226 protein-coding genes, 1 tRNA gene and 2 pseudogenes (2 of these 229 cut by a window edge) are annotated in these 223775 nt (G+C 58.2%); 107 read left to right on the top strand and 122 right to left on the bottom strand.

The genetic code is table 11. The annotated features are described in order from the left end of the window. Positions 1-1578, bottom strand: partial view of an aconitate hydratase AcnA gene (gene acnA / locus GOX45_RS08355; RefSeq protein ID WP_171099811.1) — the 5' portion only. 1113 nt of this gene lie to the left of the window's left edge; the window shows 1578 of its 2691 coding nt (coding positions 1-1578); it begins with the start codon at positions 1576-1578; its stop codon lies beyond the left edge, outside the window. Positions 1579-1804: 226 nt separating this feature from the next. Between acnA and GOX45_RS08350 the strand changes: the two genes are divergently transcribed. Next, positions 1805-2503, top strand: a complete 699-nt coding sequence (locus GOX45_RS08350; RefSeq protein ID WP_171099809.1) for a thioredoxin family protein — start codon at positions 1805-1807, stop codon at positions 2501-2503. Here the strand turns inward: GOX45_RS08350 and GOX45_RS08345 are convergent, their stop codons facing one another. From GOX45_RS08345 to purB, 4 genes are all read right to left on the bottom strand, one after another. After that, a complete protein-coding gene (locus GOX45_RS08345) occupies positions 2504-3427 on the bottom strand; it encodes a lysophospholipid acyltransferase family protein (RefSeq protein WP_171099808.1) in 924 nt (307 codons plus the stop codon). It abuts the gene before it with no gap. A gap of 94 nt (positions 3428-3521) precedes the next feature. Then, complete coding sequence (locus tag GOX45_RS08340) at positions 3522-4619, bottom strand: flagellar motor switch protein FliG (RefSeq protein WP_254445958.1); 1098 nt, start codon at positions 4617-4619, stop codon at positions 3522-3524. Positions 4620-4686: 67 nt separating this feature from the next. Then, on the bottom strand, positions 4687-5229 hold the full coding sequence (locus GOX45_RS08335; protein ID WP_171099806.1) for a tetratricopeptide repeat protein: 543 nt from the start codon (positions 5227-5229) through the stop codon (positions 4687-4689). 371 nt (positions 5230-5600) lie between these two features. Beyond that, positions 5601-6908, bottom strand: a complete 1308-nt coding sequence (gene purB, locus GOX45_RS08330) for an adenylosuccinate lyase (protein WP_171099804.1) — start codon at positions 6906-6908, stop codon at positions 5601-5603. Positions 6909-6996: 88 nt separating this feature from the next. Between purB and GOX45_RS08325 the strand changes: the two genes are divergently transcribed. The 5 genes from GOX45_RS08325 (at position 6997) to GOX45_RS08305 (ending at position 9485) form a co-directional block, all read left to right on the top strand. Beyond that, the gene (locus GOX45_RS08325) at positions 6997-7329 is read left to right on the top strand and encodes a hypothetical protein (protein WP_171099802.1); all 333 of its coding nucleotides are present in this window, start codon (positions 6997-6999) and stop codon (positions 7327-7329) included. Further along, positions 7326-7748: a DUF6314 family protein gene (locus GOX45_RS08320; protein WP_171099800.1), complete on the top strand. Its 423-nt coding sequence runs from the start codon at positions 7326-7328 to the stop codon at positions 7746-7748. Before GOX45_RS08325 ends, GOX45_RS08320 begins: the two co-directional genes overlap by 4 nt. Positions 7749-7824: 76 nt before the next feature. Then, a complete protein-coding gene (locus GOX45_RS08315; protein ID WP_171099798.1) occupies positions 7825-8412 on the top strand; it encodes a biotin transporter BioY in 588 nt (195 codons plus the stop codon). A gap of 135 nt (positions 8413-8547) precedes the next feature. Next, positions 8548-9108, top strand: a complete 561-nt coding sequence (locus tag GOX45_RS08310) for a hypothetical protein (protein WP_171099796.1) — start codon at positions 8548-8550, stop codon at positions 9106-9108. Positions 9109-9119: 11 nt separating this feature from the next. Then, entirely contained in the window at positions 9120-9485 is a 366-nt protein-coding gene (locus GOX45_RS08305) for a hypothetical protein (RefSeq protein WP_171099794.1), read from the top strand. A 37-nt stretch (positions 9486-9522) separates the two neighbouring features. On the opposite strand, the gene GOX45_RS08300 is transcribed toward GOX45_RS08305, so the two are convergent. Beyond that, positions 9523-10746, bottom strand: a complete 1224-nt coding sequence (locus GOX45_RS08300; protein WP_171099792.1) for a bifunctional alpha/beta hydrolase/OsmC family protein — start codon at positions 10744-10746, stop codon at positions 9523-9525. Between the two features lie 246 nt (positions 10747-10992). On the opposite strand from GOX45_RS08300, the gene GOX45_RS08295 reads away from it, so the two are divergent. After that, on the top strand, positions 10993-11187 hold the full coding sequence (locus tag GOX45_RS08295; protein WP_171099789.1) for a hypothetical protein: 195 nt from the start codon (positions 10993-10995) through the stop codon (positions 11185-11187). A gap of 3 nt (positions 11188-11190) precedes the next feature. Here GOX45_RS08295 and dddP read toward each other — a convergent pair whose 3' ends face one another. Further along, on the bottom strand, positions 11191-12534 hold the full coding sequence (gene dddP, locus GOX45_RS08290; RefSeq protein ID WP_171099787.1) for a dimethylsulfonioproprionate lyase DddP: 1344 nt from the start codon (positions 12532-12534) through the stop codon (positions 11191-11193). A 123-nt stretch (positions 12535-12657) separates the two neighbouring features. Here dddP and GOX45_RS08285 point away from each other — a divergent pair, with 123 nt between their 5' ends. Continuing rightward, positions 12658-13404 carry a DUF3445 domain-containing protein gene (locus tag GOX45_RS08285; RefSeq protein WP_171099785.1) on the top strand — a complete coding sequence of 249 codons (747 nt, stop codon included), beginning with the start codon at positions 12658-12660 and terminating at the stop codon, positions 13402-13404. Between the two features lie 36 nt (positions 13405-13440). On the opposite strand, the gene GOX45_RS08280 is transcribed toward GOX45_RS08285, so the two are convergent. The 5 genes from GOX45_RS08280 to GOX45_RS08260 form a co-directional block, all read right to left on the bottom strand. Next, positions 13441-14346 (bottom strand): hypothetical protein, encoded by a 906-nt coding sequence (locus GOX45_RS08280; RefSeq protein ID WP_371808961.1) that lies wholly within the window; start codon positions 14344-14346, stop codon positions 13441-13443. A gap of 206 nt (positions 14347-14552) precedes the next feature. After that, a complete protein-coding gene (locus tag GOX45_RS08275) occupies positions 14553-15347 on the bottom strand; it encodes a lytic transglycosylase domain-containing protein (protein WP_171099784.1) in 795 nt (264 codons plus the stop codon). 67 nt (positions 15348-15414) lie between these two features. Further along, a complete protein-coding gene (locus GOX45_RS08270) occupies positions 15415-16062 on the bottom strand; it encodes an MSMEG_1061 family FMN-dependent PPOX-type flavoprotein (RefSeq protein ID WP_171099782.1) in 648 nt (215 codons plus the stop codon). 122 nt (positions 16063-16184) lie between these two features. Beyond that, complete coding sequence (gene glnA / locus GOX45_RS08265) at positions 16185-17591, bottom strand: type I glutamate--ammonia ligase (RefSeq protein ID WP_171099779.1); 1407 nt, start codon at positions 17589-17591, stop codon at positions 16185-16187. A 32-nt stretch (positions 17592-17623) separates the two neighbouring features. Continuing rightward, the gene (locus tag GOX45_RS08260; RefSeq protein WP_171099777.1) at positions 17624-17962 is read right to left on the bottom strand and encodes a P-II family nitrogen regulator; all 339 of its coding nucleotides are present in this window, start codon (positions 17960-17962) and stop codon (positions 17624-17626) included. Positions 17963-18129: 167 nt separating this feature from the next. Between GOX45_RS08260 and GOX45_RS08255 the strand changes: the two genes are divergently transcribed. The 3 genes from GOX45_RS08255 to tig all read left to right on the top strand — a co-directional run bounded on the left by GOX45_RS08255 (position 18130) and on the right by tig (position 22756). Then, on the top strand, positions 18130-19884 hold the full coding sequence (locus GOX45_RS08255) for an NAD(P)H-hydrate dehydratase (RefSeq protein WP_171099774.1): 1755 nt from the start codon (positions 18130-18132) through the stop codon (positions 19882-19884). A 232-nt stretch (positions 19885-20116) separates the two neighbouring features. Further along, entirely contained in the window at positions 20117-21241 is a 1125-nt protein-coding gene (locus GOX45_RS08250) for a porin (protein ID WP_171099772.1), read from the top strand. A 183-nt stretch (positions 21242-21424) separates the two neighbouring features. Then, complete coding sequence (gene tig / locus GOX45_RS08245; RefSeq protein WP_171100150.1) at positions 21425-22756, top strand: trigger factor; 1332 nt, start codon at positions 21425-21427, stop codon at positions 22754-22756. Between the two features lie 103 nt (positions 22757-22859). Here the strand turns inward: tig and GOX45_RS08240 are convergent, their stop codons facing one another. The 6 genes from GOX45_RS08240 to rpsF all read right to left on the bottom strand — a co-directional run bounded on the left by GOX45_RS08240 (position 22860) and on the right by rpsF (position 26621). Next, the gene (locus GOX45_RS08240) at positions 22860-23708 is read right to left on the bottom strand and encodes an acyl-homoserine-lactone synthase (RefSeq protein WP_171099771.1); all 849 of its coding nucleotides are present in this window, start codon (positions 23706-23708) and stop codon (positions 22860-22862) included. A gap of 95 nt (positions 23709-23803) precedes the next feature. Further along, a complete protein-coding gene (locus GOX45_RS08235) occupies positions 23804-24505 on the bottom strand; it encodes a LuxR family transcriptional regulator (RefSeq protein ID WP_171099769.1) in 702 nt (233 codons plus the stop codon). 223 nt (positions 24506-24728) lie between these two features. Continuing rightward, positions 24729-25211: a lytic transglycosylase domain-containing protein gene (locus GOX45_RS08230; protein ID WP_171100148.1), complete on the bottom strand. Its 483-nt coding sequence runs from the start codon at positions 25209-25211 to the stop codon at positions 24729-24731. A 159-nt stretch (positions 25212-25370) separates the two neighbouring features. Then, positions 25371-26000, bottom strand: a complete 630-nt coding sequence (gene rplI / locus GOX45_RS08225; RefSeq protein ID WP_171099767.1) for a 50S ribosomal protein L9 — start codon at positions 25998-26000, stop codon at positions 25371-25373. A 12-nt stretch (positions 26001-26012) separates the two neighbouring features. Continuing rightward, positions 26013-26240, bottom strand: coding sequence for a 30S ribosomal protein S18 (gene rpsR, locus GOX45_RS08220; protein ID WP_005608650.1), 228 nt, complete (start codon positions 26238-26240; stop codon positions 26013-26015). A gap of 27 nt (positions 26241-26267) precedes the next feature. Beyond that, entirely contained in the window at positions 26268-26621 is a 354-nt protein-coding gene (gene rpsF / locus GOX45_RS08215; protein WP_171099766.1) for a 30S ribosomal protein S6, read from the bottom strand. Positions 26622-26891: 270 nt separating this feature from the next. Here rpsF and GOX45_RS08210 point away from each other — a divergent pair, with 270 nt between their 5' ends. Beyond that, on the top strand, positions 26892-27410 hold the full coding sequence (locus GOX45_RS08210) for a hypothetical protein (RefSeq protein WP_171099764.1): 519 nt from the start codon (positions 26892-26894) through the stop codon (positions 27408-27410). A gap of 125 nt (positions 27411-27535) precedes the next feature. Then, complete coding sequence (locus GOX45_RS08205; RefSeq protein WP_171099762.1) at positions 27536-28108, top strand: YceI family protein; 573 nt, start codon at positions 27536-27538, stop codon at positions 28106-28108. Positions 28109-28166: 58 nt separating this feature from the next. On the opposite strand, the gene GOX45_RS08200 is transcribed toward GOX45_RS08205, so the two are convergent. Continuing rightward, entirely contained in the window at positions 28167-29405 is a 1239-nt protein-coding gene (locus tag GOX45_RS08200) for a cytochrome b/b6 domain-containing protein (protein WP_171099760.1), read from the bottom strand. A 172-nt stretch (positions 29406-29577) separates the two neighbouring features. Between GOX45_RS08200 and fabD the strand changes: the two genes are divergently transcribed. The 7 genes from fabD to mltG all read left to right on the top strand — a co-directional run bounded on the left by fabD (position 29578) and on the right by mltG (position 35898). Continuing rightward, positions 29578-30516, top strand: coding sequence for an ACP S-malonyltransferase (gene fabD, locus GOX45_RS08195; RefSeq protein ID WP_171099758.1), 939 nt, complete (start codon positions 29578-29580; stop codon positions 30514-30516). 42 nt (positions 30517-30558) lie between these two features. After that, complete coding sequence (fabG, locus tag GOX45_RS08190; RefSeq protein WP_171099756.1) at positions 30559-31296, top strand: 3-oxoacyl-[acyl-carrier-protein] reductase; 738 nt, start codon at positions 30559-30561, stop codon at positions 31294-31296. A 207-nt stretch (positions 31297-31503) separates the two neighbouring features. Beyond that, positions 31504-31737: an acyl carrier protein gene (locus tag GOX45_RS08185; protein ID WP_008756330.1), complete on the top strand. Its 234-nt coding sequence runs from the start codon at positions 31504-31506 to the stop codon at positions 31735-31737. Between the two features lie 140 nt (positions 31738-31877). Further along, entirely contained in the window at positions 31878-32417 is a 540-nt protein-coding gene (locus GOX45_RS08180; protein ID WP_171099755.1) for a GNAT family N-acetyltransferase, read from the top strand. Between the two features lie 108 nt (positions 32418-32525). Next, entirely contained in the window at positions 32526-33269 is a 744-nt protein-coding gene (locus tag GOX45_RS08175; protein ID WP_171099753.1) for a HisA/HisF-related TIM barrel protein, read from the top strand. A 205-nt stretch (positions 33270-33474) separates the two neighbouring features. Further along, the gene (gene fabF, locus GOX45_RS08170; RefSeq protein WP_171099751.1) at positions 33475-34740 is read left to right on the top strand and encodes a beta-ketoacyl-ACP synthase II; all 1266 of its coding nucleotides are present in this window, start codon (positions 33475-33477) and stop codon (positions 34738-34740) included. Then, entirely contained in the window at positions 34741-35898 is a 1158-nt protein-coding gene (gene mltG / locus GOX45_RS08165) for an endolytic transglycosylase MltG (RefSeq protein WP_171099749.1), read from the top strand. A gap of 67 nt (positions 35899-35965) precedes the next feature. Here the strand turns inward: mltG and GOX45_RS08160 are convergent, their stop codons facing one another. After that, a complete protein-coding gene (locus tag GOX45_RS08160) occupies positions 35966-37228 on the bottom strand; it encodes a DEAD/DEAH box helicase (protein WP_171099747.1) in 1263 nt (420 codons plus the stop codon). Positions 37229-37581: 353 nt separating this feature from the next. Between GOX45_RS08160 and GOX45_RS08155 the strand changes: the two genes are divergently transcribed. From GOX45_RS08155 to GOX45_RS08140, 4 genes and pseudogenes are all read left to right on the top strand, one after another. Continuing rightward, positions 37582-38433 carry a DMT family transporter gene (locus tag GOX45_RS08155; RefSeq protein ID WP_217350302.1) on the top strand — a complete coding sequence of 284 codons (852 nt, stop codon included), beginning with the start codon at positions 37582-37584 and terminating at the stop codon, positions 38431-38433. Between the two features lie 469 nt (positions 38434-38902). Next, a pseudogene (locus tag GOX45_RS22220) lies at positions 38903-39805 on the top strand (glycoside hydrolase TIM-barrel-like domain-containing protein). 3 nt (positions 39806-39808) lie between these two features. Then, the gene (locus tag GOX45_RS08145) at positions 39809-41338 is read left to right on the top strand and encodes a phage tail protein (RefSeq protein WP_171099743.1); all 1530 of its coding nucleotides are present in this window, start codon (positions 39809-39811) and stop codon (positions 41336-41338) included. Between the two features lie 8 nt (positions 41339-41346). Then, positions 41347-41643, top strand: coding sequence for a hypothetical protein (locus tag GOX45_RS08140; protein ID WP_171099741.1), 297 nt, complete (start codon positions 41347-41349; stop codon positions 41641-41643). Here the strand turns inward: GOX45_RS08140 and GOX45_RS08135 are convergent. Further along, positions 41624-41962, bottom strand: coding sequence for a TraR/DksA C4-type zinc finger protein (locus GOX45_RS08135; protein WP_171100146.1), 339 nt, complete (start codon positions 41960-41962; stop codon positions 41624-41626). The genes GOX45_RS08140 and GOX45_RS08135 overlap by 20 nt on opposite strands. Positions 41963-42046: 84 nt before the next feature. On the opposite strand from GOX45_RS08135, the gene cysE reads away from it, so the two are divergent. Next, positions 42047-42856, top strand: a complete 810-nt coding sequence (gene cysE, locus GOX45_RS08130) for a serine O-acetyltransferase (RefSeq protein ID WP_171099739.1) — start codon at positions 42047-42049, stop codon at positions 42854-42856. Positions 42857-42928: 72 nt separating this feature from the next. Here the strand turns inward: cysE and GOX45_RS08125 are convergent, their stop codons facing one another. The 5 genes from GOX45_RS08125 to pgk all read right to left on the bottom strand — a co-directional run bounded on the left by GOX45_RS08125 (position 42929) and on the right by pgk (position 48440). Next, positions 42929-44233 (bottom strand): pyruvate dehydrogenase complex dihydrolipoamide acetyltransferase, encoded by a 1305-nt coding sequence (locus tag GOX45_RS08125; RefSeq protein WP_171099737.1) that lies wholly within the window; start codon positions 44231-44233, stop codon positions 42929-42931. A 12-nt stretch (positions 44234-44245) separates the two neighbouring features. Continuing rightward, entirely contained in the window at positions 44246-45619 is a 1374-nt protein-coding gene (locus tag GOX45_RS08120; RefSeq protein WP_171099736.1) for a pyruvate dehydrogenase complex E1 component subunit beta, read from the bottom strand. Between the two features lie 15 nt (positions 45620-45634). Then, complete coding sequence (gene pdhA / locus GOX45_RS08115) at positions 45635-46624, bottom strand: pyruvate dehydrogenase (acetyl-transferring) E1 component subunit alpha (RefSeq protein WP_171099734.1); 990 nt, start codon at positions 46622-46624, stop codon at positions 45635-45637. A 158-nt stretch (positions 46625-46782) separates the two neighbouring features. Next, positions 46783-47082: a septum formation initiator family protein gene (locus GOX45_RS08110; protein ID WP_171099732.1), complete on the bottom strand. Its 300-nt coding sequence runs from the start codon at positions 47080-47082 to the stop codon at positions 46783-46785. A gap of 167 nt (positions 47083-47249) precedes the next feature. Next, positions 47250-48440: a phosphoglycerate kinase gene (gene pgk / locus GOX45_RS08105; protein WP_171099730.1), complete on the bottom strand. Its 1191-nt coding sequence runs from the start codon at positions 48438-48440 to the stop codon at positions 47250-47252. Between the two features lie 133 nt (positions 48441-48573). Between pgk and GOX45_RS08100 the strand changes: the two genes are divergently transcribed. Both GOX45_RS08100 and GOX45_RS08095 read left to right on the top strand, forming a co-directional pair. Further along, positions 48574-49080, top strand: a complete 507-nt coding sequence (locus GOX45_RS08100) for a peptidylprolyl isomerase (protein ID WP_171099728.1) — start codon at positions 48574-48576, stop codon at positions 49078-49080. Continuing rightward, positions 49073-49621: a peptidylprolyl isomerase gene (locus GOX45_RS08095; RefSeq protein ID WP_171099726.1), complete on the top strand. Its 549-nt coding sequence runs from the start codon at positions 49073-49075 to the stop codon at positions 49619-49621. Before GOX45_RS08100 ends, GOX45_RS08095 begins: the two co-directional genes overlap by 8 nt. Positions 49622-49703: 82 nt before the next feature. On the opposite strand, the gene aqpZ is transcribed toward GOX45_RS08095, so the two are convergent. From aqpZ to GOX45_RS08070, 5 genes are all read right to left on the bottom strand, one after another. After that, the gene (gene aqpZ / locus GOX45_RS08090; RefSeq protein ID WP_171099724.1) at positions 49704-50393 is read right to left on the bottom strand and encodes an aquaporin Z; all 690 of its coding nucleotides are present in this window, start codon (positions 50391-50393) and stop codon (positions 49704-49706) included. Between the two features lie 134 nt (positions 50394-50527). Continuing rightward, on the bottom strand, positions 50528-51160 hold the full coding sequence (locus GOX45_RS08085; RefSeq protein WP_254445957.1) for a hypothetical protein: 633 nt from the start codon (positions 51158-51160) through the stop codon (positions 50528-50530). A gap of 160 nt (positions 51161-51320) precedes the next feature. Continuing rightward, complete coding sequence (locus GOX45_RS08080) at positions 51321-51818, bottom strand: polymer-forming cytoskeletal protein (RefSeq protein WP_171099720.1); 498 nt, start codon at positions 51816-51818, stop codon at positions 51321-51323. Then, positions 51808-53136, bottom strand: a complete 1329-nt coding sequence (locus tag GOX45_RS08075) for a DUF5930 domain-containing protein (protein ID WP_171099718.1) — start codon at positions 53134-53136, stop codon at positions 51808-51810. The genes GOX45_RS08080 and GOX45_RS08075 overlap by 11 nt, the downstream gene beginning before the upstream one ends. Before the next feature lie 320 nt (positions 53137-53456). Further along, on the bottom strand, positions 53457-53918 hold the full coding sequence (locus tag GOX45_RS08070) for a peroxiredoxin (protein ID WP_171099716.1): 462 nt from the start codon (positions 53916-53918) through the stop codon (positions 53457-53459). Between the two features lie 68 nt (positions 53919-53986). Between GOX45_RS08070 and GOX45_RS08065 the strand changes: the two genes are divergently transcribed. The 4 genes from GOX45_RS08065 to GOX45_RS08050 all read left to right on the top strand — a co-directional run bounded on the left by GOX45_RS08065 (position 53987) and on the right by GOX45_RS08050 (position 60526). Continuing rightward, on the top strand, positions 53987-57364 hold the full coding sequence (locus tag GOX45_RS08065) for an AsmA-like C-terminal region-containing protein (protein ID WP_371808960.1): 3378 nt from the start codon (positions 53987-53989) through the stop codon (positions 57362-57364). Between the two features lie 46 nt (positions 57365-57410). Continuing rightward, positions 57411-58457, top strand: coding sequence for a tRNA preQ1(34) S-adenosylmethionine ribosyltransferase-isomerase QueA (gene queA, locus GOX45_RS08060; RefSeq protein WP_171099712.1), 1047 nt, complete (start codon positions 57411-57413; stop codon positions 58455-58457). Between the two features lie 107 nt (positions 58458-58564). Then, on the top strand, positions 58565-59839 hold the full coding sequence (locus GOX45_RS08055; RefSeq protein WP_171099711.1) for an MFS transporter: 1275 nt from the start codon (positions 58565-58567) through the stop codon (positions 59837-59839). 108 nt (positions 59840-59947) lie between these two features. Then, positions 59948-60526 (top strand): DUF924 family protein, encoded by a 579-nt coding sequence (locus GOX45_RS08050; RefSeq protein WP_171099709.1) that lies wholly within the window; start codon positions 59948-59950, stop codon positions 60524-60526. Here GOX45_RS08050 and GOX45_RS08045 read toward each other — a convergent pair. Next, positions 60523-60957 carry a hypothetical protein gene (locus tag GOX45_RS08045; protein ID WP_171099707.1) on the bottom strand — a complete coding sequence of 145 codons (435 nt, stop codon included), beginning with the start codon at positions 60955-60957 and terminating at the stop codon, positions 60523-60525. The genes GOX45_RS08050 and GOX45_RS08045 overlap by 4 nt on opposite strands. 216 nt (positions 60958-61173) lie before the next feature. On the opposite strand from GOX45_RS08045, the gene lpdA reads away from it, so the two are divergent. Then, the gene (lpdA, locus tag GOX45_RS08040; RefSeq protein ID WP_171099705.1) at positions 61174-62568 is read left to right on the top strand and encodes a dihydrolipoyl dehydrogenase; all 1395 of its coding nucleotides are present in this window, start codon (positions 61174-61176) and stop codon (positions 62566-62568) included. A 140-nt stretch (positions 62569-62708) separates the two neighbouring features. Here lpdA and GOX45_RS08035 read toward each other — a convergent pair whose 3' ends face one another. Then, entirely contained in the window at positions 62709-64094 is a 1386-nt protein-coding gene (locus tag GOX45_RS08035; RefSeq protein WP_171099703.1) for a M20/M25/M40 family metallo-hydrolase, read from the bottom strand. Between the two features lie 306 nt (positions 64095-64400). Between GOX45_RS08035 and hemA the strand changes: the two genes are divergently transcribed. From hemA to ispG, 3 genes are all read left to right on the top strand, one after another. Further along, positions 64401-65624 (top strand): 5-aminolevulinate synthase, encoded by a 1224-nt coding sequence (gene hemA / locus GOX45_RS08030; RefSeq protein WP_171099700.1) that lies wholly within the window; start codon positions 64401-64403, stop codon positions 65622-65624. Positions 65625-65753: 129 nt separating this feature from the next. Further along, complete coding sequence (locus GOX45_RS08025; protein WP_171099698.1) at positions 65754-66974, top strand: helix-turn-helix domain-containing protein; 1221 nt, start codon at positions 65754-65756, stop codon at positions 66972-66974. 69 nt (positions 66975-67043) lie between these two features. After that, on the top strand, positions 67044-68165 hold the full coding sequence (ispG, locus tag GOX45_RS08020) for a flavodoxin-dependent (E)-4-hydroxy-3-methylbut-2-enyl-diphosphate synthase (protein ID WP_171099696.1): 1122 nt from the start codon (positions 67044-67046) through the stop codon (positions 68163-68165). A gap of 13 nt (positions 68166-68178) precedes the next feature. Here the strand turns inward: ispG and GOX45_RS08015 are convergent, their stop codons facing one another. Next, a complete protein-coding gene (locus GOX45_RS08015; RefSeq protein ID WP_171099694.1) occupies positions 68179-68550 on the bottom strand; it encodes a VOC family protein in 372 nt (123 codons plus the stop codon). A gap of 78 nt (positions 68551-68628) precedes the next feature. On the opposite strand from GOX45_RS08015, the gene GOX45_RS08010 reads away from it, so the two are divergent. Beyond that, the gene (locus GOX45_RS08010) at positions 68629-69171 is read left to right on the top strand and encodes a TetR/AcrR family transcriptional regulator (protein WP_171099692.1); all 543 of its coding nucleotides are present in this window, start codon (positions 68629-68631) and stop codon (positions 69169-69171) included. Between the two features lie 212 nt (positions 69172-69383). Here GOX45_RS08010 and GOX45_RS08005 read toward each other — a convergent pair whose 3' ends face one another. Both GOX45_RS08005 and GOX45_RS08000 read right to left on the bottom strand, forming a co-directional pair. Further along, a complete protein-coding gene (locus GOX45_RS08005) occupies positions 69384-70142 on the bottom strand; it encodes a DsbA family protein (protein WP_171099690.1) in 759 nt (252 codons plus the stop codon). Continuing rightward, positions 70139-71521 carry a M48 family metalloprotease gene (locus tag GOX45_RS08000; protein ID WP_171099689.1) on the bottom strand — a complete coding sequence of 461 codons (1383 nt, stop codon included), beginning with the start codon at positions 71519-71521 and terminating at the stop codon, positions 70139-70141. Before GOX45_RS08000 ends, GOX45_RS08005 begins: the two co-directional genes overlap by 4 nt. On the opposite strand from GOX45_RS08000, the gene GOX45_RS07995 reads away from it, so the two are divergent. The 3 genes from GOX45_RS07995 (at position 71520) to GOX45_RS07985 (ending at position 76565) form a co-directional block, all read left to right on the top strand. Continuing rightward, on the top strand, positions 71520-72683 hold the full coding sequence (locus GOX45_RS07995) for a pyridoxal phosphate-dependent aminotransferase (RefSeq protein WP_171099687.1): 1164 nt from the start codon (positions 71520-71522) through the stop codon (positions 72681-72683). The genes GOX45_RS08000 and GOX45_RS07995 overlap by 2 nt on opposite strands. Before the next feature lie 66 nt (positions 72684-72749). Next, a complete protein-coding gene (locus GOX45_RS07990) occupies positions 72750-73970 on the top strand; it encodes an N-acetylmuramoyl-L-alanine amidase (protein ID WP_171099685.1) in 1221 nt (406 codons plus the stop codon). Between the two features lie 105 nt (positions 73971-74075). Then, positions 74076-76565 carry a PBP1A family penicillin-binding protein gene (locus GOX45_RS07985; protein WP_171099684.1) on the top strand — a complete coding sequence of 830 codons (2490 nt, stop codon included), beginning with the start codon at positions 74076-74078 and terminating at the stop codon, positions 76563-76565. Here the strand turns inward: GOX45_RS07985 and GOX45_RS07980 are convergent. Then, a complete protein-coding gene (locus GOX45_RS07980) occupies positions 76559-77392 on the bottom strand; it encodes an aminoglycoside phosphotransferase family protein (RefSeq protein WP_171099682.1) in 834 nt (277 codons plus the stop codon). The genes GOX45_RS07985 and GOX45_RS07980 overlap by 7 nt on opposite strands. Before the next feature lie 77 nt (positions 77393-77469). Between GOX45_RS07980 and prfB the strand changes: the two genes are divergently transcribed. The 3 genes from prfB (at position 77470) to GOX45_RS07965 (ending at position 80982) form a co-directional block, all read left to right on the top strand. After that, positions 77470-78594, top strand: coding sequence for a peptide chain release factor 2 (gene prfB, locus GOX45_RS07975; RefSeq protein WP_171099680.1), 1125 nt, complete (start codon positions 77470-77472; stop codon positions 78592-78594). Between the two features lie 173 nt (positions 78595-78767). Continuing rightward, positions 78768-80165 (top strand): amidase, encoded by a 1398-nt coding sequence (locus GOX45_RS07970; protein WP_171099678.1) that lies wholly within the window; start codon positions 78768-78770, stop codon positions 80163-80165. 31 nt (positions 80166-80196) lie between these two features. Then, positions 80197-80982: a DUF2189 domain-containing protein gene (locus tag GOX45_RS07965; protein WP_171099676.1), complete on the top strand. Its 786-nt coding sequence runs from the start codon at positions 80197-80199 to the stop codon at positions 80980-80982. A gap of 111 nt (positions 80983-81093) precedes the next feature. On the opposite strand, the gene GOX45_RS07960 is transcribed toward GOX45_RS07965, so the two are convergent. From GOX45_RS07960 to GOX45_RS07950, 3 genes are all read right to left on the bottom strand, one after another. Next, on the bottom strand, positions 81094-81669 hold the full coding sequence (locus GOX45_RS07960; RefSeq protein WP_171099673.1) for a helix-turn-helix transcriptional regulator: 576 nt from the start codon (positions 81667-81669) through the stop codon (positions 81094-81096). A gap of 217 nt (positions 81670-81886) precedes the next feature. After that, positions 81887-82447, bottom strand: coding sequence for an acetolactate synthase small subunit (gene ilvN / locus GOX45_RS07955; protein ID WP_170551801.1), 561 nt, complete (start codon positions 82445-82447; stop codon positions 81887-81889). A 68-nt stretch (positions 82448-82515) separates the two neighbouring features. Then, entirely contained in the window at positions 82516-84267 is a 1752-nt protein-coding gene (locus GOX45_RS07950; RefSeq protein ID WP_171099671.1) for an acetolactate synthase 3 large subunit, read from the bottom strand. A 422-nt stretch (positions 84268-84689) separates the two neighbouring features. Between GOX45_RS07950 and GOX45_RS07945 the strand changes: the two genes are divergently transcribed. Further along, positions 84690-85076: a VOC family protein gene (locus GOX45_RS07945; RefSeq protein ID WP_171099670.1), complete on the top strand. Its 387-nt coding sequence runs from the start codon at positions 84690-84692 to the stop codon at positions 85074-85076. 74 nt (positions 85077-85150) lie between these two features. Here the strand turns inward: GOX45_RS07945 and GOX45_RS07940 are convergent, their stop codons facing one another. Both GOX45_RS07940 and GOX45_RS07935 read right to left on the bottom strand, forming a co-directional pair. Next, entirely contained in the window at positions 85151-85795 is a 645-nt protein-coding gene (locus GOX45_RS07940; protein WP_171099668.1) for a response regulator transcription factor, read from the bottom strand. Next, positions 85795-87228: a cache domain-containing protein gene (locus GOX45_RS07935; protein ID WP_171099666.1), complete on the bottom strand. Its 1434-nt coding sequence runs from the start codon at positions 87226-87228 to the stop codon at positions 85795-85797. The genes GOX45_RS07940 and GOX45_RS07935 overlap by 1 nt, the downstream gene beginning before the upstream one ends. A gap of 250 nt (positions 87229-87478) precedes the next feature. Here GOX45_RS07935 and GOX45_RS07930 point away from each other — a divergent pair, with 250 nt between their 5' ends. From GOX45_RS07930 to GOX45_RS07920, 3 genes are all read left to right on the top strand, one after another. Then, on the top strand, positions 87479-88561 hold the full coding sequence (locus tag GOX45_RS07930; RefSeq protein WP_171099665.1) for a TRAP transporter substrate-binding protein: 1083 nt from the start codon (positions 87479-87481) through the stop codon (positions 88559-88561). 118 nt (positions 88562-88679) lie between these two features. After that, the gene (locus tag GOX45_RS07925) at positions 88680-89606 is read left to right on the top strand and encodes a TRAP transporter small permease subunit (protein WP_171099663.1); all 927 of its coding nucleotides are present in this window, start codon (positions 88680-88682) and stop codon (positions 89604-89606) included. 17 nt (positions 89607-89623) lie between these two features. Further along, positions 89624-91978 carry a TRAP transporter large permease subunit gene (locus GOX45_RS07920; RefSeq protein ID WP_171099661.1) on the top strand — a complete coding sequence of 785 codons (2355 nt, stop codon included), beginning with the start codon at positions 89624-89626 and terminating at the stop codon, positions 91976-91978. Positions 91979-92112: 134 nt separating this feature from the next. Here the strand turns inward: GOX45_RS07920 and GOX45_RS07915 are convergent. The 4 genes and pseudogenes from GOX45_RS07915 to GOX45_RS07900 form a co-directional block, all read right to left on the bottom strand. Then, positions 92113-92503, bottom strand: a pseudogene (locus tag GOX45_RS07915) (VOC family protein). A 6-nt stretch (positions 92504-92509) separates the two neighbouring features. Beyond that, on the bottom strand, positions 92510-93334 hold the full coding sequence (locus GOX45_RS07910) for an arginyltransferase (protein ID WP_171099659.1): 825 nt from the start codon (positions 93332-93334) through the stop codon (positions 92510-92512). 75 nt (positions 93335-93409) lie between these two features. Then, positions 93410-93841 carry an RDD family protein gene (locus GOX45_RS07905; protein WP_171099656.1) on the bottom strand — a complete coding sequence of 144 codons (432 nt, stop codon included), beginning with the start codon at positions 93839-93841 and terminating at the stop codon, positions 93410-93412. 63 nt (positions 93842-93904) lie between these two features. Next, on the bottom strand, positions 93905-94327 hold the full coding sequence (locus GOX45_RS07900; RefSeq protein WP_171100143.1) for a DUF2852 domain-containing protein: 423 nt from the start codon (positions 94325-94327) through the stop codon (positions 93905-93907). 115 nt (positions 94328-94442) lie between these two features. Between GOX45_RS07900 and GOX45_RS07895 the strand changes: the two genes are divergently transcribed. Genes GOX45_RS07895 through GOX45_RS07875 form a run of 5 tightly spaced genes read left to right on the top strand, consistent with a single transcriptional unit; the run spans position 94443 to position 99710 of the window. Next, positions 94443-94874, top strand: a complete 432-nt coding sequence (locus GOX45_RS07895; RefSeq protein ID WP_371808959.1) for a DUF4440 domain-containing protein — start codon at positions 94443-94445, stop codon at positions 94872-94874. Beyond that, positions 94871-97657 (top strand): glutamine-synthetase adenylyltransferase, encoded by a 2787-nt coding sequence (locus tag GOX45_RS07890; RefSeq protein ID WP_171099655.1) that lies wholly within the window; start codon positions 94871-94873, stop codon positions 97655-97657. Before GOX45_RS07895 ends, GOX45_RS07890 begins: the two co-directional genes overlap by 4 nt. Then, complete coding sequence (locus tag GOX45_RS07885; protein WP_171099653.1) at positions 97644-97916, top strand: hypothetical protein; 273 nt, start codon at positions 97644-97646, stop codon at positions 97914-97916. The genes GOX45_RS07890 and GOX45_RS07885 overlap by 14 nt, the downstream gene beginning before the upstream one ends. A 52-nt stretch (positions 97917-97968) precedes the next feature. Next, on the top strand, positions 97969-99171 hold the full coding sequence (locus GOX45_RS07880; protein WP_171099651.1) for an RSP_2647 family RNA methyltransferase: 1203 nt from the start codon (positions 97969-97971) through the stop codon (positions 99169-99171). Further along, positions 99168-99710, top strand: a complete 543-nt coding sequence (locus tag GOX45_RS07875; protein WP_171099649.1) for an RSP_2648 family PIN domain-containing protein — start codon at positions 99168-99170, stop codon at positions 99708-99710. The genes GOX45_RS07880 and GOX45_RS07875 overlap by 4 nt, the downstream gene beginning before the upstream one ends. A gap of 71 nt (positions 99711-99781) precedes the next feature. Here GOX45_RS07875 and GOX45_RS07870 read toward each other — a convergent pair whose 3' ends face one another. Further along, positions 99782-100471 (bottom strand): M48 family metallopeptidase, encoded by a 690-nt coding sequence (locus GOX45_RS07870; RefSeq protein WP_171099647.1) that lies wholly within the window; start codon positions 100469-100471, stop codon positions 99782-99784. A gap of 187 nt (positions 100472-100658) precedes the next feature. Between GOX45_RS07870 and GOX45_RS07865 the strand changes: the two genes are divergently transcribed. Then, entirely contained in the window at positions 100659-101171 is a 513-nt protein-coding gene (locus GOX45_RS07865; RefSeq protein WP_171099645.1) for a peroxiredoxin, read from the top strand. Between the two features lie 69 nt (positions 101172-101240). Here the strand turns inward: GOX45_RS07865 and GOX45_RS07860 are convergent, their stop codons facing one another. The 5 genes from GOX45_RS07860 to GOX45_RS07840 all read right to left on the bottom strand — a co-directional run bounded on the left by GOX45_RS07860 (position 101241) and on the right by GOX45_RS07840 (position 105377). Next, positions 101241-102425 (bottom strand): VWA domain-containing protein, encoded by a 1185-nt coding sequence (locus GOX45_RS07860; protein WP_171099643.1) that lies wholly within the window; start codon positions 102423-102425, stop codon positions 101241-101243. 4 nt (positions 102426-102429) lie between these two features. Then, positions 102430-102600: a hypothetical protein gene (locus GOX45_RS07855; RefSeq protein WP_171099641.1), complete on the bottom strand. Its 171-nt coding sequence runs from the start codon at positions 102598-102600 to the stop codon at positions 102430-102432. A gap of 5 nt (positions 102601-102605) precedes the next feature. Further along, on the bottom strand, positions 102606-103970 hold the full coding sequence (locus GOX45_RS07850; RefSeq protein ID WP_171099639.1) for a DUF2927 domain-containing protein: 1365 nt from the start codon (positions 103968-103970) through the stop codon (positions 102606-102608). Beyond that, complete coding sequence (locus tag GOX45_RS07845) at positions 103967-104416, bottom strand: N-acetyltransferase family protein (RefSeq protein ID WP_371808958.1); 450 nt, start codon at positions 104414-104416, stop codon at positions 103967-103969. Before GOX45_RS07845 ends, GOX45_RS07850 begins: the two co-directional genes overlap by 4 nt. Positions 104417-104531: 115 nt before the next feature. Continuing rightward, complete coding sequence (locus GOX45_RS07840; protein WP_171099635.1) at positions 104532-105377, bottom strand: MoxR family ATPase; 846 nt, start codon at positions 105375-105377, stop codon at positions 104532-104534. A gap of 387 nt (positions 105378-105764) precedes the next feature. On the opposite strand from GOX45_RS07840, the gene dksA reads away from it, so the two are divergent. Next, entirely contained in the window at positions 105765-106187 is a 423-nt protein-coding gene (dksA, locus tag GOX45_RS07835; RefSeq protein WP_171099633.1) for an RNA polymerase-binding protein DksA, read from the top strand. A gap of 73 nt (positions 106188-106260) precedes the next feature. Beyond that, positions 106261-107412, top strand: coding sequence for an FAD-dependent monooxygenase (locus GOX45_RS07830; RefSeq protein WP_171099631.1), 1152 nt, complete (start codon positions 106261-106263; stop codon positions 107410-107412). Between the two features lie 4 nt (positions 107413-107416). Here GOX45_RS07830 and xth read toward each other — a convergent pair whose 3' ends face one another. The 5 genes from xth to GOX45_RS07805 all read right to left on the bottom strand — a co-directional run bounded on the left by xth (position 107417) and on the right by GOX45_RS07805 (position 114567). Next, positions 107417-108196: an exodeoxyribonuclease III gene (xth, locus tag GOX45_RS07825; protein ID WP_171099629.1), complete on the bottom strand. Its 780-nt coding sequence runs from the start codon at positions 108194-108196 to the stop codon at positions 107417-107419. Between the two features lie 295 nt (positions 108197-108491). Beyond that, positions 108492-109907: an FAD-binding oxidoreductase gene (locus tag GOX45_RS07820; protein WP_171099627.1), complete on the bottom strand. Its 1416-nt coding sequence runs from the start codon at positions 109905-109907 to the stop codon at positions 108492-108494. Between the two features lie 114 nt (positions 109908-110021). Beyond that, positions 110022-110279, bottom strand: coding sequence for a DUF4242 domain-containing protein (locus GOX45_RS07815; RefSeq protein ID WP_171099626.1), 258 nt, complete (start codon positions 110277-110279; stop codon positions 110022-110024). 27 nt (positions 110280-110306) lie between these two features. After that, positions 110307-113906 carry an adenylate/guanylate cyclase domain-containing protein gene (locus GOX45_RS07810; RefSeq protein ID WP_171099624.1) on the bottom strand — a complete coding sequence of 1200 codons (3600 nt, stop codon included), beginning with the start codon at positions 113904-113906 and terminating at the stop codon, positions 110307-110309. A 337-nt stretch (positions 113907-114243) separates the two neighbouring features. Beyond that, positions 114244-114567, bottom strand: coding sequence for an iron-sulfur cluster assembly accessory protein (locus tag GOX45_RS07805; protein WP_170714874.1), 324 nt, complete (start codon positions 114565-114567; stop codon positions 114244-114246). A gap of 76 nt (positions 114568-114643) precedes the next feature. Here GOX45_RS07805 and GOX45_RS07800 point away from each other — a divergent pair, with 76 nt between their 5' ends. The 7 genes from GOX45_RS07800 to GOX45_RS07770 all read left to right on the top strand — a co-directional run bounded on the left by GOX45_RS07800 (position 114644) and on the right by GOX45_RS07770 (position 121680). Continuing rightward, positions 114644-115801 carry a deoxyguanosinetriphosphate triphosphohydrolase gene (locus GOX45_RS07800; RefSeq protein ID WP_171099622.1) on the top strand — a complete coding sequence of 386 codons (1158 nt, stop codon included), beginning with the start codon at positions 114644-114646 and terminating at the stop codon, positions 115799-115801. A 258-nt stretch (positions 115802-116059) separates the two neighbouring features. After that, a complete protein-coding gene (gene argS / locus GOX45_RS07795) occupies positions 116060-117805 on the top strand; it encodes an arginine--tRNA ligase (protein WP_171099621.1) in 1746 nt (581 codons plus the stop codon). Positions 117806-117891: 86 nt separating this feature from the next. After that, positions 117892-118947: an SPOR domain-containing protein gene (locus tag GOX45_RS07790; protein WP_171099619.1), complete on the top strand. Its 1056-nt coding sequence runs from the start codon at positions 117892-117894 to the stop codon at positions 118945-118947. Next, on the top strand, positions 118944-119951 hold the full coding sequence (nagZ, locus tag GOX45_RS07785; RefSeq protein WP_171099617.1) for a beta-N-acetylhexosaminidase: 1008 nt from the start codon (positions 118944-118946) through the stop codon (positions 119949-119951). The genes GOX45_RS07790 and nagZ overlap by 4 nt, the downstream gene beginning before the upstream one ends. Next, positions 119941-120729 (top strand): ScpA family protein, encoded by a 789-nt coding sequence (locus GOX45_RS07780; RefSeq protein WP_171099615.1) that lies wholly within the window; start codon positions 119941-119943, stop codon positions 120727-120729. The genes nagZ and GOX45_RS07780 overlap by 11 nt, the downstream gene beginning before the upstream one ends. Further along, the gene (gene scpB / locus GOX45_RS07775; RefSeq protein WP_171099612.1) at positions 120726-121376 is read left to right on the top strand and encodes an SMC-Scp complex subunit ScpB; all 651 of its coding nucleotides are present in this window, start codon (positions 120726-120728) and stop codon (positions 121374-121376) included. Before GOX45_RS07780 ends, scpB begins: the two co-directional genes overlap by 4 nt. A gap of 64 nt (positions 121377-121440) precedes the next feature. Next, positions 121441-121680: a hypothetical protein gene (locus GOX45_RS07770; RefSeq protein WP_171099610.1), complete on the top strand. Its 240-nt coding sequence runs from the start codon at positions 121441-121443 to the stop codon at positions 121678-121680. On the opposite strand, the gene GOX45_RS07765 is transcribed toward GOX45_RS07770, so the two are convergent. From GOX45_RS07765 to GOX45_RS07730, 8 genes are all read right to left on the bottom strand, one after another. Next, positions 121677-122756 carry a 2'-deoxycytidine 5'-triphosphate deaminase gene (locus tag GOX45_RS07765; RefSeq protein WP_171099608.1) on the bottom strand — a complete coding sequence of 360 codons (1080 nt, stop codon included), beginning with the start codon at positions 122754-122756 and terminating at the stop codon, positions 121677-121679. The two genes, GOX45_RS07770 and GOX45_RS07765, sit on opposite strands and share 4 nt — an antisense overlap. Before the next feature lie 61 nt (positions 122757-122817). Further along, positions 122818-122894 (bottom strand) — tRNA-Pro (locus tag GOX45_RS07760). A gap of 61 nt (positions 122895-122955) precedes the next feature. Next, a complete protein-coding gene (locus GOX45_RS07755) occupies positions 122956-123615 on the bottom strand; it encodes a MerR family transcriptional regulator (protein ID WP_171099606.1) in 660 nt (219 codons plus the stop codon). A gap of 18 nt (positions 123616-123633) precedes the next feature. Further along, complete coding sequence (gene ihfA / locus GOX45_RS07750) at positions 123634-123936, bottom strand: integration host factor subunit alpha (RefSeq protein ID WP_037316145.1); 303 nt, start codon at positions 123934-123936, stop codon at positions 123634-123636. Between the two features lie 96 nt (positions 123937-124032). Continuing rightward, positions 124033-125004, bottom strand: coding sequence for a beta-ketoacyl-ACP synthase III (locus GOX45_RS07745; protein WP_171099605.1), 972 nt, complete (start codon positions 125002-125004; stop codon positions 124033-124035). A gap of 24 nt (positions 125005-125028) precedes the next feature. After that, a complete protein-coding gene (gene plsX / locus GOX45_RS07740; RefSeq protein ID WP_171099603.1) occupies positions 125029-126117 on the bottom strand; it encodes a phosphate acyltransferase PlsX in 1089 nt (362 codons plus the stop codon). 24 nt (positions 126118-126141) lie between these two features. Continuing rightward, positions 126142-126348 (bottom strand): 50S ribosomal protein L32, encoded by a 207-nt coding sequence (rpmF, locus tag GOX45_RS07735; RefSeq protein ID WP_008756996.1) that lies wholly within the window; start codon positions 126346-126348, stop codon positions 126142-126144. 206 nt (positions 126349-126554) lie between these two features. Then, entirely contained in the window at positions 126555-127091 is a 537-nt protein-coding gene (locus GOX45_RS07730; protein WP_171099601.1) for a DUF177 domain-containing protein, read from the bottom strand. An 84-nt stretch (positions 127092-127175) separates the two neighbouring features. Between GOX45_RS07730 and GOX45_RS07725 the strand changes: the two genes are divergently transcribed. The 3 genes from GOX45_RS07725 (at position 127176) to GOX45_RS07715 (ending at position 130361) form a co-directional block, all read left to right on the top strand. Beyond that, positions 127176-127649 (top strand): outer membrane protein assembly factor BamE, encoded by a 474-nt coding sequence (locus GOX45_RS07725; protein WP_171099599.1) that lies wholly within the window; start codon positions 127176-127178, stop codon positions 127647-127649. Positions 127650-127743: 94 nt separating this feature from the next. Continuing rightward, a complete protein-coding gene (locus tag GOX45_RS07720; protein ID WP_171099598.1) occupies positions 127744-128484 on the top strand; it encodes a GNAT family N-acetyltransferase in 741 nt (246 codons plus the stop codon). Between the two features lie 68 nt (positions 128485-128552). Beyond that, entirely contained in the window at positions 128553-130361 is a 1809-nt protein-coding gene (locus tag GOX45_RS07715) for an ABC-F family ATP-binding cassette domain-containing protein (RefSeq protein ID WP_254445956.1), read from the top strand. Between the two features lies 1 nt (position 130362). On the opposite strand, the gene GOX45_RS07710 is transcribed toward GOX45_RS07715, so the two are convergent. Next, a complete protein-coding gene (locus GOX45_RS07710; protein WP_217350299.1) occupies positions 130363-130917 on the bottom strand; it encodes a sugar O-acetyltransferase in 555 nt (184 codons plus the stop codon). Between the two features lie 9 nt (positions 130918-130926). Next, positions 130927-131682, bottom strand: a complete 756-nt coding sequence (locus GOX45_RS07705; protein WP_171099593.1) for a 3-hydroxyacyl-CoA dehydrogenase — start codon at positions 131680-131682, stop codon at positions 130927-130929. A 202-nt stretch (positions 131683-131884) separates the two neighbouring features. On the opposite strand from GOX45_RS07705, the gene GOX45_RS07700 reads away from it, so the two are divergent. Continuing rightward, a complete protein-coding gene (locus GOX45_RS07700; RefSeq protein ID WP_171099591.1) occupies positions 131885-132790 on the top strand; it encodes a hypothetical protein in 906 nt (301 codons plus the stop codon). 113 nt (positions 132791-132903) lie between these two features. Here the strand turns inward: GOX45_RS07700 and GOX45_RS07695 are convergent, their stop codons facing one another. From GOX45_RS07695 to GOX45_RS07685, 3 genes are all read right to left on the bottom strand, one after another. After that, complete coding sequence (locus GOX45_RS07695; protein ID WP_171099589.1) at positions 132904-133665, bottom strand: DNA/RNA non-specific endonuclease; 762 nt, start codon at positions 133663-133665, stop codon at positions 132904-132906. Positions 133666-133782: 117 nt separating this feature from the next. Beyond that, positions 133783-135027 (bottom strand): tyrosine--tRNA ligase, encoded by a 1245-nt coding sequence (gene tyrS, locus GOX45_RS07690; protein WP_171100137.1) that lies wholly within the window; start codon positions 135025-135027, stop codon positions 133783-133785. Between the two features lie 593 nt (positions 135028-135620). Beyond that, positions 135621-136415, bottom strand: a complete 795-nt coding sequence (locus GOX45_RS07685) for an SdiA-regulated domain-containing protein (protein ID WP_171099587.1) — start codon at positions 136413-136415, stop codon at positions 135621-135623. Between the two features lie 354 nt (positions 136416-136769). Between GOX45_RS07685 and GOX45_RS07680 the strand changes: the two genes are divergently transcribed. Beyond that, complete coding sequence (locus GOX45_RS07680; RefSeq protein ID WP_171099585.1) at positions 136770-137528, top strand: hypothetical protein; 759 nt, start codon at positions 136770-136772, stop codon at positions 137526-137528. Here GOX45_RS07680 and GOX45_RS07675 read toward each other — a convergent pair whose 3' ends face one another. The 8 genes from GOX45_RS07675 to GOX45_RS07640 all read right to left on the bottom strand — a co-directional run bounded on the left by GOX45_RS07675 (position 137529) and on the right by GOX45_RS07640 (position 144800). Next, a complete protein-coding gene (locus GOX45_RS07675) occupies positions 137529-138470 on the bottom strand; it encodes a metallophosphoesterase (protein ID WP_171099584.1) in 942 nt (313 codons plus the stop codon). Beyond that, positions 138460-139893: a hypothetical protein gene (locus tag GOX45_RS07670; protein WP_171099582.1), complete on the bottom strand. Its 1434-nt coding sequence runs from the start codon at positions 139891-139893 to the stop codon at positions 138460-138462. The genes GOX45_RS07675 and GOX45_RS07670 overlap by 11 nt, the downstream gene beginning before the upstream one ends. A gap of 19 nt (positions 139894-139912) precedes the next feature. After that, a complete protein-coding gene (locus GOX45_RS07665) occupies positions 139913-140557 on the bottom strand; it encodes a hypothetical protein (RefSeq protein WP_171099580.1) in 645 nt (214 codons plus the stop codon). A 120-nt stretch (positions 140558-140677) separates the two neighbouring features. Then, positions 140678-140851, bottom strand: a complete 174-nt coding sequence (locus GOX45_RS07660) for a hypothetical protein (RefSeq protein WP_170493938.1) — start codon at positions 140849-140851, stop codon at positions 140678-140680. 400 nt (positions 140852-141251) lie between these two features. Further along, positions 141252-141866 (bottom strand): hypothetical protein, encoded by a 615-nt coding sequence (locus GOX45_RS07655; RefSeq protein WP_171099578.1) that lies wholly within the window; start codon positions 141864-141866, stop codon positions 141252-141254. Positions 141867-141995: 129 nt separating this feature from the next. After that, positions 141996-143522, bottom strand: a complete 1527-nt coding sequence (locus GOX45_RS07650; protein ID WP_171099576.1) for an alpha/beta fold hydrolase — start codon at positions 143520-143522, stop codon at positions 141996-141998. Positions 143523-143851: 329 nt separating this feature from the next. Then, positions 143852-144151 (bottom strand): hypothetical protein, encoded by a 300-nt coding sequence (locus GOX45_RS07645; protein ID WP_171099574.1) that lies wholly within the window; start codon positions 144149-144151, stop codon positions 143852-143854. 364 nt (positions 144152-144515) lie between these two features. After that, positions 144516-144800: a hypothetical protein gene (locus GOX45_RS07640; protein ID WP_254430677.1), complete on the bottom strand. Its 285-nt coding sequence runs from the start codon at positions 144798-144800 to the stop codon at positions 144516-144518. A 313-nt stretch (positions 144801-145113) separates the two neighbouring features. Here GOX45_RS07640 and GOX45_RS07635 point away from each other — a divergent pair, with 313 nt between their 5' ends. Continuing rightward, positions 145114-146829 carry an adenylate/guanylate cyclase domain-containing protein gene (locus GOX45_RS07635; RefSeq protein WP_254445955.1) on the top strand — a complete coding sequence of 572 codons (1716 nt, stop codon included), beginning with the start codon at positions 145114-145116 and terminating at the stop codon, positions 146827-146829. 67 nt (positions 146830-146896) lie between these two features. Here the strand turns inward: GOX45_RS07635 and GOX45_RS07630 are convergent, their stop codons facing one another. Together GOX45_RS07630 and GOX45_RS22305 are read right to left on the bottom strand one after the other, a co-directional pair. After that, complete coding sequence (locus tag GOX45_RS07630) at positions 146897-147727, bottom strand: tyrosine-type recombinase/integrase (protein ID WP_171099571.1); 831 nt, start codon at positions 147725-147727, stop codon at positions 146897-146899. Between the two features lie 114 nt (positions 147728-147841). Further along, positions 147842-148168 carry an Arm DNA-binding domain-containing protein gene (locus GOX45_RS22305; protein WP_171099570.1) on the bottom strand — a complete coding sequence of 109 codons (327 nt, stop codon included), beginning with the start codon at positions 148166-148168 and terminating at the stop codon, positions 147842-147844. A gap of 305 nt (positions 148169-148473) precedes the next feature. Here GOX45_RS22305 and GOX45_RS07620 point away from each other — a divergent pair, with 305 nt between their 5' ends. Next, entirely contained in the window at positions 148474-149586 is a 1113-nt protein-coding gene (locus tag GOX45_RS07620; protein ID WP_171099568.1) for an anhydro-N-acetylmuramic acid kinase, read from the top strand. Between the two features lie 50 nt (positions 149587-149636). Here the strand turns inward: GOX45_RS07620 and GOX45_RS07615 are convergent, their stop codons facing one another. Then, a complete protein-coding gene (locus tag GOX45_RS07615) occupies positions 149637-150002 on the bottom strand; it encodes a DUF4157 domain-containing protein (protein ID WP_171099566.1) in 366 nt (121 codons plus the stop codon). Between the two features lie 129 nt (positions 150003-150131). After that, entirely contained in the window at positions 150132-151022 is an 891-nt protein-coding gene (locus tag GOX45_RS07610) for a fatty acid desaturase (protein ID WP_171099564.1), read from the bottom strand. 361 nt (positions 151023-151383) lie between these two features. On the opposite strand from GOX45_RS07610, the gene GOX45_RS07605 reads away from it, so the two are divergent. The 4 genes from GOX45_RS07605 to GOX45_RS07590 are packed head-to-tail and all read left to right on the top strand — an operon-like array spanning position 151384 to position 156933. After that, positions 151384-153474: a hydantoinase/oxoprolinase family protein gene (locus GOX45_RS07605; protein ID WP_254445954.1), complete on the top strand. Its 2091-nt coding sequence runs from the start codon at positions 151384-151386 to the stop codon at positions 153472-153474. Next, the gene (locus tag GOX45_RS07600; protein WP_171099560.1) at positions 153471-155114 is read left to right on the top strand and encodes a hydantoinase B/oxoprolinase family protein; all 1644 of its coding nucleotides are present in this window, start codon (positions 153471-153473) and stop codon (positions 155112-155114) included. Before GOX45_RS07605 ends, GOX45_RS07600 begins: the two co-directional genes overlap by 4 nt. Continuing rightward, the gene (locus GOX45_RS07595; RefSeq protein WP_171099558.1) at positions 155111-156193 is read left to right on the top strand and encodes a histidinol-phosphate transaminase; all 1083 of its coding nucleotides are present in this window, start codon (positions 155111-155113) and stop codon (positions 156191-156193) included. The genes GOX45_RS07600 and GOX45_RS07595 overlap by 4 nt, the downstream gene beginning before the upstream one ends. Continuing rightward, a complete protein-coding gene (locus GOX45_RS07590) occupies positions 156190-156933 on the top strand; it encodes an Asp/Glu racemase (RefSeq protein WP_171099556.1) in 744 nt (247 codons plus the stop codon). Before GOX45_RS07595 ends, GOX45_RS07590 begins: the two co-directional genes overlap by 4 nt. A 2-nt stretch (positions 156934-156935) precedes the next feature. Here the strand turns inward: GOX45_RS07590 and GOX45_RS07585 are convergent, their stop codons facing one another. From GOX45_RS07585 to GOX45_RS07575, 3 genes are read right to left on the bottom strand one after another with little or no spacing between them, the layout of a single operon-like run. After that, on the bottom strand, positions 156936-157715 hold the full coding sequence (locus GOX45_RS07585) for a methyltransferase domain-containing protein (protein WP_171099554.1): 780 nt from the start codon (positions 157713-157715) through the stop codon (positions 156936-156938). Between the two features lie 29 nt (positions 157716-157744). Then, complete coding sequence (locus tag GOX45_RS07580) at positions 157745-158737, bottom strand: nitronate monooxygenase family protein (RefSeq protein ID WP_171099552.1); 993 nt, start codon at positions 158735-158737, stop codon at positions 157745-157747. Positions 158738-158786: 49 nt separating this feature from the next. Next, entirely contained in the window at positions 158787-159206 is a 420-nt protein-coding gene (locus GOX45_RS07575) for a cupin domain-containing protein (protein ID WP_171099550.1), read from the bottom strand. Between the two features lie 86 nt (positions 159207-159292). Here GOX45_RS07575 and GOX45_RS07570 point away from each other — a divergent pair, with 86 nt between their 5' ends. Further along, the gene (locus GOX45_RS07570; RefSeq protein ID WP_171099548.1) at positions 159293-160711 is read left to right on the top strand and encodes a YdiU family protein; all 1419 of its coding nucleotides are present in this window, start codon (positions 159293-159295) and stop codon (positions 160709-160711) included. Here the strand turns inward: GOX45_RS07570 and GOX45_RS07565 are convergent. Then, a complete protein-coding gene (locus GOX45_RS07565; RefSeq protein WP_171099547.1) occupies positions 160687-161604 on the bottom strand; it encodes an adenylate/guanylate cyclase domain-containing protein in 918 nt (305 codons plus the stop codon). The two genes, GOX45_RS07570 and GOX45_RS07565, sit on opposite strands and share 25 nt — an antisense overlap. A gap of 208 nt (positions 161605-161812) precedes the next feature. Between GOX45_RS07565 and GOX45_RS07560 the strand changes: the two genes are divergently transcribed. The 5 genes from GOX45_RS07560 (at position 161813) to GOX45_RS07540 (ending at position 166067) form a co-directional block, all read left to right on the top strand. Next, on the top strand, positions 161813-162517 hold the full coding sequence (locus tag GOX45_RS07560) for an endonuclease/exonuclease/phosphatase family protein (RefSeq protein ID WP_171099545.1): 705 nt from the start codon (positions 161813-161815) through the stop codon (positions 162515-162517). Positions 162518-162589: 72 nt separating this feature from the next. Continuing rightward, positions 162590-163003 (top strand): Fur family transcriptional regulator, encoded by a 414-nt coding sequence (locus tag GOX45_RS07555; RefSeq protein ID WP_171099543.1) that lies wholly within the window; start codon positions 162590-162592, stop codon positions 163001-163003. A 133-nt stretch (positions 163004-163136) separates the two neighbouring features. Next, a complete protein-coding gene (locus GOX45_RS07550; RefSeq protein WP_171099541.1) occupies positions 163137-164015 on the top strand; it encodes a DMT family transporter in 879 nt (292 codons plus the stop codon). A gap of 136 nt (positions 164016-164151) precedes the next feature. Then, on the top strand, positions 164152-165429 hold the full coding sequence (gene eno / locus GOX45_RS07545) for a phosphopyruvate hydratase (RefSeq protein ID WP_171099539.1): 1278 nt from the start codon (positions 164152-164154) through the stop codon (positions 165427-165429). A gap of 470 nt (positions 165430-165899) precedes the next feature. Continuing rightward, on the top strand, positions 165900-166067 hold the full coding sequence (locus tag GOX45_RS07540) for a hypothetical protein (RefSeq protein WP_171099537.1): 168 nt from the start codon (positions 165900-165902) through the stop codon (positions 166065-166067). On the opposite strand, the gene GOX45_RS07535 is transcribed toward GOX45_RS07540, so the two are convergent. The 3 genes from GOX45_RS07535 to mazG all read right to left on the bottom strand — a co-directional run bounded on the left by GOX45_RS07535 (position 166064) and on the right by mazG (position 168381). Then, positions 166064-166513 carry an N-acetyltransferase gene (locus GOX45_RS07535; protein ID WP_171099535.1) on the bottom strand — a complete coding sequence of 150 codons (450 nt, stop codon included), beginning with the start codon at positions 166511-166513 and terminating at the stop codon, positions 166064-166066. The genes GOX45_RS07540 and GOX45_RS07535 overlap by 4 nt on opposite strands. Continuing rightward, a complete protein-coding gene (locus tag GOX45_RS07530) occupies positions 166510-167451 on the bottom strand; it encodes a nucleoside hydrolase (protein WP_171099533.1) in 942 nt (313 codons plus the stop codon). The genes GOX45_RS07535 and GOX45_RS07530 overlap by 4 nt, the downstream gene beginning before the upstream one ends. Before the next feature lie 63 nt (positions 167452-167514). Beyond that, complete coding sequence (mazG, locus tag GOX45_RS07525; protein WP_171099531.1) at positions 167515-168381, bottom strand: nucleoside triphosphate pyrophosphohydrolase; 867 nt, start codon at positions 168379-168381, stop codon at positions 167515-167517. 66 nt (positions 168382-168447) lie between these two features. Here mazG and GOX45_RS07520 point away from each other — a divergent pair, with 66 nt between their 5' ends. The 4 genes from GOX45_RS07520 (at position 168448) to GOX45_RS07505 (ending at position 172079) form a co-directional block, all read left to right on the top strand. After that, positions 168448-169611, top strand: coding sequence for a M20 aminoacylase family protein (locus GOX45_RS07520; protein ID WP_171099529.1), 1164 nt, complete (start codon positions 168448-168450; stop codon positions 169609-169611). An 11-nt stretch (positions 169612-169622) separates the two neighbouring features. After that, on the top strand, positions 169623-170591 hold the full coding sequence (gene speB / locus GOX45_RS07515) for an agmatinase (RefSeq protein WP_171099528.1): 969 nt from the start codon (positions 169623-169625) through the stop codon (positions 170589-170591). Positions 170592-170659: 68 nt separating this feature from the next. Beyond that, positions 170660-171607 (top strand): agmatinase, encoded by a 948-nt coding sequence (gene speB, locus GOX45_RS07510; RefSeq protein WP_171099526.1) that lies wholly within the window; start codon positions 170660-170662, stop codon positions 171605-171607. 64 nt (positions 171608-171671) lie between these two features. Continuing rightward, positions 171672-172079, top strand: coding sequence for a DUF1499 domain-containing protein (locus GOX45_RS07505; RefSeq protein ID WP_171099525.1), 408 nt, complete (start codon positions 171672-171674; stop codon positions 172077-172079). Here GOX45_RS07505 and GOX45_RS07500 read toward each other — a convergent pair. After that, on the bottom strand, positions 172005-172307 hold the full coding sequence (locus tag GOX45_RS07500) for a hypothetical protein (protein ID WP_171099524.1): 303 nt from the start codon (positions 172305-172307) through the stop codon (positions 172005-172007). The genes GOX45_RS07505 and GOX45_RS07500 overlap by 75 nt on opposite strands. A gap of 62 nt (positions 172308-172369) precedes the next feature. On the opposite strand from GOX45_RS07500, the gene prfA reads away from it, so the two are divergent. The 3 genes from prfA (at position 172370) to GOX45_RS07485 (ending at position 175086) form a co-directional block, all read left to right on the top strand. Next, a complete protein-coding gene (gene prfA / locus GOX45_RS07495; protein ID WP_171100135.1) occupies positions 172370-173425 on the top strand; it encodes a peptide chain release factor 1 in 1056 nt (351 codons plus the stop codon). After that, positions 173422-174270, top strand: a complete 849-nt coding sequence (gene prmC / locus GOX45_RS07490) for a peptide chain release factor N(5)-glutamine methyltransferase (RefSeq protein WP_171099523.1) — start codon at positions 173422-173424, stop codon at positions 174268-174270. The genes prfA and prmC overlap by 4 nt, the downstream gene beginning before the upstream one ends. Before the next feature lie 234 nt (positions 174271-174504). Further along, positions 174505-175086, top strand: coding sequence for a DUF4167 domain-containing protein (locus GOX45_RS07485; protein ID WP_171099522.1), 582 nt, complete (start codon positions 174505-174507; stop codon positions 175084-175086). 56 nt (positions 175087-175142) lie between these two features. Here the strand turns inward: GOX45_RS07485 and rsmA are convergent, their stop codons facing one another. From rsmA to lptG, 5 genes are all read right to left on the bottom strand, one after another. Beyond that, positions 175143-175985: a 16S rRNA (adenine(1518)-N(6)/adenine(1519)-N(6))-dimethyltransferase RsmA gene (gene rsmA, locus GOX45_RS07480; RefSeq protein WP_171099521.1), complete on the bottom strand. Its 843-nt coding sequence runs from the start codon at positions 175983-175985 to the stop codon at positions 175143-175145. Between the two features lie 85 nt (positions 175986-176070). Then, positions 176071-177036 (bottom strand): 4-hydroxythreonine-4-phosphate dehydrogenase PdxA, encoded by a 966-nt coding sequence (gene pdxA / locus GOX45_RS07475; protein WP_171099520.1) that lies wholly within the window; start codon positions 177034-177036, stop codon positions 176071-176073. Further along, entirely contained in the window at positions 177033-178286 is a 1254-nt protein-coding gene (locus GOX45_RS07470; RefSeq protein ID WP_171099519.1) for a peptidylprolyl isomerase, read from the bottom strand. The genes pdxA and GOX45_RS07470 overlap by 4 nt, the downstream gene beginning before the upstream one ends. Continuing rightward, on the bottom strand, positions 178277-180439 hold the full coding sequence (locus GOX45_RS07465) for an LPS-assembly protein LptD (RefSeq protein WP_171099517.1): 2163 nt from the start codon (positions 180437-180439) through the stop codon (positions 178277-178279). The genes GOX45_RS07470 and GOX45_RS07465 overlap by 10 nt, the downstream gene beginning before the upstream one ends. Next, entirely contained in the window at positions 180439-181542 is a 1104-nt protein-coding gene (gene lptG / locus GOX45_RS07460; protein WP_171100133.1) for an LPS export ABC transporter permease LptG, read from the bottom strand. Before lptG ends, GOX45_RS07465 begins: the two co-directional genes overlap by 1 nt. 232 nt (positions 181543-181774) lie before the next feature. On the opposite strand from lptG, the gene GOX45_RS07455 reads away from it, so the two are divergent. From GOX45_RS07455 to GOX45_RS07445, 3 genes are read left to right on the top strand one after another with little or no spacing between them, the layout of a single operon-like run. Further along, positions 181775-183241 (top strand): leucyl aminopeptidase, encoded by a 1467-nt coding sequence (locus tag GOX45_RS07455; RefSeq protein ID WP_171099516.1) that lies wholly within the window; start codon positions 181775-181777, stop codon positions 183239-183241. Between the two features lie 6 nt (positions 183242-183247). Further along, entirely contained in the window at positions 183248-183706 is a 459-nt protein-coding gene (locus tag GOX45_RS07450) for a DNA polymerase III subunit chi (RefSeq protein ID WP_171099514.1), read from the top strand. Between the two features lie 34 nt (positions 183707-183740). After that, positions 183741-184787 carry an aldo/keto reductase gene (locus GOX45_RS07445; RefSeq protein WP_171099512.1) on the top strand — a complete coding sequence of 349 codons (1047 nt, stop codon included), beginning with the start codon at positions 183741-183743 and terminating at the stop codon, positions 184785-184787. Positions 184788-185067: 280 nt separating this feature from the next. Here GOX45_RS07445 and GOX45_RS07440 read toward each other — a convergent pair whose 3' ends face one another. Together GOX45_RS07440 and GOX45_RS07435 are read right to left on the bottom strand one after the other, a co-directional pair. Further along, on the bottom strand, positions 185068-185895 hold the full coding sequence (locus tag GOX45_RS07440; RefSeq protein ID WP_171099510.1) for a transporter: 828 nt from the start codon (positions 185893-185895) through the stop codon (positions 185068-185070). Between the two features lie 406 nt (positions 185896-186301). After that, complete coding sequence (locus GOX45_RS07435; RefSeq protein WP_171099508.1) at positions 186302-187288, bottom strand: GlxA family transcriptional regulator; 987 nt, start codon at positions 187286-187288, stop codon at positions 186302-186304. A 132-nt stretch (positions 187289-187420) separates the two neighbouring features. On the opposite strand from GOX45_RS07435, the gene GOX45_RS07430 reads away from it, so the two are divergent. From GOX45_RS07430 to GOX45_RS07420, 3 genes are all read left to right on the top strand, one after another. Further along, entirely contained in the window at positions 187421-188338 is a 918-nt protein-coding gene (locus tag GOX45_RS07430) for a 3-keto-5-aminohexanoate cleavage protein (RefSeq protein WP_171099506.1), read from the top strand. Between the two features lie 118 nt (positions 188339-188456). Next, positions 188457-189920: a carnitine 3-dehydrogenase gene (locus GOX45_RS07425; RefSeq protein ID WP_171099504.1), complete on the top strand. Its 1464-nt coding sequence runs from the start codon at positions 188457-188459 to the stop codon at positions 189918-189920. Continuing rightward, positions 189917-190675, top strand: a complete 759-nt coding sequence (locus GOX45_RS07420; RefSeq protein ID WP_171099502.1) for an SDR family oxidoreductase — start codon at positions 189917-189919, stop codon at positions 190673-190675. Before GOX45_RS07425 ends, GOX45_RS07420 begins: the two co-directional genes overlap by 4 nt. On the opposite strand, the gene GOX45_RS07415 is transcribed toward GOX45_RS07420, so the two are convergent. Both GOX45_RS07415 and GOX45_RS07410 read right to left on the bottom strand, forming a co-directional pair. After that, the gene (locus GOX45_RS07415) at positions 190676-190858 is read right to left on the bottom strand and encodes a hypothetical protein (protein ID WP_171099500.1); all 183 of its coding nucleotides are present in this window, start codon (positions 190856-190858) and stop codon (positions 190676-190678) included. Between the two features lie 83 nt (positions 190859-190941). Then, a complete protein-coding gene (locus tag GOX45_RS07410; protein ID WP_171099498.1) occupies positions 190942-191805 on the bottom strand; it encodes a helix-turn-helix domain-containing protein in 864 nt (287 codons plus the stop codon). 107 nt (positions 191806-191912) lie between these two features. On the opposite strand from GOX45_RS07410, the gene GOX45_RS07405 reads away from it, so the two are divergent. The 3 genes from GOX45_RS07405 to GOX45_RS07395 are packed head-to-tail and all read left to right on the top strand — an operon-like array spanning position 191913 to position 193917. Further along, positions 191913-192116 (top strand): DUF2061 domain-containing protein, encoded by a 204-nt coding sequence (locus GOX45_RS07405; protein WP_171099495.1) that lies wholly within the window; start codon positions 191913-191915, stop codon positions 192114-192116. Beyond that, positions 192109-192993 carry a fatty acid desaturase gene (locus tag GOX45_RS07400; protein WP_171099494.1) on the top strand — a complete coding sequence of 295 codons (885 nt, stop codon included), beginning with the start codon at positions 192109-192111 and terminating at the stop codon, positions 192991-192993. The genes GOX45_RS07405 and GOX45_RS07400 overlap by 8 nt, the downstream gene beginning before the upstream one ends. Positions 192994-193014: 21 nt before the next feature. Next, entirely contained in the window at positions 193015-193917 is a 903-nt protein-coding gene (locus GOX45_RS07395) for an EamA family transporter (RefSeq protein WP_171099492.1), read from the top strand. On the opposite strand, the gene GOX45_RS07390 is transcribed toward GOX45_RS07395, so the two are convergent. The 3 genes from GOX45_RS07390 to GOX45_RS07380 form a co-directional block, all read right to left on the bottom strand. Beyond that, positions 193914-195263: a DEAD/DEAH box helicase gene (locus GOX45_RS07390; RefSeq protein ID WP_171099490.1), complete on the bottom strand. Its 1350-nt coding sequence runs from the start codon at positions 195261-195263 to the stop codon at positions 193914-193916. The genes GOX45_RS07395 and GOX45_RS07390 overlap by 4 nt on opposite strands. 185 nt (positions 195264-195448) lie before the next feature. Next, positions 195449-196393, bottom strand: coding sequence for a glycosyltransferase family 2 protein (locus GOX45_RS07385; RefSeq protein WP_171099489.1), 945 nt, complete (start codon positions 196391-196393; stop codon positions 195449-195451). A 4-nt stretch (positions 196394-196397) separates the two neighbouring features. Next, entirely contained in the window at positions 196398-198002 is a 1605-nt protein-coding gene (locus GOX45_RS07380; protein ID WP_171099487.1) for a peptide chain release factor 3, read from the bottom strand. 109 nt (positions 198003-198111) lie between these two features. Here GOX45_RS07380 and GOX45_RS07375 point away from each other — a divergent pair, with 109 nt between their 5' ends. From GOX45_RS07375 to GOX45_RS07340, 8 genes are all read left to right on the top strand, one after another. Continuing rightward, a complete protein-coding gene (locus GOX45_RS07375; protein WP_171099485.1) occupies positions 198112-198474 on the top strand; it encodes a SnoaL-like domain-containing protein in 363 nt (120 codons plus the stop codon). Between the two features lie 75 nt (positions 198475-198549). Then, complete coding sequence (locus GOX45_RS07370) at positions 198550-199329, top strand: SDR family oxidoreductase (RefSeq protein WP_171099483.1); 780 nt, start codon at positions 198550-198552, stop codon at positions 199327-199329. A 2-nt stretch (positions 199330-199331) separates the two neighbouring features. Further along, entirely contained in the window at positions 199332-200444 is a 1113-nt protein-coding gene (locus tag GOX45_RS07365) for a hypothetical protein (RefSeq protein WP_171099481.1), read from the top strand. Positions 200445-200550: 106 nt separating this feature from the next. After that, the gene (locus GOX45_RS07360) at positions 200551-201597 is read left to right on the top strand and encodes a methyltransferase domain-containing protein (RefSeq protein ID WP_171099479.1); all 1047 of its coding nucleotides are present in this window, start codon (positions 200551-200553) and stop codon (positions 201595-201597) included. A gap of 81 nt (positions 201598-201678) precedes the next feature. Beyond that, positions 201679-202764 carry an ABC transporter ATP-binding protein gene (locus tag GOX45_RS07355; RefSeq protein ID WP_171099478.1) on the top strand — a complete coding sequence of 362 codons (1086 nt, stop codon included), beginning with the start codon at positions 201679-201681 and terminating at the stop codon, positions 202762-202764. Between the two features lie 122 nt (positions 202765-202886). Beyond that, the gene (gene surE / locus GOX45_RS07350; protein WP_171099476.1) at positions 202887-203669 is read left to right on the top strand and encodes a 5'/3'-nucleotidase SurE; all 783 of its coding nucleotides are present in this window, start codon (positions 202887-202889) and stop codon (positions 203667-203669) included. Then, positions 203666-204316, top strand: a complete 651-nt coding sequence (locus GOX45_RS07345) for a protein-L-isoaspartate(D-aspartate) O-methyltransferase (protein WP_171099475.1) — start codon at positions 203666-203668, stop codon at positions 204314-204316. The genes surE and GOX45_RS07345 overlap by 4 nt, the downstream gene beginning before the upstream one ends. A 62-nt stretch (positions 204317-204378) precedes the next feature. Further along, positions 204379-205569, top strand: coding sequence for a peptidoglycan DD-metalloendopeptidase family protein (locus GOX45_RS07340; protein WP_171099474.1), 1191 nt, complete (start codon positions 204379-204381; stop codon positions 205567-205569). 61 nt (positions 205570-205630) lie between these two features. Here GOX45_RS07340 and GOX45_RS07335 read toward each other — a convergent pair whose 3' ends face one another. Next, positions 205631-206302, bottom strand: coding sequence for a YafY family protein (locus GOX45_RS07335; RefSeq protein WP_171099473.1), 672 nt, complete (start codon positions 206300-206302; stop codon positions 205631-205633). A 21-nt stretch (positions 206303-206323) separates the two neighbouring features. Further along, the gene (locus GOX45_RS07330) at positions 206324-206629 is read right to left on the bottom strand and encodes a hypothetical protein (RefSeq protein ID WP_171099472.1); all 306 of its coding nucleotides are present in this window, start codon (positions 206627-206629) and stop codon (positions 206324-206326) included. Positions 206630-206849: 220 nt separating this feature from the next. Here GOX45_RS07330 and GOX45_RS07325 point away from each other — a divergent pair, with 220 nt between their 5' ends. The 4 genes from GOX45_RS07325 to GOX45_RS07310 all read left to right on the top strand — a co-directional run bounded on the left by GOX45_RS07325 (position 206850) and on the right by GOX45_RS07310 (position 209410). Next, entirely contained in the window at positions 206850-207065 is a 216-nt protein-coding gene (locus tag GOX45_RS07325; protein WP_039531114.1) for a twin-arginine translocase TatA/TatE family subunit, read from the top strand. Between the two features lie 6 nt (positions 207066-207071). Beyond that, positions 207072-207530 (top strand): Sec-independent protein translocase protein TatB, encoded by a 459-nt coding sequence (gene tatB, locus GOX45_RS07320; protein ID WP_171099471.1) that lies wholly within the window; start codon positions 207072-207074, stop codon positions 207528-207530. Continuing rightward, the gene (locus GOX45_RS07315) at positions 207527-208450 is read left to right on the top strand and encodes a twin-arginine translocase subunit TatC (protein ID WP_171099470.1); all 924 of its coding nucleotides are present in this window, start codon (positions 207527-207529) and stop codon (positions 208448-208450) included. The genes tatB and GOX45_RS07315 overlap by 4 nt, the downstream gene beginning before the upstream one ends. Before the next feature lie 117 nt (positions 208451-208567). Next, on the top strand, positions 208568-209410 hold the full coding sequence (locus GOX45_RS07310; RefSeq protein WP_171099468.1) for an ATP-binding protein: 843 nt from the start codon (positions 208568-208570) through the stop codon (positions 209408-209410). A 59-nt stretch (positions 209411-209469) separates the two neighbouring features. On the opposite strand, the gene GOX45_RS07305 is transcribed toward GOX45_RS07310, so the two are convergent. The 13 genes from GOX45_RS07305 to alr form a co-directional block, all read right to left on the bottom strand. Continuing rightward, a complete protein-coding gene (locus GOX45_RS07305) occupies positions 209470-210114 on the bottom strand; it encodes an SDR family oxidoreductase (protein ID WP_171099467.1) in 645 nt (214 codons plus the stop codon). Between the two features lie 42 nt (positions 210115-210156). Continuing rightward, complete coding sequence (locus GOX45_RS07300; protein WP_171099465.1) at positions 210157-210405, bottom strand: hypothetical protein; 249 nt, start codon at positions 210403-210405, stop codon at positions 210157-210159. A gap of 155 nt (positions 210406-210560) precedes the next feature. Continuing rightward, positions 210561-212081 carry an amidophosphoribosyltransferase gene (purF, locus tag GOX45_RS07295; protein ID WP_171099463.1) on the bottom strand — a complete coding sequence of 507 codons (1521 nt, stop codon included), beginning with the start codon at positions 212079-212081 and terminating at the stop codon, positions 210561-210563. A 17-nt stretch (positions 212082-212098) separates the two neighbouring features. Then, a complete protein-coding gene (locus GOX45_RS07290) occupies positions 212099-212257 on the bottom strand; it encodes a hypothetical protein (protein ID WP_171099461.1) in 159 nt (52 codons plus the stop codon). Positions 212258-212365: 108 nt separating this feature from the next. Continuing rightward, a complete protein-coding gene (locus GOX45_RS07285; protein WP_171099460.1) occupies positions 212366-212716 on the bottom strand; it encodes a hypothetical protein in 351 nt (116 codons plus the stop codon). A gap of 9 nt (positions 212717-212725) precedes the next feature. Further along, complete coding sequence (locus GOX45_RS07280; protein WP_171099459.1) at positions 212726-213331, bottom strand: CvpA family protein; 606 nt, start codon at positions 213329-213331, stop codon at positions 212726-212728. 40 nt (positions 213332-213371) lie between these two features. Then, a complete protein-coding gene (gene radA, locus GOX45_RS07275; protein WP_171099458.1) occupies positions 213372-214736 on the bottom strand; it encodes a DNA repair protein RadA in 1365 nt (454 codons plus the stop codon). 120 nt (positions 214737-214856) lie between these two features. Then, positions 214857-215639: a DNA repair protein gene (locus GOX45_RS07270; RefSeq protein WP_171099457.1), complete on the bottom strand. Its 783-nt coding sequence runs from the start codon at positions 215637-215639 to the stop codon at positions 214857-214859. Between the two features lie 150 nt (positions 215640-215789). Then, positions 215790-216239 carry a paraquat-inducible protein A gene (locus tag GOX45_RS07265; protein ID WP_171099456.1) on the bottom strand — a complete coding sequence of 150 codons (450 nt, stop codon included), beginning with the start codon at positions 216237-216239 and terminating at the stop codon, positions 215790-215792. 101 nt (positions 216240-216340) lie between these two features. Continuing rightward, positions 216341-216730 (bottom strand): hypothetical protein, encoded by a 390-nt coding sequence (locus tag GOX45_RS07260; RefSeq protein WP_171099455.1) that lies wholly within the window; start codon positions 216728-216730, stop codon positions 216341-216343. A 48-nt stretch (positions 216731-216778) separates the two neighbouring features. Further along, a complete protein-coding gene (locus GOX45_RS07255; protein WP_171099454.1) occupies positions 216779-217525 on the bottom strand; it encodes an ABC transporter ATP-binding protein in 747 nt (248 codons plus the stop codon). Then, positions 217522-218304 carry an ABC transporter permease gene (locus tag GOX45_RS07250; RefSeq protein ID WP_171099453.1) on the bottom strand — a complete coding sequence of 261 codons (783 nt, stop codon included), beginning with the start codon at positions 218302-218304 and terminating at the stop codon, positions 217522-217524. The genes GOX45_RS07255 and GOX45_RS07250 overlap by 4 nt, the downstream gene beginning before the upstream one ends. Further along, positions 218301-219335 carry an alanine racemase gene (gene alr, locus GOX45_RS07245; protein WP_171099452.1) on the bottom strand — a complete coding sequence of 345 codons (1035 nt, stop codon included), beginning with the start codon at positions 219333-219335 and terminating at the stop codon, positions 218301-218303. The genes GOX45_RS07250 and alr overlap by 4 nt, the downstream gene beginning before the upstream one ends. A gap of 254 nt (positions 219336-219589) precedes the next feature. Here alr and GOX45_RS07240 point away from each other — a divergent pair, with 254 nt between their 5' ends. Then, positions 219590-220129 carry a GNAT family N-acetyltransferase gene (locus GOX45_RS07240; RefSeq protein WP_171099450.1) on the top strand — a complete coding sequence of 180 codons (540 nt, stop codon included), beginning with the start codon at positions 219590-219592 and terminating at the stop codon, positions 220127-220129. A gap of 49 nt (positions 220130-220178) precedes the next feature. On the opposite strand, the gene GOX45_RS07235 is transcribed toward GOX45_RS07240, so the two are convergent. From GOX45_RS07235 to GOX45_RS07215, 5 genes are all read right to left on the bottom strand, one after another. Continuing rightward, entirely contained in the window at positions 220179-221669 is a 1491-nt protein-coding gene (locus GOX45_RS07235) for a replicative DNA helicase (RefSeq protein WP_171099448.1), read from the bottom strand. 225 nt (positions 221670-221894) lie between these two features. Then, positions 221895-222575, bottom strand: coding sequence for an orotate phosphoribosyltransferase (locus GOX45_RS07230; protein WP_171099446.1), 681 nt, complete (start codon positions 222573-222575; stop codon positions 221895-221897). An 84-nt stretch (positions 222576-222659) separates the two neighbouring features. Continuing rightward, on the bottom strand, positions 222660-223142 hold the full coding sequence (locus GOX45_RS07225; protein ID WP_171099444.1) for a CinA family protein: 483 nt from the start codon (positions 223140-223142) through the stop codon (positions 222660-222662). Continuing rightward, entirely contained in the window at positions 223139-223636 is a 498-nt protein-coding gene (locus GOX45_RS07220) for a phosphatidylglycerophosphatase A (RefSeq protein ID WP_171099442.1), read from the bottom strand. Before GOX45_RS07220 ends, GOX45_RS07225 begins: the two co-directional genes overlap by 4 nt. Continuing rightward, a protein-coding gene (locus GOX45_RS07215) for a bifunctional 2-C-methyl-D-erythritol 4-phosphate cytidylyltransferase/2-C-methyl-D-erythritol 2,4-cyclodiphosphate synthase (protein WP_171099441.1) crosses the window boundary here: on the bottom strand, positions 223633-223775 show its final stretch. Its footprint extends 988 nt past the window's final position; 143 of the gene's 1131 nt are visible here — the last part of the coding sequence; its start codon lies beyond the right edge, outside the window; its stop codon occupies positions 223633-223635. The genes GOX45_RS07220 and GOX45_RS07215 overlap by 4 nt, the downstream gene beginning before the upstream one ends.

The following is a 223775-nucleotide window of genomic DNA, read 5'->3' as shown; positions in this document are numbered from 1 at the left end:
GTCGCCCTCGGCAATGGCTTCCGAGATCTCTTGCTGGATGGGTCCCGAGTTACCGATACAAGTGGTGCAGCCATAGCCCACAAGGTTGAAGCCAACCTTGTCCAGATCCTCTTGCAGACCGGCGGCCTCAAGATAAGCCGAAACAACCTGCGATCCCGGTGCCAACGAGGTTTTGACCCACGGTTTGCGGTTCAGGCCCAAGGCCGCGGCTTTGCGTGCCACCAGGCCCGCGCCGATCATCACATACGGGTTCGATGTGTTGGTGCAAGAGGTGATCGAGGCGATCACAACCTTGCCCGATTCCATGGTGTAGTCTTCACCTTTGACCGCGACTTCCTTGCCCATGGGGCGCTTGAAGGTCTCGGCCATTTCTTTGGTGAATGCGGCTTTGGCATCGGTCAGTGCCACATAGTCCTGCGGGCGTTTTGGGCCCGAGATGGCGGGAACGATGGTGCCCATGTCCAGCGACAGGGTGTCGGTATAGATCGGCGCGTAATCTGCATCGCGCCAGAATCCGTTTTCCTTCGCATAGGCTTCGACCAGAGCGATCCGATCTTCGTCACGGCCTGTGTTCCGCAGGTAGCGCAGGGTTTCACCGTCGATCGGGAAGAAACCACAGGTCGCGCCGTATTCGGGCGCCATGTTCGCAATCGTCGCCCGGTCGGCCAGCGGCAGACGGTCCAGACCTTCGCCATAGAATTCGACGAATTTGCCCACCACGCCTTTTTCGCGCAGCATTTCCACAACTTTCAGAACCAGGTCAGTGCCGGTGGTGCCTTCGACCATCGCGCCGGTCAGTTCAAAGCCAATCACTTCGGGGATCAGCATCGAAATCGGCTGACCCAGCATCGCGGCTTCGGCCTCGATCCCGCCAACGCCCCAGCCCAGAACGGCCATGCCGTTGACCATGGTGGTGTGGCTGTCGGTGCCAACCAGAGTATCAGGGTACGCAACCTCGTCGCCGTTCTGATCGGTATCTGTCCAGACGGTCTGGGCCAGATATTCCAGGTTCACCTGGTGGCAGATACCGGTTCCGGGGGGAACAACGCGGAAGTTGTTGAACGCGTTCTGGCCCCATTTCAGGAACTGGTAGCGCTCCATGTTGCGCTCATATTCGCGATCCACATTCATCTGGAAGGCGCGCGGGTTGCCGAACTCGTCGATCATGACCGAGTGGTCGATGACCAGATCCACCGGGTTCAGCGGGTTGATCTTCTGTGCGTCGCCACCCAGACCTTTGATCCCGTCGCGCATCGCGGCCAGGTCCACAACGGCGGGAACGCCGGTGAAGTCCTGCATCAATACGCGGGCCGGGCGATAGGCGATTTCACGCGGGTTGTTGCCGCCATTCACGCCCCATTCGGCAAAGGCCTTGATGTCGTCGACCGAGACCGAGAAACCGTCATCCTCGAACCGCAGCATGTTTTCCAACACCACTTTGAGCGCGGCAGGCAGTTTCGAGAAATCGCCCAGACCGGCCTCTTGCGCGGCGGGGATTGAGTAATAGGAAATGGACTTGCCATTCACGCTCAGGCTGCGGCGTGTCTTGGCGGTATCCTGTCCGACTTTGATGGGCATCTAATGGCCTCCCTCTCAAATGACGTGGATTTTGGGATTCGCTGAGGCGTATCTGCATGACGTTGGCCTTCGGTTCAAGAGCTTACAGACCATCTGCGTCAATTTTTGTATACCATTGCACACATTTTTGTGCGTCACACTGCAGTATCTCTCTCGAAACCTTGATTGGAGGCGGAACCGTTAAGCAAGTATTGTGCCCGAAATGCTTACCAGATCGAGTAGTCAAATGTTCCGAGCCGCAGCCCTTGCGCTGGCATCTCTATCGCTTGCGCCCACCGCCCACGCCCAGCAAAACCCGGTTGTGGTCGAGCTGTTCACGTCTCAGGGATGCTCATCCTGCCCGCCTGCCGATCGTATCCTGGAAGAACTGGTCAAACGGGATGACATTATCGGTCTGGCACTGCATGTGGACTATTGGGACTATATCGGATGGAAGGACGAGTATGCCCATCCGGATCATACCTTTCGTCAACGCGCCTACGCGCGCGAGGGCGACCGGACGATGATCTATACCCCTCAGATGGTGATCAACGGTCAGCAGGATGTCGTGGGTGCAAATGCTGCCGAGTTGGCCGAGGTAATCAACTCTTATCTGACCGAAGCGCCAAAAGCCTATGTGCAGGCGGCGCGCGTGGGTGAGGATGTTACGGTTGAAGTGACCCCCGTAGAATTGCCGCAAGGGCAGACCTATGAAATTCGCGTGGTGCAGTATTCACCGATGCGACACGCCTCGATCAAACGCGGTGAGCTTGCAGGACGTGACCTGAGTTATGCCAATGTTGTCGAGAAAACGCAGATTGCCGGACATTGGGACGGGGTCGCGCCACAGAAATTCAGCGCATCTCTGTCTGAGGCACTGCCAGCCGTGGTCTTGGTGCAACGCGTCGGTCATGGCCCGATTGTAGCGGCAACCAAGGTCAAGTGATCAGGGCATGTCCTGCGGTTGAACGCCCAAGCCATTCCAAGCCTTCCAGCGACGGTGGATCCAGAACCACTGGCCCATATGCTGGCGAACCATACCTTCAAGGTCGTCATTGGTGTACTGGGTCATGGTTTTGGGGTCGGTATGCGCAACCGGATCGTGCAGGACGATCTCGAAATCGATGCCATTGGGCTCTCGGACCGCATAGCAGGGGATCAGAACAGCGTTGTATTTGATCGCCAGTTCGGCGTTGAGCACCGAGGTGACGGCGGGCTTGCCGAAAAAGGTCAGTTCTTCACCGCCATGGGCATGCAGATCGGAAACGATGGCGATGATGCCGCCCTTCTTGAGCGAGCGTACCATCTCGACCATGCCCTTGCGCCCCTGCTCGAACATGGGCGCACCGGTTTTGTAGAATGCCTGCACATACATGTCGTTGAAATAGGGGTTTGCCATCCGACGATAGAGGCAGCCGATTGGTTTGCCGCTGCGTGCCTGCAAAGCAATCCGCGCGGCCAGGTAATGGCCGAAATGGGCGGTGATCATCATCACCGGGCGTCCTTCGGCAACTGCTGCGTCAAAGGCGGCGACACCCGAGCCTGAAACCTTGGCATTGCTTTGGCGTTCGATGAAGCCTTCGGGTGAGAAATGCTCCATGATCGCACGGCCGGCATTGTCGGGTACTGCGCGGCTGATGCGACGGATTTCGTCTTCTGAAAGCTCGGGGCAGGTGAGTTTCAGGTTGCGCCGCACGCGCGTGCGAAATCCCACCACAGGTGCCAGTGTGCGCATGATCGCGCCCATCGCACCGATCCGGCGCTCGTAAGGCAACAAGCGCATTCCGCCGATAATACCCTTTAGGGCCAAGTTGATGGCATAGTAGCCTGCAAGCTCGAGACGGCTGCGGTCCGACTTTTCGACGGGCATTCGGGGGACTCACCAAGTGCTGTGATTTTCGGCACCAGACATATCGCCACAAATCGCCAACCACAAGCCGCGCAAGCGGGGGCGCGATGCTGTGTCAGTCTTCGTCGTCCTCATCGGTTTCAACCAGGGTGATGGTTCCGTCGTCCAGCAAAGCCCGGATCGCCGTGACGATCTGAGACATCGCGTCTTCTGCCTCACTCAATTTCACCTTGCCGCGTTCGGCCATTTCCTCGCGCAGGTTTTCTGCCAACCGAATGGACATGTTGGACAACATGAACTCGGCTGCGGCCTGGTCGCCTTCGGTTGCGGCACCGGCGAGGGCAGAGACCAGAACGGGCTGATCCACCCCGCGCAGAACGGCGGGGATGTCGCGGGGCAGGATGCGCGTGGGGATATGGGCAAAGATAAAGATCGATTGCCGGACGGAGTTTGCGAAATCGGCATCTTCTTCGTCCAGTGCGGTCAGCAAACCATCCCGTGTTGTTGCTGTCGACTGGTTGAGAATGGCTCCAACCCGTGCGCCGGATTCGTCTTTGAAAGCCGGGGTCGGGCGCTGATCCAACTGGGCCGCCAGGGACCAGCCGATCCGCTCTACAGCGTCCGGGGTGACATTGGCCGTTTTCGACACCGCATAGGTGATCCGGCGCGCCACAGGGCCGGGCAGATGGCCCAGTAACTGCGCGGCGTTGGCGGTTTCGAGCTTGGACAGCATGACCGCTGCAACTTCGGTGCTTTCGGCCTGCGCGATCTTGGCCAGATCTTCAATCGGCACCTCGCGCAACCGCTGCCACGGATCCCCAATCTGACGGACACCGGCCACTTTGCGCAGCCGAGCGGCGGTGGACGGTGCAATCTTGTCGTTGACCGCGTCCAAAGCACCTGCCAGCCCATGCGGAAAGGCCAGCCCGACACTGTCCAGCGCATTGGCGAACTCTTGTGCCACGGCGGCCAGGGTCACATGATCCACCAAGCCCATCTGGCCCGGTTGATGTGTGAGTTTTTCTTGCAAGCTATCGGGCAATTCCTCAAGCGGGATATCCGCGCCCTCGTTCAGCAGCAGGCGCACAACAATGGCGGCCTTTTCCCGGCTGTTCAGTCTGCGCGGTACAACCTTTGTAGCCGCGTCATCCGCGTCGACAACAGGTTGTTGACGGCCCGGCGTCATCTGTACCAATGCGTTTGTGTCTTGCATCTGCCCGTGAAGTCATAGTGTGATTCACGGGCAGATTAGCGAGGTCGGGGTAAAGAAACCCTGAAACTCAGTAGCTATAAGTCAGCCCGGTGCTGATCGCGTCGCGCAGAGAGGCTTCGGCCCATGTGCCTTCGCCGCCACGCGCCTTGATTTCCCGCCATTGTTCGATCGCCAGGTCGGTGCGGCCTTCGGCGACAAAACCCTGACCCATGTAGCTGCGTGCCAGAAGGTTGTCGGGATTTGCGTCAATGGCCTGCTGATAGAACAGGTTGGCCAGTTCAATCTCGCCCATCTTGCGATAGGTGAAGCCCCAATAGGTTTTCACCCGGTCATCGTCCTGATCCATAACCCGCAAGATGTCCTGCGCATGTTCAAGCTGCCCGTCATAGGCCAGTTCGCGCACGGCATCATATAATTGGTCTTGGGAAAAATTTGTCTTGTTGGGTTTTACACATTTGCCAGCAGCTTCGTCATAGACTCGGCCAAACAGGCATTTCTTGGTTGTGTTCGTCGGCTTGGGCGGGCTGCTATCGCCTCCGCCTGCTGCATGAACTATCGGTGCAAAGGCAAATGCCTGAAGGGCGATGGCCGAAGCGAGTACCAGACGCATATTCTTACTCCATTCTCAAAGTGATCAAAAAAAGCATAGCGTTGCCTTGTAAAAAGCGAACAACGCTGGTGCCAATTTTATTCACAAATTGGAGAAGAAAATTCTCAAGCAGAGATTTTGGTGCAGCTATGGCTGTCTGAATCCCAAACGGTACCCTCAGCGCAAGACTGGGTCTGCTTTGAGTGCCCATTACAGGCAAAGCTTGCAGTTGCTGCAAAAACAAGCGCCACAGCGCAGATGGTTGTCCGGATCATGGTGGTGTCCTTTCCAAAGACTACGCAGTGATCCTATCACAAATTCGCCAGCCTTCCAAAAAAGAAGGCCCGGATTGCGCCGCGCAACCCGGGCCTTCGGCAAAAACTGGCCAGAAATTAATCTTCGCCAAACACGCGGGCGAAAATCGTATCGACATGTTTGGTGTGATACCCGAGGTCGAATTTCTCTTCGATCTCATCCGGGCTGAGTGCTGCGGTGACGTCCGGGTCGGCCAGAAGCTCCTCTTTAAAATCAGTGCGGTGTTCCCAAACCTTCAGCGCGTTGCGCTGTACCATGGCATAGGCATCCTCGCGGCTGACACCGGCCTGGGTCAGCGCCAGCAGCACCCGCTGGCTCATGACCAGGCCGGGGAACTTGTTCATGTTTTCGATCATGTTCTCGGGGAAGATCAACATCTTGTCGATCACGCCGGTCAGTCGGGCCAGCGCGAAATCCAGAGTGATCGTGGCGTCGGGCCCGATCATGCGTTCGACCGAAGAATGCGAGATATCGCGCTCGTGCCACAGCGCCACATTTTCCATTGCCGGGATCACCGCCGCACGCACCATGCGGGCCAGGCCGGTCAGGTTTTCTGTCAGAACCGGGTTTTTCTTATGCGGCATCGCGGATGAGCCTTTCTGGCCCATCGAAAAGAACTCGGCCCCTTCCAACACTTCAGTGCGCTGCATGTGGCGGATCTCAATAGCGATGTTTTCAATGCTGCTGGCGATTACTCCAAGCGTGGCAAAGAAAGCGGCGTGGCGGTCGCGCGGGATAACCTGCGTGCTGATCGGCTCGGGCACCAGGCCCAGTTGATCGCACACATGTTCTTCGACGCGGGGGTCGATATTGGCGAATGTGCCAACCGCACCGCTGATCGCACCCGTCGCAATCTCGGCGCGCGCATCGCGCATCCGTGACAGGTTGCGGTCCATCTCGGCATAGAACCGCGCAAAGGTCAGGCCCATGGTGGTGGGTTCCGCGTGGATGCCGTGGCTGCGACCGATGCGGACTGTGTTCTTGTGCTCAATCGCACGACGCTTGAGCGCGGCCAGCAGACCTTCGAGATCGGCAATCAACAGATCCGCGGCGCGGGTCAGCTGCACGTTCAGGCAAGTGTCCAGCACGTCGGATGAGGTCATGCCCTGGTGAACAAAGCGCGCTTCTTCACTGCCAACATGTTCTGCCAGATGGGTCAGGAAGGCGATCACGTCATGTTTGGTGACCGCCTCGATCTCATCTATCCGCGCCACGTCAAATTCGACGTCCTTGGCTTTCCATACGGCTTGCGCGTTTTCGCGCGGGATCACACCCAGATCAGCCATGGCATCGCAGGCATGGGCTTCGATCTCGTACCAGATGCGGAATTTGGTTTCGGGCGACCAGATAGCGACCATGTCAGGACGGGAATAGCGGGGAATCATTGGCGGCAGACCCTTTTTGTGATTGGGATGAGGCGTTGGCGCGGGGTTTAGCCGTGCTGGTCCAAGGGAACAAGGCACGAGTGGCGGGATGAGACGGTTTGCCCTGATTTTGTTGATCTGGCCGGGTATTGCGACGGCTGATACGTTCAAAACCTTGTCGGGCGATGAAATTCTGACCGCCTTGTCGGGGCAAAAGCTCGATTACGGGCAGGGGGGCTGGCAGGTGTTTGAGCCGTCGATGGTGACAAACTATTTCTCAGGCGGCCCAAGCACCGGGCGCTGGGCTGTGCGGGGGGATCAATATTGCTCGATCTGGCCACCGTCGGACCTGTGGGCGTGCTATGACGTACAGCAAAAAGGCGACGTAATCCGATTTGTGGATGATGCGGGCGGCATTACAGACGGGACGTATTCCGAGTGAGCCTTCCCACAGGATTGACTGATTTCGAAGGGCGTTGGGCACTGACGCGACTGATCCGCGATGAGCGGGCCGGGCAGGTGGTGCAGGCCGATGGTGAGGCTGAGTTGCGCCCCGGATCAGGCGGGTTGATCTATGATGAGACGGTCACGCTGCGCATTCCCGGACAACCTGAAATGACCGGAACGCGGCGCTATTTTTGGCGCGCAGCCGAGGGCGGGATTGCCATCTATTTCGACGATGATCGCTATTTCCACGCTCTGACATTGGGCCGACCCCACGAGAAGGATCATCACGATTGCCCCCCTGACAGCTATGATGCAGAATACGATTTCACAGGATGGCCGCGCTGGAGCGTCCGCTGGACCGTGTCGGGCCCGCGAAAATCCTATGAAATGGAGACCGAATTTACGCGACGATAGCGTAATCATCTTGCAGCAGGGGGCCGGAACGGGCATTGCTGCATGTGCAAAGAGATCCGCAAGTGGAGAAAACGAAATGAATGCGAACGTATTGGCCAATGCAATTGGCCCGCGCGAGGGGACAGCGCTGCGCGTCAAACAGGTTGTACTGGTTGCCTTGGGCATTGTTGCTCTGGCCGTTGCAGCCAAGATCAAAGTGCCGATGTGGCCGGTTCCGATCACAATGGGGACCTTTGCGGTATTGACCATCGGCACCGCTTATGGCGCACGTCTTGGGCTGGTTACCATGCTGGGCTATCTGCTGGTCGGCGCGCTGGGCTTTGACGTGTTCGCAGGCTCGACAGCCGAGAAAAACGGCCTGACCTACATGATGGGCGGCACCGGCGGCTATCTGGTCGGCTATGTTTTGGCGACACTGGCGCTGGGTGCCTTGGCCGCGCGCGGCTGGGACCGCTCGGTTGGCAAACTGGCGCTGGCGCTGGTTTTGGCCAACGTGCTCATCTATGTGCCGGGCCTGCTGTGGCTGGGCCAATTGTTCGGCTGGGACAAACCGATCTTGGAATGGGGTCTGACACCGTTCCTGCTGGGTGATGCGATCAAGCTGGCTCTGGCGGCGCTGCTGATCCCGGCGGTATGGAAACTGGTCGGCAACGCGCGTACCTGATTTCCCTGGATTTCGACAAGAGCCCGCGGCCGGTATCTCCGGTCGCGGGTTTTTTGTGCCCCGTGTTTGCGGGGTGGACAAACAGGGGCATACGCGTCCAATCTGATGGCAGAGAAATCATCAGGTTATTAAGATATGCGCTTTCTTAAAAATTCCGCCCTTGGGGCTTTTACTGCGCTTTTACTGGGCAGCGCTGTGCCTGCCAGTGCAGATACTCCCGTCACCTATACAGATGGTGGCGCGCCGTTGTTCCAGTTCATTGTCCCTGACTTCTGGGCGCTTCGGGTCGGTGGCCCACGCGAGATTGAAGACACCAGCGGCAATGACCCGCGCAGCGTGTCGCGGGTCATGGGTATGCGGCCTGTAACCGATGATGCGGCTTGGATCGGGTTCATTTCGCCCGAAGGTGTTTCGACGATCGATGGGGGGATCCAATACCTGCGCGATATCGACAAGTTCCTGGTCAAGGACCCGCAGGTGAGCAGCAACACGCGTCAGCGCATTGGCGGATTGCCGGCTCAAGTCATCCGCGGCACCGGGCGGCGCGATGGGCGAGGTGTGAACTTTACCGCGACCGTGATCGACCTTCCGCGCGACCGTGTGGCTGTTGGCGTTGCCATCCTTCGTGACAGCGCCGATGCGGGCTATGTTGAGGATTTGAACGCCGTGTTCGAATCCTTCCGGTCACTGCGATAGGAGGGTAGCAAATGGCGTATTCGATCCTTAAGCGAACGGTGCTGGCTCTGGGACTGGGAGGTTCGGCGTTTGCTCTGTCTGGTTGCGATGGTGTCGCTGTCGGGTTTGGCGTCGGCTACGGCTATGATCCGTTCTACGATTCGATGCTTTGGAACGACTATTATCGTCGCGATGTCGATGTGGATATCGACGTTGATCGACCAGTCAGGCCCAATCCGCCTGCGGGCAAACCACCGTCCAGACCAAACCCACCTGCCGGGAAACCGCCCGCGCGCCCCAAACCGCCTGTCGCTAAGCCTCCGGCCCGACCGCGCCCGCCAGTGGCGCGCCCACCCACAGCGCGACCGCCAATCCACCGGCCTGGCCCGCGCAGATAGTTCTGACTGCGCTGCGGGGTGGCCCCGTGGCGCAGACCTATTCAGTGGGCAATAGCTCGGTCGTGATCTGAACTGTCCCTTCCAGGGTGCGATGTACCGGACATCTGTCCGCGATCTCCATCAATTTGGCCCGTTGTGCTTCGTCCAGCGGACCTTGCAATCGGATCTTGCGGCGAAAGACGTCCACTTTGCCTTCGTTGATGGCGAGACCGGCGTCCTGTGCGTGTACCTTGTTGTGACACACATCCACACTGACACTGGTCAGCGGCCAGCGCTTACGCCGTGCATACATGCGGATGGTCATCGACGTGCAGGCGCCCAAGCCCGAGGATACAAAGCCATAGGGCGACATGCCTCGGTCTGTGCCTCCGTAGGACACCGGCTCGTCAGCTTTGGCGTGATGGTGGGGACCGGACTGGATGTCCTGCAGATATCCGCTTGGATCGGCTTCGGTCACACGCACAACACCCTCAGGCGCGCCGATCGGCGGGGCGGGGGGGCTTAGCTTAACATAGCGTGACACCCAGGCGGTGATCACATCTGCTGCGTAATTCGCGTCTTCGATGCGCGTGATCAAATGGTCTGCATCATCCAGCGTCACAAAGCTTTTGGGATGTTTTGCGGCCATGAAGATACTGCTGGCATTGTCGATGCTGACCGTGGAATCCAACGGCGCATGCAGGATCAGAAGCGCTGCGTTCAGATTGGCAATCGCAGGCGTCAGCGCGGTTTCCGAGATATCGTCGACAAAGGCCTTGCCTATGCGGAAAGGTCGACCGCCCAACGATACTTCGGCACTGCCATCCTTTTCGATTTCCGGGAGGGCGGCCTCGAAGTGGTGTGAGACGTGGCCGGGATCCACCGGGGCGCCCAATGTCACAACGGCCTTGACCGACTCGATCGATGCACGGGCCCGTAAAACCGCAGCCCCACCCAGCGAATGACCAATCAACAGCGCAGGTGCCATATTCCGCCCCGCCAGATACTGAGCTGCTGCAGTCAGGTCCTGGACGTTCGATGTGAAGGTCGTATTCGCAAACTCCCCTTCAGAATGCCCCAGCCCGGTGAAGTCGAACCGCAAGACGGCAATTCCCATGGCTGCAAGACGTGCCGAAATGCGCCGCGCCGCCGGGATATCCTTTGAGCATGTAAAACAATGGGCAAACAGGGCAGTGGCCAAGACAGGCCCATCCGGCAGGTCTAACCGGGCCGCAAGTCGGCTGCCGTCATGTCCGGCAAAAGTTACGCGTTCCGTTGGCATTGGGAATCCTTGGTGTTTGGAGGCGGAACCATACTGGGTGCTGACGGGGAGCGGCTCAACCCCTATGTCAGAACCGTAACGGTAAGGTGAGGGACTGAAACTTTGTCTCGAATGATCCAACCGTTCAGCGGAGCATTGAATCTTTATATCACATTTCGTGATTCAATATCGATTAAACATTCATTTTCATTATTTTCGGGCGGCAACCACATTGGGCTTACAGATAAGTCACGAACGGAGGCCAAAATGGCACACGCACCTTGTGTCCCGCACAAACCCATCATTCAGCAAAGCCTTGTCTTTGCGGTTTTTCTGACCGGAGCAGCTGGATTTGCCTTAGGGCAGAACTGGCCGCTTGATATGGCCAGCCAGGACGCTGCCGCCACGCAAGAGGACTGGCATGGCAATGTCAGAAGGTCTAGTTGGGGGCAGAGCGAATAGTTTTTAAGCGGTGCCCATCAGTTGCGCATCGAACGGGTATTTGGTCAGGTTCTCATAGCCGTCTTCGGTGATCAGGACCTGATCTTCCAGCTTGATCGAGAAGTCGCCGCCAACCTCACCCACTGCTGCCTCGACGCACAATACCATACCGGGTTCAATCGGATAGTCATGCGAACCGGCGACCGCCTTGTCAGGATAGGCGACCAGGGGCCATTCGTCACACAGGCCAACGCCGTGCATGAGGCAGCCGTATTTCTGCGCCTGAAACTTTTCGTCCAAACGATGGCTCTTGGCAGTCAGTTCGGGGATCATCACACCGGGTTTCAGCATTTCCATATTGGTCATGATGTGCTCATGGGCGTGCTGCATCGCATAGATCATGTCGGCGCGAGGCTTTTGGTCGCCGATCCACCAGGTGCGTGAGATATCAACGCATATGCCGTATGATCCAATGAGGTCGGTATCAAAGGCAATGATCTCGTTTTGCTGCGTGATCCGGGGGCCGCATTCCTGAAACCACGGGTTGGTACGTTGCCCCGAGGCCAGCAGGCGGGTCTCGATCCATTCGCCTCCGCGCTTGATATTCTCGGCGTGAAGAACGGCCCAGATGTCATCTTCCGAGGTTTTGCCATCCCCCGCATTCGCACGGGCGAATCTTTCCATTTCGGCCACGGCGGTTTCGCAGGCATGGCTGGCGCATCGCATTGCCAGAATCTCGTCCGGGCCTTTGACGGCGCGAGTTTTTTCCGTTAGCTCCTCACCTTCCATGATCTCAAAGCCCTGCGCCTCAAGTGCGCGCAGGCCGTGCAGCATGATCTTGTCGACCGCCAGGCGTTTATTGCCGCCGCCATGTTCGTCGATCAGCACGCGCACCTCGTTCGAGAACACATCAGCCGCAACATCGACCTTGTCGCCACGGTCAAAATAGAACAAGTCCGCGCCCGAGCGCTGCTCGCGCACCAGCGGGTTGAACTTGGACAGAAACGGCGAATTCTTATAGTCCCAGATCACCATATACCCATCGGCGCAGAGCAGAACGGCGCGAAACGGATTATGCGTGTTCCACAGCTGCATATTGGTGCTGTCGGTGGCATAGCGGATATTGAGCGGGTCAAAGATCAGCAATCCACCATAGCCCCGGTCGACAATGGCCTGTGTCAGGCGCTGCCAGCGATAGTTGCGCATGGTTTCCAGGTTTGGCAGCTCAAGCCCGGCTGCGGCCCATTCAGAAAACGCCAGCTGCGTCGGTCCGATCTCGATCCGGTCATTGTCATTCGGTGTGCCGTCGCCCAGAGTTGCCCCTTTGGTTGGGTCGATCTTGCGCGTGTCGCGATATGGAACGTTCACTGAGGGCCTCCATTCTTGCCAGATGACTGTGCAAGGTGCCATTTTGCAGGTCGCAGTTATTTGCGACCGTTTCGACGTCGCTTTTTTACCGACATTTCCGGGTGAGGCTGTTAGTGCGGGCGCATGACTACGATCTTGCAGAGCTCCTTACCCTATGACCCGCTGACTGAAACCGCACTCCCCGGTATCGGCGCTGCTGACGCAGATGATTGGCTGCGTCGGGATGATGCCTTTGATGCGCAAATGCGCCGTAGGGCCGAGGTTTTGCGAGATCATCGCAAGGATGTTCTGGCGATGGACGCGCAGGCATTTGAACCCGCGCAAGAGCTTCTGGAAATGGCTTTGGCGCTACATTACCCTGATGCAGGGGATCATGCGCTGCGCCCGGATGGTGTTCGGGTCAAGATTGATCGCGCCAAGCCACTAGAGACGCTGTGCCATCTGGTGCAGGAAGATCTGTGTATCTTGCAGAAACAGGGTGACGAACACGTTCTGACCGGAGCCATTCTGTGCTTTCCGGCCAGTTGGTGCTTGTCCGAGAAGTTCATGCGCCCTTTGATCGGCATTCATGATCGAGTTGATCCCTATGACGCCAATATCGCCCGCCGAGTCCAACGGCTGTTCGATGGTATCCAGCCCGGCCGCCCTTTATGGCGCTTCAATGCCCTCTGGTATCACGACGCTGAGTTGTATCAGCCACGCAGTGTGAACGATCCACGCGAGATCATGGATCGCGGCTCTGCTCGGTTTCTGCGCAGCGAACGGCAGGTTCTACTCCGTTTGCCAAGAACCTGTGCAGTGGTTTTTTCGATCCACACCTATGTCCTGGACGCTCGAACCCTGCCCAAAATGGAAAACCCCGCCAAATGACGGGGCCTTCCTAGGAGGGTCTTAGGGTTGTCTTGTTCAAAAGCCGATAGCAGAAGTCACTCCGGCAATGGCGCCACTGGTGTTCAGCCCGAAAAGAGCCACTGTAAGAGCGACGACTTGCGTGTTCAGACGGAAATCCTCACCGCGGATCAGATTGACCGCTGCCAGTGACAATGCAATCGGGGCCGAGACGCTTGCAATCGCACCGGTCATGCCCCAGCTGGACAGGCGCAGAATATCGCTGGGTTGCTCCTCGGGCGCACAGGTTACCAAGACTTGCTCGGATCCCTCGCCATCGACGGGTTCAGTGCGAAAGGCGATGCTGAGCAATTGGTCATCTGTCAGCTGGATCGGGCGCGCAGTTGGTTCGGCAAAAGCCACCACATCGGCTTCATGGTTTGCCATGTTCAAACCCGCAAACGGGCCGCTGATCACATCAAAAATCTGCTTCTTGTCACGCAGCCTGCGTGGTGCGAATGAGTCGAATGCGCTGAGGAACTGCTCGGCTGTTAAGACGGTCTTTTCTGACAACCATTCGATACGACGGGTCGAACAGATATCGATCATCCGGTAGAGCATCACGACCAACATCAGTTCCGAGACTTCAGTGTCGTCCAAAATCGCCGAAACCGGAGTAACAGTCAGCGCGAGCCGGTTCTCGGGCTGTTTGCTCTTCTGACGCTCAAGCGTCTTCAACCCGGCTGCATTTTCCATGCGTTGGTAGCGGGGGTCAGCATGTTGCGGGAGCGAGTCAAGCGTCAGCCGTACAAGGTATTGGCTGGACACGATGCTGGCTTCGGTCTCGCTCAGCTGCGCCTTGCGTTCCACTTGGTAGCCATAGTCCTCAAGCGTTGCGGCAACGATGTCACTGAAATGTGTCAGCGCATCCTTAGCTTCACCGTCAAATTGAACGCCTCCGTGATAGTCGTGTTTTGAGGTCACAGACTTTTCCTCTTTCCGCCGCAGTGGTCGTTTTCACCAGCAATCATAAGGAGCGAACTTGGGCAAAATTTGGCGCTTTAAGAAAAAATCGAGAAATATCAGGGATTGGTTACGCATTGGAAACCAAGAAACATTGGATTTCATTAAATTGTTGTGTCCAAAAGATGGCAAGACGGGGCTTGTCCACCCGGTTCGGGATGTGGGTGTTAGTTATCGATTCGCCACGCAATAATCGCAATTGACTGCTGATAGACAGACGCTGCATTCCACTGTTTGATCACCGCAAAATTGGGCTCTCCTTGCTGATAGCCTCGACCGGGTTTCCAGCCTTTCTTGCGAAGGAAATTAGCCGTTGAGGCCAGCGCATCGGTCATGTTGTAGAAGTCAACTTCGCGATCTCCGGTGGCGTCGATACCATAGGTCAGGGCGTTGCCAGGCAGGAACTGTGTGTGTCCCAACTCGCCATGTTTTGCCCCTTTTGTGGCCATGGTGATGCTACCTTGGTCCACCAGTTTCAGCGCCCCAATGGCATGGGGCACAAAAAACTCGGATCGGCGACAATCATAGGCCAGCGTCGTGATTGATGACACGACGGGGCTATCACCCATGAAGTTTCCAAAGCCTGTTTCCATTCCGTGAATGGCGATCAGCACACCTGAAGGGACGCCAAATTGGCGCTCCAGGGCAGCGTAGAATTCGGGGTTGCGTGCCTTGCGTTTGCGGCCTTGGGCCACGATAGCGTCTGCGCCGCGCACCTGCATGAACTTGTCCAGCGAGTATTTAAAGCTTTTCTGGTTTCGGTCGGCTGCGATGGTGCGGGTTGCGTATTGGGTCTGCGCCAGGGCCTGCAGCCCCTTGCGTTTGACACCAGCGCGTTTCGCGGTCTTGGCGAAGTCTGCTTTCCAAGCCTCGAAACCCGCGCTGGTGTTACCGCAGGGGGCAGCTGCAGCAGCGGAAGTCAGGGCGAGCCCCAGAACGAACGCGGCGGTCAATCGAAGCATGTCTTTACCTTTCAGGCTAGGCCATCAAGGTCAGCCTAGGCCGGACAGGTTCAAACACAAGCAGTCTTCAATACAGATCAAGCTCTCCTGCTTCTTTGAGCTTTTCGAACCACTCATCCGGGGTGGACTGAATCCGCGCGTGCTTGACCATCATGGCATTCATATCCGCCAGGCTGGATGTGTCGGGCCAGTTTTCAGGCTGCCAGAGATTCGCGCGGATGACGCATTTTGGACAATGGGCAAAGACAGATCGAACATGGATCAGCAAGGCGAGCTTTGGCGCTTTGCCATTTACCTGCATTTGGTTCAGCAGGTCTGGGTCTTTGCACAGACGGGCAGTGCCGCGCAGGCGCAGCGTTTCCAATTTGCCCGGAACCAAAAAAATCACCCCGGCACGCGGATCGCGCAGGATGTTGTGGAACGTGTCCATCCGTTTGTTGCCGGGCCGATCCGGGATCGCGATCAGTTGGTCCGAGATGAAATGCACAAATCCAGGCGGGTCGCCGCGGGGCGAAATATCGACATAGCCATCCGGGTTGGCGGTTGCGATCAGACAAAACCCCGAAGCGGCAATGAAGTCGCGGCACATCTGGTCCAGCGCTGGGATCTCTTTGGCGACGATCTGCGGCAGCGGATGACCGGCCAGTGCTTCGAGCTCATCGGTGGATGTGATGAAATCGGAATAGGGGGCGAAGGGCGAAGGCTCAGGGGGCATTTGCGGGCTCCGATCTGACTATGCCAGACAATAGTGAGGGATCAGCATGATGTGGTCAAACCGGGGCCAACGAATAAGGGCGCCCCATTGGGACGCCCTTGCATTTCAAATCCAAAAAAGGATTAGCAGCTGTAGTACATGCCGTACTCAACAGGGTGCGGCGTATGCTCGTAGGTTTCGACCTCTTCCATCTTCAGTTCGATGTAACCGTCGATCTGGTCTTTGGTGAACACGTCGCCCTGCAGCAGGAAGTCGTGGTCCGAGGCCAGAGCTTCCAGAGCTTCGCGCAGGCTGCCACAAACGGTCGGGATGTCGGCCAGTTCTTCGGCAGGCAGATCGTACAGGTTCTTGTCCATGGCTTCGCCCGGATCGATCTTGTTCTTGATGCCGTCCAGACCGGCCATCAGAAGAGCAGCAAAGGCCAGGTATGGGTTTGCGGCCGGATCGGGGAAGCGAGCTTCGACGCGCTTGGCTTTGGGGCTTTCGGTCCATGGGATACGGACACAACCCGAACGGTTACGAGCCGAATAGGCGCGCAGAACAGGAGCTTCAAAGCCCGGGATCAGGCGCTTGTAGCTGTTGGTCGACGGGTTGGTGAAGGCGTTCAGCGTCTTGGCGTGCTTCAGGACACCACCGATGAAATACAGCGCCTCGTCGGACAGGTCGGCGTATTTGTCGCCTGCAAACAAAGGCTTGCCGTCTTTCCAGATCGACATGTTGCAGTGCATGCCGGTGCCGTTGTCACCTGCGATCGGCTTCGGCATGAAGGTTGCCGACTTGCCATAAGCGTGCGCCACGTTGTGGATCACGTATTTGTATTTCTGCAGCTCGTCGGCCTGTTTGGTCAGGCTGTCAAAGATCAGACCCAGCTCGTGCTGACACGAGGCGACCTCGTGGTGGTGCTTGTCGACCTTCATGCCCAGACGCTTCATGGTCGACAGCATCTCGGAACGCAGGTCTTGCGCTTCGTCTACAGGGTTGACCGGGAAATAGCCGCCTTTGACACCAGGGCGGTGGCCCATGTTGCCCATCTCATACTCGGTGTCGGTGTTCCAGGACGCGTCGGTTGCATCAACTTCGTAGGATACTTTGTTGATGCTGTTCGAGAAACGCACATCGTCGAACAGGAAGAATTCAGCTTCGGGTCCGAAATAGGCTACGTCGCCGATGCCCGAGGATTTCAGGTAGGCTTCGGCCTTTTCGGCGGTGCCGCGCGGGTCACGCTCATAAGCTTCGCCAGTGTCGGGCTCGACAACCGAGCAGTGCAGGCAGATGGTCTTTTCCGCATAGAACGGATCGACATAGGCGCTTTCGGTGTCGGGCATCAGTTTCATGTCGGATGCTTCAATCGACTTCCAGCCGGCAATGGACGAGCCGTCAAACATAAAGCCTTCTTCCAGGAAGTCCTCGTCAACCTGGTCAGACATGATGGTTACGTGCTGAAGCTTACCGCGCGGGTCGGTGAAGCGGATGTCGACATATTCTGCGTCTTCTTCACGGATCAGCTGAAGAACTGCGTCCTTGCTCATTCTCTCTATTCCTCTGATTGGAGATTAGTCGATTACAACGCGTCCGAGCCGGTTTCACCGGTACGAATGCGGATGGCTTGTTCTACGGGTGAGACAAAAATCTTGCCGTCGCCGATCTTGTCTGTTTTGGCGGCCGATACAATGGCATCGATGGCGGCATCGACCTGATCATCGTCCAGCACAACTTCGATTTTAACCTTGGGCAGGAAATCCACTACGTATTCGGCGCCGCGATAGAGTTCTGTATGGCCTTTCTGACGGCCAAATCCTTTGACCTCGATCACGCTGAGCCCCTGCACACCAACGTCTTGCAGCGCCTCTTTCACTTCGTCCAGTTTGAACGGCTTGATGATCGCCTCAATCTTTTTCATCACAGCTCACCTTGAATGGTTGTCTGGATGGCAGTGATCACGTCTAAGATCAGGCAGCAATGTGAATGCGGATTCTGGCTGCACGGGGCCCGTCTAAAACAAGCTGACGATTAAAATTTTATCTTGTTGCGCAAAAAGTGGGCAGATTTGAATCGAGCGAGGTAGATATGACAGAACTCCTGACAGCAGCGCAAATGAGCGCCATTGAACGGGCGGCCATCGACGCGGGCGAGGTCACAGGAATGGAGTTGATGGAGCGTGCTGGGCAGGGCGTGGTGGATGCGATTTTCGAAGAATGGCCGGAGTTGGACAGGCGAGGGGCCAGCCCCTCGCACTCCTTTGAGTATTCTAAAAAAGATGAAGAGCAACCCTTGCGCGCAGTGGTGCTGTGCGGTCCAGGGAATAACGGCGGCGACGGGTTTGTCGTGGCGCGGCTGTTGCGCGAGCTTGGGTGGGAGGTTTGGGTTTTTCTCTATGGTGATCCGGAAAAGTTGCCGCCGGACGCGCGGGTGAATTACGAGCGATGGTCTAAGCAGGGTGACGTGCATGACTTTCTCTCCGATTTGCCCGAAGAACTATTTTTCTTTTCAGCAGAGGGATTGGGTGTCGTGGTCGATGCGCTGTTCGGCACTGGTCTTTCTCGGCCCCTAAGCATTGATGTTCAGAGGCGCTTGGGCGATTTCCGCTCCATAGTGCCAATCTGCTTTTTGCACAGCGTTTCAGTCGATGTTCCTAGCGGATTTGATAGCGACAGCGGACGGTTTCTGGTGGAGGGCCAGTGGAAGCCGTTTGTGACCCATAATGATTTGTGTGTAACTTTTCACCGCCCTCGCGTCGGACACTATTTAGAAGACGCCGCCTTTGGGACTCTGGCTACCAAAAACATCGGGCTGGACGAGTTGGCCAGAGCAAGGAACTTTCAAAACTTGAAGGAAGGGTTGGCGCAGCTTTCGGATTTAGTGTCAGGTACAGAAAGTCCTGAGGAAATTAAGACAGCGTTACTAGAGGGGGGCGATCCAACTTCTCTAATCAAGTTCTTGCCGGATGAGCCGGTTGAATTGATTGAGTGGGTCCAGGATGAGGTCGAGAAATTCCCAACCGCCCACAAATATACCCACGGCCACGCGCTGATCCTGTCAGGTGGTTCCGGCCAGACCGGGGCGGCGCGGTTGGCGGCGCGGGGGGCGTTGCGGATCGGAGCGGGGTTGGTGACGCTTGGCGTGCCTCCTGCGGCGCAGATGGAAGTGGCGTGTCAGATTACAGCCTTGATGATGCGCCGGGTTGAGGGGGCGGAAGGGTTGGCGGAGGCCTTGCAGGACCAGCGTTTGAACGCGCTGTGCCTTGGTCCCGGCTTGGGGTTGGAGCGTGCACGGGCGTTGGTGCCGGTGGCTTTAGCCGCGCAACGGGCGACAGTATTGGACGCAGATGCTTTGACAGCGTTTGGCGAGGATCCGGACAAGCTTTTCGAACTCTTGCATCCGAATTGTGTTCTGACGCCGCATGGGGGCGAGTTTGCGCGCCTGTTCCCGGATATTGCCGAAAAGCTGACATCAGCTCCGACTGTGGGCCCGGCCTATTCCAAGGTGGATGCCACGCGTGAAGCGGCGCGACGGGCGGGGTGTGTTGTTCTGTTCAAAGGGCCCGACACTGTCATTGCTGGCCCTGATGGGAGATGCGCGATCAACGCGGCGATGTATGAGCGCGCGGCCCCCTGGTTAGCCACCGCTGGATCGGGTGATGTTTTGGCGGGGTTTATCACGGGGCTTCTGGCACGCGGGATTGCGCCCCAAAGCGCGGCAGAAACCGCAGCTTGGTTGCATGTGGAATGCGCAAGACAGTTCGGGCCGGGTTTGATTGCTGAAGATCTACCTGAGCAATTGCCTGCGGTTCTGCGTAACCTACTGAGTGATCAAAAAAACTGACGCGGGTCCAAAGGTCGTCATGACCGCGTGGCGCGGGCGATTTTCTGCGTGCTGAACCGAGGTTTCGGTATCAAATAGACACATATTATGATATCACGATGAGACTCACTCCTTTCCTGCTTTCGGAGTGAAAAGAACTTCTGATCAGAGGCTTGCTGGTATGTCGCAGCGCTTCGTTACCCAGTGAGTATCCAGACTCGAACCGGTCGGACCCTTATTTGAGGTATGAAAGATGTCACGCAATTTCCGAATTTCTGTTTCTGGGGCCGCGTTGGTCGCAGGGTTGGTATCGCCTGCAGCTGCCGAATTGAAATATGAAAACAACAGCGGCGGGTATGTATTGCTTTACGGCCAGTTGCACCCGGCGCTGATCTCGGTCGATGACGGGCAGCAAACTGAAACGCGCCTTTTGGACAACGACCTCTCGAACAGCAGGGTCGGGCTGCGCCTGATGCAACCTTATGGCAGCAACGAATTTACTTTTCTGCTCGAAACGGCCTTGGGTCTGCCCAATTCAACAGAGTGGAACCAGTTGGGCACAAGTTTCAGCGGTTGGACGCGCACTGACATCCGTCACGTGGATTTCGCGTTGGAAGGAAGCTATGGCAAGTTTTCTGCCGGCCAGGGCAGCATGGCTGCCGACGGCGCTGCCGAAGTGGATTTGTCCTACGTTGGGACTGCGCTTTATTCCTTTACCAACGATGAAAACTCGGCCTTCTTCTACCGTGGTACAAATGGGGTTCTGAGCGGGATAACCATAGGCGACTCCAGCAGTAACTTTGATGGCGCTCGGCGCGGGCGTGTGCGTTATGACACCCCGGAGTTCAATGGATTTTCGGCGGGATTTGCCTATGGCCAGAACATATTGTCCAGCAGTGATGATGATACCTATTACGACGTTCGCGTCTCGTATTCCAACACGTTCGGGGACGGGGTGGAGTTCGGGGCGGCGCTTGCCTATGCGGTTCGCGATCGAGACGATAATTCCGGGGACCAGGAAGACTTTTTCGGGTCTGCGTCGGTTCTGCTGCGCAACGGGCTTGGATTTACGGTTGCGGCAGGCACGCGGGACGACAAAAGGGCTGGTGCGAGCGATCCGGACTATTTCTATGGCAAGGTCTCATATGAAGGCAATTGGGTCTCGTGGGGGAAGACGGGGATCGGGATCGACTACTACGATGGTTCGGATTTCAACAGCAGCGGATCCAGTACCGAGTCATGGGGCTTCGCGGTTGTTCAGAAAATCCAAAGCATCAACACTGATGCATACCTGAAATACCGGAATCACGATTTTGATGACGGAACATCGTTCGACAGCAATGACACCTGGGTTCTGGGTGCGCGCTGGCGGTTCTGAGCCTGTTTAACGACACACCTTGTCGCCCCGGTCGATCCGGGGCGATTTTTCGGTTCAAGGCGGTCAAATCCGGGGCTGATGGCGCCTTTGCCTCTTGCACGCGCGCGGCTGGGCAAATAGAAGGCGTCAAATTTGCCTGGCGCGCCCGTGTTGCGCGCCCCGAATCCTATGGGGACTACCATAATGCAGGTTACCGAGACGCTGAACGAAGGTCTGAAACGCGGCTACAACATCGTTGTGACCGCATCCGAGCTGGACGACAAGGTTAACGAGAAACTGACCGAGGCGCAGCCGGAAATCGAAATGAAAGGTTTCCGCAAAGGCAAGGTGCCTATGGCCCTGCTGAAAAAGCAGTTCGGCCAGCGTCTGCTGGGTGAAGCGATGCAGGAAAGCATCGACGGCGCGATGAACAAGCATTTCGAGGACAGCGGCGAGCGTCCTGCGTTGCAGCCTGAGGTCAAGATGACCAACGAGGACTGGAAAGAAGGCGACGATGTCGAGGTCGCCATGTCCTATGAAGCGCTGCCCGAGATCCCCGAAGTTGACTTGAGCACGGTTGAGCTGGAGAAGCTGGTTGTCAAAGCAGACGACGCGGCCATTGAAGAAGCGCTGAACAACCTGGCCGAAACCGCGCAGGATTTCAAAGCGCGCCGCAAGGGCTCAAAGGCCAAGGACGGCGACCAGATCGTGTTTGACTTTGTCGGCAAGGTTGACGGCGAAGAATTTGAAGGTGGATCGGCCGAAGATTATCCGCTGGTTCTGGGCTCGAACAGCTTTATCCCCGGCTTTGAAGAGCAACTGGTGGGTGTGAAGGCTGAGGAAGAAAAAGACGTCAACGTCACTTTCCCGGAAGAATACGGTGCCGAGCATCTGGCGGGCAAAGACGCCGTCTTTACCTGCACCATCAAAGAGGTGAAAGAGCCTGTCGCGGCAGAGGTCAATGATGAGCTGGCCAAGAAATTTGGCGCCGAGGATCTGGCTGGTTTGAAAGAGCAGATCTCGGAACGTCTTGAGGCAGAATATGCCGGTGCGTCCCGCGCCGTAATGAAGCGTGGTCTCTTGGATGTTCTGGACGAGAAGGTTTCCTTCGACCTGCCGCCGTCGCTGGTTGAGGCCGAAGCCAAGCAGATTGCACATCAGTTGTTCCACGAGGAAAACCCCGATGTGGAAGGCCACGATCATGGTGAGATCGAGCCGACAGAAGAGCACACCAAGCTGGCCGAGCGCCGCGTGCGTCTGGGGCTGTTGCTGGCTGAACTTGGGCAAAAGGCCGAAGTTGAAGTTACCGATGCCGAAATGACTCAGGCGATCATGAACCAGGCGCGTCAATATCCTGGTCAGGAACGCCAGTTCTTTGAGTTCGTGCAGCAGAACGCCCAGATGCAGCAGCAGTTGCGGGCGCCGATCTTTGAAGACAAGGTCGTTGACTACGTATTTGAACTGGCCCAGGTCGCCGACAAGGAAGTCAGCAAAGACGACCTGCAAAAAGCGGTTGAGGCACTGGAAGAGGAATAAACCTCTTCCTCCCGGGGCGATCCGGGGTGACAAAAAATGCGGAGCCGACTTATCTCGAAGACGGCTCCGCATGGGTGGCTTTTGGTTCTATGAGGCGAGGGGGTCAGACCTCATGAGCAAAAGCGCGGGGGGTTCCAAGCAGAGCAACTTTTTGCTCTGGCGAGAAAGTATCTGTTAGAGTTTCGATCAGCTTCAGCGTGGCCATCCGTTCGTCTTCGGTGGTCGAGGCACTGATCTGCTCCACAAAATACCTTTCAAGATCGGTGAGTGGCTTGTGGTCTTGGTTCGCAGGCGCAAGCGATTTTGAGCGCGCAAACAGCGCCAACGCTGCGTCTTCGGACAGGAACACATCATGTTCGATACCCGCATACGCGCGGATGCCAGCGATCCGTTCTTCCGAACAGTCCATCATAGCAGCCATGGCCACGACTTTGCCCATCGGTTTGGCCGTGCCAAGATAGTCGTATGGAGCGTTGCCCGATCGTTGCAGCACCCGGTTCATGACCGGATCGATCACCGCAATCGAATCCAGCACTCCGGCCTGCATCGCATATTCAAACGACCCGATCATGACCTCGCTGGTCACATAGGAAATCGAGTTCTTCCCGCGGCCGCGCCCCAGTTTTTTCGTGTCTACGCAAAAGCGCGTTGCCTCCCAAACCTGGGCGCTTCGGATCGGCGGTTCGCCATCCAGGATCGCGTTAAAGACGTCGGCCATCATATGTGGCCCGGTTGTCTGCAACAGGCGCATGCACCCAACGACGTCCCCATCGTCGTTGATGCTTACGACATGTGCCGGATGCAGGTCGTCGAACGCATCGCGCTCGCGCCCGTTTTCGATATTGACTTCCCAGCCCAGGCGATCCCCGAAAACGCGCGCGCGGAGTTGGTACATCTCGTCCAAGATGTCAGTGAATAAGTGTTGGTTGATACCATCGATAACGATGATCATTTCCATCCCCCTACAGATTGGTTACCGTAGGAGCAGGATTAACGAACATTTGAAATGAGACTATTGGGGGTTTCCCGTATTTTTGTATTTTTTTGTTAACCTGGCGTGATTAAGCCTAGACCTATTGCCCGGCCAATAGCCTGCGGCGTGGTCAAAGCGCCAAGTTTTTCCCGACCCGAACGCATGTGAACCTCGACAGTCCGGTGCGAGATCGAAAGGATGTCACCGATATCTTGTTGTGACTTGCCTTCAGCAACCCATTGCAGGATTTCTTTTTCACGGGTGGACAGTGAAGGAAGATAGAGCGCACGGGACAGGACGTCCGATTGCATGACTGTATCATGTGCATTGACGGCTGCCATTTGAAGGTCGCCCATCACGTACCGTTTGTACTTGTCCCATTCGGCATCGGAACAATCCCGGGTGACGTTCAGCAAGCCACATTCGCCGTAGGGACCGCGCACTGGAACCGTCAGACCGCGCGATGTTATGCCGAAATCATGCGCGTCCCGGAAGACCGCATTAAACTTTTCATCTTTCTGGAAACGCCCCCAATCCACCGGTGCAATACTGAGCATGGAGGTATAAATGGTGGGGTCGAATTTGTGGTAGCCGTGGCTACCGTAGTGAATCTTCCACTCATCGGGATAGTTGGCATATCCCTGTACATCGCCTCCGGCGGTGTTCATCGTGGCATAAGACGCATAGTCAAAGCCCAGCTCGTGGCAAACAGCGTTTATGATATCTGCGGTCGACTTTTCATCTTGGTCGAGCGCAGCCAGGTCTATGAGTTTCACCGTTCAAACCTTTAGAGCGATGCATCTTTTGACACTTTGCCAATTCAGGGGTGTCCAATGTTTACGTTAGGGCAGCTTCTGATACGGATGCAAGTGAGGGGTGCACATACTGTAATCTTAATTCGAATTTCATTTGACAGAAAGGCGCATTTTTTGTCGGGTCAAGAACGGTTTGGCCCCGGTGTTGCTGCCATTCCGTCAAAACCTGAGAAAAAAGCCACGCTTAGTTCGATCGCAGCCCGGTTTCGACAAGCATTCCGCGCGCTTTGGCCTCGGGGTAAAACCCTTTGGCGTATAGAAAAATAGCGCGATCCTGATTGCCGTCTGAAAGCAGCCAGGCCCCACGCAGATACTTGCCGGCGAATTCCAGATTGGTGTCCGCATCCAGCAACCCCTTGGCGTTTCCGCTGTATCCCATTGAGCGAGCCGTTGCCGGTAGAATTTGAAGCAATCCATAGTAGGGACGGTTTACAGCCCAGGGACGGTGGGTGCTTTCGCGGATGGCGAGCTTGTGTACCAGCTCGCGCGGGAGTTCATAATGGTCGGCCCATCTGTTGATTGATGCGCGAAGTTCGGGGGTTTCGTTAGGATAAAGCGGTGGATCAAACGTATCCCCACGCGATACAGCGTTGTCAGCTCCGCCGCAGGCTGCGAGCGGAAGAATTGCAGCCAAAGCCAGAAAGTCGCGACGTTTGAACGAGAGCATTTGGAACCTCTTTGTCATTGCTTGCGGAACATAAGGAACAGCCGTTACCTCGCAAGCCTAGGCATTTAATCTGGCGAAATTTTGCCCGTATAAGCTGAAAATGGAAAAGGCCGCGCTGTTGTCAGCACGGCCCTTCAAGTGGCTCGTCCAAATACCTTGTTAGGCTTGGGTTTCGTCTTCGGCAGCCTCTTCGGCAGGAGCTGCATCGGCGACCAGTTCGTCGTCTTCCGATGCCGCAGAACCGATATCATCAAACAGTTCGGCGATCTCGAACTCGGCTGCAGCTTCTTCTTCTGCGGCCAGTTCCTGGATCGATTTGCCCGAAGCTTGCAATTCGGCTTCTTCTTCCGAGCGCGCGACGTTCAGCTTGATCGAAACTTCAACTTCGGGGTGCAGGTGAACGGCGACGGTGTGCAGACCCAGCTCTTTGATCGGAGCGATCAGGGCGATCTGTTTCTTGTCGACGGTGAAACCTGCTTCGGTGGCGGCGTCTGCGGCGTCACGTGGAGTGACCGAGCCATAGAGCGCACCGGCATCCGAGGCCGAGCGAATCACGATGAACTGCTGATCGTCCAGCTTTTCAGCCAGCGCTTCAGCTTCTTTCTTGGTTTCCAGGTTGCGTGCTTCAAGCTGAGCCTTTTGGGCTTCGAACGAGGCGATGTTCGACTCGGACGCGCTCAGGGCTTTGCCTTGGGGCAGCAGGAAGTTGCGGGCGTAGCCAGGCTTGACGTCAACGACGTCGCCCATCTGACCCAGTTTCGCAACACGTTCCAGAAGGATAACTTGCATGTCAGTCTCTCCTTACTTCACGGCGTAGGGCAGCAGGGCGAGGAAGCGGGCGCGCTTGATGGCACGGGCCAGTTCACGCTGCTTTTTCGCCGAAACGGCAGTGATACGCGAGGGAACGATCTTGCCGCGCTCAGAGATGTAGCGCTGCAGCAGACGAGTGTCTTTATAGTCGATCTTCGGCGCGTTTTCACCCGAGAACGGGCAAACTTTGCGACGGCGGAAAAATGGTTTTGCGGCCATGGTTTATGTCCTTTCGTCAGGCGTTGATCAACGGCGCTCGCGGCGGTCGCCACGTTCGTCACGCTTTTGCATCTGAACCGACGGGCCTTCAGCGTGCTCGTCAACTTTGATGGTCAGAACACGCATGACGTCGTCATGCAGGCGCATCAGGCGTTCCATTTCCTGCACCGCGCCCGAGGGGGCATCGGTCTTCAGGAAGGAATAGTGACCCTTGCGGTTCTTGTTGATCTTGTAGGCCATCGTCTTGACACCCCAATACTCGCTATCGACGAGTTTGCCGCCATTGTCGGACAGTACGGTGCCAAAGTGTTCGATCAGGCCTTCGGCCTGCGCGTTGGACAGATCCTGACGCGCGATCATTACATGCTCATACAGTGGCATGTTCACTCCTGTTTATATCAAGGCGCATTTCAAAGGCGGGGCCATTTTGTCCTTCGCGACCCTGCCACGAGAGGCTGCGCGATTCACATCTGTGCGAAGGATGGCCTCATATACACGTTTGGGCGGTGGGAACAAGCCCTGCCTTACATGCCTTTGAGACGCCGTGCTATTTCCACCAGGGTGCCCAATTCCTGACGCTTTTCTCCTCGAGGTTGTTCATTAAGACGGGGACACCCGGAACATCGCAACAGATAAAGACAGGGCAAACCAATGGCCGTAGTGAATACGAACACTTTCGAAAAGACAGCGCAGAGCGCAGTCTATGAAAAATCAGTACCTCTGCTGATCAATTTCGCACCGAATTGGAAGGCAAGACTTGTACTGGCTCGGATCGCCGGAGCCCTGTTGATCATGATCGCCTTCTCGATGTGGTTGATGCCAGGTTCGGTGATGGGTGCCGAGGTATGGCCGTTCAAATTGATCGCATCGCTGGCGTTTCTGATTGGCGGTGTCAGCCTTCTGACCGTGGAATTGCTGGATACGCGTCCCGACGCCTATTTTGACCCGATCCGCCGTGAGGTTCGTATCCTGCAAAAGAACGAGAATGGTCGTCCGCAAACCGTTCTGCGCCGCAGCTATGAATCTCTGGGTGGTGCCCGTTTCTCGGACGATCAGGTCGAACTGTTCGACGTTGATGGCAGCTTGCTGATGAAGCTTCCCCTGCAATCGGCGGATGTCAGCCGCGCGCTGAAAGGACAACTGAGCCAGAACGTAACAATCCTCGGCTGAGTTTTATTCTGTTCAAAAAAGAACAGGACCTGTTGATCAAATAAACTTGAGTGCCGCCCTTGGGCGGCACAAATGTGTTATGAGCGAGCCTTGAGGTTTGCGAACTTAACACCGCGGAGATAACCATGAAATCCACCATTATTGCTGCAGCACTGGCCGTATCGGCGACAACAGCGTTTGCCGGCGCCGAAAAATACGTTTTGGATCCCAGCCATAGTCAGGTTTTGTTTTCCTATGACCACCTGGGTTTTTCGACCACATACGGGATGTTCTCGGGATTTGAAGGTGAGATCATGTTCGATCAAGAAAACCCAGCTGCCTCGAGCGTGAGTGTTTCCATGCCTGTCATGTCCATGTTCACCGGCTGGGAAGCGCGTGAAGGTCATTTCATGTCTGAGGACTTTTTTGGTGCGAAAGAGGGTGACCTGATCACTTTCACCTCGACCGGCATTGAAGTGACCGGTGACGACACCGCAAATATCACGGGTGACCTGACGATGAACGGTGTCACCAAATCTGTTGTTTTGGATGCCTCGCTGAACAAGGTCGACAACCACCCGATGGCCAACAAGCCATGGGCAGGTTTCAACGCGACAACCACACTGACGCGCAGCGAGTTTGATTTGGGCCAGTTTGCGCCGTTCGTTGGTGACGAAGTGACGGTTCAAATCTCGGTCGAGGCGCAAAAGGCCGAATAAGCCAGCCTCTACCGGATGAAATTCAGCCGCCAGAGCCAAACGCTCTGGCGGTTTTTTCTTATTGAGTCCGCGTGGCCGTCAACTCGACCCCAACGGTGACAACAAAACCCAAAGAGTCTTCGGTGGGCTGTGAGGTCCCGACGTCAAACTCCAACCGGTTCAACTCCAATGCGCCACTCATGGCTGCTGTGTTGTCCTGAAGGTCCAGCGAGAAGGGCAGGACGATTTCCATGGTTTTGTCACGTATGGTCAGCGGACCGCGGGCTTCGTAACCTGTTTCCGTCTTGAACAGATCCGCTTTGAACTGTGCGGTTGGAAACTGGGTCGCATCGAAGAAATCTGCCCCCATGGCCTGATCCGTCACGGTGCCCAGACTAAGCGAAGCGATGGCGACGGTGACATCGACCGACCCGGCGGGTCCGGGTGCATCAGGCTCGTCAAAGGTGATCGCAGCCGTCCAATCTGAGAACGCTCCTGTGACCGGGCTGCCCAATTGCGAAATCGTAATCGACAGAGCGCCATCCTGAACCTGCCAATCGGATTGAACTTCGGCCAGCTGTGCGTCTCCGTGTTCGTGATCCCCATTATCGTGACGACCGTGCGAGAACTCTCCCATCGCCCAGCCACCAGTGAGGACGACCACCCAAACGGCAATCGCCCCGACAGCCGGGACCAGGCTGTGATGTTGTTGCGGTGGTTGCGGTGAGTCTGAGCGGCCCGGCAACATGCGACGCAGAGTGCTGTCCTTGTCGACAATATGGTGCTTGAGCCCACCGGCAATATGCAGGCCCAGTGACGCGACCAGAACCCACATCAAAAGCTCGTGCAATGTACCTGTCAGCTCGGCCAGGCCGAGAGATTTCGGGACGAAAGGCAGGTTCTGTCCAAAGGGCCAGAGAATCGGCGCAAAACCCTCGCTTGCCGCGTGGTGGATCCATCCGGTCAGAGGGACCAGAACCAAAGAGCCATAGAGCAGCCAGTGAACCGTTTCGGCAGCAAAGGCTTCGGGTTTGTTATCCGCATTCAGAAGGCCTGGTTTGGTTTGCGTGACTGCCCAGAGGATGCGGGCCAGGGCGACAAAGAAAACCGTTACCCCTACAGTCTTGTGCAGCGAAAACAGATTGGCCGCGCGGGCAATCTGCGCTTCGGTCGGTGTGACCGTTGGATCAAACAAGACATGAGCCAGGTCGTTGGCGATCCAGCCCAGCGGCAAAGCCGTCAGGATCAGCAAGGCGGTCAGCCAGTGAAAGGCCTTGGTGACACTGCCGTAGCTTGAGGAAGTATTGCTCAGGGACATCGGGGAAATCTCCGGGACATTCAGTTCGCTACACCCTAAATCGCTGCCCATGGGACACAAGTGCGAGAAACGCACACAACCGGTGCCCAGATGCAGAGCGCAGGCAATGCTTGTGCCGCGCGGCCTGTCGGTTTACACCGCGCGGCAACCTGACGTCATCCAAGAGGCATCTATGACACGCGCGTTCGTATTCCCGGGGCAGGGCGCCCAGACCATTGGCATGGGGAAGGCTCTGGCCGTGGCTTATCCCGCGGCCCAAGCCGTGTTCAATGAGGTTGATGAGGCCCTGGGCGAAAAGCTGAGCGCCTTGATCTGGGAGGGTGACATTGCTGATCTGACGCTGACCCAGAATGCACAACCGGCGCTGATGGCGACCTCGATCGCGGCGATGCGCGCATTGGAGGCCGAAGGCGCGTCGATTACGGATGCCGCTTTTGTGGCGGGGCATTCTCTGGGGGAATACTCAGCGCTGGCTGCTGCGGGCGCATTGTCTGTCGCGGATACCGCGCGCCTGCTGCGCACGCGGGGGCAGGCGATGCAATTTGCCGTACCGGTGGGTGAGGGCGCGATGGCCGCCGTTCTGGGCCTTGATCTGGACGCGGTGCGCGCAGTGGCCGAAGAGGCCGCACAAGGTGAGGTGTGCCAAGCCGCAAATGACAACGATCCCACTCAGGTTGTTGTGTCCGGTGCGAAGGCCGCTGTCGAACGCGCTGCGGTGATCGCCAAGGAAAAAGGTGCCAAGCGGGCGGTGATGCTGCCCGTCAGCGCGCCGTTCCATTGCGCGCTGATGCAGCCCGCCGCTGATGTGATGGCCGAAGCTTTGGCCGGCGTTGAAATCAATGCACCTGCAGTGCCGCTGGTGGCAAATGTACGGGCCGAAGCCGTCACCGACCCGGATCAGATCCGGTCGCTACTGGTTGAGCAAGTCACCGGCTCGGTCCGCTGGCGCGAAAGTGTGCAGTACATGGTGACCCAAGGGGTCGACAGCGTCTGGGAGATCGGAGCGGGCAAGGCTTTGTCGGGGATGATCCGCAAGATCGACCGGGCGGTTGCATGTCAGGCTGTGGGATCGCCGGATGATGTGCAAGCGGCGCTGGGCGCGGGTCAATAACACGGATGACACCCGGCAGGGTGCGCAATGAGGAAGTTTTAGATGTTTGATTTGACAGGAAAGAACGCTCTGATCACTGGCGCGTCAGGCGGTATCGGTGGTGACATCGCGCGCGCTTTGCATGGCGCAGGCGCAACAGTGGGTCTGTCGGGCACGCGAGTTGAGCCGTTGCAGGCGCTGGCTGACGAGTTGGGCGAACGCGCTCATGTGCTGCCGTGCAACCTGAGCGATGCCGAGGCTGTGGACGCGCTTCCGAAACAGGCGATCGAGGCAATGGGGTCGGTCGATATTCTGGTCAACAATGCCGGGATCACGCGGGACAACCTGTTCATGCGCATGTCGGATGAAGACTGGCAAAGCGTGATCAACGTGAACCTGACCTCGACCATGAAGCTGTGCAAAGGCGTGATGCGCGGTATGATGAAAGCCCGTTGGGGACGGATCATCAACATCTCATCCGTGGTTGGCGCGACCGGGAACCCGGGACAGGCAAACTATGCCGCGTCCAAGGCGGGTATGGTGGGCATGACCAAATCACTGGCCTATGAGGTTGCCAGCCGAGGAATCACTGCAAATGCGGTAGCACCCGGTTTCATCACCACCGCCATGACCGACAAGCTGACCGATGACCAGAAAGCTGGCATTCTGGGGCAAGTTCCCGCCGGTCGCATGGGCGATCCGGGCGAAATTGCCGCGGCTGTTCTGTATCTAGCAAGCCCCGAGGCGGGTTATGTCACCGGGACAACCTTGCATGTGAACGGCGGCATGGCCATGTTGTAGGCGCTGCAATTGGCAGGCGCGAAAGCGTTTGCCTTGTGCGTTGTGTGTGCTATAGGCGGCGCATCTTAAAAGGGACCGGTTCCGATCGGTTCTTTGTTTTCCCGGGGACCCGGGACCCAAACCGCCCGGAATGGGCAAACCAAGGCCACCCCGCGCGGGCAAGGGCAGAACCGGGCAAACCGCCCTGAAATGGAATGAGGAATAGACATGAGCGACGTCGCAGATCGCGTAAAGAAGATCGTTGTTGAGCACCTGGGTGTTGAAGAAGACAAAGTTGCGGAAAACGCATCCTTCATCGACGATCTGGGCGCAGACAGCTTGGACACTGTTGAGCTGGTTATGGCCTTCGAAGAAGAATTCGGCATCGAGATCCCTGATGACGCGGCTGAAACCATCCAGACCTTTGGCGACGCCGTCAAATTCATCAGCGAAGCTTCCTAAGAGCTTCGGTTCTGAAAAAAGCGGCGCTTCCGGGCAACGGAGGCGCCGTTTTTTTGTGGCCAGACAAATTTCTCTCTTGCATGAGATGTTTACCCTTCGCAACGTATTGTCTGAGGCAGAAAACATAAGCGGGCAAGGGCATGATAAGATCCACCCCGATGATCAACACCGCACGGTTGACGCTGTGCGCGATGCGACCTGAGGACTTTAACCGGTTCGCAGAGATATGGCGCGACCCCAAGGTTGTGTGCCATATCGGCGGCAAACCCAAAACCCGTGGCGAAGCCTGGGAATCGTTCGTGCGCAATGCCGGGCATTGGCAAATGGCAGGGTTTGGGCAATGGGCTGTTGTGCTGCAAGCCAACCGGACGCTGATAGGTCAGGCGGGTTTCTTTTATGGGAACCGAGACTTGGGTGAAGATTTCGATACGTTCCCTGAGGCTGGCTGGGTCTTGGCCCAAGAAGGTCAGGGGCAGGGCTTTGGGTTTGAAGCGGCGCAGGCCGCGCATGACTGGTTTGATCGCGTGATTCCCGGCCCGTTGGTGTCCTTGATAGGCAGCAAGAACGAAGCGTCGCTGAAACTGGCGCAGAAACTCGGCTACACATTGATGCGCGAGGCCAAGTATCGCGGAACCGATGTTCACTTGCTCAAGCGGGATCGTCCACCGACGCGACATTGATCGATGCCGCAAAACAGTCCGGGTTTGCCGATCTTGTGAAACCGGAACCCATTTTGAGACTCTATGCTACCGTGGAAATCCAGAGTGATTCAGCGGAGGAAATGAGTCATGATGATCTACCCCACGATGGAGTTGCAGAACGGTCGGTGCGTGACCCTGGACAAGGGGCGGTTGGAAGATGCGTTGATCTGGCATGTGGATCCGGTGGAAACGGTGCGCGGCTGGGCGGCTGCGGGTGCCGAGTGGATGCAACTGACCGATTTTGACGCAATCGAGGGTCGCGATACCAACGCCGCTTTGGTGGAGGAGATCATTCGCTCGGCCGAGATCCCTGTGCAATTGGCCGGAGGAATGCGCACCCGCGAACATGTTGAGCATTGGCTAGATAAAGGCGCAGGCCGGATCGTGATCGGCACCATGGCGGCATGGGAGCCGAATCTGGTGAAGGAATTGGCCAAGCTGTATCCAGACCAGATTGTTCTGGCGGTGGATGTCTGGAAAGGTCGTGTGATGACCGAAGGCTGGCGCAGCCAGAGCGCGTTTACGGCCGAAGCCTTTATCGACGCATTTGCGGATACGCCTTTTGCGGCGATCCTTGTGACAGATATCGACAGCGACATGGAAGACGTAGAGGCGCAGTTGGGGTTGATATCGGGTTTGGCGGCGCAGTCTCGCACACCGGTGATTGCCAGCGGCGTGGTACGCAGCGCGGATGACATTTCGCGCCTGGCTTATATTCCGAACATTTCCGGGGCAATTGTGGGGCGCGCATTGTTCCGCAAAAAACTGTCATTGGAGGACGCGTTGCGCGTCGCCCGGGGGGCGCATGAGCCGGTGGCTCAGTTCCAGTAAGACTGCGGTGTTCGCCGAGGCATGCGGTCTGACCTGAGCATGTCAGCGCCAAGCGTTACGACGAGCGCAGCTTGCGTTTCAGTGCGGTCGCCCGGGCAAGTTGCCGTGGCGACCGCATATGCGAATACGCTGATGGTCTTGCCCCCGGACCCCGTGCCGGGGTATGAGCGGTTCTAATAACAGTAAGCAGGCAAGAGGCATATCTATGCGCAGAGTCGTTGTTACCGGCCTTGGATTGGTCACTCCTTTGGCCAGCGGGGTCGAGGAATCCTGGTCGCGGCTGCTGGATGGTGAATCCGGTGCGGGTCCGATCACTCATTTCGACGCGGTTGAAAGCGGCGTCACCACGACCTATGCCTGTGAAGTTCCGCGCGGCGATGGCACCGATGGCACGTTCAATCCTGACGATTGGATGCCACCGAAAGAGCAGCGCAAGATCGAAGATTTTATCCTCTATTCCATCGCTGCAGCCGATATGGCTTGTCAGGATGCGAACTGGTTGCCCGAAGATGAAGAGGCGCGGCTGCGCACCGGTGTCTTGATCGGTTCCGGGATTGGTGGTCTGGGATCTATCGCAAACACTGCGAACCTGATCCGCGACAAAGGCCCGCGACGTGTGTCGCCCTTCTTTATTCCCGGCGCGCTGATCAACCTGGCTTCGGGACAGGTATCGATCCGCCACGGCTTCAAGGGGCCGAACCACTCGGTTGTGACAGCCTGTTCGACGGGTGCACATGCGATTGGAGACGCAAGCCGTATCATCCGGGCGGGTGATGCCGACGTCATGATCGCCGGTGGCGGCGAGGGCTGTATCTGCGAAATCGGTATCGCGGGTTTCAACGCCTGTAAGGCGCTTTCGACGAAATATGCCGATGATCCCAAGAAAGCGAGCCGCCCTTATGACGTTGACCGGGACGGCTTTGTCATGGGTGAGGGCGCCGGTATCGTAGTGCTCGAAGACTATGAGCATGCCAAGGCGCGCGGTGCCAAGATTTACGCCGAAGTTCTGGGCTATGGCATGTCTGGGGACGCATATCACATTACTGCCCCATCCGAGGACGGTGACGGCGCCGAACGTTCGATGCGCGCCGCGCTGCGCAGCGCCGGGTTGGAGCCGAAGGATCTGGACTATATCAACGCGCATGGCACGTCGACCATGGCCGATACCATCGAACTGGGTGCGGTCGAGCGTTTGCTAGGCGATCACGCCAGTGAGGCGACCATGACCTCGACAAAGTCAGCAACAGGTCACTTGCTGGGGGCTGCAGGTGCGATTGAGGCCATATTCTCGATCCTCGCGATCCGCGATCAGGTTGCGCCGCCGACAATCAACTTGGAAAACCCTGCCGTGGAAACGCCTATCGATCTGGCACCCAACACCAAGCGTGAGCGCAAGATCGACGTGGCCCTTTCAAACTCGTTCGGCTTTGGCGGGACCAATGCCAGCGTGATCTTCGGAAAGGTCAGCTGAATGTGGCGGGCCCTTGCATCGAACATGTTGACCATCCTTGTGGTTGGCCTGTTCATCATGGGCGGTGTGGTCCTGTGGGGGCAATCGCAATACAGGGCTGAAGGCCCTTTGGAAACCGCGATTTGCCTGCAGGTGCAGCCGGGCTCGAACATGACGCGTGTCAGTCGTGATCTGGAAGATCAGGGCGCGATCAGCAGTGGCACGATCTTCCGCATGGCCGCCGATTACAGCGATAAGTCCCAGCAGTTGAAAGCTGGCAGTTTTCTGGTGCGCGAAGGCGCGTCGATGGAGCAGATCATTGACGAGATCACCAGCTCGGGTGCCAGTACTTGTGGCTCAGAGATCGAGTACCGGATCGGTGTAACACGTATTCAGACCCGCGTGCGAGAGCTTGACCCGGCCACGTTGGATTTCGTCGAGATTGCTGCGTTTGACGCAAGTGATGAACAGATCCCTGATGCCTATACTGAGAAGCGAGACAATGCGGATACGCGGTACCGTGTATCGCTGGCCGAAGGTGTGACGTCGTGGCAGGTTGTGGAAGCGCTCAAGAGCTTTGGGGCGCTGAGTGGCGACATTGCCGAAATCCCACCCGAGGGGATGCTGGCCCCCGACAGCTATGACGTGACGCCAGGGGCGGCGCGCGCAGACGTTTTGCGGGACATGATGGAAGAGCAGCAGCTGCGGATCAACGCGGTCTGGGAGGCACGTCAGGACGATCTGCCGATCACCAGCCCTGAAGAGATGTTGATCCTGGCCTCGATCATCGAAAAGGAAACCGGCGTGCCGGAAGAACGCGGGCAGGTCGCGAGCGTGTTTGTGAACCGTTTGAACCAAGGTATGCGTCTGCAGACAGACCCTACTGTGATCTATGGTGTCACCAAAGGTCAAGGAACGCTGGGTCGCGGGTTGCGGCGTAGTGAACTTAACCGTCCAACCCCTTGGAATACCTATCAGATCGACGGGTTGCCGCCGACCCCGATTGCCAATCCGGGTCTGGCGAGCCTTGAAGCCGCTGTGGCCCCGGATGACACGGATTTCGTGTTCTTCGTGGCGGATGGCACAGGCGGCCACGCGTTTGCCGAGACGTTGCAAGAGCATAACCGCAACGTTGCAAAATGGCGCGAGATCGAAGCCGAACGGAATTCGGGGAACTAAAGCGGTTTGGGTGTAACTCGGAACGTTTAGAAGAAAAAAAGGCGGGCTGCGGCCCGCCTTTTTTTGTTTATGCTGCTGAACGGCGCCGGGGGCGGCGGCGTCTTTGACTTTGTGATGGTGCAGCACCTGATTTGTTCTGTTGCTTGGGGCCGCGGCGGCGGTTGCCCGGACGACGACCGGGTTTCGCTGGTTCCTCACGCTCGGGCATGGTTCCGCTGGCCACAGGAATTTCGATCTTCATCAGCTTTTGGATCTGGATCAGCTTGTCGATCTCATCACCGGCACAAAACGCTATCGCCTCACCCTCGCGACCTGCGCGTGCGGTGCGCCCAATGCGGTGCACATAGTTGTCGGGCACTTCCGGCAAGTCATAGTTGATCACATAGGCCACACCAGGGATGTCGATGCCGCGGGCGGCGACGTCTGTTGCCACCAGAATGGTAACTTCTCCGGCGCGGAAAGCTTTGATGGCGCGATCCCGCTGCCCCTGGCTTTTGTTGCCGTGAATCGAGGCAGCGTTGAACCCGTCAGCGACAAGGCCTTTCATTAGCTTTTCGGCCCCATGCTTGGTCCGCGAGAACACTAGCGTCAGTGCGTCGGGGTCCTGAGACAGGATCTCGCGCAGCTTGCTGGGTTTCTCGGGCTTGGAGACGAAATGGACGGACTGCGTGATCTTGTCGGCCGCTTTGCCCGGGGGCGACACTTGCACCCGCTGCGGGTTATCCAGATAGGCACGGCTGAGCTCTTCCATCTGCTTCGGCATGGTGGCCGAGAACAACATGGTTTGGCGGGGTGTGCCTAGGGCGGGCGCAATGCGACGGAGCGCATGGATAAAGCCCATGTCGAGCATCTGATCCGCCTCATCCAACACCAGATGCCGAACGGAGCCAAGATCAACGGCCCCGCGCTCCATCAAGTCGATCAGACGGCCCGGTGTGGCGACCAGAATGTCCGTGCCGCGGGATAGAAACATCACCTGTTTGTTGATGGATTGCCCACCAACTACGGTGGCCACACGCAGTTTGGTTTTTTGCGTCAGCCCGCGCAGGCTGTCGGCGATTTGGTTCACCAACTCGCGCGTGGGCGCGAGGATCAGCGCCTTGGCTGTTTTGGGCGCAGGCTTGCCAGGCTGCGCCAGCAAATGGTCGATCAGGGGCAGGCCAAAGGCCAGAGTTTTGCCAGTGCCGGTCTGCGCAAGCCCAAGAATGTCATGTCCATTCAGAGCCAGCGGGATCGCCTGGTTCTGGATCGGTGTCGGTTGTGTAAGGTTTGCGCGTTTCAGCGCGTCATTTAGTGCGGGCGCAAGGCCCAGCATATCGAAATCGAACAAAAAACTATCCTTCTGCTGCCCAAGGCATCAGGCCACGGGCAAATCGTGATGGGCCGCGTCCGCGACCGACAGGGGTGTACGAGACCTTGGGACAAGCAGGCGGTTCCTGCTTAGCCTGGTCGTCGCGTCAAGAACCCTGCGTGATGGGGAACTATGGGGTTGATCGGGCGCTGGCTGGCTTTTCGGCCTGTGTGCTCACGCTGCAGCGCTGTTTGGTGGCACATGCGCCCTGAAGGGTTGAAAGTCAAGCACTCAATATGCGCGACGCTTGCGAAGGGCGGGCCTTTGCCGGATACCGGACAGAAGGATTCGCGGGATGGCTGTGTATGCTCAGAGCTTTTGACAGGGCGGATTTGAGAACCGCCAGCATTGCCCTTGTCATCGGGGGAATGATGTGGGGACTCTATTGGATCCCGGTCCGATACTTCGTGAGTCAAGGGCTGAGCGGCGCATGGCCGGGCATCGTCATGTATAGCTCGGCCATTTTGGTTCTGTTGCCGTTTTTGTGGCGGGAACGCAGGTCGTTGCAGCGCGCTTGGCGCAGTCTGATCTTTAGCGGCATGTTTACAGGCGCCGCCTTCAGCCTGTTCACCATCAGTCTGGTTTATACGGATGTCGTCCGCGCCATCCTGCTGTTTTATCTCACTCCGGTCTGGGGAACGATTCTGGGCATGGTGGTGTTAGGCGAGCGACCGGGGCCTTTGCGGCTTTTGGGGCTTGTCTGCGGTCTGGGCGGAATGTTCATCATCTTGGGAGGTGAACAGGGGCTGCCCTGGCCTCGGAATACCGGAGATTGGCTGGCGCTGATCTCGGGCATGACATGGGCCTTTGGAACGCTTGGACTGTATCGTGCCTCGGGTATTTCGGTACGGGGACAGGTCTTTGCCTTTATTCTGGGTGCCTTGATTTTGTCGCTGTGCAGCCTGCCATTTGGGGCGGGGCTTGAAAGAGCGCTTGGTGAAGCGGTGCTTCAGGTCGGCCCTGTCGCCTTGCTTTCGGCGCTTTATACATTGCCGATGATTTTTCTGACCATTTGGCCTGCGACCTTACTGACACCAGCACGCGTTGGGCTGCTGCTGATGAGCGAGGTGGTTGTTGGCTTGATTTCGGCTGCTTTGTTCTCGGGTGAGCCGTTTGGACTGCGCGAGTTGATTGGAGCCACTTTGATCGTGAGCGCAGCCCTGTTGGAGGTGGTTCGCAGTTGAGGGGCCAATCGTAAACACGGCGCGCGCTGAGTGTTGCAGGGGTGTTGCGTAACACATTGACATTGCGAACTTAATTTTGTATCCCTTATGTCATGCTAGAAGAAGTGGGCAACGGCCCCGGGGAAACCCGGTGGCCGTTTCTCGTTTCTCTCGTGCGGAAAAACTCACGCATGAGGTCACAAGCAAAACATGACTTTGATTACCCCGGAAGAGCGGATTTCTCAGACGGCAGACTTGTTGCAGTCGCTTGAGGCGTCCATTCGCGGTTTGCGCCAGGCAGCGGAAGAACTGCGCAGGCAAATCGGAGCCGGGGAGGATGCAGATCTTGCTGGTTCAGCCAGGCAACTCGGTCAGCTAGAGGGGCTGATCCGAACCTGTCAGAAAGTGGAGACAAGCTTTGTCGAACAACATCACAGACAAGCCGGAATTGCCCAAGGGGGGTACGCGCTCGACCTTGATCGGGCACGATCTGAGATCGGGTGCAGGTTGGCTCGCCTCCGCGCCTGCTGCGGTGCAAGACAGATTTCTGAGTGAGATCGGGGAGGGGGGGCTGTGTGCCCTCCCTTTCCTGTTTGAGTTCTGGGCGCTGCCGCATCAATTGCCGTCTGAAGGCGGCTGGCGGTATTGGGTGATCATGGGTGGGCGTAGCGCAGCGAAGACAAGGGCCGGTTCCGAATGGGTGCGGTCGATGGTCGAAGGGTCCAAGCCTTTGGACAAGGGTGCGGCCTGTCGGGTGGCTTTGGTGGGCGAGACGTTCGATCAGGTGCGCGATGTAATGATCTTTGGCGATAGCGGGATATTGCAGTGCTCACCGCCGGATCGGTGACCGACTTGGAAGGCGTCGGAGCGCAAACTGATCTGGCCTAATGGGGCCGAAGCGCAGGCCTTTTCGGCCCATGATCCCGAGGGGCTTAGGGGTCCTCAGTTCGATGCGGCCTGGTTGGATGAGCTTGGCTGCGCGGCAATTGACAAAGGCACCAACCAACCGAACAAATTTTTGGACCCTAAATCGTCGGAACCAAAACTGCCCAAGTATTCCAATGGCTTGAGGGACGATTTCATCCAGGCACGTTACCTTGAGGCGGTGCTGAGGTATTGGGGGGATCCGGCCAACAACCCGGTTTCATCGCGCTATGGCGCGCCCATGATTGATATGTCCAACGCCTATGTCTGTGCATGGGACGCGCGGCCCTATCCCAGCTTTCCAAACCGCCGTTCGCTTTGGTCGGATGGGGCGAACTATGCACGCGGCCATTGGCTGAACGGGCGGTCGGGTGCACGCACGCTGGCCTCGGTGGTGACCGAGATCTGTCACAGTGCCGGTGTGACCCATATCGATGTATCGGGTCTTTATGGCGTGGTGCGCGGGTAGGCGATGCATGATGTGATGAACGCGCGGCAGGCCTTGCAACCGCTGATGCTGAGCTATGGGTTCGACGCGATAGAGCGCGACGGCCTTTTGATGTTCCGCATGCGCAACGTATTGTCTCCGGTTGGTTTGGATCCTGATCTTCTGGCCATCTCGTCCAATATTGACGGCACCATCGAACATCGCCGCGAGGCTGAGGCCGAGATGAGCGGCCGGGTGCGGCTGCGATTTGTGCAATCGGATGCCAACCATGATGTGGTCGCTGAAGAGGCTGTGTTGCCTGACGACGCAACCCATGCGGTTTCGGTGAACGAGATGCCTCTGTCCCTGACCCGAGGGGAAGGGCGGCAGACGGTCGAGCGCTGGCTGAGCGAGTCCCGTGTCTCGCGCGAGACGGTGCGGTTCGCGCTGCCGCCATCGATGCTGCATCTGGGGGCGGGCGATGTGGTCAAACTGCCGGATCGTCAAGATGGCACGCTGTACCGGATAGACAGGCTGGAGCAGGCCGAGATGCAATTGGCCGATCTGGTGCGGATCGAACCCGGCAATTATTCTCCCGCCGAGATCGCCGATGATGTGGTGGCCGAACGGCCCTTTACCGCGCCGGTTCCGGTCTTGCCGGTGTTTTTGGATCTGCCGCTGATCACCGGCGGTGAAGCGCCACACGCGCCGTATCTGGCGGTGTCGGCCAATCCATGGCCCGGCAATGTCGCGGTCTATTCAGCGGCGCAGGACGAGAACTATGCCCTTAGCGAGATCATCGCGGGTCAGGCAGTGATCGGCTTTACCGAAACACCCCTGTGGCGCGCAAGCCCTGGGGTCTGGGATCAGTCCGCGCCTTTGCGGGTCAACCTGATCGACGGAGTTCTGGACACACAACCGAGGTCGAGCCTGTTGAACGGGGCCAATCTGGCCGCAATCGGAGATGGCACACCTGGCAATTGGGAAGTGTTCCAGTTTGCCGAGGCTGACTTGCAAGATGTCGGCCCATACAACCTGTCGACCCGGTTGCGTGGACAGTTGGGCACCGATGCGCTGATGCCGGATGTCTGGCCAGCGGGTTCATATTTCGTGTTGCTGGACAGCCGTGTCTATCAAACCGGGCTGACACGCGGTGAGCGACGGCTGACCAAGCACTACCGGATCGGCCCGGCCACGCGCGGCAATGATGACCCGTCTTATGTGCATCTGATCGAAACCTTCGAAGGCAATGGCTTGCGCCCATATCGGCCTGTGCATCTGAAACGCACAGGTTCAGCGGTCGAGGACAGATTCACCTGGATACGCCGGACCCGTATCGACGGGGACGACTGGGACGGGTTGGATGTGCCTTTGGCAGAAGAGACCGAGAGCTATCTGATCCGAGTTGTTGTCAGTGGCATTGTCATACGCGAAGAAGTCTCTCAAACACCGCGCTGGAGCTATACCCCGGCGAAGAAAGCGGCTGACGGCGTCGTCGGACCCTATGAATTCCGTGTGGCGCAGGTGTCTGCCACTTATGGGCCGGGTCCCTTTGCGGCCCTGGTGGTTGGGTAGGTCTGATCATGCGCCCCGTTCTTCACGGAGATGTCAGCGCGGCGGCACGGGCCCTTTTGGCCGTGCCCGCCACAGATCGAGAGCGACTGTGCGGGCGTATGATCGCCGAAGCCGAAGCTGCGGACCAGCACGTGGCCCAAACGGGGCGTCTGCATCCAGTCTTTGGAAACGGCTCATTGATGGCGGCGGCACGTGGTCGCCACCTTGCGGACGAGCCGGGATTTGACAATCTTAGTTACTGCGCTTGCTTCGAGATGGTCTTGCGGCATCTCATTCGGTTTCACGCTAACCTGCGGCGCAGCTGATGCATTTGCTGGCGGCGGGGTCCAGATCCAACCGCCCACGCGCGATGTCTTCACCGCAATCTTCGCAATATCCAAACTCTCCTTCTGCAATTCGCGCAAGCGCGGCCTGTAGTCTGAGGGTTTCCAGATCGCGGCGGCTTTGCTGTGCCTGCGCCATCGCCTGGTTTTGCAGCGCGTCCATCCGACTGAGACGCCCAACAGCCTGTTGATCCAGCTCCACAACCGACCGAGCGTCGTTTGTGCCTTCTGTCTGGGCCCGGATTTCTGCCAACAGGGTCCGAATTCGGCCTTTGAAATGCTGAATATCGGCATCATTCATTTTTGTTGCCCTGTCGATCACGGGTTTGCGTTTGGTAATTTTACCACTAAATGGCATTCTAGGCGCAGCAAAAGGACATAAGCCATGTTGGAAAAGCGCAGTCACGTCACCACTGTTGACCCGGTCTGGACCAGAATCACTGAAGAAGCTCAGGCTGCGGTCGATAAAGAACCGCTCATGGGCGGCTTGGTGCATGCCTGTATCCTTCACCACCGCAGCCTTGAACGCGCGCTGTCGTATCGTGTCTCAGCCAAACTGAGCTCGAACGAGATGTCGATGATGGTTCTGCGCGAAATCGTGGATGAAGCCTATGCGGACGAACCGGCGCTGGTCGAAGCTGCGCGGGCCGACCTTATGGCCGTCTACGAACGCGACCCGGCCTGTCATCGCCTGTTGCAGCCAGTTCTTTATTTCAAAGGCTACCAGGCCATGCAGGCCTATCGCGTGGCTCATTGGCTGTGGCGCAAGGGCCGTCATGATCTGGCCTATTTCTTCCAGATGCGTTCGTCTGAGATCTTTGGGATCGACATTCACCCCGCTGCTAAAATTGGCAAAGGTATCATGATCGATCACGCCCACTCCATTGTCATCGGTGAGACCGCGGTGGTGGGTGACAATGTCTCGATGCTGCATTCCGTGACCTTGGGCGGAACCGGAAAAGAAGAAGAACAACGCCATCCCAAGATCGGCGACGGCGTATTGATCGGGGCCGGCGCCAAGGTGCTGGGCAATATCGAAGTTGGCCATTGCAGCCGTATCGCCGCCGGATCTGTTGTTCTGCAAGAAGTGCCGCCGTGCAAAACAGTGGCGGGGATCCCTGCAAAGATCGTCGGAGAGGCGGGCTGTGATCAGCCGTCAATTTCGATGGATCATATGTTGGGCAAGGACCAATAAGTCGGACTTGAGAAACGTAAAAAGGCCGCCTCGTGGGTTGAGGCGGCCTTTTTTGTACGTGGTTTGATGGGATTACGCCAACATCACCATCGGGTTTTCCAGGTTCTCGACAATGGCCTTGAGCAACTCGGCTCCCAGCGCGCCGTCGATGACGCGGTGGTCGACCGACATGGTGACCGACATGACGGTGGCCACGGTCAGCTCTCCATCATCGCCGACCACCGGTTTCTTGACCCCGGTGCCCACGGCAAGAATACCGGCATGGGGTGGGTTCACGATGGCGTCGAAATTGTCGATGCCGAACATGCCCAGGTTCGAGATCGCAAAGGTGCCGCCCTGATATTCGTGCGGGGCCAGTTTGCGTTCGCGAGCGCGGGCGGCGAGGTCTTTCATCTCCGTCGAAAGCGCCGAGAGTGACTTCATATCGGCATCCTGCAACACCGGTGTGAACAGCCCGCCTTCGATGGCGACGGCCACGGCCACGTCCGAGGGTTTCAGTTGCAGCACCCGGTCGCCTGCCCAAACCGCATTACAGGCCGGAACCTGTTGCAAAGCGTTGGCAACGGCTTTGATGATGAAATCGTTGACGCTCAGCTTGACGCCGCGTCCTTCCAGCTGCTTGTTCAACTGGCTGCGGAACTTGAGCAGCGCGTCCAGTTTGATGTCACGGCGCAGGTAGAAATGCGGGATGGTCTGCTTGGCCTCGCCCAGACGTGCGGCAATGGTTTTGCGCATGCCGTCCAGCTGGATTTCCTCGTATTCGCGACCCTCGTACATGCGCGAAACCATATCGGCTGAGGGGCCTGTGGGCGCAGTCGCCGGGGCCGGAGCCGCAGCAGCGGGTGCGGGCGCCGCAGCGGCTGGCGCCGCCGTGGCGCTTTCCACATCGGCTTTGACAATGCGGCCATGCGGGCCTGAGCCGGTGATCTGCGCCAGGTCGAGACCCTTTTGCGCTGCGATTCGACGGGCCAGGGGCGAGGCAAAGATACGGCCACCGTCGGCTTTGACCGGCGCCGCCGGGGCTGGGGCTGCCGGTGCCTCGGACGCCACAGGGGCGGCCTCGTTACCCGCGGCGGCTGCGGGGGCAGCCGCTGGTGCTGCGGCTGGTGCGGCTGCGATGTCATCAGCGCTTTCGCCGTCTTCCAACAGAACAGCGATGGCCGTGTTGACCTTGACGCCTTCCGAGCCTTCGGGGATCAGGATCTTGCCGATGGTGCCTTCATCCACGGCTTCGAATTCCATCGTCGCCTTGTCGGTTTCGATCTCGGCCAGCAGGTCACCGGACGAGACGGTATCGCCTTCCTTGACCAGCCATTTGGCAAGCGTGCCTTCTTCCATCGTCGGCGAAAGGGCGGGCATCAGAATTTCAGTGGGCATCTGTCACGCTCCTTACCGGTAGGTCACTTGTTTCACGGCTGCAATCACTTCGTCGGTGGTGATCAGGGCCAGTTTTTCGAGGTTTGCGGCATAAGGCATCGGAACGTCCTTGCCGGTGCAGTTGATGACCGGGGCGTCGAGATAGTCGAACGCCTCTTGCATCACCACCGAGCTGATATAGCTGCCGACTGAGCCTTGCGGCCAGCCTTCTTCGACGGTCACCAGGCGGTTGGTTTTCATCACCGAATTGATGATCGCGCCGGTATCCATCGGGCGGATGGTGCGCAGGTCGATCACCTCGGCGCTGATGCCGTCTTCGGCCAGCTTGTCGGCGGCCTCAAGCGCGTATTGCATGCCGATGCCAAAGCTGACGATCGTCACATCCGAGCCTTCGCGCCAAATGCGGGCCTTTCCCAGCGGGATGGTCAGATCATCCACTTGCGGCATGTCGAAGGACCGGCCGTAGAGGATTTCGTTCTCCAGGAAAACCACCGGGTTCGGATCACGAATTGCGGATTTCAGCAGGCCTTTGGCGTCGGCTGCCGAATAGGGCATGACAACTTTCAGGCCGGGGATCTGCATATACCAAGCGGCATAGTCCTGGCTGTGCTGTGCTGCCACGCGGGCGGCGGCGCCGTTGGGGCCCCGGAACACGATGGGGCATCCCATCTGACCGCCAGACATATAGAGCGTCTTGGCGGCAGAATTGATGATCTGGTCAATCGCCTGCATAGCGAAGTTGAAGGTCATGAACTCGACAATCGGTTTCAGGCCACCAAAGGCCGAGCCCACAGCGATACCCGCAAAACCATGCTCGGTGATCGGCGTATCGATCACGCGCTTGGGGCCGAATTCATCCAGCAGGCCCTGGCTGATCTTGTAGGCGCCTTGATATTCGGCGACCTCTTCGCCCATCAGATAGACGTCTTCGTCGCTGCGCATTTCCTCGGCCATAGCGTCGCGCAGGGCCTCGCGGACGGTTTCGGAGTTCATCTCGGCATCGGCGGGCCAATCGGGCGACAAGTCCACAACCGGTGCGGCGGGGGCAGCAGCGGCGGGAGCAGGGGCCTCAACCGCCGCTGAGGCGGCTTCGGTCTCTGCTGCGGCGGCGGGTGCCGCAGCGGGCAGGGCGGAGGCGTCTTCGCCTTCCTCGACCAGGATCGCGATGGGGGTGTTGACCTTGACCCCTTCGCTGCCTTCCGCGATCAGGATCTTGCCGATGATGCCTTCATCAACGGCTTCGAACTCCATCGTCGCCTTGTCGGTTTCGATCTCGGCCATGATGTCGCCCGAGGATACAGTGTCGCCTTCCTTGACCAGCCACTTGGCCAGCGTGCCCTCTTCCATCGTGGGCGAAAGGGCGGGCATGAGAATTTCGGTTGCCATGTCTTAATCGTCCTCTCAGGCGTAAATGTCTGTCCAGAGCTCTTCGACCGAAGGCTCGGGGCTTTCTTTTGAGAATTCGGCGGCCTGATTGACGATCTCTTTGATCTCTTTGTCGATCGCCTTCAGATCCTCTTCGGTCGCGTGTTTGCCAGTTAGAAGCATCTCGCGCACATGTTCGATCGGGTCGCTTTGTTCGCGGACCTTCTGAACCTCTTCGCGGGTGCGGTACTTGGCCGGGTCCGACATCGAGTGGCCGCGATAACGGTAGGTCTTGACCTCAAGGATATAGGGGCCCTTGCCCGCGCGGCAGTGAGCAACGGCCTTTTCGCCCGCAGCCTTGACCGCCAGCACATCCATACCATCGACAATCTCGCCGGGGATGCCGAATGCTTCACCGCGCAGGTAAATGTCTTTGGTCGAGGTCGAGCGTGCCTGCGATGTGCCCATGGCGTATTGGTTGTTCTCGATCACGAACACCACCGGCAGATCCCAGATCGCGGCCATGTTGAAGGTCTCATAGACCTGTCCCTGGTTGGCGGCACCATCCCCGAAATAGGTGAAGGTCACACCGCCGTTTTCCTTGTACTTGTCGGCAAAGGCCAGACCGGCCCCCAACGGCACCTGCGCGCCAACAATGCCATGACCACCATAGAAGTGCTTCTCTTTCGAGAACATGTGCATCGAGCCGCCCTTGCCCTTGGACAAGCCGCCCTCGCGCCCGGTCAGTTCGGCCATCACGCCACCCGGATCCATGCCGCAGGCCAGCATATGGCCGTGGTCGCGATAGGAGGTGATCCGCTTGTCACCTTCTTTGGCCGCGGCTTCAAGCCCGACAACAACTGCTTCCTGACCGATATACAGGTGACAGAAACCACCGATCAGGCCCATGCCATAGAGCTGGCCCGCCTTTTCCTCGAATCGCCGGATCAGCAGCATCTCGCGGTAATATGTCGTGAGTTCTTCCGCAGAAACATTTGGTTTCTTTGTGGTTTTTCGCGCAGCCATAGTGGCGATCTCCCCCTCTCGGCAAGATAGTTTAGCGTTAAACTATTTCATAAAGCATTTGGCGCGTGCTGGCGAGGGTAAATGTGACGCATGGTCATTCACGCGAAATTAATGCGCTCTGACGCGCTATGCCATGAGGTCTTACAAGGTGGATGGAACTATTGAATAACGATCTCATCCGCGCGGATCAGGCCCAGAATGGACCGCGCCTGCTGATCCAGCAGATCCAGATCCAGGTAGGTATCTGACAGGCGTAGGGTCAGGTTTTCCATCTTCGCGATTTCGGCGTTCAACTGCGTTAGATCCCGCGACAGCGCGTCCCGTTCGGCAGCGATCTCGACACGGCGGAACAGACCATAGTCACCTTGCACGGCGGCAAAGGTGAAATAAGCGCCCAACATGAAGGCGACCGAGAAGAACAGGACTGCACCCAAACCGGGGCGATGAGAACGGGTCACTAGGGAAACCACCGAATAGAAACTGCCTCGAACATGTGCCCTTAGCGGACATCTGGAAACACTATGTCACAGGTGATTCGGCTTGTGAATCCCCTGTGCTACAAAAACAGGGACCAAAAACGAGATTGGCAAAGCGCCGCTGACGGGCGCTTTGTGCAAGCTCTGTTTTACTGGTTCAACGCCGCGACGCCGGGCAGGGTTTTACCTTCCATCCACTCCAGGAACGCACCGCCAGCCGTCGAGATATAGGTGAAATCCGCAGCCGCGCCCGAGGCGTTCAGCGCAGCGACAGTGTCACCACCGCCCGCGACCGAGATCAATTGACCCGAACGGCTCAGTTCAGCGGCTTTCAACGCGGCCGCATTGGTGGCGGCATCAAACGGCGTCAGCTCGAACGCGCCCAGGGGGCCGTTCCAGATCAGGGTCTGGCTTTTGGCAAACACCTCGGTAATGGCGGCCACGCTGTCAGGGCCTGCATCCAGGATCATGCTGTCTTCGGGGCATTGATCGGCGGGCAGCACCTGATGCGGCGCATTTGCCTCGAATGCAGTGGCGACCACCACGTCGCTCGGCAGGATGATCTGACAACCCGCGCTTCGCGCTTTGGCAAGGATATCGGCCGCTGTGTCTTTCATCGCGGTTTCGGCAAGAGATTTGCCAACATTGATGCCTTGCGCCACCAGAAAGGTGTTGGCCATCCCACCGCCGATGACCAGATAATCGACCTTCTCGATCAGATTGCCCAACAGCTCCAGCTTAGTTGAAACCTTGGCGCCACCCACAACCGCCGTCACGGGGCGTTTGGGAGCGCCCAATGCACCTTCAAGCGCTTGCAGCTCGGCCTGCATCAGACGGCCCGCACAGGCGGGCAGCAGGCGGGCAATGGCCTCGGTCGAGCTATGGGCGCGGTGGGCGGCGGAAAAGGCGTCATTGCAATAGACATCGCCCAGCTTGGCTATACCCGCGGCCAGATCGGCGTCGTTTTTGGTTTCTGCCGCGTGATAGCGCGTGTTTTCCAGCAACAGGACCTGACCGGGTTGCAGCACCTCTGCCGCCTGTTCTGCTGCGGGCCCTACGCAATCCTCGGCAAAGACAACGGGCGTGCCAAAGGCCGTCTGAAGCGCGGGCACCAGCTGTTTAAGCGACATCTCGGGCACGCGTTCGCCCTTGGGGCGCCCGAAATGAGCCAGAAGGATCGGCATACCGCCAGCGGCCAGAATATCTTGAACCGTCGGCACAATGCGCTGAATGCGGGTGTCGTCGGTCACAACACCGTCTGAAACCGGTACATTGATGTCGACACGCACCAAAACGCGCTTGCCGTTCAGGTCCATGTCATCCAGTGTCTTCCAGCCCATCCTGCGATCCTCGCTGTTTGCAATCCGTTTAGGCGGTTCTTTTCCTGCTATTTGCCCTCAGGTCAATGCGTCACTTGGCTTTCAGGCGCGCGCGTCATAACTATTTGCCAAGAATAAATGACAGGAGGGCCTCATGGCCGAGATCAAAGACCCCGAAAACACGATCATCATCGAGCTGAAGGATGGCAACGTGACCATTGAGCTTCTGCCCGATGTCGCGCCGCAGCACAGCGCGCGGATGAAGGAACTGGCCCGTGGGGGCGAGTATGACAACGTGGCCTTTCACCGTGTGATTGACGGGTTCATGGCGCAAACCGGCGATGTGCAACACGGCGATATGGAAGACGGCTTTAACCTGCGTATGGCGGGCACCGGTGGTTCGTCGCTGCCAAACGTTCCCGCCGAATTTTCGTCGCTGCCGCATGATCGCGGCACCTTGGGTGCGGCCCGGTCGCAGAACCCCGATTCAGCCAACTCGCAGTTCTTCATCAACTTCAAGGACAACCATTTCCTGAACGGCCAGTACACGGTCTATGGCCGTGTGATTGACGGGATGGAGCATGTGGACGCGATTGTACGCGGAGAGCCGCCGCAAAGCCCCGATCGCATGATCAGCGTGAAAGTGGCTGCCGATGTATAAGCTGGCGGCTGCATTTGCCCTGCTGGCCGGTCCTGCGCTTGCGACCGGTTTGCAGATCGAAATCGAAGGTGAGGGGGCCAATGGCACCGTCACCGTCGACCTGTTCGAAGATCTCGCCCCCCAACATGTGGAACAGATCACTGCACTGGCCGCCGCCGGCCAGTATGACAATGTGGTGTTTCACCGGGTGATCGAAGGTTTCATGGCGCAGACCGGCGATGTGGAACATGGCCGTCTGGGCAGCGATCTGCGCCGCGCAGGCACAGGTGGGTCAGACCGTCCTGACCTGCCCGCCGAGTTCTCGGATTTCAACTTTGACCGAGGCGTCGTGGGCATGGCAAGGGCGCAGGATCCCAACAGCGCCAACTCGCAGTTCTTCATCATGTTCGAGCCGGGGCCGTTCCTGAATGGTCAATACACCGTTATCGGGCAGGTCACCGACGGCATGGACGTGGTTGACGCGATCAAGCGCGGCGATGGACCGAATGGCGCTGTCATCGGGCAGCCGGACGCGATGAAAACGGTCACCGTGACCGAGTAGAATGACCAAACCCGGCGCTCACGTCAGCGCCGGGTTTTTCTATGCGTTGCGCGGCGGCGTCTGAACCCCGCACTTTTGCAAGTCAGTCTTCAGACGACATCACCTTCCAAATCAGCGCACCTACGGCTCCGCCGATCAGCGGGGCGACCCAAAACAGCCACAGCTGTGCCAATGCGGGACCATCCGCAAAGAGCGCAACGCCGGTCGACCGCGCCGGGTTGACCGAAGTGTTGGTTACCGGGATCGAAATCAGGTGGATCAGCGTCAATGCCAGACCAATAGCGATGGGGGCAAAGCCAGCTGGGGCGCCGTTGGACGTGGCGCCAAGGATGATCAGGATAAAGAACGCGGTCAGCACAATCTCGATCACCAAGGCCGACATCAAAGAATACCCTTCGGGCGAGGCCGCGCCATACCCGTTCGAGGCAAACCCTCCAACGCCTTCGAAACCGGGCGCACCGCTGACGATGATATAGAGCACAAGCGCTGCAACAACGGCACCCGCGACCTGTGCAGCCCAGTAGGGAAGCAGATCTTTGGCCGGAAAGCGCCCACCGACCATCAGACCCAGACTCACGGCAGGATTGAAATGCCCGCCCGAGATATGGCCAACCGTATAGGCCATGGTCAGGACAGTCAGGCCGAAGGCAAAGGAAACGCCCAGCCAGCCGATGCCCACATCGGCCACACCCGCCGCCAGCACCGCACTCCCGCAGCCCCCCAGAACCAGCCAGAACGTGCCGAAGAACTCGGCCATTAGTTTCGATGACATCAAAATCCCTCCGAAAAACAAACGTCTTATACTCATTCGAATAACATGTTTTTTTACGTTTTGTGAGCGGGGAATCTTTACCGCTCCGGCGTCAGAACCCTATGAGGAGACTGCCCGATTTGCGGCACCACGGATCAAACCGCCTTTATCGCCTTGCGCAGCAGTCGATTGCATCGACCTGACAGAAAAGGAGACACTTCCTCGGTGCGCAGGCCACGTCGGTTCAGAAATAGCGCCAGGGCAAAAGCACGCGTGGGTTGGGTCATGTACCCCGACCAGCCGGCGTCATCAGCGCCTTGCAACTGGAACACGCCGAAACCGGCGATGATACATCCCAGATCCGTGGCAAGCTCATGGGCTTCATATCCGCCAGGCACAGCGTCCTCATGGCCGTCCAGCCGGGCGTGCATAAGCTCATGCGCCAGAAGATCGATGAATTGCAAAGGCCGTTTCAGCAGCGCGGGATCATATCGGATCACCGTATTCCCATCGATGGACTGATGTGTTCCATTAATTGAAAGAGAGGTTTGATAGGTGTGCCGATATTCCTCGGGCAACACATCCAGCGGTAACAAGGTGACCGGCTTGGACAGGTGCAACAGGCGTTTGACGTCTATCAACACGCGCTCGGCTGTCTCATGATCTTCGCCGCCGGGAGCCGAGAAGAATTCTTTGGTTGGCAGGATGACCTTACGTGGCGGTTCGAAATGTTCATCGAACCAGTCAAAGCAGTCTTTAACCCAAGACCGTAAGTCATCAGAGATCAATTGACGCGACCAAAACACTTTATGTTCCAAATACAATGTCTTGGACTTGTGTCGCGTGTGTCCGCTTGGGCGTCAAGTCGCGAATTTGCGCGGTTGTGCTGCAACGAAAAACGCCGCAGACCTAGGTCCACGGCGTCGATCTTCAGTAAGAGAGGGGGTCCTACTGTTTTACGTCTGCCGCCGCGTTGGCGGCGGCTTTGCCACCGCGACCGGGGTTCAGCGGGTCGTCCTGGCGCTGCACAGATCCTTCGAAATGCGCACCGCTTTCGATCGCGATTGTCTTGTGGATGATGTCACCTTCGACCCGCGCGGTCGAGGTCAGGCGAACCTTCAGGCCGCGCACACGACCCACGATGCGGCCATTGACCACAACGTCATCAGCGGTCACTTCGCCCTTGATGGTGGCGGTTTCGCCAATGGTCAGCAAATGCGCGCGGATGTCGCCTTCGACAGTGCCTTCAACCTGAATATCACCCGATGTCTTGAGGTTACCGGTGATGTGCAGATCCGAGGACAGCACCGAGGCAGGGGGTTTCGGCTTGGGCGCCGTGCTTGCCTTTGGCTCGGCTGGTGCAGGGGCCGGAGCAGCCGGTGCTGCTGCTTTTTCCGACTCGGCGGCCTTGGTTCCGGGCTCGTTGATTTTGCTCTTAGAAAACATTTCTCGCAGCCTTGATGTAAGTCATTGGGTTTACGGGCTTTCCGTTCACGCGCACCTCATAGTGCAGATGTGTTCCGGTTGACCGTCCAGTGCTACCCATATCAGCTATATGATCCCCGCGCGAGACCCTTTGACCCACCTTGACCCGGATACTTGTGTTATGAGCGTAAAGTGTCTCAATTCCAAAGGCATGGCGAATTCTGACCAGACGGCCAAAGCCCGATTGCCAACCCGCATGTGTGACCACGCCATCGGCCGTAGCGAAGATGTCCGTTCCGGGTGATCCTGCGAAATCCGCCCCATTATGCATACGGCGGCCGCCCGTTTTTGGGTCGCGCCGTGTGCCAAACCCACTGGTATAGCGCACAGCTGCGTTCACGGGGCTGGCGAAAGGGGCTTTTTCGGCGGCGATGCGATAAAGGTTCAACTGATCCATCTGCTGCAGCAGAGTATTGGCGCGGATCTGGTCGGGGGTCAGTTCCGACTCACCGCGCGTGCTGAAGGATAAAGGGGTCAGCGGACCGCCCATACCGCTATATCCGCGCCGGACCTCTTCGATGATACGATCTGTCGGCATCCCGGCCTGGCGGAACATCTTGTCCAGCGGCTCGACCGAAATCACCATTGCCTCTTCCAGCTGGCGGAATATCTCGTCGCTGCGTTCCTGCATCAGTCGGATCTCCAACTCCAACTCAGCGCGCTGTTCCAAAGCGCCCTGTGCATCGGCTGCAATCGCGTCACGCTCAAGCGCGGTGCGCGCAAGCGCGTCGGTCATGAACGCCATCTGCTCTGGGTTTGCGGCGGCCATCATGAAGGGTGCGTCCGCTTCGGTCAGTTGCTGCATTTTGGCCAGCTCAGCGCGCGCCTCTTCGCGCTGTTTCATGGTCGCCCGCAAGGTTGTCTGGATCACCTCAATCCCGGTTTCCAGCTCGCGGCGGCGGTTTTCTGACGCCAGCAGCTCCGACTGCATCGCCGAAACCTGTTCCAGCGCTGCGTTGAACCGATCATGCGCAGCCAGAGCTTCGACTGCGCGCGCATCGCGTTCTGCAGACAGAACATTCAACCGCTCTTGATAGGTGGCCTGATCGCGTTTTGCCTGATCTCGAAAGTTGCCCGACCCGATACTGTCCATCAGCAAGATTGAAGTTGCCACTGCGGTCCAGCCGACCATCACAGCAACGCCAGTTACCGCAATAACCTGTGTTTCGGAACTCAGCCGGATATACCGTGTATCACTGTCGGATTTCAAAAACACCCTGCGTTCAGGAAAAATCCGCTCAAGCAGTGCGTGTAGTTTAATAGCTAGGCGTGTTCGCACGCGTCCTACCCCATTGTCCCCATATTCGGGCTGGTTGTGAGTGAGTGGCCTGCCCTTGGGCAGAGTGCATAATGGGGTGTCGTGTTTTGAGCAAGTTTCTTGACCAAAGAGTCAGCATAAGCGGAAGAATCGCGCTTGAGATCGGCGGGAAATCGCCGAAAATCCGGTATTTGAGGGCTCTGTGGCCGATTGACGAGGGGTAAACTCACGATCTCGATCACGCAGATCGTGGCCGCGATAGTTGAAACTCTGAGTATCGATTTGCGCCCCGCCGCAACCTTCTGCGCCGCGGGGCTGTTTCGGGTTTCGGGCCGGTCAGATCACATTTCTTGAACGGCTTGCAGCACCTCATCCACATGGCCGGGCACTTTGACCTTTCGCCACATACGTGCGATTTTTCCATCCTTGTCGATCAGAAAAGTTGACCTTTCAATCCCCATGGACTTGCGCCCATACATGTTCTTTTCGACCCAGACACCATAGTCTTCGCAGACAGTTGATCCGTCATCTGACAGCAGCGGTGTGGTCAAACTGTGCTTGGCGACGAACTTGTCATGTTTCGCCACCGTATCTTTCGAGATGCCAAAAACGTGAGCCCCGGCTTGCTCAAACGCTTCTAACTGCTCTGAAAAACCAATGGATTCCTTGGTGCAGCCCGGCGTATCATCGCGAGGGTAGAAAAATAAAACGACGGCCTTGCCGCGTAGCGCGGACAGGGTTACGTCGCCGCCACCATCGCGCGGCAAAGTGAAGTCAGGGGCAAGATCTGAGACGTCGGGCATTTAATACTCCGGCTGAATTTGTAAACGGTTACGGGGTATAATAGGGCGCTGCGGGCAGGTTGAAAGACGTGGAAAGCAAAGTGGTGCAACCAGAACCGAAAGACGGTGTGAAACCGGCGCGAAAGCCGCGTCGGCGTTCGCGCAGCCTGTCGACTTTGTTCTGGGCTTTGCGTGGTGTTTTCATCCTGATCGCGCTGGCACTGTTCACCGGTTTCATGACGTTGGGCCAGCAAATGCACGCACCGCAATGGGTGCGGGATCGCGTTGAGGCGCGGCTTGATCGCGCGCTTGGTGGGATCAAGGTGACCTTTGGCGATGTCAGCCTCACGGTTCATCAAGGTTGGCGGCCTCGGTTACAGCTTAGCGATGTGCGCGTCAGCGACGCCGAGGGGCAACAGGTTGCCGAAGTCTCGCATATGTCGGCCAGCCTTGCGATGCGGCCCTTGTTGCGTGGGCAGGTCCAACCAAAGCGAATAGACTTGCAGGGCGCGCAAGTGGCGCTCACCCGCGGGTTGGATGGTGCGCTGTCCTTGACCGTGGGGTCTAGCAGTGCCCCGGTCGGCGAAGCTCCTAACTTGGCGCAACTGATTGAAGAAACCGATGAGCTCTTCAAATCGCCCAATTTATCTGCGTTGGTATCGGTTCGTCTGGACGCGATCACGCTGGATTATCAGGATCTGCGACAAGGACGTTCCTGGGTTCTGGATGGTGGTCACATCCTGTTGACGCGAGACGCGCGCCAATTGCGTCTTGGCACCGGTTTTTCGGTTTTGTCGGGGCGTGATTTTGTCAGCACCATCGAAGCGAACTACACCAGCTCGTTGGACAGTGCGGCGGCCGAGTTCGGAGTCAACATCACGGACTTGCCGACAGAGGATGTAGCAGGACACTCACCGGCGCTGGCTTGGATGCAGGTTCTGCGGGCGCCAATATCGGGTGCCTTGCGCGGATCGGTCAATGAGAACGCGGATCTGGGGCCAGTATTTGCAACATTGAACCTGGGCGCAGGCGCTGTGCAGCCCACGACCGCGACGCGTCCCGTCAAATTCGAATCTGCTCGGACCTATTTCACCTATGATCCAAAAGCTGAAGTTTTGGACTTCAACGAGGTATTGATAGACTCGGCCTGGGGTACCGTACAGGCGGATGGAACGGCTTATCTGCACGGGGTCGACAGCGGTAGCCTGCAAAGCATGGATGGTCAGTTCCGCTTCAGCGACATCCGCGTAAATCCGGCGGATTTGTTTCCGCAAGATCTTGAACTGACGCGCGCCGATCTTGATTTCCAGATCAAGCTTGCCCCGTTTCGGATGCGGCTTGGGCAGGCGACAATTGCTGATGATGAGCACCGTTTGCATCTGACAGGCGATCTTGCCGCCGAGCCAGAGGGTTGGTCGGCACGTATCGACGCTCAACTTGCTGAACTGAGCTCGGAACAATTGTTGCCCTATTGGCCGGAACGTCTCGCCTCCAAACCGCGTGAGTGGGTGACGAAGAACATCCACAAGGGCAATCTCTCTGACATGGATTTTGCCTTGCGTCTAAGTCCCAATCAAAAGCCGAATATCTATCTGGATTTTGATTTTGACGACACAGAGTTGACGTTTGCCAAAACCTTACCGCCGATCCAGCGCGCACAAGGCCAGGCTAGCCTATTGAATGGTCGATTTACGGTCACCGCACAGCAAGGGATTGTGGTGGCGGATGAGGGGGGCGAAGTCGACGCTGCTGGCACGTCGTTCATCATCCCGGACACCGAAAGCAAAGGAATTACCCCCAGTGTCGTCAGGATTAAAGCCAACAGCAGCGTGACTGCGGCGCTGTCTTTGCTGGATCGCCCACCGCTTCAATTGCTGACAAAAGCTGGAATACCGGTTGATCTCGGGGCAGGGGGCGTGGCGCTTGAGGGCACCTTGGCGCTGCCACTAAAGAAAAAACTGCGTTTTTCTGATGCCGAATTCCATTTCGAAGGGGATCTGGCCAACCTGAACAGCAGCCGTTTGGTGCCAGGTTTCGAAATCAGTGCTGATCGGCTGGGAATACGAGGCGACCAAAGCGAGATCGAAATCGACGGGAATGGTCTTTTTGGTGCGGTCCCCGTGACCGCCCAATGGCTGCAACCGATCGGGGGCTCCGAGGCGCAGCGCAGTCAATTGACAGGGCAGATCGAGCTGTCGCCGCGCTTGATGGACGAGATCAATGCGGGTTTGCCACAAGGGATGCTGACGGGCCTTGGCATTGCCGATTTCAGCTTGGATATCGGCGGCGGTGAGGCTCCAGAGTTGCAGGCGCAATCGGATCTAGTGGGTGTTGTGTTGGCCATCCCTGAGCTGGGGTGGCGCAAACCCGCGTCGCGCGGCGGTAGTTTGAATGCGCAGGCGACATTGGGTAGTGCGCTTGCGGTCAATGACCTGCAGATCGACGCTGCCGGGTTGCGCAGCCGTGCGTCGATCTCGTTTGCGAATGGTGGGTTCGAGCGGGTGCGCTTCAGTTCATTCGAGCTGGGCGACTGGCTTGCGGTCCCGGCCGAGTTGATTGCGCGAGGAAACGCGGTACCGGATATCCGCGTTCTGGGCGGCGTTCTGAACCTGGCCAAATCAACCATTGGCGAAGGTGGAAGTGGCGGTGGCGCGGGCGGTGGCGCCGGACCGCGACTGGATGTGTCCCTGGATCGCTTGCAAATCACCGAGTCGGTGGCGCTGACCGGTCTGAATGGGACATTTGAAACCACAGGTGGCCTAAAAGGGGGCTTCTCGGCGCAGGTAAATGGTGGTGCTGCGGTAAATGGGCAGGTGACACCCGTTTCAAGTCGCAGTGCGGTCAGTCTTACCTCAGAAGATGCAGGCGCGGTCTTGCTTTCTGCTGGGCTGTTGACGCAAGCGCGTTCAGGTTCGTTGGATCTGAATCTAAACCCAATCGGCGACCCCGGAAACTATGACGTTGACATGCGTATCGAGAACACACGCATCCAAAACGCCCCCGCCATGGCCGCGTTGCTGAACGCGATCAGCCTGGTCGGGCTGTTGGACGAAATGGCCGGGCAAGGGATCTTTTTCTCGGCCATCGATAGCAAAATGCGCATCACGCCAACCGAGGTCAAAGTGCTTAGCGGCAGCGCTGTTGGTCCTTCTATGGGGCTGTCCTTTGATGGCACCATCGACATGGTGACAGGGATGATGAACCTGCGCGGGGCGATCTCTCCGATCTATCTGCTGAATGCGGTTGGCAGCGTGTTGACCCGCAAAGGGGAGGGGGTGTTTGCGTTCAACTACACGCTGACCGGCCCGCTCAGCGATCCGAAGGTGGCAGTCAATCCGCTATCGGGTCTTGCACCGCTGTTCTTGCGCAACCTCATGCGGGCCCCGCCGCCCACGGTCTCAGACGGGCCAAATGCCAAGCCCGAAAGACCCCCACCACCAAAAACGCCGAGAGGTGAGGATCGATAACCCAATCAGAGTGGCCGAATCTATCCGCGCAATGTAGTGCGCCTGCATGAAACTTGCCGATTTTGATTTTGACCTGCCTGAAGACCTGATTGCCACGCGGCCCGCCAGCCCGAGATCCTCGGCGCGCCTGCTGGTCTCGGAGGGCACAGCAATCCACGACCAGAGGGTGTTGGACCTGCCCAAATGGCTCTGCCCCGGGGATCGGCTGGTTCTGAACGACACCCGTGTCATCCCGGCGCGCCTGAATGGACGCCGCCACCGCCACAGCGCGCAGGGTCCGGTCTCGGCTGGGATCGAAGCCACATTGCTGGATCCGCAAGCCGACGGCACATGGTCAGCGCTGATCAAACCTCTGAAAAAGGTCAAGCCGGGTGAAGAGATCGTCTTTTCCGATGACCTTAGCGCGCGACTGGATCGAGTTGCCGACGGTCAGGCGTTTCTGCGGTTCAATCTTTCAGGCGACGATTTTGACGCCGCACTCGAACAGGCAGGCGCGATGCCGCTGCCTCCTTATATCGCCGCCAAACGCCCTGCGGACGAGCGCGACAAAAGCGATTATCAGACCGTCTGGGCGCGCCATTCAGGTGCGGTTGCGGCGCCAACCGCCTCATTGCATTTCGACGATGCATTATTGCGGGCTTTATCTGATCACGGCGTGGCCTTTACCCATGTCACATTGCATGTGGGCGCGGGCACCTTTCTGCCGGTCAAAGTCGAGGACGTGACCACGCACAAGATGCATGCCGAATGGGGCCGCGTCAGTGCGGATGCTGCTGCCGAGATCCAAGCCACCAAGGACACGGGTGGGCGGGTGATCCCGGTAGGCACCACCGCTCTGCGGCTGATCGAAAGCGCGGCGCGCGGCGGTCGGATTGCACCCTGGGAGGGCGAGACGGATATTTTCATCTATCCCGGCTTCGACTTTCACGTCACCGACGCGCTGATGACCAATTTCCACCTGCCCAAATCCACCTTGCTGATGCTGGTTTCGGCGCTGATCGGTCAGGACCGGGTCAAATCCGTCTATCGCCATGCGGTTGATCGAAAATACCGGTTCTTTTCCTATGGGGATGCATCGCTGTTGATCCCCTGAACCGCGTCGGGGCGCAGTATCTGTCCAAGATGTCGTAGACAAGCGCGACACTGACGATTCTATCTTTCACCACGGGTGATACCCGCAGCCACGACGAGGGAGCAGCCATGTTACAAGTCCTTTCCAGCGCTTGGGCGCTTCTCCTCGGCATGGGTTTGCTGATGGTCGGCAATGGCCTGCAGGGCACCCTGCTGGGCGTGCGGGGCGATATCGAAGGGTTTTCGACCTTCGAGATGTCCTTTGTCATGTCGGCCTATTTCGTTGGCTTTCTGGGCGGATCGCGCCTTGCACCCGAGATGATCCGCCGTGTTGGACATGTGCGCGTCTTTGCGGCGCTGGCCTCGTTTATCTCGGCTGTGATGATCATGTATCCGATGCTTGCAGACCCGATCGCGTGGTCGCTGGGCCGGGTGGTGATCGGGTTCTGTTTCTCGGGCGTTTACGTGACCGCGGAAAGCTGGCTGAACAACGCGGCCAGCAACGAAAACAGGGGGCAGGCGCTGTCACTCTATATGATCGTTCAGATGATCGGGGTGGTCAGCGCGCAGGCGTTGCTGCTGGTAGGTGATCCCGCAGGGTACGAGACCTTTGTGATCGCGTCGATTCTGGTCTCGATCTCTTTTGCGCCCATCCTGCTGTCGATCTCGCCAACACCGGCCTTTGACACCACCAAACCGATGACGCTGCGCAAGTTGATGGACACGTCACCGCTGGGCTGTGTCGGCATGTTCCTTTTGGGCGGTGTCTTTTCGGCCCAGTTCGGGATGAGCGCCGTCTATGGCGCGCAGGCCGGGCTGACCCTGGTTGAGATTTCCACCTTCGTGGCTGCCTTCTATATCGGGGCGGTGCTGCTGCAATATCCGCTGGGTTGGGTATCGGACCGGATGGACCGGCGGATTTTGATCCTTCTGGTGTCTGCGGTGGGCGGTGCCGGAGCGGTCTTTGGGATGTTCTTTGGCGCGGGGGCCTTTCCGATCCTCTTGCTGGCCGCATTCATTATTGGGGGTATGACCAGCCCCCTCTATTCACTGTTGATCGCCTATACCAATGACTATCTGGAATATGACGACATGTCCGCCGCATCCGGTGGGCTGGTGTTCATCAACGGCCTTGGCGCCATCGCCGGACCGGTCATAACGGGTTGGTTGATGGGGCTCGGGTTGCTGGGGCCATCAGGCTTTTTCCTGTTCATCGCGACCTTGATGTTTGCCATGGCGCTTTATGCTGCCTATCGCATGACCCAGCGCGCTTATGTCCCTGTGGACGAAACCGGCGCTATCGCTCCGATCTATCCCACCGCCTCGCCGGTGGCCATGGAAGTTGCGCAAGAAGTTGCCATCGAGGCGGCGCAAGACGAATCAAGCTCACAAGAACAGGGCTAAGCGCCGGAAATATGTCGTCAATGTTGCAATATGTTACTGTTACAAATCTGTAAAACTGCCATACTTGATCCATATCCTTGGGGTGGGAATAAATGTGGAGTTTAGGACATGACTGGTCCTGAAGATGTACTGAGTTTTTGGTTAGATGAAATTGGCCCCGACGGTTGGTACGTTCAGGATGATGCGCTGGACGCGCAGATCCGCGAACGATTTTTGGTCACCTGGCAGGTCGCGTGTGAAGGTCGCTTTTCCCTTTGGTTGACATATCCCAGCGGTACGTTGGCTTACATCATCCTGATGGATCAGTTCCCGCGCAACATGTTCCGGGGAAGCGCCAAGGCGTTTTCTACGGACAAGGCAGCGCTGGCAGCGGCCAAAGCTGCCGTTGACAGGGGCTGGGACCTCAAGATCGACGAACCTGCTCGACAGTTTTTCTATTTGCCGATGATGCATTCAGAAAACCTGTGTGATCAGGAACGTTGCGTGCGCCTGATGCACGAACGGATGCCCAACGACGGGGCCAGCAACCTGCTGCACGCCCGAGCGCATCGCGAGGTGATCCGCCAGTTTGGCCGGTTCCCCTATCGCAACGAAGCGCTCGAGCGGTCAACGACGCAGCACGAAGCGGCCTATGTCAGCAATGGCGGCTACGGGTCTACCGTGCGCGCCTTGCAAACGGCAGGTTAACTCGCAGGCGTACAGCCGCGCAGGTCATGCAGTTGATCGGTAACCGCCTCGGATGCGGTGGTTATCGCATGGTTTATGAGGTCTTCGGGATTGTCCACCAAGCCATTTAGGCGCGCTTGGGTTGCTGACAGTTTTTCTTCGACGTCGTTCAAACGCTTTAGCGCATCGTTTAAATTCGTGCGTGTGGTCTGATCCAGGTTTCCGCCTTGTACGCGCAGATCAGCCAAATCGCTGCGAAGGCCTGCCAACTCTCCGCGAATGGCTTGCGCCTGATCCCGAAGCGGAGCCACTTGTTGAAGGTTTTCGGCGAAGCCGGTTTGGATGTTTTCCACCGATTGGGCGAGTTTCCACCCAAGGAACAAGCACAAAGCCACCAGGATCAACGTTGCGTTCAGCAGAGCCAGAAGAAGATCCTTTATTGTTTTGGCCATCTATGCCTCCTGTTTTTCAATGAGTTAAGAAATCAGTACCGGTTGGATTTGTTCTCTCTTCTAGCCATTGCAGCCATGCGGGTATAGGCTCAAAATTGGTGCCACGTTGCCGATTGCCCCTGCGTCACATATGTCGCGGGCAGTCATGATGATGCGTGGAGAAAAATAGTTTAATGGTAAACTAGTTTTGAAACTGATCTGCGCCGCGAGGTTAACATGGCTGCACAATCCTTTGATCTGATCGTAATCGGCGCCGGTCCTGGCGGGTATGTTGCTGCGATCCGCGCGGCTCAGCTGGGCCTGAAAACAGCCGTGATAGAGCGCGAGCATCTTGGTGGCATTTGCCTGAACTGGGGTTGCATTCCCACCAAGGCATTGCTGCGCTCGTCCGAAGTGTTCCACCTGATGGAGCGCGCCAAGGATTTTGGCCTGAAAGCGGACAAGGTCGGATATGATCTCGATGTGGTGGTCAAACGCTCGCGCGGGGTGGCGGCGCAGTTGTCGGGTGGTATCGGTCACCTGCTGAAGAAAAACAAAGTCGCTGTGTTCATGGGCGAGGCAACACTGCCAGCCAAGGGCAAGGTCAGCGTCAAGACCGACAAGGGCACCGAAGAACTGACCGCCAAGAACATCGTATTGGCCACGGGCGCGCGCGCGCGGGAATTGCCCGGGCTTGAGGCTGATGGCGATCTGGTCTGGACCTATAAGCACGCGCTGCAACCGCCCCGGATGCCCAAGAAGCTGCTGGTGATCGGTTCGGGCGCGATCGGGATCGAATTTGCCAGCTTCTACAACACGCTGGGCGCAGACACGACCGTGGTCGAGGTGATGGATCGCGTCCTGCCGGTGGAAGATGCCGAGATCAGCGCATTCGCCAAGAAAGCCTTCACCAAACAGGGCATGACCATCATGGAAAAGGCGATGGTCAAGCAACTGGACCGCGCCAAAGGCAAAGTCACCGCGCATATCGAGGTGAAGGGCAAGGTCGAGAAACACGATTTCGATACCGTTATCTCGGCCGTTGGAATTGTCGGCAATGTCGAAAACCTTGGGCTCGAGGCGCTGGGCGTGAAGATCGACCGCACCCATGTGGTCACAGACGAGTTCTGTCGCACCGGGGTCGATGGTCTGTACGCAATCGGCGACATCGCAGGCGCACCCTGGCTTGCGCACAAGGCCAGCCACGAAGGTGTCATGGTCGCCGAGCTGATCGCAGGCAAACATGCGCATCCTGTGAAACCCGAAAGCATCGCGGGCTGTACGTACTGCCAGCCGCAGGTTGCATCGGTGGGGTATTCCGAAGCGAAGGCCAAAGAGCTGGGATATGACATCAAAGTCGGCCGCTTCCCCTTCATCGGCAATGGTAAGGCCATTGCCTTGGGTGAACCCGAAGGTCTGATCAAGACGATCTTCGACGCCAAAACGGGCGAACTGCTGGGCGCACACATGATCGGCGCGGAAGTGACCGAGCTTATTCAGGGGTACGTGGTGGGCCGCCAGTTGGAGACCACCGAAGAAGACCTGATGAACACCGTCTTCCCGCACCCCACGCTGTCAGAGATGATGCATGAAAGCGTGTTGGACGCCTATGGGCGCGTGATCCATATGTAGCAGAAGGGGGCTCTGCCCCCGCCGCGGCGAGCCGCGACTCCCCCGAGGTATTTTTCAAACAGAAGAAGCTGGCGAAGCGTCCTGATTTCTTCTGTTCTTAAATACCTCGGAGCGCGAGGCAGAGCCTCGCTAAGATTTCTTTACGTTGTCAAAGCGTCCAGAATTCGAGCCCAGGAGCGTATTCCCTTGTGGAAGCTCTTCACATCATATTTCTCGTTTGGAGAATGGATGGCGTCGTCGTCATTCGCATAACCCACCAGCATCGAGTCCAGCCCTAAAACCGTGTCGAAATAACCGACGACCGGGATCGATCCGCCCATGCCGGTAAAGACGGCTTCGCGATCCCATTCGGCAGACAGCGCGCCGCGCGCGGCTTCGAATTCGGGACGGTTCAGGTTCATCACCGAGGCGGGCGAGCCGTCGAGGTCGGTGTCCCACTCGACGCTTGCATCTGGTGACAGGCGATCCTCGACATGTTTGCGGATTTTCCCGCGCAGCGCGACCGGGTCCATATCGCCCACCAGACGGCATGTGATTTTGCAATGGGCCAGGGATGGGATCACCGTTTTTGATCCGGCTCCGTTATAGCCCCCCCAAAGCCCATTCACTTCGAGTGTCGGTCGGGCCCATTGCTGTTCCAGCGTGGAATAGGCCTTTTCGCCATGCGGCTGGGTATAGCCGACCGAATTCAAATAGTCCGCTTCGTCAAACCCGCATTTCTCCCACTGCCGCAGCTGATCGGCGGGGACCTCGTGCACGCCTTCGTAAAACCCGTCGACCGCCACGCGACCGGTTTCCTCATCGTAGAAAGATGCAACGATGCGCGACAATTCCCGCAGCGGGTTCAGGCCAGGGCCGCCATAGTGGCCCGAGTGCAGATCGATCCGGGGGCCTTGAATGGTGAACTCATCCTTGAGCATTCCACGCAGTTGCGCGGCAATCGACGGCACCCCGCGTGAGACCATGGATGTGTCGCAGACCAGCGCGATATCCGCCTTCAGTTCGGCTGCGTTCTCTTGCAGGAACGGGACCAGCGACGGCGAGCCCGATTCTTCTTCGCCTTCAAAGAAAAATGTGATGCCGCAGGGCAATTTACCGTGAACAGCTTTCCAGGCGCGGCAGGCTTCGATAAAGGTCATCAGTTGCCCCTTGTCATCCGAGGCGCCGCGCCCGCGGATGACCTGGCCGTGCTCGCTGTCTTCCAGCGCCGGGTCGAACGGGTCGCGATGCCACAGGTCCAGCGGGTCAACCGGTTGGACATCGTAATGCCCGTAGAACAGAAGATGCGGTGCGTCACCATCTTCGCCCACATGCCCAACAACCATCGGATGGCCCGGTGTTTGCCGTTTTTCTGCTGCAACGCCAATGCTTTGCAGGTCGGAAACCAACCAGTTCGCTGCCTTGTCGACCTGGTCCTTATAGGCTGGATCTGTTGAGATTGATGGGATCCGCAACAGGTCCATCAGGCGATCGATCGAGGTGGATAGATCGTCATCGATGCGGCTGAGCACGGCGTCTAGCGACATGGGAAACTCCTGAGTATCTGGATTTTGGCGCGACCCTAGCAGCGTCAGCCGCACCGTCCAGCCCGAACTGCGGAGGGAGCCGGTGTCGAAGACTGCGGCGTTTCCTCGCGTCTTGGCGCAGGAAGTTCTCTTGCCGGATCGGTTCCAAGGGGATATTTGATGCAGATCAATGATAGGTTTTGCTCTGGCCCCTAGATCGGATATCCAGAGAACCACAATCGCCAGGGCAGAGTGATCTGAATGCTGGCGGCGGAATAGGAAGGCCCGGTTGCTGTTTGCAGTGACAGGGAACGTTAGGAGGGTCCGTTGGACTATACTGCCCAGCTCGATACTGCGATTGCCAGGCTGCACGAAGAAGGTCGATACCGCACTTTCATCGACATCGAACGCAAGAACGGACAATTCCCTCATGCCGTTTGGACATGCCCTGACGGGTCACAGCGCGACATCACCGTGTGGTGTGGCAACGACTATCTGGGGATGGGCCAGCATCCGGTTGTTCTCGAGGCCATGCACGAGGCCGTGGACGCCGCTGGCGCTGGCTCGGGCGGAACGCGTAACATCTCGGGCACAACGGTCTATCACAAGCGGCTTGAGGCCGAACTGGCCGATCTGCATGGCAAAGAGGCTGCTCTGCTGTTCACCAGCGCCTATATTGCCAATGACGCAACCCTCTCGACTTTGCCAAAGCTGTTCCCCGGCCTGATCATCTATTCCGACGCGTTGAATCACGCCTCGATGATTGAAGGTGTGCGCCGCAACGGTGGCGCGAAACGCATCTTCCGCCATAATGATGTGGCCCATCTGCGGGAAATGCTGGAAGCCGACGACCCAGCCGCGCCCAAGCTGATCGCATTTGAGTCGGTCTATTCGATGGATGGCGATTTTGGTCCCATCGAAGAGATCTGTGACCTGGCCGATGAATTTGGCGCTTTGACCTATATCGACGAAGTACATGCAGTAGGCATGTATGGCCCGCGCGGTGGTGGCGTGACCGAACGTGACAATCTTGCGCATCGGATCGATATCATCAACGGCACTCTGGCAAAGGCCTATGGCGTGATGGGGGGCTACATTGCGGCAAGCGCGAAAATGTGTGACGCTGTACGCTCTTACGCGCCGGGCTTCATCTTTACCACATCGCTGCCGCCTGCAGTCGCGGCTGGTGCGGCAGCCTCGGTTGCCTATTTGAAAAATGCCCCTGAATTGCGGGAGCGCCATCAGACCCAGGCCAAGATCCTCAAGCTGCGATTGAAGGGACTGGGCTTGCCGCTGATCGACCATGGAAGCCATATTGTACCGGTGATCGTGGGCGACCCGGTACACACCAAAATCCTCAGTGATCGCCTGCTTCAGGATCATGGGATCTATGTGCAGCCGATCAACTTCCCGACCGTACCGCGCGGGACAGAGCGTTTGCGCTTTACCCCGTCGCCTGTGCATGGCCCGAATGAGATGAACAAATTGGTCCAGGCAATGGACGAACTTTGGTCACATTGTGCGCTAAATCGCGCCGAACTTGCTGGATAGCCTCAGAGCAAAGTGTGCAACGCGTTTTGCGCGTGTTAAGCTTACGCTAACAAGATTGGCGGACGAATCATGTGGGAATGATTCGCTCCGAGCGTGTAACACGCACAAGGCAGTAATGGGGCAGCAAGAATGATAGGGCGCAAGTCGCAGCGCGAGTCCGAAGAAGACGCCGAAGACGTCAAGCTGAAAGGGTTTGACGATTATGAGGTGAGTCTGGGCGACGTGATGCGCGGTGAACGTGCCACCATGGGCAAATCGCTGCTGGATGTTCAGCGCGAGTTGCGGATCAAAGCCAACTATATTGCAGCCATCGAAAATGCAGACCCCGACGCGTTCGACACGCCCGGGTTCATCGCGGGCTATGTTCGGTCTTACGCGCGTTATCTGGGTATGGACCCGGATGAGACCTTTGCCAATTTCTGCAAGGAAAGCGGGTTCGAGGTAGCGCATGGCATGTCTGCCGAGGCTTCCGTCGTGCGCAAGCCTTCGGGCGGCCTTCCGAACCGTGGCCCGATGGGGCAAGACCCGTTCATGTCTCCGAACACGCCGTTTGTTCCGGGCAAGGAGTCATTCGTCAGCCAGATCGAACCAAGGGCTATCGGGTCTTCGCTTGTTTTGTTGGCGGTGATCGGCGGGATCGGCTATGGCGGTTGGTCGGTGCTGAACCGGATTCAACAGGTTCAGGTCAGCCCCGTGGAACAGGCCCCCGTGATCTTGACCGATCTTGATCCGCTGGATGCGGTTCGCAGCACATCCAACCAAACCGAAGTTGAAACTGTCGAAGCGCCAAGCGCCGAGGCTCTGGATCGGCTCTATCGCCCCCAAGCGCTGGACGTGCCGGTTCTGGTTGCCCGCGATGCGCCGATCTCGACACTGGATCCCCGCACCGTTGGCACGTTCCGCCCACCAGAGCCGCCCAAGATCGAAGTGGCCGAGGTGCACACTGTCGAACGTCCGACCGTTTTGCCACAAGTGGTCGAACAGATCGACACAACGCTCAAGATCGTGGCTGTTGGCCCCGCCTGGATGCGGGTCAGTGCTGCGGATGGCAGTATTCTGTTCGAAGGCACGCTGGGCACGGTCGAACAGGGCAATACCTTCGAAGTGCCGCTGACCGAAGAACCGCCGCAATTGCGGGCAGGGGCCTCGGGTCAGGTCTATTTCTCGATGAACGGCGAACATTTCGGACCAGTTGGCGCACCTGGCACTGTGACCAAGGGCGTCGTGCTGTCGAAAGAGGCGGTCAGCGAACGCTATCAGGTGGCGGATCTCGAGGCGGACCAGAACAGCGCGCTCAAGCAGTTGGTGGCCGAGTTGCAGACACAGGCAGCCGAGGCACCGTCAGAGTAATCTGACCATTGCAGCGCAGCGGTTGCCGGACTATCTAACAGTCAAGTTTGGCAGAGTTGGATCAGCCCCATGTCTCTCAATCATGTGCGCCCGTGGCGTGACATCTATCGTCGCAAATCCCGTCAGATCATGGTGGGTAACGTCCCTGTCGGGGGTGATGCGCCGATTGCAGTGCAGACCATGACCAACACGCTGACCACAGATGTGGCAGCAACGGTGGCACAGGTTCAGGCCGCAGCCGAGGCGGGCGCGGATATCGTGCGCGTGTCTGTCCCGGATGAAGCCTCGTCAAAAGCCCTGAAAGAGATCGTGCGCGAAAGCCCGGTTCCGATTGTGGCGGATATCCATTTCCACTATCGCCGCGGCATCGAGGCTGCCGAAGCAGGTGCGGCTTGTCTGCGCATCAATCCCGGCAATATCGGCGATGAATCGCGGGTGAAAGAGGTCATCCAGGCTGCGCGCGACCACAATTGCTCGATCCGCATCGGCGTGAACGCGGGCTCTTTGGAAAAGCATCTGCTTGAGAAATACGGCGAGCCATGCCCCGAGGCGATGGTCGAAAGCGGGCTGGAACATATCCGCATTCTGCAAGACAACGACTTTCACGCGTTCAAGATCAGCGTAAAGGCCAGCGATGTGTTCCTGTCAGCTGCGGCCTATCAGGGCATTGCCGAGGCCACCGACGCGCCGATCCATCTGGGCATCACCGAGGCTGGCGGTCTGGTCAGCGGCACAATCAAATCCGCCATCGGGCTGGGCAACCTTCTGTGGATGGGCATCGGCGATACGATCCGCGTCAGCCTGTCGGCGGATCCGGTGGAAGAGGTCAAGGTCGGCTTCGAAATCCTCAAATCTCTGGGCCTGCGCCATCGCGGCGTCAATATCATCTCGTGCCCGTCCTGCGCACGGCAGGGATTTGACGTGATCAAAACGGTCGAGGCGCTGGAACACCGGCTGGAGCACATCAACACGCCCATGAGCCTGTCAATCATCGGCTGCGTCGTGAACGGACCGGGCGAAGCTCTGATGACCGATGTTGGCTTTACCGGCGGCGGCGCTGGGTCGGGGATGGTCTATCTGGCGGGCAAGGCCAGCCACAAGATGTCGAACGATCAGATGATCGACCACATTGTCGAGCAAGTCGAACAGAAGGCGGCCGAGTTGGATGCCGCGGCTGAGGCAGCAGAGTAGCCGCCGTTCAAGGCTATCGGATTGGCGCGCTGATATCGACGGCTGTACCGTTGGGGTCGCGTAGCATCAGACGTCTTTGCCCATAGGGCAGGTCCGTCGGCTTTTGAATGATGTCAGCCTGCATGGCCTGCGCATTTGCAACGACGACGTCCAGATCCGAGACCACAAAGGTGAAGATGCAGCCACCATGCGTCTTGGCAACGCCTTCCGGTATGGTGTCATGATCCTTGTTCAGTATGCCCAGTTCAAAACCGGGCTTATCCTCGTGCGATAAACGGACAAACCAACCGAAATCACCGGTTCTTTTCAGCCCGAGAAGGTCTTCGTAGAACTCTGCCGTCTGTTCGACATTGCCGGTTAGGATATTGGTAAAAGCGCGGTTCATCAGAGCCTCCTGAGGTTTGGACAATCAGCATACACATGTGTATGTTGCGTCCTACATACATAACTGTATGTTAGGCCAATGCAACCCAAAGCACTCACAACCGAAGACTGGCTGGATCTTGCGCTGAACGAACTGAGGCTAGAGGGGTATACCGCTTTGAAGGCGTTACCCTTATCGCGGAAGCTGAACGTAACGCGCGGCAGCTTTTATCATCATTTTCCAAGTCTGGATGAGTTTCACAAAGCGCTGATTGCCCATTGGTCAAGAAACACAAGTGACTCCGTGATCCGCGCGGCCCAAGAGGCAACTGACCCGAAAGCCGCGCTGGATGATTTGTTGCAAAAGACATTGCGCTCGGGCGAGCAGTTGGAACGCGCTGTCCGGTCCTGGGCGACCGTTCAGCCCTTGGTCGCGCAAGAGGTTGAGAAGGTCGACAACACCCGAATTAAGGTGGCCGAAAACTTGCTTGTCAAAAGCGGGATTGCCAAAGCCCAAGCCACGCCGCGCGCGCGCTTATTGTACTGGGCCGCAATCGGCCGCCTTATGATGCCATTTCCAGAGCACAACCTGCTGTCACAGAGTGAGATTACCGATCTAGCGACGCTTATGCTGCGGGCTTGAGTTTCATGTACCGTCAAAGGTGGGGGCAGTATTTTGGAGACCGCTAGTGAAACTGTGCGATTTTACACCGCTACTCATTCTAACGGATACCTAACCGCACGCACCAATGGAGAAATCGCAAACTTGGGTTTAGCGTAAAACTGCATCACCGTTCGCCGTTTCCAGAACCAAGCTTGTAGGCCCTTTCGGGGGGTGAAGCTATCCCAATCCCATCACCCCTGTTCAGCGCGGACGCCGTTGGCGATCTCCAGCATTTGATCGGCGGGCAGGAAGCCGCGCAGCATCTCGGTGCCCAGAACAAAAGACGGGGTGCCCGAGATCTGCATGCGTTGTGCCAACTCGCGGGTTTCGGCGATTTCTGCGGTGACCTCATCGCTGTTCATTGCGGCGATGATCGCGTCGCTGTCCAGGCCCAAGCCCTCTGAAATACGGCGCAGGGACACTTCGTTGGGCTCGCCAGTGAACTCCAACAGAGCGTCATGGACCTGTTTATAGGCGTCGTCACCGGCAACCTGTTTGGTGGCCACGGCAAAGCGGGCAGAGGCCACCGAAGCCTCGCCCAGAATGGGCAGTTCTTTGATCACCAGCCGGATATTGCCGTCTTCGGCCAAGAGCGTGGCGATTTCGGGCACGGCCCTGCGACAGAAACCGCAGCGGTAATCCATGAACTCGACCAGGGTGATGTCACCATCGGGATTGCCACCCACCCAGCTATAGCCGTCATTGAACAAAGCCTCAGCGTTTTCGGCCACCAGCAGCTTGTCGGCTTGCGCTTCGGCTGCAGCGTTGCGCTGTTCCAGAATATTGATCGCCTCGATGATCACTTCCGGGTTTTCCAGCAGGTATTCGCGGACCTGCGCGCCAAACTCGGCTTTTTCGGCGTCGCTCATGGCGTTCAGGTCCAGCGCCTGGGCAGGGGCTGACAACAAGGAAAGACCCACCAGGGCCGGGGCTGCGTGTTTGAGGATCATTTCCGTTTCCTTTTCCGTTTCTCGGCGCGCTCTGATGCAATCAACACATCCTGGGCCCGTTGCCAACCCGGAGATCCTTCGGGCAGCAGCCGGACAGCGCGTTTGGCATGGATGCCCGCATCGGCCAACCGGCCCTGCAGCGCATATCGTTCTGCGGTCACGGCAGAGGCCATGCCGTTATTTCCCAGCTGCGAATAGGCCGTTCCCAGATCGCGCAGCAACCGCTGATTGCGATCATCTCGGGCGCGGGCCTTTTCCAACACGGGCAGGGCCGCTTTGGTGTCGCCACCCGCCAGCAGAGCCCGGCCATACCCCGCCAGGATCAAAGCGTTGGTCGGTGCCATTTTTACGGCATCGCCATAGGCTGTAATGGCTTCGCTCACTTGACGGTTCTCCAGCAGGATCTGCCCTTTCAGATCATAGTAATATGGGTCATCGGGGCGCATTTCCAATGCTGCGTCGATGGCAGCTCGCGCACGGCTCAGATCCCGGTTCTGGTGGTGGGCCGCTGCTTCGCGCATCAGTCGAATATCGCGGTTGCTCTCTTCGGCAGCACGGCGCAAGGTCCAACTGGGGGACCGCAGGAAGGCTGAAAGTTTCCCTTTCACTCGCGCGAACCAGTAATCGGCATTGGCATTGGGTTCTGCGCGATCTCCAAACTCGTCCAAAAACGCTTCGGCCGCGCGCAGGCGGTCGCGATCAGTGGGGTGCGAGCGCATGTAAGGATCGCGCCGCGCCTCGCTCAGCAATTCCTGCCCTGCGAATTTGCGGTGCAAGGCGACCATGCCCATGGGGGATATCCCGGCCCAGCGCAAATAACTGGCAGCACTGCGGTCGGCGGCGGCTTCTTCAGCCCGTGTATGGCTGAGAAAGCTGCGCAGGGCCGAGGATTGCGTACCAGCAGCGATGCCGGCAGCGGCCTCACCTCCACCTGCGGCAGCGGCTGCGATGGCCACCGCAAGGCCAAGTGATGCATTGCGCTGAGCAGCACGCAGGTTTTCGGCCCGGCGCGCCAGATGACCGTTGGCGATATGCGCGGCCTCATGGGCGATCACCGCTTGCAGCATCTCTGGGGTTTCGACTGACAGGATCAGCCCGTAGTGCACATAGATGGTGTTGTAGTCGATGACAAAGGCGTTGAACGTGTCATCATTGACCACGATGACCTGCACGCGGTTTGTGTTCAGCCCGGCAGCGCGTAGGATGGGAAAGGCCAGTTCGCGCAGCCCGTGTTCGATATCGGCATCGCGGATCAGGCTTTGCGCAACGCTTCCCACAACCGAGGCCATCCACAGAAGAATGGCCAGCAGCAGCGCCGGGATTGACGCGGGCCGGGATACGCGGTCAAAAGCCATGGCAACAACATGAGAGATGGGCATGAGAAACTCAACCCGGTCCAAGGTCGATCCATTCATCGTGATGGATGTCATGGAAGCCGCACGCCGCGCCGAAGAGGCCGGGCGCAGCGTGATCCATATGGAGGTCGGCCAGCCCGGGACCGGCGCACCCAAAAAGGCGGTTGAGGCTTTGGCCAAGGCGATGCAGCAGGATACGCTGGGGTATACCGTGGCGCTAGGGCTGCCCGCACTGCGCCAGCGGATCGCACGACTTTATGGTGAGTGGTACAATGTCGATCTTGATCCAAACAGGGTGGTGATCACGCCCGGATCGTCCGGCGGATTTCTGCTGGCTTTCACCGCTCTGTTCGACAGTGGTGACCGGGTGGGCATTGGCGCGCCTGGATATCCGTCTTACCGGCAGATCCTGTCAGCCTTGGGGCTGGAACCAGTGGACTTGCCGACCGCGCCGGAAAACCGCTTGCAACCGGTGCCTGGTGATTTCGCGGATTTGAACTTGCAAGGGCTGATGGTGGCCTCTCCGGCCAATCCGACCGGCACGATGCTGGACCATGCGGCGATGAAAGCGCTGATCGAGGCTGCGCAAGGGCAGGGGGCGTCTTTCATCAGTGATGAGATCTATCATGGGCTGGAATATGAGGCCAAGGCGGTCACGGCGCTGGAACTGACGGATGAGTGCTATGTGATAAACTCGTTTTCGAAATACTTTTCGATGACCGGCTGGCGTGTGGGTTGGATGGTGGTGCCCGAAGATCAGGTGCGCGTCGTCGAGCGGATCGCGCAGAACATGTTCATCTGCGCGCCCCACGCCAGTCAGGTGGCGGCGCTTGCGGCGATGGACTGCGAAGATGAGTTGCAGGCCAATCTGGATGTCTATCGCCGCAATCGCGCACTTATGCTGGACGGCTTGCCCAAGGCCGGGTTCAGCAATATCGCACCTCCAGATGGCGCCTTTTATGTCTATGCCGATGTGTCCGACCTGACAGAGGACAGCCGCGCCTTTGCGACCGAGATACTGGACAAGGCCGGGGTCGCGGTGACACCGGGCTTGGATTTCGACCCGGTGCGCGGGCACAAGACCTTGCGCTTTTCCTACGCGCGCGCCACGGCGGATATCGAAGAAGGTTTGGCCCGTCTGCAACGGTTCATGGCCGAACGCGGGGTGATTGCCGAACAAGCTTAGGGCGTTCACAACGCGCGCGAATTGCGGTAGACTTGCCTTCAAACGATCTCGGGAAAACTTGAGGCCATGAGCAGGATTTTCTACGCATTCGCCCTGATCTGGGCGTTGACCTCTGCTGCTTTCGCGCATGATTTCAACGCGCTGGCGCGGGTTTTGCCCGAACAGAGCCATATCTCCAACGAAGGCCGATCCGGCGTTCGGGTGCAATTGGGTCTTAGCCAGGGCGTTCCCTATCGTGTATTCACGCTCAAAGATCCATATCGCATGGTGCTGGACTTCCAAGAGGTCGACTGGACAGGGCTGAAGCGCGATGGATTTCTGCAATCCGACCGGATCAGTGATGTGCAATATGGCGCCTATGTTCCGGGATGGTCGCGTATGGTGCTGGAACTTGGGGCCCCTTTGATGGTCTCGTCTGCGGATATGCGGGTCGACGAGGCTAGCGGGCAAGCTGTGTTGGCCCTGCATCTGACCGGCACGGATTTCGACAGTTTCGTTGCAAGCGCAGGTGCGCCGCGTCAACCGGGCTGGGACCTGCCCGAGCCGTCGGTGGCCCCCGCGTTGCCTTTGATGGAAGGTGTACGCCCGGTGCATGTCATGCTCGACCCCGGGCATGGGGGCATTGATCCGGGGGCCGAGGTCGACGGTTCGGATGAAAAGACGCTGATGTTGACCTTCGCTCGCGAGCTGCGCGAGGCTCTGTTGCGCGCGGGTGGGTTCGAGGTGTCGCTGACTCGGGGCGACGATCATTTTGTCTCGCTTGAACGCCGCATCGCGCTGGCGCATCGTGCGGGTGCGGATGTGTTCATCTCGCTTCATGCGGATATCCTGTCCGAAGGGCGTGCGCATGGGGCTGCGGTCTATACCTTGTCAGATGAGGCGTCGGATGTGGCCAGCGTGAAACTGGCCGAACGTCATGATCGCGGTGATTTGATCTCGGGCATTGACCTGAGCGGGACGGACGACCAGGTGACCGATGTGTTGCTGGATATGGCCCGTCGCGAGACCAAGCCGCGCACCGACGCTTTGGCACATGCGCTGGCCGATGGTATGGCGCAACAGGGCGGGCCAATGAACAACCGACCGATCCGGGCCGCGTCTTTTTCGGTGCTAAAGGCGGCTGATATCCCGTCGGTACTGGTCGAGCTTGGCTTTCTGTCCAGCCCACGCGATCTGACGAATATCCGCGACGCCCAGTGGCGTGCGCGCATGGCCACAGGGTTGACACAGGGGCTTATCCAATGGCGTCACGAAGATCAGGTCCGGCGGGCGTTGATCGGGCAATGACAGTGCAACGACGGGGCGGCGTAATTCAGCCTTGCAGCGTTTCGTGTTTTGACCCTGACACGGGGCGCCCTTATATAGACGGCACCGCGAAGAAAAGGCAGTAACGTGATCCGGTTCATTCTTTCGATTTTCGGTGGGCTGTTCAGCTTCATCACTCTGGGTATCTTTATGACCGCCCTGACCGTGGGCGGTGTGTTCTGGATGTATGGGCGCGATCTGCCCAGCCACGAGTCGTTGGCGCAATACAAACCGCCGACGATCAGCCGGATCTATTCGGGTGAAGGCAAGCTGATTGACGAGTTTGCTCAGGAACGCCGTCTGTTTACACCTGCCGAGGAAATCCCGGATCTGGTGAAGCAGGCCTTTATTTCTGCCGAAGACAAGAATTTCTATTCCCATCACGGCTATGACCCGCGCGGTATCGTGGCCGCCGGTGTCGAAGCTGTGCGCACCAAAGGTGGTACCGTGCGCGGTGCGTCGACCATCACCCAGCAGGTGATGAAAAACTTCCTTTTGTCCGGTGACCGTCAGGCCGAGCGCAAGATCAAAGAGATCATTCTGGCCACGCGGCTTGAAGACACGTTGGACAAGGAACAGATCCTCGAACTTTATATGAACGAGATCTTTCTGGGTCAGAACTCCTATGGTGTGACCGCCGCGGCGCAGACCTATTTCAACAAGACCCTGCAAGAGCTGGAACCGCATGAGGCCGCGACCCTTGCTGCGATGCCCAAAGCTCCGTCGGATTTTCATCCGGTGCGCCGGAAAGAGCGGCTGTTGGATCGCCGCAACTATGTTCTGCGCGAGATGCAGCAGAACGGTTATATCGACCAGGCTACGTATGAGACCGAGGTCGAGATGCCATTGCGCTCGGTCCAGAACGGTGATTTCGAAAGCTTCCGTACGGCCCTGCCGCCACGCGATTATTTCACCGACGAAATCCGCCGTCAGCTGAGCGAAGACTTTGGTGAAGGCGAGTTCTTTACCGGAGGCTTCACCGTGCGCGCCTCGGTCGATGAAGAAATGCAGGTCGAAGCCGCCAAGGCGCTGCGCACCGCATTGCAGAAATACGACCGGTCACGCGGCCGCTGGCGCGGCACTGGCGAGGTGATTGCCGAAGAGCAACTGGCAGATGAGGCGCAGTGGCGCGAAGCGCTGTCGCTTGTGAAGATTCCGCGCGATGTTGAACTGCCAACGCAATGGTATCCGGCGGTGGTGCTGGAGGTGGCGGATCAAAGCCTGACCGTCGGGATCGAGGATGGCCCCGCCGATGGCGTCATTCCGCGCTCGGACATCCAGTGGATGCAAGGCAACTTCTTTGACAATTTCAAACGCGGCGACGTGATCCTTGTGATGGCCGGGGAAGAGGGCCAGTGGTCCGCCCGCCAGGTGCCCGAGGTCCAGGGCGGCTTTGTCGCGATGGATGTGAACTCGGGCCGAGTTCTGGCGATGCAAGGTGGGTTTTCTTATCAGGACACCGTTTTCAACCGCGCCACCCAGGCGCAACGCCAGCCGGGGTCATCGTTCAAACCCTTTGTCTATGCCGCCGCGCTGGACAGCGGATACAGCCCCGCCACCATCGTTGTGGACGCACCGATTGAGGTGAACACACCGCAGGGCCTCTGGCGGCCCAAGAACTCATCGAACAAGTTTTACGGCCCAACACCGCTGCGCACCGGGATCGAACAATCGCGCAACCTGATGACGATCCGTCTAGCGCAAGAGGTCACGATGCCGGTTGTGGCGGGCTATGCGGAACGGTTCGGGGTCTACGACCGGATGGGTGCGTTTCTTGCCAACTCGCTGGGCTCTGAAGAGACGACGCTCTACAAAATGGTGGCCGCCTATGCGATGTTTGCCAATGGTGGTCAGAGGGTCGAACCTACGCTGGTGGACCGCATTCAGGACCGGTTCGGGAAGACGATCTACCGCCATGATGATCGTGAATGCGTGGATTGTAACTCGGGCTGGATCGCGCCTGATCAGTCGCCACGCATTGTTACGGATCGCTGGCAGGTGATGGACCCGATCACCGCTTATCAGCTGACATCGATGATGACCGGTGTGGTCGACCGCGGTACGGCCTCGTCGCAAATCGATCTGCCGGTGCCAACCGCAGGCAAGACCGGCACAACCAACGAATCCAAAGACGCCTGGTTCATTGGCTTTACGTCGAACATCGTCGCAGGCTGCTATATCGGATATGACCGTCCGCGTCCGATGGGGCGGGGGGCCTATGGCGGCACATTGTGTGGCCCCGTCTTCCAGAGCTTTATGGAGAAAGCGGTCGAGAAATATGGCGGTGGCCCGTTCGAAGTGCCGCCCGGTGGCCATTTCATCAAGATCGACCGGTTCAGCGGTGCGCGTCTGCCACCGGACGCAACCGGCGACTATGTCGTGGCCGAGTATTTCCGCGACGGCGTGGATGGATTTATCGACCGGATCTATGATGGCGGTTTTGCCATCGGCTCGGATCTGCCGCTGTTCGAAGAGGTTCAGCGCGCAGGTGTTCAGGTTCAGACCTCGACCGGGGAAACCGTGATCGTTGCCCCCAATGCCTCGCAAGGGGATCTGAGCACAGGCGGTCTTTATTGATCGGCAACTGCCAAAAGCAGGTTCAGCAGATCAGCCTCGCGGTCGCCTGAAAGGGTGCCACCCGAACGCCAGAAGATCGACAGGGTGCACTTGGCCGCCGCCCATTTCGCGACGCGCGCACGCGCTGCGTTCATGGCATCGGCGTAGAGCGTGAGGTAGCGCTCGATATGATCTGGCTGACGCATCAGATCCTCCAACCCTTTGGGATTGCGCAGCGCATTGGCCAGTTCAAAGGCCGGATCGCCGACATAGCCCTTGGCGTCAATGACCCGCAGTCCAGCATCCGTGACGATCACGTTGTCATGATGCAGATCGCCATGCAGCGGGTGTTTGAGCTCGGTTCCGTTCAGCAACGCGCGTGCAAGCGCCATCCCGCGCGTCATGTCCTGTTTCAATCCGGCGGGGCAGTCGGAGGCAAACTGGCAGTCAAACATCGCGGCAAAGGTCTTCTCCAGCGGTTCCAGCCCGGCTTGAGACGGGGGCGGGCCCTGATGCAGGCGCCGGGCCGTCTCGGCCAGCATCTCTGCGGCGCGGTCAGGCGCGCCATTGCGGGCGATATCGCCCAGTGTGGGGCCCTCAAGCCAGCCCATCAGAACCGCGTTCTGCGCCAGCGCCAAAATCTCCACCGCACCGCGATCCTGCCAGCGCTCCAACAGGTGTAGACCGGGGCCTTCATTGCCCATATCTGCGCGCCGATAGACCTTAAGCGCGGCCTCTTGGCCGCGCTGCGTTCTGACCTTCCAGACCTGTGCGTGCCCGGTATCGGCGATGTGGCAAATCTCGGTCAGGTACCATTCGGTCATAAACTCTTGGGCTGTGCCCTGCATTCGCGTCCTGCCTGTCTTGTGGTGCCTCACGCCTCTTGCTATCACGCAGGCCTGATTGAGCAAGTTGGGACAAGACCATGCGCGCGGAAACCCAGAATATTGTGGTGGAAATCGAAAAGTCGCTGGAGCTGCTGGCGCAGCGCATGGACTATGAAACCGCGCCGCACCGGCTTGAGGAATTCAACGCGCGGGTCGAAGACCCCAACCTGTGGGACAATCCCGAAAACGCACAAAAGCTGATGCGCGAACGCCAGATGCTGGTGGACGCGATCGAGACCTACGAGTCGATCAAGACCGATCTCAGCGACAATATCGAACTGATCGAATTGGGTGAGATGGAAGACGACCAGGACGTCGTGGAGGACGCCGAAGCCGCCATCAAAGCGCTGCAGGACAAGGCCGCCCAGAAAGAGCTGGAGGCGTTGCTGGATGGCGAAGCGGACAGCAACGATACTTTCCTTGAGATCAACTCGGGCGCGGGTGGGACGGAAAGCTGCGACTGGGCCTCGATGCTGGCGCGGATGTATGTGCGCTGGGCCGAGAAAAAGGGTTATACGGTCGAGCTGCAATCCGAGACAGCGGGCGAAGAGGCGGGGATCAAATCCGCCGCCTACAAGATTTCGGGGCATAACGCTTATGGCTGGTTGAAATCAGAATCCGGCGTGCACCGGCTGGTGCGGATTTCGCCTTTTGACTCGGCAGCCAAGCGGCATACCTCGTTCAGTTCTGTCTGGGTCTATCCGGTGGTGGACGACAATATCGAGATCGAAGTGAACCCTTCGGACATTCGCATCGACACCTACCGGTCGTCAGGCGCGGGTGGACAGCACGTGAACACGACCGACTCGGCGGTTCGGATCACACATATTCCTACCGGGATTGTTGTGACAAGCTCGGAAAAGTCTCAGCACCAGAACCGGGATATCGCCATGAAGGCGCTGAAATCACGGCTCTATCAGCAGGAACTGGACCGCCGGAACGCCGATATCAACGCAGCCCACGAGGCCAAGGGTGACGCGGGCTGGGGCAACCAGATCCGCTCTTACGTGTTGCAGCCCTATCAGATGGTCAAGGATCTGCGGACCAATCACGAGACCTCGGACACCAAAGGGGTGCTGGATGGGGATCTGGATGAATTCATGGCCGCAACGCTGGCCCTGGACGTTGCGGGCAAAAGCCGGTCCGAGGCGCAGGGCGACTGAGGTCGGCTGGGAGCTCTGCTGCGCTAAGCGACCGAGGTTTCTTTGGCCCGTTTTCGCGGATCGGGGTTGAGTAGGCTGACCGGCAAAAACATACATCCAAACAACGGGTTTTCTTGCTGCAAGGGCTTGGCTAGGCTGGTTTGAAGGACCAGTCTTTTCCAAGTGGAGCCCTCATGGATCTAAGCCGAACCTCTGCCACCCAGCTGCTGAGCGAATTGTCAGCGGGCCGCCTGTCGGCGCAGGAACTGATGCGCGCAACGCTGGATCGGATCGAGGCGGTGAATCCCCGGGTAAATGCCGTTGTAGCTTTGCGGGATGCGCAGGAATTGCTGGCAGAGGCGCAGGCCGCTGACAAAAGCGTAGCGAAAGGCCCGTTGCACGGGCTGCCGATTGCGGTGAAGGATCTGGTGAATGTGGCCGGCATTGCCTCGACCCAGGGTTCGCCATTGTTTCGAGACAATGTGCCTGCGCGCGATGATCTGCTGGCGGCGCGCTTGCGGGCGGCAGGCGCGATCCTTATTGGCAAGACCAATACGCCTGAATTTGGCCTGGGCTCCCACACGTTCAACCCGGTCTATGGTGCCACGCGCAACCCCTATGATCTGGATCTGTCCTGCGGCGGGTCTTCGGGTGGGGCGGCGGTGGCGTTGGCCACGGGGATGCTGAGCCTCGCGGACGGGTCGGACATGATGGGCAGCCTGCGCAATCCGGCGGCATGGAACAACGTCTACGGCTTTCGGCCCAGCTGGGGCAGGGTGCCGTCCGAGCCGGTCGGAGATGTGTTCTTGCATCAGCTCTCGACGCTTGGGCCGATGGCGCGCAGCCCGGAAGATATTGGTTTGCTGCTGGACGTGATCTCGGGTGCAGACCCGCGCCAGCCCTTGTCGGTTGAAACGGCACCCGTTTCGCCTGTGCAAGCTGCAGACCTCACGGGGGTGCGGATCGGCTGGTTAGGGGATTGGGAGGGCGCGCTGCCATTTGAGCCGGGGATTCTGGAGTTAAGCGCTGAGGCGTTGCAGGTGTTTTCCGACCTGGGCGCAGTTGTTGAACCCGTGGCACCTCCTTTTGAGGCCGAACGGCTGTGGGACAGTTGGATAACCCTGCGCTCGTGGAGCGTGGCAGCGGGGTTGGTCCCCTTGGCTGCGCAGCGGGGGGCGCTCAAAGACACCGCGCAATGGGAGCTGGATCGGGGCCTGGCCTTGTCGGCGATGGATGTGCATCGGGCCACTGTCATCAGGTCCGAGTGGGCCCAAGCGGCGGTTCAACTGTTCGAGCGCTATGACGCACTGGTTCTGCCCTCGGCGCAGGTTTGGCCCTTTGAGATCGATCAGCCTTATCCAACGCAGATCGCGGGGCAGGCGATGGATACGTATCATCGCTGGATGCAGGTGGTCGTACCTGTCAGCCTGATCGGCTTGCCCTGTCTCTCGGTTCCTGCAGGCTTTGGTGCAGCGGGGCTGCCCATGGGCGTACAGCTCTGCGGGCCGCGCGGATCGGACGCGCGAATCTTGTCGATGGGCGCCGCCTACCATGCGGGGACGCAATGGCCGCAAACCAGACCGGCCTTGTGACGCGGAATTCTAAGGGAGGAGGAACAGGGTGATGGATAAATCCTTTGGGGTCCCAGACCTGCGCCCGGCCAATACGGGGATGCTGAAACAGGCGCTGCATATGGCCTGGGCCGATCTGCGCCGCGCGCCGGTTTTTGGTCTGCTGTTTGCGGGCTTCTACGTCATCACGGGCTGGCTCATGGCCTGGGTCACGCTCGAAACCGGCACATCCTATTGGCTGGTTCTGGCGGCCATCGGGTTTCCACTGCTGGGCCCTTTCGCCGCCGTGGGGCTTTATGAGGTATCGCACCGATTGGAACAGGGTGAGCCTTTGGAGTTCAAGGCAATCTTCGGAGTTGTCCTGCAGCAAAGCCGTCGGCAGCTGCCGTCGATTTGTGCCATCATCGTGGTGATGTTCCTGTTCTGGTTCTTTCTTGGCCACATGATCTTTGCGCTGTTCATGGGGCTGTCGACCATGACCAATGTGTCCTCGTCGCTGCAAGTGTTCCTGACGCCCAACGGGTTGACCATGCTGGTGGTCGGAACAGCGGTGGGCGCTGTTTTTGCCCTTGTGCTCTATATGATCACCGTGTTGTCGATCCCGATGCTGCTGGACCGCGAGCTGGATTTCGTCTCGGCCATGATCGCGAGTTTTTCCTATGTCCGGGACAATCTGAAAGTGATGCTGATCTGGGGTTTGCTGATCGCGGTCTTTACTTTCGTGGCGATGATCCCCTGGTTCCTGGGTCTGTTTCTGGTGCTGCCGCTGCTGGGTCATGCCAGCTGGCACCTCTACCGGCTGATCACGGTTGATAGTGACGGCGCCTCAGCCGCGTGACAGGCGTGCAATGGGCAGTGCCGTCGACACCAAGCGCCCAAGATAGCGCAGTTTGAGCTGTTGCGGCGTGAGCGAAGAGCCGTGTGACATCTTCGACAGCGTGCCGGACCATTACTCATCCTCTGTCGCGCGGGAAAACACCATCATGCGCTGATCTTGTGCATCGCGTCGCAACATCAGGATCAAAAGGCTGGTCTGTGTTGCAACAACCATGCCTTGAACCTCGCGTTCCTGCGGTGAGTGCGCTGAAGTCGTGCCGCGCGGTTCATATCCGCGCAACAGGGTTGTGTGCCCAACATGACGAATATGTACCAGGCTATGATGCGTTGTGGCATGCGCCTCGGGTGCACCGGCAAGCAATTGGTAAAAACCGCTCGCGAGGGTGGGTTTTTCTTTGGGTACTAAAAAACGGTCGAGCATCTCGGCGGCAGGATGTGCGTGCGTCTGGGTGATTTCATCCAAAGGCTGCAATAGAATTCGGGCGTCCACGCCGAAAAATCGGCAAATGCGCTCCAATACCTCGGGCCGGGGAAAGTTCTGTCCCGACAGATAACGGTTGAACTGTGTGCGGTTCATCCCCAGTTGACGACACAACCCTGAGACCGACGGGTATTGGCTCGCCAGAACGCGTAGATTGGCCCCAAAAACACCCTGTGTTTCAGATCGGCTGACGCTTAGGTCGGTCATGCTTGTCCCAAGTTCGTATTGCAGGAAAAAACACAACCGCACCAATCTGGTACGTGCTGCAGTCACACTCATCAACCAAAAGCGGCGGGCAGAGAAATCAACCACGCAGCGACCTTCAGGCTAATCGGATAAGCCTGAAGTTCAATGGTCTTTTTGAGGTATAGTCTGATGTTTAGCGCAAAACCCCCGGAGCGATCACAGGGGGTGTATTTTCTCATCAATCGCCACGCAACAGTGCGGCAACACCGGTTCGGGCAATTTCGATCAGGCCCAGAGGGCGCATCAGATCGGCGAAAGCATCAATCTTGTCGGGCGCGCCGGTGATTTCGAAAATGAACGAGTTTAGGGTGCTGTCGACCACATTGGCGCGGAAGATATCGGCCAGTCTTAGCGCCTCGACCCGTTTGTCGCCTTCGCCCACGACCTTGATAATCGCCAGTTCCCGTTCGACCGAGGGGCCTTCGACGGTCAGGTCATGCACGTCATGCACGGTCACAATCCGACCCAACTGCGCCTTGATCTGTTCGATCACCTGCGGTGTGCCGGTGGTGACGATAGTGATGCGGCTGAGGTGCCCGGTATGGTCCACCTCGGCCACGGTCAGGCTTTCGATGTTATAGCCTCGGCCCGAGAACAGCCCGATCACACGGGCCAACACACCGGGTTCGTTCTCAACCAGAACGGCGATCGTATGGCGCTCCTGCACGTCCGAAAAGGTGGGCCGTAGGTTATAGGCCGAATGGCGGGTGGAGCCTTTTTTGATATGTAGGGCAGACATTTAAGTCCCTTTCGTCATCCTTTTGACACCGGGCGTGTCGCAACGCCCGGCAAAACCTCGCAACAAGTTTAGACCAAAACCGACCCTTTGGAATCGATCACGCCCTGCGTTTCGGCTTCGCCCAGCAGCATCTCGTTATGAGCCTTGCCTGACGGGATCATGGGGAAGCAGTTTTCGTGCTTTTCGACCAGACAGTCGAAGATCACCGGGCCGTCGTAATTGATCATCTCGATGATCGCGTCGTCCAGATCGGCTGGATCGGAACACAGGATGCCCTTGGCGCCAAAGGCCTCGGCGAGTTTGACGAAATCGGGCAGGGCCTCGGACCAGCTATGCGAGTAGCGCTCGCCATGCAGCAGTTCCTGCCACTGGCGGACCATGCCGAGGCGTTCGTTGTTCAGGATGAACTGTTTCACCGGCAGGCGGTATTGCACGGCGGTGCCCATTTCCTGCATGTTCATCAGCCACGAGGCTTCACCGGCCACGTTGATGACCAGCGCGTCGGGATGTGCCATCTGCACGCCGATAGAGGCCGGGAAGCCATAGCCCATCGTGCCCAGCCCGCCCGAAGTCATCCAGCGGTTGGGGTCTTCGAAACCCAGATATTGCGCCGCCCACATCTGATGCTGGCCCACTTCGGTGCAGATATACCGGTCGTGGTTTTTGGTCAGTTCTTCCAGCCGTTGCAGCGCGTGTTGCGGCTTGATGGTCTTTTCGCTGGCGGTGAAGGCCAGACAGTTCACCTTGCGCCACTCGGAAATCTGCGCCTGCCAGCTTTTCACAGCCGCCGCGTCCGTCTTGCGGCCGCGCGATTTCCAAACTTTCAGAATGTCTTCCAGCACATGGGCGACATCGCCGACAATCGGGATATCGACGCGGATCACCTTGTTGATCGACGAGGGATCAATATCCACATGCGCTTTCTTGGAATTGGGCGAGAACGCATCCACGCGCCCGGTGATCCGGTCATCAAAGCGTGCGCCGATATTGATCATCAGGTCGCAATCATGCATCGCCAGGTTGGCCTCGTAGAGACCATGCATTCCCAGCATCCCCAGCCAGTTCTTGCCCGAGGCCGGATATGCGCCCAGACCCATCAGGGTCGAGGTGATCGGGAATCCCGTGGCATCGACCAGTTCACGCAGCAAATGGCTGGCAGCGGGGCCCGAGTTGATAACGCCACCGCCCGTATAGAAGACGGGTTTCTTGGCGGTCTCCATCGCGGCGACCAGTTCAGTGATCTCTTCCAGATCACCTTTCAGAACCGGCTGGTAATGCGATGTCGAAGGCTTGGGTGCGCTATAGGTGCCCGATGCAAACTGAACGTCCTTGGGGATGTCGATCAGCACCGGGCCGGGGCGGCCCGACGTGGCGACGTGGAACGCTTCATGCATCGTTCCGGGCAGCGAATCTGTGTCCTTCACCAGCCAGTTATGCTTGGTGCAGGGGCGGGTGATGCCGACAGTATCGGCCTCCTGAAACGCGTCCGAGCCGATCATGAAGGTGGGAACCTGTCCGGTAAGAACCACAATCGGGATCGAATCCATCAACGCGTCTGTCAGTCCCGTGACAGCGTTGGTGGCGCCGGGCCCCGAGGTCACCAGAGCAACCCCCGGCTTTCCCGTCGCACGGGCATAGCCCTCGGCGGCATGAACAGCACCCTGTTCGTGGCGCACCAGAATGTGCCGGATGTCGTTTTGCAGAAAGATCTCGTCATAGATGGGTAGCACGGCGCCACCGGGATATCCGAATACCGTGTCCACGCCCTGATCCTTGAGGGCCTGAACCACCATCTTTGCGCCGGTCATCTCACGTGTCATCTGCTTTGCTCCGTTGGCGACATGTGTCTTGCGTTTCGCATAAAAAAAGCCCCCGATGATTTCGGAGGCGCATGGGTTCGATTATGGTTTACCGTTACCGGCCCATGCGCTTGGTTCCCACGATTACGACTAGCGTTCTCATCGCCAGAGGCTCCTTTTTGCGTTGGCAGCGACATTATGATCAGGGAATGGGGGCGTCAACAGGCAATTGCGCCAATTTTCTAACCCAAGAGTGTAAAATTTTGATATTTTGTTGCGCAAAATGACGCATGTTGAGAAATTTCCGCGAAGCTGATGGTGTGGGAGTCGTGTCGAGCGCTCCGGGGTCCGGCCTTTGGGGCTGCGATGCAGCTCGGTATCAAGCCAAGCTGCCGGATCAGAATTATGCTATTTTGTAGGTGAATTCAGCTTGGAGGCTTTCTGTGGCGCAGCTTTTGCAACTCACCCCTTTTGTCCTTTGCGCATCGCTGGAGCGGCAGATCCGGTTCTACTGCGATCGGTTGGGGTTCACCTGCACATTCCGGCAAGACAATTACGCGTTCTTGCGTCATGGCGCGGTGGCGATCCGATTGCTGGAATGCCCGCCGCGTGCTGATGGCAAACCGCTGGGGGATGAACACTCCTTTTATATCGACGTCGAAGGCATCGATGAATTGTACGAAAGCCTGCGTCCGGGCTTGGACGACCTGCCCGAAACCCGCGTGCGTGCCCCGTTTGACCAGCCGTATATGCAGCGGGAGTTTCATGTTCTGGATGAGGACGGAGCTTTGGTGTTTTTTGGCGAGGGTATTCAGAGCGCGGAAAGCTAGGTCTCCCGCCCATCGGCGACACGCCTGCGGCGCGTCTTCTCTGGTTGGGCAAGGCAGCGCGTCCCGCGCTGCGGTCAGAAATTGTGACCGGTGCCCTGCAGCATGCCATGTTCCAGCGAGTAGCGGGTAAGGCCCGCGGTTGAAGAAATGCCCAGTTTGCGTTTGATGTTCTTGCGGTGGGTTTCAACCGTGCGCACCGAGATCTCCAACGCTTGGGCGACCTCTTTGTTGGATTTGCCCTGGGCCAGTTCCAGCAGGATGGTCTGTTCACGCCCGGTCAGCGCCTCGCGCGTGTCATCCTGTTTGGGTTGCAACGAACCACGAGCCCCGGTGCAGAGATATTGCTCGCCCTGCATGACCGCGTCGATCGCTTGTTTGATTTCATCTGTCGGCACGTCTTTGAGCACATATCCCCGTGCTCCGTGGCTGAGCGCGGTCGAGATATATTCGGGGCTGTCATGCATGGACAGGATCAGAACGCGGGTATCTGGCAGGCGTTCGAGGATCATCTCGGTGGCGCTGAGTCCGCCGAGGCCGGGCATGTTCAGATCCATCAAGATTACATGCGGGTTCAGACGTAGAACCTGATCCACGGCCTCTTGACCATTATGGAGCGTGCCGACCACTTCGATTTCGTCATAGCTTTCCAGCAGTGACTGGATACCTTCGGCCACCATCGGGTGGTCATCGACAATAAGCACGCGGATAGGATCGGACATCAAGGGCTGGCCTTTCGCTTGGGCGTTGCGTCATCCTGCGGCGAGAGCAGGTGGCTCAGCGGCAGGCTCGCTTCGATCACCGTACCGCTTTGCGCGCCGCGTGATGACAGAATACGCAGCGACCCGTCAAGCTGTTCGATCCGTTCCTGCATGTTGCGCAGCCCGATCCCGGTGCCGACGCTGCTGCGATCGCTGGGCAGACCGCGCCCGTTATCGGTGATGCGCATGGTCGCGCCCTTAGTGTGGCCGCGCAGATCAATGGTCACGCGGGTGGCGCCCGAGTGACGTTCGATATTGGTAAGCGCCTCTTGCGCGATACGGTAGAGCGCGATTTTGCTGTCCTGATCCAGTCGGTTACGGAACACGACGGTCGAAAACTCGGTTTCAATGCCCGTGCGCTCGCGGAAATCATCGGTCAACGCCTTGAGCGCGGGGCCAAGGCCCAGATCGTCAAGCACGCCCGGGCGCAGGTCGCGGCTGATCCGGCGGACCTCGGAGATGGCGGTGCCCAGATTGTCGATGCCTTTTTCCAGCGGATCCTGCGCGCCAGCCTCATCGCCCCGTGTCAGCCTGCGGCGCGCATTGTCCAGCGCATAGCGCACACCCACCAGAATCTGGCTGATCCCGTCATGCAATTCGCGGGCAACCCGGCCGCGTTCCTCTTCTTGCGCATCGAAAACCCGCTGGGTCAGTTCCTTGAGCCGCGCATCTGCAAGTCGTCTTTCCCGGATATTGAGCAACATCCCCGAGGCAAACACGATCAGCACGGCGGCCAGAACAATAGCGCCGATATAGCGGAAGGTGCGCTGTACCCGCGCCTCGACCTCGGCGCGCGCATTGGCAACCGTTGCCACGATATCGTCGATGAAAACACCGGTGCCCACGGCCCACCGCCAATCCTGCAATCCAACCACATAGGCGATCATCTGCGCCTCTTCCCCGGTCGAGGGCTTTTGCCACATGAAGCTGTGCCAACCGGCCCCTTGGCGGGCGAGGCGGATGAATTCATCGACAATCGGCGTTCCATCCGCATCGGTCAGGCCTTCCCAATTGCGGTTGATAAACTCGGTCTGGCGCGGACTGACCAGATTGGTGCCATCATAGTCATAAACAAAGAAGAACCCGTCCTTTCCATAGATCATGGCCGACAGGATTTGGGTTACCAGGTTTTTGGCAATATCATCATCAGGTGCTGCGCGCCCATAGATATAGGCAAAGCCGTTGCGGGCCTGTGTGACGTAATTGCGTAACTCCTCTTGCTTGGCTTCGATCAGACGTGCCTCGAGCGCTTGGATTTCGCTTTCCGCGGTGGCGCGGGACTCATAGGCCACGACAAGCGCAATCGCAGCAACCGCCAAAAGCAATGGCAGCGCTGCCACCAGCGACAGTTTCTGCGCGTAGGTCAACGTGATGAGGTTTCGCAATCCGCCCATGGACGAATCGATACGCAAGTCGGGCTGAAATTGCAAAAAGATTGGGCGTATTTTGCAGCCAGCGCTTGGGAGAGACCTGTGTTGCAGATCAAATCTGCCCAGAATTGACCCAAATGAGCCGAAAAAAGCCACTCGCCTACGCAGTAGTAGGTATTCACATAAATTTCTGCCGCATTAGGGTGACGGGCACTGAACTCGACTGACCCGGTGATTTGCCGGGTATTTGAATATGCAGGGGAGGAACACTCATATGGATCGTCGTTCATTTCTGAAAACATCTGCACTGGGCGGCTCGGCGGCTGCGGCCACCACGCTGGCAGCTCCGGCTTATGCGCAGGGCAATCGCAAACTGACCATGGTGACCTCGTGGGGTCGTGGTCTGGCAGGCGTGTTTGACAGCGCTCAGCGTTGCGCCGACAGCATCAACGCGATGTCGGATGGCAGCCTGACGGTTGAAATCAAAGCTGCTGGTGAACTGGTTGGCGCGTTCGAGGTTTTCGACGCCGTGTCATCCGGTCAGGCCGACATGTATCACGCCGCTGACTATTACTTTGTAGGTCAGCACCCGGGTTATGCGTTCTTTACAGCCGTTCCGTTCGGTATGACCGCGCAAGAACTGGTAAACTGGTACTATCACGATGGTGGTATGGAACTGCATGATGAGCTGGGCCAGATCTTTGGTCTGAAATCGTTCATTGCAGGGAACACCGGTGCTCAGGCGGGTGGCTGGTACTCAAAAGAGATCAACAGCCCCGAAGACTTCCAGGGTCTGAAGTTCCGTATGCCGGGTCTGGGTGGCCAGGCGCTGGGTAAACTGGGCGCATCGGTTCAGAACATTCCAGGCTCGGAAGTGTATCAGGCGCTGTCGTCCGGTGCGATTGACGGAACCGAGTGGATTGGTCCCTGGGCTGACGAAAAAGCGGGCTTCCAGGAAATCACCAAGACCTACTACACCGCGGGCTTCCATGAGCCGGGCGCAGGTCTGTCGCTGGCGACAAACCGCGACGTGTTTGAAGAGCTGACACCGGCCCAGCAGAAGATCATCGAGATCGCAGCTGGTGAAGCGCACCAGTGGAACCTGGCGCAATTCCTGGCCAATAACGGTGCAGCGCTGCAGCGTCTGCAAGCCGGTGGTGTGAAGGTTCTGGAGTTCCCGGATTCGGTCTGGGATGCGTTCGGTGCCGCAAGCCAGGAAGTTCTGGACGAGAACATGGGCGACGAGCTGTTCAAGAAAATCCACGACAGTGCAATGACTTCGATGGCAGCGTCGTCGGGTTGGCAGAACCTGTCGTCGGGTGCCTATACAGCACAGCGCGACCGCGTTCGCGGCTAATCACAACGCGCTTGATCAATCGGTTTCCCCGCGGTCGCGGGGAAGCCATTCCCGTTGCACATAAGCGGTACGGACACCGCCATAAACACACGTGCAACCGAGACGACCTGGGGACAACATGCAGGACGAAAACGGTATCTCGTTCTTCGGCGCCCTGTGGAACGGACTGATCTGGTTCGTTCAGAATATCGCCGAAGCCTTCTATAATTTCGGATACGCCATCACGCATCCGCAGCTGTGGCTGGACTGGTCAGACAAAGAAGCGATCATGCGCTTTGTCTATTACGGCGGTTCCGTCGAGTTCTTCTTTGTGGTGTTCACCCTGTTTCTGGTGCTGACCGTGATTGGTGTCATGTACCGCGATGTCATGTGGAAGATGGTGCGCGGGCTGGAAGGGTTTGCCAACGTGACGGGGCGCTTCTTTGCCTGGGCGGGGCTGCTGATGGTGGTGCAACAGATCATCATCGTCTTTATGCAGCGCGTCTTTACCCGGGCTGATATGGCCTTTGGGTTCGGTATCCCTTTTCAGAAGGATATCAGTTGGTTCGCGGAAGAGCTTAAGCTTTATAACGCTATGGTAGTCTGCATGTGCTGTACCTACACCTTCGTGCAAGGCGGGCATGTGCGTGTTGACCTTATCTATGCGGGGATCAGCCACCGCGCCAAGCGCGTGGTCGATATGTGCGGCGCGCTGCTGTTCATGATGCCAATGGCGGTTCTGACCTGGATGTATGGCTGGTACTTCATGTGGCGTCACCTGATCGTGCCGAAACCGTCGGCCAGTGACACTCTGGATCGTTTGGTGGCCAAGTCGCGCGCCCTGCGCTGGAACGTTGAAACGATCGGGTTCAGCCCGAACGGGTTCAACGCGTATTTCCTGTTCAAGATCCTGCTGATGTTGTTTGCAGGCATGGTGTTCCTGCATGCCATAGCCTTCCTGTGGCGATCCTACCTGGAATATGTCGAAGGACAGGAAAGCACCGGGAAATACCTCGACAAGGACAGCCTTGGCGAAGGTGAAGAAGCCTACGAAGGCGCACATTAGGGACGGAGACCCAGACTATGCTATTCGGACTTGATGGCGTCGAAATAGGCCTCATTATTGTATTCTTCTGCCTCTTCGGAGGCATCTTGTCAGGCTTTCCGGTGGCTTTCGCCATTGGTGGTGCCGGGGTGATCTCGTTCGGGATCATCGCTGCGCTGGACAGCGCCGGGCTGTTGATCCACCAGGCGATTGACACAAGCTCAACCGCGTATCGCGATCTGGTCAATTCCGGGGTCAAACCCGATGTCATATCGGTTTTCCGATACCCCGAGTTACCGCGCATTGGTGAGCCGGTTTTCCCCTCGGGTTGGGAAACCGCGCTGGACCGCAACGTATCCTTCATTGTGAACCGCATGAACGAGCGTGTTCTGGCCGGTCAGTCGATTGAGACGCTGCTGGCGGTTCTGATGTTCGTTCTGATGGGCATCACGCTGGAACGCTCGAAGATCGCCAACGATCTGCTGACCACGATGGCGCGCGTCTTTGGCCCGCTGCCCGGTGGTCTGGCCGTGTCGATCGTGGTTGTGGGCGCGTTCCTGGCCGCTTCGACCGGGATTGTGGGCGCAACCGTGGTCACCATGGGCCTGCTGGCCCTGCCGACCATGCTGCGTAACAATTATTCGCCCGAGCTTGCCACCGGTGTCATCGCCGCCTCGGGGACGCTGGGCCAGATCATTCCGCCGTCGATTGTGATCGTTCTGCTGGGCACATTGGCCGGGGATCTCTATTCCACGGCGCAGGAAACCCGCGCGCAAGAGGCTGGATGCACTGATGCGCTGACCTATCTGGGGGAACCTGCGGTGGTTTCGGTGGGCACATTGTTCCAGGCGGCCTTGCTGCCGGGGATCATGCTGGCGCTTCTCTATGCACTTTATGCCTTTGGTTATGCGTTGCTGAACCCTGACAAAGCGCCGGCTGTGGCCGTTTCTGGCGGATCGGGCGAGCCGATCACCCGTTCAGAAGGCCTGACCTGGCTGCTGGGTGTGCCTGTCGCGCTGATCGTCGGGACGGTTCTTTTAGGCAGTGCCGGAGTTGTCGGCAGCCAGAACATCTCGGTCTCGGCCTTCTCGGACATCACAGAAGGCGCGTCGTTGCGGACCAATGTGTCGGAAGAGTGTAAAGCTTCGATGATCGACCTGCATGGGCAGGCCGCCTGGGATCAGGCGGTGGCCGAACAGGAAGAGATCGACGCCGCCGGTGGTGCGGAGCAGTCCGAGCGCTTGACCGAAGAGGAACTGGCCGCAGCGCGCGAGGCCAAGATCGCCAATGCCGCACCCATCGGTAACGGGGTTGCAGTGATCGTGGTTCTGCTGGGTCTGACGCTGGCGCTGGGTCGCGGCATTGCACCGTCGCGGTCGCCTCAGCCACTGATCGTCGGAGCGATTGGCTTGGTGCTGATGCTGCTGGTGGATATTCTCTTCATCTCACCAACCACGTCGTCCGGCTGGACCTTTGTCAGGCTGGCGATCCCCTTTGGTCTGGCGATCTATGGCTGTAAAGAGGCGGCGATGCGCTGTGCCACAAATGATCTGATCCGCGTGGTCTTCCCCCCGCTGGTTCTGATCATCGCGGTGCTGGGCTCGATCCTGGGTGGTGTGACCAACCCAACGCCCGCTGCGGCTCTGGGCGCAGGCGGGGCCATCATGTTGGCGGCCTATCGCAAGCTCAAGGATCAGGATCGTTCGGCCAAGGTGATCATCTGGGCAACCTTTGCCGTGATCATCTGTCTGCTGCTGGGTGTGAACTTTGATTTGCGCGTCAATCAGGAAAGCGTGCCGTTCGAAAGCTGGGTCGCCTTCTTCTTTGCCTATGCAACTTACCTCTACGCGGTGTTCGGCCTGCTGTTTGGCTGCTGGGTGCTCTATACCAGTGGCGTGCTCACACCGGTGGTGCGCGAGACCGCCAAGGTAACCTCGATGGTCTTTACCATCCTGATCGGGTCGCAATTGCTGAACCTTGTGGTGATCTCGTTCGGAGGCGAGCATTACATCCAGCAGTTCCTGCGGAGTTTCGACAACGAGTTCACGGTTTTCCTGATCGTGATGCTGGTGTTGTTCATTTTGGGATTTGTGCTGGATTTCCTCGAGATCATCTACATCGTGATCCCCATCGTGGGCCCGGTGATCTATGGCGGGTCGTTTGACCCGAAATGGGTGACGATCATGGTGGCGGTGAACCTTCAGACCTCGTTCTTGACCCCGCCGTTCGGCTTTGCGCTGTTCTACCTGCGGGGCGTGGCACCAAAAGAGGTCACGACAGGCCATATCTATCGCGGCATCATCCCGTTTGTGATCATTCAGGTGGTTGGGATTGCGATCCTGTGGTTCTTCCCGACGATCGTGACCATCATCCCCGATCTGATCCCGAACTGATCGTGCAGATCGCTGTTAGAATGGAAAGGGGGCCGCTGGGCCCCCTTTTCTTTATGCTTTGGGGAAGGGGCCAGCCCCTTCTTGGCCTGCGGCCAATTCAACCCCGGGATATTTCCGGCCAGATGAAGAAACGATCAGGTGAACTGAATCAGATCCCAGCGATTGCCAAACGGATCTTGCCACACAGCGACGATACCATAGGGCTCGGTGCGGGGGTGTTCTTCGAAGGTGACACCCGCGGCGCGCATGGCAGCGTGATCGCGGGCGAAATCGTCGGTTTCGAGGAAAAAGCCCACGCGCCCACCGGTCTGATTGCCGATTGCAGCGCTTTGTTCAGGTCCTTCGGCGCGCGCCAGCAGTAATGAGCCATTAGAGGATCCTGGTGGTGCGACACGCACCCATCGTTTGCCGTCGCCCAGATCTATATCCTGTAGAAGCGTGAAACCGAGCGTATCGGTGCAAAAAGGCAATAGCGGTATCGTAGTCCGGCACCACCAGGGTGACGGCGTGAAGGGTCTGTCTCATAAAAGGTCAGCCTTTGGTTGGGTGACGGTCCGGCAGTTGGATATTGGCCACCTGTTCGGCAATGGGGGCCGAGGACAGGGGGTGATGCGACGTATTGGCCAGTGCCTGCGGATTTTCTACCGACTGCCACGCCCCGTTCAGGAAGACCTCAAGCCCCGTGAACTTGGCCTTGTAGCCCATCTTGGGGCTGCCGGGCACCCAATAGCCCAGATAGATGTATGGCAGACCCGCCTCGCGCGCGATCTCGATATGGTCGAGGATCATGTAGGTGCCCAGAGAGTTTTGGTGCTGATCGGGATCATAGAAGGAATAGACCATGCTGAGCCCGTCATCGAGCACATCTGTCAGGCTGACGGCAATCAGATCCTGACTGCTCGGGTCGCTGTATTCCATCACGCGGCTGCGGATCGGTGTCTCTTCGATCATCGCGGCAAATTCGAACACATCCATATCGGCCATGCCGCCATCGGCGTGGCGCACGTCCAGATAGCGGCGGAACAGGTCAAACTGATCATCCGTAGCCCAGGGCGAGGTGGCACGGCGTTGCAGATGCGCGTTGCGTTTGGCAGCGCGCTTCTGGCTTTTGCTTGGGCGGAATTTCGACACATCGATCCGCGCCGACAAACACGCGGCGCAATCGGTGCAGGACGGGCGGTAGAGCACGTTTTGTGATCGGCGAAACCCTTGTTGTGAAAGGGAATTGTTCAACCGGTCGGCACCTTCGCCCTGAAGCGCGGTGAACAGCTTACGCTCCATCCGGCCTTCAAGATAAGGGCAGGGCTGAGGAGCCGTCACATAGAATTGTGGCGCAATTGGCAGCGTGTGTCGCATATGGGTCCCGCGTTTCCTTGGCGGGATGATAGCAACCGTTTCCGGGCCCGCCAAGTGTTTCGCGAAAGCAGGCGATTATGCGCGCCTGTTGATCATAACCGTCCCAAGGAAAGCGTCGGTCAGACCCTGACCGCGCGCGCTGGTGAGCATCATGACGACCGAAATGATCTGCAGAACAAAAAACGTCATGCTGACAAAGTAACCGGCCGTATGTGCGATGGCCTTGCCCAAATCCATACGTGCGCCAAACGCGTCGCGCAGTTCGATCCCCATAAAGCGCATGCCCAGGGTGGCTGATCCGTTCGAGATCGTCACCACGCGATAGATGAAACTGACCACGCCATAGATCAGCGCCAGCACGAAAAAGCCCAGGCCAAAGGTCAGCAAGATAGCCACTGTGCACAAAAGCGAAATGAAGGCGATGTCGAACAGCCAGGCGACAAAGCGCTTGGTCGCAACAGATTGATAGAATTCCGGCTGGGTATCCGGATCAGGCAAATAGGTCATTTCTGATGTCCGCGTAGGTTTTCAAATACCCTGTCCCGATTGAGGGGACAGGGCAAGCCGTGATCAGGCCGGTTCACCGTTTTCAGGTTCATCACGGTTGTCGCGGGCGCGTTCATCCATGAACTCGTCGAACTCGGCCTTGTCCTTGGCTTCGCGCAGTCGGCGCAGGAACGCTTCAAAGTCTTTCTGCTCACGTTCCAGCCGGGCCAGAGTATCGGCCTTATAGGCGTCAAACGCGCTGTTGCCCGAAGGTTTCATAGCGCTCATGTGGCTGTTCCAGGAAGAACGGCGGCTGCAGGATTTGCTGAACATGCGTTTGCTCCAGATCATATAGGCAAGAAAGGCCAGGCCGATGGGCCAGAAGAAGATAAAACCAAGCACCATGGCAGCGATCCAGGCACCTTTGCCCTTGCTGTCCAGCCAGGCCTCGGCGCGGTGCAGCCATCCCGGATTGGAAGGGACGGCGGTGTCGGACAATGCGGTCATATTGAGGTCTCCGGGGTTGATGTAAATTGCGTTCACATCTAACAGATGGGAGGGCCTGGTCCGGCTTGCAAGGGGTAAATGTGAAAAAGATTTACATTTGCCCGGATTGGCCAACTTGCCCGTTGACGCGGTGGCCGTTCAGGCGCAGGTTCCCGTCATGCAAAAGACTGAAAACACAAACGCTCCGTCCCTGAATGAAATATTGGCTTTGGAGAAGCGGGTCTGGTCCGCTTTGGTCGAAGGGGATGCCCAGGCAGATCGCGCTCTGCTAAGCTCGGATTTCCTGGGCGTCTATCCCACCGGGTTTGCCAATCGCGATGATCATGTGGGCCAATTCGCCGACGCGCCGACCATGGCCCGGTTCGAGTTGAGCGAAGAAAAACTTAGGGTACTGACCCCGGATATCGTTCTGCTGTCTTACCGGGCCGATTATCAACGACCGGGCGCGTCAGAATGGGAGGCGATGCTGATCTCGTCGCTGTGGGAAAGGCGCCACGACAAATGGCTCAACAGCTTTAGTCAGGACACGCCGCTGGAGCGGACATGACCGCGGCACTGACAGTCCGACGGATGCCGCGCGCATTCGACCCAGAATTGGGCGCTGAGACGCGTGAAAAAGTTTCGGATGTCACGTCAGAACAGGCTGAACTGATCGCCGGAACCGCTGGGTCCAGCCCCTATCTGAAAGGTTTGATCGAGCAAGAGGCCCCTTGGTTGGCCGAAGCGTTGCAGCAGCCCGACCAGGCACTGTCAGATGTGATGGCTGCGGTGCGCGATTTGGAACCGGCGCAGCTGAAACCGGGTTTGCGTCTGGCCAAGCGGCGCATGGCAGTGTTGACCGCTCTGGCCGACTTGGCCGGTGCGTGGCCATTGGAAAAGGTGACAGCAGCGCTGACGGATTTTGCCGCTTTGGCCGCCGATATGGCCGCCAAGGCCGAGATCGCAGCGCTGATCCGGCGCGGTAAACTGCCGGGTTTGACCGAAGAGGATATAGCCACTGCGGGCGGGTTGATCATTCTGGCCATGGGCAAAATGGGTGCGCATGAGCTTAACTACAGCTCGGATATCGATCTGATCGTCTTGTTCGACGAGACGCGCTTTGATCCTGGTGATTTCTATGAGGCGCGCCACGGCATGGTGCGTGCGACGCGCAACATGTGTGCAGCGCTCAGCGACAAGACTGCCGATGGCTATGTCTTCCGCACCGATCTGCGCTTGCGGCCAGACCCGGCGGTGACGCCTGTGTGCATGGCGACCGAGGCGGCCGAGCGATATTACGAAAGCCTGGGCCGAACATGGGAACGCGCAGCTTATATCAAGGCGCGCCCCTGCGCAGGTGATCTGGCCGCCGGTCAGCGATTTCTGGACGCGCTGCGCCCCTTCGTCTGGCGCAGGCATCTGGATTTCGCGGCCATTCAAGACGCCCATGACATGCGCCTGCGGATCCGAGAGAATAAAGGCACCGGCGGGGGCCTTAGCATCCCCGGTCACGACATGAAGCTGGGGCAGGGCGGTATCCGCGAAATCGAGTTCTTCACCCAGACCCGTCAACTGATCGCCGGGGGGCGCGACCCGGATTTGCGCCTGCGCGGCACGGTTCCGGGGCTTGCGGCCCTGGCCGAGAAAGGCTGGGTGCCAGCCGATGTGGCCGAGAAGCTGACGGATCACTACCGCGCCCATCGCGAAGTCGAACACCGTATTCAGATGGTTCATGACGCGCAGACCCACAAGGTGCCGCAATCCGAGGATGGCGTCGCCCGGGTCGCCTGTCTGATGGGCATCGACAGTGCCGAGCTGACCTCTGACCTGACCCGCCGCCTGAGCGAAGTGCATGAACTGACCGAAGGGTTCTTTGCCCCAGGCCAAACCGTGGCACCTGCGCCCGATCACGCCTTTGATCAGAAAATACTGGCGCGCTGGCCCAGCTACCCGGCGCTGCGCTCGCAACGGGCCCGGCGTATCTTTGACCGGCTACGGCCCGAGCTGTTGTCACGCCTGTCGCGCGCGGCACAACCAAGTGAGGCGCTGGTGGCGCTGGATGGGTTTCTGTCGGGCCTGCCTGCCGGGGTGCAGCTGTTTTCCCTGTTCGAGGCCAACCCGCAATTGATCGATCTGCTGATCGACATCGTCGGCACCTCGCACGCGCTGGCCATGCACCTGTCGCGCAATGCATCTGTTTTTGACGCGGTAATCGGTGGTAGCTTCTTTGATGACTGGCCCGGACAAGCCGCTTTGCAGGCGGAGTTGGCGCAGGCGCTGAGCGCCGAAAGCGATTATGAAACGCAGCTGGATCTGGCGCGGCGCTGGTGCAAAGAATGGCATTTCCGCGTTGGCGTCCACCACTTGCGCGGGCTGATCAACAGCGCGCAGGCCGGGCAGCAATACGCTGATCTGGCGGGCGCGGTGATTGCGGCCATCCTGCCGTTTGTTGCTGCTCAATTCGCGCAGAAACACGGCCGGGCTCCGGGGCGGGGCGCTGCCGTATTGGGCATGGGGTCGCTCGGAGCGGGCCGGATCAACTCGCAATCTGATCTGGATGTAATCGTGATCTACGACCCGCTGGATCAGGACATGTCCGACGGCTCGCGCCCCTTGGCCACCCGAACCTATTACGCGCGTTTCACGCAGGCGCTGATCACCGCTCTGACCGCTCCGATGTCGCAGGGGCGGCTTTATGAGGTCGACATGCGCCTGCGCCCCTCAGGCAATCAGGGGCCGGTGGCGACCAGTTGGGCCAGTTTCACCAACTATCAGCGCAACGAGGCCTGGGTTTGGGAACATCTGGCCCTGACCCGCGCCCGCGTGGTCGCTGGCGATGCAGGGTTGGCGAAGGATATCACCGATTTCCGTGCGCAGCTTTTGGCCGAGCCGCGCGACCCGGCCAAGGTCTTGAAAGAGGTGTCCGAGATGCGCGACCGTCTGGCGGCGGCCAAAGCACCCGCTGGGCTCTGGGACGCCAAGAACGGGCCTGGGCGCCTGATGGATATCGAATTACTGGCGCAAACCGGCGCGCTGTTGTCCGGTTCGGTTCAACGCGATGTACATACCGGGTTGGATGGCGCGGTCGCAGCCGGGCTTTTGCAGGTCGCAGAGGCGCAAACACTCAAGGATTGCTATGATTTATGCTGGTCCGTGCAATGCGCCGCGCGCCTGCTGTCGGGCAAGACAATCGAAGCCGACAAGATCGGCGAGGGCGGCACCGCATTCCTGTGCCGGGCCACGGGTTTCGACGATGTGGAGCAATTGCAGGAGGCGCTGCAAAACAGCTATACGACCGCTGCCGATATTATCGGCCGCGTGGTTGAGGAGGGTACAGATGGCGCGCAGTGATGATCCCAACGACCACAAGGGTCTGATCCGCGAGGCCTATCGCATCGATGGCATCACCCTGAAGGAATGCCGCAGCATCTTTCTGGACTGGGCGCTCAGCCTGCCTGCCGAGCGGGACCAGAGGCAAGCCCTGACCGATCTGCATGCACTCTATGTGGCCCAGGCTGCGGACCATCCGATGACGCAGGTGCTGGCCGAAGGGCTGCAAGCGGCGCGAACCCCCAAGCGGCGCGGCGGCTGGCGGTCTCGCCAGCGTTAGTGGTGAGCACCAGGGGCTTTCACCTCTGCGCATTCGCGACTAAGAGGGCGTCATGACAGAACCCGCCGACCGCCCCCGCATTCGCCTGAAACCCAAAGCCAACGCACGTGGTCTGCGCCATGGCTTTCCCTGGGTCTATGGCAACGACATCGTCACCGACCGGCGCACTCGCAAGATCCCCGCAGGCGCGCTGGCAGTGCTCGAAGACGACAAACGTGCGCCCATTGCGCTGGTGGCGGTGAACCCGAATTCAAAGATCATGTGCCGCGTGCTGGATCGCGACATCACGGCTGATTTGGATGCCACATGGTTCGAAACCCGCCTGCACCGCGCGCTTGAACTGCGCGAACGCCTGTTCGATGCGCCCTATTACCGGCTGGTCCATGCCGAGGCGGATGGCTTTCCCGGAGTGATCATCGACCGCTTTGACGAGGCCTGCGTGATCCAGCCCAACGCCGCCTGGGCCGAGGCGCATCTGGATCTGTTGACCGACGCGCTGGTCAAGGTCACGGACGTGACTGTCGTGCTGAAAAACGCCTCGGGCCGCACGCGCGGGCTGGAAGGTTTGGACGATGTGAGCCAGACCCTGCGCGGCGAAGCACCCCAGGCCCCGCTGCCGGTACCGATGAACGGGGCCACCTATATGGCCGATCTCACCGGTGGTCAGAAAACCGGCCTATTCTATGACCAGCGCCCCAACCATGCGTTTGCGGCCCGGCTGGTGCAACCCGGCGCGCAGGTGCTTGATGTGTTCAGCCATGTGGGCGGGTTTGGCCTGGCGATGCTGGCCGGTGGGGCCGGGCAGGCGCTTTGTGTCGATGGCTCTGCCGCTGCGCTCGATCTGGCGACCCAAGGGGCCGAGGCCTCGGGGCTGGCCAACCACTTGCAAACCCGTCAGGGCGACGCGTTCGACGTGCTGACCCAATTGGGCGAAGAGGGCGCGCAATTTGACGTGGTGATCTGCGACCCGCCCGCCTTTGCGCCCTCAAAACAAGCCCTGGACGCAGGCTTACGCGCTTACGAGCGCATCGCCCGTCTGGCCGCGCCGCTGGTCAAACCGGGTGGCTATCTGGGTCTCTGCTCTTGTTCCCACGCCGCTGACCTGTCGCGCTTCCGCGACGCCTCATCTCGTGGCATTGGCCGGGCCGGGCGACAAGCGCAACTGATCCACACAGGCTTTGCCGGGCCGGATCACCCGCAATTGCCGCAACTGGCAGAAAGCGGGTATCTCAAAGCGGTGTTCTATCGGCTATGAAGGCCGTGCTCGACACCTGTGTTATCTACCCCACGGTGATGCGTCAGATGCTGCTGGGCGCCGCAAAGCTTGGCCATTTCACTCCCATCTGGTCCCCGCGCATCCTCGAAGAATGGGCACGCGCCGCCCGCAAACTGGGCCCCGAGGGTGAGGCGCAGGCCCGCGCCGAAATTGCCCTGACACAGGCACAGTGGCCGCAGGCCGAACACCGCCATGACCCGGGTGCAGAACAACGGCTCTGGCTGCCCGACAGCGCAGATATTCACGTTCTGGCCACAGCGATCACCGCCTCGGCCGATCTGGTCATCACCGTGAACGCCAAGGATTTTCCCCGCAACATCCTGGCTGAAGAGGGGCTCGACCGTCGCGATCCCGACAGCCTTTTGCGCAGCCTTTGGGAGGTGAACCCCGAAGGCCTTGAAAGCCTTGCCGACAAGGTCCTGACTGAGGCCAATCGTCTGTCGGGGGATCAATGGACCCGGCGCAGTCTGATGAAAAAGGCACGCCTGCCCAAACTGGGTAAAGCCCTCGCTCCTTAAAGCGGATACCCGATCATCTGGTTTAGAAAAATATCTCGCTGAACGCGAGAGGCAGGTCTCTCGTCCCGGCCTTAACCGCCCGCACCCCAGCGCTGCTCAAGCGCCTCCAAAGCGGCAATCCGCTCCTCCGTCTTGGGATGGCTCATCAGCCAGGCCGGCACAACACCGGCGCGCTGCTGGGTCAGCTCCTCAAGCTTGTGAAACAGCGACTTTTGCGGCCCGATGCCGATCCCGGCCTTGGTCAGCAACGCAGCCGCATATTCATCCGCCTCATACTCATCCCCGCGCGACAGGCGCGAGGCCAACAGGGCGGTCAGCGCGTTGGCGATCATCGCACCTACGAAGGGAATAAATCGGTTCAACACCAGCATCAGCGCCGTGCGCAGCGCGTTCTGGCCGGAAAAATCAATCATCCGCCGCCGCGCATGTCCCAGCGCCACATGACCCAACTCATGCGCAATCACGCTGGCCATCTCCTCGGCGGAAACCTCGCCCGAACGGAATTTCCGGTAAAACCCCCGGGTGATGAAAATTCTCCCGTCGGGTGCAGCAAGACCGTTCACCGGGTCGATTTCATAGATGTACACCGGCACCCGCTCGATCTCGAGCGCTGCGGCCAGACGGTCGGTCATCCGCTTTAGCACCGGATCTGCCAGTTCGGTCGACTTGGCATCCAGATCCTTGTGCGTGCGCCAGACAGAAATCCGGTACATGACCAGACCATAGAGAACGGCAAGAAGGATCGGGGTGAGGCGCAACATGCGTTAGATATGGGTGTCCGTTAATCAAGAGCAAACAGAAATTTCGAATACCGGTTTGAGTTTCCTTGCAAAGATTTGTCGGCGAACACTGTTGCCGAGTATTTTCTTATAGATGCCAAGCCTCTATCCTCAGATTGTTACGCAAGTTTACCAAGGCGTTCGCCGGATGAAATGAAAAGGAAACGACATGTCGCAAAAACCAAAGGTGAACGCTCCAGTGGGAGATCTCAGTTTCGACAGCGTATCTGGCGACCGGATTGAAGTGGGTCAGCCCAAAGACCGATGGACCATGCTCTTTGTATATCGGGGGCGCCATTGTCCACGGTGCAAGCGGTTTTTGAACAAGCTGAATGCGATGCTATCCGCATGGGTCAGTGTCTTGGATGTGGTGGTCGTGTCAGCGGACACGAAGGAAAAAGCTCTGGCTGACAAAGACGAGTTCGGATGGACGTTTGATTTAGGCTACGGGATGACCGAGGCGCAGATGCGTGCGCTGGGTCTCTATGTGTCAGATCCACTGTCCGAAGCCGAAACATCGCAACGATTTTCAGAACCCGGCGCATTCGGCATTCGGCCCGACGGTACGTTGATGTTGGTCGACATCTCGAATGGTCCTGCAGCGCGTCCGGACTTGGACGAGTTGCTGGACGGTATGAAGTTCAATATCGAAAATAACCGCCCCGCAAGAGGAACTGCTTGAAAACACCAAGCCTTTACAGCGGTGTCCGTTAATGCGTCAAAGCACACAGGCCTCAATTGGAACCGAGCGCTACCGCGTCAGCTCTCGCATACCCTGTTCGAGACCGGCCAGTGTCATCGGCACCATGCGGTTCTCGAAAATCTCTTGGATCATGCTGATCGAGTGGGTGTAGCCCCAGTATTTCTCGGGCACCGGATTGATCCAGAGGTTTGACGCCCATTGGTCGCGCGCGCGTTGCAGCCAAACCTGGCCTGCCTCTTTGTTCCAGTGCTCGTTCGCGCCACCGGGATAGGCGATTTCGTAGGGGCTCATCGAGGCATCGCCGACGAAGATACATTTGTAATCCGGCCCATAGGTGCGCAGCACCTCATGGGTGGGGGTCTGTTCTGACCACCGGCGGCGGTTGTCGCGCCAGACGCCTTCATACAGGCAATTGTGGAAGTAGAAATATTCCAGATGTTTGAACTCGGTGCGCGCGGCTGAGAACAGCTCTTCCACCACCTTGATATGCGGATCCATCGAGCCGCCCACATCCAGAAACAGCAGTACCTTGACCGCGTTGTGGCGTTCCGGGCGGGTTTTGACGTCCAAATAGCCATGCTCGGCCGTGGCGCGGATGGTGCCGTCCAGATCCAGCTCTTCCGCCGCACCTTCACGGGCCCATCGACGCAGACGCTTCAGCGCGACCTTTATGTTGCGCGTGCCCAGTTCAACTGTGTCGTCCAAGTTCTTGAATTCACGCTTGTCCCACACTTTGACCGCACGCTGATGGCGGCTTTCTTTCTGGCCAATGCGCACCCCTTCGGGATTATAGCCATAGGCCCCGAAGGGAGAGGTGCCAGCGGTGCCGATCCATTTATTGCCGCCCTGATGACGGCCTTGTTGTTCCTTCAGACGCTCGCGCAGCGTGTCCATCAGCTTGTCAATGCCGCCCATGGCTTCGATCTCGGCCTTTTCTTCGGCTGTCAGATGCTTTTCGGCCATCTTCTCAAGCCAGTCGGAGGGGATGTCCACAGCCTCCAGCACCTGATCGAAACCGATCTCAGACAGCCCTTCAAAGCTGGCGGCAAAGGCGCGGTCGAACTTGTCGATATTGCGCTCATCCTTCACCATCGACACGCGGGCGAGATAGTAGAACGCCTCGACATCATATGTGGCCAGACCCTTTTTCATCCCCTCCAGAAAGGTCAGGTACTCCCGTTGTGAAACGGGGATACCAGCTTTGCGAAGGTTCTCGAAAAAGTTTAAAAACATGGGGTTACGCGATAAACCTCACCAATATCAGCGACAGGATCAGACCTAGCAGAGCGAAGGCGATGCCATACCCTGCCGCATATTGCGCCATATCGGCCTTGTTGCCATTGCGCTTGCGTGCCGCCATTGCACCAAGCGCGGCCCCCAAGATCGCCATTCCCAAAACAACCAACATGCGCCTTACCCGTTCGTGTTGCGCGCGGCCTGTTCAGCGATGCCATCCGACACGGAACGGGCCACAAGATCCGAACCGAACCCGTAGCGTGCCCATCCGATACTGTCCAGCCTGACGGTGCGTGCCTGATCCGGGCGACCGGATTGCCGCAGCGCTTCGGATTTTAACAATAGCAACGTGGCCAGCAACGCAGCATTTTCCGCTTGTTGCATGACGGCGATGGCGTCGTCCAATTCGGGGATCACCGATGGGCCCCGTCCTCGGGCCAAGGCGTAAGACGCGGTTTGCGCCGTCACATGAGCCTGATGTATTTCGGTGCCGGCGGTTGCCTTGAGGTATTTTAGCGCCACCGCATAGTGCCATTGGGCCCGCTCGGCATCGTCAAACTGCGCCATGCGGCCCAGAAGATAGTGCGGATAGGCGCGCCGGTGATCGGTCCAGCCTTGTTCTTCGCCGATGCGAACGGCCTGTTCCGCGGCGCGCACGCGCCGGGCAGATGCCGATGTTGATCCCAGCGAGGTCTGGACGGCCTTGATCCACTCGCGCGGGGTCTCGGATACCGGTTGCGCGGGTATGTTTTCTCCGCGCGGGTTCAACCGGCGCAATATGCCGGGCAGAACCGCCGCGACCTGATCACGCGTCATGCCGCTGCGCAGTTCAGGCGCATAGGCCGTGCGTAGGATCAGCATGTCGAACCCGGTCAGGATGGTGTGGAAATTGTCGTCGTTGAACACCGAATCCGGCAGATGATAGAGATCGTTCAGAGGTCCAAGCGACTGGGCGAGTTCCTCGTGCAGGCAATCGCGAATTTCTTGCGGGCTGGCGTCATAGGGAATGAAGATGCCGATCTTCTCGCGGCTGCGCAGCGCGGTCCAGTTGCTTTTCTGCTTGCGCCGGTCGCGCCGGTATTCTTCCAGACTGGCTGAATTTGGCACCACGAAACAGGCCGCTTGGGGCAGGGTGCGTTGGATCTGCTCTTGGCTGACGCCTTCGATCGTGATGCTGGCCGGTCCGTCCGAGATCTGTGTGATGTCCAGACGCGCCTCGCGGCGCAAGCGCGACAAAAGTCGGGTCAGGTCCGATTGCATGGTTGGAGGAACCGTCCCGGTCAGACGCACCGTAATCGGGGTTTCGAACCGGGTGAAAACCGGCAACTCCGCTCCGCTTTCCAGCGCAAAATGCAGATCCAGGAAATCGGCGGCAATATTTGCGTTTGATCGTGCCGCCGGTTGCGGACGAGTGGCGCCAAAGGATTTCGCCGGGGGCAGGGCGGCTTCGATGGCCTGCACCCGCGTCGGTTGTTCCACCGCTGGGGTGGTGGTGCAGGCGGCAAGCGCTGCCGCCGCTATGAGAACCAGAGCCGTTCTCATGGCCGCTGATACCTGATGAAGGGCGTCAGCTTGCCGACACGATCATAGAGTTTTCTGGCCGTTTCATTGAAATCTTGCGTCAGCCAATAGACAGCAGGTGCACCCAGACGGTCGGCTTCGGCATAGACCGCTTCGATCAATGCGCGCCCGACACCTGCACCACGGGCCTGTGGTGCGGTGAACAGATCCTGCAGATAACAGACGTTTTCCACCTTCCACGCGTGCCGATGAAACAGGAAATGTGTCAGACCGACCAACTGCCCGTCCAATTCGGCCACCAGGCACGAGAAGTCTTGCGGATCTTCGCCCATGAGCCGGGCAAAGGTGCTGTCATAGACCTCATCACTCACTGTGCTTTCGTAAAACGCCAGATAAGCGCGCCACAGCTTTGACCAGGCCTCGCGATCCTCGGCACGAAGGGGGCGAATGAGAGGAGTATTCGGCAAATGCGCCATCCTTTCCTGCAGAAGACAGGACCGCCCCCTGAATTGTCGTCATGCTGACATCCGACCTGACCCTTGGCAAGCGATCATCACCGGATCGTCAACAATGCGGCGGTATTCAGCGCTGCGAGCGCGCCATAAAGGCAAGCCGTTCAAACAGATGGACGTCCTGTTCGTTCTTGAGCAAGGCGCCATGCAGCTTGGGCAGCGCATTGGCCCCGTCGCGCTTGAGATCTTCGGGTGTCAGATCTTCGGCCAGCAAAAGCTTGAGCCAATCCAGCACTTCCGAGGTTGAGGGCTTTTTCTTCAGCCCCTGGGTTTCGCGGATCTCATAGAATTGGGTCAGAGCCGTCGTCAGCAGCGCATCTTTGATGCCGGGGTGATGCACCTCGACAATGCGGCGCATCGTGGGCTCATCGGGGAAGCGGATATAGTGAAAGAAACAACGGCGCAGAAAGGCGTCGGGCAGTTCTTTTTCGTTGTTCGAGGTGATGATCACGATCGGGCGGTGCTTGGCCTTGATCGTCTGACCTGTCTCATAGACATGGAACTCCATCTTATCGAGCTCTTGCAGCAGGTCATTGGGAAACTCGATATCGGCCTTGTCGATCTCATCAATCAGCAACACGACCTTTTCATCCGCCTCAAACGCCTGCCACAGCTTGCCTTTGCGAATATAGTTCGCGACATCATGCACGCGTTCCTCGCCCAATTGGCTGTCGCGCAGTCGACTGACCGCGTCATATTCATAAAGGCCCTGCTGCGCGCGGGTGGTCGATTTGATGTTCCATTCGATCATGGCCAGACCCAAGGCTCCGGCCACCTGCTTGGCCAGCTCGGTCTTGCCGGTTCCAGGTTCCCCCTTGACCAGCAGAGGGCGCTCGAGCGTGACCGCAGCGTTCACGGCAATGGTCAGATCGTCGGTGGCGACATATTCGGCTGTGCCCTGGAAACGTGCGGTCATGTGATCCTCGTTGACAACGTTCAGTCAGCCCTGATCGGGTCAGACCGCTCTGGGTTACCGTCGGGCGTTCTGCAATGCAAGACGGGTCGCTGCGTTGCAGCTTCACGCGGATGTGAAGCTGTTTGAGGTCTACGCGGTATGATTCGAAACGATGCAACCAGAAAAGGTTGTGGGCCGCGCCTTGAAAAAGCCCGTTAATTTCCACAGAAAACAAGCTTTTTTGTTGCATGTCTCATAGTTAGGCAAGGCCGCATGGCGACGCTTACAGGCAACGTTTGCATAGTGACAATCTTCGCGCCGTCAGTTAAACGCACCGCAGAAGGGGAGTGCCGAATGTCTGGTGACACGACCGCGACCGACGGTTCAGCCCGTACCGAGGGAGCAAAAATGAAACAGGAAGTTTTCCTGCCGGAAGATTACCGCCCGGCTGAAGATGAGCCGTTCATGAACGACCGACAGCTTGAATATTTTCGTCGCAAGCTGACGGATTGGAAAACCGAACTTCTTGCAGGCAGCCGCGATACCATCGAGGGTTTGCAGGACAATACCCGTAACATTCCCGACGTTGCAGACCGCGCCAGTGAAGAAACTGATCGCGCGCTGGAGCTGCGCACTCGGGACCGTCAGCGCAAGCTGGTGGCCAAGATCGAGTCGGCCCTGCGCCGTATCGACGAGGGTGAGTATGGCTATTGCGAAATGACCGGCGATCCGATCTCGCTGAAACGTCTAGATGCGCGTCCGATCGCCACCATGACGCTGGAAGCGCAAGAGCGTCACGAGCGTCGCGAAAAGGTTCATCGCGACGATTGATCGCCGCATTTTTGAACAAGAAAATCAAACGCCGGGGCCTGTTGCTCCGGCGTTTTTGCGTTAAAGCGGGGGCATGGGTGTCAACGGTTTGAAATTCTGTGTCATCGGGGGCGGGATCGGTGGTCTGGCCGCCGCTTTGGCTCTGCGCCAGCAAGGCGGGGATATAACCGTGCTTGAACAGGCCCCTGCCTTGACCGAGGTTGGCGCGGGCCTACAGATTTCTGCCAATGGAATGGCAGTTCTGCGCGCTTTGGGTGTCGTATCCGAGACGCCCGAAGCCGGCCAGAGATCCTTTGGCACCGAGCTGCGCGACTATCGTCATGGGCGTTTGATAAGTCAGATCCCAAGCCCCAAGGCTGGGCCCACCTACTATTACCACCGCGCTGATTTATTGGATCTATTGCACGCGGGCGCCGTTCGGGTAGGGGTCGATATTCGTCTGGATGTCTGTGTCGAAACGGTTCTGACAACCCCGGACGGGGCGCATGTCCAGCTTGAAAACGGAACACAGATAGAGGCCGACTGCATCATCGCTGCCGACGGGGGCCGCAGCCGCATCCGACCCATTCTGAATGGTCCTGAAGAGCCCCGATTTACCCGGCAGACCGCCTGGCGCGCCACCATCCCCTGGAGAGGTCGAGACGACACCCCGCGCGCGGTGCTGACGATGGGGCCAGGTCGACATGTGGTCACCTATCCTCTGCGAGATCAGAACCTGATGAATATCGTCGCAGTCGAAGAACGCTCGGATTGGCGCGCCGAGGGCTGGCGGCAGGAGGGCGATCCAAAAGACCTGCGCGCCCGCTTTGCCGATTTTGGCGGCACGGTCGGTGAAATCCTGGATCGGGTCGAGCAGGCGAACCTATGGGCGTTGTTCCTGCGCCCTGTGGCGCAGCAATGGCAAAACGGGCGGCTTGCGCTGCTGGGCGATGCGGCACATCCGACATTGCCCTTCATGGCCCAAGGCGCCTGTCTGGCACTTGAGGACGCTTGGTGTTTGGCGCGTACCTTTCAAAACCAGCCCGACATCGCGCGGGCGCTGTCTGCGTATGAAACCACCCGAAAACCGCGCGCGACAAAAGTCGTTGCGGCGGCAGGCGTGAACGCGCGCAATTTCCATCTGCGCGGCCCGGCCCGACTTGTCGCGCAAGCGGGATTGATGGTTTTGGGCCCTCAACTCGGGCGGCGCTATGACTGGATTTATGACTACGATCCGACGGTCTGAGCCGTTACAGATCCAGATCAACCCAAACCGGCACGTGATCTGAGGGCTTTTCGTGGCCGCGAATTTCCGCATCGATCTTGCAGTCACGCATCAGATCAGCGGCTTGAGGGGTCAGCAGGAAATGATCGATCCTGATACCGTCATTTCGGTTCCAGGCACCCGCCTGATAGTCCCAAAAGGAATAGTGCTCAGGCCCGCGCGTAACGGCCCGAAACGCTTCGGTGAACCCAAGGTTCAGAATCTTGCGAAACGCTGCCCGGCTTTCCGGCCGGAACAACGCGTCCTCGCGCCATGCATCGGGGCGCTTGGCGTCTTCCGCTTGCGGGATGATGTTATAGTCGCCAGCCATCAAGGCAGGCTCTTCCGAGCCGATCAGTGCTAGCGCCCGTGCATAGAGCCGTTCCATCCACGCAAGCTTGTAATCATATTTCGGACCCGGCGCCGGGTTGCCATTGGGCAGGTACAAACCGCAAATCCGCAGCGCCTGTTTGCCGATCACTGTCGCCTCGATCCAACGAGCCTGTTCGTCACTGTCATCGCCGGGCAGGCCGCGTGTGACGTCTTCCAGAGGCAGCTTCGACAGGATCGCTACGCCGTTGAAACTCTTCTGGCCATGGGTTTCGACGTTGTATCCCCGCTCTTCAAAGATCTCGCGCGGGAAGTTTTCATCGACCGATTTGATCTCTTGCAGCAGCACCACATCGGGTTGCGCGTCATCCAGCCATCTGGGCAGAGCTTCAATCCGCGCCTTGATGCCGTTGATATTGAACGTGGCGATTTTCATCTGCGGTCCTCCGATGGGCTGTGGCAACCTATCGCGTAGAAAGGGACCAACGGCAAGTATAGGGCAGCATCCGAGCTTGATATTTGCCAAATTGGCCGGGGACCAAATGTGATGAGTTCTGTGTGACCGATACCGTTTGTCAAATCGACATGACAAACGGCACCGCAGCTTCAAAGCGTATAACGAACGACCAGTGCGCCTGCTTTACCCGGTGCTGGCGAGATGTCTGCGCATCTCTGATGATGGTCAAAAGCGCGCGTCTCAGACCTGTTGCAGCGCCTTCGTTTGTAACCAGCTAGGTAGGCAAGATGTTGTGGTTAACACGAAAGAGGTTGGCGGGGTCGTAGCTGCCTTTGATCTTGGATAGCCTGTCAACATTGTCGCCGTAAGCGCCGGTTGTTGGGTCCGCTTCATCTTCGGGCATAAAGTTTACATAGGCGCTGCCGCTGGAATGCGGTTGCATGTTATCATAGAGATCGCGCGCCCAGTCGATACATTCGGCATCTTTGCCGGGATCTTCCCAGCGCGTGTGAACATTCATGATAAAGTGCGCCGATCTTTGGGGGTAGGCTGTTGAACCCGTATCAACGCGCGCCATTGCTCCGCCGACATGCGCTATGAAGACCTCGCAGGCGGGATCAGGCAGGTTGGAAATGGCTTTCAGAAGCTCCGAGATGGCGTCCGACGGCAGGGCGTCGAAGTCATGGCTTTTCCAATAATTGCGAGCCCCTGGTGTCAGAAGAGGGTCAAAAGCACCCTGCCAATCGACGAATTTATGTGGAGAAATAACATCGGCGATCGGATCTCCCAATGCGCGCAGTGAAGCCATGGCTTTTTCGCCGTCTTCCATTGGTCCGCTATAGCAGGCGGCGAAGATCAGGACTTCCCGCCCATGCCATTCCTCGGGCAGGAAAGGCAGAGGGGGCGCTTTGCGCATCACGCTCCACACGGTGAGTTCGTCAGGCGATGTGTCTGCAATTACAGCATATTCCGCAAACAGTTCGGGGGCCTTTTGAACCGGATGCACAATCAGGCCTGACAAGACGTCGGGTCCAAGCTCGTGCAACTGAAACTCGAAAGAGGTGACAACTCCGAAGTTTCCACCACCACCCCGAATGGCCCAGAACAGATCCGGGTGGCTCGTGGCTGATGCGGTGACAATTGTACCTTCGGCAGTCACGACTTCTGCAGAGATCAGGTTGTCGATTGTCATGCCGAATTTGCGTGTGGTCCATCCAAACCCACCACCCAGCGTCAAACCGGCAATACCCGTGGTCGAATTGATCCCGGTCGGGACAAGAAGCCCATGCGCTTGCGTTTCGCGATCAACATCGCCGAGCAGCGCTCCGGGTGCCACCCGCGCTGTCTTGTTCACCGGATCAACATGGACCGAGCGCATCTGCGACAGGTCAAGCATCACCGCATCGTCTGCAACTGCGTGTCCTGCTATCTGATGCCCACCCGAGCGAACCGACATAACGAGGCCAGCATCGCGTACAAAATTCACGGCTTTCTGTACGTCGCTTGCGCCAAAGGCGCGGACCACAAAGCCGGGGTAGCGTTCGAACATGCTGTTCCACGTTGTTCGAGCGTCTTCGTATTCTGCCGAACCTCGTTGATACACACCGCCACGAAGGGATGAATCAAGCGCGTCCAAAGCCTCTTGACTCACACGTGTCTTATTTCCGTCGAGTGTTATTAGGTCAAACATGTTTTGGCCTCCCTATTGTTAGGTAGGGCTTCTTGCAGGTCTGCCTCTTATGATTGTTTTCCGTTCAGATGAATCGAACGAAAAGGGGTCTTGGAACTTGGACGAAACCCAAGGTCAGGCAAAAATCGCGGGATCAATCCGATCCACTGGCGTTATTACATCGGCTGGGATATTCAGACGCTCGGCCGCCTTTCTCAGGCTTTCTTCATCTGGGGCCTCATACAAACAGTATGTCTTACGTTTGTCAGCGCTCAGAAACGAGAAAATCCACTCAACACCAACCTCGTCATTAATCTCTTTGATGTGGATCTTGGCATCATCGGTGATGTTCAATTGTTCGGCAAAGTTTCTTTCAATTATATACCTTGGCATACGGTCCCCCAGATTGTTTTTCGTATGTTAACTCGCTACTCCTTCGAGCTTTGACCTGAGGGAAACCATACTCAATTTTTGCGAAATTTCCAACGCTTCCCCTTCCAGTTGAAAAGCCTGTTCAACATCGTTTGGGCGGCCCCGGCGTCTCAAAGCCTTGGCATACGCTGCTTTGCTATGCGCTATCCAGGGCGGGCACTTCATGCGCGTGTCAATTTCGATGGCCTTGCACAACAACTGCTCTGCGGTGTCCCAATCTTTTAGAACGGTGCACAGATTACCCAACCGCCGCGCTGCCGCGCCGGAACAAACAGTTGTTGCCCCCGCGGTGATCGTCAGCTCTTCGTAAGGTGCCAGTAATTCGAGCAGGGTCTTGGCATGATCCTGATGTTCAACAGCGACACAAATGTCGGCCAAATAGGACAATGTGGTCGAATACATGGCGTCAGGCGGTAGATCGAAATTGTTTTCAGCCATTTCGTTCAAAATGCGCTCGGCAGGTTCTTTATACCCAAGTTCGGCTGCGATCAGCCCAAAGCCGGGCTTCCACGAGATATCTTCAGGACTTTCTGACATCAGTTTTTTGATGACCGGCGCCACCTCGTGAAGACGGTTTTGCTCGCGCCGGATGGTAAACATCTGAACCCCGAACACGCCTTCGACATGCTCGCCATGGGTCTTGCGACCAATCTTTACCGCTTCGGTCGCGTGTGTTTCGGCTTGGTCAAAATCACCATCCATGATTGCAACCATGGCGCGTGCGTGCTTCTGCACCCAATAGAGTTGCAGATGATTGTCCTTCTCGGAAATCTCGGTGAGCAGATCCAGGGAATGGTCCATCAATTCGCGATCAGCCATTTCAGCCCCGACGAACAGACTGAGAGTTCGGTCTCGCCCCTGATCGATGCTGCCAAGATGCTCGGCCACATCGTGCATTGCATCCAGGTGCTCTCGCCAGCGGTGCGCATCTCTTCCTTTGCGCGCGATGAACGGGGCCCCAAAATGCATCATCATCACCGAGAACTGCGATTTGTGGTCGCCCAGTTTTGCCGCCAGTTCCATCGACTTCTGTCCGAATTCTGCGCCTTCGGCCAAATTGCCGACAAACATATACGCGCGTGCGAGTTGGCTCATCAATCGGCAGCGGCGGGTTTCGTCATCCTGGGGCAAGTCTTTCAGCGCATTTCTGCAAAGCTCGATCGCGTCGCCATGCCGTTTGCTCGACATCATGCTCGAGTCAGCAAAATGGTTGGCCGCGTCCGCAGCAAGTTCGACATTTCCGATCGCCCGGGCCGCTGTCGACGCTTCTTGCAAAATCGCGATGCCTTCCGGCAATTCGCCCAGGCTGTCATGGCTGCGACCAACAAGAATTTGGCCCACGACCCTTTCTGCCTTGGCCTCAGACCCAAGCTCTTGGGCGGCTCGGAGGGTTTCCCGGGCGTGTGTCATCGCCTCTTGGCTGGCAGATCGTGCCAATGCCATTTCGGTCGCAATCTTCCATTTTTCGAATGCCTCTTTCCATTCTTCAGCTTCAGAAAGGTGGCGGGCAACCAGTTCCGGTCGGCGTTCGATCTCTGCGGGCCTCAACTGCATGAGGGCACGTGCGACCATTGAGTGTTGTTTTCTGCGTGTCGCACTCAGCATGGACTGATAGGCCGTATCGCGGATCAGCGCATGGCGGAAAACAAAATGCCCGCGATTGTTCCCGCTTTCAAAGATCAGACCTGTGCGCGCAAGTTCTTCGAGGCATTTGTTAACATGGGAGGCGTCAAGGTTCATCGCCGCTGCCAGAATACCCGGCTCAAACTCGCGACCAACGACAGAGCCCGTAAGTGCAATCTGTTTGGCCTCATTTGACACGGCATCAAGCCGCGCCATCAACGCGCCCTTCAAAGAAGAGGGTATGTGGACTTGCCCTTGCTCACCCGCCTCAACAATTGCCCGTGTCAGTTCTTCGACGAACAAAGGCACACCATCTGTCTTTTCGATGATTGTTGATATCAGAGCGTCGTCCGGGCTTTGGCCTGTGATGCTTTCAACCAGGTTCGCGACATGCGCCGTTCCGAACCTGCGCAGGACAAGAGTCTGAACATGCGTATCCCCTTCATCACACGCCAAGTCCCAACCGGGCCTATGTGTGATCAGGATCATGAGCGGAAGATCGGTGCAAATAGACTTAAACCGCTCCAACAAGGCGTGTGTGGACGGATCCATCCAATGCGCGTCTTCGACACAAAGAATTACGGGTCGTACGTTCGACCTGACCTGTACTGTGTGGATCAAGGTTTGAATCGTTTTGTCGCGCTGTTCCTGCGGTGACATCTCGAGAACGGTACGCGCAAGCGCGCTGCGGGGGGCGACCAGTGCCGCAAAGACCGGCAGAACTTGTTCCCAATCCAGCCCGGATCGGCTTTCCAGTACTTTTCGGACATGCCGCAGGATCCGGTCATCATCAAAGTCCGGCTCAACACCGGCATCTTGTGAAATTCGCTGGGTAACAGGATGAAAAGGGCTGCTGCTGAGATAGGGGGAACAGTTCAACCTGATAACATCAGCGTGTTCAACGACTGTGTCGGAAGCAAGGAATTCCTCAGTCAGCCGCGATTTGCCGATCCCGGCTTCTCCGGCAAGAAGGACGACCTCTCCATGGCCGCTCTGAGCACGTTGCCATGATTGCAGCAGGATCCCTTTTTCGTAGTCCCGGCCGATCATTACGCTGTCGACATCTTCTCGATGCACAGCTCGAAACCGGCTTTCCGCACTGCGTTCCGATACAGCTTTCAACAAAGTATGCGGCTCGGCAAACCCTTTGAGTTCGACTTGCCCAAGCGAGACGAACTCGAATATCCGATGCAACGCCGTTTCGGTTTCTTCAACTGAAACCACGACCGAATTTGGTTCGGCATGTTCCTGAATCCGCGCCGCAAGATTGACGACCGGGCCGGTCATCGCTCCTTCTTCATAGGTGTTTTCACCCACTGTATCCCCGACCACCACATCGCCGCTTGCGATGCCAAGTCGGACCGATAAGCATTCTCCATCTGGCGCTTTAAGCACGCTGACACGTCGGACAGCATCTAGGCCCGCTTTAATCGCTCGAATGGCGTGATCTTCGTAGGCCCTGGGCCAGCCAAAAAACACCAGCAGACCGTCACCCAGATACTTTGCGACATAGCCCCCATACCGGCTTACCGCTCCTGCTACGGCATCCTGGTAGCTCTGCAGCAAGTCCCGCATGTCTTCCGGATCAAACCGGTTGGTAAGTTCGGTCGAGCCCACAAGATCAGCAAACACGACAGTTACATGACGTCTCTCAGCCGCACTATGCGCGGCGTGTGTTCGGGACAAAGGATTGCTGTCATTCGCAGTAGCCGCAGCTGAGGTCGGTGGCATTTCACGCGCCGGTTCATCGGCGGTTTGGATAGAAGGCGCCGCGCTTTGATGATCCTGCAGGCTCTGGATTGCTGCGAGTATGATTTTGCGGTGACCGAGGCTGACTCCAAGCTCTTTCAGGTCTTCGCCGGACAATAAGGGCAAAACACGCGCATCAATGTCGTTTTCCGCAAAAACATCTGCGTATTGACCCAGTTCGAGATCGTTTAGCCACTTGTAGATATCGACCGACATCTTTGGATCATGCTGAGATACGGTGCGCAGATCAAGAAAACGCTTTCCACAAAGCCAAAAATCGTCGGATAGCAGGGTGTTTCATTGTGTTTGGTCGATTGTCGAGACTGCCGGACAGTCGTTATGGCTGCGCACGCCGGGTCAAGGCACCGGGAACGGGAAACGACCCCTGAGGTCTAAAGGCCTTTGGCGTATTCTGGTCGCTCGGGTAGCGAGGACCGATCAATCTGTTCGCATATGGCTGAGAAAGGCCACTCTCTCAGATGGGTCTGTTCCAAGAAATGATCTCATTCGGCGTCGCTGCCCAAGCCGCCGTCTGTACTTGGTGCGTGCGAAATTACATCGAGAACGACGTGCCGCAGCCGCAGGACGAGGTGGCATTGGGGTTGTCGATCACAAAGCGCGCGCCGATCAGTTCCTGGGTGAAATCGATCACCGCGTTTTCCAGAAAAGGCAGCGAGATCGCATCGACGATCACCTTTTGGCCTTTGCCCTCCAGGACCAGGTCATCCTCTTTGGGCTCATCCAAAGCAATTTCGTATTGAAACCCGGAACATCCACCGCCTTCCACTGCGACGCGCAAGGCCTGTCCCTGATCTGCGGCGCCGATCTCGGCCAGGCGATCAAAGGCGCGTTCTGTGACGGTTGGGGGCAGATTCATGCCGAACTCCAAAGGTTTATTTCCCGGTTGAGGTACAATATATGAAACCCACAGACAGGCGACAAGGACAAGACCTTTGAAAATAGCGGGTTTTGCCTCGGATCCAGGTCGCGCAAGGGGGCGGCTTGTACCGGAGGAAGAAAGCAGTTTCCGGTCATGCTTTCAGCGTGATCGTGATCGGATCATTCATGCCAGCGCCTTTCGGCGGCTCAAGCACAAGACGCAGGTCTTTGTTGAACATGAGGGTGACAGTTATCGCACCCGCCTGACCCATTCGATTGAAGTGGCGCAGGTGGCACGGACCATCGCGGGTGCGCTGGGGCTGAACCCCGAACTGACCGAGGCCGTGGCACTGGCGCATGATTTGGGCCACACGCCGTTTGGCCACACCGGCGAAGACGCGCTGCACGCCCTGATGCAGCCTTATGGCGGGTTCGATCACAACGCGCAGGCCATCCGGATCGTGACCAAGCTTGAGCGTCACTATGCCGATTTTGACGGCTGTAACCTGACATGGGAGTGTCTGGAGGGCATCGCCAAGCATAACGGCCCTGTGGTGGGCGAATTGCCTTGGGCCTTGGCTGCGTGCACTCAGGAGTTTGATCTGGAACTGCACACCCATGCCAGCGCCGAAGCGCAGGTGGCGGCGTTGTCGGATGACATCGCCTATAACAACCACGATCTGTTTGACGGGTTGCGCGCTGGTCTGTTCAGCGATGAGGACATCCAACAGCTTCCAATCATCGACCGTTGTTTTGCCGAGGTGGATGCCAAATACCCGCAGCTCGATGCCTACCGACGCCGACATGAGGCTTTGCGGCGGGTTTTTGGGGTCATGGTCTCGGATGTGATCGATACGTCTGGCGCGTTGATCGCCGCTTCGGGTGGGCAATCGGTCGAAGAGATCCGGCATCTGGGCTATCCCGTCATCCAGTTCTCGGATGGGCTATGGGCGCAGCTCAAACAAATCCGTGCTTTTCTGTTTTCCCGCATGTACCGCGCACCCAGCGTGATGGAGGTACGGGCCAAGGTCAGTAAAGTGGTCGAAGAGCTGTTCCCGATCTATCTGAACGACCCCAAACAGATGCCCGGTCACTGGCATGGCGATATCGAGGCCGCTGCGGATGAAACTGCACTCGCCCGGATCGTATCTGACTATATCGCGGGCATGACCGACAGGTTTGCCCTGCAGGATCACGCCCGACTGACCGGGGATCATTCAATCGCGATGTAGATGATGGCCCGGACCCGCTGGATGGGCTGCCCATTGGTCATATTTGCGTCTGTGGGTTCGCAATCATCGCGGGGCCACAGCCTCGGTTCCAGATTGGGGCGTCGGCTGCTTGCACGGTGACGATGGCGCAGCGCATGGGGGGCGGTTGTCTGGGGCATGACCGAGGTGACGGCGCGCCAGCGCTAAACCAACGATAGGCGTCCATTGACCTTGGCGCTTTGCGTGGTAAACCGCCCGACAAGCAAAAGGACATTCGAAATGAACCTGTTTTCCGAGATCCGCAGCCTGGTGCTGGATGCGCTGGCGCAGATGCAGTCCGAGGGCGCGCTGCCCGAGGGGTTGAGCTTTGACAACGTGGCCGTTGAGCCGCCGCGCGACGCTGCGCATGGGGACATGGCCACCAATGCGGCGATGGTGCTGGCCAAGCCTGCCAAGATGAAGCCGCGCGACATCGCCGAAGCACTGGCCGGTAAGCTGGCCGCGGATGATCGGATCACCAGTGCCGAAGTGGCGGGACCGGGGTTCCTGAACCTGCGGTTGGCGCCCTCAGTGTGGCAGGGTGTATTCGCGGCAGTCTTGGAGAAAGGCACCGATTTTGGACGCTCGACCATGGGCCATGGTCAGAAGGTCAATGTGGAATATGTCTCGGCCAACCCAACCGGGCCGCTGCATGTGGGGCATACGCGTGGCGCGGTTTTTGGTGATGCGCTGGCCAGCCTGCTGGCTTATTCGGGCCATGAGGTCACCCGCGAATATTATATCAACGATGGCGGCGCGCAGGTGGATGTGCTGGCGCGGTCGGCTTACGAGCGCTACCGCGAAGCCAACGGGCTGAGCCCCGAGATTGCCGAGGGCTTGTATCCCGGTGACTACCTGATCCCGATCGGTGAGGCGCTGAAAGAGAAATATGGCGACAGCCTGATCGACAAGCCGGAAAGCGACTGGCTGGAAGAGCTGCGCAATTTCGCCACCGACGCGATGATGGACCTGATCCGCGCTGACCTGAAGGCGCTGGGTGTCGAGATGGACGTGTTTTTCTCGGAAAAATCGCTCTATGGCACGGGGCGGATTGAATCCGCGCTGCAATCTCTGACTGACAAAGGCCTGATCTATGACGGCGTTCTGGAACCGCCGAAAGGCAAAAAGCCCGAAGATTGGGAGCCACGTGAGCAGACGCTGTTCAAGTCGACCGAGCATGGCGACGATGTCGACCGCCCGATCAAGAAGTCGGATGGCAGCTGGACCTATTTTGCCCCCGATATCGCCTATCACTACGACAAGATAAACCGGGGCTTTGACGCGCTGATCGATGTTCTGGGTGCAGATCACGGCGGCTATGTCAAACGGATGAAAGCGGCGGTGTCGGCGCTGTCGGATGGCAAGGTGCCGTTGGATATCAAACTGACGCAGCTGGTGAAGCTGTGGAAAAACGGTGAGCCCTTCAAGATGTCGAAACGGGCAGGGAATTTCGTCACTCTGCGCGATGTGGTCGATCAGGTGGGCCCGGATGTGACCCGGTTCGTGATGCTGACCCGTAAGAACGACGCGCCTCTGGATTTCGATTTCGACAAGGTGCTGGAGCAGAGCCGCGAGAACCCGGTGTTCTACGTGCAATATGCCCATGCCCGGGTCATGAGCGTGCTGCGGAAAGCGGCTGAGGCCGGGATCGCGGCGGATGATGCTACTCTGGCTGCCGCTGATCTAAGCCGGAACGACCATGCATCCGAGCTGACCGTGGCCAAGAAGCTGGCCGAATGGCCGCGTCTGGTCGAGATCGCTGCGCGCACCAACGAACCTCATCGGGTGGCATTCTATCTCTATGAACTTGCCGGGGATTTTCATGCGCTCTGGAACAAGGGCAATGACGAGACCCAACTGCGGTTCATCCAAGATGGCGATGTTGCCACAAGCCAGTCGAAAATTGCTTTGGCCCGTGCCGTTTCTGTTGTGATTTCGGCGGGCTTGGGTATTCTTGGCGTCACCCCGGCGCAGGAGATGCGATAGCAAATTTCGCCCGAACCGCCGGATCGAGGTAGGCAAGAAATGACCCGCGCGCCCTTTTGAGGGTGCAGCAGGGCAGTGAGGCGGATATGGCGAGTTATGATTACTCGGGGCATCAAGTCCCCGAGCGGGCGCATTTCAGAAACCAGGCGCATCCCGAAGAAGATTACGGTTATTCTGAAGGCGATTATCGCGATCCGGCACCGCGGGGTGGCGGGTTCAGCCGTATCGTGAATTTCCTGGGCGCCACCGCGTCGCTGGCCCTGGTCGCCGGTGTCGTGGTTTGGGGCTATCAACTGATCGTGCGCGATGTCAGCGGTGTTCCTGTGGTGCGCGCCGCCGAAGGGCCGATGCGCATACAGCCTGAAAATCCGGGCGGAACGCCAGCAGATCATCAGGGTCTGGCCGTAAACACTGTGGCGGCCGTCGGGTCAGCCGCAGCCCCTGCTGATCGCCTGATCCTTGCCCCCAAACCGGTGTCGCTCAGCGACGAAGACGCGCCGATGGGGCAGCTGCAGGCCGCAGAAACCGAAAAAGAACTGGAAGAGGCCAAGGCGCGGTTGGCGGATGACATACGGCAAGCCGCAGTAGACGGTGCCGTCGCCGAAGCCGAAGGCCTGACCATCACCGAACCGGTCGAGATTCCGGGCCTTCAACTGGCCTCGCTGGCGACACCCGAAGACGAACCTGCCATCGATCCCGCGGATCTTGCCGCCCAATTGCCAGACCCGGAATTGGCCGCGCTGCCGGGCGTGCGCCGGTCGCTGCGCCCACAGACGCGACCTGCACGCGTAATCTCGCGCCGAGCCACCACCAGTAGCGCCACTGAAGACGCCATTAACGCAGCGGTCAAAGCGGCCGTAGGTCTGGATGTGGATCCAAATACTCTGGCCAAGGGCACGCGTCTGGCGCAGGTTGGGGCTTATGAAAGTGTCGATGTGGCGCAGGCCGAATGGGATCGCCTGAACAGTCGGTTTGGTGAATTCATGAATGGAAAACAACGCGTTATCCAGAAAACCTCAAGTGGTGGGAGGACGTTCTATCGCCTGCGCGTCATGGGGTTTGATGACCTAAGCGACTCGCGCCAGTTCTGCGCCGCGTTGGTTGCACAAGGGGCTGACTGTATTCCGGTCAGCGTCCGGTGAACTTTGGCGCCGCGATCACCGATGCCGAAGGGCTTCGACTGAGTTCCGAAGAGACCGCCCTGTTTCGAGATATGAACCCGTTCGGGTTTATTCTGTTTGCGCGCAACATCGAAAGCTCCGATCAGGTGCGGGCCTTGTGCGATGATTTCCGCGAGGCCGTAGGGCGCAACTGTCCCATCACGATCGATCAGGAAGGGGGCCGCGTCCAACGTCTGCGCGCGCCGCTGGCGCGCGAATGGCTACCCCCTTTGGACCACGCCAGTGCAGCCGGTGATCAGGCCGAACGCGCCATGTATCTGCGCTATCGCCTGATCGCGCGCGAGCTGTTTGAGCTTGGCATCGACAGCAACTGCGCGCCCATGGTCGATGTGGCGCGGGATGAGACACACGAATTTCTGAAGAACCGGTGCTATGGCACTGACCCAAAAGTGATTTCCCGCATTGGCCGCGCCGTGGCACAGGGCCATCTGGACGGCGGTGTGCTGCCTGTTCTGAAACACATCCCCGGCCACGGGCGCGCCACGCTCGACAGCCATTATGACCTGCCACATGTGGATTTGGGTCTTGAGGACCTCAAGTCACAGGATTTCGCACCGTTCCACGCGCTGAACGACCTGCCATTGGGCATGACAGCGCATCTGGTTTATGACCGCATCGATCCGCAACCCGCCACAATCTCAGCTGCCATGATCCGCCTGATCCGTGACGAGATTGGATTTGACGGGTTGATCATGACCGACGATATCTCGATGAAAGCGCTCAGCGGATCCTTGGCCGATCTGTCGCGGCAATCCCTGGATGCTGGTTGCGACGTCGTTCTGCACTGCAATGGCAGCTTTGACGAACGTGTTGAGGTGTTGCAGGCCGCAGGCGAAATGACCCAAGCGGCCCAAAGCCGGGCCGAGCGGGCGCTGGCCATGCGTAAACCGCCGCAGGAACTTGACATCGACGCCGCTGAGGCGGAACTATCTGCCCTAATGGGCGGGCAGGTATATGAACGATAACCTTTTCAGCGAAGACCCGGTCTCGGTCGCCGATCGGCTGGCCGCAGAAGCGCTGATCGTTGATGTAGACGGGTTTGAAGGCCCGTTGGACGTGCTGCTGACCCTGTCGCGCACCCAAAAGGTCGACCTGCGTAAAATCTCGGTTCTGGCGCTGGCGCAGCAATATCTGGCTTTTGTCGAAAAGGCGCGGGCGCTGCGCATTGAATTGGCCGCTGACTACCTGGTGATGGCCGCTTGGCTGGCGTTCCTGAAATCGCGCTTGCTTCTGCCGCCTGATCCCGATGACGAAGGACCCTCGGGCGAGGAACTGGCCGCGCATCTGGCGTTTCAGTTGGAACGGTTGCAAGCCATGCGCGATGCTGCCGCGCGGCTGATGGCCCGCGACCAACTGGGTCGTGATTTCTTCAAACGCGGGCAGGGCGAAGATGTCACCCGCATCCGCACCGTTACCTATTCCGCCACGTTGCTGGACCTGATGCAGGGCTATGCCCGTATCCGCACCCGCGATGAGTTCCGTCCGTTTGTCATGGACCGTGATGCCGTGTTCACGATGGAACAGGCCCTGGAACGGATGCGCCCCTTGATTGGCTTTGCCGGTACCTGGACGGATATGGAGACTTATTTGCCCGAGGGCTGGGATGCCGATCCGGTTCGCCGCAGATCGGCCACGGCGGCCACATTCGCCGCTTCACTTGAGCTGGTGAAAGAAGGACATATGGAGATGAAGCAAAGCGATACGTTTGCTCCGATCCAATTGCGCAAGAGGACAGACACGTGACTGACGCCCCCGAAGAGACCGGCACCCTGTTCGAAGCCCCTCCCATGGCTGAACAGGAACGTATGGTCGAGGCGGTGCTGTTCGCCAGCGCCGAGCCAGTCACTCTGGCCGATCTCGAAGCGCGGATGCCCCATGGCAGCAATGCCGCGCAAGCGGTTGAAATGCTGCAAAAACGTTATGAAGGGCGCGGGGTGCGCGTGGTGCAGGTGGGGGATGCCTGGGCGATCCGCACTGCACCCGATCTGGGCTTTCTGATGCAAAAGGAAACGGTTGAGACTCGCAAGCTGAGCCGGGCCGCGATCGAAACGCTGGCGATTGTCGCCTATCATCAACCCTGTACCCGGGCCGAGATCGAAGAGATCCGAGGCGTTTCCGTCTCACGCGGGACGATTGATCAACTGCTTGAAATGGAGTGGATCCGGCTGGGCCGCAGGCGCATGACACCGGGCCGTCCGGTCACCTTCGTGGTGACGCCGCAGTTTCTGGATCATTTCGGGTTGGAAAACGCCCGCGACTTGCCGGGCCTCAAGGAATTGCGCGCCGCAGGGCTACTGGAAAACCGTCCACCGCCCGGTGCTATGCCGTTGGGCGAGGGGCGTGAGGAAATCGAAGACGACGACCAGAGCGAAATGTTCGAAGAAGAGTGATCACCGCGCTCTTTTTCTGCCGTGGCAATCGGCTATATTGGCCGCGAGGCAATGGAGAAGAACAATGAACGCCAACCGGATCATAGACATGATCGTGCGACAGGTGGTGCGCCGTCTTGTGTCCAAAGGGGTGGATAAGGGCTTTGACATGGCCAGCAGGATGTCGCGCAAACCCGACAGCCTGGACAGGCCGGCCAGCCCCGAGGTTGAACGCGAGATGCAGCAGAAAAGCCAGCGGACCAAACAGAATATGAAACAGGCGCAGCGCATGAGCCGACAGATGCGTCGGTTCATGAAGTTCTAGTTTGCCGGTTTGAAATGCTTGGACAGTTTCAACCCCTGTCCCTGATAATTTGACGCGATGCCAGCACCATAAAGCTGCGTTGGCATCTCGGCCATTTTCTCATAGACCAGCCGCCCTACAACCTGGCCGTGCTCCAGCACAAAGGGTGCCTCATGGCAGCGCACTTCCAGCACGCCGCGTGATCCGGCGCCTCCGGCGGCCGCATGACCAAAGCCGGGATCAAAGAACCCGGCATAATGCACACGGAATTCGCCGACCATTGCCAGATAAGGGGCCATTTCAGCGGCATAAAGCGGTGGGATATGCACCGCCTCGCGGCTGACCAGTATGTAGAATGCGCCGGGGTCGAGGATGATTCGCCCCTCTTTGGTGCGTACCTCTTCCCAATAATCCTGCGGGTCGTATTCTCCGATCCGGTCCAGATCGATTACCCCGGTATGGGGCTTGGCGCGATAGCCGACCAGATCTGTGTCTGGCAATTGCAGATCAACCGAGAACCCCAGCCCGTCTTGAATGACGGCGGGGCCATCCACCAGCGGTGAGGCATTGTGCAGGGCGGTCAACTCTGCGTCACTCAGAACCGCCTGACCCTGACGGAATCGGATCTGGTTCAGGCGCATGCCGGGGCGCACCAGAACCGAGAAGGAGCGGGGGCAGATCTCGGCATAAAGCGGGCCGGTATAGCCTGCGGGAACGCGGTCAAATTCGGTGCCGCCATCGGTGATTGTCCGCGTCAGCAGGTCCAGCCGCCCGGTCGAGCTTTTGGCATTGGCCACAGCGGTCATGTCTTGCGGCAGGGCCAGCGATTCCATCAACGGCACCAGATAAACGCAGCCTTTTTCCAGAACAGCACCGTCCGTGATATCGATCTGGTGCATCTCGAATTCTTGCAGGCGGTCGGCGACGGTGCGGTTTTCACCAGCCAGAAAGGACGCGCGCACCCGGTAAGCTACTGTTCCAAGGCGCAAATCCAGGCTGGCGGGTTGCACCTGCGCTGGCAGTACGTCCGGGCTGGCTGAAATCTCGCCCCGCGCGATCATCGCTTCGATCTGCTGGTTCGGGCAAACACCTGTCATTTCGATCCCCCCTGGTGCCAGAGCGGGATCTGGCGAATGTGCCATATACGTCGGTGTGATTTGGTCGGGCTAGCAGGACTCGAACCTGCGACCTTCCGTCCCCCAGACGGACGCGCTACCAGGCTGCGCCATAGCCCGACGTTGGAGTGTTCATAAAGACTTTCCCGACAGGGGCAAGAGGAAATCATCGCCTTTTTGCTTATCCCGCAATTCGGGTTTCGACCCGGTCGAGCCAGGCCCGTAGGTCTTTGGCAATCGGGGCGATATTGCGCAAAAGCTGCGGGTCAAACTCTTGCACGTTCCAGGCCTGAGACGCGATGCCGCCCATCAGGGGCGCTTCGTCAATCTCGGTGCTGGGCATGATATCGGGGTCGACAGACGGCTTAGCCGGTTCTGGCGATGTAGGCTGTTGGGATTGAACCGGTGGCTCTGAAGACGCGGCAGGCTCTGCCAATGGGGCTGGGGCGGGCTCAGCGTCGGGGGCCAGGTCCATCTTGAATTGTTCAACGGGGGCAACAGGTTGTGGCGTGGGCATGGAAACCACCTTGGCCTCAATCACCTCTGCTGGTCCCTCAGAGCCTTCATCAAGCGGTGGCGACAGAGCTGCAACATGGGCCACACCCTGTTCGCGCAGGATACGCTGAGCCCCCTTGATGGTGATCCCGTCCTCGTGCAGCAGCTTTTTGATACCGCCCAGCAGGCGCATGTCATTGGGGCGGTAATATCGTCTGCCACCCGCACGTTTCACCGGTTTGACCTGGGTAAATTTGCTTTCCCAGAAGCGCAGAACATGGGCCTGAACTCCGAGCCAATCCGCAACTTCGCTGATCGTGCGGAACGCGTCGGGGGACTTGCTCATGCTTGGATGCCTCGGGTTTTACTTGCGGTTCCCGGCAGCGACGCGATCTTTCATCAGATGCGACGGGCGGAAGGTCAGAACGCGGCGGGGCTGGATTGGCACCTCTTCACCGGTTTTGGGATTGCGGCCGATACGAGCGGTCTTGTCCCGAACGCTGAACGTGCCAAAGGACGAGATCTTCACCTGTTCCCCACGAACCAGCGCATCTGACATATGGTTCAGGACGCTTTCCACAAGCTGTGCGCTTTCATTGCGTGAAAGGCCCACCTCACGAAAGACAGCCTCGCTTAGATCCATACGAGTGAGTGTTTTGTCGCTCATGCCTAATCCCCTGTTGATGACCGAGCATAGGGCGGCGGCAATTTCGCTGTCAATATCAATGAATTGCGGCTGTGTGTGTAAGCCGGATTGTGCCGGTTACCACCGCAGCGCAACAGCGCCCCAGGCCAGACCACCGCCAATAGCTTCGGTCACGATCAGATCACCGGGTTTGATCTGACCGCGCTGCTTGCCCACAGACATCGCCAATGGGATCGATGCGGCCGAGGTATTGCCGTGATCCTGCACGGTGACGACCACTCGATCCATTGGCAGATCCAGCTTTCGGGCGGTGCCCTGTATGATGCGAATATTGGCCTGATGGGGCACAACCCAATCGACATCCGCGTTGTTCAAACCAGCGCGCTCTAACGCAGTTTCCGCAGTTTTCGCAAGTTTTTCAACGGCATGGCGGAAGACTTGGTTGCCCTGCATCCGCAAATGACCGGTTGTATTGGTCGACACGCCGCCGTCGACGTAAAGCAATTCGCGGTAGCGCCCGTCCGAGTTCAGATCGGTTGAAAGAATGCCGCGATCGTCCGAGGTTCCGGTGCCTTCCTGCTGTTCCAGTATCAGGGCGCCAGCACCATCGCCGAACAAAACGCAGGTCGACCGGTCGGACCAGTCCATAATCCGCGAAAACGTCTCGGCCCCGATCACCAACACGCGTTTGGCCTGCCCAGACAGGATCAGAGCATTGGCATTGGCCAAGGCAAAAACGAATCCCGCGCAAACCGCCTGCACGTCAAAGGCAAACCCGCGGGTCATGCCCAGCCGTGCCTGTACCATTGTTGCAGCTGAGGGGAACGTCAGGTCAGCGGTTGACGTGGCGAGAATGATCGCGTCGATCTCGTCTGCGGTCAGATTGGCATCTGCCAGAGCCGCTTCGGCGGCGTTGGTGGCCAGATCGGAGGTCGTTTCGTCTTCGGCAGCAAAATGGCGGCGTTCAATACCCGAGCGGGTCCGGATCCATTCATCCGTCGTATCCAGCGTCTTTTCGAACTCTGCATTTGGTACGACGCGTTTGGGTAGATAATGCCCGACACCTACAACAACTGAACGGCTTGCCATGCTTTGGGTACTGCCCTTTTATTCTTATTGCGATTGCTGCGGCGCAGCTTGCGCGGCATCTTGTGCAAGGGCGGCTGTAGATGCAACCCGTGCCGCCAACTTTTCCGAAAAGCCTGATTCGGCCAGGGTAAAGGCCAGCTTTACCGCAGCGGACACACCGGTGGCGTCGGCACCGCCGTGGGATTTGATTACCGTGCCGTTCAGCCCCAGAAACACGCCCCCATTCACGCGGCGTGGGTCGATACGCTTTTTCAGTCGGTTTAGCGAGGTGATCGCCAGAACCGAGGCCAGTCGCGACAGCGGAGAAAACTTGAACGCCTGACGCAGAAGATCGCCAATCAGGCTGGCTGTACCCTCACCTGTTTTGATGGCCACATTGCCGGTAAACCCATCGGTGACAATGACATCTGCCGTATCGCCGGGGATGTCGCTGCCTTCGACAAAACCGACAAAATCGAAGTTTGCCTGTTCCGCAAAATCGGCGATCAGCGCGTGGGCTTCTTTCAGCTCGGCGCGGCCTTTGTGTTCTTCGGTGCCGACATTCAAAAGACCGATCCGAGGGCGGGTCAGCGCCATCCCATTGCGCGCGTAAGAGGCGCCCATCAGGGCATATTGAAGCAGATCCTTTGCGTCGGCGCGCACATCGGCGCCCACATCGAGCATCACGTTGAACCCCTGAGGGTTGCGCGAGGGCCACAGAATCGCGATGGCAGGGCGGTTCACCCCCGGCAGTTTGCGAAGCCGGATCATCGACAATGCCATCAATGCGCCGGTATTGCCGCAAGACACTGCACCATGCGCTTCACCTGCGCGCACCGATTCCAGCGCGGACCACATCGAGGTCTGCTTGCCGTTGCGCACCACCTGGCTGGGCCGGTCCTCCATCGTGACCACATCAGGGCAATCACGAAAAACGACGCGCCCCTCAAGGACGCGCCGTTTGGCAACCAGTTTTCTCAACTCGGATTCCTGACCGTGCAGGATGAACCCGATCTTGGGATTCTTGTCCGCAGACTTGGCAATACCCGCAACCACTACGGCGGGGCCTGAATCTCCGCCCATGGCGTCAACCGAGATGATGATCCGGTCGCTTGGCGTGGGCTGATCCGTCATGCGTTCGCCTGCGTTCGATCAGGTTTATGCCGCGTCTTCATCCAGATCGATTTCGTCGGCCTGTGCGACAACTTCACGATCGTCATAATGGCCGCAAGATGCGCAAACGTGGTGGGGGCGTTTCAGCTCGCCACAGTTCGGGCATTCGTTCGGGTTTGCAGCAACCAGAGCGTCGTGTGCGCGGCGGTTGTTGCGACGCGACTTGGAAACTTTGTTCTGTTGGACGGCCATGGTCTCAACCTTTGTCTGACTGGGGGCCGCAGATTCGCTGCTGACCCGGGTTACATTCTTCGTTTTCTCGTGGTGTGACGCGCGTTTAGGCCGCAAGCCTCGCAATGTCCAACCCAAATTCGGATGAGCGCGCGAAAATACTGCGATTCTCGACATGTTCAAGCGATTTTTCTGACGGCTTGCTATGACAGGAAAACATGGCCCTGTCACTCGTCTTTTTTCAGCGCATCGCGCAGTTCCGCCAACCCGGCAAAGGGTTTGGCATCATCATCTGTCATCGCTTCTTTGCCCGGCTCGGTGTAATTGCTGTGTTGCAACTGCGCGTCGGGTTTGCGCGGATATTGCGGTAAGGCTAGCGACAAGGCCTCGGACAGCACCAATGCGGGGTCGATCTCGGCCGCAAGAGCTTCGGTCTCGTCATCTTCGGGCATTTCGAATTCCGGCTCGTCCGGATCGGACCAGTCGGCCAAATAAATCCGACGTACCGAGGTTTCGATCCGCGTTGTCACGGGGTCAAGCGTGACGACGCAGGGCTGAATGACAGTGGCGCCAAGCTTGCCGGTCAGCTTCCAGTCGCGTTTGCCTTGGGATTCGATTTGGCCGATGAAGGAAACCTTGCGCAAACCCAGCAGCCCAAGATCGTCTTTGAGAACGTCCAACGCATCGCCGCTGGGGCGCAGTTCGAACGCCGTCGGCACGTTTTGCGGCAGGTCCGCGACGCGCAGAGCTGTATGATCGGCCATTCGTGACCCTTTCCTGTGTTGAACCAAAGCACCGGTTTCTGTAATCGGATAGAAGCCGCACGGTGCCAAGGCAAGAGGGTGAAGATGATCAACGTGTCGAACAACAAGAACCTGGCGTTCAAATCGCTGGCATTCGGCGCGCTCCTGGCCGTTGTTGCATGTTCCCCCGTCTTCAAGAATCACGGCTATGTGCCACCCCCCGAAGATTTGGCGCAAATCAAAGTCGGGGTCGATACCCGCGAAACCGTATTGGAGACCGTCGGCGCACCTAGTTCCTCGGGTGTTTTGCGGGATTCCGGGTTCTATTACGTGGCCTCCCGTGTTCGCAAGTCGGGCGCGCGTCGGCCCAAAGTTGTCTCGCGCGAGTTGGTGGCCGTCAGTTTTGATCAGCGCGGCGTGGTCAGCAATATCGAGCGGTTCGGGCTTGAGGATGGCTATGTCATCGTGCTTGAGCGTCGCGTGACGGATTCGAACGTGGAAGACAAAGGCTTCCTGCGTCAATTGCTGGGCAATATCGGTAACTTCAACCCGGCCAATATCCCGGGCATTAACCAATAAGAGTTCAAATCTGCTGTTTCCGTCACCGGAAAGTCATATGCTCTGTGCTACGGAGCAGACGAAGTCTTAGTCGATAAATGTGGAACGTGCCGCCATGGCCAGAGCAGTGTTGCTGAACAAAGGACGGTACCGAGCGCGTCTGGCAGAGACGACCGCGGATCTGGATGCGGCCTGCAGGCTCAGAACCCGTGCCTTTGATACGGCGCAGCTTGATCAAGACCGGTTTGACGATCTTTGCGCGCATGTCCTGATCGAAGATCGCCGTGCCGAGGATCAACTGGTGTGCTGTTTCCGCCTGTTGACCATGCAAAACGGGGCCGAGATCGGCGCCGGCTATTCCGCACAGTTCTATGATCTATCGGCCTTGCACAGCTTTGAGGGGCGCATGGTCGAGATGGGTCGCTTTTGCGTGCATCCCGGCAAAACTGACCCGGATATTCTGCGGGTCGCCTGGGGGGCAATGACCGCCTATGTGGATCAAAACGGGATCGAGATGCTGTTTGGCTGTTCCTCTTTTGCCGGGACGGAAACCGCGCAATATCTGGATGCCTTTGCGATGCTGAAACACCGACACCTGGCCCCAAAGCGCTGGTTACCCCGGATCAAGGCGCCCGATGTGTTCCGCTTTGCGACCCGTCTGCGGCGCAAGCCCGATGCCAAAAAGGCGATGCAGCGGATGCCGCCCTTGCTGCGCACCTATCTGATGATGGGCGGATGGGTCAGCGATCATGCGGTGGTGGATCGGCACTTGAACACGCTGCACGTCTTCACCGGGTTGGAAATCGGCGCGATCCCCGCAACTCGCAAACGTTTGCTGCGGACCGTGGTCGGTTAATTTGAGTATTTCTGAAAAGGTGAAACAGGGGCGTTGACGCTTTCTGCCCACCGGTTTAGCTGGCGGGCATGGCGAGAATTCCTTTGTTGCAGATGTCCGGCATTTCCCTGACCTTTGGGGGTGATCCGGTGTTTTCCGAGCTTGATCTGGTGGTTCAGCCCGGTGATCGTGTCGCGCTTGTGGGACGGAACGGGTCGGGCAAATCCACCCTGATGAAAGTGATGGCAGGCCTGGTCGAGGCGGATCAGGGCGACATTACTGTGCCTCCGGGGAAATCTGTGGGCTATATGGAGCAAGATCCCACCATGGCGGGGTTTGCCACGCTGGGGGATTATGCGGCAAGCGGGTTGGAGCCAGGTGAGCTCTACAAGGTTGAACGCGCGGGCGAGGGGCTCAAGTTCGATCCCTCGCGCGCGGTTGAGACGGCCTCGGGCGGGGAACGCCGGCGCGCGGCGCTGGCCAAGCTGATGGCCGAAGCGCCCGACTTAATGTTGCTGGACGAGCCGACCAACCACTTGGATATCGAGGCGATTGCCTGGCTTGAACGTGAGTTGGGGGCAACCCGCGCGGCCTTTGTCTTGATCTCGCATGACCGTGCTTTTCTGCGCGCTTTGACCCGCGCGACGCTGTGGATCGATCGCGGCATGGTGCGACGGCAAGAACAGGGGTTTGATGCGTTCGAGGCCTGGCGCGACAAGATCTGGGAGGAAGAAGACCAGCAGCGCCACAAGCTGAACCGGCTGATCAAGTCCGAGGCGAAATGGGCTGTGGAAGGCATCAGCGCCCGACGCAAACGCAATCAGGGCCGGGTGCGCGCCTTGCAGGCCTTGCGGGCCGAAAAGGCCGCGCAGATCAAACGCCAGGGCTCGGCCGCCATGACACTGGAGGCGGGGCCAAAATCCGGCCGTAAGGTGATTGAGGCGAAAGGGCTGACCAAAAGCTTTGGCGACACAGCTATCCTGCGCAATTTCGATCTGCTGGTGCAGCGCGGCGACCGCGTGGCCTTTGTTGGCCCCAACGGTGTGGGCAAGACAACGCTGCTGAAGATGTTGCTGGGGCAGGAACAGCCGGATGAAGGTACCGTGACCCTGGGCACCAACCTAGAGGTCGCCATGTTCGACCAGACCCGCGCGCAGTTGGACCCCGAGATGAGCCTCTGGGACAGCCTGACAGGCGACCCCGAAATGCGGGTTTCAGGCAAGGCCGATCAAGTGATGGTGGGCGGCCAGCCCAAACATGTGGTGGGCTACCTCAAAGAGTTTCTGTTCGACGAACGGCAGGCCCGCGCGGCGGTCAAATCCCTGTCCGGCGGAGAAAAGGCGCGCTTGCTGTTGGCCAAGCTGATGGCCAAAAGCTCGAATCTTCTGGTGTTGGACGAACCGACCAACGATCTGGATGTGGAAACGCTCGACCTTCTGCAAGAGCTGCTGGATGGCTATGACGGCACCGTCCTGCTGGTTAGCCACGACCGTGATTTTCTGGACCGGGTCGCCACCACCACTGTTGCGATGGAAGGCAACGGGCGCGCCACCGCCTATGCGGGCGGATGGTCGGACTATCTGGCCCAACGCGGCGAGCTTGCCCCCAAGAAGGAAGACAAGCCCAAAGCCGCCAAACCAAAGCCTAAGGCCGAGGCCAAGCCGAAACCGGGCCTGTCTTTTTCGGAAAAACATCGCTTGGACAAACTGCCCGCCGAGATCGCCCGGCTTGAGGCCGAGATCGCCAAGCTGGAAGAGCTGATGGCCGACCCCGAGCTTTTCACCCGCGAACCGGTCAAGTTTCAAAAGGCAACCGAAGCCTTGGTGGAGCGTCAGCAAAAGCTCTCCGCCGCCGAGGAAGAATGGCTGCTGTTGGAAGAAAAGGCTGAAGGGGCCTGACCTAACGGTCTTGTGCAATCGGACGGGCAGGGTTTCCCACAACCGTTTCGTCTGCTGCCACCGGTTTGGTGACCACGGCGCCCGCACCAATAATGGCGTTATCACCGATAGTAACACCGGGAAGGATGATCGCCCCGCCGCCAACCCAGACGTTTTTTCCGATACGAACCGGGCGGGCATATTCCAGACCACGTGCGCGCTCTACCGGGTCTTTGGCATGTTGCGCGCAATAGATCTGCACTTGGGGGCCAAACATACAGTCATCACCGATCTGAACGCGCGCCGTATCCAGGATGACGCAGCCGGTGTTGAAATACACCCGGCTCCCAAGATGTATGTTGAAGCCGTAGACGCAGTGAAACGGAGCTTCGATCCGGTGCTCCTGACCTGCATCGCCCAACAAGTTTCGAAGCTCGGATGACATGGCACCGCGACTGTCCGGATGGCTCGTATTATGCGCATGCAAAGCCCGCCGCGCGTTTTCGCGCAGTGCATTCAGCTCGGGATCAAGGCAACAATACCAGTCGCCCGCTTCCATTTTCTCACGCTCGGTCATGGGCAAGCGTTACCGCATCCGCAGGGCGCCGTCGATGCGGATGACCTCTCCGTTAAGGTAACCCATTTCGACGATAAAACCGGCCAGGCGGGCGTATTCCTTTGGATCACCCAGACGGGCGGGGTTGGGTACGTCGGCGGCCAGTTGTTGTTGCACCTCTTCGGGCAGGCCCGCCAGCATTGGGGTCATGAAGATGCCGGGTGCGATTGTCATGACGCGGATACCGGTCGAGGCCAGATCGCGGGCCATGGGCAGGGTCATGCCCACCACACCGCCTTTTGAGGCCGCATAAGCCGCTTGGCCTTTCTGGCCGTCAAAAGCGGCGATTGAGGCGGTGTTGATGATCACGCCGCGCGCGCCATCTGCCTCGGGATCGGCCTTGGCGATCTCGGCTGCGGCCAGACGCGCGACGTTGAACGTGCCGACCAGATTGATGTCTATGGTACGCTGGAACGCGTCCAGCGGGTGTGGGCCATCGCGGCCCACAGTTTTGATACCATAGGCAATCCCGGCGCAGTTCACCGCAACGTTCACACCGTCCATGGCGTCGACCGCCTGGGCAATGGCAGAACTGACCGAGGTTTCATCGGTGACATCCGTCTGTGCAAAATGCCCTCCGATATCGCTGGCGACCGTTGGGCCACGCTCGGCGTCCCGGTCCAGAATTGTGACCTGCGCGCCTTGAGAGGCGAAATAACGCGCCGTGGCTTCGCCCAGCCCCGACGCTCCGCCGGTCACCAAAGCTTTGGTTGTGGACAGCTGCATGTCGGTCTACTCCCTGTGATATGAACAGTTGTTCAATAACCGGTGCCACCCTGGTTTGTCTACACATTTGCGGCCGACCGAAACGGTTTGGGTTTCTAAAGAGATCTTCAGGCGGGCTTCACCCGGACTTCACGGCCAGTCGCCAAGTCGTGTTCGAAGAAACCACAGCAAACGCGTGTTTAGCTATCAGGAGGTACCGAACATGGTAAAAGGTAAACAGAAACTCCTTGGTGCGCTGGTCGCTGCGCCATTTGTTGGAGTTTTCATCGTAAGCGACGCCGCTTCGTCAACCGAGGCTTGCAATTGGCGCACCGCGCGGGATCTGGCAAACGCAGGCGATTACGCGGCGCTGTGTGACTGCGCGCAGGTCACCCCCAGTTTTCTTGAGCGCCTGCAACGCCGAGCGGATTTTGAAACGACGCTGAGCGTGACATCTGCGCAGTGCCCCGGGTTGGCCTCTTTGCTGACTGACCTGCCGACCGCAAGTGTTTCGGGCAATCTGTTTGGCGAGGACCGAAACTCTGACCCGTTTGGTGGGGGCGAGGCGTTTGCGGATGCAGGTGACACCCCAGGTGGTGCAGGAGGCGGTGCTGGTGGTGGCACCGGCAACTCCGGCGGCAGCGGTGGTGAAACACCAGGTAATGGTGGCGGCAATCCTGGTGATGGCGGTAGTCCCGGCGATGGTGGCGAAAACCCCGGTGGTGGCGGTGATAACCCAGGCGACGGCGGTGGTCCCGGTGATGGCGGCGAAAACCCCGGTGACGGAGGTGGTAAACCCGGCAACGGCGGGGGTAAGCCCGGTGGTGGCGACGGCAAGCCCGGTAAAGGGGGCGATAAGCCCGGCAAGGGCGGAGACAAACCCGGCAAAGGTGGCGGCAAAGGCGGCGATAAGCCTGGCAAGGGCGGTGGCAAAGGCGGCACCGGTGAAGGCCCCGGTAATGGCAACGGGAACAACGGCAACCCGGGCAATGGCGGCGGAAACACCGGCGGATCCGGGCCTGGAACCGGCAATGGCGGAGGCAATAACGGCCAAGGTGGCGGCGCTGGCAACGGCGGCGGCGGCGAAGGAAACGGTGGCGGTAAGGGCGGTGGCAAAGGCCGGACCTGACCCCCTAAACGCATAAGCTTCAACATCTAACGGCCACCCCTTGGTGGCCGTTTGACCCTTTACTGCTCGGATTTGTCTTTGGCCGAAACCGTAGACTAGCCCCCAGCAGGGCGTTACAATGCCAACGTGTAGCTTTCGGCCTTGGTGGCCAAGGTCTTTGGCATCTTCTTTGACGCGTCTGCCGGAAGCTTGGATTTGGCCAACCGCTCATTGGGCTTGCCGTCAGGAAAGAAACTGTCCAGCCGCCAACTGGCCTCAAGGGTCCTTGGCAGCTTGCTCAGCATTCGCACAGTCTCTTTCGACGCGCCACCCCACCAGGGTTTCATGGACCCTTTGCACTTGGCGTGAAACCTGACCCGCGCGCGATAGCCGGATGCTTTTTCTTCCTTTCGGATTTCCTGCAGCTTTTTGATCAGCTTGGATTCAAAACCACTGTAGTAGGTCGAATTCGAACTGGCCGACATCGGCGTCAGGTTTGCATTTGTCCCCGGACCGCCCAATTTTTCGCTGAGGATGTGGCCCTTGATATAGGTTTGTGCCTGCAACTCGGAATAGTCGGCCATCATGTGGATTTCCGAAAGGGCAAGCAGCTCCAGTATCTTTTCCACCGAATTGGCTCTGGCCAGTTTCTGCAATGTGCTTTTGTTGGACAGTGCCTTTTGCACCGCCCCCAGATCAATCAGATCCTTCACGTCCCAGCGCGCGTTGAACCGCTCGACAATTGCGCAATGGCCCGATGCAGGGGAACTGCCTTTCAGCTTCAGACTGTCGGTTGTCAGGATACAGGTAACCTCATCGGCACCGGTCGAGAATTTCTCGCCTTCGAAGACAACATCGCTGCGACGGGATGAAGTGAATTTGTTGGGAATAGCCATGGTCGATACTTCAAAGTGCTAAACTGAAAGACAGCTTAGCACAGAAGTGAACCCGGCCAGAATTTTTCGGCGAAGGACGCCCGGGCTCGATGTGATGCGCCCGAGCCGCAAGGAGCCTTAACCCATCTGAACCAGCGCGTGCCGCTTCTTGCCTGCGCTCAGTTTGATCGGAGAGGACAGGGCGCCCGCATCGATCATCAGCCCAGCATCGGTCAGCGGCGCGTCGTCCAGCTTGGCTCCGTTTTCGGCGATCAGACGCTTGGCCTCTTTGCCCGATTTCGCGAGGCCCGATTTGACGATCAACTGCACGATGGAGATCGGAGTATCGGCTTCGGTCAGGGTCAGCGTCGGCAGATCATCCCCGACACCACCTTTTTCGAACACCTCACGTGCAGTTGCCTCGGCGGTGGACGCAGCCTCTGCCCCGTGTAGCAGCGTTGTCACTTCATTGGCCAGACGGATCTTGGCCTCGTTGATCTCGGACCCTTGCAGAGCGGCCAGGCGGTCGCATTCGTCGACCGGCAGTTCCGTGAAGATCTTCAGGAACCGGCCTACATCCGCATCTGTGGTGTTGCGCCAGAACTGCCAAAACTCGTAGGGGCTTAGCATATCGCCATTCAGCCAGACCGCACCACCCTGGGATTTGCCCATCTTGCGGCCATCGCTGGTGGTCAGCAGCGGCGTGGTCAGGCCATAGATCTCGTGATCCAGCACCCGGCGCGTCAGATCGATCCCGTTGACGATATTGCCCCACTGGTCCGAGCCACCCATCTGCAACACGCAGCCATAGCGGCGGTTCAGTTCCAGGAAGTCATAGGCCTGCAGGATCATGTAGTTGAACTCAAGAAAGCTCAGCGATTGTTCCCGATCCAACCGCGATTTCACCGACTCGAACGACAGCATCCGGTTGACCGAGAAATGCCGCCCGATATCACGCAGGAAGTCGAGATAGTTCAGACTGTCCAGCCATTCGGCGTTGTTCAGCATCAGCGCGCCGGTATCGCTGTCATCATACGACAGGTACTTCGCAAACACCTGCTTCATGCCCGCGATATTGGCGTCGATCTGTTCGGGGCCCAGCAACGGGCGTTCATCCGAGCGAAACGACGGATCCCCCACCTTCGTCGTGCCGCCACCCATCAGGGTGATCGGCTTGTGCCCGGTCTTTTGCAACCAGCGCAGCACCATGATGTTCATCAGGTGCCCCACATGCAGTGACTGCGCCGTGGCGTCATAGCCGATATAAGCCGTCTGCACCCCCGAGATCAGCGCGTCGTCAAGGCCCTGATAATCGGTGCAATCGGCCAGAAAGCCGCGCTCGATCATCGTGGCGATGAAATCCGATTTGGGGTGGTAGTTCATAACGCTCAACAGGCCCTGTGGTTTGGCCCTCTCAGCAAGGGCTGGTGTAAGTTATAGGTCAGTGTTTGTCAATCTGGACCGCTCGCTCACGAGATTACCGATGCCTAGCTAGGCCGTTCCTCTAATCTCCGAAGTCATAGAGAATGTCTAGTCTTCTGGGTCTTACGAGGGCTCAAAAACTGAAATAGTACTGTGATGGAGTTGCAAAAAATGTGGCATTTTGTCGACTTCTAAGGGCTATGATTGCGTCTAAGTGGGCAAGTTGTGATTTTCGAATACAACGACACAGAGAAACTCCTCTTAACGGCCAAGCAGGTGCAAATTCAACTATTTTGCCTAAGCACTGCAAACATCACACTGTGATAGGTCCGCAGGGAATCCCAGATGCTTGTGTCCTGCCACCGAAATGCAGCGGGTTCATTCGACAGTTCCAGCGTGGAGCGGTCATTCGTCACCGGACTTTTCAATTTCTGCGATACGGGACCAAGCCGACATATGCTGAGGTTTAGCTGAACTTCCGCTATGCCGACAAATTGGCTATTTCGTTTTTCTGCAATTAAATACGACAAGCAAGTGCGAATTTCTTACTGCAATCAAGCTTGCGGTAGGACAAATGCGTAGAGGCGTGACTTTTTTCCATCATCGGTCAAGATGTATAGAACGTCACCACTTTCATCCAAAGCGATCCCCTCAGGGTTCTTCACTTCCTTTGCTTCATCCTTTTTGGAGTAAATTAAGTCGATAGTTTTGACCGTCAGAACTTCAGGATCAAAAACGAATATTCGGCGCCCTTCATCGCTGAGTATCCATAAAGATTTGGTCTTGCCGGACCAGGCAATCCCGCTGATGTCTAGTTCGTCATCGTCGGCACGAGATGAAACAAAACCAGCCTGAGCCGTTAATGGAACTGCTTCGACAATCTCATCAATCTCTGGCGAAATGATGAGCAGCAGTCTTGGTTGACCCTCAATGACTACGAATACTTGCCCAGTGTCTTGATCTACAGTAATCCCTTCTGGCCCCTTGTTCAAAGGGTTCTCAGCAAGCATTTCAGCAACTTTGCCGTAGCCCCTGAGCGAAGAAATTGAAGTAGAATTGACTTTGATTGGATCTGTTGGTTGGACCGTTACGATAGATCGGTCAGTTTCTTGTAACAGCAATACAGACCCATCCTTTCTTCCAGCGACACCTTCCAAGTCTGTGCCCAGATATTCTGGAAGTTTGAACGAACTCTTTAGTTCTCCATCTACTCCTAGAAGGTGCAGCTTCGATGCTTCATCGCTTACTGCCCACAAGAACCCATCAACGCTGGAAAGCGATAACCCAGATGGCTCAGAAAAGCCCGCTGATTTATCTGCAACTTTGTAAGATTCAATAAGTTCCAACATATCAGCCTGCGCTCTCACTGGGCTCGTTAACGCCAAAGCGTTGGCGACTACAGCAAGGCTTGCGCAAATTACCTTCGCAACTCTTCGTTTGTGCCGATCATTTGGCTGGTTCATTCGAGTAAAACCTGCGTTCTTTTGGACTTAGTTCATACTCGATCAAAAATCGATGTTGTCCAACCTAACACAGTATTTGGCGGAAGTTTGATGTTTCATCCCGCAAGGCTTTACCGGAACCAAATTCATAAGGTTGAATTAGTCTATGGGAGTGCGGCTTCATCGCGAGGTGTGGAACGATTGCGTCAAGTTACTCACTTCGCAGCGACTATTCGACGGTACAGAGGGAGGGAAAGACTTTTGAGTAAGCTATTTTCGATAGTATCGGTCCTTTTGGCGGTGCTTTTGCCTAGCGTTAGCTATTCTCAGATTGATCCTGCTTCCTTGCTTGCGGGAACGTCCGAGTCAGAGATAGTGATTGAACGAGGCTGGACTCAGTTCCGTGGTAAGCAGGAACTCTACTTCTTCACGCTAGACGTCATTGTAACGATCATTTTGACCGCATTGATTGTCTATCATCCCGTACGACGTAAAGCGCGCCGAAGTGTCAGCGATCTGGTTATGCCCAGACTGTTCTTCCTATACGCGCTAATTGGAATGGCTGTGGGATTCCTCGTGGTCCAGCACGGGTCAATGATTGGTTTCGTTATTTTTGGCATCGGTGCGTTGCTCAGGTTCCGCTCCAATCTGGATGATCCGGTCGATACAGTCGAAATGATAATCGTAACGGTTCTTGGTCTTGCCGTCGGTTTGGGCTTACCACTGATGGCCACACTGGTGGCGATTGTGTGTTGGAGCTTCATTTGGCTCGGAGGGCGAAACAAGGGCGTGGAAGTTTCGCTCAAAGCTTCAGATGAAAAACACTCATTGAAAGTCAGCGGAGACATTGAAGCGATGGCCGCAGACGCTGGCTGGAAGCTGGTCAGAAAACACCACGTCCCCGGAAAATCTCGCGTTTCATTGCTTTTCATCACCTCAGGAGGACTCTCAGAAGCCCGGATCGAAGAGATGATAAACGATCTGGTCCCAGAAAAGGTCGAACTGAAACTCAACCTTTAGTCATTTGACAAGGTCTAAGCGTTTCAACACTGCATTCGGAGATCTGATCTCTTTCGGGAGCGACTTGAAATTTACCGACCTTTCGAAATCAGGCCCTCGATATACCGCAATCCCAAATTCTCCATTTGGCTGGAACGTTACATGAGTGAAGCTGTGAGGCGACCTGGCTTTTGAACCGATTAACCGTCGCGGGCCACCGCCCAAACAAGCTTGGGAGACGTAAGCGACACCGTCTTTCCAACCGGGATAGAAGGCATGATGGTGGCCTGACAGATGCAGAACAACACCGCTTTCCAGATAGATTTTTTCAAGTGTTGGGTCACCGATGATTTCGCGTTCGCGCTGGATCGCGAACGGCCAAAGTGGGAGGTGACTGAAAGTGACAATCGGGTCTCCGTCTGCACCCAGTTCCTGTAGGCGGTCCTGCTGGTCACCGGACAGGGGTCCTAGGGTTGTTGCATCCAGAGACGCAAACGTAATGCCCTGCATCTCAAAAGCGTAGAAGAACGGGTAGTCATTTGAAACCAAGAAATCGACGTCTGGTTTTCTCGGAGTCCATTCCTCTGCGTATATTTTTCTTTCACGCTCGAACCCACTGTAGGCGGAAGCATCATGGTTTCCAGGCGTGACCGCAAATGGAATTCCGGCAGCCGCTAGAGGATCTGAGATGGCCACGTGAAACGCCTTCCACATCTCCCTGACCTGTTTGTCGGACAAGTTGGGAATGCGCTGTCCCGCGACCATGTCGCCCGTCGAAATCACCAGATCGGGATCAATCTCGATTATCCGCTCAATCGCTTTGTCGACGCGAGGAGAATACACCACCGAACCGTAGCTGCCATTCAGATCCGATATGACGATGACATCCAACGCCGCCGCTTTACAGGCTAACAGAGCGGTCCAAATGAACGCCGCAATAAGGGCAGAACGCTTACGGGTCATTACAGTCCACAGCCTCTACCTCGGTGTCGTTTCTCAAAAAGAATGCGACAGGATCCAAGTCGAACATCAAATCACCATTAGAACAATTGTCCTGGAGAATGGACGTTGCCAGCGCGGTGTTTTTCACAACTTGGGCAATCTGCCGATCTGACAACCCAAAGCTTTGCGATAGCCAGTCATAGACTGAGCCTTGGGTTTGAAGGTCACTATTCAATGCAACCAAGCTCCGATATGTGCTTGGAGAGAAGTGGCGAATTTTCTCCAGCATTTGTGTAGATTTCGCGAAGTTGGCATACTCGACACGCCCACCAGCATCGTTGTCGTTTAGATTGCTGCGACGGATCAATAACGCGTCGGCGGGAACGTCTCCATCGTTTGGCTCATGGTGCTTGGCTTTCTTATGCTTCAGCTTTCCGTCTTCGACCCAATACCAATAGGGTGTGAAGTCTATGTTTCCTACGCGGTCCTGCTGGCTAAAGATGAAATCGAGGAGAACAACCTCGGTAATTTCTTGCATCCAAAATGTCATCTGTTGATCACTGACATCAGGACCGAGATCCTTGTTGATCTGCCGGTCCTTTCTGCCTTCTTTAACGCCCTCTTCAATAGCCTCTGGCAGGGGTTTTGAGGAACGCAAAGCCAAGAAAGCAGGCGTTTCCTGGAAATCACGGTTTTGGCCTTTCCCCCAACCAGACTTGCGGGTGCCGTTGATTTCCGAGCCGTATCGATGCCCAGGACTATCAAGCAGTACACCGTATATTTGCGTTCGATCCGAGGTGAACAGATCATCGGTTGGTTGGTATGAGTTTGGGTCGGCATCCGCAGCCGCGAAGACCCGCCAGCCTTCATGGTTCATGCGCCCGCCATGAGAGCCGCCAGAAATCACAAGACCAGGCTCTGCGACTTCGGAAAAATGCGCTTGGGCGTCCATGCTACGCCAAACGGCGACTGGAACTTTGACAGTCGTGTCAAAATACCTAGAAAAATGATAGTAAAGCAGCGACGAGGTGGAAAATGTTCCACTGGTGCCCTTTTGGTTCATGGTGGATTTGAATTTGGCTACCCTGTCCTTGGCCAGATCTTTTGCCGCCTTCCCCTCTTTGCAAGCGTTTCTCTCGAACTCAGAACGGTTCCCCTTGTATGGTCCTTCCGAAATATCGTAGACGGCCATTCCTGGACTGGTACTCCAGGTTTTTGGGCAAATAGCGATTTCGGAGGCATAGAAATCGATCTCGCAATAGGCCGTTTCTTCCTCAAGATCGCTTTTCTTATACTCGCCCGTAGGAATTTTTTCGATCCTAATACAGCGTTCAGTGACGCCATTGGGACTCTCAAATGTCGTGGCTTCACCAAGAACATCGTCGTGCGCCAACAAGACAGTGGGTGCGATGAAAGCAAGTGACCCTAGAAGACTGAGCTTCATTTGGATAGTCCTCCCAATATCATTTAGGGCAAATCGCTGTCTGTTGTTCGGTGGAGATTTTTAACTTTGGGTCGACACTGAAGTTGGAGAACTTTGAGTCAATCCACTTGTCGCATCCGCCTGAACAAGGCGCCCCGTTTCGGGCATCATTCCAATATTCCTTGGCCCTTTCTTCCGTCCAACCGCAAAACTGAACGAGCGCCATTGCCGACAATGCACCCGAGGAATGAACGCCCCACATGCAGTGTACCAGAACAGGGCCCTTTCCAGGGTTTTCAATCACCTCGTGTATGGACGCCATGACAGCACTGGGTCGGGAGGATCTGGCGCTTTGATAGTCGAAAGATCCGTTTCCGCAACTTGTGCGGCCGTATTCGGTGTTCTTGCCGAAGTCTGCGTAAAACCCGGTTGAAAACCCTTCATCGCAAAGGGTCTCGCGTTGAACTTTACTCAGACCCGTTCGATCCTTGTCGCCGCCTTTGAAACCAGAGCGATACAATACTCCGCTTAAGACTGGGCGAAAGAAAGCGACGCCATCAACACCTCCGTCACCACCCTTTGAAAGCATTTGACTGTTGCTTGGGCCACCGTTTCGACTGGTTACGTCAGAATTCGCCGCGGTTGCCAGAACACCAATGAATATGAGGGACGTCAAAAACCGCATGCCAGCTCCTTCCTATTTTTCAGCCTGTTATGCTCAAACTCTTCCCACTTGGTAATCTATTGGAGCGGCTCATTCTCAGCAGCCGTATCAAGTGCGGGATAGACTTTCCGACCTGAAGCTTTAAATCGGCCACACCAGATTGATGATAAAGACGACCACGAAGTAGGCCAGAAAAACTTTCCAGTTCCATTGGTGTTTGCTTTCTTCGTTGATCACGCCGGACGACTTCAATGCCAGGTTTGTGACAATCAGAGCGACAACGATGACCGCCGCATGTGCCAGATCAAAATGCATACTAGTGCTCCCTATTGCGGATGTTAGATCGATGAAAATGTGTCAGCAGTCACCTGATGGCAGCATAGCTACATCTGAGTACCTTCCCTCAGATGTTGTGATCCGAGCACATGCACCAGTATCCGTGTTAAACCAGTACGAGGTGAGCCCTTCGCTTCGGATGAGTTCAAATCCGAGACTCTGGATGCCCATTTCAGCCTGTCCCGCTCTTGCCCCTTCAAATGACGAAAGATCGCTAGAGCTGCCCACAGTTGGTGCACTTGCATCTACCGAACCGCTACTCTCATCGCATGCTGCAAGCGCAGAAATGCACATCGTGCCTATCACAAATAGTACTTTGGATTTCATCTGTTTTTCCTAGCTTTTGGGGGGATACGTTTCGGGGATTCTAGTCGATCACCTATTCAATTCCGAAAATTACGTTGTAGCTGACGGAAGAGTTGCTGCGATTGATAACCTCCGCAACATGATCACCAGATTGCCAAAGCTGTCCTCGATACTCTTTGTCCGCCGACATCAATCCCAACAGTTCAGTACCATCGGGGTTACGAATAACGTAGTCCAAGGAGCCATTTCGCGGAGCAACGCGGACGTAGAGGAACTGTTCGTTTTTGGCACCCAGAACATATTGCTGAGAGGCGCCGGGCGCGAGTTCACCAACTAGTTCGGCGCCGGTGGAGCCAGCATCGAATTTGACACGTTGGCTACCGGTAGAACCGGCGGCGCCTGCCATTGCTCCACCGCCATCATCCATAGCTTCGACAACCGACATCTCGCCGATGCTTCCATCCTTGTACGCGATACAGCGCCAGAGTGTTCCACCTGCATCACGCAGTATGACCAGCGTACCGGCTTCCGAGAACTGCGAGCTTTCAATCGTACCTGATTGACCGTCTGGTCCTCCCACCTGCCGCAAATGGTCAATACACGCATCGTCGGCTTCTGATATTGCAAAAGCAGCTGTACCCGCGATTGCGAAGACGGGTGTGAGGAGTTTGAGTAGCTTGAGATTCATCAGTTGGCCCCTGTTGAATGATCGTAATAGTTTCGTTTGGCCCAAGGTTGTGGCGGGCATATTTCTGACTTCAGATTTGCCTTTCTCTGTTGCTTAGCTTCCAAATGAAGATCAACGTGTCCCGAATTTCTAATCCCTCGACAAAGACCCATCTGGTAAAACGAAGTTCACTGGCTCAAGTTCGTTTAGGCAGGGCGCAGAAACCACGTTTGAAACGTCGGCAAGAAACTTGACTAAAAGTGAAGCCGCGCAACGGTTGAATTCCCCAATCTGGACATGCGTCCCAGACGGAAAAACAAACTGTTGCGCGTTCGGCAGAGACTCCTCGACCTTGTCAGCAAGGAATGCTGGTGTTCTAGCATCTAATTGGCCTGTCAGTATCAGCGTCGGAACGTCGGCTCTGAGCGGCTCATCTGTATCAGGCGAAAGCTCTGGAAGCGCCAAAGTTTCACAGGCAGTCTTGTACTGTTCACCCACCAACCCAGAAAACAACGAAGCATATTCACTCGTGTCAGGTGTTGTCTTGACGTCTTCGGTAGAATTGACCGGATCTTCAGAACAGACGACTGTGAAGTGCATCAACGACGCAAGATTGCCAGCAGGTGTGTCCCTGGCTTCCAGCGCCGCTTGTCCGATGATTGGGCCGAGCCCCTCTGACAAGCTTGCACGACCATCGGCAAGTAAGAGTGTCAGTATGGCCGGTAGACTGCCGACTGAGATCTGACCGCTTTGCCGCTCAAACACAAACTCAACGAAACTTTGCTTGGAGATGCTGAAGGTTAAAGTCTCTGTCTCGTCTTTCGGGTTCACATAGGTTGTTGGGATCGGGCCCTCTTGAAATAGATCAATTCCCTCTTGAACCAGAGAAAGCAGATCGAACTCTGCCGCGCATTTTGGCTCGGCGGAACACTGCGTTGCGAGTTGCCCAATCGAGAAATCTACGCCAATCGCCCGGTTTTCCGCCCAGTTTTGGGTCGTAGGTGTCTCTGCGCCGTCAAGTATGAGAGCTTCAAGGTTGTTGCCGAACATACGAGCGTAGTGTTGCGCCAGAAGTGTTCCATAAGACGCACCGTAGACGGCGATTTTTTCATATCCGAAGGCTTCACGAGCAGCGTCTAAATCCTGTGCCATTTGCAAGCTATTGAATTTGGTCAAATCAATACCGTCAGCTTCAGCATCAGATCTGCAAGTTTGAATAGCGTCAAGAAGCCAATTGGTAGTATCTGATTTGGTTTTGTCTTCCACAACTGCACGCCACGGCAGACGATGGAAGGGTGTGCAATCCAAAGAAGGTACACTGTGTTTGGAACCGCGCTCTTCTAGGATAAAGATATCTCGGGTCGCGATCAACGGGCCGAGCATTGGGTCTGAGAAGACGGCGTAAATCCCTTCAGTCAAAAGCGAGGATCCGGGTCCGCCTGACAGCATAAACATTGGCGGATCTGCCGCTTCCCTTTTTTGGGAGACACGGACGAAAGGTAGGCCAATTAAGTCATCGTTAGGGTAGGAGCGGTCCCGAGGAACATAAAACGTGCCGCAAGACACATCCGAGGCAATTTCTGCTTCATCTGGGACGGGTACAACGCAGGGACCAGGAACAATCTCAAACGCACTTTGCGCGAATGCTGATCCGCTCAAAACGATCATCGTCAACATTCCCAATGTGCACATCAAACGCAGCTTGCCGACAGTGCATAGAGCAAATTGGTAACAAACAGTAGGTTTCAGCGTCCTGCTGCTCATCAGGTCATGGTCCGTACGGCCATACTAGATTCAGCAGGAAAACAACAACGGCCATCGCGACAACTACTTTCCAGTTAAACTTGCGACGTTCCTCTTCTTTAATGATCCCTGACATTTGAAGTACAAAGAGTGTTGCCACTAGTAGTAGTACGGTTACGACTGCATGTGCCAAGTCAAAGTGCATTCAACAAGTTCCTTTCTTTTAGAAATAAATTCCTTCTTTGAACTAGGATCAGGTGATTTCACTTCGCTTCTCTTAACTTTGACAGAAACTCATCGCATGCCTGTGCGCTACCGACGATCTCGCCCGTCGTTTCAATTCCCTGCAGTGACGCCATCTCGGAATTCACGCGATTGAGAATCTGATCCGCTTGCTCGGCGGTGATCAGGTTCTCGGCTTGTGCTCCTTTCAGTGTGGTGCAGACACCGGTGGACAAGCCTGTCGCAACGCCGACACCCACCGCGGCCCCGCCACCCAAGGTCATCGCCCCAACCACGCCAAGGACGAGCCCGATCACAATTCCCAAGATTACTTTTCCCATGTTTTCCTCCCTTTTGGTGAGACAGAGCTCCGCCTTCACTTCTGGCGCCAACTGCGTGCCCATCTGCAAATTAAGACCAATGCCAACAGGTTGAGTGCGGGTGCAATCGCTGCGAACCACGGTTTGACTGGTTCTGAAACCAAGTCCGATACAAGTATCCAAGGCAATCCCAACGGCAAAAGGAACACCCCAGACAAAGGGTCTCTTTCTTGTCCCAACCAGCCAAATGTACCAGTCAAGAACACAAACAAAGCCAGCAGGTAAAAGATCGCGAATACGATGGTGGTTATTCTACAAACCAAGTCGAACTTTCTGAAGAGCAAGCCAGTGTTGCGCGGCCGTGTTCAGCCACGCACCATATTGATCACAATGCGCCTTCGTCGCCCAAGAACTCGATACCAGCTGTCGCGCCATCACTGTAGGCAATACAATTCCAAGGAGCACGATCCTCGCCAACGCCGACCGTTACTTGTGTTCCCGCCTCGCTAAACGCAGACGACAGCACCACGACTTGCGAATTGTTTGTCGTATTGGCGACATCACGCAGACACGCCTGTTGGGCAGGAGTCAGTTCCGATGACGCAGTCGAGCCGCCAGTATCTTCACATGCTGCAACAGTTAAAGTCACAAACAATACAGCAGTGGGCATCATTATTCTCTTCATTGTTCTTCCCCTGTTAGTTCCGCCTAGTACTAAGTCAAAGACTCACGACAAAATCAACAATTTGATTGTGTCGAATTTTTGCGTGATAACGGGCGTCAGACGGGGACAACTTGTTTTTATGGCTGAAGTCTTTCTAGCAATAGATCCATTTATTTTTTCCGCTTTGGGCTCGATGCGGACATTCAGTTAATTACGCCCAATGTCTGCCAAGCGGACAAAGCAGCCGGTCGAAGTTCGTGTGAAGGTTCCAGATATACGATCTCTTTCCCACGTAACGTATTATGCGTTACGAATAGACATGAACGGAGACCGCAGACTTTCCGCAGTGCTCTCGGCCGATGTAGTAAACTACTCAGGCCAGATGAAGGCAGATGAAAACAGAACTCTCAGCGAACTTCGTGTTTTACGTCGAGAGTTATTTGATCCCTTGGTTAGCGATCATCGCGGTAATGTCGTCAAAAGGATGGGTGATGGATGGATAGTCGAGTTTAACTCGGTGTCTGACGCGGTGCGATGCGCCCTCGATCTTCAAAGCCAAGTGTCAACTCAGTCCTCACTGAAACTACGAGTAGGCGTTCATCTTGGAGATGTCGTATTCGAGGAAGATGACATTTTCGGCGACGGCATAAATCTATCCGCACGGTTACAAGAGGCATCCAGTGAAGGGGCTGTGTTAATTTCAGATGTCGTCCATCGCAGCCTTGACGAGCGTCTCGCTGAGCAATTTTATCGCGCTGGAGAGCGACAGTTTAAGAACGCGCCGTCACCAATAGAAGTTTTCCAATGGTCGCCGCCAGGTTCTGCCCCACCGCGAGTAACTCCGGCTAGCCATACAAAGTCTCTGCTAATCGGCGTCTTACCTTTTGATAATCTTTCTTCTGACCCCGATCAGGAGTTTTTTGCAGATGGCATTACCGAAGAGATCATCACCACTTTATCAAAACTCCCGAATTTACTGGTCGTCGCGCGCAACTCTACATTCGTCTACAAAGGGCGTTCTGTGGACGTGAAACAGGTCGGACTGGAACAGGGCGTCGATCTTGTTCTCGAGGGAAGTGTACGCCAAAGCGGTAGTCGCGTGCGGATTACTGCGCAGCTAATCGATGCGAAATCTGGAATGCACATTTGGGCAGACCGGTATGATCGCCTCATAGAAGACGTATTCGAAGTTCAGGATGAAATTGCCCTCAGGATAGCGACCGAGCTTCAAGTCGAGCTCTTGGCTGGTGAGATGGCCCGTTTCAGAGGTTCGGGGACAAAAAATCTTGATGCCTGGACTGCTCAATTGCAAGCCGTCGAAGCTTCGCGCAGGATAACAAAAGAAGCACAGGCCGACGCTCGCCGGTTTGCGCAACAGGCAATTTCCCTCGATCCTAACTACTCTGCGCCACATTGTACTTTGGGGTTCATTTGCACCGTCGAAGCAAGGCACGGCTTTGTAGTAGACCGAAGTGCTGCGCTGGCAGAGGCACGTGACTGCGCTCGGTTTGCTCTGGAAATCGACAGCTATAACCCGGAAGCTCACGCAATTGCAGGTTTCGCGGATGCAATTGATGGCAAGCTGGTGTCGGCTATCGAGAAGTTCAATGAAGCGCTGGAGCTAAATCCAAACCACGCTGATGTGGCTGCAAGGTTGTCGATTACATTCGCATTCAATGGACAAGCAAAAGAAGCTATCCGCATGGCGCGGCAAGCCATTACTCTCAACCCTCATTATCCGGGCTGGTACGCTGGCGTTTTGGGTTTGGCACTTCGGCTCGATAGTCGATACGAGGAAGCCAAGGAGGCATTCGCCGAATATGGTCAAAGGGTTGAAGGCTTTGGTCACCTAGACCTCGTTATCGTACATGTGGAAACGGATAACCTTGAGGCCGCTCGCGATGAAGCACAGAATGTAATGAAATACCGTCCTCAGTTTTCCATAGCGGATTGGGCGAAAACTCAGCTTTTCTGTGATATAGAACAATTGGAGAAAGACTGCGCGTCTCTGCGTTTGGCCGGCCTGCCCGAATAAGTGTAACGCTGATTTATGGCATCTCAATTATTCTTGGAAACTGATACCCTCTGTGTCCGCTTTGGGCTCAATGCGGACTTTTGACTACATCAATAGGAGGCAATGTCGGCTGGGCGGACTTTGCTGCCATTGGGCCGTTGTTAATCAGCGACCGCTTTGCAGCCCGTTGCGGATGTTGGTTTTCGTCGCATCGGATAGGACTCTGACCATTCGCTATTGGAGCGATTTGAGACGTAATAGGCTGAAAGCAGAGACGGTTTGATCGGTAGGCTGGTGACACGGCCATGCGTTGGTTCAAAATCCGAGTTGGTCGTGTCGCAGAACAAAATTGGTTCACTACACCTTGAGACAACAGATTGGAAATTACCGCCTTCCTCAATTGATGAACACCGAAGCCTTTAACCTTGGCTTTGCGACCCTGCACCTTGCCAAAGTCAGAGAGCCAGTTGTGATGCGCCATCGGGAAGATCGGCCCCGTCCCCTTTTTCAAGTAAGAAAGGGCTTCACGAGCCAGATGATTTAGCCAAACAGTATGTTCTACACGTTGTTTCCGAATCTCAGCCGGGAAAAGGATCGAATCCTCGCGAATATTCTCCCAATGAAGCTTCATAATTTCTGACCCCCTTTGTCCAGTCGCAGCGCATAACAGGAGGGCGCAGACTTTATGCTTGTCGCTATGTTGCCTCGCGACCTCAAGAACTCTTGCGATTCCCTCATTGCTTACCAATAGCCTTTTGGGCTGGATCGCCACCGGTTCAATTGTTAGCGTCCTGTCTTTGCTGCACCACTCGTTTATCAGCGCAATCTTATAGACTGCCTTAAGTAACCGTCTTACATGAAATGCGGTTCCTTTTCGTTCAGTTGCGATCTCAGCAACGAGATCGGAGAGACGGTACAAGGACACTTGGTCGAGTAACGTTCCCCTTATTTCATTTGGAACGCATCTCCATGCCTGATCTATTTGTTGGAGAAATGACGTCGATTTGCCTTCTTGGGATTTCTTTCTCAGGTACTACGCGTAAGCCTGAGCCATCGTAAGGTGAACTCTAGGCTCAGCCCAATCAGCCTCCTCTTGCTCACGTTTCAGCTTGTCGAGCGCTTTGATCGCGAGAGAGCATGACATGCTTGGCCATTCTCCCAATTTGCGCCTAACAGTTTTCTTCGCGTGTGGGTTCCATAGCCTCGCATAGAACACCTTTGATCCGGTGCTTCGAACCCGGATCGTCAAACCTCTGGTGTAAGCTATGGTGTAAGTTAGCTCGCCATTCTGAGGCGAAGGTAGATTGCGAAGCGTTTTTTCAGTTATGCGCTCAAGCTTGCGGTTTTTTGAGTCGTCCATGCAGATTTGGCCCTTTTATCAATGCGCTGAAAGGACCAAGGGCACGACATGACACCAGCGAGCGAAGCGACGCACCGTGCCAAATGGATCATCGTGGCGATGAAATCCGATTTGGGGTGGTAGGTCATGTCGTGCCCTTTGGGTATGTGTTGCGCGGCACTGTATAGGGGGCGGACGGTGCAAGGAAAAGGCAGTTTCGGCAAGAAAAACACAGCGCGCATGCGATGTTGCTTGCCTTGGATGTCGCTTGACGCGAAACATTGTGCAAGACACCCGGATAACGGGGCAGCAAGAGCGAGGGCAGCGTGAGCCGGGTCATCAGCAAAACAGGTGTGGTCGCGGCCTTGGGGGCGATGTCGGGAACGTCTTTGGATGGTGTGGATGCGGCTGTCCTGCAAACCGATGGGCACCAGATCCATGGTTTTGGCGACACAGGCTACAGGCCCTATTCCGACGCCGAACGCGCCGTATTGCGTAAAGCTCTGGGTCAATGGCACGGGCCCGATGTGGATGCCGCCGCCGAGTTGGTGACCTTTGCCCATGCCGAGGCCTTGTCCGAGTTCGATCAGATCGATCTGATCGGCCTTCACGGTCAGACCCTGGCGCATGAGCCGCGCGGGCGTGGGACGTTGCAGGTGGGGGATGGTGACGGACTGGCCCAGGCGCTGGGTGTGCCGATTGTCTGGGATTTCCGCAGCGACGACGTGGCCATGGGGGGCGAGGGCGCACCGCTGGCGCCGTTCTTTCACTTTGCCTGTGCCAAGTGGATCGGCGCGACCCAGCCTTTGTGTTTCCTCAATCTGGGCGGCGTTGGAAACCTGACCTATATCGACCCAAGCTTTGATGGCCCCGAAGCCTCCGGTGCGCTTTTGGCCTTTGATACCGGCCCCGCAAACGCGCCCATTGATGATCTGGTGCAGGCCCGATTGGGGCAACCCATGGATCGCGACGGCAAAATCGCGCGAGGTGGGGCCGTGGAAACTGGTGCGCTCGAACGGTTTCTGGCCGAGCCCTTCTTCGCCCGCATGCCACCCAAGTCACTGGACCGAAACGACTTTGCCCGCATGGTCGGGTTGGTGAGCGAACTGCCCGATGCAGATGCGGTCGCCACACTGACCGCGATGTGTGCGGCGGGCGTGGCACAAGGCATGGCCCATTGCCCCAAACCCCCAACCCGCGTGTTGGTCACCGGCGGCGGACGTCACAACCCGGTGCTGATGGAAATGCTGCGCGTCTCACTGGACTGCCCGGTTGAGCCGGTCGAAACCGTGGGCCTGAACGGAGACATGCTCGAAGCCCAAGCCTTCGCCTATCTCGCCGTCCGAGTGGCGCGGGGCTTGCCGACCTCGTGTCCCGGAACAACGGGGGTGAGCGCGTTGGTGGGTGGAGGTGTCGTAAGCAGCACCCGGCTAGCGTGATCTGCGCTGTCTGGTCGTCGAAGAATGAACCTGACCCGCAGCTCTGCTGATCACTTGGACACCAGTACCTTTCCCTTCATCGGCTTCGGCATACGACCATTCGCCTGCTGAACCACGTGGGTCAGCTCATGCGCAATCAGTTTTTTGTCCTTGGCGTCCGAACTTTTTGCAAAATAGATGTCTTTTCCATTGGTAAAGGCTTTTGCGCTCAGAGACTTACACAGATCAGCAGCATTGCCACCCGTGTGAATCCGCACCCCCGACAAATCCGCGCCTAATACGCCTCCCAGGCTCTCTGTCAGCTTTTTGTCCAGTTTCGTCGCCTTGGTTCCGACGATTTCATCTTTGATTGCCTTCGTTTTTGCCTTTTTGTTTCTAAGCCCTTTTACGATTTTTTCAGCTTCTTCGGTTTTCATTTTCACGTCCTTCAAATGCAATTGGGTGTACGCTTTGGGGTCATAGGGCTGTTTCAGTGTGTGGTTCAGTGAAACGAATTACACTCGGCCAAGCAGTTTCAGGTGGTTGCCCGGCTTTTACAGGCTTTTTCACAGGTCCAATGTTCGAAGATACTCTGCCGTAAATGTCGAGTATCCGTCTGAGGTCGTTTTCAGATGTGTTCTGGCCTCTCGGTGCAAGGCCGGAAGGTGGTGGAAGGGGACGTTTGGAAAGGCGTGGTGCTCGGCGTGGTAGGGCATGTTCCAGGCCAGGAACCGGATGATCCGGTTGGTAAAGGTTGTGCGGGAATTTTCGAGCATATTGGCGACCGGCGGGCAGAGGCCGTGTTCGGCCAGCAGATAAAGCCTGAGCGCGGGTTGTCCGACCAGAACCGGCAGGATCCAGATCCAGAACAGCAGGGGCGAGAAGAACAGGCTGAGACCTGCAGCTGCGTAAAGCGTCAACAGCAGACGGGCTTCGATGCGCATGGCGCGGTGTTGGCGAGAGGGCAGGAAGGGCGCGTCGATGCGGCCCAAGGCGTTCAACACCAACGTCTTTGCCATGCCGCTCCAATAGGGCCAGCCGCTCAGATAGATCAGAAGGCTTGGCCAGTTGTCAGGCCGGGGCTTGCCGCCAAGTTCGGGGTCTTTTTCGGGGTCATTGGTCCATTTGTGATGGGCCAGGTGATAGTATCGAAACCAGGTGAACGGCAGTGCGATGGGGATTGAGACCAGATGGCCGACGACCTCGTTCAACCAGCCGCTGCGAAAGGGGGTTTTGTGTGTGCATTCATGGCTGAGCGTGAACAGAAAGACCAAGAGAACGCCCTGGGGCAGGACCAGAAGCGGCCAAAGCGGGGCCTTTGCTGCGATCGCAAAAGTGCAAACGGCGATCAGTGCAAAATGCAACGCAAGATGCTTTAGACCGGCCGCGTTCGAGCGTTGTTGCAGCGCGGCTTTGGTCTGGGCGGAAAGCGAAGCGATGAGCGCACGGTGATCCATGGCCGCAGGTTAGATATGTGGCGATCCGGGTCAAGAGAACACCGATTGTATAGCAGTGGACCGACTTTAATTATGCCATACAGTCGCCTGTAAAGAAAGGATTCTGCAGTAGATAGTGTCATCTTCGGTCTTTTTAGGTTGAAATTTCTATTGACAGAAATCCTGTTCCTTCGCCAGCATCCCGGACAGCGCAATGATCAAAGATGGTGTGCGACTCGTGCTTGCATCTGCGGAAAATCTGGGACGCCGGGCAACCGGATGTGACCTGGTCACCTGACCAGTCGCAAGGCTGACAGGCCGCGCCTTCTGGGGTGCGGTGGATTTCCGATCATGAGTTGACCGAGTTCACAAGATGCACGAGATGACTGGATTGCGCCTGGCCGTCGATATTGGCGGCACGTTCACCGATACAGTTTTGGTGGACGGAACCGGCAAAATCTGCGCCACAACCAAAACACCAACAACGCCGGACCACCCCAGCCTGGGTGCATTGGACGGCGTGCGTCGCGTGATGATGCAGGCCAGGGCAGACTGGGGCGGCATCACCGGGTTCATTCACGGGACAACTCTGGCCACCAATGCGCTGATCGAACGACGCGGGGCGCGGGTTGCAACGATCACGACCGAAGGGTTCCGCGATATCCTTGAGATCGGGTATGAGCGGCGGTACAGCCAATATGACATCAATCTGGTCAAGCCAAACCTGCTAGTGCCACGGTCTCAGGCCTTCACCATCGGCGGGCGGATGAATGCGCAGGGGCAGGAAATTGAACCGCTGGACCACGCGGATGTGGCGCGGCTTGTGCAGGCGTTGCAGGCCTGTGATGCGCAGGCCGTTGCGATCTGCTTGCTGCATGCCTATGCCAATCCCGACCATGAGCTGCAGTTGAAAGAGCTGCTAAGCGCCGCCCTGCCAGATTTGGTGATCTCGCTCAGCCATGAGGTCAGTCCCGAGGCGCGTGAGTTTGACCGGCTCTGCACAACGGTTGCAAACGCCTATATCCAACCGCAGATGGCGCGTTATCTGCATGATTTCCAATCGCGATTTCAAGCAGAGGGATTGCGCTGCCCGATCCTGATGATGACCGCTGGCGGTGGTATGACGACGATGGAAACTGCCGCCCGGTTGCCGATCCGGTTGGTGGAATCTGGCCCAGCGGGCGGTGCCATTCTGGCCGCGCGCATTGCCGCCCAGATCGAGGCGTCAGAGGTTCTGTCTTTTGACATGGGCGGCACCACGGCCAAGCTCTGCCTGATCGATGAGTTTCGCCCCCAAACCGCCCGCAAGTTCGAGATCGCGCGGGCTGCGCGGTTCATCAAAGGTTCGGGCATGCCGGTACGCATTCCGGTGATCGAAATGATCGAGATTGGTGCGGGTGGCGGATCCATCGCCCATGTGGATCGGCTGGGGCGGTTGCAGATTGGCCCCGAAAGCGCCGGCTCTGATCCCGGGCCTGCGGCTTTTGCCAAAGGCGGTACGGCGCCAACGGTGACGGATGCCGACATAGCGCAAGGTTTGATCGACCCTGATCGCTTTGCCGAAGGACGCCTGACCATCGAAACAGACGCCGCCGAACAGGCGCTGACTTTCGGTGTTGGTAAGCCCTTGGGCCTGTCTGCCGCTGACGCAGCCCATGGGGTCAGCACCATCGTGGATGAAAACATGGCCGCTGCCGGGCGTATGCATGCGGTCGAGTCCGGCAAGGATTTAGGCCGCCGCGTCATGATCGCCTTTGGTGGCAACGGGCCGCTGCACGCAACCCGGGTGGCGCGCCGGTCTCAGGTCGATCGCATCGTGATCCCCAATGATCCGGGCGTGGGCTCGGCTGTCGGATTCCTGCTGGCGCCGGTCTCGTTTCAGATCATCCGGTCGCGCTATGCAAAGCTCGATCATTTGGATTTGGACGACTTGAACCAATTCTTCGACGCGATGATCGATGAGGCGCAAGCCGTTGTCCGGGCCGGGGCCCCGGAGGGTCGCCTGCTTTGCCGACGCCAGGCCTTTGTGCGCTATCACGGGCAGGGACATGAGATCGAAATCCCTCTGCCGGATCGAGCGCTGCGGTCGGATGACATTTCCGCTTTGCGTCAGGCGTTTGAGGCGGAATACAGCCGTCAGTTCAGCCGCGCGGTGCCAGGGATGCAGATTGAGATCCTGAATTGGGCACTGGATGTGTCTACCAAAGCCGAGGTGTTGAGCCCGCAGGTACAACCCGAGACGTCGCAACGGGCCGTACCTGTCGGGCACAGGCACATTCTGTGCGAGGTCAGTGGCTCATGGCGTCAGGCCGACCTTTTCGACCGCAGCGCGCTGAGGCCCGGAGATTGGCTGGAAGGCCCGGCTCTGATTGTCGAGCCGCAGACAACCACCTTTGTCAGCACCGATTTCACAGCCCAGATCGATGGGGGCCACAACATCTGGCTGATCCGCGACAGAAAGGACGAGCAATGACCCAGACGAATACCGCGCTTCAGGTTATGTGGAACCGTCTTTTGGCCGTTGTCGAAGAACAGGGTCAGGCGCTGATCCGCGCCGCCTTCAGCCCCATCGTGCGCGAATGCGGGGATATTTCCGCGGGGATCTTTGACCTGCAGGGGCGTATGTTGGCGCAGGCCGTCACCGGAACGCCCGGGCATATCAACACGATGGCAGAGGCGGTTAAGGCGCTGCGCAACCGCTTTTCGGTGCAAGAAATGAGGCCCGGCGACATCTATCTGACCAACGATCCCTGGATCGCTTCGGGGCATCTGAATGACTTTTTGCTGATGATGCCGGTGTTTTACAAAACCCGGGTCATCGGGTTTACGGCCTGTACGTCACATCTGGTGGATCTGGGTGGTCTGGGGATGGGGCCGGAAGGGCAGGATATCTATGACGAAGGTTTGCTGATTCCCCCGTGTAAGCTGGTGGAGGGCGGTACGCTCAATACGTTGCTGATTGAGATCGTTAAGGCCAATTCGCGTGAACCCATCGCCAATGAAGGTGACATCTATGCGCTGATCGCCTGCTGCGAAACGGGCGCGCGCCGTCTGGCGGATATGATGACCGAGTTTGGGATCGATCACCTGGATACGCTGGCCGATTTCATTATCGACACCTCCTATCGCGGCACTTTGGCGGCCATCGCCGGGCTGCCAAAGGGCACGTGGCGCAGCCAGTTGGTGGTGGATGGATACGACCGGCCCATCGACCTGCATGCAGCGTTGACGATATCAGGTGATCAGGTCGCGTTGGACTTTACCGGCACATCGGGCCTGTCGAACAAGGGCATTAACGTGCCGCTGAACTATGCAACTGCCTATTCGGTTTTTGCGCTGCGCTGCATCATCGGGCCGGATATTCCCAATAACGCAGGATCTTTGGCGCCGTTCGTTGTCTCTGGGCCAAAGGATTGTATTTTGAACGCGCAACCGCCTGCGCCTGTGGCCATGCGTCATACATTGGGGCAGATGACACCCGATCTGGTGTATGGCTGCCTGTCCCAAGCTTTGCCGGGCGCGGTGCCCGCCGAAGGCGCGTCCTGCATGTATGATCTGCCCTTGCGCCACGCGCCCGAAGCTGTCTCGCGCGGCGATACGCAATTTGCGTTAGAGCTGGTGTTCAGCGGTGGAACCGGTGCACGGCCCGGATTGGACGGGCTTTCGGCCACAGCGTTTCCGTCGGGCGTCTGGGGCAGTCAGGTTGAAACCACCGAAGCGGTTGCCCCCGTATTGATCACGCGGCGAGAGCTGCGGACAGACAGCGGCGGGCCGGGGCAGAGGCGCGGCGGCTTGGGGCAACGGATCGACTTGCGCGCGGCCAAGCAAGAAGACCTGATGCTTTTTCTGTCGGTCGAGCGCGTAAAGAACCCGGCGCAGGGCCGCTTTGGCGGCCAGCCCGGGGCCGCCGGGCGCATCCGTCTGCAAGGCAAGGATTTGCCCGGCAAAGGTGAGGTTCGCATCCCCGCAGGAGACACTCTGGTCTTTGAAACGCCCGGCGGGGGTGGGTTTGGCGATCCCAAAAGCCGCGATCGGGCCGAGGTTCTGCGCGATCTGCAAGAGGATCTGATCAGCCCCGGGGCGGCGCATAAGACATATGGGGTAGAACCATGATCCAGCCCGTGCCTCACATCGCTGAAATGTCACCCTATGCCTTGGCGCAGCTCAAGGCCCCTGCGGGGAAGTCTTTGATTTCGCTTTCACAAAACGAAAGCCTGCGCCCGCCCAGCCCGGAGGCGATCAAGGCTGCGTCAATGGTCATTGGACAAGGCCACCTTTACCCCGATCCCGATTGGGGCGAACTGCGCGTGGCGCTCGCTGAAACCTATGGTTTGGAGGCCAGTGGCATCGTTTGCGGGGCGGGGTCGATGGACCTGATTGCCTGTCTGGCACGCTGTTTCGCCGGTCCGCAGGCAGCGGTTCTGGCTCCGGCCCATGCGTACCCGTTCTTTCGGACGGCCGCACAGATGGTGCAGGCGCGGTTCGACACAGCGCCAGAGCGGGACGGGCATGTCTGCGTGGATGCACTGATCGACGCCATCCGGCCCGACACACGCCTGCTGTTTCTGGCCAACCCGGGCAATCCGACAGGCACCCGCATTTCGCGATCCGACCTGATCCGGTTGCGCAAAGGGATTCCCGCGTCGGTGCTGTTGGTGATTGATGAGGCCTATGGCGAGTTCGCGGACCATCTGGCCGAGCCCATGTTTGATCTTGTTGCGCGCGGCGACACTGTGATCCTGCGCAGCCTGTCCAAAGCCTATGGGCTTGCGGCGATGCGCGTGGGCTGGGGGTTGTTTCCGCCTGCCATTGCCGCGCAGATGCGCAAAGTCATGAATCCCAACAACATCCCTGCCGCAAGTCAGGCCGCCGCTGCTGCGGCGGTAAGAGATCAGCGATATATGGAGGAAACCTGCGCCTTGACCAGACACGCGCGCGACGGTTTTCGCGCCCGGTTGCAAAAGGCCGGGTTTGATGTGCCAGAAAGCTTTACCAATTTCACGCTCATCCGGTTTGCCAGCGATGACGCGGCGCAACGCGCGGATGCCGCGTTGCGTGCGGAAGGCGTGTTTCTACGTCCGCAAGGCGGTGTCGGTCTGGGGCACTGCCTGCGCGCGACCATCGCGGCTGAAGCGCAGCTTGATCAAGCCGCAGCTATTCTGGAACACCAGAGCAAGGAGCAGGGATCATGACCCAATCGCGCGGGCGCGCCCGGTTTGGCATTCTTGTGCCCTTCACCAACACCAATCTTGAACCCGACATGGCGCTGTTGCGCCCGGATGGTGTGTCGCTGCATTTCGCGCGCATGGGCGGCTATGATCAGGATGAGATCCCGGATGCCGACCAGATGCACGGGCTGGGTGCGGCAGATCTGGACGAACCACTGCATCTGTTACAAGGGGTGCGCCCCGATGTGATCCTTTATGGCTGTACATCAGCCACGCTAACCCATGGGCCCGAGTTCGACCGCCACCTTGCCCAACAGATAAAGGCCCAAAGCGGCGCGGCAACCGTGACGGCGGCAGGGGCTTTGGTGCATGCTTTGCGGACGCTGGGGGTGAAACGGATCGGGTTTGCGTCGCCTTATGTGTCGCAGATCAACGATATGGCCATCGGTTTTCTGCGGCAGACCGGGATTGAAACAGTGGCACGCTCGGAAGTGCGCGAGGCGCTCGACAATTCCGGGCAGGGCGCGATGGGCCCGGACGCGGTGTTTGACCTGGGTCGCGCCGCCGATAGCCCGCAGGCCGAAGCCTTGGTGCTGTCCTGTACTGATATGCGCAGTGTCGAGGTGATTGACAGGCTGGAACAGGCGGTGGGCAAACCTGTCATCACCTCGAACCAGGCGATGGTGTTTCAGGCGTTGCAATTGGCGGGGATCGCTGATCCGGTACCGGGCTATGGCACGCTATTGCAACGCACACGGCTTTGAAATCAGCCAGATTTGCGCGCTATCGTGACAAATTGCGTGATCGAGAAAAAGAACCGACCCTCCCGCGCCAACTGGTGTTGCTCGTCAAACCACGCGTCCGCTTCGGCGACGGGCATATGCTGATTGTCGATCGCAAAGCGTCGCATCAGATGCATCATCATCACCGCCAGCCCATCCGGTTTCAGCACGTGATCGGTGAGCGTAACCGTCTCGACGCCCTCAACCTTTTGCCCCAGCTTTCTGAGCAATCCCGGCAGTCGGGCAGGGACGTCACCCGCCGCAAAATGGGCATCCCAAGACGCCAGCATCCGGTTCATGCGCTCGGCGTTTTCGCTGAACCAGACAAGGCTGTCGAAGTGCAGATCGCTGATCACCAGACGGCCGTTGGGCTTAAGGCAGCGCAAGGCCTCTGACAGGGCGGGCTCCATGTCCTCCAGATATTCGAACACCTGCACGGAAACGGCTTTGTCGGCCACGCCATCCGCTAGCGGCAACGCGTCGGCCAATCCGACATGAAACTCGACATTCTGGAACTCGGCACAGCGTTGCTTGGCCGCTGCCAACATGTCGGCGCTTTGATCGACGCCCAGAACCTTGCCCTCGGGCCCCACCGCGCGGGCCAGTTCTGCGGTCAGCAGCCCGTTGCCACAGCCGATATCCAGGATGGTCTCGCCCGGGCATGGCGCAAGCGCATCAAAAGACGCCCGGCGGCGCTTGATCACATCAGCGCCCTGATAGGCCATGTCCAGAATTTTGGTGGTTTCCGCGTCAAACTTCAGCATTTGGATTTCCCCCGTTCCAGGTCTAGCGCTCAGAGTATCGCTTGCCGGTTTTGCAGATGGTCCTTGGCATCCAGGTAAAGCTCTTCAACGATCTCAGCGGCAGGCATGATCTGCCGGACAAGCGCGACACCCTGACCGGACCACATCGACATCGCCTCAACATCTCCGTCTGTACCTGGCAGAGGCGTATAGCTTTGATAGCGAAGGATGGGCCTGCCATCCGGGCGATGTCCGATCACCTGTTGCTCACCCGGACGGTTGCCCGGGCTTGCAGACCCGGTTGTGTGCCAATGTTCCGAGGTCGAGTTCTTCAACGCACGATGCGGCGCGGCGGGCCAGTCCACGTCATAAAGGTCATAATACCATTCCGTCGCTGTCTCAGAGGCGTCAAGAATGCTCTGGCGATAGGTGTCGTGAATCGTTGCCTCGGTGCTGCCCAGAAAACGCGTACCAACCCAAACGCCTTCAGCGCCCAGCAAAAGCGCGGCTGCCATCCCGCGACCATCGGCGATCCCTCCGGCAGCTACCACCGGTAGCTTGACCGCATCGGCCACTGCCGGGATCAGCGCAAGGGTCGAAACCTGCCCCCAGACATGGCCACCGGCCTCCCAGCCTTGGGCAACGATCACATCGGCGCCTGCATCCTCAGCCGCCTTGGCTTCGGCGACACTGCCCACGCTGGCCAGAACCACCAGCCCGGCTGCTTTGGCTGTCGCAAAGGCCGACGGCTCCATCCCCCAGAACAGGGAAACAGCGTGGATCTTGGCGTCGATACAGGCCTCAAGCTGGTCTTGATAGGGAAACGAGAGGTTCAGATTGACTGCAAAGTTCCGATCTGTCAGCGCGCGGACGGCGGCAATTCCCTCCACCACCTGATCCACCGGCTTGCCCCATAACGGGATCACGCCATAGCCACCGGCATTGCAGACCGAGGCCACAAGGTCAGGACCGGCGGCGCCGCCCATCGGGGCCGACAGGATCGGTTTTTCGATATCCAAAAATTGGCACAATGCGCTGGGCATAAGATCGCTCCTTTATGTACGGCAGGCTTGTCCGGAGCGCAGCGGTCGTTCAGCCACGCGGGATGTCAAACTCTGGTGCCGCCAGTTCAAACCCCTGAAACTCGAATCCCGGCGACACGGTGCAACTGACCAAAGTATAAGCGCCCGTGCTGCGTGCGGCTTGCCAGTGATGTTTCGGGACAACCACTTGTGGGCGTCCCTGAGACAAGTCCGGCGTCAGCACATGATCCGTCGCAGGCCCTTGATCTGTCGCACTGATCGACAGGACCATAGGCGCGCCTGCGTGGTACAGCCAGATCTCGTCGGCATCGACCCGGTGCCAATGGCTGCTCTCGTCCTGTTGCAACAGGAAATAGATACAGGTGCCTGTTGCACGGCCTGCATTATCGGCGCGCCATGTCTCGGCATACCATCCACCTTCGGGATGGCGTTGCAGGTGCAACTGGTCGATGATCTCTTGCGCGTTCATTTAGGTTCCGTCCCTTTGCTGCTGATTATGCACAGGGTTGCGCAATCTTCTATGGCAATCGGCAAAGCGGACCATATGTTTGGCTCATGACACTGACGATCCCCTTCGACAACAGCTATGCCCAGCTGCCCAACAGCTTTTACGCTCGGCAAAAACCCGAACCCGTGCGCGCCCCGCGACTGGTTGCGTTCAACGCAGATCTTGCACGCCTGTTGGGGATCACGCCGGGTGACGTGCAGGACATGGCCGAGACCTTTGCCGGCAACGCCATGCCGGAGGGGGCCGAGCCTTTGTCTCAGCTCTATTCCGGGCATCAGTTTGGGCATTACAACCCACAATTGGGCGATGGTCGTGCGGTGTTGCTGGGCGAAACCTTGGGCACTGACGGAGAGCGGCGGGATATTCAGCTCAAAGGATCGGGCCGCACGCCGTTTTCCCGCAATGGTGACGGGCGTGCGTGGCTGGGGCCGGTGTTGCGCGAATATGTGGTGTCCGAGGCGATGCATGCGCTGGGCGTACCGACCACGCGCGCGCTGGCAGCGGTCGAAACCGGAGAGGTCGTGCTGCGCGAAGGCCCGATGCCCGGTGCGGTGCTGACGCGCGTGGCGCGCAGCCATTTGCGTGTGGGCACCTTTCAGGTTTTTGCCGCGCGCGGGCAGTTGGACGATCTACGCAAACTGACCGAATACGCTATCGACCGTCACTATCCGCAGGCTGATGGCCCCATGGGCCTGCTGCGCCATGTGCGCGACGCGCAGGCGCGCCTGATCGCGGCCTGGATGAGCGTGGGCTTCATTCACGGTGTCATGAACACCGACAACAGCTCGATCGCGGGAGAGACAATAGACTATGGGCCTTGCGCCTTCATGGATCAGTATCACCCCAATACGGTCTTCAGCTCAATCGATCAGTTTGGGCGCTACGCCTATTCCAACCAGCCCGACATTGCCGTGTGGAACCTGGCACAGCTGGCCACAGCGCTGATCCAGCAATATGAAGACAAGGAAGCCGCCGTAGAAGAAGCGACCGAGATCGTTCACGCCATGCCTGACCTGTTGCAAGCAGAATGGCTTGCGCGGTTCCGGGCCAAGATCGGGTTGACCACATCCGAGGAAGGGGATCAGACGCTCATCTCGGACCTTTTGAAACGCATGGCCGAGGAACAGGCGGATTTCACCAACACCTTCCGGGCTTTGGCTGGGGATGCGGCCCGCGATCAATTCACCAATCCCGAAGCCTTTGATAACTGGGCCGAAGGCTGGCAGGCGCGAGTGACGCGCGAGGCTGATCCCGTTGCGACGATGACATCGGCCAACCCGGCCTTTATCCCGCGCAATCACCGCATCGAAAAGATGATCTCGGCGGCGGTGCAGGGGGATTACGCGCCGTTTAACCGGCTGAATACGGTTTTGGCGCAACCTTATCTGGATCAGCCGGAAAACGAGGATCTGCGCCGTCCACCCAGCACGACTGAGGTGGTTCAGGCCACGTTCTGCGGCACCTGAGTCCGGCCGCGAATCTCAAAGCTCAGGCAGGCCTCAGACTCGTCTATCGGCATGGTCGGGGAAATCACGCCGCTATCAGCCAGCATGACAGATTCCCGTTTCAGCCTGATCTCGCGGCCCGCTTCGGATTTTACATAGGTGCCCGAGGTGCTGCGGTCGGTCAGGATCAGTTTGCCCGCCTTCATGCTCAGCACCGCATGCATCCGTGACACCCAGGGTTGCTGCAGCACGACATCGCAATCGGGCGCGCGGCCGATGGTCAGCTCACCATTGTCACCACACCACCAGACGCTGTCTTCATAGCGCAGATGCAGGGTCAAACCCGCATGTGGTTTCCAGTTGGTCTCGGACCGTCCAAAATTTGTGGGCAGACGGGTCTGGAAAATCATGTCCGAAGTGGGGTCGACAAGTGAGAATGCGGGCAGGGGCTCGGCCACGCCTTTCAGGCTGAGCCGCCCAAGGGGCTTGAGCATGGACCGGTGTTCCGGGTGCAAAAGCTTAGCGGCGGCCTCGCTGACACAAGCCTCGCCGGGGTTGGCCGCCGTGGCAAAGCGCGCGGTGACGTTGACCGCCTCGCCATAGATGCCGCGCTCGCCGATGACGATGGGGCCTGAATGCATCCCTACATGCACTTGCAGAACCGTTTCCTCATCCGGCTCAACCAGTTTTAGGGCGGCTCTCAGAGCGGCGTTTGGGTCGTCGAAAAAGCTTAGGACATCGTCGCCTTTCTGGCCAACGGGCACACCTCCGAAAGACAGCAGCACGCGCCGCAGATGGTCGATCTTGAGCTGGATCAGGCGCTGCGCCTCATCATCACCTACCGCATTGTACAATGGAGTGCTGCCAGCGATATCTGCGATGATCATGGTTGCGAATTTGGAATCTACGTCCAATTTCGGGGTCCTCTTCGGGTCGGGTCAGCCGTATCGACGACCATACCAGTCGCGTTTTCGTGGACTACAGTCCTAGGATAGGAAAATCCGTGTTTCAAATTAAACTTCAGGTTCTGCGTGATTGCATAGCGCGCCTGTGGCAAAAAATCGAGTTGTAATGGTGCGTGGGCCTGACATGCTTGGCTGGGTTTGGATGATCTGAGACATGATGAAACGCGAAAAGACTGTCAGGCTGGCCAGCTACAATATCCAGAAATGCCTTGGCATGGATTTTCGCCGCCAACCGCAGCGGACGCTGCAGGTGATCGACAGTATGAAGGCCGATATCGTTGTGCTGCAAGAAGCCGACAAACGTCTGCCGCCGCGCCCCGCCGCCTTGCCGCATTTCATGCTGGACGAGGCCGGCTGGCAGATCGTCGACCTGGGAGGCGCGGGCAGTCTGGGCTGGCACGGAAATGCGGTGATCTGGCGGGGCGCCGGGTTGAACGTGCGACAGACTGGTCATCACGACTTGCCGGGGCTTGAACCCCGCGGGGCCGTACGGGTCGAGTTCGACACGCCCATAGGACCGCTGCGTGTGATGGGAATGCATCTGGGGCTGTTGCCCGCCTCGCGTCGCCAGCAGATTACCCATCTGCGCCATTGCGATGCAGGCCTGTCTCAGATGCCAACTGTCTGGGCCGGAGATTTCAACGAATGGTCCCGCCAACCGGTTCTGGATCATCTGGCTCCCGACATGAGCTTCCTGCCTCCGGTCCCCAGCTTCCCAGCGGCCCGGCCGCTGGGCGCGTTGGACCGGATTGCGCTGGGCTCGGGCCTGCAAGCTGCCGCGCATGGTGTTCAGACTGCGCGGCCCGCGCATATCGCGTCGGACCACCTGCCGGTCTGGGTCGACCTTCACCGCGCTGCTTAAGGCGCATTTCCGCTGTGGCGCAGGGCGCACAGACGTATTAAGACAGAGACCCGAACAGTTCCGAGAGTCACCATGTCCGATACGATCATCGCCCGCTGCGAAGCCAAAGGTCTGCGTATGACGGGTCAGCGCCGCACCATCGCCCACGTGCTGGAACAAAGCGCAGATCACCCGGATGTCGAGGAACTTTATACCCGCGCCTCTGCTGTGGATGAGGGGATTTCCATAGCTACGGTCTATCGCACGGTGAAGCTGTTTGAAGAGGCCGGCATTCTGGAACGGCTGGAATTCGGCGATGGCCGTGCCCGGTACGAAGACGCCGAGCGGGACCACCACGACCACCTGATCGACATGCAATCGGGGCAGGTCATCGAGTTCGTCGACCCCGAGATCGAGGCGCTTCAGGAAAAGATCGCCGCCAAGCTGGGGTATCGCCTCAAGGGCCACAGGCTTGAGCTTTACGGCGTGCCTCTGGATCAGGACTGACGATCACCAAATGCGATTGGCGGCGCCACGTTAATTCATTCTTCGCGGCGGGATAAAGCTTGCGACCGCGCTCATATTGCGGTTGTGGTTAGATGTCTGACGCGGCTTTGATCGCGCGCCACGGAAACGGCTCATGAACAATTTAAACGGCATCTTGCTGCTTGTCGGATCGATGGCAGCTTTTGCAATCGAGGATATGTTTATCAAACGCCTGTCGGTCAGCGTGCCGACCGGGCAGATCCTGGTTGTGCTCGGCGTCGTGTGTGGGGTGGCTTTCGCGCTTTTGACCGTAGCCTCGCGCAAACGGATCTTTGAACCGGCGGCGTGGAAGGCGGTGCCTTTGATCAGAGCGTCGACCGAAGGCGTTGCCGCGGTTGCTTTTGTGACCGCTCTGTCTTCGATTGACCTGTCGACGGTGGCAGCCGTGTTTCAGGCGTTGCCTCTGGTCATCACCATGGGGGCTGCATTGTTTCTGGGCGAAACTGTGGGCTGGCGGCGCTGGAGCGCAATCGGTGTTGGCTTCATCGGCGTGTTGATGATCATCCGCCCGGGTTTGGAAGGATTCCAGCCCGAGACGCTTCTGGTGATCCTTTCCGTCGTCTTGATCGCAGCGCGGGATCTGATCACACGGCGGCTGGATACAAGGGTGCCCTCAACCGTCGTCGCGATGCAGGCCTATCTGAGCGCGACCCTGGCCGGTGCGGTGCTGATGATCTGGGCAGATCAACCCGTTGTACCGCTGCAATCGGCGCATGTCTTTCCCTATCTGGCTGCGTTCCTATCCAGCATGTTGGGCTATTACGGTATCGTTGCGGCCATGCGGGTGGGCGAGGCGTCTGCGATGATGCCGTTCCGCTATACGCGGCTTGTATTCTCGATGATCGCGGGGATGCTGATGTTCAACGAGCGCCCGGATGCGATGACCCTGGCAGGGGCCAGCCTGATTATCGCCTCAGGTCTTTACACCTTTGTCCGCGAACGCCGTTTGGCCAGACAGCTGGCCATCGCCTGACCCGTTTGATGCAATTCCCCGGGTGTTAGCCCTAAAGGCAGGAAAATATGCCTGTTAGCGATAACGTAACCGGTTTACTTTCCGCCGGTTGCTGCTATGACGCGTGCAACCGACTGCAGCCATAGGGACAGACCTGATGAGCACCATTATCGACATCCATGCACGAGAAATTCTGGACAGCCGGGGCAACCCGACCGTCGAAGTCGACGTCATTCTGGAAGACGGCACCATGGGCCGCGCGGCCGTGCCCTCGGGCGCCTCAACCGGTGCCTATGAGGCGGTTGAAAAGCGCGACGGTGACAAGACCCGGTATATGGGCAAGGGCGTTCTGGAAGCAGTTGCCGCCGTTAACGGTGAAATTGCCGAAGAACTGGTTGGCTTTGACGCGACCGAGCAGGTGGCGATTGACCAGGCGATGATCGATCTGGACGGGACCGACAACAAAGGCCGTCTGGGTGCGAACGCCATTCTGGGGGTCTCGCTGGCTACGGCCAAAGCGGCGGCGGATTTCACCACGCAGCCCTTATACCGCTATGTCGGGGGTACCTCAGCGCGCATCCTGCCGGTGCCGATGATGAACATCATTAACGGGGGTGAGCACGCGGACAACCCGATCGACATTCAGGAATTCATGATCATGCCCGTCTCGGCCAGCAATATCCGCGAGGCGGTGCGCATGGGATCCGAGGTGTTCCACACGCTGAAGAAAGAGCTTTCGGCAGCGGGTCTGGCCACCGGCGTCGGCGACGAAGGCGGGTTTGCTCCCAACATCGCCTCGACCCGTGAAGCACTGGATTTCATTCTGAAATCCATAGAAAAGGCCGGGTACAAGCCGGGTGATGAAATCCACCTGGCGCTGGATTGCGCTGCGACCGAATACTACAAGGACGGCAAATACGTCCTGTCGGGCGAAGGCAAGACCCTGACTTCCGAGGAAAACGCCGCCTATCTGGCTGCGCTGGTGAACGACTATCCGATTATCTCGATCGAAGACGGAATGTCCGAGGATGACTGGGACGGGTGGAAAGCGCTGACGGATGCCATCGGCGACAAGGTGCAGCTGGTGGGTGACGATCTTTTTGTGACCAACCCGGCACGTCTGGCCGAGGGTATCAAGCGCGGCTCTGCCAACTCGATGCTAGTCAAAGTGAACCAGATCGGTTCGCTGACAGAAACTCTGCGCGCCGTCGATATGGCCCACCGCGCGGGTTATACCAACGTCATGTCGCACCGCTCGGGCGAGACCGAGGACGCGACCATTGCCGATCTGGCGGTCGCCACCAATTGCGGTCAGATCAAAACCGGCTCGCTGGCGCGGTCGGACCGGTTGGCGAAATACAACCAGCTGATCCGCATCGAGGAATCGCTGGGCGAGGTTGCCGAATACGCCGGACGTTCGATCCTGCGCACCTGAGCTTTTAGTTGATACGGTGATCCTCAAGCTTGGCTCGGGGAGCGCGTTCCATCAAAGCTATTACACCTTAAACGCCGGACCAGCTTGAAGCGGTCCGGCGTTTGTGTTGGGTACATCACGATTTTCTGTTGGTGCTGATCGGTCAATGCAAAGCCGTTGGGTCCCAACGAATCCTTTTGATTGCGGGATAACCTCTGGTTGCGGCGGAGCGGTAATATTTGCCTCTGGGTTTCGAAAAGCGCGATAGAAATTCGGACAACTCCAATTTTTCGTCAGCTCGCCCTACTTTTATCGAGATGCATGTGCGTTTGAAACAGGTATAGTTTTCAACGAATTAACAGTATTCGGGATGTCCGGCGAATCCAATTGGTTCGAAAATTCCGACAATTTTTCAGTTTTGTGTGAACTAGTTCCTAAACACGATCAATCGACGTGACCTAACCTGACTGCAGTGCAGAAAGGAGATCACGATGTCTGTATCCAAATTCCTTCTGATTTGCTCAGTTTCTTCCGTCATGCTTATCGCGGCCTGTTCCGGGCCCAGCACCTATCCGATCACGGGGATCGCCGCTTCGGCCTCGGATCCGGTGATGGATATGGAAATGCCCGGCGTGAATATGGGCATCCCGACACACTAAAGCGCCTTGCTCATCAGCATATAGCGATCTCGGGGTTTGAAACCGGTCCGCAGATACAGCTTGTTGGCGCTTTCATTGGTCCGGTCGACCTCAAGATGCAGGGCGGTTAGACCTGCACCCGCCAACGCCTTGGGCAATTCAAGCAGAACTTCGGTCGCGATCCCGCGACCGCGGACAGCAGGGCGGATGTAAATCTCGTCGATGAACCCGTCCATGCCGCCAAACTCGACCGACCAACCAAAGGTCAGGATGAGATAGCCCAACGGCGCGCGCGACGGACCGATCAGATAGATGCAGCCATGCGGAATGCCGTCCAGCAAAGGGGACAGCGCCGCGCGGCGCGTGTCAGCGTCCTGATCAATCCCTTCCTCGGCATGAAATGCCGACACAAGGGTCATCAGGCGATCAAGATCCTCGGGGCGGGCCAACCGCAGGGCGGCGCTCATAACCGGGCCAGTCGTTCGGTGAGCAATTTGAAAAATCCATCGGCGTCAACATCACTGATAAACAGCGCATTGGGTGGATGGTCGGTCACGCCCCACCAATCGGCCACCGTCATGCCCATAGTGAGGGGAGACCTGGTTTCGATCTGCACATTGACGAAACGACCCGAGAACAACTCGGGCTGAATGAGGTAGGCGGTGACACAAGGATCATGCAGAGGTGCACCGTCCGAGCCGTATTTCTCTTTATCGAAGCGTTCGAAGAAATCGGTCATTTCAGCCACCGCATGACCGACCTTCGAATCCAGCGCGCGGAATGCATCGTTGCGGTGCGGCGTGACCAGCGCGTCATGGGTCACATCCAGTGGCATCACCACAATGTCTGCGCCCGATTTGAACACGATATCAGCCGCTTGTGGGTCAACATAAATGTTGAATTCGGCCGCAGGAGTGATGTTGCCAACCTCAAAATAAGCGCCGCCCATCAGCACGATCTGCTGTACACGCTCGACAATATCGGGGGCCTTTTCAATTGCGGTGGCAATGTTGGTTAGTGGCCCCAGCGGGCAGAGCGTGACGGTGCCGGGCGCGTGCGCGCGCAGGGTGTCGATGATGAAATCCACCCCATGGCCGTCAGCCAATGGCATTTCAGGGTCAGGTAGCACAGGGCCGTCCAGCCCGGTTTTGCCGTGCACATGTTCTGCCGTGACCAGTTCGCGGTTCATCGGGCGGTCGCAGCCTGCATAAACCGGGATGTCGGGGCGACCGGCCAGTTCACATACGATGCGGGCATTCTTGGCGGTCAGCTCCAGCGGCACATTGCCTGCCACAGCGGTCAGTCCCAGCACTTCGATCTCGTCCGGGCTGGCCAAGGCCAGCAGAATGGCCACCGCGTCGTCCTGTCCGGGGTCTGTGTCGATGATGATCTTGCGCGCTGCCATTGTTTGCCTCCGGACTGTCAGAGCGCGGACACTCGCAAGTGCTGCCGATCTTGTCCAGTTATTTTACGCCTCGCTGCGCGCGGGCGTCGCCACAGCAGGCGAGAGTTTGCCATTGGCCCGGTGTTCTTCGGTTTTGACCGCGTCCCACAGTGCGTCCATTTCCTCAAGCGTGCTTTCAGATGGGGTTCGGCCCCGTTCGGCCAGCCGGGCCTCGACCTGTCCAAACCGGCGGGTGAACTTGGCGTTGGTGCGGCGCAGGGCGGCTTCGGGTTCGACGCCCAGATGACGGCCCAGATTGACGATGACGAACAGAAGATCGCCGAACTCATCCTCCAACGCGTCCGCATCCATCTGGTCGCGCGCCTCTTCTAACTCGGCGGCTTCTTCGGTGATCTTGGCCAGCACATGGCTGGCATCGGGCCAGTCAAACCCCACGCGGGCCGCACGTTTTTGCAGTTTATGTGCCCGCAGCAGGGCGGGCAGGTTGGCGGCAACCCCATCCAAAGCGCCTTTCTGTGCCTTGCCTGCGCGTTCGGCGGCCTTGATGGTTTCCCAATCCTGCACCTGTTGTTCGGCGGATTTGTCGCGAGATTCCTCGCCAAACACATGCGGGTGCCGGGCCACCATCTTGTCAGACATGGTGCGCACCACATCCTGGAAGGTGAAATGCCCGGCCTCTTCGGCCATCTGAGCGTGAAAGACCGATTGGAACAGCAGATCGCCCAATTCACCCTTCAGCTCATCATAGGCCTCGCGTTCAATGGCGTCGGCGACCTCATAGGCCTCTTCAATCGTATAGGGTGCGATACTGGCGAAATCCTGTTCGATATCCCAGGGGCAACCAGTCTGTGGATCGCGCAGGCGGCGCATGATTTCCAGCAGACGTTCGATACCTGCATCGCTGTTGTGGATCAGAGAGTTTTCCGCCATTGCGCCGCCTTTCATTCCCGTGTCAGATGCATCCATTCCGCAGCTTGGATCAGGAGTCCACCCCAGATGCCCGTCGTCAACCGAATTGCCGATTTCTCAACCGATATGACCGCATGGCGGCGGCATTTGCATACGATTCCCGAGCTGGCCTTTGATTGCCATCAGACTGCGGCTTTTGTGGCAGACAGGTTGCGCGAATTCGGCGTGGATGAGCTGCACGAGGGTATTGCCCAGACAGGTCTGGTCGCAATCATCAACGGGCAGGGCGAGGGGCCAACCATCGGTCTGCGCGCCGATATGGACGCGTTGCCGATCACCGAGGAAACCGGTGTCGACTATGCCTCGACCAACCCCGGCAAGATGCACGCCTGTGGTCACGACGGGCATACCACGATGTTGCTGGGGGCCGCACGCTATTTGGCCGAGACCCGGAATTTCCGGGGTCGGGTGGCCCTGATCTTTCAACCTGCCGAGGAAGACGGCGGCGGAGCCGGTGTCATGGTCGAAGAAGGCATCATGGACCGGTTCGATATTTCTCAGGTCTATGCGCTGCACAATGCGCCGGGCTTTGTCGAAGGGTCATTTTATACCACCCCCGGGCCGATCATGGCAGCGGTGGATACGTTCGACATTCATATTCAGGGCAAGGGCGGTCATGGTGCCATGCCGCACGAGACCTGCGATCCGGTGATGGCGGCTTGCGGCATCGCACAGGCGATCCAGACCATTGTCAGCCGCAACCATTACGCGCTGGATGATCTGGTGGTCTCGGTGACACAGATCCACACCGGCACGGTCAACAATGTGATCCCGGATACCGCCTATATCAACGGCACCGTGCGCAGCTTTGACCCATCGGTGCAAAAGATGGTCATGCGGCGCATGGCCGAGATCGTCGAAGGCCAGGCCAAAGCTTACGGGGTTGAGGCGCGTCTGGATTATGACGTCAACTACCCGGCCACGATCAACGACGCCGAGAAAGCCGAATTCGCAGCCGAGGTCGCCCGTGAGATTTCAGGCAAGGACCGCGTCACCGGCAATACTGGCCGTGAAATGGGGGCCGAGGATTTCTCCTACATGCTGCAAGAGCGCCCCGGTGCGTATCTGTTTTTGGGGCAGGGTGATGGCGCCGGGCTGCACCACCCAAAGTACAATTTCAATGATGAGGTCGCATCGGTGGGGGCCTCGTTCTTTGCGCGCCTTGTTGAGCGCGCGCAGCCACTGAGCTGAGGGGATCGGGCATGGCATTGGAAGACGCAAAGAACCAGGTGGACGAAGCCTTCACCAATCCCGACCTCAAAGGTCTGTCGTATGAAAACACCTTTGGCGGCGCGACCTCGTTCCTGCGGCGTCTTTATACCAAAAATTTGAGCGGTGTAGATATTGCCGTAACCGGCGTGCCCTTTGATCAGGCGGTCACGAACCGGCCCGGTACCCGGCTGGGGCCACGTGCGATCCGAGAGGCCAGCGCCCTGCAATCCCCCGATGCGCCCTATGGTTGGCCGTTTGATGCGCTCAGCGAGCTTGCGATCGTGGACTATGGCGATGTGGCCTATGATTACGCCAATATCCCGACCTTTCCAGACACGTTGACCGACCATATCCGCACCATCCTGGCCGCCGATGTGGCGTCTGTAGCGCTTGGTGGGGATCACTATATCAGCTTTCCGATCCTGAAAGCCTATGCCGAGAAATACGGGCCGATGTCGCTGCTGCAGTTTGACGCCCATACCGATACCTGGGCCGATGACGATATGAGCCGCGTGGATCACGGGACGATGTTCTACAAGGCGGTGAAGTCGGGGATCGTGGACCCGAAGCGCTCGGTTCAGGTGGGGATTCGCACCACCAACGAAGACACGCTGGGCGTCAACATTATCGATGCGCGCGAGGTTTACGAATCCGGCCCGGCGGTGGTGGCGCAAAAGATCAAAGACATCCTGGGCGATAGCCCGGTTTATCTGAGCTTTGACATCGACGGGCTGGACCCGGCCTTTGCCCCCGGCACCGGCACACCGGTTTGGGGTGGGCTCAGTTCGATCCAGGCGCAAATCATCCTGCGCGACATTGCCGGGATCAATATCAAAGGCGGCGACGTGGTTGAGGTTTCGCCACCCTACGACACATCGGGCGCGACAGCGATTGCAGGGGCACATGTGGCGACGCAGATTATCTGCCTGTTGGGCTGGGACAAGCTTGTGCGCCCTTAACCTTTGGTTAGCCATAGCTCCGATAAGTATTTGTTTAACAACAGACCCGGGTGGGAGAGGCGCAGAATATGACAGAGTTTAATCAACCTCTCAGCGGCAATGAGCTGGCGCGGTTTTCGGGGCCGAATACTTTCATGCGCTTGCCGCAGGCGCAGGCTTTGGACGGGTTGGATGTGGCGGTGCTGGGGATACCGATGGATATCGGCACCTCGTGGCGGTCTGGCACGCGGTTCGGGCCCAAGCAAATCCGCGCCGAAAGCGCGATGATCCGGCCCTATAACATGGCAACTTTCGCGGCCCCTTTCGACAGCCTGCAAATCGCGGATATCGGCGATCTGGCGATCAACACCTTCTCGCTGGCGGACAGTCTGAAGATCATCAAGAACAGCTATGACGGCATTCTGGCGCAGAATGTGATCCCGGTGGCGATGGGCGGCGATCACTCGATCACCCTGCCGATCCTGCGGGCGATTGCAGGGAAACACGGGCCCGTGGCTTTGGTCCATGTGGATGCTCATGCCGATGTGAACGATGAGATGTTTGGCGAGCGTGAAACCCATGGCACCGTGTTCCGCCGCGCCTATGAGGAAGGGCTGATCGTGCCCGACAAGACCTTTCAGATTGGCATTCGTGGTTCGGGCTATGCCGCCAGCGACTTTACCGAGGCGCAGGGCTGGGGGTTCCAGCAATTCCCTGCGTGGGAGCTGTGGCAACAGAACCTGACCGAGATCGGTGCGCGCATTCGCAAAACCGTGGGTGATCACCCGGTTTACGTCACCTATGACATCGACAGTCTGGACCCGGCTTATGCCCCCGGCACCGGTACGCCCGAGATTGCGGGCCTCACCACGCCGCAGGCATTGCAATTGATCCATGCGCTCAAGGGCATAAACCTTGTGGGCTGTGATCTGGTCGAGGTTTCGCCGCCCTATGATCCCTCGGGCAATACGGCGCTGACGGCGGCCAATCTCTTGTTTGAACTTTTGTGCATCCTACCCGGCGTGACGTCACGATAGCCTGCGCCTTGTCTTGCCCGGCGACGCGATACGACTAGGCTGTGCCCAAAAGGGTTAGCGCGAGATGAGGAACATGTTGCTTGCCATATTCATTGCTGCCGTGATGGTGGTATTGGGCTTTGTCCGGCTGGCCCCATCCGATCCCGCGCGTTGGCATGTTCCACCGCAGGCCCAAGCCGATCGGGACTTGCCCAAAGGCGTTCTGCGTGTGTTTGAAACCGGACCGGACGGGCTGGCGCGACTCGACCGGATCGCGCAGGCAACACCACGCACAACGGTTTTGGCGGGCAGCGTGGAGCAGGGGATGGTGACCTATATCACCCGCACCAAGGTCTTCGGCTTTCCCGATTACACCACGGTTCAGCAGGATGGTGATACGCTACGGATCTATGCCCGCCTACGATTTGGCCGCAGGGATTTCGGCGTCAACCGAGACCGGGTCGAGCGCTGGCTTGCTTTGTTGCAGCCCTGACGACAAACACCCCTCTTGCACCTCGCGCCACATGGGCACGTTCAGGGACATCTGACATTGGGCGGTGAACATGCGGCCATCGACCTGCAGGCAGATCAATTCCCCCAATTCGATGCGGGTGCCTGATGTGTCGGTACAATAGCAGTCGCGGGTCTTGCCATCCGGGCCGATATAGTCGGCCAAGGCCGGGCTGGAACTCAGAAGAAGCGCAAGGATTATTCGTTTCATAGCAGCAAGCTTAGCATGATGTGGCCCTTGACCAAAGCCCCCGGATGGGACACACCCCCGTGATGATCCCCGAAGAACGACTTGAACAGATCACACAGCGGTTTCAATACCTCGAGGCGGCCATGGCCGATGGGGCCTCGGGCGCAGATATTGCGGTTTTGGCCAAGGAATATTCCGACCTCAAGCCGGTGGTTGACCAGATCAGCCAATGGCGTCAGCTGGTGTCGGATCTGGCTGAGGCGCAGGCGATGCTGGCCGACCCGGATATGAAGGAACTGGCCGAGGAAGAGATCCCTCAGCTGCAGGCCCAGATCCCAGAGGCCGAGCATGCGTTGCAACTGGCCCTGTTGCCCCGCGATGAAGCTGACGCGCGCCCCGCGATGCTTGAGATTCGCCCCGGCACCGGTGGGGACGAGGCCGCCTTGTTTGCCGGTGATCTGCTGCGCATGTATCAGCGCTATGCTGAGGCGCGGGGCTGGCAGTTCGAGATCATCGAAGAACAGGCCTCGGATCTGGGGGGCATCAAAGAGGTGGTCGCCCATATCAAGGGGGACAATGTCTTTGCCCGGATGAAATACGAATCCGGCGTGCACCGGGTGCAACGTGTGCCCGAAACCGAAAGTGGCGGGCGCATCCATACCTCTGCAGCCACAGTGGCCGTTCTGCCCGAGGCTGAGGATGTGGACATCCAGATTGACGCCAATGACATCCGCATCGACACGATGCGCAGTTCGGGCGCGGGAGGGCAGCACGTCAACACCACCGACTCGGCGGTGCGGATCACGCACCTGCCCAGTGGGATCGTGGTGACCAGCTCTGAGAAATCTCAGCACCGCAACCGCGAGATTGCCATGCAGGTGCTGAAAACCCGGCTTTATGATCTGGAACGCCAGCGCATCGACAGCGAACGCTCGGCGGATCGGGCCAGTCAGGTGGGCTCGGGCGACCGGTCCGAGCGGATCCGGACCTATAACTTCCCGCAGGGGCGCATGACCGATCACCGCATCAACCTGACGCTTTATAAGCTGGATCAGGTGATGCAGGGCGATCTGGATGAGGTGATCGACGCGCTGACTGCCAATGATCAGGCGCGGCTGCTGGCTGAGATGGCGCTATGATCGCTGCTTTGACAGCAGCGCAGGCCATGGTGGCTGCCACCGCGCGGCTGCGGGCTGCAGGTGTGCCGGACCCGGCGCGCGATGCCCGTTTGCTGTTGGCCCATGCGGCCAAAGTTGAGGCCAGCCGCGTGACGCTGATTGCGCCAGAAGAACTGGCGCCGGATATCGCCGAACGCTATGACCAGTTGATTTCGCTGCGCGCCATTCGTGTGCCGGTTTCGCATCTGTTGGGCGAACGTGAGTTCTATGGCCGCAGGTTCCGTGTCAGCGGCGATGTCCTGGACCCGCGCCCGGAAACCGAAGCGCTGATCGAAGCGGCGCTGAGCGAACCCTTCGATCATGTGTTGGATCTGGGCGTCGGATCGGGCTGTATACTCATCACCTTGCTGGCGGAACGCGCCAGCGCCACGGGTGTCGGCGTGGATCTGAGCGAAGCCGCCTGCTTGCAGGCCAGCGCCAATGCCGTGCAGCATAATGTGCAAAACCGGGCCGAGATCCTGCAATCGAACTGGGTTGAAAGCGTTGAGGGGCAATTTGACCTGATCGTTTCGAACCCGCCCTACATTGCGCAGAATGAGATGGAAGACCTTGCACCCGAGGTGCGCGATCACGAACCGCGCCTCGCCCTGACCGATGAAAGCGATGGGCTAGAGGCCTATCGTCAGATTGCGGCTGCAGCGCCGGATTATCTGACCAAAGGCGGCCGGCTGCTGGTCGAGATCGGGCCAACTCAGGCGCGCACGGTGTCTTCCTTGTTTGATGCGTCAGGGCTGGCCGATATTCGCGTCATTCCTGATCTGGACGGGCGCGATCGGGTTGTCGGCGCAAAATTGCCAGAACAATAGGGTAGGCAAGGGCCAAATTGTGCCGCTTTATGTAAAAAAGCTGCGAAAAAACCGACAAACCCCTTGTCTGCGCGCGCTGGACATGCTTACTCAATAACAGTCGGCGAGGTTGATGCTGTTCCAGCTCACCCCTGACGCCAAGCCCAAAAGTCGATCATTCGTTACGGCACATGCCTTTGAGCAGCGTAAAGAACGGGTGGATCGACAGCGAATGACAAGGCTGATGTAAAGTAGATGAGATCTTCCAAATCCCGCTCGCGGGCCAAGAATAACCGCAATCGTCCCTCTGGTGGTAACGTTGTAAACCGGGTTTTCGACAGCTCGGGCCCCGAAGGCAAAGTGCGTGGCACGCCGCAGCAAATTATTGATAAATACAATCAGTTGGCGCGCGATGCTCAACTGTCGAATGACCGCGTGGCGGCTGAGAATTTCCAGCAACACGCCGAGCATTACCTGCGTCTGCTCAGCGAGGCACAACGCGAGATGGAAGCGCGCCGCGAAGAGCAGGAGCGCCAGAACCGCGAGCGTCAGGCCGAGCGTGACCGCGAGCGCGCAGAACGTCAGGAGCGCGAAGCTGCCGCCCGTCAGGCCGACCCTGCTGAGACACCGCAGCCCGAAGTGATGGATTTTGCCGCAGCCGAGGCCGCTCCGGAAAGCGGGTTGGTGGAAACACCCGAAAGCAAAGGTGCCGAAACAGCGGTGCCTCAGAAAAAGGAAAAGCCTGCCCGCAAACCGCGCGCGCGCAAGCCCAAAGCCGCGCCAGCGGAAGAGCCTGCACCAACCGATCCCGGTGATGCGCCAGAAGCAGCGGAATAAGGTATAGTCCTGAAAGCAAAGCCCCGAGGGTCAGGCCCGGGGCTTTTTTCTTGCCTTCAGTCTTTTTTGAGCTCTCGGGCTAACGCACAGAATGCCTCAAGCGGGATCTGTTCGGCACGGTCGGTCGGTTGGATACCTGCCGCGCGCAGACGGTCTTCGATATCCGGGGCGAGGCCCTTGAGCGAAGCGCGCAGCATCTTGCGGCGCTGATTAAAGGCAGCAGCGACCACTCGCGACAATGTAGCGGCGTCAGCCGGATAGCGTGGCGTGGGCAGGGCGGTCAGATGAACCACCGCGCTGGACACTTTTGGGGGTGGAGTAAAGGCTCCGGGCGGCAGTGACATTGCGATGCGTGCGTCAGCCCGCCATTGCGCCAGTATGGCGAGGCGGCCGTAGGCTTTGCTGCCGGGCTGCGCCACGATGCGGTCGGCCACTTCGCGTTGGAACATCAAGGTCAGGCTTTGCCAGAAGGGTGGCCAAGCGGGTGGTGTGAGCCAACGCACCAGCAATTCCGTGCCAACGTTGTATGGCAGGTTGGCGGCGACGCGAATGGGTGGCGTGAGATGCGCCATCGGGTCGATCTCCAATGCGTCCCCGTTGATCACCTCAAGTCGGCCCGGATAGGCGGCGGCAATCTCGTTCAGCGCGGCGATGCAGCGGGTGTCCTTTTCCACAGCCACCACTTTGCGCGCACCTTCGGACAAAAGCCCACGGGTCAACCCGCCCGGGCCGGGGCCGATTTCCAGCACGTCGCATTGGGTCAAATCCCCAGCTTGACGGGCGATCTTGGCGGTCAGGTTTAGATCCAGCAGAAAGTTCTGGCCCAGCGATTTGCGCGCGGAAAGCTGATGGGTCGCGATGACGTCACGCAGAGGGGGCAGGGTGTCGATTGCGCTCATGATCGGGTTCCCGTGACGCGTTCCCGTTGGTCTATGCCAGGAAACTTTAGGCCTCCAGCGGGGATATTTTCAGCCACACTAAGGTTCAATAGCTTAGTGCCATATGTTGCGCGCGCTTAAGCGCTTCGATCAGGCTTGTGGGATTGGCGATGCCCTGACCCGCGATATCCAGTGCGGTCCCATGATCTGGCGAGGTGCGGATGAAGGGCAGGCCCAGAGTGATGTTCACGCCCCGGTCGAAATCCAGCGTTTTGATCGGGATCAGGGCTTGGTCGTGATACATGGCAATCGCCGCGTCATAGCGGCTTCGCGCAGCGGCGTGGAACATGGTGTCTGCGGGATGAGGGCCGGTGACGGTGGCACTTTCAATGTGGACGTCAGCCAGCAAGGGTGCAATCCAGTCCAGCTCTTCCTGACCCATTTTGCCACCTTCGCCTGCATGGGGGTTTAGCCCGGCGACCGCAAGGCGCGGGTGCTTTATGCCAAACTGCCGCTGGAGGCCGCGTGCGGTGATCTCGAGCGTGTCGCGCAGCAGATCCGGGGTCAGCGCCTTGGGCACGTCGGACAAGGCGATATGAATTGTGGTGGGGACCACGCGCAGCGCATCGCAGGCCAACATCATGACCACTCGATCGCATCCGGCAAGTGCGGCGAGAAACTCGGTATGGCCGGGATAGGCAAAACCGGCACCATCGATCAGGGCCTTTTTGTGGATTGGCGCGGTACACAGGGCCGAGGCCGCACCGCTTTGGGTCAGGGCCACACCTTGTTCGATCGCCGCGATCACGGATGCCGCATTGCGCGGATCGGGTTGTCCGAGGGTGTTGGGCGCGGGGAAGTCGATCTGCCAGACGGGCAGCGCTTGGGCGCTGATGGCGTTTGCTTGGGCAAGATCGGTGATCTGTTCCGCTGGTGTGCCCGCTGGAAGATGCGACGCATCGCCCAGATAGACAAAGGGGCAGCGGTCACGCAGAGCATCCCAGGCTTTGGCGGCGATTTCGGGACCAATGCCCGCGGGCTCTCCGCAGCTAAGGGCGATTGGGGCGGTCATTCTTCGATGATCACGGCCTCGGCGCGCAGCTGGGACAGCAAGCTGTCAGCAAAGGCCGACAGGCGCTGTTGCGTCAGAGCATTGGCAACATCTGCTCTTGAAGTGTCCTCTCCCAAATCGCGGGTTCGGTTGCACAGCATGAGAAACATCAGCGTTTGACCGTTATTGCGCGTGAGCGCCGTTGAAACCTCATTCGGGTCGAGCTTGGCCAATTCAAGCGCAACATCGCTCGGGATCTCACCGGGCGCGGCGGTAACGCGTTCAAGAACCTCACTGGGTTGATCCTTGGCAACACCATATAGGTCGTCACAAGTGTCAATCTCTTCCCTGAGCTGGGCCGCAGCGGAAAGCGCCGCAGAGCTACGGCCGCCGGGGATATAGTAGACAGCGTAATCGATACTGGAATATCTGGGTGCGCCTGCCGCAACCTCGCGAAGACCGCGCATTTGAAACAGGGCTATGGCGTTGGGCAGGGACAGGGGCGTGGTAATCTCGCCGGGCCGCAGGCTGATGATCAAAGGCTGAAGCGTCGGAGGAAGGTTGCTGATCGGCAACCAGTCCAGACGACCGCCATTGGACCGGGTCTGAGAGGCGGAATACTGCGCGGCGGCAGACGAAAAAGCCTCTTGCCCTGACAGCGCGGAAATTTCCTGCGCCAAAGCATCAACTTGTGCCAGGTTCTGCTGGTTCACTGGGATAATGATCTCAGACAGAAGAACCTGCAGGCCACCGCTTCCACCTTGGCCCAGGGCGCGGTTGATCTCATCCTCGGTGGGACGGGATTGGGACAGGAAACGCGCGGCCACAAAATCGTTCCACGCAACCTGGTCTTCGATAAAATCCCGGACCGTTTCCTGGTCAACGCCCGCATCACTTAGCAATTGCAGGAATTGTTCGGGCTCCAACCCGCCGCGCGCGGCGAATTCGTCAATGCCACTTTGGACGGCTTCGGGGCTCGCCTGAATGCCGGCATTGCGCAATACCTGTTTGCGGATCCGATCATCGATCAACGCGCGTCTTACGTCAGCTTCAGTGCTTTCAGGTATGCCCAAGAGTTCAAGAAACAGCTGTCGCTGTTCCAGTTCGTACCAGGTGACGATATCCTGGTTCACTTTTATTGCCGGTGAGAACAGGCTTTGGGCAGCAGACGGCAGAGTCCCCAACGTCAGCGAAACAGATGCCAGCACGGGCAGAGCAAAGCGACGCAGAAACGCGCCAGGAAACTTGTTGGTACCTAAGATCAACTGCATGCCTTTTTGAACTTCCTGCCACCACCGTCAACGGAATACCCAGTCAGGGCTACGGTAAACCCGAATTCGGTCGAAGGCTCAATAGTCGAGTTTGAGGTGAAACGACGTCTGGCGCTCAAGTCTACTTGAACGCATTCGTTTCTATAGGTGACGCCCAGACCGACGCGGATCGGTTCGGATTCACTGAAATCGTATCGGGCAGATGCGGTCGTGGTCCAACTTTGGTTCACGTTGTAGCGGCCTGAGACCAAGATTTCTGATATTTCATCGCCACCGGTTTCGACAGGATCAGGTTCCAGCCAGACATAGCTGCCAGCCAGACCAGCGTCGCCGTTATTCCATGCTGTGCGGAACTCAGCTTTGCTGAAGCTGAAATCTCCGTCCAAGAGGCCACGCGCCGAGAACGTCAGGCCGTTGCCATTGTTCAACTGACCGGCAAGCAGCAGATCAGATGACGTCCCTTGCAGGCCTGATGTCAGAGTGAATTCGGGATTGGCCTGTGTCCGAAAGACCTGACCAATTGTGGCCAGCGCGTGCCAGCCGCCCGGCGCATATCGCGACCAGTTCAAGCCAATAGCGGCAGTAGCTGCATCTTCGCGCTGATCTTCGGCTGGAAAACGTGACAGCGACAAAAGGTTGCCCTGATCAAACTCCTGGAACGTGCTTTCTTCGTTTGGAACATTTGTATCCGACACATGCGCCCAGCCGATCTGCGCAATGGGTTCAAGCACTTGTGACGCGCCCGACTGTTCGCGGCGAACCATTGGATAGCGCAGCGTGAACGCGGCACGCGGGGTAGCGCGCGTGATCTGATCGGGGAACTGGCTGTCATTGCGGATGTCAAACGTGTCGACAGAGGCCCCCACCCGGGCTTCGGCCCGCAAACCGGTGGCATAGGTCCAAGACCGCAGCCATTCAGCATCCAGCGTGGCGCGTGCGACGTCGCGACCGGTGACGTCCAGATCACTTGTGCGCTCATGAGCATGGGTCAGGAACGCAAGCTCGACCTCGCCCCCCAGCATGCGCGGGAAAAAGCGTTTGCGATAGTTCAGGTCGAAGACCAACGAAGGAATCTCACTTTGGCTTTCCGAATCCCGGAGGGTTTCGAAATAGATCACACCGGTTTTGAAAGCTGTGTCTCGCTTGATCCGCTCAAGAGCAACTTCACTGCGCAGACGGTCGAAATCCGGAAGTCCGTAATCGGCAAGATAAGCGTTGTCTGACGTGGTCTGGATGTCGAAGGACAGTCTGAAATCATTGTTCAGGTTGAAACGTCCCCGTCCAAACAGATAGCCGCGATTTTCGTCAGGCAGCAGATCATCGCGGGTGAGGGCGCCGTTGAACTCGATACGACCCCGTTTGAACCTTTGCCTATAGCGGAACCCCAGCGTTCGGGTGCTGGATGAGATGTATGGCGACAGAGTCAGATCCTTGTGATCCCCGAGCTTGATGAAATAGGGGACCTGAACACCCGTGCCCAACTGCGAGGTTGTGCGGATTGACGGCACCAGAAACCCGGTGGCGCGGTCCAGGGTCGGATCGGGCAGGCGCAGGACGGGGAAGTAGAAGACAGGTACATCCAGAATGCGAAACTGAGCACCCTCGAAATACAGCTGGCGTTCAAGCTGATCATGGGTGACCTTGCGCGCACGGATCTGCCATAGCGGTGGTTTGCCGTCATCGCAAACCCGGCAGGATGTGGCAGCCACTTTGCTGAACTGCGTATAACGCCCTGCGGCCCGGGTGGCTTGCACCGACGCAATCTGGACCTGTTGGTCAAACACCATCCGGGCACCGGTCAACAAACCGTTGCGCAAACCATTGTCCAATTCGGCGCTGTCGGCCAGCAGGGTCGACCGACCGGCTTGGTCAATGCGAATAGGGCCTTCCAGTTGAAGCTCACCCGTACTGCGGTCATAGACCACGCGCTCGGCTGTCAGCTTTACATCGCCTTGAAACGCCTCGACGTTCCCCTCTGCAACAAGCTTTCGGTCCGGCGTGATAAAGATCTGGTCAGCCACAAGCAGCGCAGGAGCGTCTTGTTGTTCGGTTGCAGACTCTTCTCCAGCGTCTTGAACAGGCTGCGCAACAGACACCATCGAAGTGCTCAGCACCAACGCGGTCGACAAAAGCCATGGCAGCAAACGCGGCATCAACCGTCCTCCGCGTGAAGCAACAGACCCATCGACAGAAGTATGGCCGCAAACGGAGGAGCCCAGGCGGCGACAAAAATTGGGAGTTGCCCGTTCTCGCCCAGGATCTGCGCAAAGTTGCGAATGAAATAAATGGCAAATCCCAAGAGAACTGCGGTTAGTACGGCGATTCCGGTTCCCCCAAAGCGCACATGGCGCATCGTGAACGCAGCACCGATCAGGACCATGGAAACAAGGAATAAAGGCCGCGCCAGCTGAGTTTGCAGCCAGACCTCGTATTGCTTGGTCGAAAACCCGGCCTCGCGCAGATCTTCGATCAGCTGAGGCAGGTCGTAGATGGATACAGACTTTTTCTGGCCCAACCTGTCGAGTATTCGCTCACGTGTCAGGGTCGTCGGAATGTCGAGCGTTTTATACGAGGTAGCCGTAGCTTCCGGGTTTACCTCGCCGTCAACCAATGACCAGGTTTTCGCGCGTTTGAGCACCCATTGCCCCGGCTCCAACTGCGCACGATCCGCGACAATTTGTTCTACCGGTGTGCCATCGCCCGAGAAGGTGGTGATGGTCACATTGCGCAGTACCAGCATTTCTTCGTTTGTCACGGCCCGCGCATGGATCACGGATTGGCCGTTTGCAGACCCCTGGCGCAGCCACAAGCCCTCGCGACTGATAGACAAGGTCGAACGCGAATCGCTGCGATAGCTTTCGGACAGGCGTTGAAACTCTTCCGAAGTCGCAGCCGCGATCGGGTTCAGCAGGACCACCGCCAATCCACCGATAACCAGAGCCAGAAAAACGGGTGCAAGCAAAGCCCGAATCCCGGATCTGCCGATTGCGCGCGTAACCACAAGTTCCGAACTGCGTGCAAGGCCAACAAACAAGGCTATTGTCGACAGGATCATCAGCAACGGCAGCATCTCACTGATGGCTGCGGGGGTATTCAACAACGTAAGCTGGATCAACTGACCAAACGTCAGATCCGCATCGTCGAAACGACGGACTTGTTCGATCAGGTCGATCAGTATGATCAGAGTCAGGAATATTGCGCCGATGATCAGGAAGCTTTGCAAAAAGCGGCGTGCGAAGTAGCGGTCGAGGATCACGAATAGGCCCTCGTGATCCATGTCGCCAGGCGACACTCAGGCGGCTGCGACGGCAAATGCGTCACGCATAAGGCCTTATGCCTGCCCCAAACTTGCACTGAGAATTTCCCCCGAACCTGCCGATTTGTTTTCCGGCGACCTTACTGCAAATGCTGATCGGGGAAAACTGCTATCTGGTCAACTGTGATCGCGCGAGCTAGGTCTTAGGCAATTCAATTCTCAGGAGCACCTCATGAGCCTTTTGCCCGCCGTGACTTTTCAACCCGTTGATCTGGACCTGATCGCCAAAGCCGAAGGGCATGTGGCGGTCATCGTGACCGAAGACGGGAAAATGGGGCCAGCGGCGCGCCGGGCCAATCGCCTGACCCGAGGGGCCGTGGCCCGTTTGCTGGAAAACGAGGCGTTTGAGAAAGTGAAAACCGGGCAAGTGGTCACAATGGCATGGCCCAGCGGGCTGGCAGCCGAAGCATTGCAACTGCTGGTTCTGTCGCGGCGTCCAGAGCCCATCGAAGCCCGCAAGATCGGGGCCAAGCTGGCCAAGCTTGCAGGTGGGAAACCGGTTCTGGTGTCAGCGGACAGTCAGAACCGGGTCGAAGAACTGGCTCTTGGCATTGTTTTGCGTAGCTATGATTTCGACGCGCACAGGACCAAGCAAGCTGATCCTGTAGGGGCCGTTACCATCTGCCACAACAAATCGGATGAGGCCGAGGCCGCCTTTGCACCGCTTTATGCCGTCGCCGATGGCGTGCGGATGACACGTGATCTGACCAATGAGCCTGCCAACGTTCTGACCACCACCGAATTCGCTGACCGCCTGGCCGAGATGAAAGCGCTTGGACTTGAGGTTGAGGTTCTGGAAGAAGATCAACTGGCTGAACTGGGCATGCGCACCTTGTTGAGCGTGGGGCAGGGCTCGGTCAGCCCGTCCAAGGTCGTGGTGATGCAGTGGAACGGTGGCGCAAAGGGTGACGCCCCATTGGCTTTGGTCGGCAAAGGCGTGGTGTTCGACACTGGCGGGATCTCGCTGAAACCGGCGGGCGGCATGGAAGACATGACCATGGACATGGGCGGTGCCGGTGTTGTGGCCGGAGCCATGCGCGCGCTGGCCAAGCGCAAGGCCAAGGCAAATGTGGTGGGGCTGGTGGGCCTGGTTGAGAACATGCCCTCGGGCAATGCGACCCGTCCGGGTGACGTGGTGACCTCGATGAAAGGAGACACGGTCGAGATCATCAATACCGATGCCGAGGGACGCTTGGTTCTGTGTGACGTGATGTGGTACGCGCAGGAACGTTTCAGCCCGGTCGGCATGATCGATCTTGCCACTCTGACGGGCGCGATCATCATCGGCCTGGGCCATGAGAACGCGGGCGTCTTCTCGAACAACGACACGTTTTGCGAGGCCTTCCTCAAGGCCGCAAAAGCCGAAGACGAAGGCGCGTGGCGGATGCCCTTGGGTGCGAAATATGACGAACAGCTGAAGTCGCGTATCGCGGATATGAAAAACGTGGGCGGTCGCCCCGCAGGCTCGATCACCGCGGCGCAGTTCCTGCAACGCTTTGTAAAAGAGGATACGCCCTGGATCCATCTGGACATCGCCGGTGTTGCCTCGGTCGCGGCTGAGACATCCTACGCCCCCAAAGGTGCGACCGGTTGGGGCGTGCGTGCGCTCAGCCGGTTTGTGCAGGACAATTTCGAGTAAGACAACATGGGTGCCGTCTATTTCTATCACCTGACCCAGCAGCCGCTGGAGCGCACTTTGCCGGTGTTGCTGGACAAGGCGCGGCAAGCCGGGTGGCGGATCGCGGTGCGCGGCACCGATCCCGCGCGAATGGACTGGCTGGACGAAAAGCTGTGGCTGGGGGCAGAGGACGGTTTTCTGCCCCATGGTCGCGCCGGTGGGCCGCATGATGCAGAGCAGCCGATCTTGCTGACCACCGACGCTGAAACCACCAACGGCGCGGTCTGCGTGATGGCAGTGGATGGCGCACCGGTCGAGGCGGATGAGGTCTCGGCGCTGGAGCGCGTCTGCATCCTGTTTGACGGTACAGACGAGCGCGCGGTGCAGCACGCACGCGGACAGTGGAAGGCGCTGACCGACGCGGGATGCACGGCGCAATATTGGTCAGAGGAATCAGGGCGCTGGGAAAAGAAGGCCGAGGCCTGAACGCGGCCCGCGTAGATATGCAGGAGAATTTCAGATGCAAATGAAACCCTTGGGGCGCACCGGAATTTCGGTGTCGGATATGTGCCTTGGCACCATGACCTTTGGCACGCAGACATCCCAGGCTGAAGCCCATCGTCAGATGGATATGGCGCTGGATGCTGGCATCAATTTCGTTGACGCGGCCGAGATGTATCCGGTGAACCCTGTGTCAAAAGAGACGGTGGGGCTGACCGAAGAGATCCTGGGAAACTGGAACGCGGCCAATGCGGCACGGCGCGGTGATTATGTGCTGGCCACCAAACATTCGGGCGAAGGCTTCATGCATGTCCGCGATGGTGCGCCGATCTCGGACGAAACGATTGCTGAGGCGGTCGAAGGCTCTTTGCGCCGTCTGAAGACCGATTGCATCGATCTCTATCAATTCCACTGGCCCAATCGCGGCAGTTACATGTTCCGGCAGAACTGGGGCTATGATCCATCAGGCGGGGATCGCGCAGCGGTGATTGCGGATATGCAAGCCTGTCTTGAAGCGCTGCAAGCGCAGGTGGACAAGGGCAATATCCGTGCCTTCGGCCTGTCAAACGAAAGCGCCTGGGGCACAGCGCAATGGCTGCGCCTGTCAGAGGAGACGGGCACACCGCGCGTGGCCTCGATCCAGAACGAATATTCGCTGATGTGCCGCCTGTTCGATACGGATCTGGCCGAGCTGTGCGTTTATGAAGATGTAGGCCTTCTGGCCTTCTCACCTCTGGCGGCTGGGTTCCTGTCGGGCAAGTACCAAGGCGGCTCCGTACCCGACGGCTCGCGCATGTCACTGGTGCCCGGCATGGGCGGGCGCAACTCGGACCGTGTGCTGGAGGCGGTTGCCGCCTATCTCGACGTGGCCAACCGGCACGGTCTGGATCCTGTGCACATGGCCCTGGCCTGGTGCCGCACCCGCCCGTTCATGGGCTCGGTCATCTTTGGCGCCACCACAGAGGCACAGCTTGCGCATATCCTGAACGGTCTGGACCTTGAGCTGTCACAAGAGGTGATGGACGACATCGACGCCGCCCATAAGGCCTTTCCAATGCCGTTCTGAGGCGGGGTGTTGAGCTAAGGGAAACAGGCCCCAACCGCGTCAATACCGCGCCTTTGGGCCATTTCCGGCCATTGGGTCGTGGTGCGGTGAAATCAATCGATGAGCCCAATGTGAAATTTGCTGCGGATTGAATGAACGGCAGAAATCTGCGGCGAAGCGGCCCTTTGACTATTCACTTCTTCGTGCCGAGTGCGTGTAGAGTAAATATCTTATTCGATTTACCTGGGCTGATAGACGGGGTCGCGACGCTGATCGTCAGGATTCCGATTTTTGGAAGCGATTATTTTGGAAACAAAAATGTCAGTTGCAGCCGCACGCCCCAGCCTTCCGGCCCGCCATCCGAACTTTCGGCCCAGTAGCGGAGCCCGCCCCCAACACTCACCAACTGCCCGCCGATTTGCGTAACCTTGGACGCAATCACATTCACCGGGACGGACCATTGCTCGCTCTCCCAGTCATAGGTGGACTCGCTATTGATCGTGAACGACCACGCTGTAGGCGTCGTGTAGGAAAGAAAGGGCTGAACGAAAGTCTGACTGATATCTATGTCGCCGCCAATGTCCCATACATGGTTGGCCAGTCCGCCATAGGTCCACGGGCCTTGCTGGCGCAGGGCGACGCCTGTCGCACCCGCCCCCCACTCACCTGCACCCAGAGTGTCATCCGTCGATGTCGGCAGTAGCAAGACCGGTCCGGCGCCCCAAATCCATCCTCCGGATGTCGGCTGCTTCGGCGAAAAGAAAAAGCTCTGAACCGTGTCCCCTAAACCCGTTTCACTGCTCGACCCAGGAAGTATGCCCTCCGTAGAAATAACCGGCAAGATCGTGCGCGAAATCAAGTTCCAGTTGCCGCCGAGACTGATCGGGACGACAGGCTGGATGTTGAGTGTCCATCTTGAGCCGCTGTCGTCCACGCCGATGTTTTCGTCGTAGTTCAATTGAAATGGCACACTGATAAGGTCGGCGACCGGGTTCGACAGTTGTTTGGCCAATTCTTCCGCACCAGCGGCTTGAGCGTGCGCAATTTGGGAAGAGATGAGAAAGGCCGCCAATGAGGCAGCGCTCAGCCGTTTTAGATTTGGTGACTTAATGGTGATTCTCTTTTGCATAAAAGCTATCTTAAGACACAGAACCGGCACTGTCTTTTGACTATACCTTCGGCGTTAGGTTCCTTATCTTCTGGCGTGCCGGTTTGGGTTTCCTTGAACCGCATGAAGCTCACTACAAACTTCGGTCTTGCTTTCTGAATATCACGATCTTGAAAGTCCGGGAATCTCGTGGGAGTAGACCTTCGTGCTCGACAGCCATACGGCAGAAAAGTCCGCATTTTAGATATCCATAACCGCGTAGCGAAGGTAAGCAAATTGGCGCGGTTGGTTGCCCGTTCTGTACCGCTACCCAGGTTTTGGGGATGCTTCGACACGCAAGCTCAAGGCGAAAGGGGCGCTGCCTCCACTTGGTCCGTTGGGCCAATTCGCCCCCGGGATATTCAGGGCCGGATGAGGCCTGACCCGATCAGTGCGGGGTTGGGGTGGCGCGTTCTTGTCTAAGGTCTCGGGCTGAGAGGCCGTGGGCGGTGCGGAAGGCGCGGGCGAAGCTGGATTGTGAGGCAAAGCCGGTGGCCAGCGCCACCTCCATCAGCGGGGTGTCGGTATCGGTGACCAGACGGCGGGCTTCGGCCAGGCGCAGGTGCAGGTAATGATCTTGCGGTGTGGTGTTCAGGCGCAGGCGGAACTGTTGTTGCAGGGTGCGCGGGCTGGTGCGCAGGGTCTCGGCGATTTCGGCCAGAGGCAGGGGCTCGTCGAGCGAGGCTTCCATCAACGCGTTGGCTTTGGCGGTCAGGGCTGTGTGGCGATGCGGGGCTCCGGTGCGGCTTTGCGGTTTGGTGGGCGCGGGCGCGCCATCATAGAGGAACAGGCCCGAGACGCGGGCAGCGAACCCTGCGCCGTGGCGAGCGGCGATGATGTGAAGCATCATCTCAACCGCCGGGATCGCACCGCCCGAGGTCAGGCGCTGGTCGGACACGGTGAAACGGTCGGGGCGCACGTCAACCTCAGGGAAGCGGGCGGCGAAATTGTCGAGGTCTTCCCAATGGGTTGTGGCAGCGTGGCCGTTTAGCAGGCCCGCCTCGGCCAGCAGCCAGGGGCCGCCGTCGATACCGGCCAATGTGGCGCCTGTGCCTGCGATGCGGCGCAGGCCCGCCAGCAGGCTGGGCGTGGCGTGGCGGGCCAGTTGAAACCCGGCCACCACCACCATCAAATCGCAGTTTTGCAGCCGTGCCAGCGGGATGCCCGGCACCGTCAGCGCGCTGGTCAGCGTCGCCGGAGCGCCCGTGGCGGTCACGTAGTCCCAGTCAAACGCCGGGCGATCCGCCAGCCTATTGGCCGCGCGCATCGGATCGACGGCCGAGGCAAAGCTGAGCGTGTTGCAGTCATCCAGCACCAAAACCGCCGTTTTAAGGGCGCGATGTTCGGGCTGGAGGATGTTTTTTGCGGATTTCATCAAGTCTGATTCGCATTCTGGCAAGTGTTTCCCCAAAGTTGCGCCAGACTCGCGTGTAAGTGCAAATCGATTGCCGGGGAAAAGCCTGGGGAAAACCCAAGGCAAAACCGGGTATAAGCTGGGGAAAACGCCATGCCACTGGAAATGAGCCGTGAGGTCTTTATCACCTGCGCCGTCACCGGCTCGGGCGGAACACAGGATCGCAGCCCACACGTGCCACGCTCACCGGCGCAGATTGCCCAAAGCGCCATTGCCGCGGCAAAGGCGGGTGCGGCGGTGGTGCATTGCCATGTGCGCGACCCTGAAAGTGGCGCGCCGAGCCGCCGGTTGGATCTGTACCGCGAGGTGACGGACCGGATTCGCGAGGCCGAGGTTGATGTCGTGCTGAACCTAACCGCCGGGATGGGCGGAGATATGGTGTTTGGCCCGACCGAAGCTCCGCTGCCGTTGCGTGAGGATGGCACCGACATGATCGGGGCAGCGGCGCGGGTAGAGCATGTGGCCGAGTGTCTGCCCGAGATCTGCACCCTGGATTGCGGCACGATGAACTTTGCCGAAGCCGATTACGTGATGACCAACACGCCCGGCATGTTGCAGGCGATGGGGCGGATGATGACACATCTGGGCGTGAAGCCCGAGATCGAGGCCTTTGACACCGGTCATCTGTGGTACGCCAAGCAATTGGTGAAGGACGGCGTGCTGGACAGCCCGGCTTTGGTGCAGCTCTGCATGGGAGTGCCATGGGGTGCGCCGGATGATCTGAACACCTTTATGGCGATGGTGAACAACGTGCCCGATGACTGGACATTCAGTGCGTTTTCGCTGGGTCGAAGCCAGATGGCCTATGTGGCCGCAGCAGTGCTGGCGGGGGGTAATGTGCGCGTCGGGCTGGAGGATAATCTGTGGTTGGACAAGGGCGTGCTGGCCGAGAACTGGCAATTGGTCGAACGCGCCGGGACCATCATCGAGAATATGGGCGCGCGGGTGATCGGGCCGCAGGAGGTGCGTGAGAAGTTGGGGCTGGTGAAACGCGCGCCGGTGGCGAAGTAAGCGAAACATAAGGGCCGCGACCGACCCTGGGTGGGTGCGAATGCGCCCTCCCGGGGGGAGGGTCGGGCGCGGCCCGGTCCGCTTTGCGTACCGAGCATGGAAAGTTTGAGGATATCACATGAAAACAGCAGCGATCATCGGCGGTGGTGTGATTGGCGGCGGGTGGGCTGCTCGGTTTTTGCTCAATGGTTGGGATGTGCGGGTGTTTGACCCGGACCCCGAGGCAGAGCGTAAGATTGGTGAGGTTCTGGATAATGCCCGGCGGTCTCTGCTCGGGTTGAGCGATGTGCCGTTGCCGCCCGAGGGCGCGCTGAGTTTCCACAAGGATATGGCCGAAGCAGTGCAAGGTGCCACCTGGATTCAGGAAAGCGTGCCGGAGCGGCTGGACCTGAAGCTGAAGGTTTACACAGCGTTGCAGGAGGCGTGTGATCCAGCCGCGATCATCGGGTCTTCGACCAGTGGGTTCAAACCGTCCGAGTTGCAGGATGGGTCGCTACGCCCCGCGCAGATTGTGGTGACGCACCCGTTCAACCCGGTCTACCTGTTGCCGCTGATCGAACTGGTGCCAACCGATCAAAACCCGCCCGAGATCATTGCGCGCGCGCAGGAGCTGCTGAAATCACTTGGCTTCTTCCCGCTGCATGTGAAGAAAGAGATCGACGCGCATATCGCCGACCGCTTTCTTGAGGCCGTCTGGCGAGAGGCTTTGTGGTTGGTCAAGGACGGCATCGCCACCACAGAAGAGATTGACGAAGCGATCCGTATGGGGTTCGGCATCCGCTGGGCTCAGATGGGACTGTTCGAGACCTATCGCGTGGCCGGGGGCGAGGCCGGGATGCGGCATTTCATGGCGCAATTCGGCCCGGCGCTAAAGTGGCCGTGGACCAAGCTGATGGATGTGCCCGAGTTTACCGATGAGCTGGTTGACTTGATCGCCGATCAGTCGGACGCACAATCGGGGATGCACTCGATCCGCGAACTTGAACGCATCCGCGACAACAATCTGGTCGGGATGATGCGCGCGCTCAAGGCGCAGAACTGGGGTGCGGGCGCGGTGCTGAACCAGCATGATGCGACGCTGAAACCGGGCGCTTTGCCGACGCTGGATCAGGCGGATCTGAGCCAGCCGATCCTGACGCTGTCGCGGGCGGTTCCTTTGGATTGGGCGGATTACAACGGCCATATGAACGAGGCGAAATATCTTGAGGCCTTCTCTGCGGCGAGCGACCGGTTCATGGAGGTGATTGGCTGCGATAGCGACTATATCCGGTCGGGCGGCAGCTATTTCACCGCCGAAAACCATCTCCGTTATGTGCAAGAGGCACATGCCGGGGACCGGATCGACATAAGAACGCAGATGCTGCTGGGGCAGGGCAAAAAACTGCACGTTTTTCACAGCATGTACCACGGGGAAACCCTATTGGCGACGGCCGAGAGTTTCATGCTGCATGTCAGTCTTGAAACCCGTCGCCCAAGCCCGCCTTCGCCCGAGATTGAGTTGGCGTTGACGAGGATCGCCAAGGCTCAGGCCGGTCTGCCTTACCCTGAAGAGGCAGGGGCGGCCATTCGGAAACCTGCATGACCGGGCGTGTTTTGGTTACGGCTGGGGCTTCGGGTGTTGGCCGGGCCATGGCAGAGGCCTTTGATCGCGCGGGCTATGACGTCTGGGTCAGCGATATCGATCCTGCGGCACTTGCGGCGGTTCCCGGTCACTGGCACGCGCACCATGCCGATGTCAGTGACGAAACCCAGATGAGGGCCCTGTTCGATGCGATCAGAGCAGCGGACGGGCTGGACGTGCTGTGCGCCAATGCCGGGATCGCAGGGCCAACTGACGCGATTGAAGATATCGATCTGAACGCGTGGCGCACCTGTGTGTCGGTCAATCTGGACGGCGCATTTCTGGCGGCGAAACACGCGACGCCACTGATGAAAGTCGCCGGGTCTGGCAGCTTCATATTGACCTCATCAACCGCAGGGCAGCACGGCTATCCCTTCCGCGCGCCCTATGCCGCTGCGAAATGGGCGGTGATTGGATTGATGAAGACATTGGCGATGGAGCTTGGACCGCATGGCATCCGCGTCAACGCGATCTGCCCCGGTGCTGTCGAAGGCCCACGGATGGAGGGCGTGCTGACCCGTGAAGCAGCGGCAAAAGGGATGACCCGGGATCAGGTCTATCGCGGCTATGCCTCTGGCACTGCGATGGGGCGCTTTGTCGAAGCGCATGACATCGCAAATATGGCGGTTTTTCTGGCCTCGGATGCAGCACGGCTGGTTTCGGGCCAGGTGATTGCAGTTGACGGGTTCACGGTGAATCCGGACCCAAAGCTTTAGTTATCCTTGATTTGGTCCGCGGATCTGCCGAATTGCGCGCCGTACAGCTTGCCAGTTCTGCGCCTGATCAGTGTCTCCAGCGTCGTGACTTTCGCGTTCTTTTTGGGCAGCTTCTGCTTCGGCCTTGTCACCATGTGCTGCAAAAAGGGCCCGGGCGTATTCTGCGGTTCTGAGAGCGTCCATTGCCATCCTCCGTCCAAGGTGAAGTGACTTGTCAGTGGTTCGCGCAGATCAAGTATAGCGCAAAAAGGCGCCAACCGCACGTTTCAGGCGACGATTTGAGAACGCAGCTCTTGCAGATGCGCAGGAAATTCTCGGGCGGTCAGGCTTGCCTCACGCACCAAGTGGTCGAAATGTCGGGTAAACAGCTCGATCCTGTCCCGGTCGCGAAAAGCCATATAGTGGCTGCCAGCATAAAAGACGCAAAGTTGCGGACCAAACAGCGTGAACGGCGCGGAATAAAGCCGCTTGGCGTCAAACAGGTAGATCCGCAGGCGCGGATAGAGTTGGTCGCACAGGGCAAGCAGGTGGTCGATTTGCTCCAGCCGGGCTTGGAGCGGTAGCGTTTCGTAATACCCCGTTCCGAGGGCACAGCTGCGGATCTCGAATAATGGCATTGCGATTTCGTAGTCGGATTGCGCCTCTCTCATCCACTTCAACCGATCCTCGGATGCTCCGATTGCCTGATCGGCTGTGCGACCCAGGTGCGGCGCGTATTCCCATTCCAACACCGCGCGCGTCTTGAGCATGTCGGGCAGGGTCGCCGGGACATAGCGAATTTTGTAGCCGGCAGCCATCTTGTGCCATTCGAAAATACGTTCATCCACCAATGCGCGGGGGGCCTCGGTCATGGTCAGGGAGCTGGCCAGCAGCTCAGCCGCGCTTTCGGGCCGGTCTGAAAGGCTCAGCAGCCAATCCGCCGACACACCCAAGGCCGAGGCGCAACTACCGACCACATGAGCATTGGGCAAGCGCGCGCCCGCGTCGGTCAAAAGCTGCGATACGGTCGAGCGGTCCACGCCGATAGTGCGCGCCAACGCGCTTTGGCTGATCTGACGCTCCTCCATCGCCTGGGCCAAGCGCAGACGAAATTGGGCAGCGCGGTCTCGTTTGTCCAGTTTATCCAACATGTGATGATAAATATCACATCTGATGAATTTTGTTAATTGTATTCAGAATTTCCACCCGGCCGCCGATCACGTAGCTGTGAAGACATAACAAAAACTAGGGTGACGGAATGGAAACACGACGCAGATCAGTCGTGAAAGCAATGCTGTGGAATGCGATGGGCCTGATTGTCATGTCGGGTGTCGGGTTGGTCACTACCGGGTCGTTGGCATTGGGTGGGACATTGGCCGTGGCGAACACCGTCATTGGCTTGGCGATGTACGTGACCTATGAACGGATTTGGGCCGGTATTGCCTGGGGCAGACATGCCTGAGCGCGCAGGGCCCGAATGGGGCACATTTGCGCTGATCCTGGGCTGCTATGCGTCATGGTTGATCACCATCTTCCTTCTGCCGCTCTGGTTGGCGATACCGGTAATGGCACTTGTGGCCGCGCTGCATTCATCGCTGACGCACGAGGCGTTACACGGGCACCCGTTTCAGCAGACCTGGCTCAACGAGGCGCTCATGGCACTGCCCTTGACGCTGTTCATTCCCTATGGCCGCTTTCGCGATCTGCATCTGGCGCATCATCAGGATGCAACGCTGACCGATCCCTATGATGATCCCGAATCCAACTATATGGACCCAAAGATCTGGGTCGGTTTGCCGCGAGCGGTGCAGATGATTTGCGGGATCAACAACACGCTTTTGGGGCGCATGTTGATTGGTCCCACCATCGGGCAGGCGCTGTTTCTACGCGACGAATTACGCGGGATCAGGCGTGGCGACCGAGCGATCCTGCTGGCCTGGGCGCTACATCTGCCGGGGGTCGTCGCTGTTCTTTGGATCGTTTCGCTTTCGCCGATGCTGGTCTGGGGCTTTGTTCTGTCAGCCTATATTGGCCTCGGACTGGTCAAGATCCGCACGTTTCTGGAACATCGTGCGCACGAAAAATCTCGTGCCCGAACGGTGATCATCGAAGACAGGGGGCCGCTGGCTTTTCTGTTTCTCAACAACAATCTGCACGTCGTTCATCACATGAACCCACAGGCGCCGTGGTACCAATTGCCTAGCCTCTACGCGCAGGGCAAAGACAGGTATCTGGCCTGCAATGAGGCCTATGTCTACCGGTCTTACAGCGACGTGTTTCGCAAATACCTGCTGAAGGCCAAAGACCCGGTGCCGCATCCGCTCTGGCCAAAGCAATAATTTCCCGACACAAGGGAGCCCATGAGTTTATGGGTTCCCGTCACACTTGCAGCCGCCGGATTTCAAACCGTGCGCTTCATGCTGCAGAAATCGCTGAGCACAACGCGGCTGACCGCAGCAGGGGCCACCTTCGCGCGCTTTGCCTATTCTCTGCCGCTGGCGCTTTTGGCGCTGGTTCTGGCCCTGCTATTCAGCGGTCTGTCCCTGCCGGAGCTAAGCGCGGGGTTTTGGCTGTTTGCTGTGGCGGGTGGGACGTCGCAGATCCTTGCCACGATTTGTGTTGTGGCCCTGTTCAAACAGCGCAATTTTGCCGTCGGCATCACCTTCAAAAAGACCGAGGTCATTCAAACCGCCATTGTCGGCTTTCTGGTGCTGGGCGATCAGGTGTCTTCAGGCGCTTTGGTGGCGATCCTTCTGGGGCTGGCAGCGGTTTTGCTGCTGTCCAAACCCCCTGAGGGTCAGGGCGCGTGGTGGCAGCACCTGACCAATCGTGCCTCAAAGCTGGGTCTGGGGTCGGGGGTGCTGTTTGCAGTGTCCTCGGTCAGCTATCGCGGGGCGTCTTTGCAGCTGGGCGATATTGACGCCTGGTTTCGCGCCCTTGTTACTCTGGCGGCTGTGGTCAGCTTTCAGTTCATCAGCATGGCGCTGTGGCTGCTGTGGCGCGACCGGGCCGAGTTGCGCGCGGTTTGGGAGACCCGGAACACCGGCGTCTTTGTCGGGCTGACCAGCCTGTGCGGATCATTTTGCTGGTTCTTCGCTTTCACCCTGCAAAATGCTGCCTATGTCAAAGCGCTGGGACAGGTTGAACTGATCCTCAGCCTGCTGGCCTCGATCCTGTTTTTCCGCGAGACGATCACACGGCGCGAGATTGCCGGGATGACACTTTTGGGGATTTCGATCCTGGCGCTGGTGCTGGCGATCTAGCTGGCGCGACGCTCATCAAAGCTGAGCGCTATGAAGCTGGGCAGGTGATCTCCCATCCCAACCACAGCCGGGCCAGAGTCGTCCCGCCGGCCACGTCCCTTTTTGCTTTCGCCCTTCTTGCCGTCGCTTTTCTTGCGCTCGGGCTTTTTGGCGTCGGCCTGCTTTTCGGGCTTGGCTTTCTCGGGCTTGGGCTCGTCCTTGACCGGGTTATCGAGGCGCGGGATTTCCTTTTGGATCAGCTTTTCAATCGCATCCAAGGCTTTTTCATCACGACCCGAACAAATGGTCACCGCCTTGCCTTCACGTCCGGCACGACCTGTGCGGCCAATCCGGTGAACATAGTCTTCGGCATGTCCCGGGACGTCGAAGTTGAACACATGGCTAACGGAGGGAATATCCAATCCGCGTGCAGCCACATCCGAGGCGACCAACAGGCGCAGTGATCCATCACGGAAGCCGTCAAGCGTTTTCATCCGCTGCGACTGGTCCAGATCGCCGTGGATGGCAGCGGCGTTATAGCCATATTTCTTCAGCGATTTCGCGCAGATATCCACATCGGTCTTGCGGTTGCAGAAGATGATCGCGTTGGTGCATTTTTCACCTTCTGCATCAATCAGCGCCCGCAGAACCTTGCGTTTGGCGCTGGCCTCGCGGTCGCGGCGACCGCCTTTGAACATGACAACGCCCTGTTCGATAGTCTCGGACGCGGTGGCTTGACGCGCGACTTCAATCCGGGCAGGGGCTGACAGGAAGGTGTCGGTGATCCGCTCGATCTCGGACGCCATAGTGGCCGAGAAGAACAGGGTCTGGCGAGTGAAGGGCGTGAGCGAGAAGATACGTTCGATATCGGGGATAAAGCCCATATCCAGCATCCGGTCGGCCTCATCCACCACCATGATCTGAACACCGGTCAGCAACAGCTTGCCGCGCTCAAAATGGTCCAGCAGGCGACCTGGGGTGGCAATCAGAACATCAACGCCGCGATCAATCAGCGCCTCTTGCTCTTTAAAGCTGACCCCGCCGATCAGCAGCGCTTTGGTCAGTTTCAGGTGCTTGGTATAGGTGTCGAAGTTTTCGGCCACCTGCGCCGCCAGTTCCCGCGTCGGGCACAGGACCAGCGAGCGCGGCATCCGCGCCCGGGCACGGCCACGCGCCAGCAAGGTGATCATCGGCAGGGTGAAGCTGGCGGTTTTGCCTGTCCCTGTCTGCGCAATGCCCAGAACGTCGCGCCCTTCCAGAGCGGGCGGTATCGCACCTTCCTGGATCGGCGTGGGGGTTTCGTATCCGGCTTCCTCAATGGCTTTGAGGACCTTCGGGTTCAGGTTCAGTTCGTTAAACTTTGTCATGTATGTCCGGTTAATGCGGACACTTGACCTGGCCCGCGCGTCTGAAAACTGCCGGGCCCGGATGGCCATGCGCGTCATGCGCATTTCGGCTTTGGCGGGGCATAACAAAATCGTGCGGCAGGGTCAAATCAAGAGCGTGAAGCCAAGGCAAAGGTGAACCATCTTTCGGGTTTTTGCGCAACAATTCAGCGGGTTCCAGGGAAATGTTTCAAGACTTTTTGATCAAGCGCAAGGGGGCGGTGCAGGATCAGGCCGTGTTTTTCCAACCGCGCACGCACGTCTGGGTTTGCTGCACTCATCTCATCATAGAAGGCCCGCAGCCCCGGTTGGCCCTGTTCGGCCTCGATCCAACTAAGCAATTCATGTTTGTTCAACCCGCCAAGCGCACGTGCCGTATTGCGTTTCAGCCCGGGTTTGTATGACCCATGTTGCAACCGATACCGGTAATGCGACATCCAGTGATCCCAGCTTGGGGCATGCCGGTGGCACAGATCGATCTGAGGCAGTTCGGTATTGCAGGGCAGAAGCTGCTTGTACTGAAAAACGGTATGGATACGGTCGCTGATCTCGGGCAAGCCGGAGCGAACAAATAGCTTGCCTTGAGTATGGCTCAGGAATCCTGACACCAGAAAAGGGCCATAGTTCGGGTATAACGCCTCAACCAAAGCGGCGCGCCGTGGTCCTTCGGGGATAAAGGCTTTGTACGTGTCGTCGTCACCCGCCAAAGCCTCAATAGGGCGGATACGGACAGCGGGGATGTCGTCTGGGATGTCGTGCAGAAGATCAGGGATTGGGGTTTTGGGCCACAAAAACTCATCGACGTCGATATGCGCCAACCAATCCACATCGGTCTGACGGTATATGAAATCGGCATTTTTGGACTGGCGCACCTGATGCTTGTCGGGGCGGTCAATTTTGCGCCGCTGCCAATAGTCATCCGAGCAGACCCGGATATCGATCTTGGGGTTTTGTCGCAGAATGCGCACGGCACGGCGATTGGGCTCGTCCAACAGCAGATGCACCCGATCCGCGCCCAAATCCAGATGATAGGCAGCAAAGCGCAGGATGTCGGGCAGGGGTGCGCGGGTCGTCGCGACAATGCCCCAGCTCGGACGCCCCTGCGCGCGCATGGCGTTAGGTCATCATCTCTTTGGTGGCTGTCAGGGTCAGCGCCGGATAGTCGCGCTCGACCCGGTCGATATCCCATTGCAACCGAGTCAGATAGACGATGTCGCCGTCGTGATCATGGGCGATATGCTGCTTGTTGGCGTTGACGAATTTCTCGACTTCGGCCTTGTCGCCGCTGACCCAGCGGGCTGAGGTGAACTGAGACGCCTCAAACCGCACAGGCAGGCCGTATTCCATCTCAATCCGGCTGGCCAATACTTCGAATTGCAGCGCTCCGACGACGCCCACGATAAAGCCAGACCCGATCGAGGGTTTGAACACCTTGGCGGCGCCTTCCTCGGCAAATTGCATCAGCGCCTTTTCCAAATGTTTGGCCTTGAGCGGATCGCCCGCCCGCACCCCTTGCAACAACTCGGGTGCGAAAGAGGGGATGCCAGTCACGCGCAGCGCCTCACCCTCGGTCAGCGTATCGCCAATGCGCAATTGCCCGTGGTTAGGGATGCCGATGATGTCACCAGCCCAGGCCTCATCTGCCAGTTCCCGGTCGGAGGCCAGAAACAGCACCGGGTTCGAGATTGCCATCGGTTTCTTGGACCGCACATGGGTCAATTTCATGCCGCGTTTGAAATGGCCACTGGCCATGCGGACAAAAGCCACACGGTCGCGGTGTTTTGGGTCCATATTGGCCTGAACTTTGAAGACGAACCCGGCCACTTTCTTCTCATCGGGTGCAATCTGACGCGGTTCGGCCGACTGCACTTGTGGCTGCGGTCCGTAAGCGCCAATGCCCTCCATCAGCTCTTTTACACCAAAGGAATTGATGGCCGAGCCGAACCAGATCGGGGTCATGTGCCCCTCCAACACGGCTTGCGGGTCGAGCTTGGGCAGCAACTCGCGCGCCATTTCGACCTCTTCCAGCAACTTCTCCAGCAGATGTTCGGGTACATGTTCGGCCAGTTTCGGATCGTCCAGCCCGTTGATTTCGATGCTTTCCGCCACCTTGTTGCGGTCAGCGCGGTCCATCAGCTCCAGCCGGTCGCGCAGCATGTCATAGCAGCCGATGAAATCGCGCCCGACGCCGATAGGCCAGGCGGCGGGGGTCACGTCGATGGCCAGCATTTCCTGAATTTCGTCGATGATCTCGAACGTATCGCGGCTTTCGCGGTCCATCTTGTTACAGAAGGTCAGGATTGGCAGATCGCGCAGGCGGCAAACCTCGAACAGTTTCTGTGTCTGGCTTTCCACACCCTTCGCGCCGTCGATCACCATCACTGCCGCGTCCACCGCGGTCAGCGTGCGATAGGTGTCTTCCGAGAAATCACTGTGGCCGGGGGTGTCCACCAGATTGAACCGGAAATTCCCGTAATCAAAGGACATGGCCGAGGCCGAGACTGAGATCCCGCGATCCTTTTCCATCTGCATGAAATCCGACCGCGTGCGCCGCGCCTCACCCTTGGCGCGCACCTGACCGGCCATCTGAATCGCCCCCCCATACAGCAGGAACTTTTCCGTCAATGTCGTCTTGCCCGCATCCGGGTGCGAGATGATGGCAAAGGTCCGGCGCCGGGCGATCTCGGGCGGCAGAGAGGGTTGGTTCGAGGTATCAAGCATAAACGCGCGTATAGGGGGGGATTCCTGCCGAGGCAAGACATAGGGGCTGGATCGAATCGGTCGAATGTGAGAGTGAGAACATATAGTGAACAAATAATGGAGAAAACCGATGAATTTGAAAGAGATTGCAGAGGAACTGGTTGCCGGATGTCGCGAAAACCGTGCCAAGGCGAATTTGGATAAGCTCTATGCTGCCGATGCGGTGTCAGTAGAAGCGGCGGACCAGCAAGGCATGGGTCGCGAAGCACATGGGCTGGACGCCATCAAAGGAAAACATGATTGGTGGGAGAGTTCCACCGAGGTGACAGGTGGCGACATAGCGGGGCCTTTTCTGCATGGAGAGGATCGGTTTGCCGTGATTTTCGAAGTGCAGGGCAAGATGAAAGACAGCGGAGAAAGCTTCGATATGCGCGAAGTTGCGATTTACCACGTCGCTGACGGCAAGATTGTCCGGGAAGAGTTTTTCTACTGACTGATCATCCGTTTCTGGTCTTCCCCGTCTGGCCGGTGCTAGACACGTCTGGGACGACGGATAGGGAGGACCTTCATGGATCTGGGAATTCGAGGAAAGCGCGCGCTGGTCTGTGCGAGCAGCAAAGGGTTGGGCTTGGGTTGCGCCGAGGCCTTAGCCGCCGCTGGCGTGGATTTGGTGATGAACGCGCGCGGGGCCGAGGCACTGGAGGCCGAGGCAACGCGCTTACGTTCGGAATATGGTGTCGATGTAAAGACCGTGGCCTGTGATGTAACCGCTTCCGAGGGTCAGTCGCAGGTGATCGACGCGGCGCAGGGTGTTGATATCCTTGTCACAAACGCGGGTGGCCCACCTCCGGGCCTGTGGTCGGACTGGGATCGTGACGATTTCATCAAGGCGCTTGATGCCAATATGCTGACACCGATTGCTTTCATGAAAGCTTTGCTGCCGGGGATGATGGACAAGGGCTGGGGCCGCGTGGTCAACATCACCTCTCAATCCGTGCGGGCGCCCATTGGTGTTCTGGGCCTGTCGAACGCGGCGCGCACTGGGCTTACCGGGTATGTCGCAGGCACATCACGTCAGGTTGCGCCGCATGGGGTGACAATCAATAACCTTCTGCCGGGCATTCACGCCACCGATCGGGCGGATGCGCTGGACGGTGGGGTTTCGACGCAAAAAGGCATCACCATGGATGAGGCGCGTGCCGAACGTGCGGCCACCATTCCGGCACGCCGCTATGGCACGCGACAGGAGTTTGGCGCAGCCTGCGCCTTCCTGTGTTCTCAACATGCGGGCTTTATTGTCGGGCAGAATATCTTGCTGGATGGCGGTGCCACCAACTTGACGATGTAGACATGGCGCAAGGCTTTTCACTGAAAGATCAGTTGTTCAACGCGGAAAAAACCCGCTATCTTGCGGGTTTATTCGCTGAGGCTGACGCAGAATTCGACGCTGCTGCGTTCGAATCTGCAGTGATGGCACGGTTGCCAGAGCTGGAGCTGAAAGAACGCATCACGTGGATTGCCGAATGCCTGCAAGCGGCCCGGCCCGGAGACTTGCCGCAAGTGTCGGACCTGCTGTTGCGGGCGCTGCCCCCGCCGCTTGATCCGACTAAAACGGATGACGATTTCGGTGACTTTATCTTTGCGCCATTGGGCGAATGGGTCGTGGCCACGGGGATGGAGCATCCCGATCTGGCGCTGGATGTGCTGGAGGAACTCACACAACGGTTTTCGATGGAGTGGGCGATCCGACCCTTTCTGAACCGCCATACTGATATTGTCATGCAGCGGATGCAGGACTGGTGCGACCATTCCAGCTATCACGTGCGGCGGTTGGTCAGCGAAGGAACCCGGCCCAAACTGCCCTGGGGGTTGGGTGTGGATCTGGATCTGAGCGATCCGCTTCCGTTGCTGGATCAGTTGCACAGCGACCCAACGCGTTATGTAACGCGATCTGTGGCCAACCACCTGAATGACATCACCAAAAAAGCACCCGATCTTGTGCTGGACCGGTTGCAGGGGTGGGATCAATCTGGCGCGCAAGACAGCAAGGAATTGGCTTGGATGACATCCCATGCGTTGCGCGGGCTGGTGAAAGCCGGACACCCCGAGGCCATGAAGATGCTTGGCTACGATCCCGAAGTCGATCTGGACGTTCAGATCACTCTGGATGGCGAAGCACGTATCGGTGCCGAGCTTAGCTTTGCGGTTGAGATTGGGGGCCAAAGGGGGCAACCTGTCTTGGTCGATTATATCATTCATTTCCAACGGCCTGGCGGCAAAATCTCACCTAAAGTGCACAAGCTGAAGCAAGCAAAAATCGGCTCAGATGCGCTTACGATCAGCAAGCGCCACAAGCTTAAGGGTAACGCGACCACGTTCACTTTGGTGCCGGGTCCGCACAGGCTTGAGGTTCAGGTGAACGGCCGGGTCCGGGCCGGGGTCGATTTCGATCTGTTGGGCTGATCGCGCAGCATAGCACTCACGCTTTCGTCAGAACTGTGCCTGCCTGATTGCGCCACCGGGGTGGTTGCACTAGCTCAGCGCAAACACAGGCAAAAGGAACGCTCGGATGAAGCATGAGGTTGTGCAGAATTACTATGGTGAGGTGCTACAGGGCAGCGATGATCTTCAGACCAATGCCTGCTGTACTCCGGATGATATTCCGGACCATCTAAAAAGGATTCTGTCGCAAATTCATGATGATGTGCTGACGCGCTACTATGGCTGCGGCTTGATCGCGCCGCTGGATCTTGAAGGGATGTCGATCCTGGATCTGGGCTGTGGCGCCGGGCGCGACGTCTACGCTCTGTCCGCGATGGTGGGTGAAACGGGCCGGGTTGTCGGTATCGACATGACGCCCGAGCAACTCGACGTGGCGCGCTCCCATCAGGACTATCACGCCCAAGCTTTTGGTCATTCTGCCAGCAATGTGGAGTTTCACCACGGCTTCATCGAAAAGCTGGATGAACTGGATCTGGAACCCGGGAGCTTTGATATCATCGTCTCGAACTGTGTGATCAATCTGGCGACCGATAAGGCTGCGGTTTTGCGCGGTGCGCATCGTCTGTTGAAAGAGGGTGGCGAGATTTATTTCTCGGACGTTTATGCCGACCGCCGCGTGCCCAAATCCATGGCCGAAGATGAGGTTCTGTATGGCGAATGCCTGTTTGGTGCGTTGTATTGGAACGATTTTCTGACGATGTCACGTGATGCAGGCTTTGGAGATCCGCGCCGCGTGACCCATCGCCCGCTGACCATTGAAAACCCGGTTCTGGAAGAACGCGTTGCACCACTCAGCTTTATTTCGGCCACGTACCGCCTGTTCAAACTGCCTGCGCTGGAGCCTGCTTGTGAGGACTACGGCCAGGCGGTGATCTACAAAGGCACGGTACCCCACGCACCGCATCAGTTTGCCTTGGACGATCACCATTTGATCGAGACAGGCAAGGTCTTTCCGGTCTGTGGCAATACCTGGATGATGTTGAAAAACATTCGCTTTACCCGCCATTTCGATTTCATCGGCGATTTTTCGACCCATTACGGGATTTTCGAAGGCTGCGGTGGCGATAGCCCCTTTGCGGTGCAAGGTGAAGACGCCTCAGCCGGGTGCTGCTGACGCCTTGCGTCGGACGGGCGGGGTTGCTATCCCCGCCTAAGCCCGATGGAATTGATCGGGTAAGGCAAATGGGATCCACCGGTGACAGGCACGACATCGCCTCCGCGTCTTGAAGTTCGCAATCTTGTCGCCCGGTTTGACGGGCGCACGGTGGTCGACAATATCTCGTTCCAGGTGCAGGCGGGGCAGGTGACGTGTCTGCTGGGCCCGTCGGGTTGCGGCAAATCGACGACCCTGCGGATGATCGCTGGCGTCGAGATGCAAAGCGCTGGTGAGATCTATGTGGATGGCAAACTGATCTGCGACACCATCTTCCGCGTACCGCCCGAACGGCGCGAGATCGGGTTGATGTTTCAGGATTTTGCTCTGTTCCCGCATCTGAGCGTGGCCGATAACGTAGCGTTCGGGCTGAAAGCCCCGAAAGGGCAGAAACGAGCCCGGGTTGAGGAATTGCTGTCCAAGGTGGATCTGATGCGCTTTATCGACGGCTTTCCGCATCAGCTGTCAGGGGGCGAACAGCAACGCGTGGCACTGGCCCGCGCGCTTGCACCGCGCCCTCGGATCATGCTGATGGATGAGCCGTTCTCGGGGCTCGACAATCGCCTGCGCGACGGTATCCGGGATGAGACGCTGGCCATCCTGAAAGAGGAAGACGCCGCCGTTCTGCTGGTCACCCATGAACCTGAAGAGGCGATGCGCATGGCCGATGAGATTGCCTTGATGCGCCGGGGCAAGATCGTGCAACAGGGCGCGCCCTATAACGTCTATACCCGTCCCGCAGATAAACCTGCGGTTGCCTTCTTTAGCGATATCAACGTGTTGCAGGCGCGAGTGAATGGGGCTTTGGCCAATACGCCCTTTGGGCAGTTTCTGGCCCCCGGCGTGCCTGACAACACAGATGTCGAGATCGTTTTCCGGCCCCAGCATGTGCGACTGGATTTCGACCGCAACGGCAAAGGTCCGTCGCCGACGCCCTCGGACGGTGTAGCTGCCCGTGGCGTGGTTGAACGCGCCCGGTTTCTCGGCAGCGAAAGCCTGATCGAGTTCCGCATGGACTATGACGGCTCGCTTTTGAAAGCGACGGTTCCGAATGTGTTTGTGCCTGCGCCCGGTCGGGTCATGTGGCTGACCATCCGCCGCGACCGGTGCTTCGTTTTTCCGCTCTGAGCCCTATGGGCGCCAATTTGCAAGCAAGTGGTGCGGGAAAGCCGCATTTTGCACCTGTCGCTTGCTTGCCGCATCGCCAAGCCCCGTCTATCAAGGTCAAAATCTGGGTGTAAGGCGGATGCATGCGAATTCTTCTGACAAATGACGATGGGATAAACGCACCAGGGCTTGAGGTGCTAGAAGCCATCGCGGCGGATCTGGCGGGCCCGGACGGTGAGGTCTGGGTGGTCGCGCCTGCGTTCGAGCAATCGGGTGTCGGCCATTGCATCAGCTATACTCGCCCGATGATGATGACGCAGTTGGGCGAGCGGCGCTTTGCGACCGAGGGCTCACCCGCTGATTGCGTGTTGGCAGGGCTGCATGAGGTCCTAAAGGACGTACCGCCCGATCTGGTGCTGTCCGGGGTGAACCGGGGCAACAACTCGGCCGAAAACACGCTCTATTCCGGTACAATCGGCGGTGCGCTGGAGGCCGCGTTGCAGGGTCTGCCCGCGATTGCCTTGTCGCAGTATTTCGGCCCGCGCAACCTGGGCCTTGAAGACCCGTTTGAGGTGGCGGCGCGGTACGGGGCTGATTTGGTGCGCCGTATTCTGGCGGCGACCCCGGTTGAAGACCGCGATTACCGCCTGTTCTACAACGTTAATTTTCCACCGGTGCCCGCCGCCGAGGTTCTGGGCACCAAAGTGGCACCACAAGGGTTCCGCCGCGATACGCATTTCTCGGTTGAACCCCACAGCTCGCCTTCGGGACGCAAGTTCTTGTGGATCAAAGGCGGTTATCAGCATAACCCAACCGCGCCCGGCACCGATGCGGCGGTCAATCTGGAAGGCTATATCTCGGTCACCCCAATGCGGGCTGATCTGACCGCCTATGACACGCTTGAGGCATTGAAGGCCATCGAATGACCGGTTTGACCCCTGAAACCAAGATGCAATTCCTGTTTGCGCTGCGGTCGCGTGGGGTGCGGGATGCGCGTGTGCTTGAGGCGATGGAACAGGTGGACCGCGGCGCCTTCGTCAAAGGTCTGTTCGCCGAACGCGCCTATGAGGATACGCCGCTGCCGATTGCCTGTGGTCAGACGATCAGCCAGCCCTCGGTTGTGGGTCTGATGACGCAGGCCCTGCAAGTCGGACCGCGCGATACGGTTTTGGAGATCGGAACCGGCTCGGGGTACCAGGCCGCCATCCTGTCGAAACTGGCGCGCCGGGTCTATACGGTTGAGCGGCACAAGCGTCTGGTGGCAGAGACCGGACAGCTGTTCAAGGATCTGGGCCTGACCAATGTAACGGCGATGTTGACCGATGGGTCCTTCGGATTGCCAGAGCAAGCGCCCTTTGATCGGATTATTGTGACAGCGGCGGCAGAAGATCCGCCCGGACCGCTCTTGGCGCAGCTTAAAATCGGCGGTATCATGGTGCTACCCGTAGGCCAGTCGGATGCGGTGCAGACCCTGATCCGGGTCACGCGCACCGAAACCGGTCTGGACTATGATGAATTGTTACCCGTTCGCTTTGTGCCTTTGCTGGAAGGTTTGGGCAAGGACGGGGCCTAAAGGTTTAATCCGCGTTTGCGCCGGAACCCCGGAAAACAGGGGCAGGTGTTGAGGACAAATAAATGAGAGCAGTTTCCAAATCAGCCATGTGCCGGTCTTCTGTGGCAGCCATTGCCCTTGTGGTTCTGGCCGGGTGCGAAGGACCCTTCGATTATGACCTTCGCGGTAATGTCGGCGGGTTTTCGACCGCAGATGCGGCGCTTGGTGCCACGACCAACCGGCCAGCGCCAGATGCGCGCGGTGTGATCACCTATCCCAATTATCAAGTGGCCGTCGCGCAGCGCGGTGACACAGTGACCGATCTCGCGACGCGTGTGGGCTTGCCGGTCGCGGAACTGGCGCGGTTCAATGGGCTTCAGGCCGATGACAAGCTGCGCGAAGGCGAAGTTATTGCGTTGCCACGCAGCGTCGGGGCGAGCAATGGCAATGTGGACATCGCGACGATAGCGGGCTCTGCCATCGATGAAGCGCCCGCAACCGGATCAAGCGGCGGTGTTCAGACAACGGCTCTGCAACCGGCGCCGCAGAATGCGGCACCTGCGCCAGTGGTGTCCGGTCCTGAGCCCATTCGCCACAAGGTCAAGCGCGGGGAAACCGCGTTTACCATTTCGCGACTGTATGAAGTGCCTGTTGAATCGCTTGCGGAGTGGAACGGATTGGGGCCGGATTTCGTTGTGCGCGAAGGTCAATTTCTGTTGATCCCGGTGAAAAACCAACCCGCACCGCAAACTGCGTCTGCAGCCAGCGCAGCTGCGGCACCCGTCGCGACCAATGTGACCCAACCCGGCGAAGGGTCGCCAACACCGACCCCGCCAAGTGCGACACAGCCGCTGCCTGAAAATGACGTGGCCCCGGCGACCGAAGCGCCTGATGTCACCGCCGAAGCACCGACCAATGCCAGCACAGCGGCGCTTGGCTTCCCGGTCACCGGGCGGATTATCCGCACCTATGACAAGGGTACAAATGAGGGTATCGATATTGCTGCCGCGCCCGGAACCCCGGTCAAGGCGGCTGAGGCCGGAACCGTGGCCGCCATCACGGCAGATGCGGATCAAGTGCCGATCATCGTGGTCAAACACGATGACGATCTGCTGACCGTCTATGCGAATGTCGCCGATATCAAGGTTGAAAAAGGCGACCGTGTGCGCCGGGGCGAAACCATTGCCGCCTTGCGGGATGGTGACAACGCCTATGTGCATTTCGAGGTGCGTGAGGGCTTTGAATCGGTGGATCCCGAGCCTTTCCTGAACTGAGGTAAACGGCCCTGACCAGGCCAGGCCTCTGGCGGGCGTGTTTTGGAAAAGATGAAGCCTGTCAGGCGGTTGGGTCGTAATCGGCCAATCGCTTTCCGGGCTCGTCCGCAAAAATTTCGGGCAGGGGCTGCACGGTTTCGATCAGATCCACACGAAAGACGCGGAAGCCGTCGCGCAACTCGCACCAGGCTGTGAGGGTCCAAACCCGGCCCCAATATTCCATATGCAGCGGGCGGATCCTGCGGTGGGTCAAAACCCCATCGATCCGGCGATAGCTCAGTTGGAGTTTCTGGCGCGATTTGATGGCGGCGCGGATCGGGGCCATATGGGCCAGCCCGCGCGCCGCGTCTGCAAATGGGTAGACCGCAAACTTCCACGCGTCGGCCTCGGCCACAACCTGAGTGGGCAGCACCGCATCGATCTTGTCGGCCAGCGTTTCGGCGGCAGCCTTGAGCTCGGGGTCGGCAGCCTCGGCGACGATTGCCATGCCAAGGTTCAGCGCCTCTAGTTCGGCCGGGGTCAGGTTCAGCGGGGGCAGGGTGATCTGCTCGCGAACCATATAGCCCACGCCGCGCTCGCCCTCGACCGGCACGCCGGAGGCCACCAGCGTATCCATATCGCGATAGATCGTGCGGACCGACACCTCAAGCCGATCCGCAATATCCTGCGCGCGGTGCAATTTCCCGTCGCGCAGGATCTGGATGATATCAAACAGGCGGTCAGTGCGGCGCATGACACGCCTGCCGGACCGCCTTTAGGCAGTCATGTTCCATAGCACATTCTCATGCCGCATCTGCATGGTCTCGGGATCAATAGCCGCCATCAGGGCCGGGGCAAAATCCTGCTGAGGGAACTGCGCGGCGGCGTCTTTCGTGGCCTTCATATCTGTCCAGATGACGTAATCGGTCCAGCGGCCATCCTCGCCCTGGCTGAGTTGACGATGGGCAAATCCGGGGGCAGCGCGGACAAAAGCCTCGGTCGACTGGCTGAGCTTCACGAACTCTTCCGATGTGGTGCCATTGGCGAGCGTGAAGGTGACGATTTCTGCAACATGGGTCATTTCATTCTCCGTTGACCAGGTTTCGATAGGCCCGACCTACAGTGTTACAACTGACATAAACCTGTCAGTTGCAAAAAGCGAGCCCCCGAATTCTCTTCAAACAGCCCAAATTTGAGCGAGAATTCGGCCAGCTTGACTTTTGCGACGCCCGACATCGGCGTAAAAACCAATCCGAAATCGACGATTGGGCGCCATTGCGCCAAAAAACAGGAGAAGAAACATGCTCAACAATATCGGCCTTCCCGGTCTGCTGCTGATCGCAGTTGTGGTGTTGGTGCTGTTTGGTCGCGGCAAGATCAGTTCGCTGATGGGCGAAGTGGGCAAAGGCATCACCTCTTTCAAAAAAGGCGTCAAAGAAGGTGCTGACGAGCTGGAGCAGGATGCCTCTGAGCTGGCCAAGGACGTCACACCCGAGACCGACAAAGACAAGGCGTAATCTTAGATGTTTGATCTGGGCTGGACCGAGCTTCTGGTCATTGGTGTCGTGGCCCTGATCGTTGTCGGGCCCAAGGATCTGCCTGTGCTGTTCCGCAATGTGGGCCGTTTTGTCGGCAAGGCACGCGGTATGGCGCGCGAGTTCAGCAGCGCCATGAACGAGGCCGCAGATCAGGCCGGGGTCAATGAGATCAAAAAGGGTCTGAACGCGGCCACCAACCCAGTCAGCACAGCGATGGACAGCGTCAATGAAGCGGCACGGGATGTTGCCAAAAGCATCGACCCGACCAAGTTTGATCCCGACAGCGAGACCGGAAAGCTGGCAGCGGAACGCGCTGAACAGGCCAAGAAGATCCAGGCCACCTCCGCCCGCGCCACCGCAGAACGCAAAGCTAAAGAGGCGGCAGATGCCTTGGCCAAGGCTGAGGCGGCAGAAGCCGCTTTGAAGACTGAAAGCGAAACATGAGCAAGACCGACGAGATCGAAGATTCCTCGGCCCCTTTGATCGAGCATCTGGCCGAGCTGCGCACGCGTCTGATCCGGGCGGTGATCGCCTTTGTGATCGGCATCGTGCTGGCTTTTGCTGTGGCTGAGCCGATTTTGCAGTTTCTGCTGAGGCCCATCGAGGCGACGCTGCGCGAGTTGGGTGATCCGTCACCGACGCTGCAATACACCTCGCCGCAGGAGTATCTGTTCACACTGTTCCGCATCTCGATGGTGTTTGGCTTTGCGCTGGCGTTTCCCGTAATCTCGTACCAGCTGTGGCGCTTTGTGGCGCCGGGGCTTTATCGGTCCGAGAAAGGGGCTTTTCTGCCTTTTCTGATCGCTTCCCCCTTTATGTTCCTGCTGGGTGCGGCCTTTGCGCAATTCGTCGTGACGCCGCTGGCGATGCAGTTCTTTTTGGGATTTGCAGATGTCAGCTCGATCTTCGCCAATCTCCTTTCACCGGATGCCGGTGAAATCCCCGAGGAAATCGTTGTCGTGCCGGAAACCGCAGACGGCGTGCGGGTGACGTTCTTCGGCAAGGTGAACGAATCGCTCGACATCACTTTGAAGTTCATCATCGCTTTTGGCCTGTGTTTCCAATTGCCGGTGTTGCTGACGCTGATGGGCAAGGCTGGACTGGTCAGCGCCGAAGGGCTGGGCTCGGTGCGCAAGTACGCGATGATCGGTATTCTCGTTCTGGCCGCTTTGGTGACCCCCCCAGACGTCATCACCCAAGTGATCCTTTTCACAGTGGTCTATGGGCTCTATGAGATTTCCATCTTCCTCGTGGCCCGGGTCGAGAAAAAGCGGGAAGAGAAACTGCGCGTCGACGGCTATTACGACGATGAAGAGGCCGAAGCTGACGCAGACCTTGCCGAAGAATACGACGAACCGAAGTAACCTGTTCTGCAATGAGAAACAGGCGCGCCCGTCCAAGGCGCGCCTTTTTTGATGCAGGCTCTTGTTGCGCAGCAGGGAACGTGGTTTGAACCGGCCCAGACCAGAGCGGAGAGACAGATGGACGATCAGGCCCTGAACCGTATTGCCGACGCCTTGGAGCGGATGGCTCCGGCCCCGCTGGCAGCGCCGGATTTCGTGGCGGCCCCGGCTTTTGTCTGGCATGTCGAACCGGATCGGCTGGAGCCTGTCGAACAGGTCAGCCGGGTCGATCTGGATCTTTTGGTGGGGATCAACCGTTCGCGCGATACCTTGCTGGACAATACGCGCCGCTTTGCAGATGGTTTCAAGGCCAACAACGCGCTGCTCTGGGGCGCGCGTGGGATGGGCAAATCCAGCCTGGTCAAAGCCGTCCACGGAACCTTGCAACCCGAGTTTCCTGATCTGAAACTGGTTGAGCTGCAGCGCGAGGATATGGGTTCGGTCGCGCGCCTTCTGAACCACCTGCGCGCAGCACCCCATCGGTTCATCCTGTTCTGCGATGACCTATCGTTTAGCCATGATGACCAGCACTACAAATCGCTCAAGGCTGTGCTGGATGGCGGTATCGAGGGGCGGCCCGAAAATGTGGTCTTTTACGCCACCTCTAACCGACGCCACCTGATGCCACGGGACATGATCGAGAACGAACGTTCCAGCGCCATCAACCCGTCCGAAGCGGTTGAGGAAAAGGTCTCTCTGTCAGATCGCTTCGGCCTCTGGCTGGGCTTCCATCCTTGCGATCAGGATGAATACCTGGCCATGATCGACCGCTATTGCGCCGCTTACGGTGTCACCGTTAACGCCGACACCCTGCGCGCAGAAGCCATCGAATGGCAGGCCACACGGGGCGCACGATCAGGCCGCGTCGCCTGGCAATTCTTTGTCGATCTGGCCGGGCGCCAAGGCGTTCATATCGCCTGACCCAATCCTTCTTCTGTTCAAAAATACCTCCGCCGGAGGCATGGCCCACAGGGCCATTTTTAAAGCAATGCCAAAATCCGCGCCGCTTCATCCGCCGGGCGGGTCAGCGCATCACGATCCTCGCCGGGATGGAACCGGGCACGCACGGCTGTGGGCATAGGCGCGGGCTCGACAATCGAAACCCGCGGTCCTGTACGTTCGGTCTCTGCCTGCCAGCTGCGGGCCAGAGCCATCTGCGCGGCCTTGGTGGCACCATAGATGCCATAGAATTTCTGACCCGCTTTGGGATCGTCAAAGAACACCGCATGGCCATCCGTGCCCAGCAAGGGCGTCACATAGGGGATCAGCACCGAGGTCGCGGTGGCATTGGTGTTCAGCGCCTTGGCCCATTCCTTGGGATCCACGAAATGCGCAGGCGTCAGGGCAGATGTATGCACCGCCGTGTGCAGCCACAAATCCACCTTGCCCCAGCGGTCGTGAATGCCTCGGCACAGGGTGGCCATCGCATTGGGATCGGTGATGTCCATCGGCGCCAATGTGGCTGAACCGCCCTTGGCCTGGATCCGGTCGTCCAGCTCTTCCAACCCGCCCGTGGTTCGGGCAACGGCCACGATGTGATAGTCGGGCGCGAGGGCTTCGGCCAAAGCAGCCCCCAGCCCGCGCGAAGCGCCGGTCACCAGCGCGATTTTGGTCTGATCGGTCATGGGCGGGGTTTGGCCTGCGACGCGAGGGGCGTCAAGCCCGGATCACGCGCCCGGGATGACCATTCGTCGCGTCTCGCCACCATGCTGCAGCAAAATACCCTCGGCATCGATGGCGATGACCTTGCCAGACCCGACGCGGCTGCCCGGTGTGACTTCGCGCACGCGGCCCGACGATAGGCGCACAAGCGCACGCATCTTGGTGGCAGGGCCGAAAATCCCCAGCAGCGCAGTTGCATTCTTCTTGAGCGCGCCCCGCTGTGTGGCCGCGTTTTCTACGGAAATGTTGGGCATGTCTTACGGTCAGAAAGTATTCCTGACCCCTTTGCATGAGTGGTTTGCAGCGGGCCGTCTAACAAAGAAATTCGGGAATGAAAAGTCATCCACAGCTGCGACAGAATGGCGTTGCCAAAACCCGCTCAGGTCTTTGTTCACAAGAGAGATTACGGTTAGCCCGAGGCGAGTTTGGCCCCGTTCCAGGAATCGCCTACGACCTCCATGTCATGTTTCTTGCGATCCGAACGGCTGCTTTTTTCCAACGTGCTTAGATAATCTTCTTCGACCCCGGTGATGTAATTGCCGTCAAAGCAGGAGCAGTCAAAAGCTTCGATCTCGGGGTTGCCTTCCTTGGCAGCCCAGATCAGATCGTCCAGATTTTGATAAAACAGCGCGTCGGCACCCAGTTCCTGGCGTATTTCCTCGATGTCTTTTCCATTGGCGATCAGCTCGGCCCGGGTGGGCATGTCGATACCGTAGACATTGGGATATTTCACCGGCGGCGAAGCGCTGGCGATATAGACTTTCTTGGCACCGGCCTCGCGACACATCTGGACGATTTTCTTGATGGTGTTGCCGCGCACAATCGAATCGTCGATCAGCAGAACATTGTGACCCTCAAATTCCAAAGGAACAGCGTTCAGTTTACGCCGCACCGATTTTTGACGCTCGGCCTGTCCGGGCATGATGAAGGTCCGCCCGACATAGCGGTTTTTCACCAGACCTTCGCGATAGGGAATACCGGTGATCTTCGCCGCCTCAAGCGCCACTGGGCGGGCGCTGTCGGGGACGGGGATGATCCGGTCGATCTGAAGACCTGAATCCTGGATTTGCTTGGCCAGCGTTTGCCCCATTCGCATCTGCGTTTTGTAGACAGACACGCCATCCAGCAGCGAGTCGGGCCGAGCCAGATAGACATACTCGAAGATACACGGCGTCAACTTGCCTTCGACCGCCTGGAACTCGTGCATATTGCCGTCAAGGTCGATCAGGATCGCTTCGCCGGCGCGCAGGTCGCGCAGTTTCTCAAACCCGTTGATCCCAAAGGCCACATCTTCCGAGGCAAAGGCGAAATCGTCGCCATGACCTGGGATTTCGCGTTTGGCCACCGACAGAGGGCGAATGCCATAAGGGTCGCGGAAGGCCAGCATGCCGACTCCTGCGACCAGACAGATCACGGAATAGGCGCCTTGAATGCGTTCCATGGTCATTTTTACACCGGCAAAGATGTTGCGGATCGGATCGGCATTGCCGTTCACCTTGATCGCATCCGCCACCTTGTCGGCCAGAACGTTCAGCAACACTTCGGAATCCGACGTGGTGCGCAGATGGCGGCTGTATTTGGCAGTGACCTTCTCGCGCTGCTCTTCGGTATTGGTGATGTTGCCGTTATGGACCAGATAGATCCCATAGGGTGCATTCACAAAGAACGGCTGGGCCTCGGCGGCGCTGAGGGACCCGGCGGTGGGATAGCGCACATGACCAATCCCGACACGGCCCATCAGCGTCTCTGCGTCCTGAGCGTTAAAGACATCCTTGACCAGACCGTTGGCCTTTTTTTCGCGGAAGAATTCACCGTTATAGGTGACAATGCCCGAAGCATCCTGGCCGCGGTGTTGCAGCATCAGCAACCCGTCATAAATCTCGGCAAAAACATCATGTGTCCGGCTTGCGATTCCCAAAATCCCACACATTGACGGGGCTCCAATCTTTATGACGCTGTGGCGGTGTGATGGCTTGGATGGATCGAGCTGTTCGCCTGCTGCACCTGATCGGGGCGTAGAATACTCTGACGGTGCGGGTCCGGATTGATCACGGCACAGCGCACTGAACGAAAGAGGATGGGCAAGGCGGGCAGCTCCGATTCCATGTCGGTTGGCCCTCACATAATGCCTAATTGCGTTGCTGTCATCAAAGGATCACATTTGTGGATTGATGCAGGCAGCAAAGCCCGAAATTGCCGCAACAAGGTGACAACTTATCTGCCATGTGCTGTCATATCACCCAAAGGGTAACGCAGCCTTTGGTTCAGAGTTGGTGAGGTTACATGTGGCAGCACAAGAGAAATCAAAAGAAAGAAGAACCGATCAAACGCAGATGTCATCGCTGTCGCGGCTCCGGTCGTGCGCCCTGCGAGATTTGCAAGGGCGCAGGACAGGTTATCAAGGGGCGAGATATCTACGGCAAACCGCAATACAGTCGATGCGACGGCTGTTTCGGCCTCAAGAATATTCGCTGCACCGTCTGCGGTGGTGAAGGGTTCGTCTAAAAAAATCCTGGTGCCGGTACAAAAAAAGCCCGGCCAAGACCGGGCTTTGTTACGTCTCATGTGAACGCCTTAGTTCTGCGCTTCGGTTTCGGTCGGCGTTGTCGCAGGCTCGCTTCCGGCTTGCGCGGCGCAGTGACCAACCAGCGATTCATATTGCGAGGTAATCCAGCCCAGAGCAGCCTCCGGGTTTTGTTCCTCAATCTGGCCGCTGAACTGTTCGAACACTTGGGCCGAGCGGCTGTCATCCACCATCGGGAAAGTTTGGCTCGTTGCCACGCTGTCATAGACAAAGAACGCAATTGCAACCAGCAGGATGCCGCGCGCGACACCGAAGAAGAAGCCAAGCGCCTGATCCAAACCGCCAACGGCTGACCGTTGAACCAGCGACGAAAACAGCGGGGTAAAGACGCTGACGACAATGAGCGCCAGCGCGAATACGGCAGCAAAACCTGTGATCACCGACAATTCGCAACTGTCGCGCAAGAACTCTCCGACCACGGGGATTTCTTTGATCAGCGGAACGACCTGCGGCGCAAAGATAAAGGCCAAGACGGCGGCCGCTGCCCAGCCTGCAATTGCCAGCACTTCGCGTATGAGACCGCGTGAATAGGCCAGAAGGCCTGAAACGACGATGATCAGGGCAACAACCCCGTCAACAATTGTAAAGTCTTCCATGGCCCTCGCCTGCTCGTTTTCTGCCCCTCAAGGCGCGACTTTAACCTGCTCCGAAGGTTTCGCCAACAAACCCAACCAAATCAGAGGGTCGGGTGAGTGTCAGACCTGCCACAGTGCCGGTTTTGCCACCCGCCGGAGCAATTGCCGCTGTGAAACCAAGTTTCTGTGCTTCTTTCAACCTATTTTCGGTCTGCGGGGCCGGTCTAAGTGCCCCTGACAGCGAGATTTCTCCGAAAACCACCGTATCTGCGGGCAGGGCGGTGTCTTCTCGGGCGCTGAGCAGTGCGGCGGCCACGGCCAGATCAGCTGCAGGTTCACTGACCTTCAGCCCGCCAGCCACGTTCAGATACACATCGAGCCCCGCAAATGGGATGCCGCAACGCGCTTCGAGCACGGCGAGGATCATTGCCAGACGTCCGCTGTCCCAGCCCACAACGGTGCGGCGTGGTTGGGAATGCGGCGATGGCGCGACAAGCGCCTGCAATTCAACCAGCACGGGCCGGGTGCCTTCAATGCCAGCGAAGACAGCTGATCCGGGGCTGGGCGTGCCGCGTTCGGACAGGAACAGCGCCGATGGGTTGGTCACTTGCGCCAGACCTTTGCCGGTCATCTCGAAAACACCGATCTCATCTGCCGGGCCAAAACGGTTCTTGACCGCGCGCAGGATGCGGAATTGGTGACCGCGCTCACCCTCAAAGTACAGAACAGTGTCGACCATATGCTCGACCACGCGCGGGCCTGCGATTTGACCCTCCTTGGTGACATGGCCCACCATGATCACCGAAACACCGTGTCGTTTCGCAAACGTGGTCAATTCATGTGCCGCGGCCCGGACTTGTGATACCGAGCCTGGCGCGCTGTCCACATTGTCGGCCCACATGGTCTGGATGGAATCGATAATAGCGAGGCCGGGTTTTTCCGCCTCAAGCGTGGTCAGAATATCGCGCAGATTGGTTTCAGCGGCCAATTGAACTGGGGCGTCTTCAAGCCCCAAACGCCGGGCGCGCATCCGGACCTGAGCACTGGCTTCTTCGCCAGAAACATAGACGGTTTTTACACCCGCCCGGGCAAACCGGGCGGCGGCCTGCAGCAAGAGCGTGGATTTCCCGATCCCCGGATCACCGCCGACCAGAAGGGCCGAGGCAGGCACAAGTCCACCGCCCAATACCCGGTCAAGCTCGTCCACACCGCTGAGGGTGCGGGGCGGGGGTGTCTCTTCGGTGGACAAGTCGGAAAGTGGGATGGACTGCCCGCGTTTGCCACCAAGAGATTTCTTGGCGGGTCCGGCAGAGAGGGGTGTTTCCTGAACGATGGTGTTCCATTCGCCGCAGCTGTCGCAGCGGCCTGACCATCGGGAATGTGCGGCACCACAGGCGGAGCAGGTGAAAGAAGGTGTCTTGGCCATGGCGCCCTTGGTGCATCAGCTCGGGCGGTTCTTCAAGCCCTTGCGGGCTTTCCTCACCGCCGGGGGCGCGCTGCGGGTTCGGGCCCTTTGGGCCGTCACCCGCACCGGGCGCTGTCGCGCCTACTCTGCTGCTCGAGGGGGGGTCATGGCATAGATGCTGGCGTTGCTGGGATGCGCCAGTTCGGGGGTGGAATGCAGATGGGTCGACAATTCCGGCAGCAGGTCGAACAGCTCATCCCGCAAGCGAGCCAGCTGCGATTTGGCAATCGATTCCTCGATCTCGATGTCGCGGGTCCATTGGCGCAGCTCATGCTGGATTGTTTGCGCGTCTTCGATGCGCTGCTGAAACTGCTCGACCTCTTGCTGGCGTTGTTGCAAGAAGTTCCGGGCGCGGTTGACCTTGTCATCGCCATAAGTGTCGGCAAGTTCCTGACTGACCTGGCTCATCTGCGCGGCAAGCTCCAGGATTTCAGGTTCCAACGATTGCAAGTCGGGATGTTCGCGGAGAAAGCTGAGCCGCTCTTTCACCGCATCAAATTCGGACGACGTCTGGAACAGGCCCGACCGGTCGGCGGCATGGGCCAGATGATAGGCCTGCGTGACATCCTGCATGTTCATCGCAAATCTGCGGTGAGCGTTTTCCAGCGCCATCATCCGGGCACTAGAGGGCAGGTAGAAGGCCAGCATAAGCGCCAGCGCGGTCAGACCGACCTGAACATAAATCCCGGCGTCAACAACCCCGGCAGGCCCGAACCCGGCTTGCAGAGACAGCCAGGGCAACACGCCCGCAGCCGACAGGCCGGTGGCAATCACGGCCCCGGCTGCCAAAGCAATGATCAGTGCGAAGGTGGCGCGCATGAAGGCGTTCTGCAGGTGCAATGTGATGCTGTGAAGCGTGGCCATGATCGTCAATCCCCTTCGTCAACCGATACTCATCGGGTGCAGGCGGACCAGAAATCAAGCGCGCAGGAACATCCGCAACAGCCCCGTTAAGCCAATAGTTTTGCGCCTTGTGGTATTGATGTGAGACTGCGAAAGGGCGTTTGCAATCAACTAGCTCTGAGGATTTCGTGAACGGACCGTGTTCTCGGTCAGATATCCCAGCACAATCGAGGCCAGGATGCAGGCGGTAAACAGATAAAGCCCCCAAGCAGTTTCGATGGTGGCATAGGCGATGCCCTTGGCCAGCGTGATATAAAGCGCGATGAGGAAGATATCGGCCATGGCGAGCTTACCCAGCAGGGTCAGCGCAGGCTGCACGCGGGCGTCCAGCAGGTTCCATTGGATCAGCGCGGTGCCGATGGTTTTCAGGTACGGCGCGAAGAGGGCAAAGACCGTGACCACCAGCGCCAGAAACACGTCGGATTTCCACAGCGATTGCAACCCGGTGATGACGCTGATTTCGCTGAGGCCGAAAATGGGCAGCAGACCTGCGCGCATCAGCGGGGCGAACCACGCGATGGGGTAGAGGATCAGGAGCGAGAGGGTGGCGAGGCGGAGCATGAATCTACATTGGCCATCTTGATTGGTATTCCAAGCTGCAAATTGCTTTGGATGCCTGATTTCCAGAGTTTGACAAGACCAAGAATTGCATGGCGGAGCCTTTAGGACAGTAGGGTGTAGAACCACCAAATCACCAGAACGCAAAGAAAGATTGTTAGCAGGCTATGCATAACAAAAAGGCGCTCTTTAACGGCAATAGCCGCAGCTCCGATGGTTGCGATAGGTCCAATAAAGATTTGAAAAATTATTAAACTACTAAACCAATTTCCATCGAATATCAGTGCTTTGACGGGCTCAGGCAATCTCGAAATGCCAAGCATACCCATTGCAACTACGAAGTTCCAAACGAAGCAGAGAATGGGTACCCAAATCAGAACGTTCCCAAGTTTCGGAAATACATGCAATTTTCTGATTTTTGTTCCCAGCGCAACAGAAGTCCAAACTGCGGTTACCGGAAGAAATAAAAGAACGACCAAAAGTAGGAAAAACATAGTCTGCCTTGCGAATTCTCAACTGAGAATTCAGTGGATGCTAGGCCATCACCGCACCGCCTCAATTGGCCCTTCCGCACTCCCGCTGATAAACTGTTCCACATAGGGATCGCCAGAGGCGTCCATCTGCCCGACAGGGCCGGTCCATTGTATCACACCGCTGTGCAGCATCGCTACGTTGTCGGCAATCGCGCGGACCGAGCTCATGTCATGGGTGATGGTCATGGCGGTGGCGCCCATCTCGGTCACGATCTCGCGGATCAGGTCGTTGATGACGCCCGACATGATCGGGTCGAGGCCGGTGGTGGGTTCGTCGAAAAAGATGATCTCGGGCTCGGCGGCGATGGCGCGGGCCAGGCCCACGCGTTTTTGCATGCCGCCCGACAGCTCGGCGGGAAAGCGGTCGGCCACGTTGGCCTTCAGACCCACACGGCGCAGTTTGTCGATGGCAATTTCACGGGCGTAATCCGCCGGACGCTTCAACGGCCCGCGCAGCAGGCGGAAGGCCACGTTTTGCCAAATGGGCAGCGAGTCGAAGAGGGCCGCACCTTGAAACAGCATTCCGAACCGAGCCAGAAACGCATCACGGTCGCCTTTGGTGGCATCCTTGCCATCCACATAGATCATCCCGCTGTCGGGTTTGATCAGGCCCAGAATACATTTCAGCGCCACAGATTTTCCCGTGCCCGATCCGCCGATAATAACCATCGACGTGCCCTTGGGGATCTCAAGGTTCATGCCTTGCAGCACATGGTTTTCGCCAAAGGCTTTGTGAACGTTCTCCATCCGGATCATAGCGAGAAGAATACCCCCGTGAGAACGAAGTTGGCAGCCAGGATCAAAACCGCTGCGGCCTCGACCGAGCCTTTGGTCGCCCGGCCCACACCCTGCGCGCCGCGGCCCGAGTTCATACCGTAATAGCAGCCCATGATCGCCGCGATTACGCCGAAGGCGGCACCTTTGACCAGAGATGAGACGATGTCTCGGGTTTCCAGAAAGTCGACCGTGTTTTTCAGATACGCGGCGGGGTTGAAGCCCAGATTTTGCGTGGCAACCGTATAACCGCCCGCAATGCCGATGATGTCTCCAACCCCGACCAGGGCAGGGACGGTGATCAACGCCGCCAGCACGCGCGGGGCGGTGAGGTATTTCATCGGATGCGTGGAGAGCGTGACCAGAGCGTCAATCTGCTCGGTCACTTTCATCGTGGCGATTTCGGCAGCGATGGATGACGTCACACGTGCCGCTATCATAAGGCCGACCAGAACCGGTCCAAGCTCTCGCACCATGCCGATGGCCACGATCTGCGGCACCACAGCCTCGGCATTGAAGCGCGCGCCACCAGCATAGATCTGCAAGGCCAGCGCTCCGCCGGTGAAAATCGCAGTCAGGCCCACCACGGGCAGGGACAACCAGCCGATATTCAGCAGCGCCAGGGCAAATTCACGTGGATAAAAAGGCGGGCGCACGATATGCGACACCGCATCCAGCGCGAACAGCGCCACGCGGCCAAAGACCGCAAACAGGTTCAGAATGGCTCGACCAAGCCCGCCAAGCGGTGACAATGGGTTCATTCGACATAGCCCCGCGAATAGCGGCTGCCGAGCGAGGTGAGGATTTCATACCCGATGGTGCCTGCGGCTTCGGCCAGATCGTCAACGGTTTGGTGCCCGTTCAGGATACGCAGGCGTTCGGGGTCCTGGGGCAGGTCCGTGACGTCGATCGTGATCAGATCCATGGAAATGCGCCCGACGACCGGGCAGGGCTGATCGCCCACAAAGGCGTCGATGCCGCCACCGATGGCGCGATGCAAACCGTCCGCATACCCCGCCGCAACTGTCGCGATACGCGACGGGCGGCGTGCGGTCCAGGCATTGCCATAGCCCACAGTCTCGCCCACATCGACGTGACGCACCTGAATGACCGGCAGGTCGATGGTGACCACCGGCTTGGCCGCGGTAAAGGGCAGGCCACCATAAAGGCCAACGCCCGGGCGGCAGAGGTCGAAATGATATTCCGGCCCCAGGAGGATACCACCGGTCGCCGCCAAAGAGCGCGGGGCCGAGATCCCACCGGTCATGTCCTTGAAGCTTTGCAACTGTTGTCGGTTCATCGGGTGGTCTGGTTCGTCCGCGCAGGCCAGATGCGACATGACCAAGGCCGGGTTGCGCGCCAGCACGGCGCTGCGCAATGCCGACCAGTCCGACGGCTCCAGCCCCAGACGGTTCATGCCGGTGTCCAGCTGAATGCCAAAGGGATGGTCGGGCAGGGCGTCGAAATGGCGTTGCACCTGTTGTGGCGCGTTCAGCAGCGGGATCAGATCATGGTCGCGCAGAAGGTCGGTATCGCCGTCCATATGCCCAGAAAAGACAAAGATGCGCGGCTCGGGGCCCAGGACTTTGCGGATTGGAACGCCTTCTTCGGCGGCAGCAACAAAAAAGCTGCGCACTCCTTCTTCGGCCAGGGCCAATGCGACGGGTTCGGCACCCAGCCCATAGGCGTCGGCTTTGACCACGGCGCCGGTTTCGGCGGACGACAAAGAGCTGAGCGCGCGCCAGTTACTGGCCAGCGCAAGAAGGTTGATGGAAAGGCGTGCTGTACTCATGGCAACGTTCATGACATTGCATCGACCAAGGTCAAGAGGGAAAGATTGTTTTCGGCATCAGAAAGCCCAGGGAACCGGCAAGTTCCAGCCATATCAACACATTTTTACAAACGCCCCATGCGCAGATCAGGGTCGAGGTTCTTGTGATTGTGCTCAAATGACCGTTAGATCTCTTATACCAGAGTGTATCGTTTCGCGCTTTTCAGCGCTAAGTTGAATGCAATCTGGCATCGTAATCGGAAACGGAAGAACAAATGGAATTTTCTACCGGCCACAAAGATCACCAGGCCGAGATCGTCGCGTTTTTCGCGTCGGTTTTTTCGGCGTCAGAGGGGCCCGGCGAAGGCGCGTTGATCGGCGAATTCGTAGCTGATCTGCTGGCGACAACCCCAGCTGAGGATGTGCTGGTGTGCACCGCTCGTGACGAGAATGCGCTGGTCGGCTGCCTCTGCTGGTCGCGGATCCGGTTTGCCGAAGATACACGCATGGTATTCATCTTGTCCCCAGTGGCCGTTCACAGCGAGCGGCAAAAGGAAGGCATCGGGCAAAGGCTGATCGGATTCGGTTTGGATCAAATGCGGTTACAGAAAGTCGATGTGGTTCTGACCTATGGCGACCCGGCGTATTATGGCAAATCCGGCTTTCTGCCCATTACGTCAGAGGTTGCGCAACCGCCTTTACCGCTCAGCTATCCGCATGGGTGGTTGGGGCAATCGCTGAAAGAGGAGGCGTTGGCCCCTTTGCAGGGCCAATCCCGGTGCGTCGCGGCATTGAACAATCCCAACCTTTGGTGAGTTGAGCACCACCGCCAGGTCGAACCGTTTTCCCGCAACGACAAAAGGGTCAGTACCCCTCGATCTCACCGCTTTGCTGCCAAGGCTTGACCAGATTGCCGAACCGCGTGAATTGCGCTTCGAACGACAGCTCGACCGTGCCGATGGGGCCATGGCGTTGCTTGCCGACGATAACCTCGGCCTTGCCGTGCAGACGCTCCATGGCCTGCTTCCACTCTTCCATCTTTTCCAACTCGTGATCGCCCGGCTTTTCCCGTTCCTTGTAGTATTCTTCGCGGAACACGAACATCACCACGTCGGCATCCTGCTCGATCGAGCCCGATTCCCGCAGGTCTGACAATTGCGGGCGTTTGTCGTCGCGGTTTTCGACCTGACGGCTGAGCTGAGACAAAGCGATCACCGGGATATTCAACTCTTTGGCGATGGCTTTCATCCCCATCGAGATTTCGGCAATCTCATTCACGCGGTTGTCGGACATGCCGCGGCACAGTTGCAGATAGTCGATGACCAGCAGATCAAGCCCGTGGGTTCTCTTCAGCCGCCGCGCACGCGCGGCAAGCTGAGAGATCGGGAGGGCGGGGGTGTCATCGATGAAGAGGGGGCAGGCTTCCAATTCCTTGGCCGCGTCCACGAAACGGCGGAACTCGGCCTCGGTCATATCGCCTTGACGGATCTTGTGGCTGGAAATTTCCGAGGCTTCGGCCAGAACCCGGCCCGCAAGCTGCTCGGCGCTCATTTCAAGTGAAAAGAACCCGACGACGCCGCCATCAATCGCGCCCTCGGATCCGTCCGGCTTCAAACCGCGCTTATAGGCCTTGGCCACATTAAATGCGACGTTGGTCGCCAGCGAGGTTTTACCCATCGAGGGCCGCCCCGCCAGAATGATCAGATCGGACGGGTGCAGCCCGCCCAGTTGTTTATCGAGATCGGCCAGACCGGTGGAAATCCCCGCCATGCCGCCACCACGCTGGTAGGCCTCGTTGGTGACGTTGACGGCTTCTGTGACCGCCTTGAGGAAGGATTGAAATCCTTGTTCGGTCTGGCCCTGCTCGGAAAGCTGATAGAGCTGTTGCTCGGCCTCGACGATTTGTTCTTTTGGTTCGCTGCTGACATCGACCCGCGCCGCCTTGTCCGAGATGTCGCGACCCAACCGGATCAGCTCGCGCCGGATGGCCAGATCATAGATCATCTGGGCATAATCATGCACCGCAAAGGCGCTGATCGAGGCCCCGGCCAGCTTCACCAGATAGGCAGGGCCACCGAGTTCTTTCAGGCCTTCGTCTTCGGCCATGAAAGACTTCAGCGTTACGGGGGAAGCCAGCGCATTCTTGGCGATGCGATTGGCTGCCACCTCATAGATGCGGGCATGGACCGGGTCATAGAAATGCTCGGCCCCGATGATCGATGCCACACGATCATAAAGATCGTTGTTGGTCAGGATCGCGCCCAAAAGCTGCTGCTCGGCCTCGATCGAATGCGGCATTGTTTCGGCGTTCTGAATTTGTGCCGCTGCCTGCTCGATACTGCTTATCTCGTTCATCTTGTCCCCGCTGCCCGTGCGCCGGTTCTACACGCGAAACACCACCACAAGCTATCTGGAAATACCTGTGGCTAAGTTGGGGTAAAGCCTTGGGATAACTTTCCGGACAGTTTGGATATCTGAATGCGCTTGGCTTATTATGTAGGAATTGACGCGAAAGTCACCAGATATCGTAGGCGAAGCTCCGATTCTTGTGGGCTTATCCCCAATCCATCCACAACAGATTTAACTGGATTTATTAGCCTCTTGCCAGCCACGTGGGTCGTTCAGAAATGCCTCGACCCCGCTAAGGGTCTCTGCGTCAAAGGCCTTTTGCGCTTTGGCCTCGGCCAGAACATCCCACCAGGTGCACAGCGAATGCAGGGTTATTCCGTGATCGCCCAGAGTTTTTTCGGTCTCGGGGAAAATACCATAATAGAAAATCACCACCGTGTGACCGCAGGTGGCCCCTGTTTCGCGGATCGCGTCGACAAAAGACAACTTTGATCCACCATCGGTGGTCAGGTCCTCGACCAGCAGCACCCGATCGCCTTCGCCCATCGTGCCTTCGATACGGGCATTGCGGCCGTAGCCTTTGGGTTTCTTGCGCACATAGGTCATCGGCAGCGCCATACGCTCGGCCACCATGGCGGCAAAGGGGATGCCCGCCGTCTCGCCCCCTGCGATGTTGTCAAACGCCTCAAACCCCGCATCCCGCATCACGGTGACCGTCAGGAAATCCATCAGAGTCGAACGGATGCGCGGGTATGAGATCAGCTTGCGGCAATCGATATAGGTCGGGCTGGGCAGACCAGAAGACAGCGTGAACCGCTCGCGCGCATTGAAATGAACGGCCTTGATCTCCAGCAGCATCCGCGCAGTCAGGCGGGCGATTTCGGTGCTATCGGGGAAAGAACTCGGGATCATGGCGCAAACCTCTGGGCTAAGGGAATGTTGCGGGCTGATAGCCTGACCTTCGGGTCAGAGTCGAGCCTGATTGTTCGCGCAAGCTCAGGTATCGTCGGTTGGCAAAAGCGCGTCGCGCAGCAGCGTCAAAGCGTGATCGCGCGCGGATTGGCGTACTTTGTCGCGTCCGAGCGCGCCAAACTCCACCGTTTCCGTCTGTGTGACATGGCCTTTGAAGGCCAGACCAAAGCAAACGCGGCCCTCGGGCTTGTAGTCAGAGCCGCCGGGGCCCGCGATTCCGGTGATCGACACCGCCAATAGCGCGTTTGAGTGCTGCAGGGCGCCTTCAGCCATTTCATGCGCAACCTGCTCTGAAACAGCGCCGTAAGTGTTCAAAGTCTGCGCCCGTATACCCAACATCTGTTCCTTTGCATCGTTGGTGTAGGTCACAAAGCCACGATCCACGACCGCTGAGCTTCCGGGAATATCCGTCAGCGCCGCCGCCACCATGCCGCCGGTGCAGCTTTCGGCGGTTGCGATCATGACACCGCGCGCTTTGGCCAGATCAAGAAGCTCGGATACGTTCACAGGCCCAATACCCCATGTGCGATGCCGGCCAAAGCCATGACGCCAATCGCGGCAAAGCAGCCGGCGATGACATCATCCAGCATCACGCCCATCGGGTCGCCCCTGCGGTCGGCCCAGCCAACGGGGCCGGGTTTGGTGATGTCGAACAGGCGGAACAGCAGAAATCCGGCCAGCCAACCGGGCCAGAGCGCCGTGATCTCGATCCCGTGCGCCCAGCTGGGGTAGGAGATTGCCCAGATTGCGATGAACTGTCCTGCAACCTCGTCGACGACAATCTCGGATGGGTCGTGATCGTCTTGCCCTGCCGTCATTACACCCGTGGCCCAAAGCCCGGCAGCGAAAACCGCAAGTGTTGCCAGCACAAGCAAGGGGAAGCCGCCGATCACATGCAACAGCCAGGCCAAAGGCAGCGCCGCAACCGAGCCCCAGGTGCCCGGGGCAGGGCGCAGATAGCCAACACCGCCCACGGTGCCAATCAGGCGCGCAAGGGTCATGATTTCACCAGACAGGCGGTGGCCAAGGCGGCGATGCCTTCGCTGCGACCGGTAAAGCCCAAACGCTCGGACGTGGTGGCCTTGACCGAGACCTGATCTGCCCGCAAGCCCATGATTTTGGACATTTCTTCCCGCATGG

Origin of the sequence: Ruegeria sp. HKCCD7255, from assembly GCF_013031565.1 — a bacterium.
Classification (GTDB): Bacteria; Pseudomonadota; Alphaproteobacteria; order Rhodobacterales; family Rhodobacteraceae; genus Ruegeria.
The sequence above is the reverse complement of the archived record's forward strand: the minus strand, read 5'-3'. Positions and strand labels throughout refer to the sequence as shown.

What these genes read in the sequence shown, in the direction of transcription:
- GOX45_RS08350 (WP_171099809.1), top strand. Translation starts at nt 1,805, where the DNA reads ATGTTCCGAGCCGCAGCCCTTGCGCTGGCATCTCTATCGCTTGCGCCC.
- GOX45_RS08345 (WP_171099808.1), bottom strand. Translation starts at nt 3,427, where the DNA reads ATGCCCGTCGAAAAGTCGGACCGCAGCCGTCTCGAGCTTGCAGGCTAC.
- GOX45_RS08340 (WP_254445958.1), bottom strand. Translation starts at nt 4,619, where the DNA reads ATGCAAGACACAAACGCATTGGTACAGATGACGCCGGGCCGTCAACAA.
- GOX45_RS08335 (WP_171099806.1), bottom strand. Translation starts at nt 5,229, where the DNA reads ATGCGTCTGGTACTCGCTTCGGCCATCGCCCTTCAGGCATTTGCCTTT.
- purB (WP_171099804.1), bottom strand. Translation starts at nt 6,908, where the DNA reads ATGATTCCCCGCTATTCCCGTCCTGACATGGTCGCTATCTGGTCGCCC.
- GOX45_RS08325 (WP_171099802.1), top strand. Translation starts at nt 6,997, where the DNA reads ATGAGACGGTTTGCCCTGATTTTGTTGATCTGGCCGGGTATTGCGACG.
- GOX45_RS08315 (WP_171099798.1), top strand. Translation starts at nt 7,825, where the DNA reads ATGAATGCGAACGTATTGGCCAATGCAATTGGCCCGCGCGAGGGGACA.
- GOX45_RS08310 (WP_171099796.1), top strand. Translation starts at nt 8,548, where the DNA reads ATGCGCTTTCTTAAAAATTCCGCCCTTGGGGCTTTTACTGCGCTTTTA.
- GOX45_RS08305 (WP_171099794.1), top strand. Translation starts at nt 9,120, where the DNA reads ATGGCGTATTCGATCCTTAAGCGAACGGTGCTGGCTCTGGGACTGGGA.
- GOX45_RS08300 (WP_171099792.1), bottom strand. Translation starts at nt 10,746, where the DNA reads ATGCCAACGGAACGCGTAACTTTTGCCGGACATGACGGCAGCCGACTT.
- GOX45_RS08295 (WP_171099789.1), top strand. Translation starts at nt 10,993, where the DNA reads ATGGCACACGCACCTTGTGTCCCGCACAAACCCATCATTCAGCAAAGC.
- GOX45_RS08285 (WP_171099785.1), top strand. Translation starts at nt 12,658, where the DNA reads ATGACTACGATCTTGCAGAGCTCCTTACCCTATGACCCGCTGACTGAA.
- GOX45_RS08275 (WP_171099784.1), bottom strand. Translation starts at nt 15,347, where the DNA reads ATGCTTCGATTGACCGCCGCGTTCGTTCTGGGGCTCGCCCTGACTTCC.
- GOX45_RS08270 (WP_171099782.1), bottom strand. Translation starts at nt 16,062, where the DNA reads ATGCCCCCTGAGCCTTCGCCCTTCGCCCCCTATTCCGATTTCATCACA.
- glnA (WP_171099779.1), bottom strand. Translation starts at nt 17,591, where the DNA reads ATGAGCAAGGACGCAGTTCTTCAGCTGATCCGTGAAGAAGACGCAGAA.
- GOX45_RS08260 (WP_171099777.1), bottom strand. Translation starts at nt 17,962, where the DNA reads ATGAAAAAGATTGAGGCGATCATCAAGCCGTTCAAACTGGACGAAGTG.
- GOX45_RS08255 (WP_171099774.1), top strand. Translation starts at nt 18,130, where the DNA reads ATGACAGAACTCCTGACAGCAGCGCAAATGAGCGCCATTGAACGGGCG.
- GOX45_RS08250 (WP_171099772.1), top strand. Translation starts at nt 20,117, where the DNA reads ATGTCACGCAATTTCCGAATTTCTGTTTCTGGGGCCGCGTTGGTCGCA.
- tig (WP_171100150.1), top strand. Translation starts at nt 21,425, where the DNA reads ATGCAGGTTACCGAGACGCTGAACGAAGGTCTGAAACGCGGCTACAAC.
- GOX45_RS08240 (WP_171099771.1), bottom strand. Translation starts at nt 23,708, where the DNA reads ATGATCATCGTTATCGATGGTATCAACCAACACTTATTCACTGACATC.
- GOX45_RS08230 (WP_171100148.1), bottom strand. Translation starts at nt 25,211, where the DNA reads ATGCTCTCGTTCAAACGTCGCGACTTTCTGGCTTTGGCTGCAATTCTT.
- rplI (WP_171099767.1), bottom strand. Translation starts at nt 26,000, where the DNA reads ATGCAAGTTATCCTTCTGGAACGTGTTGCGAAACTGGGTCAGATGGGC.
- rpsR (WP_005608650.1), bottom strand. Translation starts at nt 26,240, where the DNA reads ATGGCCGCAAAACCATTTTTCCGCCGTCGCAAAGTTTGCCCGTTCTCG.
- rpsF (WP_171099766.1), bottom strand. Translation starts at nt 26,621, where the DNA reads ATGCCACTGTATGAGCATGTAATGATCGCGCGTCAGGATCTGTCCAAC.
- GOX45_RS08210 (WP_171099764.1), top strand. Translation starts at nt 26,892, where the DNA reads ATGGCCGTAGTGAATACGAACACTTTCGAAAAGACAGCGCAGAGCGCA.
- GOX45_RS08205 (WP_171099762.1), top strand. Translation starts at nt 27,536, where the DNA reads ATGAAATCCACCATTATTGCTGCAGCACTGGCCGTATCGGCGACAACA.
- GOX45_RS08200 (WP_171099760.1), bottom strand. Translation starts at nt 29,405, where the DNA reads ATGTCCCTGAGCAATACTTCCTCAAGCTACGGCAGTGTCACCAAGGCC.
- fabD (WP_171099758.1), top strand. Translation starts at nt 29,578, where the DNA reads ATGACACGCGCGTTCGTATTCCCGGGGCAGGGCGCCCAGACCATTGGC.
- fabG (WP_171099756.1), top strand. Translation starts at nt 30,559, where the DNA reads ATGTTTGATTTGACAGGAAAGAACGCTCTGATCACTGGCGCGTCAGGC.
- GOX45_RS08185 (WP_008756330.1), top strand. Translation starts at nt 31,504, where the DNA reads ATGAGCGACGTCGCAGATCGCGTAAAGAAGATCGTTGTTGAGCACCTG.
- GOX45_RS08180 (WP_171099755.1), top strand. Translation starts at nt 31,878, where the DNA reads ATGATAAGATCCACCCCGATGATCAACACCGCACGGTTGACGCTGTGC.
- GOX45_RS08175 (WP_171099753.1), top strand. Translation starts at nt 32,526, where the DNA reads ATGATGATCTACCCCACGATGGAGTTGCAGAACGGTCGGTGCGTGACC.
- fabF (WP_171099751.1), top strand. Translation starts at nt 33,475, where the DNA reads ATGCGCAGAGTCGTTGTTACCGGCCTTGGATTGGTCACTCCTTTGGCC.
- mltG (WP_171099749.1), top strand. Translation starts at nt 34,741, where the DNA reads ATGTGGCGGGCCCTTGCATCGAACATGTTGACCATCCTTGTGGTTGGC.
- GOX45_RS08145 (WP_171099743.1), top strand. Translation starts at nt 39,809, where the DNA reads ATGCATGATGTGATGAACGCGCGGCAGGCCTTGCAACCGCTGATGCTG.
- GOX45_RS08140 (WP_171099741.1), top strand. Translation starts at nt 41,347, where the DNA reads ATGCGCCCCGTTCTTCACGGAGATGTCAGCGCGGCGGCACGGGCCCTT.
- GOX45_RS08135 (WP_171100146.1), bottom strand. Translation starts at nt 41,962, where the DNA reads ATGAATGATGCCGATATTCAGCATTTCAAAGGCCGAATTCGGACCCTG.
- cysE (WP_171099739.1), top strand. Translation starts at nt 42,047, where the DNA reads ATGTTGGAAAAGCGCAGTCACGTCACCACTGTTGACCCGGTCTGGACC.
- GOX45_RS08125 (WP_171099737.1), bottom strand. Translation starts at nt 44,233, where the DNA reads ATGCCCACTGAAATTCTGATGCCCGCCCTTTCGCCGACGATGGAAGAA.
- GOX45_RS08120 (WP_171099736.1), bottom strand. Translation starts at nt 45,619, where the DNA reads ATGGCAACCGAAATTCTCATGCCCGCCCTTTCGCCCACGATGGAAGAG.
- pdhA (WP_171099734.1), bottom strand. Translation starts at nt 46,624, where the DNA reads ATGGCTGCGCGAAAAACCACAAAGAAACCAAATGTTTCTGCGGAAGAA.
- pgk (WP_171099730.1), bottom strand. Translation starts at nt 48,440, where the DNA reads ATGGGCTGGAAGACACTGGATGACATGGACCTGAACGGCAAGCGCGTT.
- GOX45_RS08100 (WP_171099728.1), top strand. Translation starts at nt 48,574, where the DNA reads ATGGCCGAGATCAAAGACCCCGAAAACACGATCATCATCGAGCTGAAG.
- GOX45_RS08095 (WP_171099726.1), top strand. Translation starts at nt 49,073, where the DNA reads ATGTATAAGCTGGCGGCTGCATTTGCCCTGCTGGCCGGTCCTGCGCTT.
- aqpZ (WP_171099724.1), bottom strand. Translation starts at nt 50,393, where the DNA reads ATGTCATCGAAACTAATGGCCGAGTTCTTCGGCACGTTCTGGCTGGTT.
- GOX45_RS08080 (WP_171099720.1), bottom strand. Translation starts at nt 51,818, where the DNA reads ATGTTTTCTAAGAGCAAAATCAACGAGCCCGGAACCAAGGCCGCCGAG.
- GOX45_RS08070 (WP_171099716.1), bottom strand. Translation starts at nt 53,918, where the DNA reads ATGCCCGACGTCTCAGATCTTGCCCCTGACTTCACTTTGCCGCGCGAT.
- queA (WP_171099712.1), top strand. Translation starts at nt 57,411, where the DNA reads ATGAAACTTGCCGATTTTGATTTTGACCTGCCTGAAGACCTGATTGCC.
- GOX45_RS08055 (WP_171099711.1), top strand. Translation starts at nt 58,565, where the DNA reads ATGTTACAAGTCCTTTCCAGCGCTTGGGCGCTTCTCCTCGGCATGGGT.
- GOX45_RS08050 (WP_171099709.1), top strand. Translation starts at nt 59,948, where the DNA reads ATGACTGGTCCTGAAGATGTACTGAGTTTTTGGTTAGATGAAATTGGC.
- GOX45_RS08045 (WP_171099707.1), bottom strand. Translation starts at nt 60,957, where the DNA reads ATGGCCAAAACAATAAAGGATCTTCTTCTGGCTCTGCTGAACGCAACG.
- lpdA (WP_171099705.1), top strand. Translation starts at nt 61,174, where the DNA reads ATGGCTGCACAATCCTTTGATCTGATCGTAATCGGCGCCGGTCCTGGC.
- GOX45_RS08035 (WP_171099703.1), bottom strand. Translation starts at nt 64,094, where the DNA reads ATGTCGCTAGACGCCGTGCTCAGCCGCATCGATGACGATCTATCCACC.
- GOX45_RS08025 (WP_171099698.1), top strand. Translation starts at nt 65,754, where the DNA reads ATGATAGGGCGCAAGTCGCAGCGCGAGTCCGAAGAAGACGCCGAAGAC.
- ispG (WP_171099696.1), top strand. Translation starts at nt 67,044, where the DNA reads ATGTCTCTCAATCATGTGCGCCCGTGGCGTGACATCTATCGTCGCAAA.
- GOX45_RS08015 (WP_171099694.1), bottom strand. Translation starts at nt 68,550, where the DNA reads ATGAACCGCGCTTTTACCAATATCCTAACCGGCAATGTCGAACAGACG.
- GOX45_RS08010 (WP_171099692.1), top strand. Translation starts at nt 68,629, where the DNA reads ATGCAACCCAAAGCACTCACAACCGAAGACTGGCTGGATCTTGCGCTG.
- GOX45_RS08005 (WP_171099690.1), bottom strand. Translation starts at nt 70,142, where the DNA reads ATGATCCTCAAACACGCAGCCCCGGCCCTGGTGGGTCTTTCCTTGTTG.
- GOX45_RS07995 (WP_171099687.1), top strand. Translation starts at nt 71,520, where the DNA reads ATGAGAAACTCAACCCGGTCCAAGGTCGATCCATTCATCGTGATGGAT.
- GOX45_RS08000 (WP_171099689.1), bottom strand. Translation starts at nt 71,521, where the DNA reads ATGCCCATCTCTCATGTTGTTGCCATGGCTTTTGACCGCGTATCCCGG.
- GOX45_RS07990 (WP_171099685.1), top strand. Translation starts at nt 72,750, where the DNA reads ATGAGCAGGATTTTCTACGCATTCGCCCTGATCTGGGCGTTGACCTCT.
- GOX45_RS07980 (WP_171099682.1), bottom strand. Translation starts at nt 77,392, where the DNA reads ATGCAGGGCACAGCCCAAGAGTTTATGACCGAATGGTACCTGACCGAG.
- prfB (WP_171099680.1), top strand. Translation starts at nt 77,470, where the DNA reads ATGCGCGCGGAAACCCAGAATATTGTGGTGGAAATCGAAAAGTCGCTG.
- GOX45_RS07970 (WP_171099678.1), top strand. Translation starts at nt 78,768, where the DNA reads ATGGATCTAAGCCGAACCTCTGCCACCCAGCTGCTGAGCGAATTGTCA.
- GOX45_RS07965 (WP_171099676.1), top strand. Translation starts at nt 80,197, where the DNA reads ATGGATAAATCCTTTGGGGTCCCAGACCTGCGCCCGGCCAATACGGGG.
- GOX45_RS07960 (WP_171099673.1), bottom strand. Translation starts at nt 81,669, where the DNA reads ATGACCGACCTAAGCGTCAGCCGATCTGAAACACAGGGTGTTTTTGGG.
- ilvN (WP_170551801.1), bottom strand. Translation starts at nt 82,447, where the DNA reads ATGTCTGCCCTACATATCAAAAAAGGCTCCACCCGCCATTCGGCCTAT.
- GOX45_RS07950 (WP_171099671.1), bottom strand. Translation starts at nt 84,267, where the DNA reads ATGACACGTGAGATGACCGGCGCAAAGATGGTGGTTCAGGCCCTCAAG.
- GOX45_RS07940 (WP_171099668.1), bottom strand. Translation starts at nt 85,795, where the DNA reads ATGTCCGATCCTATCCGCGTGCTTATTGTCGATGACCACCCGATGGTG.
- GOX45_RS07935 (WP_171099666.1), bottom strand. Translation starts at nt 87,228, where the DNA reads ATGGGCGGATTGCGAAACCTCATCACGTTGACCTACGCGCAGAAACTG.
- GOX45_RS07930 (WP_171099665.1), top strand. Translation starts at nt 87,479, where the DNA reads ATGGATCGTCGTTCATTTCTGAAAACATCTGCACTGGGCGGCTCGGCG.
- GOX45_RS07925 (WP_171099663.1), top strand. Translation starts at nt 88,680, where the DNA reads ATGCAGGACGAAAACGGTATCTCGTTCTTCGGCGCCCTGTGGAACGGA.
- GOX45_RS07920 (WP_171099661.1), top strand. Translation starts at nt 89,624, where the DNA reads ATGCTATTCGGACTTGATGGCGTCGAAATAGGCCTCATTATTGTATTC.
- GOX45_RS07910 (WP_171099659.1), bottom strand. Translation starts at nt 93,334, where the DNA reads ATGCGACACACGCTGCCAATTGCGCCACAATTCTATGTGACGGCTCCT.
- GOX45_RS07905 (WP_171099656.1), bottom strand. Translation starts at nt 93,841, where the DNA reads ATGACCTATTTGCCTGATCCGGATACCCAGCCGGAATTCTATCAATCT.
- GOX45_RS07900 (WP_171100143.1), bottom strand. Translation starts at nt 94,327, where the DNA reads ATGACCGCATTGTCCGACACCGCCGTCCCTTCCAATCCGGGATGGCTG.
- GOX45_RS07890 (WP_171099655.1), top strand. Translation starts at nt 94,871, where the DNA reads ATGACCGCGGCACTGACAGTCCGACGGATGCCGCGCGCATTCGACCCA.
- GOX45_RS07885 (WP_171099653.1), top strand. Translation starts at nt 97,644, where the DNA reads ATGGCGCGCAGTGATGATCCCAACGACCACAAGGGTCTGATCCGCGAG.
- GOX45_RS07880 (WP_171099651.1), top strand. Translation starts at nt 97,969, where the DNA reads ATGACAGAACCCGCCGACCGCCCCCGCATTCGCCTGAAACCCAAAGCC.
- GOX45_RS07875 (WP_171099649.1), top strand. Translation starts at nt 99,168, where the DNA reads ATGAAGGCCGTGCTCGACACCTGTGTTATCTACCCCACGGTGATGCGT.
- GOX45_RS07870 (WP_171099647.1), bottom strand. Translation starts at nt 100,471, where the DNA reads ATGTTGCGCCTCACCCCGATCCTTCTTGCCGTTCTCTATGGTCTGGTC.
- GOX45_RS07865 (WP_171099645.1), top strand. Translation starts at nt 100,659, where the DNA reads ATGTCGCAAAAACCAAAGGTGAACGCTCCAGTGGGAGATCTCAGTTTC.
- GOX45_RS07860 (WP_171099643.1), bottom strand. Translation starts at nt 102,425, where the DNA reads ATGTTTTTAAACTTTTTCGAGAACCTTCGCAAAGCTGGTATCCCCGTT.
- GOX45_RS07855 (WP_171099641.1), bottom strand. Translation starts at nt 102,600, where the DNA reads ATGTTGGTTGTTTTGGGAATGGCGATCTTGGGGGCCGCGCTTGGTGCA.
- GOX45_RS07850 (WP_171099639.1), bottom strand. Translation starts at nt 103,970, where the DNA reads ATGAGAACGGCTCTGGTTCTCATAGCGGCGGCAGCGCTTGCCGCCTGC.
- GOX45_RS07840 (WP_171099635.1), bottom strand. Translation starts at nt 105,377, where the DNA reads ATGACCGCACGTTTCCAGGGCACAGCCGAATATGTCGCCACCGACGAT.
- dksA (WP_171099633.1), top strand. Translation starts at nt 105,765, where the DNA reads ATGAAACAGGAAGTTTTCCTGCCGGAAGATTACCGCCCGGCTGAAGAT.
- GOX45_RS07830 (WP_171099631.1), top strand. Translation starts at nt 106,261, where the DNA reads ATGGGTGTCAACGGTTTGAAATTCTGTGTCATCGGGGGCGGGATCGGT.
- xth (WP_171099629.1), bottom strand. Translation starts at nt 108,196, where the DNA reads ATGAAAATCGCCACGTTCAATATCAACGGCATCAAGGCGCGGATTGAA.
- GOX45_RS07820 (WP_171099627.1), bottom strand. Translation starts at nt 109,907, where the DNA reads ATGTTTGACCTAATAACACTCGACGGAAATAAGACACGTGTGAGTCAA.
- GOX45_RS07815 (WP_171099626.1), bottom strand. Translation starts at nt 110,279, where the DNA reads ATGCCAAGGTATATAATTGAAAGAAACTTTGCCGAACAATTGAACATC.
- GOX45_RS07810 (WP_171099624.1), bottom strand. Translation starts at nt 113,906, where the DNA reads ATGTCGGTCGATATCTACAAGTGGCTAAACGATCTCGAACTGGGTCAA.
- GOX45_RS07805 (WP_170714874.1), bottom strand. Translation starts at nt 114,567, where the DNA reads ATGAATCTGCCCCCAACCGTCACAGAACGCGCCTTTGATCGCCTGGCC.
- argS (WP_171099621.1), top strand. Translation starts at nt 116,060, where the DNA reads ATGAACCTGTTTTCCGAGATCCGCAGCCTGGTGCTGGATGCGCTGGCG.
- GOX45_RS07790 (WP_171099619.1), top strand. Translation starts at nt 117,892, where the DNA reads ATGGCGAGTTATGATTACTCGGGGCATCAAGTCCCCGAGCGGGCGCAT.
- GOX45_RS07780 (WP_171099615.1), top strand. Translation starts at nt 119,941, where the DNA reads ATGAACGATAACCTTTTCAGCGAAGACCCGGTCTCGGTCGCCGATCGG.
- GOX45_RS07770 (WP_171099610.1), top strand. Translation starts at nt 121,441, where the DNA reads ATGAACGCCAACCGGATCATAGACATGATCGTGCGACAGGTGGTGCGC.
- GOX45_RS07765 (WP_171099608.1), bottom strand. Translation starts at nt 122,756, where the DNA reads ATGACAGGTGTTTGCCCGAACCAGCAGATCGAAGCGATGATCGCGCGG.
- GOX45_RS07755 (WP_171099606.1), bottom strand. Translation starts at nt 123,615, where the DNA reads ATGAGCAAGTCCCCCGACGCGTTCCGCACGATCAGCGAAGTTGCGGAT.
- ihfA (WP_037316145.1), bottom strand. Translation starts at nt 123,936, where the DNA reads ATGAGCGACAAAACACTCACTCGTATGGATCTAAGCGAGGCTGTCTTT.
- GOX45_RS07745 (WP_171099605.1), bottom strand. Translation starts at nt 125,004, where the DNA reads ATGGCAAGCCGTTCAGTTGTTGTAGGTGTCGGGCATTATCTACCCAAA.
- plsX (WP_171099603.1), bottom strand. Translation starts at nt 126,117, where the DNA reads ATGACGGATCAGCCCACGCCAAGCGACCGGATCATCATCTCGGTTGAC.
- rpmF (WP_008756996.1), bottom strand. Translation starts at nt 126,348, where the DNA reads ATGGCCGTCCAACAGAACAAAGTTTCCAAGTCGCGTCGCAACAACCGC.
- GOX45_RS07730 (WP_171099601.1), bottom strand. Translation starts at nt 127,091, where the DNA reads ATGGCCGATCATACAGCTCTGCGCGTCGCGGACCTGCCGCAAAACGTG.
- GOX45_RS07725 (WP_171099599.1), top strand. Translation starts at nt 127,176, where the DNA reads ATGATCAACGTGTCGAACAACAAGAACCTGGCGTTCAAATCGCTGGCA.
- GOX45_RS07720 (WP_171099598.1), top strand. Translation starts at nt 127,744, where the DNA reads ATGGCCAGAGCAGTGTTGCTGAACAAAGGACGGTACCGAGCGCGTCTG.
- GOX45_RS07715 (WP_254445956.1), top strand. Translation starts at nt 128,553, where the DNA reads ATGGCGAGAATTCCTTTGTTGCAGATGTCCGGCATTTCCCTGACCTTT.
- GOX45_RS07710 (WP_217350299.1), bottom strand. Translation starts at nt 130,917, where the DNA reads ATGACCGAGCGTGAGAAAATGGAAGCGGGCGACTGGTATTGTTGCCTT.
- GOX45_RS07705 (WP_171099593.1), bottom strand. Translation starts at nt 131,682, where the DNA reads ATGCAGCTGTCCACAACCAAAGCTTTGGTGACCGGCGGAGCGTCGGGG.
- GOX45_RS07700 (WP_171099591.1), top strand. Translation starts at nt 131,885, where the DNA reads ATGGTAAAAGGTAAACAGAAACTCCTTGGTGCGCTGGTCGCTGCGCCA.
- GOX45_RS07695 (WP_171099589.1), bottom strand. Translation starts at nt 133,665, where the DNA reads ATGGCTATTCCCAACAAATTCACTTCATCCCGTCGCAGCGATGTTGTC.
- tyrS (WP_171100137.1), bottom strand. Translation starts at nt 135,027, where the DNA reads ATGAACTACCACCCCAAATCGGATTTCATCGCCACGATGATCGAGCGC.
- GOX45_RS07685 (WP_171099587.1), bottom strand. Translation starts at nt 136,415, where the DNA reads ATGTTGGAACTTATTGAATCTTACAAAGTTGCAGATAAATCAGCGGGC.
- GOX45_RS07675 (WP_171099584.1), bottom strand. Translation starts at nt 138,470, where the DNA reads ATGACCCGTAAGCGTTCTGCCCTTATTGCGGCGTTCATTTGGACCGCT.
- GOX45_RS07670 (WP_171099582.1), bottom strand. Translation starts at nt 139,893, where the DNA reads ATGAAGCTCAGTCTTCTAGGGTCACTTGCTTTCATCGCACCCACTGTC.
- GOX45_RS07665 (WP_171099580.1), bottom strand. Translation starts at nt 140,557, where the DNA reads ATGCGGTTTTTGACGTCCCTCATATTCATTGGTGTTCTGGCAACCGCG.
- GOX45_RS07660 (WP_170493938.1), bottom strand. Translation starts at nt 140,851, where the DNA reads ATGCATTTTGATCTGGCACATGCGGCGGTCATCGTTGTCGCTCTGATT.
- GOX45_RS07655 (WP_171099578.1), bottom strand. Translation starts at nt 141,866, where the DNA reads ATGAATCTCAAGCTACTCAAACTCCTCACACCCGTCTTCGCAATCGCG.
- GOX45_RS07650 (WP_171099576.1), bottom strand. Translation starts at nt 143,522, where the DNA reads ATGTTGACGATGATCGTTTTGAGCGGATCAGCATTCGCGCAAAGTGCG.
- GOX45_RS07645 (WP_171099574.1), bottom strand. Translation starts at nt 144,151, where the DNA reads ATGGGAAAAGTAATCTTGGGAATTGTGATCGGGCTCGTCCTTGGCGTG.
- GOX45_RS07640 (WP_254430677.1), bottom strand. Translation starts at nt 144,800, where the DNA reads ATGCCCACTGCTGTATTGTTTGTGACTTTAACTGTTGCAGCATGTGAA.
- GOX45_RS07635 (WP_254445955.1), top strand. Translation starts at nt 145,114, where the DNA reads ATGAACGGAGACCGCAGACTTTCCGCAGTGCTCTCGGCCGATGTAGTA.
- GOX45_RS22305 (WP_171099570.1), bottom strand. Translation starts at nt 148,168, where the DNA reads ATGGACGACTCAAAAAACCGCAAGCTTGAGCGCATAACTGAAAAAACG.
- GOX45_RS07615 (WP_171099566.1), bottom strand. Translation starts at nt 150,002, where the DNA reads ATGAAAACCGAAGAAGCTGAAAAAATCGTAAAAGGGCTTAGAAACAAA.
- GOX45_RS07610 (WP_171099564.1), bottom strand. Translation starts at nt 151,022, where the DNA reads ATGGATCACCGTGCGCTCATCGCTTCGCTTTCCGCCCAGACCAAAGCC.
- GOX45_RS07605 (WP_254445954.1), top strand. Translation starts at nt 151,384, where the DNA reads ATGACTGGATTGCGCCTGGCCGTCGATATTGGCGGCACGTTCACCGAT.
- GOX45_RS07600 (WP_171099560.1), top strand. Translation starts at nt 153,471, where the DNA reads ATGACCCAGACGAATACCGCGCTTCAGGTTATGTGGAACCGTCTTTTG.
- GOX45_RS07595 (WP_171099558.1), top strand. Translation starts at nt 155,111, where the DNA reads ATGATCCAGCCCGTGCCTCACATCGCTGAAATGTCACCCTATGCCTTG.
- GOX45_RS07590 (WP_171099556.1), top strand. Translation starts at nt 156,190, where the DNA reads ATGACCCAATCGCGCGGGCGCGCCCGGTTTGGCATTCTTGTGCCCTTC.
- GOX45_RS07585 (WP_171099554.1), bottom strand. Translation starts at nt 157,715, where the DNA reads ATGCTGAAGTTTGACGCGGAAACCACCAAAATTCTGGACATGGCCTAT.
- GOX45_RS07580 (WP_171099552.1), bottom strand. Translation starts at nt 158,737, where the DNA reads ATGCCCAGCGCATTGTGCCAATTTTTGGATATCGAAAAACCGATCCTG.
- GOX45_RS07575 (WP_171099550.1), bottom strand. Translation starts at nt 159,206, where the DNA reads ATGAACGCGCAAGAGATCATCGACCAGTTGCACCTGCAACGCCATCCC.
- GOX45_RS07570 (WP_171099548.1), top strand. Translation starts at nt 159,293, where the DNA reads ATGACACTGACGATCCCCTTCGACAACAGCTATGCCCAGCTGCCCAAC.
- GOX45_RS07560 (WP_171099545.1), top strand. Translation starts at nt 161,813, where the DNA reads ATGAAACGCGAAAAGACTGTCAGGCTGGCCAGCTACAATATCCAGAAA.
- GOX45_RS07555 (WP_171099543.1), top strand. Translation starts at nt 162,590, where the DNA reads ATGTCCGATACGATCATCGCCCGCTGCGAAGCCAAAGGTCTGCGTATG.
- GOX45_RS07550 (WP_171099541.1), top strand. Translation starts at nt 163,137, where the DNA reads ATGAACAATTTAAACGGCATCTTGCTGCTTGTCGGATCGATGGCAGCT.
- eno (WP_171099539.1), top strand. Translation starts at nt 164,152, where the DNA reads ATGAGCACCATTATCGACATCCATGCACGAGAAATTCTGGACAGCCGG.
- GOX45_RS07540 (WP_171099537.1), top strand. Translation starts at nt 165,900, where the DNA reads ATGTCTGTATCCAAATTCCTTCTGATTTGCTCAGTTTCTTCCGTCATG.
- GOX45_RS07535 (WP_171099535.1), bottom strand. Translation starts at nt 166,513, where the DNA reads ATGAGCGCCGCCCTGCGGTTGGCCCGCCCCGAGGATCTTGATCGCCTG.
- GOX45_RS07530 (WP_171099533.1), bottom strand. Translation starts at nt 167,451, where the DNA reads ATGGCAGCGCGCAAGATCATCATCGACACAGACCCCGGACAGGACGAC.
- mazG (WP_171099531.1), bottom strand. Translation starts at nt 168,381, where the DNA reads ATGGCGGAAAACTCTCTGATCCACAACAGCGATGCAGGTATCGAACGT.
- GOX45_RS07520 (WP_171099529.1), top strand. Translation starts at nt 168,448, where the DNA reads ATGCCCGTCGTCAACCGAATTGCCGATTTCTCAACCGATATGACCGCA.
- speB (WP_171099528.1), top strand. Translation starts at nt 169,623, where the DNA reads ATGGCATTGGAAGACGCAAAGAACCAGGTGGACGAAGCCTTCACCAAT.
- speB (WP_171099526.1), top strand. Translation starts at nt 170,660, where the DNA reads ATGACAGAGTTTAATCAACCTCTCAGCGGCAATGAGCTGGCGCGGTTT.
- GOX45_RS07505 (WP_171099525.1), top strand. Translation starts at nt 171,672, where the DNA reads ATGAGGAACATGTTGCTTGCCATATTCATTGCTGCCGTGATGGTGGTA.
- GOX45_RS07500 (WP_171099524.1), bottom strand. Translation starts at nt 172,307, where the DNA reads ATGAAACGAATAATCCTTGCGCTTCTTCTGAGTTCCAGCCCGGCCTTG.
- prfA (WP_171100135.1), top strand. Translation starts at nt 172,370, where the DNA reads ATGATCCCCGAAGAACGACTTGAACAGATCACACAGCGGTTTCAATAC.
- prmC (WP_171099523.1), top strand. Translation starts at nt 173,422, where the DNA reads ATGATCGCTGCTTTGACAGCAGCGCAGGCCATGGTGGCTGCCACCGCG.
- GOX45_RS07485 (WP_171099522.1), top strand. Translation starts at nt 174,505, where the DNA reads ATGAGATCTTCCAAATCCCGCTCGCGGGCCAAGAATAACCGCAATCGT.
- rsmA (WP_171099521.1), bottom strand. Translation starts at nt 175,985, where the DNA reads ATGAGCGCAATCGACACCCTGCCCCCTCTGCGTGACGTCATCGCGACC.
- pdxA (WP_171099520.1), bottom strand. Translation starts at nt 177,036, where the DNA reads ATGACCGCCCCAATCGCCCTTAGCTGCGGAGAGCCCGCGGGCATTGGT.
- GOX45_RS07470 (WP_171099519.1), bottom strand. Translation starts at nt 178,286, where the DNA reads ATGCAGTTGATCTTAGGTACCAACAAGTTTCCTGGCGCGTTTCTGCGT.
- GOX45_RS07465 (WP_171099517.1), bottom strand. Translation starts at nt 180,439, where the DNA reads ATGCCGCGTTTGCTGCCATGGCTTTTGTCGACCGCGTTGGTGCTGAGC.
- GOX45_RS07455 (WP_171099516.1), top strand. Translation starts at nt 181,775, where the DNA reads ATGAGCCTTTTGCCCGCCGTGACTTTTCAACCCGTTGATCTGGACCTG.
- GOX45_RS07450 (WP_171099514.1), top strand. Translation starts at nt 183,248, where the DNA reads ATGGGTGCCGTCTATTTCTATCACCTGACCCAGCAGCCGCTGGAGCGC.
- GOX45_RS07445 (WP_171099512.1), top strand. Translation starts at nt 183,741, where the DNA reads ATGCAAATGAAACCCTTGGGGCGCACCGGAATTTCGGTGTCGGATATG.
- GOX45_RS07440 (WP_171099510.1), bottom strand. Translation starts at nt 185,895, where the DNA reads ATGCAAAAGAGAATCACCATTAAGTCACCAAATCTAAAACGGCTGAGC.
- GOX45_RS07435 (WP_171099508.1), bottom strand. Translation starts at nt 187,288, where the DNA reads ATGAAATCCGCAAAAAACATCCTCCAGCCCGAACATCGCGCCCTTAAA.
- GOX45_RS07430 (WP_171099506.1), top strand. Translation starts at nt 187,421, where the DNA reads ATGCCACTGGAAATGAGCCGTGAGGTCTTTATCACCTGCGCCGTCACC.
- GOX45_RS07425 (WP_171099504.1), top strand. Translation starts at nt 188,457, where the DNA reads ATGAAAACAGCAGCGATCATCGGCGGTGGTGTGATTGGCGGCGGGTGG.
- GOX45_RS07420 (WP_171099502.1), top strand. Translation starts at nt 189,917, where the DNA reads ATGACCGGGCGTGTTTTGGTTACGGCTGGGGCTTCGGGTGTTGGCCGG.
- GOX45_RS07415 (WP_171099500.1), bottom strand. Translation starts at nt 190,858, where the DNA reads ATGGACGCTCTCAGAACCGCAGAATACGCCCGGGCCCTTTTTGCAGCA.
- GOX45_RS07410 (WP_171099498.1), bottom strand. Translation starts at nt 191,805, where the DNA reads ATGTTGGATAAACTGGACAAACGAGACCGCGCTGCCCAATTTCGTCTG.
- GOX45_RS07405 (WP_171099495.1), top strand. Translation starts at nt 191,913, where the DNA reads ATGGAAACACGACGCAGATCAGTCGTGAAAGCAATGCTGTGGAATGCG.
- GOX45_RS07400 (WP_171099494.1), top strand. Translation starts at nt 192,109, where the DNA reads ATGCCTGAGCGCGCAGGGCCCGAATGGGGCACATTTGCGCTGATCCTG.
- GOX45_RS07395 (WP_171099492.1), top strand. Translation starts at nt 193,015, where the DNA reads ATGAGTTTATGGGTTCCCGTCACACTTGCAGCCGCCGGATTTCAAACC.
- GOX45_RS07390 (WP_171099490.1), bottom strand. Translation starts at nt 195,263, where the DNA reads ATGACAAAGTTTAACGAACTGAACCTGAACCCGAAGGTCCTCAAAGCC.
- GOX45_RS07385 (WP_171099489.1), bottom strand. Translation starts at nt 196,393, where the DNA reads ATGCGCGCGCAGGGGCGTCCGAGCTGGGGCATTGTCGCGACGACCCGC.
- GOX45_RS07380 (WP_171099487.1), bottom strand. Translation starts at nt 198,002, where the DNA reads ATGCTTGATACCTCGAACCAACCCTCTCTGCCGCCCGAGATCGCCCGG.
- GOX45_RS07375 (WP_171099485.1), top strand. Translation starts at nt 198,112, where the DNA reads ATGAATTTGAAAGAGATTGCAGAGGAACTGGTTGCCGGATGTCGCGAA.
- GOX45_RS07370 (WP_171099483.1), top strand. Translation starts at nt 198,550, where the DNA reads ATGGATCTGGGAATTCGAGGAAAGCGCGCGCTGGTCTGTGCGAGCAGC.
- GOX45_RS07365 (WP_171099481.1), top strand. Translation starts at nt 199,332, where the DNA reads ATGGCGCAAGGCTTTTCACTGAAAGATCAGTTGTTCAACGCGGAAAAA.
- GOX45_RS07360 (WP_171099479.1), top strand. Translation starts at nt 200,551, where the DNA reads ATGAAGCATGAGGTTGTGCAGAATTACTATGGTGAGGTGCTACAGGGC.
- surE (WP_171099476.1), top strand. Translation starts at nt 202,887, where the DNA reads ATGCGAATTCTTCTGACAAATGACGATGGGATAAACGCACCAGGGCTT.
- GOX45_RS07345 (WP_171099475.1), top strand. Translation starts at nt 203,666, where the DNA reads ATGACCGGTTTGACCCCTGAAACCAAGATGCAATTCCTGTTTGCGCTG.
- GOX45_RS07340 (WP_171099474.1), top strand. Translation starts at nt 204,379, where the DNA reads ATGAGAGCAGTTTCCAAATCAGCCATGTGCCGGTCTTCTGTGGCAGCC.
- GOX45_RS07335 (WP_171099473.1), bottom strand. Translation starts at nt 206,302, where the DNA reads ATGCGCCGCACTGACCGCCTGTTTGATATCATCCAGATCCTGCGCGAC.
- GOX45_RS07330 (WP_171099472.1), bottom strand. Translation starts at nt 206,629, where the DNA reads ATGACCCATGTTGCAGAAATCGTCACCTTCACGCTCGCCAATGGCACC.
- GOX45_RS07325 (WP_039531114.1), top strand. Translation starts at nt 206,850, where the DNA reads ATGCTCAACAATATCGGCCTTCCCGGTCTGCTGCTGATCGCAGTTGTG.
- tatB (WP_171099471.1), top strand. Translation starts at nt 207,072, where the DNA reads ATGTTTGATCTGGGCTGGACCGAGCTTCTGGTCATTGGTGTCGTGGCC.
- GOX45_RS07315 (WP_171099470.1), top strand. Translation starts at nt 207,527, where the DNA reads ATGAGCAAGACCGACGAGATCGAAGATTCCTCGGCCCCTTTGATCGAG.
- GOX45_RS07310 (WP_171099468.1), top strand. Translation starts at nt 208,568, where the DNA reads ATGGACGATCAGGCCCTGAACCGTATTGCCGACGCCTTGGAGCGGATG.
- GOX45_RS07305 (WP_171099467.1), bottom strand. Translation starts at nt 210,114, where the DNA reads ATGACCGATCAGACCAAAATCGCGCTGGTGACCGGCGCTTCGCGCGGG.
- GOX45_RS07300 (WP_171099465.1), bottom strand. Translation starts at nt 210,405, where the DNA reads ATGCCCAACATTTCCGTAGAAAACGCGGCCACACAGCGGGGCGCGCTC.
- purF (WP_171099463.1), bottom strand. Translation starts at nt 212,081, where the DNA reads ATGTGTGGGATTTTGGGAATCGCAAGCCGGACACATGATGTTTTTGCC.
- GOX45_RS07290 (WP_171099461.1), bottom strand. Translation starts at nt 212,257, where the DNA reads ATGGAATCGGAGCTGCCCGCCTTGCCCATCCTCTTTCGTTCAGTGCGC.
- GOX45_RS07285 (WP_171099460.1), bottom strand. Translation starts at nt 212,716, where the DNA reads ATGAGACGTAACAAAGCCCGGTCTTGGCCGGGCTTTTTTTGTACCGGC.
- GOX45_RS07280 (WP_171099459.1), bottom strand. Translation starts at nt 213,331, where the DNA reads ATGGAAGACTTTACAATTGTTGACGGGGTTGTTGCCCTGATCATCGTC.
- radA (WP_171099458.1), bottom strand. Translation starts at nt 214,736, where the DNA reads ATGGCCAAGACACCTTCTTTCACCTGCTCCGCCTGTGGTGCCGCACAT.
- GOX45_RS07270 (WP_171099457.1), bottom strand. Translation starts at nt 215,639, where the DNA reads ATGGCCACGCTTCACAGCATCACATTGCACCTGCAGAACGCCTTCATG.
- GOX45_RS07265 (WP_171099456.1), bottom strand. Translation starts at nt 216,239, where the DNA reads ATGCTCCGCCTCGCCACCCTCTCGCTCCTGATCCTCTACCCCATCGCG.
- GOX45_RS07260 (WP_171099455.1), bottom strand. Translation starts at nt 216,730, where the DNA reads ATGTTTTTCCTACTTTTGGTCGTTCTTTTATTTCTTCCGGTAACCGCA.
- GOX45_RS07255 (WP_171099454.1), bottom strand. Translation starts at nt 217,525, where the DNA reads ATGATCCGGATGGAGAACGTTCACAAAGCCTTTGGCGAAAACCATGTG.
- GOX45_RS07250 (WP_171099453.1), bottom strand. Translation starts at nt 218,304, where the DNA reads ATGAACCCATTGTCACCGCTTGGCGGGCTTGGTCGAGCCATTCTGAAC.
- alr (WP_171099452.1), bottom strand. Translation starts at nt 219,335, where the DNA reads ATGAGTACAGCACGCCTTTCCATCAACCTTCTTGCGCTGGCCAGTAAC.
- GOX45_RS07240 (WP_171099450.1), top strand. Translation starts at nt 219,590, where the DNA reads ATGGAATTTTCTACCGGCCACAAAGATCACCAGGCCGAGATCGTCGCG.
- GOX45_RS07235 (WP_171099448.1), bottom strand. Translation starts at nt 221,669, where the DNA reads ATGAACGAGATAAGCAGTATCGAGCAGGCAGCGGCACAAATTCAGAAC.
- GOX45_RS07230 (WP_171099446.1), bottom strand. Translation starts at nt 222,575, where the DNA reads ATGATCCCGAGTTCTTTCCCCGATAGCACCGAAATCGCCCGCCTGACT.
- GOX45_RS07220 (WP_171099442.1), bottom strand. Translation starts at nt 223,636, where the DNA reads ATGACCCTTGCGCGCCTGATTGGCACCGTGGGCGGTGTTGGCTATCTG.